The sequence below is a fragment of the Bradyrhizobium monzae genome (assembly GCF_021458635.1).
GTDB lineage: Bacteria > Pseudomonadota > Alphaproteobacteria > Rhizobiales > Xanthobacteraceae > Bradyrhizobium.
Map to the genome: position 1 here is coordinate 111,800 of NZ_JAIRDQ010000008.1, position 224,961 is coordinate 336,760.

226 protein-coding genes, 1 tRNA gene and 5 pseudogenes (1 of these 232 running past the window's edge) are annotated in these 224,961 nt (G+C 63.7%); 142 read left to right on the top strand and 90 right to left on the bottom strand.

Annotated elements, in window-relative coordinates; genetic code table 11:
• Positions 1-203 precede the first annotated feature (203 nt).
• From K3F49_RS26670 to mtnK, 22 genes are all read left to right on the top strand, one after another.
• Positions 204-569 carry an NADH-quinone oxidoreductase subunit A gene (locus K3F49_RS26670; protein WP_234683889.1) on the top strand — a complete coding sequence of 122 codons (366 nt, stop codon included), beginning with the start codon at positions 204-206 and terminating at the stop codon, positions 567-569.
• Positions 560-1,147: a NuoB/complex I 20 kDa subunit family protein gene (locus K3F49_RS26675; protein WP_234683890.1), complete on the top strand. Its 588-nt coding sequence runs from the start codon at positions 560-562 to the stop codon at positions 1,145-1,147. Before K3F49_RS26670 ends, K3F49_RS26675 begins: the two co-directional genes overlap by 10 nt.
• Before the next feature lie 11 nt (positions 1,148-1,158).
• Positions 1,159-1,770 carry an NADH-quinone oxidoreductase subunit C gene (locus tag K3F49_RS26680; RefSeq protein ID WP_234683891.1) on the top strand — a complete coding sequence of 204 codons (612 nt, stop codon included), beginning with the start codon at positions 1,159-1,161 and terminating at the stop codon, positions 1,768-1,770.
• 2 nt (positions 1,771-1,772) lie between these two features.
• Complete coding sequence (locus K3F49_RS26685) at positions 1,773-2,969, top strand: NADH-quinone oxidoreductase subunit D (RefSeq protein ID WP_234683892.1); 1,197 nt, start codon at positions 1,773-1,775, stop codon at positions 2,967-2,969.
• On the top strand, positions 2,969-3,931 hold the full coding sequence (locus K3F49_RS26690) for an FkbM family methyltransferase (protein ID WP_234683893.1): 963 nt from the start codon (positions 2,969-2,971) through the stop codon (positions 3,929-3,931). The genes K3F49_RS26685 and K3F49_RS26690 overlap by 1 nt, the downstream gene beginning before the upstream one ends.
• A gap of 10 nt (positions 3,932-3,941) precedes the next feature.
• The gene (gene nuoE / locus K3F49_RS26695; protein WP_027529885.1) at positions 3,942-4,553 is read left to right on the top strand and encodes an NADH-quinone oxidoreductase subunit NuoE; all 612 of its coding nucleotides are present in this window, start codon (positions 3,942-3,944) and stop codon (positions 4,551-4,553) included.
• Positions 4,553-4,756 carry a hypothetical protein gene (locus tag K3F49_RS26700; protein ID WP_234683894.1) on the top strand — a complete coding sequence of 68 codons (204 nt, stop codon included), beginning with the start codon at positions 4,553-4,555 and terminating at the stop codon, positions 4,754-4,756. Before nuoE ends, K3F49_RS26700 begins: the two co-directional genes overlap by 1 nt.
• A gap of 15 nt (positions 4,757-4,771) precedes the next feature.
• Positions 4,772-6,097 carry an NADH-quinone oxidoreductase subunit NuoF gene (gene nuoF / locus K3F49_RS26705; RefSeq protein ID WP_014494861.1) on the top strand — a complete coding sequence of 442 codons (1,326 nt, stop codon included), beginning with the start codon at positions 4,772-4,774 and terminating at the stop codon, positions 6,095-6,097.
• Positions 6,098-6,102: 5 nt separating this feature from the next.
• Complete coding sequence (nuoG, locus tag K3F49_RS26710; RefSeq protein ID WP_234683895.1) at positions 6,103-8,178, top strand: NADH-quinone oxidoreductase subunit NuoG; 2,076 nt, start codon at positions 6,103-6,105, stop codon at positions 8,176-8,178.
• Between the two features lie 4 nt (positions 8,179-8,182).
• A complete protein-coding gene (nuoH, locus tag K3F49_RS26715) occupies positions 8,183-9,250 on the top strand; it encodes an NADH-quinone oxidoreductase subunit NuoH (protein ID WP_234683896.1) in 1,068 nt (355 codons plus the stop codon).
• Positions 9,251-9,264: 14 nt separating this feature from the next.
• Positions 9,265-9,753: an NADH-quinone oxidoreductase subunit NuoI gene (gene nuoI / locus K3F49_RS26720; protein ID WP_027529879.1), complete on the top strand. Its 489-nt coding sequence runs from the start codon at positions 9,265-9,267 to the stop codon at positions 9,751-9,753.
• A 9-nt stretch (positions 9,754-9,762) separates the two neighbouring features.
• Positions 9,763-10,401, top strand: coding sequence for an NADH-quinone oxidoreductase subunit J (locus K3F49_RS26725; RefSeq protein WP_234683897.1), 639 nt, complete (start codon positions 9,763-9,765; stop codon positions 10,399-10,401).
• Positions 10,398-10,706, top strand: coding sequence for an NADH-quinone oxidoreductase subunit NuoK (gene nuoK / locus K3F49_RS26730; protein ID WP_008136131.1), 309 nt, complete (start codon positions 10,398-10,400; stop codon positions 10,704-10,706). Before K3F49_RS26725 ends, nuoK begins: the two co-directional genes overlap by 4 nt.
• A gap of 61 nt (positions 10,707-10,767) precedes the next feature.
• The gene (gene nuoL / locus K3F49_RS26735; RefSeq protein ID WP_234683898.1) at positions 10,768-12,858 is read left to right on the top strand and encodes an NADH-quinone oxidoreductase subunit L; all 2,091 of its coding nucleotides are present in this window, start codon (positions 10,768-10,770) and stop codon (positions 12,856-12,858) included.
• On the top strand, positions 12,859-14,367 hold the full coding sequence (locus K3F49_RS26740) for an NADH-quinone oxidoreductase subunit M (RefSeq protein ID WP_234683899.1): 1,509 nt from the start codon (positions 12,859-12,861) through the stop codon (positions 14,365-14,367). It begins immediately after the preceding gene.
• Between the two features lie 22 nt (positions 14,368-14,389).
• Positions 14,390-15,826, top strand: a complete 1,437-nt coding sequence (gene nuoN, locus K3F49_RS26745; RefSeq protein ID WP_234683900.1) for an NADH-quinone oxidoreductase subunit NuoN — start codon at positions 14,390-14,392, stop codon at positions 15,824-15,826.
• A gap of 1 nt (position 15,827) precedes the next feature.
• The gene (locus K3F49_RS26750; protein ID WP_234683901.1) at positions 15,828-16,634 is read left to right on the top strand and encodes a biotin--[acetyl-CoA-carboxylase] ligase; all 807 of its coding nucleotides are present in this window, start codon (positions 15,828-15,830) and stop codon (positions 16,632-16,634) included.
• On the top strand, positions 16,634-18,304 hold the full coding sequence (locus K3F49_RS26755) for a ribonuclease J (protein ID WP_234683902.1): 1,671 nt from the start codon (positions 16,634-16,636) through the stop codon (positions 18,302-18,304). The genes K3F49_RS26750 and K3F49_RS26755 overlap by 1 nt, the downstream gene beginning before the upstream one ends.
• Positions 18,305-18,315: 11 nt before the next feature.
• Positions 18,316-18,720 (top strand): methylmalonyl-CoA epimerase, encoded by a 405-nt coding sequence (gene mce / locus K3F49_RS26760; protein ID WP_234683903.1) that lies wholly within the window; start codon positions 18,316-18,318, stop codon positions 18,718-18,720.
• 9 nt (positions 18,721-18,729) lie between these two features.
• Positions 18,730-19,005 carry a DUF1467 family protein gene (locus K3F49_RS26765; protein WP_234683904.1) on the top strand — a complete coding sequence of 92 codons (276 nt, stop codon included), beginning with the start codon at positions 18,730-18,732 and terminating at the stop codon, positions 19,003-19,005.
• A gap of 46 nt (positions 19,006-19,051) precedes the next feature.
• Positions 19,052-19,399, top strand: coding sequence for a hypothetical protein (locus K3F49_RS26770; RefSeq protein WP_234683905.1), 348 nt, complete (start codon positions 19,052-19,054; stop codon positions 19,397-19,399).
• A gap of 33 nt (positions 19,400-19,432) precedes the next feature.
• Positions 19,433-20,722, top strand: a complete 1,290-nt coding sequence (mtnK, locus tag K3F49_RS26775) for an S-methyl-5-thioribose kinase (RefSeq protein ID WP_234683906.1) — start codon at positions 19,433-19,435, stop codon at positions 20,720-20,722.
• A gap of 140 nt (positions 20,723-20,862) precedes the next feature.
• On the opposite strand, the gene K3F49_RS26780 is transcribed toward mtnK, so the two are convergent.
• On the bottom strand, positions 20,863-21,747 hold the full coding sequence (locus tag K3F49_RS26780) for a hypothetical protein (protein WP_234683907.1): 885 nt from the start codon (positions 21,745-21,747) through the stop codon (positions 20,863-20,865).
• A 246-nt stretch (positions 21,748-21,993) separates the two neighbouring features.
• Here K3F49_RS26780 and K3F49_RS26785 point away from each other — a divergent pair, with 246 nt between their 5' ends.
• The 6 genes from K3F49_RS26785 (at position 21,994) to K3F49_RS26810 (ending at position 28,644) form a co-directional block, all read left to right on the top strand.
• Entirely contained in the window at positions 21,994-23,583 is a 1,590-nt protein-coding gene (locus K3F49_RS26785; RefSeq protein ID WP_234683908.1) for an ABC transporter substrate-binding protein, read from the top strand.
• A 59-nt stretch (positions 23,584-23,642) separates the two neighbouring features.
• Complete coding sequence (locus K3F49_RS26790; RefSeq protein WP_234684099.1) at positions 23,643-24,566, top strand: ABC transporter permease; 924 nt, start codon at positions 23,643-23,645, stop codon at positions 24,564-24,566.
• The gene (locus tag K3F49_RS26795; RefSeq protein WP_234683909.1) at positions 24,563-25,384 is read left to right on the top strand and encodes an ABC transporter permease; all 822 of its coding nucleotides are present in this window, start codon (positions 24,563-24,565) and stop codon (positions 25,382-25,384) included. The genes K3F49_RS26790 and K3F49_RS26795 overlap by 4 nt, the downstream gene beginning before the upstream one ends.
• Positions 25,381-26,361 (top strand): ABC transporter ATP-binding protein, encoded by a 981-nt coding sequence (locus K3F49_RS26800; RefSeq protein ID WP_234683910.1) that lies wholly within the window; start codon positions 25,381-25,383, stop codon positions 26,359-26,361. Before K3F49_RS26795 ends, K3F49_RS26800 begins: the two co-directional genes overlap by 4 nt.
• Positions 26,354-27,406: an ABC transporter ATP-binding protein gene (locus tag K3F49_RS26805; RefSeq protein ID WP_234683911.1), complete on the top strand. Its 1,053-nt coding sequence runs from the start codon at positions 26,354-26,356 to the stop codon at positions 27,404-27,406. The genes K3F49_RS26800 and K3F49_RS26805 overlap by 8 nt, the downstream gene beginning before the upstream one ends.
• Before the next feature lie 233 nt (positions 27,407-27,639).
• The gene (locus K3F49_RS26810; protein WP_234683912.1) at positions 27,640-28,644 is read left to right on the top strand and encodes an ABC transporter substrate-binding protein; all 1,005 of its coding nucleotides are present in this window, start codon (positions 27,640-27,642) and stop codon (positions 28,642-28,644) included.
• A 238-nt stretch (positions 28,645-28,882) separates the two neighbouring features.
• Here K3F49_RS26810 and K3F49_RS26815 read toward each other — a convergent pair whose 3' ends face one another.
• The 6 genes from K3F49_RS26815 to K3F49_RS26840 all read right to left on the bottom strand — a co-directional run bounded on the left by K3F49_RS26815 (position 28,883) and on the right by K3F49_RS26840 (position 37,454).
• Complete coding sequence (locus K3F49_RS26815; protein WP_234683913.1) at positions 28,883-29,764, bottom strand: serine hydrolase domain-containing protein; 882 nt, start codon at positions 29,762-29,764, stop codon at positions 28,883-28,885.
• Between the two features lie 366 nt (positions 29,765-30,130).
• Positions 30,131-32,920 (bottom strand): UPF0182 family membrane protein, encoded by a 2,790-nt coding sequence (locus K3F49_RS26820; protein WP_234683914.1) that lies wholly within the window; start codon positions 32,918-32,920, stop codon positions 30,131-30,133.
• 403 nt (positions 32,921-33,323) lie between these two features.
• Positions 33,324-34,352, bottom strand: a complete 1,029-nt coding sequence (locus K3F49_RS26825) for an ABC transporter permease (protein ID WP_234683915.1) — start codon at positions 34,350-34,352, stop codon at positions 33,324-33,326.
• 12 nt (positions 34,353-34,364) lie between these two features.
• Positions 34,365-35,867 (bottom strand): sugar ABC transporter ATP-binding protein, encoded by a 1,503-nt coding sequence (locus K3F49_RS26830; RefSeq protein ID WP_234683916.1) that lies wholly within the window; start codon positions 35,865-35,867, stop codon positions 34,365-34,367.
• 19 nt (positions 35,868-35,886) lie between these two features.
• The gene (locus K3F49_RS26835) at positions 35,887-36,909 is read right to left on the bottom strand and encodes a sugar ABC transporter substrate-binding protein (protein ID WP_234683917.1); all 1,023 of its coding nucleotides are present in this window, start codon (positions 36,907-36,909) and stop codon (positions 35,887-35,889) included.
• Positions 36,910-37,049: 140 nt separating this feature from the next.
• A complete protein-coding gene (locus K3F49_RS26840) occupies positions 37,050-37,454 on the bottom strand; it encodes a globin (protein WP_234683918.1) in 405 nt (134 codons plus the stop codon).
• Positions 37,455-37,934: 480 nt separating this feature from the next.
• Here K3F49_RS26840 and K3F49_RS26845 point away from each other — a divergent pair, with 480 nt between their 5' ends.
• The 8 genes from K3F49_RS26845 to K3F49_RS26880 all read left to right on the top strand — a co-directional run bounded on the left by K3F49_RS26845 (position 37,935) and on the right by K3F49_RS26880 (position 47,118).
• Positions 37,935-38,309, top strand: coding sequence for a DUF2946 family protein (locus K3F49_RS26845; protein ID WP_234683919.1), 375 nt, complete (start codon positions 37,935-37,937; stop codon positions 38,307-38,309).
• Positions 38,310-38,518: 209 nt separating this feature from the next.
• A complete protein-coding gene (locus K3F49_RS26850) occupies positions 38,519-40,906 on the top strand; it encodes a TonB-dependent receptor (RefSeq protein ID WP_234683920.1) in 2,388 nt (795 codons plus the stop codon).
• Between the two features lie 42 nt (positions 40,907-40,948).
• Positions 40,949-41,473 (top strand): copper chaperone PCu(A)C, encoded by a 525-nt coding sequence (locus K3F49_RS26855; protein ID WP_234683921.1) that lies wholly within the window; start codon positions 40,949-40,951, stop codon positions 41,471-41,473.
• Positions 41,474-41,504: 31 nt separating this feature from the next.
• The gene (locus tag K3F49_RS26860; RefSeq protein WP_234683922.1) at positions 41,505-42,020 is read left to right on the top strand and encodes a YcnI family copper-binding membrane protein; all 516 of its coding nucleotides are present in this window, start codon (positions 41,505-41,507) and stop codon (positions 42,018-42,020) included.
• Positions 42,020-43,582, top strand: a complete 1,563-nt coding sequence (locus K3F49_RS26865) for a copper resistance CopC/CopD family protein (protein ID WP_234683923.1) — start codon at positions 42,020-42,022, stop codon at positions 43,580-43,582. The genes K3F49_RS26860 and K3F49_RS26865 overlap by 1 nt, the downstream gene beginning before the upstream one ends.
• Before the next feature lie 151 nt (positions 43,583-43,733).
• Positions 43,734-45,053 (top strand): proline--tRNA ligase, encoded by a 1,320-nt coding sequence (gene proS / locus K3F49_RS26870; RefSeq protein WP_234683924.1) that lies wholly within the window; start codon positions 43,734-43,736, stop codon positions 45,051-45,053.
• Positions 45,054-45,125: 72 nt separating this feature from the next.
• Entirely contained in the window at positions 45,126-46,406 is a 1,281-nt protein-coding gene (locus tag K3F49_RS26875; RefSeq protein WP_234683925.1) for a lipoprotein-releasing ABC transporter permease subunit, read from the top strand.
• Positions 46,407-46,413: 7 nt separating this feature from the next.
• Entirely contained in the window at positions 46,414-47,118 is a 705-nt protein-coding gene (locus K3F49_RS26880; protein WP_234683926.1) for an ABC transporter ATP-binding protein, read from the top strand.
• Positions 47,119-47,644: 526 nt separating this feature from the next.
• On the opposite strand, the gene K3F49_RS26885 is transcribed toward K3F49_RS26880, so the two are convergent.
• The 4 genes from K3F49_RS26885 to K3F49_RS26900 form a co-directional block, all read right to left on the bottom strand.
• Positions 47,645-48,022, bottom strand: coding sequence for a hypothetical protein (locus tag K3F49_RS26885; RefSeq protein ID WP_234683927.1), 378 nt, complete (start codon positions 48,020-48,022; stop codon positions 47,645-47,647).
• 58 nt (positions 48,023-48,080) lie between these two features.
• Complete coding sequence (locus tag K3F49_RS26890; RefSeq protein ID WP_234683928.1) at positions 48,081-48,407, bottom strand: hypothetical protein; 327 nt, start codon at positions 48,405-48,407, stop codon at positions 48,081-48,083.
• A gap of 72 nt (positions 48,408-48,479) precedes the next feature.
• Positions 48,480-48,713: a hypothetical protein gene (locus K3F49_RS26895; RefSeq protein WP_234683929.1), complete on the bottom strand. Its 234-nt coding sequence runs from the start codon at positions 48,711-48,713 to the stop codon at positions 48,480-48,482.
• Positions 48,714-49,151: 438 nt separating this feature from the next.
• Positions 49,152-50,231 (bottom strand): quinone oxidoreductase family protein, encoded by a 1,080-nt coding sequence (locus K3F49_RS26900; RefSeq protein ID WP_234683930.1) that lies wholly within the window; start codon positions 50,229-50,231, stop codon positions 49,152-49,154.
• A gap of 108 nt (positions 50,232-50,339) precedes the next feature.
• On the opposite strand from K3F49_RS26900, the gene K3F49_RS26905 reads away from it, so the two are divergent.
• Positions 50,340-51,113: a helix-turn-helix transcriptional regulator gene (locus K3F49_RS26905; protein ID WP_234683931.1), complete on the top strand. Its 774-nt coding sequence runs from the start codon at positions 50,340-50,342 to the stop codon at positions 51,111-51,113.
• Between the two features lie 25 nt (positions 51,114-51,138).
• Here the strand turns inward: K3F49_RS26905 and K3F49_RS26910 are convergent, their stop codons facing one another.
• From K3F49_RS26910 to K3F49_RS26925, 4 genes are all read right to left on the bottom strand, one after another.
• Positions 51,139-51,567 (bottom strand): putative quinol monooxygenase, encoded by a 429-nt coding sequence (locus K3F49_RS26910; protein ID WP_234683932.1) that lies wholly within the window; start codon positions 51,565-51,567, stop codon positions 51,139-51,141.
• 39 nt (positions 51,568-51,606) lie between these two features.
• Positions 51,607-52,002 (bottom strand): (R)-mandelonitrile lyase, encoded by a 396-nt coding sequence (locus tag K3F49_RS26915; protein ID WP_234684100.1) that lies wholly within the window; start codon positions 52,000-52,002, stop codon positions 51,607-51,609.
• 104 nt (positions 52,003-52,106) lie between these two features.
• A complete protein-coding gene (locus K3F49_RS26920) occupies positions 52,107-52,892 on the bottom strand; it encodes a carboxymuconolactone decarboxylase family protein (RefSeq protein ID WP_234683933.1) in 786 nt (261 codons plus the stop codon).
• On the bottom strand, positions 52,889-54,097 hold the full coding sequence (locus K3F49_RS26925; RefSeq protein ID WP_234683934.1) for an arabinose transporter: 1,209 nt from the start codon (positions 54,095-54,097) through the stop codon (positions 52,889-52,891). The genes K3F49_RS26920 and K3F49_RS26925 overlap by 4 nt, the downstream gene beginning before the upstream one ends.
• Before the next feature lie 153 nt (positions 54,098-54,250).
• On the opposite strand from K3F49_RS26925, the gene K3F49_RS26930 reads away from it, so the two are divergent.
• Complete coding sequence (locus K3F49_RS26930) at positions 54,251-55,150, top strand: LysR family transcriptional regulator (RefSeq protein WP_234683935.1); 900 nt, start codon at positions 54,251-54,253, stop codon at positions 55,148-55,150.
• Positions 55,151-55,195: 45 nt separating this feature from the next.
• Here K3F49_RS26930 and K3F49_RS26935 read toward each other — a convergent pair whose 3' ends face one another.
• Both K3F49_RS26935 and K3F49_RS26940 read right to left on the bottom strand, forming a co-directional pair.
• On the bottom strand, positions 55,196-56,431 hold the full coding sequence (locus K3F49_RS26935; protein WP_234683936.1) for a hypothetical protein: 1,236 nt from the start codon (positions 56,429-56,431) through the stop codon (positions 55,196-55,198).
• 135 nt (positions 56,432-56,566) lie between these two features.
• Positions 56,567-56,851, bottom strand: a complete 285-nt coding sequence (locus K3F49_RS26940) for a DUF3551 domain-containing protein (RefSeq protein WP_276575428.1) — start codon at positions 56,849-56,851, stop codon at positions 56,567-56,569.
• A 259-nt stretch (positions 56,852-57,110) separates the two neighbouring features.
• On the opposite strand from K3F49_RS26940, the gene K3F49_RS26945 reads away from it, so the two are divergent.
• From K3F49_RS26945 to lpxB, 18 genes are all read left to right on the top strand, one after another.
• On the top strand, positions 57,111-57,836 hold the full coding sequence (locus K3F49_RS26945; protein ID WP_234683938.1) for an outer membrane protein: 726 nt from the start codon (positions 57,111-57,113) through the stop codon (positions 57,834-57,836).
• Between the two features lie 488 nt (positions 57,837-58,324).
• Positions 58,325-61,828 (top strand): DNA polymerase III subunit alpha, encoded by a 3,504-nt coding sequence (dnaE, locus tag K3F49_RS26950; RefSeq protein WP_234683939.1) that lies wholly within the window; start codon positions 58,325-58,327, stop codon positions 61,826-61,828.
• A 120-nt stretch (positions 61,829-61,948) separates the two neighbouring features.
• Positions 61,949-62,689, top strand: coding sequence for a carbonic anhydrase (locus K3F49_RS26955; RefSeq protein ID WP_234683940.1), 741 nt, complete (start codon positions 61,949-61,951; stop codon positions 62,687-62,689).
• A gap of 187 nt (positions 62,690-62,876) precedes the next feature.
• Positions 62,877-65,315, top strand: coding sequence for a caspase family protein (locus K3F49_RS26960; protein WP_234683941.1), 2,439 nt, complete (start codon positions 62,877-62,879; stop codon positions 65,313-65,315).
• A 209-nt stretch (positions 65,316-65,524) separates the two neighbouring features.
• Positions 65,525-66,514, top strand: coding sequence for a 30S ribosomal protein S2 (locus tag K3F49_RS26965; protein ID WP_200292254.1), 990 nt, complete (start codon positions 65,525-65,527; stop codon positions 66,512-66,514).
• A gap of 136 nt (positions 66,515-66,650) precedes the next feature.
• Positions 66,651-67,574 (top strand): translation elongation factor Ts, encoded by a 924-nt coding sequence (gene tsf, locus K3F49_RS26970; protein ID WP_234683942.1) that lies wholly within the window; start codon positions 66,651-66,653, stop codon positions 67,572-67,574.
• Positions 67,575-67,634: 60 nt separating this feature from the next.
• Positions 67,635-68,351, top strand: coding sequence for a UMP kinase (pyrH, locus tag K3F49_RS26975; RefSeq protein WP_234683943.1), 717 nt, complete (start codon positions 67,635-67,637; stop codon positions 68,349-68,351).
• Positions 68,352-68,417: 66 nt separating this feature from the next.
• The gene (frr, locus tag K3F49_RS26980) at positions 68,418-68,981 is read left to right on the top strand and encodes a ribosome recycling factor (RefSeq protein WP_234683944.1); all 564 of its coding nucleotides are present in this window, start codon (positions 68,418-68,420) and stop codon (positions 68,979-68,981) included.
• Between the two features lie 123 nt (positions 68,982-69,104).
• Positions 69,105-69,863, top strand: a complete 759-nt coding sequence (locus tag K3F49_RS26985) for an isoprenyl transferase (protein WP_234683945.1) — start codon at positions 69,105-69,107, stop codon at positions 69,861-69,863.
• 53 nt (positions 69,864-69,916) lie between these two features.
• Positions 69,917-70,702, top strand: a complete 786-nt coding sequence (locus K3F49_RS26990) for a phosphatidate cytidylyltransferase (protein WP_234684101.1) — start codon at positions 69,917-69,919, stop codon at positions 70,700-70,702.
• Between the two features lie 4 nt (positions 70,703-70,706).
• Positions 70,707-71,930 (top strand): 1-deoxy-D-xylulose-5-phosphate reductoisomerase, encoded by a 1,224-nt coding sequence (gene dxr / locus K3F49_RS26995; protein ID WP_234683946.1) that lies wholly within the window; start codon positions 70,707-70,709, stop codon positions 71,928-71,930.
• Between the two features lie 44 nt (positions 71,931-71,974).
• Complete coding sequence (gene rseP / locus K3F49_RS27000) at positions 71,975-73,126, top strand: RIP metalloprotease RseP (protein ID WP_234683947.1); 1,152 nt, start codon at positions 71,975-71,977, stop codon at positions 73,124-73,126.
• Positions 73,127-73,301: 175 nt separating this feature from the next.
• Entirely contained in the window at positions 73,302-75,860 is a 2,559-nt protein-coding gene (gene bamA, locus K3F49_RS27005; RefSeq protein WP_234683948.1) for an outer membrane protein assembly factor BamA, read from the top strand.
• A gap of 148 nt (positions 75,861-76,008) precedes the next feature.
• On the top strand, positions 76,009-77,076 hold the full coding sequence (gene lpxD / locus K3F49_RS27010) for a UDP-3-O-(3-hydroxymyristoyl)glucosamine N-acyltransferase (protein WP_234683949.1): 1,068 nt from the start codon (positions 76,009-76,011) through the stop codon (positions 77,074-77,076).
• On the top strand, positions 77,073-77,534 hold the full coding sequence (gene fabZ, locus K3F49_RS27015; RefSeq protein WP_234683950.1) for a 3-hydroxyacyl-ACP dehydratase FabZ: 462 nt from the start codon (positions 77,073-77,075) through the stop codon (positions 77,532-77,534). Before lpxD ends, fabZ begins: the two co-directional genes overlap by 4 nt.
• 169 nt (positions 77,535-77,703) lie before the next feature.
• A complete protein-coding gene (lpxA, locus tag K3F49_RS27020) occupies positions 77,704-78,495 on the top strand; it encodes an acyl-ACP--UDP-N-acetylglucosamine O-acyltransferase (protein ID WP_234683951.1) in 792 nt (263 codons plus the stop codon).
• Positions 78,496-78,514: 19 nt separating this feature from the next.
• Positions 78,515-79,372 (top strand): LpxI family protein, encoded by an 858-nt coding sequence (locus K3F49_RS27025; RefSeq protein ID WP_234683952.1) that lies wholly within the window; start codon positions 78,515-78,517, stop codon positions 79,370-79,372.
• Positions 79,369-80,547, top strand: coding sequence for a lipid-A-disaccharide synthase (lpxB, locus tag K3F49_RS27030; RefSeq protein ID WP_234683953.1), 1,179 nt, complete (start codon positions 79,369-79,371; stop codon positions 80,545-80,547). The genes K3F49_RS27025 and lpxB overlap by 4 nt, the downstream gene beginning before the upstream one ends.
• A gap of 14 nt (positions 80,548-80,561) precedes the next feature.
• Here lpxB and K3F49_RS27035 read toward each other — a convergent pair whose 3' ends face one another.
• The 5 genes from K3F49_RS27035 to K3F49_RS27055 form a co-directional block, all read right to left on the bottom strand.
• A complete protein-coding gene (locus K3F49_RS27035; protein ID WP_234683954.1) occupies positions 80,562-81,335 on the bottom strand; it encodes a GntR family transcriptional regulator in 774 nt (257 codons plus the stop codon).
• Positions 81,336-81,494: 159 nt separating this feature from the next.
• A complete protein-coding gene (locus K3F49_RS27040) occupies positions 81,495-81,839 on the bottom strand; it encodes a 2Fe-2S iron-sulfur cluster-binding protein (RefSeq protein WP_234683955.1) in 345 nt (114 codons plus the stop codon).
• Between the two features lie 38 nt (positions 81,840-81,877).
• Positions 81,878-82,174, bottom strand: coding sequence for a ferredoxin (locus K3F49_RS27045; RefSeq protein WP_234683956.1), 297 nt, complete (start codon positions 82,172-82,174; stop codon positions 81,878-81,880).
• Between the two features lie 66 nt (positions 82,175-82,240).
• Positions 82,241-82,573: a 2Fe-2S iron-sulfur cluster-binding protein gene (locus tag K3F49_RS27050; protein WP_234683957.1), complete on the bottom strand. Its 333-nt coding sequence runs from the start codon at positions 82,571-82,573 to the stop codon at positions 82,241-82,243.
• 10 nt (positions 82,574-82,583) lie between these two features.
• The gene (locus tag K3F49_RS27055) at positions 82,584-83,354 is read right to left on the bottom strand and encodes a TenA family transcriptional regulator (RefSeq protein ID WP_234683958.1); all 771 of its coding nucleotides are present in this window, start codon (positions 83,352-83,354) and stop codon (positions 82,584-82,586) included.
• Between the two features lie 291 nt (positions 83,355-83,645).
• Between K3F49_RS27055 and K3F49_RS27060 the strand changes: the two genes are divergently transcribed.
• The 3 genes from K3F49_RS27060 to K3F49_RS27070 are packed head-to-tail and all read left to right on the top strand — an operon-like array spanning position 83,646 to position 87,227.
• Positions 83,646-85,196 (top strand): hypothetical protein, encoded by a 1,551-nt coding sequence (locus tag K3F49_RS27060; protein ID WP_234683959.1) that lies wholly within the window; start codon positions 83,646-83,648, stop codon positions 85,194-85,196.
• 17 nt (positions 85,197-85,213) lie between these two features.
• Positions 85,214-86,707: an aldehyde dehydrogenase family protein gene (locus K3F49_RS27065; protein WP_234683960.1), complete on the top strand. Its 1,494-nt coding sequence runs from the start codon at positions 85,214-85,216 to the stop codon at positions 86,705-86,707.
• A gap of 46 nt (positions 86,708-86,753) precedes the next feature.
• Entirely contained in the window at positions 86,754-87,227 is a 474-nt protein-coding gene (locus K3F49_RS27070) for a GlcG/HbpS family heme-binding protein (RefSeq protein ID WP_234683961.1), read from the top strand.
• 56 nt (positions 87,228-87,283) lie between these two features.
• On the opposite strand, the gene K3F49_RS27075 is transcribed toward K3F49_RS27070, so the two are convergent.
• From K3F49_RS27075 to gltX, 8 genes are all read right to left on the bottom strand, one after another.
• Entirely contained in the window at positions 87,284-88,051 is a 768-nt protein-coding gene (locus K3F49_RS27075) for an SDR family NAD(P)-dependent oxidoreductase (RefSeq protein WP_234683962.1), read from the bottom strand.
• On the bottom strand, positions 88,048-89,163 hold the full coding sequence (locus tag K3F49_RS27080) for an ABC transporter ATP-binding protein (RefSeq protein ID WP_234683963.1): 1,116 nt from the start codon (positions 89,161-89,163) through the stop codon (positions 88,048-88,050). Before K3F49_RS27080 ends, K3F49_RS27075 begins: the two co-directional genes overlap by 4 nt.
• A gap of 10 nt (positions 89,164-89,173) precedes the next feature.
• The gene (locus K3F49_RS27085; protein ID WP_234683964.1) at positions 89,174-90,031 is read right to left on the bottom strand and encodes a carbohydrate ABC transporter permease; all 858 of its coding nucleotides are present in this window, start codon (positions 90,029-90,031) and stop codon (positions 89,174-89,176) included.
• The gene (locus K3F49_RS27090; protein WP_234683965.1) at positions 90,024-90,953 is read right to left on the bottom strand and encodes a carbohydrate ABC transporter permease; all 930 of its coding nucleotides are present in this window, start codon (positions 90,951-90,953) and stop codon (positions 90,024-90,026) included. Before K3F49_RS27090 ends, K3F49_RS27085 begins: the two co-directional genes overlap by 8 nt.
• Positions 90,950-92,236 carry an ABC transporter substrate-binding protein gene (locus tag K3F49_RS27095; RefSeq protein WP_234683966.1) on the bottom strand — a complete coding sequence of 429 codons (1,287 nt, stop codon included), beginning with the start codon at positions 92,234-92,236 and terminating at the stop codon, positions 90,950-90,952. Before K3F49_RS27095 ends, K3F49_RS27090 begins: the two co-directional genes overlap by 4 nt.
• Before the next feature lie 84 nt (positions 92,237-92,320).
• Entirely contained in the window at positions 92,321-93,499 is a 1,179-nt protein-coding gene (locus K3F49_RS27100) for an ROK family transcriptional regulator (RefSeq protein WP_234684102.1), read from the bottom strand.
• Between the two features lie 175 nt (positions 93,500-93,674).
• Positions 93,675-94,979 (bottom strand): citrate synthase, encoded by a 1,305-nt coding sequence (gene gltA, locus K3F49_RS27105; RefSeq protein ID WP_234683967.1) that lies wholly within the window; start codon positions 94,977-94,979, stop codon positions 93,675-93,677.
• 156 nt (positions 94,980-95,135) lie between these two features.
• Positions 95,136-96,563, bottom strand: coding sequence for a glutamate--tRNA ligase (gene gltX / locus K3F49_RS27110; RefSeq protein WP_234683968.1), 1,428 nt, complete (start codon positions 96,561-96,563; stop codon positions 95,136-95,138).
• Positions 96,564-96,719: 156 nt separating this feature from the next.
• Between gltX and K3F49_RS27115 the strand changes: the two genes are divergently transcribed.
• The 13 genes and pseudogenes from K3F49_RS27115 (at position 96,720) to K3F49_RS27180 (ending at position 106,722) form a co-directional block, all read left to right on the top strand.
• Entirely contained in the window at positions 96,720-98,396 is a 1,677-nt protein-coding gene (locus K3F49_RS27115) for a glutamine--tRNA ligase/YqeY domain fusion protein (protein WP_234683969.1), read from the top strand.
• Between the two features lie 23 nt (positions 98,397-98,419).
• On the top strand, positions 98,420-98,806 hold the full coding sequence (locus K3F49_RS27120) for a nuclear transport factor 2 family protein (protein WP_234683970.1): 387 nt from the start codon (positions 98,420-98,422) through the stop codon (positions 98,804-98,806).
• 82 nt (positions 98,807-98,888) lie between these two features.
• A complete protein-coding gene (locus tag K3F49_RS27125; protein ID WP_015685840.1) occupies positions 98,889-99,122 on the top strand; it encodes a DUF2171 domain-containing protein in 234 nt (77 codons plus the stop codon).
• Positions 99,123-99,219: 97 nt separating this feature from the next.
• A pseudogene (locus K3F49_RS27130) lies at positions 99,220-100,464 on the top strand (ComEC/Rec2 family competence protein); the annotation flags it as partial.
• 1,047 nt (positions 100,465-101,511) lie between these two features.
• The gene (locus tag K3F49_RS27140) at positions 101,512-101,697 is read left to right on the top strand and encodes a hypothetical protein (RefSeq protein ID WP_234683971.1); all 186 of its coding nucleotides are present in this window, start codon (positions 101,512-101,514) and stop codon (positions 101,695-101,697) included.
• 190 nt (positions 101,698-101,887) lie between these two features.
• Positions 101,888-102,862: a hypothetical protein gene (locus K3F49_RS27145; protein ID WP_234683972.1), complete on the top strand. Its 975-nt coding sequence runs from the start codon at positions 101,888-101,890 to the stop codon at positions 102,860-102,862.
• 108 nt (positions 102,863-102,970) lie between these two features.
• The gene (locus K3F49_RS27150; RefSeq protein ID WP_234683973.1) at positions 102,971-103,324 is read left to right on the top strand and encodes a P27 family phage terminase small subunit; all 354 of its coding nucleotides are present in this window, start codon (positions 102,971-102,973) and stop codon (positions 103,322-103,324) included.
• A complete protein-coding gene (locus K3F49_RS27155; RefSeq protein ID WP_234683974.1) occupies positions 103,314-103,637 on the top strand; it encodes a hypothetical protein in 324 nt (107 codons plus the stop codon). Before K3F49_RS27150 ends, K3F49_RS27155 begins: the two co-directional genes overlap by 11 nt.
• A 9-nt stretch (positions 103,638-103,646) precedes the next feature.
• Positions 103,647-104,453, top strand: coding sequence for a hypothetical protein (locus K3F49_RS27160; RefSeq protein ID WP_234683975.1), 807 nt, complete (start codon positions 103,647-103,649; stop codon positions 104,451-104,453).
• 287 nt (positions 104,454-104,740) lie between these two features.
• Positions 104,741-105,274, top strand: coding sequence for a hypothetical protein (locus K3F49_RS27165; RefSeq protein ID WP_234683976.1), 534 nt, complete (start codon positions 104,741-104,743; stop codon positions 105,272-105,274).
• A gap of 1 nt (position 105,275) precedes the next feature.
• Positions 105,276-105,845 carry a hypothetical protein gene (locus tag K3F49_RS27170; protein WP_234683977.1) on the top strand — a complete coding sequence of 190 codons (570 nt, stop codon included), beginning with the start codon at positions 105,276-105,278 and terminating at the stop codon, positions 105,843-105,845.
• 161 nt (positions 105,846-106,006) lie between these two features.
• Positions 106,007-106,516 (top strand): HK97 family phage prohead protease, encoded by a 510-nt coding sequence (locus K3F49_RS27175; protein WP_234683978.1) that lies wholly within the window; start codon positions 106,007-106,009, stop codon positions 106,514-106,516.
• On the top strand, positions 106,513-106,722 hold the full coding sequence (locus K3F49_RS27180; protein WP_234683979.1) for a hypothetical protein: 210 nt from the start codon (positions 106,513-106,515) through the stop codon (positions 106,720-106,722). The genes K3F49_RS27175 and K3F49_RS27180 overlap by 4 nt, the downstream gene beginning before the upstream one ends.
• Positions 106,723-107,166: 444 nt before the next feature.
• On the opposite strand, the gene K3F49_RS27185 is transcribed toward K3F49_RS27180, so the two are convergent.
• From K3F49_RS27185 to K3F49_RS27195, 3 genes are all read right to left on the bottom strand, one after another.
• Positions 107,167-107,511, bottom strand: a complete 345-nt coding sequence (locus K3F49_RS27185; RefSeq protein WP_234683980.1) for a VanZ family protein — start codon at positions 107,509-107,511, stop codon at positions 107,167-107,169.
• 112 nt (positions 107,512-107,623) lie between these two features.
• Entirely contained in the window at positions 107,624-107,803 is a 180-nt protein-coding gene (locus K3F49_RS27190) for a hypothetical protein (protein ID WP_234683981.1), read from the bottom strand.
• A gap of 435 nt (positions 107,804-108,238) precedes the next feature.
• Positions 108,239-108,430: a CsbD family protein gene (locus K3F49_RS27195; protein ID WP_234683982.1), complete on the bottom strand. Its 192-nt coding sequence runs from the start codon at positions 108,428-108,430 to the stop codon at positions 108,239-108,241.
• Positions 108,431-109,361: 931 nt separating this feature from the next.
• On the opposite strand from K3F49_RS27195, the gene K3F49_RS39700 reads away from it, so the two are divergent.
• Complete coding sequence (locus tag K3F49_RS39700) at positions 109,362-110,252, top strand: SGNH/GDSL hydrolase family protein (RefSeq protein ID WP_452101125.1); 891 nt, start codon at positions 109,362-109,364, stop codon at positions 110,250-110,252.
• 53 nt (positions 110,253-110,305) lie between these two features.
• On the opposite strand, the gene K3F49_RS27200 is transcribed toward K3F49_RS39700, so the two are convergent.
• From K3F49_RS27200 to K3F49_RS27235, 8 genes are all read right to left on the bottom strand, one after another.
• Positions 110,306-110,509 carry a hypothetical protein gene (locus K3F49_RS27200; protein WP_234683983.1) on the bottom strand — a complete coding sequence of 68 codons (204 nt, stop codon included), beginning with the start codon at positions 110,507-110,509 and terminating at the stop codon, positions 110,306-110,308.
• 385 nt (positions 110,510-110,894) lie between these two features.
• Positions 110,895-111,197, bottom strand: coding sequence for a hypothetical protein (locus tag K3F49_RS27205; RefSeq protein WP_234683984.1), 303 nt, complete (start codon positions 111,195-111,197; stop codon positions 110,895-110,897).
• Between the two features lie 923 nt (positions 111,198-112,120).
• Complete coding sequence (locus K3F49_RS27210) at positions 112,121-112,486, bottom strand: hypothetical protein (RefSeq protein ID WP_234683985.1); 366 nt, start codon at positions 112,484-112,486, stop codon at positions 112,121-112,123.
• Positions 112,487-112,648: 162 nt separating this feature from the next.
• Entirely contained in the window at positions 112,649-113,002 is a 354-nt protein-coding gene (locus K3F49_RS27215; RefSeq protein ID WP_234683986.1) for a hypothetical protein, read from the bottom strand.
• Positions 113,003-113,132: 130 nt separating this feature from the next.
• Entirely contained in the window at positions 113,133-113,870 is a 738-nt protein-coding gene (locus K3F49_RS27220) for a hypothetical protein (protein WP_234683987.1), read from the bottom strand.
• Between the two features lie 58 nt (positions 113,871-113,928).
• Complete coding sequence (locus tag K3F49_RS27225; RefSeq protein ID WP_234683988.1) at positions 113,929-114,240, bottom strand: hypothetical protein; 312 nt, start codon at positions 114,238-114,240, stop codon at positions 113,929-113,931.
• 430 nt (positions 114,241-114,670) lie between these two features.
• The gene (locus tag K3F49_RS27230) at positions 114,671-115,051 is read right to left on the bottom strand and encodes an SHOCT domain-containing protein (protein ID WP_234683989.1); all 381 of its coding nucleotides are present in this window, start codon (positions 115,049-115,051) and stop codon (positions 114,671-114,673) included.
• 987 nt (positions 115,052-116,038) lie between these two features.
• A complete protein-coding gene (locus K3F49_RS27235; protein ID WP_234683990.1) occupies positions 116,039-116,230 on the bottom strand; it encodes a hypothetical protein in 192 nt (63 codons plus the stop codon).
• A gap of 66 nt (positions 116,231-116,296) precedes the next feature.
• On the opposite strand from K3F49_RS27235, the gene K3F49_RS27240 reads away from it, so the two are divergent.
• Together K3F49_RS27240 and K3F49_RS27245 are read left to right on the top strand one after the other, a co-directional pair.
• Positions 116,297-116,572 (top strand): hypothetical protein, encoded by a 276-nt coding sequence (locus K3F49_RS27240; protein WP_234683991.1) that lies wholly within the window; start codon positions 116,297-116,299, stop codon positions 116,570-116,572.
• A gap of 106 nt (positions 116,573-116,678) precedes the next feature.
• Positions 116,679-116,924 carry a hypothetical protein gene (locus tag K3F49_RS27245; protein ID WP_234683992.1) on the top strand — a complete coding sequence of 82 codons (246 nt, stop codon included), beginning with the start codon at positions 116,679-116,681 and terminating at the stop codon, positions 116,922-116,924.
• Positions 116,925-116,931: 7 nt separating this feature from the next.
• Here the strand turns inward: K3F49_RS27245 and K3F49_RS27250 are convergent, their stop codons facing one another.
• Entirely contained in the window at positions 116,932-117,162 is a 231-nt protein-coding gene (locus K3F49_RS27250; protein WP_234683993.1) for a hypothetical protein, read from the bottom strand.
• A gap of 245 nt (positions 117,163-117,407) precedes the next feature.
• On the opposite strand from K3F49_RS27250, the pseudogene K3F49_RS39705 reads away from it, so the two are divergent.
• From K3F49_RS39705 to K3F49_RS27260, 3 genes and pseudogenes are all read left to right on the top strand, one after another.
• A pseudogene (locus tag K3F49_RS39705) lies at positions 117,408-117,563 on the top strand (helix-turn-helix domain-containing protein); the annotation flags it as partial.
• 26 nt (positions 117,564-117,589) lie between these two features.
• Positions 117,590-118,723, top strand: coding sequence for a tyrosine-type recombinase/integrase (locus K3F49_RS27255; RefSeq protein ID WP_234683994.1), 1,134 nt, complete (start codon positions 117,590-117,592; stop codon positions 118,721-118,723).
• A gap of 32 nt (positions 118,724-118,755) precedes the next feature.
• Positions 118,756-119,832, top strand: a pseudogene (locus K3F49_RS27260) (ComEC/Rec2 family competence protein); the annotation flags it as partial.
• A 10-nt stretch (positions 119,833-119,842) separates the two neighbouring features.
• On the opposite strand, the gene K3F49_RS27265 reads toward K3F49_RS27260, so the two are convergent.
• The 7 genes from K3F49_RS27265 to K3F49_RS27295 all read right to left on the bottom strand — a co-directional run bounded on the left by K3F49_RS27265 (position 119,843) and on the right by K3F49_RS27295 (position 125,265).
• On the bottom strand, positions 119,843-120,277 hold the full coding sequence (locus tag K3F49_RS27265) for a hypothetical protein (RefSeq protein WP_234683995.1): 435 nt from the start codon (positions 120,275-120,277) through the stop codon (positions 119,843-119,845).
• A gap of 196 nt (positions 120,278-120,473) precedes the next feature.
• On the bottom strand, positions 120,474-120,677 hold the full coding sequence (locus K3F49_RS27270) for a hypothetical protein (protein WP_234683996.1): 204 nt from the start codon (positions 120,675-120,677) through the stop codon (positions 120,474-120,476).
• 177 nt (positions 120,678-120,854) lie between these two features.
• Positions 120,855-121,556 carry a transcriptional repressor LexA gene (lexA, locus tag K3F49_RS27275; protein ID WP_129271649.1) on the bottom strand — a complete coding sequence of 234 codons (702 nt, stop codon included), beginning with the start codon at positions 121,554-121,556 and terminating at the stop codon, positions 120,855-120,857.
• 176 nt (positions 121,557-121,732) lie between these two features.
• The gene (locus tag K3F49_RS27280) at positions 121,733-122,944 is read right to left on the bottom strand and encodes a molybdopterin molybdotransferase MoeA (protein ID WP_234683997.1); all 1,212 of its coding nucleotides are present in this window, start codon (positions 122,942-122,944) and stop codon (positions 121,733-121,735) included.
• Between the two features lie 219 nt (positions 122,945-123,163).
• Complete coding sequence (locus K3F49_RS27285) at positions 123,164-123,358, bottom strand: hypothetical protein (RefSeq protein ID WP_234683998.1); 195 nt, start codon at positions 123,356-123,358, stop codon at positions 123,164-123,166.
• 137 nt (positions 123,359-123,495) lie between these two features.
• Positions 123,496-124,122, bottom strand: a complete 627-nt coding sequence (locus K3F49_RS27290) for an HAD family hydrolase (RefSeq protein WP_234683999.1) — start codon at positions 124,120-124,122, stop codon at positions 123,496-123,498.
• A 15-nt stretch (positions 124,123-124,137) separates the two neighbouring features.
• Positions 124,138-125,265 carry an alpha-hydroxy acid oxidase gene (locus tag K3F49_RS27295; RefSeq protein WP_234684000.1) on the bottom strand — a complete coding sequence of 376 codons (1,128 nt, stop codon included), beginning with the start codon at positions 125,263-125,265 and terminating at the stop codon, positions 124,138-124,140.
• A gap of 290 nt (positions 125,266-125,555) precedes the next feature.
• Between K3F49_RS27295 and K3F49_RS27300 the strand changes: the two genes are divergently transcribed.
• A complete protein-coding gene (locus K3F49_RS27300) occupies positions 125,556-126,893 on the top strand; it encodes a S41 family peptidase (RefSeq protein ID WP_234684001.1) in 1,338 nt (445 codons plus the stop codon).
• 135 nt (positions 126,894-127,028) lie between these two features.
• On the opposite strand, the gene K3F49_RS27305 is transcribed toward K3F49_RS27300, so the two are convergent.
• Positions 127,029-129,749, bottom strand: a complete 2,721-nt coding sequence (locus K3F49_RS27305) for a bifunctional diguanylate cyclase/phosphodiesterase (protein WP_234684002.1) — start codon at positions 129,747-129,749, stop codon at positions 127,029-127,031.
• Positions 129,750-129,954: 205 nt separating this feature from the next.
• Between K3F49_RS27305 and K3F49_RS27310 the strand changes: the two genes are divergently transcribed.
• Positions 129,955-130,350, top strand: coding sequence for a hypothetical protein (locus K3F49_RS27310; protein ID WP_234684003.1), 396 nt, complete (start codon positions 129,955-129,957; stop codon positions 130,348-130,350).
• A 141-nt stretch (positions 130,351-130,491) separates the two neighbouring features.
• Here K3F49_RS27310 and K3F49_RS27315 read toward each other — a convergent pair.
• From K3F49_RS27315 to K3F49_RS27325, 3 genes and pseudogenes are all read right to left on the bottom strand, one after another.
• A tRNA-Leu gene (locus tag K3F49_RS27315) sits at positions 130,492-130,619 on the bottom strand.
• Between the two features lie 15 nt (positions 130,620-130,634).
• A complete protein-coding gene (locus K3F49_RS27320; RefSeq protein ID WP_234684004.1) occupies positions 130,635-131,195 on the bottom strand; it encodes a hypothetical protein in 561 nt (186 codons plus the stop codon).
• A gap of 141 nt (positions 131,196-131,336) precedes the next feature.
• Positions 131,337-132,256 (bottom strand): annotated as a pseudogene (locus tag K3F49_RS27325) (IS1595 family transposase).
• 98 nt (positions 132,257-132,354) lie between these two features.
• Here K3F49_RS27325 and K3F49_RS27330 point away from each other — a divergent pair.
• Entirely contained in the window at positions 132,355-132,591 is a 237-nt protein-coding gene (locus K3F49_RS27330; protein ID WP_234684005.1) for a DUF6471 domain-containing protein, read from the top strand.
• 2 nt (positions 132,592-132,593) lie between these two features.
• Here the strand turns inward: K3F49_RS27330 and K3F49_RS27335 are convergent, their stop codons facing one another.
• From K3F49_RS27335 to K3F49_RS27345, 3 genes are read right to left on the bottom strand one after another with little or no spacing between them, the layout of a single operon-like run.
• Positions 132,594-132,971 (bottom strand): hypothetical protein, encoded by a 378-nt coding sequence (locus K3F49_RS27335; protein WP_234684006.1) that lies wholly within the window; start codon positions 132,969-132,971, stop codon positions 132,594-132,596.
• Between the two features lie 44 nt (positions 132,972-133,015).
• Positions 133,016-134,284, bottom strand: coding sequence for an MFS transporter (locus tag K3F49_RS27340; protein ID WP_234684007.1), 1,269 nt, complete (start codon positions 134,282-134,284; stop codon positions 133,016-133,018).
• Positions 134,281-135,705, bottom strand: coding sequence for an amidase (locus tag K3F49_RS27345; protein ID WP_234684008.1), 1,425 nt, complete (start codon positions 135,703-135,705; stop codon positions 134,281-134,283). Before K3F49_RS27345 ends, K3F49_RS27340 begins: the two co-directional genes overlap by 4 nt.
• Positions 135,706-135,875: 170 nt before the next feature.
• Between K3F49_RS27345 and K3F49_RS27350 the strand changes: the two genes are divergently transcribed.
• On the top strand, positions 135,876-136,430 hold the full coding sequence (locus K3F49_RS27350; protein ID WP_234684009.1) for a CGNR zinc finger domain-containing protein: 555 nt from the start codon (positions 135,876-135,878) through the stop codon (positions 136,428-136,430).
• A 1-nt stretch (position 136,431) separates the two neighbouring features.
• Here K3F49_RS27350 and moaC read toward each other — a convergent pair whose 3' ends face one another.
• The 4 genes from moaC to K3F49_RS27370 are packed head-to-tail and all read right to left on the bottom strand — an operon-like array spanning position 136,432 to position 140,677.
• The gene (moaC, locus tag K3F49_RS27355; RefSeq protein ID WP_234684010.1) at positions 136,432-136,920 is read right to left on the bottom strand and encodes a cyclic pyranopterin monophosphate synthase MoaC; all 489 of its coding nucleotides are present in this window, start codon (positions 136,918-136,920) and stop codon (positions 136,432-136,434) included.
• A 1-nt stretch (position 136,921) separates the two neighbouring features.
• Positions 136,922-137,743 carry an indole-3-glycerol phosphate synthase TrpC gene (gene trpC / locus K3F49_RS27360; protein ID WP_234684011.1) on the bottom strand — a complete coding sequence of 274 codons (822 nt, stop codon included), beginning with the start codon at positions 137,741-137,743 and terminating at the stop codon, positions 136,922-136,924.
• 7 nt (positions 137,744-137,750) lie between these two features.
• The gene (gene trpD / locus K3F49_RS27365) at positions 137,751-138,764 is read right to left on the bottom strand and encodes an anthranilate phosphoribosyltransferase (protein WP_234684012.1); all 1,014 of its coding nucleotides are present in this window, start codon (positions 138,762-138,764) and stop codon (positions 137,751-137,753) included.
• A 14-nt stretch (positions 138,765-138,778) separates the two neighbouring features.
• A complete protein-coding gene (locus K3F49_RS27370; RefSeq protein ID WP_234684013.1) occupies positions 138,779-140,677 on the bottom strand; it encodes a SurA N-terminal domain-containing protein in 1,899 nt (632 codons plus the stop codon).
• 222 nt (positions 140,678-140,899) lie between these two features.
• Here K3F49_RS27370 and tpiA point away from each other — a divergent pair, with 222 nt between their 5' ends.
• The 3 genes from tpiA to K3F49_RS27385 all read left to right on the top strand — a co-directional run bounded on the left by tpiA (position 140,900) and on the right by K3F49_RS27385 (position 144,016).
• The gene (gene tpiA / locus K3F49_RS27375) at positions 140,900-141,658 is read left to right on the top strand and encodes a triose-phosphate isomerase (protein ID WP_234684014.1); all 759 of its coding nucleotides are present in this window, start codon (positions 140,900-140,902) and stop codon (positions 141,656-141,658) included.
• Between the two features lie 170 nt (positions 141,659-141,828).
• The gene (gene secG / locus K3F49_RS27380; RefSeq protein WP_148753720.1) at positions 141,829-142,218 is read left to right on the top strand and encodes a preprotein translocase subunit SecG; all 390 of its coding nucleotides are present in this window, start codon (positions 141,829-141,831) and stop codon (positions 142,216-142,218) included.
• A 166-nt stretch (positions 142,219-142,384) separates the two neighbouring features.
• Positions 142,385-144,016, top strand: coding sequence for a CTP synthase (locus tag K3F49_RS27385; RefSeq protein WP_234684015.1), 1,632 nt, complete (start codon positions 142,385-142,387; stop codon positions 144,014-144,016).
• On the opposite strand, the gene K3F49_RS27390 is transcribed toward K3F49_RS27385, so the two are convergent.
• The 3 genes from K3F49_RS27390 to K3F49_RS27400 form a co-directional block, all read right to left on the bottom strand.
• The gene (locus tag K3F49_RS27390) at positions 144,013-144,648 is read right to left on the bottom strand and encodes a class I SAM-dependent methyltransferase (RefSeq protein ID WP_234684016.1); all 636 of its coding nucleotides are present in this window, start codon (positions 144,646-144,648) and stop codon (positions 144,013-144,015) included. The two genes, K3F49_RS27385 and K3F49_RS27390, sit on opposite strands and share 4 nt — an antisense overlap.
• A 111-nt stretch (positions 144,649-144,759) precedes the next feature.
• Entirely contained in the window at positions 144,760-146,136 is a 1,377-nt protein-coding gene (locus K3F49_RS27395) for a sensor histidine kinase (RefSeq protein WP_234684017.1), read from the bottom strand.
• Positions 146,133-146,807 carry a response regulator transcription factor gene (locus K3F49_RS27400; protein WP_234684018.1) on the bottom strand — a complete coding sequence of 225 codons (675 nt, stop codon included), beginning with the start codon at positions 146,805-146,807 and terminating at the stop codon, positions 146,133-146,135. Before K3F49_RS27400 ends, K3F49_RS27395 begins: the two co-directional genes overlap by 4 nt.
• 172 nt (positions 146,808-146,979) lie before the next feature.
• Here K3F49_RS27400 and K3F49_RS27405 point away from each other — a divergent pair, with 172 nt between their 5' ends.
• From K3F49_RS27405 to K3F49_RS27420, 4 genes are all read left to right on the top strand, one after another.
• Positions 146,980-147,306 (top strand): NIPSNAP family protein, encoded by a 327-nt coding sequence (locus K3F49_RS27405; protein WP_234684019.1) that lies wholly within the window; start codon positions 146,980-146,982, stop codon positions 147,304-147,306.
• 127 nt (positions 147,307-147,433) lie between these two features.
• A complete protein-coding gene (gene kdsA / locus K3F49_RS27410) occupies positions 147,434-148,285 on the top strand; it encodes a 3-deoxy-8-phosphooctulonate synthase (RefSeq protein WP_234684020.1) in 852 nt (283 codons plus the stop codon).
• Entirely contained in the window at positions 148,285-149,496 is a 1,212-nt protein-coding gene (locus K3F49_RS27415; protein ID WP_234684021.1) for an MFS transporter, read from the top strand. The genes kdsA and K3F49_RS27415 overlap by 1 nt, the downstream gene beginning before the upstream one ends.
• A 233-nt stretch (positions 149,497-149,729) precedes the next feature.
• Positions 149,730-150,182, top strand: a complete 453-nt coding sequence (locus tag K3F49_RS27420) for a universal stress protein (RefSeq protein ID WP_234684022.1) — start codon at positions 149,730-149,732, stop codon at positions 150,180-150,182.
• Here the strand turns inward: K3F49_RS27420 and K3F49_RS27425 are convergent, their stop codons facing one another.
• Positions 150,183-150,986 (bottom strand): substrate-binding domain-containing protein, encoded by an 804-nt coding sequence (locus tag K3F49_RS27425; RefSeq protein ID WP_452101126.1) that lies wholly within the window; start codon positions 150,984-150,986, stop codon positions 150,183-150,185. It lies immediately after the preceding gene.
• Positions 150,987-151,002: 16 nt separating this feature from the next.
• Positions 151,003-151,479, bottom strand: a complete 477-nt coding sequence (gene queF / locus K3F49_RS27430; protein WP_234684024.1) for a preQ(1) synthase — start codon at positions 151,477-151,479, stop codon at positions 151,003-151,005.
• A gap of 126 nt (positions 151,480-151,605) precedes the next feature.
• Here queF and eno point away from each other — a divergent pair, with 126 nt between their 5' ends.
• The 13 genes from eno (at position 151,606) to K3F49_RS27495 (ending at position 165,758) form a co-directional block, all read left to right on the top strand.
• Positions 151,606-152,889: a phosphopyruvate hydratase gene (eno, locus tag K3F49_RS27435; protein ID WP_234684025.1), complete on the top strand. Its 1,284-nt coding sequence runs from the start codon at positions 151,606-151,608 to the stop codon at positions 152,887-152,889.
• Between the two features lie 34 nt (positions 152,890-152,923).
• A complete protein-coding gene (locus tag K3F49_RS27440; RefSeq protein WP_234684026.1) occupies positions 152,924-154,063 on the top strand; it encodes a zinc-binding dehydrogenase in 1,140 nt (379 codons plus the stop codon).
• A gap of 363 nt (positions 154,064-154,426) precedes the next feature.
• Positions 154,427-154,978 (top strand): NADPH-dependent FMN reductase, encoded by a 552-nt coding sequence (locus K3F49_RS27445; protein WP_234684027.1) that lies wholly within the window; start codon positions 154,427-154,429, stop codon positions 154,976-154,978.
• A gap of 163 nt (positions 154,979-155,141) precedes the next feature.
• Complete coding sequence (locus tag K3F49_RS27450) at positions 155,142-155,459, top strand: FtsB family cell division protein (protein WP_148753737.1); 318 nt, start codon at positions 155,142-155,144, stop codon at positions 155,457-155,459.
• Between the two features lie 95 nt (positions 155,460-155,554).
• Positions 155,555-156,928, top strand: coding sequence for a glycerophosphodiester phosphodiesterase family protein (locus K3F49_RS27455; RefSeq protein WP_234684028.1), 1,374 nt, complete (start codon positions 155,555-155,557; stop codon positions 156,926-156,928).
• Between the two features lie 169 nt (positions 156,929-157,097).
• Positions 157,098-158,120, top strand: a complete 1,023-nt coding sequence (gene pdhA / locus K3F49_RS27460) for a pyruvate dehydrogenase (acetyl-transferring) E1 component subunit alpha (protein WP_234684029.1) — start codon at positions 157,098-157,100, stop codon at positions 158,118-158,120.
• Positions 158,121-158,148: 28 nt separating this feature from the next.
• Positions 158,149-159,534, top strand: a complete 1,386-nt coding sequence (locus K3F49_RS27465; RefSeq protein WP_234684030.1) for a pyruvate dehydrogenase complex E1 component subunit beta — start codon at positions 158,149-158,151, stop codon at positions 159,532-159,534.
• 3 nt (positions 159,535-159,537) lie between these two features.
• The gene (locus tag K3F49_RS27470) at positions 159,538-159,840 is read left to right on the top strand and encodes a DUF5076 domain-containing protein (RefSeq protein WP_200467631.1); all 303 of its coding nucleotides are present in this window, start codon (positions 159,538-159,540) and stop codon (positions 159,838-159,840) included.
• Positions 159,841-159,842: 2 nt separating this feature from the next.
• A complete protein-coding gene (locus K3F49_RS27475) occupies positions 159,843-160,295 on the top strand; it encodes a nucleoside deaminase (RefSeq protein WP_234684031.1) in 453 nt (150 codons plus the stop codon).
• Between the two features lie 62 nt (positions 160,296-160,357).
• Positions 160,358-161,692 carry a pyruvate dehydrogenase complex dihydrolipoamide acetyltransferase gene (locus K3F49_RS27480; protein ID WP_234684032.1) on the top strand — a complete coding sequence of 445 codons (1,335 nt, stop codon included), beginning with the start codon at positions 160,358-160,360 and terminating at the stop codon, positions 161,690-161,692.
• Between the two features lie 131 nt (positions 161,693-161,823).
• A complete protein-coding gene (lpdA, locus tag K3F49_RS27485) occupies positions 161,824-163,245 on the top strand; it encodes a dihydrolipoyl dehydrogenase (RefSeq protein ID WP_234684033.1) in 1,422 nt (473 codons plus the stop codon).
• 128 nt (positions 163,246-163,373) lie between these two features.
• Positions 163,374-164,615, top strand: a complete 1,242-nt coding sequence (locus K3F49_RS27490; RefSeq protein WP_234684034.1) for a threonine synthase — start codon at positions 163,374-163,376, stop codon at positions 164,613-164,615.
• A gap of 171 nt (positions 164,616-164,786) precedes the next feature.
• Positions 164,787-165,758, top strand: a complete 972-nt coding sequence (locus tag K3F49_RS27495) for a tripartite tricarboxylate transporter substrate binding protein BugD (protein ID WP_234684035.1) — start codon at positions 164,787-164,789, stop codon at positions 165,756-165,758.
• A gap of 32 nt (positions 165,759-165,790) precedes the next feature.
• Here K3F49_RS27495 and K3F49_RS27500 read toward each other — a convergent pair whose 3' ends face one another.
• The 3 genes from K3F49_RS27500 to K3F49_RS27510 all read right to left on the bottom strand — a co-directional run bounded on the left by K3F49_RS27500 (position 165,791) and on the right by K3F49_RS27510 (position 168,536).
• Positions 165,791-166,174, bottom strand: a complete 384-nt coding sequence (locus K3F49_RS27500) for a response regulator transcription factor (protein ID WP_234684036.1) — start codon at positions 166,172-166,174, stop codon at positions 165,791-165,793.
• Between the two features lie 89 nt (positions 166,175-166,263).
• Positions 166,264-166,935 carry a response regulator transcription factor gene (locus K3F49_RS27505; RefSeq protein WP_234684037.1) on the bottom strand — a complete coding sequence of 224 codons (672 nt, stop codon included), beginning with the start codon at positions 166,933-166,935 and terminating at the stop codon, positions 166,264-166,266.
• Positions 166,932-168,536 (bottom strand): PAS domain-containing sensor histidine kinase, encoded by a 1,605-nt coding sequence (locus K3F49_RS27510; protein WP_234684038.1) that lies wholly within the window; start codon positions 168,534-168,536, stop codon positions 166,932-166,934. Before K3F49_RS27510 ends, K3F49_RS27505 begins: the two co-directional genes overlap by 4 nt.
• A gap of 1,153 nt (positions 168,537-169,689) precedes the next feature.
• On the opposite strand from K3F49_RS27510, the gene K3F49_RS27515 reads away from it, so the two are divergent.
• Together K3F49_RS27515 and K3F49_RS27520 are read left to right on the top strand one after the other, a co-directional pair.
• Entirely contained in the window at positions 169,690-169,878 is a 189-nt protein-coding gene (locus K3F49_RS27515) for a hypothetical protein (RefSeq protein WP_234684039.1), read from the top strand.
• A complete protein-coding gene (locus tag K3F49_RS27520; RefSeq protein ID WP_234684040.1) occupies positions 169,875-170,231 on the top strand; it encodes a hypothetical protein in 357 nt (118 codons plus the stop codon). Before K3F49_RS27515 ends, K3F49_RS27520 begins: the two co-directional genes overlap by 4 nt.
• A gap of 75 nt (positions 170,232-170,306) precedes the next feature.
• Here the strand turns inward: K3F49_RS27520 and K3F49_RS27525 are convergent, their stop codons facing one another.
• Complete coding sequence (locus K3F49_RS27525; RefSeq protein WP_234684041.1) at positions 170,307-172,493, bottom strand: lytic transglycosylase domain-containing protein; 2,187 nt, start codon at positions 172,491-172,493, stop codon at positions 170,307-170,309.
• 334 nt (positions 172,494-172,827) lie between these two features.
• On the opposite strand from K3F49_RS27525, the gene K3F49_RS27530 reads away from it, so the two are divergent.
• The 8 genes from K3F49_RS27530 to K3F49_RS27570 all read left to right on the top strand — a co-directional run bounded on the left by K3F49_RS27530 (position 172,828) and on the right by K3F49_RS27570 (position 177,461).
• Positions 172,828-174,564 (top strand): adenylate/guanylate cyclase domain-containing protein, encoded by a 1,737-nt coding sequence (locus tag K3F49_RS27530; protein ID WP_234684042.1) that lies wholly within the window; start codon positions 172,828-172,830, stop codon positions 174,562-174,564.
• 105 nt (positions 174,565-174,669) lie between these two features.
• A complete protein-coding gene (locus K3F49_RS27535) occupies positions 174,670-174,846 on the top strand; it encodes a hypothetical protein (protein WP_234684043.1) in 177 nt (58 codons plus the stop codon).
• A gap of 213 nt (positions 174,847-175,059) precedes the next feature.
• Positions 175,060-175,272 carry a hypothetical protein gene (locus K3F49_RS27540; RefSeq protein WP_234684044.1) on the top strand — a complete coding sequence of 71 codons (213 nt, stop codon included), beginning with the start codon at positions 175,060-175,062 and terminating at the stop codon, positions 175,270-175,272.
• A gap of 264 nt (positions 175,273-175,536) precedes the next feature.
• On the top strand, positions 175,537-175,794 hold the full coding sequence (locus tag K3F49_RS27550) for a hypothetical protein (protein ID WP_234684045.1): 258 nt from the start codon (positions 175,537-175,539) through the stop codon (positions 175,792-175,794).
• Between the two features lie 82 nt (positions 175,795-175,876).
• The gene (locus K3F49_RS27555; protein WP_234684046.1) at positions 175,877-176,098 is read left to right on the top strand and encodes a hypothetical protein; all 222 of its coding nucleotides are present in this window, start codon (positions 175,877-175,879) and stop codon (positions 176,096-176,098) included.
• A gap of 84 nt (positions 176,099-176,182) precedes the next feature.
• Positions 176,183-176,473, top strand: a complete 291-nt coding sequence (locus tag K3F49_RS27560; RefSeq protein ID WP_234684047.1) for a hypothetical protein — start codon at positions 176,183-176,185, stop codon at positions 176,471-176,473.
• A gap of 3 nt (positions 176,474-176,476) precedes the next feature.
• Positions 176,477-176,683, top strand: coding sequence for a CbtB domain-containing protein (locus K3F49_RS27565; RefSeq protein WP_234684048.1), 207 nt, complete (start codon positions 176,477-176,479; stop codon positions 176,681-176,683).
• A 10-nt stretch (positions 176,684-176,693) separates the two neighbouring features.
• A complete protein-coding gene (locus tag K3F49_RS27570; protein ID WP_234684049.1) occupies positions 176,694-177,461 on the top strand; it encodes a CbtA family protein in 768 nt (255 codons plus the stop codon).
• Between the two features lie 94 nt (positions 177,462-177,555).
• On the opposite strand, the gene K3F49_RS27575 is transcribed toward K3F49_RS27570, so the two are convergent.
• A complete protein-coding gene (locus K3F49_RS27575) occupies positions 177,556-177,996 on the bottom strand; it encodes a hypothetical protein (protein ID WP_234684050.1) in 441 nt (146 codons plus the stop codon).
• Between the two features lie 85 nt (positions 177,997-178,081).
• On the opposite strand from K3F49_RS27575, the gene K3F49_RS27580 reads away from it, so the two are divergent.
• Positions 178,082-178,483, top strand: a complete 402-nt coding sequence (locus tag K3F49_RS27580; RefSeq protein ID WP_234684051.1) for a MerR family transcriptional regulator — start codon at positions 178,082-178,084, stop codon at positions 178,481-178,483.
• Between the two features lie 24 nt (positions 178,484-178,507).
• Here K3F49_RS27580 and K3F49_RS27585 read toward each other — a convergent pair whose 3' ends face one another.
• On the bottom strand, positions 178,508-179,566 hold the full coding sequence (locus K3F49_RS27585; protein WP_234684052.1) for a Cj0069 family protein: 1,059 nt from the start codon (positions 179,564-179,566) through the stop codon (positions 178,508-178,510).
• Between the two features lie 492 nt (positions 179,567-180,058).
• Here K3F49_RS27585 and K3F49_RS27590 point away from each other — a divergent pair, with 492 nt between their 5' ends.
• Positions 180,059-180,916, top strand: a complete 858-nt coding sequence (locus K3F49_RS27590; RefSeq protein WP_234684103.1) for a DUF1259 domain-containing protein — start codon at positions 180,059-180,061, stop codon at positions 180,914-180,916.
• A gap of 33 nt (positions 180,917-180,949) precedes the next feature.
• On the opposite strand, the gene K3F49_RS27595 is transcribed toward K3F49_RS27590, so the two are convergent.
• Both K3F49_RS27595 and K3F49_RS27600 read right to left on the bottom strand, forming a co-directional pair.
• A complete protein-coding gene (locus K3F49_RS27595; protein ID WP_234684053.1) occupies positions 180,950-182,005 on the bottom strand; it encodes a HoxN/HupN/NixA family nickel/cobalt transporter in 1,056 nt (351 codons plus the stop codon).
• A 4-nt stretch (positions 182,006-182,009) separates the two neighbouring features.
• Complete coding sequence (locus K3F49_RS27600; RefSeq protein WP_063706516.1) at positions 182,010-182,288, bottom strand: metal/formaldehyde-sensitive transcriptional repressor; 279 nt, start codon at positions 182,286-182,288, stop codon at positions 182,010-182,012.
• A gap of 436 nt (positions 182,289-182,724) precedes the next feature.
• Between K3F49_RS27600 and ilvD the strand changes: the two genes are divergently transcribed.
• Complete coding sequence (gene ilvD / locus K3F49_RS27605; protein ID WP_234684054.1) at positions 182,725-184,449, top strand: dihydroxy-acid dehydratase; 1,725 nt, start codon at positions 182,725-182,727, stop codon at positions 184,447-184,449.
• Positions 184,436-185,260 carry a tetratricopeptide repeat protein gene (locus tag K3F49_RS27610; protein WP_234684055.1) on the top strand — a complete coding sequence of 275 codons (825 nt, stop codon included), beginning with the start codon at positions 184,436-184,438 and terminating at the stop codon, positions 185,258-185,260. The genes ilvD and K3F49_RS27610 overlap by 14 nt, the downstream gene beginning before the upstream one ends.
• 72 nt (positions 185,261-185,332) lie before the next feature.
• Here the strand turns inward: K3F49_RS27610 and xth are convergent, their stop codons facing one another.
• Positions 185,333-186,130: an exodeoxyribonuclease III gene (xth, locus tag K3F49_RS27615; RefSeq protein ID WP_234684056.1), complete on the bottom strand. Its 798-nt coding sequence runs from the start codon at positions 186,128-186,130 to the stop codon at positions 185,333-185,335.
• A gap of 134 nt (positions 186,131-186,264) precedes the next feature.
• On the opposite strand from xth, the gene K3F49_RS27620 reads away from it, so the two are divergent.
• Positions 186,265-188,595, top strand: coding sequence for an ATP-binding protein (locus tag K3F49_RS27620; protein WP_234684057.1), 2,331 nt, complete (start codon positions 186,265-186,267; stop codon positions 188,593-188,595).
• A 7-nt stretch (positions 188,596-188,602) separates the two neighbouring features.
• On the opposite strand, the gene erpA is transcribed toward K3F49_RS27620, so the two are convergent.
• A complete protein-coding gene (erpA, locus tag K3F49_RS27625; protein WP_234684058.1) occupies positions 188,603-188,932 on the bottom strand; it encodes an iron-sulfur cluster insertion protein ErpA in 330 nt (109 codons plus the stop codon).
• Positions 188,933-189,055: 123 nt separating this feature from the next.
• On the opposite strand from erpA, the gene K3F49_RS27630 reads away from it, so the two are divergent.
• From K3F49_RS27630 to K3F49_RS27680, 11 genes are all read left to right on the top strand, one after another.
• On the top strand, positions 189,056-190,264 hold the full coding sequence (locus tag K3F49_RS27630) for a deoxyguanosinetriphosphate triphosphohydrolase (protein ID WP_234684059.1): 1,209 nt from the start codon (positions 189,056-189,058) through the stop codon (positions 190,262-190,264).
• 9 nt (positions 190,265-190,273) lie between these two features.
• A complete protein-coding gene (argS, locus tag K3F49_RS27635) occupies positions 190,274-192,064 on the top strand; it encodes an arginine--tRNA ligase (RefSeq protein WP_234684060.1) in 1,791 nt (596 codons plus the stop codon).
• Between the two features lie 140 nt (positions 192,065-192,204).
• On the top strand, positions 192,205-193,761 hold the full coding sequence (locus K3F49_RS27640) for an SPOR domain-containing protein (RefSeq protein ID WP_234684104.1): 1,557 nt from the start codon (positions 192,205-192,207) through the stop codon (positions 193,759-193,761).
• Between the two features lie 45 nt (positions 193,762-193,806).
• Positions 193,807-194,256, top strand: coding sequence for a glycoside hydrolase family 3 N-terminal domain-containing protein (locus K3F49_RS39710; protein ID WP_452101127.1), 450 nt, complete (start codon positions 193,807-193,809; stop codon positions 194,254-194,256).
• Positions 194,253-195,092, top strand: coding sequence for a segregation and condensation protein A (locus K3F49_RS27650; RefSeq protein ID WP_234684061.1), 840 nt, complete (start codon positions 194,253-194,255; stop codon positions 195,090-195,092). The genes K3F49_RS39710 and K3F49_RS27650 overlap by 4 nt, the downstream gene beginning before the upstream one ends.
• 21 nt (positions 195,093-195,113) lie before the next feature.
• Positions 195,114-195,857: an SMC-Scp complex subunit ScpB gene (gene scpB, locus K3F49_RS27655; RefSeq protein WP_234684062.1), complete on the top strand. Its 744-nt coding sequence runs from the start codon at positions 195,114-195,116 to the stop codon at positions 195,855-195,857.
• 168 nt (positions 195,858-196,025) lie between these two features.
• Positions 196,026-196,262: a twin-arginine translocase TatA/TatE family subunit gene (locus K3F49_RS27660; RefSeq protein WP_092028685.1), complete on the top strand. Its 237-nt coding sequence runs from the start codon at positions 196,026-196,028 to the stop codon at positions 196,260-196,262.
• 88 nt (positions 196,263-196,350) lie between these two features.
• A complete protein-coding gene (gene tatB / locus K3F49_RS27665) occupies positions 196,351-196,887 on the top strand; it encodes a Sec-independent protein translocase protein TatB (protein WP_234684063.1) in 537 nt (178 codons plus the stop codon).
• On the top strand, positions 196,884-197,696 hold the full coding sequence (gene tatC / locus K3F49_RS27670; protein WP_234684064.1) for a twin-arginine translocase subunit TatC: 813 nt from the start codon (positions 196,884-196,886) through the stop codon (positions 197,694-197,696). The genes tatB and tatC overlap by 4 nt, the downstream gene beginning before the upstream one ends.
• A gap of 137 nt (positions 197,697-197,833) precedes the next feature.
• Positions 197,834-199,165, top strand: a complete 1,332-nt coding sequence (gene serS, locus K3F49_RS27675) for a serine--tRNA ligase (protein WP_234684065.1) — start codon at positions 197,834-197,836, stop codon at positions 199,163-199,165.
• Between the two features lie 156 nt (positions 199,166-199,321).
• The gene (locus K3F49_RS27680; RefSeq protein WP_234684066.1) at positions 199,322-199,687 is read left to right on the top strand and encodes a hypothetical protein; all 366 of its coding nucleotides are present in this window, start codon (positions 199,322-199,324) and stop codon (positions 199,685-199,687) included.
• On the opposite strand, the gene K3F49_RS27685 is transcribed toward K3F49_RS27680, so the two are convergent.
• A complete protein-coding gene (locus tag K3F49_RS27685) occupies positions 199,681-200,424 on the bottom strand; it encodes a hypothetical protein (RefSeq protein ID WP_234684067.1) in 744 nt (247 codons plus the stop codon). The two genes, K3F49_RS27680 and K3F49_RS27685, sit on opposite strands and share 7 nt — an antisense overlap.
• 182 nt (positions 200,425-200,606) lie before the next feature.
• On the opposite strand from K3F49_RS27685, the gene surE reads away from it, so the two are divergent.
• Positions 200,607-201,374, top strand: a complete 768-nt coding sequence (surE, locus tag K3F49_RS27690; protein WP_234684068.1) for a 5'/3'-nucleotidase SurE — start codon at positions 200,607-200,609, stop codon at positions 201,372-201,374.
• A gap of 3 nt (positions 201,375-201,377) precedes the next feature.
• Here the strand turns inward: surE and K3F49_RS27695 are convergent, their stop codons facing one another.
• On the bottom strand, positions 201,378-201,749 hold the full coding sequence (locus K3F49_RS27695) for a response regulator (protein ID WP_234684069.1): 372 nt from the start codon (positions 201,747-201,749) through the stop codon (positions 201,378-201,380).
• 245 nt (positions 201,750-201,994) lie between these two features.
• Here K3F49_RS27695 and K3F49_RS27700 point away from each other — a divergent pair, with 245 nt between their 5' ends.
• Both K3F49_RS27700 and K3F49_RS27705 read left to right on the top strand, forming a co-directional pair.
• Positions 201,995-202,645, top strand: a complete 651-nt coding sequence (locus K3F49_RS27700) for a protein-L-isoaspartate(D-aspartate) O-methyltransferase (protein ID WP_234684070.1) — start codon at positions 201,995-201,997, stop codon at positions 202,643-202,645.
• 109 nt (positions 202,646-202,754) lie between these two features.
• Positions 202,755-204,128 carry a LysM peptidoglycan-binding domain-containing M23 family metallopeptidase gene (locus tag K3F49_RS27705; protein ID WP_234684071.1) on the top strand — a complete coding sequence of 458 codons (1,374 nt, stop codon included), beginning with the start codon at positions 202,755-202,757 and terminating at the stop codon, positions 204,126-204,128.
• 174 nt (positions 204,129-204,302) lie between these two features.
• Here K3F49_RS27705 and K3F49_RS27710 read toward each other — a convergent pair whose 3' ends face one another.
• Entirely contained in the window at positions 204,303-205,307 is a 1,005-nt protein-coding gene (locus tag K3F49_RS27710; RefSeq protein ID WP_234684072.1) for an ATP-binding protein, read from the bottom strand.
• 180 nt (positions 205,308-205,487) lie between these two features.
• Between K3F49_RS27710 and yajC the strand changes: the two genes are divergently transcribed.
• The 6 genes from yajC to K3F49_RS27740 are packed head-to-tail and all read left to right on the top strand — an operon-like array spanning position 205,488 to position 211,134.
• A complete protein-coding gene (gene yajC, locus K3F49_RS27715; RefSeq protein ID WP_234684073.1) occupies positions 205,488-205,862 on the top strand; it encodes a preprotein translocase subunit YajC in 375 nt (124 codons plus the stop codon).
• Between the two features lie 49 nt (positions 205,863-205,911).
• Positions 205,912-207,510 (top strand): protein translocase subunit SecD, encoded by a 1,599-nt coding sequence (gene secD, locus K3F49_RS27720; RefSeq protein ID WP_234684074.1) that lies wholly within the window; start codon positions 205,912-205,914, stop codon positions 207,508-207,510.
• Between the two features lie 10 nt (positions 207,511-207,520).
• A complete protein-coding gene (gene secF / locus K3F49_RS27725) occupies positions 207,521-208,540 on the top strand; it encodes a protein translocase subunit SecF (protein WP_234684075.1) in 1,020 nt (339 codons plus the stop codon).
• 60 nt (positions 208,541-208,600) lie between these two features.
• Positions 208,601-208,984 (top strand): Mth938-like domain-containing protein, encoded by a 384-nt coding sequence (locus K3F49_RS27730; RefSeq protein ID WP_148777937.1) that lies wholly within the window; start codon positions 208,601-208,603, stop codon positions 208,982-208,984.
• The gene (locus K3F49_RS27735) at positions 208,981-209,844 is read left to right on the top strand and encodes a phytoene/squalene synthase family protein (RefSeq protein WP_234684076.1); all 864 of its coding nucleotides are present in this window, start codon (positions 208,981-208,983) and stop codon (positions 209,842-209,844) included. Before K3F49_RS27730 ends, K3F49_RS27735 begins: the two co-directional genes overlap by 4 nt.
• 45 nt (positions 209,845-209,889) lie before the next feature.
• Entirely contained in the window at positions 209,890-211,134 is a 1,245-nt protein-coding gene (locus K3F49_RS27740; RefSeq protein WP_234684077.1) for a threonine ammonia-lyase, read from the top strand.
• A 14-nt stretch (positions 211,135-211,148) separates the two neighbouring features.
• Here the strand turns inward: K3F49_RS27740 and K3F49_RS27745 are convergent, their stop codons facing one another.
• Entirely contained in the window at positions 211,149-212,702 is a 1,554-nt protein-coding gene (locus tag K3F49_RS27745) for a winged helix-turn-helix domain-containing tetratricopeptide repeat protein (RefSeq protein WP_234684105.1), read from the bottom strand.
• Positions 212,703-212,828: 126 nt separating this feature from the next.
• On the opposite strand from K3F49_RS27745, the gene K3F49_RS27750 reads away from it, so the two are divergent.
• Positions 212,829-213,290 carry a cupin domain-containing protein gene (locus K3F49_RS27750; protein ID WP_234684078.1) on the top strand — a complete coding sequence of 154 codons (462 nt, stop codon included), beginning with the start codon at positions 212,829-212,831 and terminating at the stop codon, positions 213,288-213,290.
• Positions 213,291-213,315: 25 nt separating this feature from the next.
• On the opposite strand, the gene K3F49_RS27755 is transcribed toward K3F49_RS27750, so the two are convergent.
• From K3F49_RS27755 to K3F49_RS27775, 5 genes are all read right to left on the bottom strand, one after another.
• Positions 213,316-214,494: an aminotransferase class V-fold PLP-dependent enzyme gene (locus K3F49_RS27755; protein ID WP_234684079.1), complete on the bottom strand. Its 1,179-nt coding sequence runs from the start codon at positions 214,492-214,494 to the stop codon at positions 213,316-213,318.
• A 90-nt stretch (positions 214,495-214,584) separates the two neighbouring features.
• Complete coding sequence (locus K3F49_RS27760) at positions 214,585-215,148, bottom strand: CAP domain-containing protein (RefSeq protein WP_234684080.1); 564 nt, start codon at positions 215,146-215,148, stop codon at positions 214,585-214,587.
• 96 nt (positions 215,149-215,244) lie between these two features.
• Positions 215,245-216,339: a serine/threonine protein kinase gene (locus tag K3F49_RS27765; protein WP_234684081.1), complete on the bottom strand. Its 1,095-nt coding sequence runs from the start codon at positions 216,337-216,339 to the stop codon at positions 215,245-215,247.
• A 7-nt stretch (positions 216,340-216,346) separates the two neighbouring features.
• Positions 216,347-217,774 (bottom strand): methylenetetrahydrofolate--tRNA-(uracil(54)-C(5))-methyltransferase (FADH(2)-oxidizing) TrmFO, encoded by a 1,428-nt coding sequence (gene trmFO, locus K3F49_RS27770; RefSeq protein WP_234684082.1) that lies wholly within the window; start codon positions 217,772-217,774, stop codon positions 216,347-216,349.
• Positions 217,775-217,900: 126 nt separating this feature from the next.
• Positions 217,901-218,053: a DUF1127 domain-containing protein gene (locus K3F49_RS27775; RefSeq protein WP_007590701.1), complete on the bottom strand. Its 153-nt coding sequence runs from the start codon at positions 218,051-218,053 to the stop codon at positions 217,901-217,903.
• Positions 218,054-218,685: 632 nt separating this feature from the next.
• Between K3F49_RS27775 and K3F49_RS27780 the strand changes: the two genes are divergently transcribed.
• Positions 218,686-219,012 (top strand): hypothetical protein, encoded by a 327-nt coding sequence (locus K3F49_RS27780; protein ID WP_234684083.1) that lies wholly within the window; start codon positions 218,686-218,688, stop codon positions 219,010-219,012.
• Between the two features lie 77 nt (positions 219,013-219,089).
• Here K3F49_RS27780 and K3F49_RS27785 read toward each other — a convergent pair whose 3' ends face one another.
• Together K3F49_RS27785 and K3F49_RS27790 are read right to left on the bottom strand one after the other, a co-directional pair.
• Complete coding sequence (locus tag K3F49_RS27785) at positions 219,090-219,914, bottom strand: lytic murein transglycosylase (protein WP_234684084.1); 825 nt, start codon at positions 219,912-219,914, stop codon at positions 219,090-219,092.
• A gap of 162 nt (positions 219,915-220,076) precedes the next feature.
• Positions 220,077-220,979 carry a DUF2189 domain-containing protein gene (locus K3F49_RS27790; protein ID WP_234684085.1) on the bottom strand — a complete coding sequence of 301 codons (903 nt, stop codon included), beginning with the start codon at positions 220,977-220,979 and terminating at the stop codon, positions 220,077-220,079.
• A gap of 333 nt (positions 220,980-221,312) precedes the next feature.
• Between K3F49_RS27790 and K3F49_RS27795 the strand changes: the two genes are divergently transcribed.
• The gene (locus tag K3F49_RS27795; protein WP_234684106.1) at positions 221,313-221,726 is read left to right on the top strand and encodes a DUF3597 domain-containing protein; all 414 of its coding nucleotides are present in this window, start codon (positions 221,313-221,315) and stop codon (positions 221,724-221,726) included.
• A gap of 54 nt (positions 221,727-221,780) precedes the next feature.
• On the opposite strand, the gene K3F49_RS27800 is transcribed toward K3F49_RS27795, so the two are convergent.
• Positions 221,781-222,056: a GNAT family N-acetyltransferase gene (locus K3F49_RS27800; protein ID WP_234684086.1), complete on the bottom strand. Its 276-nt coding sequence runs from the start codon at positions 222,054-222,056 to the stop codon at positions 221,781-221,783.
• Positions 222,057-222,323: 267 nt separating this feature from the next.
• On the opposite strand from K3F49_RS27800, the gene K3F49_RS27805 reads away from it, so the two are divergent.
• Positions 222,324-222,722 carry an SPW repeat domain-containing protein gene (locus tag K3F49_RS27805; RefSeq protein WP_234684087.1) on the top strand — a complete coding sequence of 133 codons (399 nt, stop codon included), beginning with the start codon at positions 222,324-222,326 and terminating at the stop codon, positions 222,720-222,722.
• Between the two features lie 47 nt (positions 222,723-222,769).
• Here K3F49_RS27805 and K3F49_RS27810 read toward each other — a convergent pair whose 3' ends face one another.
• The 3 genes and pseudogenes from K3F49_RS27810 to K3F49_RS27820 all read right to left on the bottom strand — a co-directional run bounded on the left by K3F49_RS27810 (position 222,770) and on the right by K3F49_RS27820 (position 223,695).
• A complete protein-coding gene (locus K3F49_RS27810; RefSeq protein ID WP_234684088.1) occupies positions 222,770-223,045 on the bottom strand; it encodes a GNAT family N-acetyltransferase in 276 nt (91 codons plus the stop codon).
• Between the two features lie 11 nt (positions 223,046-223,056).
• Positions 223,057-223,365: pseudogene (locus tag K3F49_RS27815) on the bottom strand (DUF3828 domain-containing protein); the annotation flags it as partial.
• A gap of 12 nt (positions 223,366-223,377) precedes the next feature.
• Positions 223,378-223,695, bottom strand: a complete 318-nt coding sequence (locus K3F49_RS27820; RefSeq protein WP_234684089.1) for a hypothetical protein — start codon at positions 223,693-223,695, stop codon at positions 223,378-223,380.
• A 178-nt stretch (positions 223,696-223,873) separates the two neighbouring features.
• Here K3F49_RS27820 and K3F49_RS27825 point away from each other — a divergent pair, with 178 nt between their 5' ends.
• Positions 223,874-224,961, top strand: the 5' portion of a protein-coding gene (locus K3F49_RS27825; protein WP_234684090.1) for an acyl-CoA synthetase. Its footprint extends 520 nt past the window's final position; 1,088 of the gene's 1,608 nt are visible here — the first part of the coding sequence; it begins with the start codon at positions 223,874-223,876; its stop codon lies off the right edge, out of view.

Here is a 224,961-nt window from a genome sequence, read left to right on the forward strand (position 1 = left end):
AACTATGGCCGCCCTTGTCGGGTTCGGCGATCTGCTCCATACCAGCCGCGGGGTGATTCCGGGATTTTCACCGGTCTGGGAGCAGCAAAGGGCCTAAAAAGAGCGTGTCTTGCGCCCATTGGTGCACTGCGCTAAGGCTCAGAATAATTCCAAATCGGACGAATCCGTGGCTGTCCCGAGGCTGCGGGAAAAGAGGCTCGTCAATGAGCGGCATTCTAGAGAACTATCTTCCACTCGTCGTCTTTATAGGGGTAGCGGCCCTCATCGGCCTGGTGTTGCTGATCGCGCCCTTCATCGTGGCGTTTCAGCAGCCCGATCCGGAAAAGCTGTCGGCGTATGAGTGCGGTTTCAACGCCTTCGACGACGCGCGCATGAAGTTCGACGTCCGCTTCTATCTGGTCGCCATCCTCTTCATCATCTTCGACCTCGAGGTGGCGTTCCTGTTCCCCTGGGCAGTGGCGTTCGGCAAGCTTGGCGCGACCGGCTTCTGGTCCATGCTGGTGTTCCTCGCCGTGCTGACGGTGGGCTTCGCCTATGAATGGAAGAAAGGCGCACTCGAATGGGATTGAACCCTGTGTCGTCCGCTGGCCCGGCGATCGCGCCGGCTCCCAAGGGCATTCTGGATCCGTCGACCGGCCGGCCGGTCGGGGCCAATGATCCGTTCTTCCTCGAGGTCAACCACGAGCTGTCCGACAAGGGCTTCTTCGTGGCCGCGACCGACGATCTCATCACCTGGGCCCGTACCGGCTCGCTGATGTGGATGACCTTCGGTCTCGCCTGCTGCGCGGTCGAGATGATGCAGGTGTCGATGCCGCGCTACGACGTCGAGCGCTTCGGCTTCGCGCCGCGTGCCTCGCCGCGCCAGTCCGACGTGATGATCGTCGCGGGCACGCTGACCAACAAGATGGCGCCGGCTTTGCGCAAGGTCTACGACCAGATGCCCGAGCCGCGCTACGTCATCTCGATGGGCTCCTGCGCCAATGGCGGCGGCTATTATCACTATTCCTACTCGGTCGTGCGCGGCTGCGACCGCATCGTGCCGATCGACATCTACGTGCCGGGCTGCCCGCCCACGGCGGAAGCGCTGCTCTACGGCGTGCTGCTGCTGCAGAAGAAGATCCGCCGCACCGGCACCATCGAACGCTAAGGTTTTACGTCATGGACGACGCCAAGCTCGACGCCCTGGGGCAGACGATCGTGAGCGCGCTTCCGGGCGCCGCCATCGGCCATTCGGTGGCCTTCAACCAGCTCACGGTTGATGTCGAGGCCAGCAAGATCGTCGAGGTGGTCAAGTACCTCCGCGACGATCCCAACTGCCGCTTCATCAGCTTCACCGACATCACGGCTGCGGACTATCCGTCGCGCGAAAAGCGCTTCGACGTCATCTATCACTTCCTGTCACCGACCCTGAACACGCGGATCCGGCTCAAGGCTCAGGCCGACGAGACCACGCAGGTGCCGTCGCTGATCGAGGTGTTCCCCGGCGCCGACTGGTTCGAGCGCGAGGCCTACGACCTCTACGGCGTGTTCTTCGTCGGCCACCCCGATATGCGGCGGCTTCTGACCGATTACGGTTTCGAGGGCCATCCGCTGCGCAAGGACTTTCCGACCACCGGTTTCCTCGAGGTCCGCTACGACGACCAGGAGAAGCGCGTGGTGTACGAGCCGGTCCGGCTCAACCAGGAATTCCGCAAGTTCGATTTCCTCTCGCCGTGGGAAGGGGCGGACTATCCGCTTCCCGGTGACGAGAAGGCGGGACCGAAGGTCTGACCATGAACGAGCAACCCGAACAGCTTCGCAACTTTACGATCAACTTCGGACCGCAGCATCCGGCGGCGCATGGCGTTCTTCGTCTTGTGCTTGAATTGGACGGTGAGATTGTCGCCCGCGTCGACCCGCACATTGGTCTCCTGCACCGCGGCACCGAAAAGCTGATCGAGCAGAAGACCTATCTGCAGGCGATCCCTTATTTCGACCGGCTCGACTACGTCGCGCCGATGAACCAGGAGCACGCCTTCTGCCTCGCGGCCGAAAGGCTGCTCGGCATCGAGGTGCCGCGCCGCGGCCAGCTGATCCGCGTGCTCTATTGCGAGATCGGCCGCATCCTGTCTCACCTTCTCAACGTCACCACGCAGGCGATGGACGTCGGCGCGCTGACCCCGCCGCTGTGGGGTTTCGAAGAGCGCGAGAAGCTGATGGTGTTCTACGAGCGCGCCTCGGGCAGCCGCATGCACGCAGCCTTCTTCCGCGTCGGCGGCGTGCATCAGGACCTGCCGCAGAAGCTGGTGGACGACATCGAGGCCTGGTGCGATCCGTTCCTGAAAGTGGTCGAGGATCTCGACCGCCTGCTCACCGCCAACCGCATCTTCAAGCAGCGCAACGTCGACATCGGCGTGGTGCCGCTGAAGGAGGCCTGGGAGTGGGGCTTTTCGGGCGTGATGGTGCGCGGCTCGGGCGCGGCCTGGGACCTGCGCAAGTCGCAGCCCTATGAGTGCTACGCCGAGATGGATTTCGACATTCCGATCGGCAAGAACGGCGACTGCTACGACCGCTATCTGATCCGCATGGAAGAGATGCGCCAGTCCGTGCGCATCATGAAGCAGTGCATCCAGAAGCTGAATGCGCCGGACGGCAAGGGCCCCGTCGTCGTCGAAGACAACAAGGTCGCGCCGCCGCGCCGTGGCGAGATGAAGCGCTCGATGGAAGCGCTCATCCACCACTTCAAGCTCTACACCGAAGGCGTTCACGTGCCGGCCGGCGAAATCTATGCCGCCGTCGAGGCGCCCAAGGGCGAGTTCGGCGTCTATCTGATCTCCGACGGCACCAACAAGCCCTACAAGTGCAAGATCCGCGCGCCGGGCTTTGCCCATCTGCAGGCGATGGACCACATCTGCCGCGGCCATCTGCTCGCCGACGTCTCGGCCATTCTCGGCTCGCTCGACATCGTGTTCGGAGAGGTCGATCGGTGATGGCGCAGGCGCCAATCCAGTTTGACCGCGCCTCGGGGGCCCTTGAAGGGGCCAACCTGTGGGAGCGGACGGCTGCCTTGGCGCTGGTGACGGGATCGAAGATCTCGTCGCATTTCTCGCATATGGGTTACATCGCCTGCGCGAATTTGCTGCGGAAAACGCTGCCCGAGCGCAACATCGCGATCAAGCTCAACCCGGACGCGTTGTTCGAATTCCCTTACGGCGACGGCTACTGGAGCAAGCTGCTCAACCGCTCATACAGCTACGAGGACGAGCTGGAGCTGTTGTTCGCCGACTCCATCGACGTCGACTACACCTTGCTCGATTGCGGCGCCAATTACGGCTACTGGTCGGTGCTGGTCTCGAGCAAGCCGTTCGGCTCCCACAAGTCGATCGCGATCGAGCCGTCGGGCCAGAACTATCCGAAGCTCGCGAATAACGCCCGCATCAACGGCAATCGCTTCGAGACCCTGAAATGCGCGATCGGCGCGGCGCGCGGCATCGCGCGTTTGTCAGGCACCAAGCACGAGGCCTTCAGCATCGCCGGCGCTCCGTCGCACGGCGGCGAGGACGTGCCCGTTCTCGCGCTGGACAACCTCATCGACGACGGCAGGGTCGCGGTTAACGGCAAATATCTGATCAAGCTCGACGTCGAAGGCGTCGAGATCGAGGCGATCAAGGGCGGCGCCAGGCTGCTCCAGACCGACAGCGTCATCATGTGCGAGGAGCACGGCAGCGACCGCACGCACGCGGTGTCGCGCTACATCCTCGAACAGACCCCGATGAAGCTGATCGTGCTCGATCCGCGCACCAACCGGCTGGAGACCGTGACCGAGCTGTCGATCCTCGATCGCATCAAGGTCTCGACCCACGTCGGCTACAACGTTTTCGGCACCGCAAGCGCATTCTGGCAGGACAGGATCAATGCCCTGAATGCGAAAACCGCGCGCCGCATGCAGTGAGAGATAAGACATGTCCGTTCGCCGATTAGCACCGAAGGAAGTCCAGCCCGCGAGCTTTGCGTTCACGGACGAGAACCTTGCCTTCGCCAAGCAGCAGATCGCGAAATATCCGGCCGGCCGGCAAGCTTCCGCCGTCATCGCCATTCTCTGGCGCGTTCAGGAACAGCACGAGGGCTGGGTCTCGGAAGCCGCGATCCGCGCCGTCGCCGACCTGCTCGACATGCCCTACATCCGCGTGCTCGAGGTCGCGACCTTCTACACGATGTTCCAGCTCGCCCCGGTCGGCAAGAAGGCCCACGTCCAGGTCTGCGGCACCACGCCGTGCCGCCTGCGCGGCGCCGAGGACCTGATCCATGTCTGCGAGAGCCGCATCCATCACGATCCCTTCCATCTCTCCAAGGACGGCAATTTCAGCTGGGAAGAGGTCGAGTGCCTCGGTGCCTGCGTGAACGCGCCGATGGTGCTGATCGGCAAGGACACTTATGAGGACCTGACCAAGGAGACCTTCGGCAAGGTGCTCGACGGTTTTGCCTCGGGCAATCCGCCGAAGCCCGGTCCGCAGAACGGCCGCCAGTTCTCCGCGCCGGCGGGCGGGCCGACCACGCTGAAGGAGACCTCCTGATGGGTCTTCCGTCTCAGGCGAACCGGGGGAGCGAAGCCGTGAACAAATGGCGCTTCGTTGCCATGCATGCCGCGCTCGCGGCCGCCTTCATGTTCCTGCTGCAGCGCTTCGTGATGAACGCGACGCAGGAAAACAGTCTGCTCTGGGCGCTGACCTTCGCCGTCTGCGCCGCCGGGCTTGCCTACAAGCAGGCCAATCGTTGATCGGAAAGCACTGATATGCTCGAGGACAAGGACCGCATCTTCAAGAACCTCTACGGCCTCCATGATTGGGGGCTCGAGGGTGCGCGGCGCCGCGGCGCCTGGGATGGTACGAAAAATATCATCGACAAGGGTCGCGACTGGATCATCAACGAGATGAAGGCGTCGGGCCTGCGCGGCCGCGGCGGCGCCGGCTTCCCGACCGGTCTGAAGTGGTCCTTCATGCCGAAGGAATCGACCGACGGTCGTCCGAGCTACCTCGTCGTCAACGCCGACGAATCCGAGCCCGGCACCTGCAAGGATCGCGAGATCATGCGGCACGATCCGCATCTCCTGATCGAGGGCTGCCTGATCGCGAGCTGCGCGATGAACGCGCACGCCTGCTACATCTATGTCCGCGGCGAGTTCATCCGCGAGCGCGAGCATCTCCAGGCCGCGATCGACCAGGCCTATGAGGCCAAACTGGTCGGCAAGGACAACGTCAACGGCTGGCCGTTCGACATCTATGTCGCGCACGGTGCCGGTGCCTACATCTGCGGCGAAGAGACCGCGCTGCTCGAAAGCCTCGAAGGCAAGAAGGGCCAGCCGCGCCTGAAGCCGCCGTTCCCGGCCAATGTCGGCCTGTTCGGCTGCCCGACCACCGTCAACAACGTCGAGTCGATCGCGGTTGCGCCGGACATCCTGCGCCGTGGCGCCGCCTGGTTCGCCGGCATCGGCCGTCCGAACAATGTCGGCACAAAGCTGTTCTGCATCTCCGGCCATGTCGAGCGGCCCTGCAACGTCGAAGAGGCCATGGGCATTCCATTCCGTGAGCTGATCGAGAAGCATTGCGGCGGCATCCGCGGCGGCTGGGACAACCTCAAGGCCGTGATCCCCGGCGGCTCCTCGGTGCGCATGGTGCCGGCGGAGCAGATCATCGACACGCCGATGGATTTCGACAGCTTGAGCAAGCTGCGCTCGGGCCTCGGCACCGCGGCCGTGATCGTGATGGACAAGTCGACCGACCTGATCCGTTCGATCGCCCGCATCTCCTATTTCTACAAGCATGAGAGCTGCGGCCAGTGCACGCCGTGCCGCGAGGGCACCGGCTGGATGTGGCGCGTGCTCACCCGCATGGCCGATGGCCGCGCCCACAAGCGCGAAATCGACATGCTGCTCGAAGTGACAAAGCAGGTCGAAGGCCACACCATCTGCGCGCTCGGTGACGCAGCCGCCTGGCCGATCCAGGGCCTGATCGCGCATTTCCGTCACGAGATCGAAGCGCGCATCGACCAGTATTCGCACAAGGCCGACATTGACGATATCGGCGTCCGCGATCCCGTGAACATGGTCGCGGCGGAGTAAGAGACATGACCAAGCTCATCATCGACGGCAAAGAGATCGATGTCCCCGCCGAGTACACGCTGCTTCAGGCGTGCGAGGCGGCCGGCGCCGAGATTCCGCGCTTCTGCTATCACGAGCGGCTGTCGATCGCCGGCAATTGCCGGATGTGCCTCGTCGAGGTGAAGGGCGGCCCGAAGCCGGTCGCGAGCTGCGCCTGGGGCGTGCGCGACTGCCGTCCGGGCCCGAAGGGCGAGCCGCCGGAAATCTCCACGCGTTCGCCGATGGTGAAGAAGGCGCGCGAAGGCGTGATGGAATTCCTTCTGATCAACCATCCGCTGGACTGCCCGATCTGCGACCAGGGCGGCGAGTGCGATCTGCAGGACCAGGCGATGGGCTATGGTGTCGACACCAGCCGCTTCGCCGAGAACAAGCGCGCCGTCGAGGACAAATATCTCGGCGCGCTGGTCAAGACCTCGATGAACCGCTGCATCCAGTGCACGCGCTGCGTCCGCTTCTCGGCGGAGGTCGCCGGCGCGCCCGAGATGGGCGCCACGGGGCGCGGCGAGGACATGGAAATCACGACCTATCTCGAGCACGCGCTGACGTCGGAGCTGCAGGGCAACCTCGTCGACATCTGCCCGGTCGGTGCGCTGACCTCGAAACCTTATGCCTTCGCGGCGCGTCCGTGGGAGCTCGGCAAGACCCAGTCCATCGACGTGATGGACGGCGTGGGATCTGCGATCCGCGTCGACACCCGCGGCCGTGAGGTGATGCGCGTGCTGCCGCGCATCAACGAGGCCGTGAACGAGGAGTGGATCTCCGACAAGACCCGCCACATCGTCGACGGCCTGCGCACCCAGCGCCTCGACCGGCCCTATATCCGCGAGGCGGGCAAGCTGCGTGCGGCGACCTGGCAGGAAGCGTTCGCGGCGATCGCTTCGAAGGCGGCTCGTACCGACGGCAAGCGCATCGGCGCGATCGCGGGCGATCTCGCCGGCGTCGAAGAGATGTTCGCGATGAAGGATCTGCTGGCAAAATTCGGCTCGGCCAATCTGGCGGTACAGGGCGGCGACGCCTTCGATCCCGCGCTCGGCCGCGGCTCCTACATCTTCAATCCGACGCTCGCGGGCGTCGAGCAGGCGGATGCGCTGCTCATCGTCGGCGCCAATCCGCGCAAGGAAGCGGCCGTGTTCAACGCCCGCATCCGCAAGCGCTGGCGCGCCGGCGGCTTCAAGGTCGGCGTGATCGGCGCCAAGGCCGACCTCACCTATGATTACGACCATCTCGGCGCGGGCACCGAGACGCTCGGCGAGCTCGCGGCCGGCAAGCACTCTTTCATGGACGTGCTGAAGAACGCCAAGAACCCGATCATCCTGGTCGGCGCGGGCGCAGCCTCGCGTCACGACGGCGCCGCCATTCTCGCAGCCGCCGCCAAGCTCGCGCTCGACGTCGGTGCGGTGAAGGACGGCTGGAACGGTTTTGCCGTGTTGCACGAGAGTGCTTCGCGCGTCGGCGCGCTCGACATCGGCTTTGTCGCCGGTGCGGGCGGGCTGAACGCCGCGCAGATGACGACCTTCGGCACGCTCGACCTGCTGTTCCTGCTCGGCGCCGACGAGATCAAGGCGCCGGACGGCACCTTCGTTGTCTACATCGGCACCCATGGCGACCGCGGTGCGCATCGCGCCGACGTGATCCTGCCGGCCGCCGCCTACACCGAGAAGTCCGCGATCTACGTCAACACCGAAGGCCGCGTGCAGATGACCGGCCGTGCCGCGTTCCCGCCGGGCGAAGCCCGCGAGGACTGGGCGATCATCCGCGCGCTCTCGGAAGCGCTCGGCAAGAAGCTCGGCTACGACTCGCTTGCCGCGCTGCGCCAGGCGATCTTCAAGGCCGTGCCGCATCTGATCCGTCTCGACCAGATCGAGGCGGGCGCAGCCGACCAGATCAAGAAGCTGGCGGGGAGGGGCGGCTCGCCGGAGAAGGCGCCGTTCAAGGCAGCGATCGAGGACTTCTATTTGACCAACCCAATCGCGCGTGCGTCCGCCGTGATGGCGGAATGCTCGCGGCTTGCCTCCGGGCAGATGCTGACCGCAGCGGAGTGAGCCAATGGAATTTTTCGCAAGCGCGTTCTGGACCGGCTTCCTCTGGCCGTTGATCATCATGATCGCGGAGAGCGTCATGGTGCTCGTCATCCTGCTGGTCGCGATCGCCTACATCCTGCTCGCCGACCGCAAGATCTGGGCGGCGGTGCAGATCCGCCGGGGTCCGAACGTGGTCGGCCCCTGGGGCCTGTTCCAGTCCTTCGCCGACCTGCTGAAGTTCGTGCTGAAGGAGCCGATCATTCCGGCGGGCGCCAACAAGGGCGTGTTCCTCCTTGCGCCGCTGGTCTCGTGCGTGCTCGCGCTCGCCGCCTGGGCGGTGATCCCGACCAATCTCGGCTGGGTGATCTCCGACATCAATGTCGGCATCCTCTTCATCTTCGCGATCTCGTCGCTGTCGATCTACGGCATCATCATGGCCGGCTGGTCGTCGAACTCGAAGTACCCGTTCCTGGCGGCGCTGCGCTCGGCGGCGCAGATGGTGTCCTACGAAGTCTCGATCGGCTTCGTCATCATCACGGTGCTGCTCTGCGCCGGCACACTGAACCTGTCGGCCGTGGTCGAAGCCCAGCATGCCCGCGGCCTCGCCAGTCTGATCGGGCTGCCGCAGCTCACTATCCTGAACTGGTACGTCTGGCCGCTGTTCCCGATGTTCGTGGTGTTCTACGTCTCGGCGCTGGCGGAAACCAACCGTCCGCCCTTCGACCTCGTCGAAGCGGAATCCGAGCTGGTTGCCGGCTTCATGGTCGAATACGGCTCGACGCCGTATCTGCTGTTCATGCTCGGCGAGTACGTCGCGATCGTCACGATGTGCGCGATGGCGACAATCCTGTTCCTCGGAGGCTGGCTGCCGCCGGTGGACCTGCCGCCCTTCAACTGGGTGCCGGGGATCATCTGGTTCTCGCTCAAAGTCTTCTTCATGTTCTTCCTGTTCGCGATGGCAAAGGCGATCGTGCCGCGCTACCGCTACGACCAATTGATGCGCCTCGGCTGGAAGGTGTTCCTGCCGCTGTCTCTGGCGATGGTGGTCGTGGTGGCGGGCGTGCTCCAGTTCGCCGGCATCGCGCCGAAGTGAGGGCTGTCATGGGTATCAACATCAACGCCACTGCACGCTCGCTTTTGCTGTCGGAATTCGTCTCGGCGTTCTTCCTCGCCATGCGCTATTTCTTCCAGCCGAAGCCGACGCTGAACTATCCCTTCGAGAAGGGCCCAATCTCGCCGCGCTTCCGCGGTGAGCATGCGCTGCGCCGCTATCCGAACGGCGAAGAGCGCTGCATCGCCTGCAAGCTGTGCGAAGCGATTTGCCCGGCGCAGGCCATCACCATCGAGGCCGGTCCACGCCGCAACGACGGCACCCGCCGCACCGTGCGCTACGACATCGACATGGTGAAGTGCATCTATTGCGGCCTCTGCCAGGAGGCCTGCCCGGTCGACGCCATCGTCGAAGGTCCGAACTTCGAGTTCGCGACCGAGACCCGCGAGGAACTGTTCTATGACAAGGCCAAGCTGCTCGCCAATGGCGACCGCTGGGAACGCGAGATCGCCAAGGCGATCGAGCTCGATGCGCCTTACCGGTGAGATGAGAGCATGATCCTTCCCGCGCTGTTCTTCTATCTCTTCGCCGGCGTCTGCGTCGCCTCGGCGGTGATGGTGATTGTCTCGCGCAATCCCGTTCACTCCGTGCTGTACCTGATCCTGGCCTTCGTCAACGCCTCCGGCCTGTTCGTGCTGATGGGCGCCGAATTCCTCGCGATGATCCTGATCGTCGTCTATGTCGGCGCGGTTGCGGTGCTGTTCCTGTTCGTCATCATGATGCTCGATGTCGACTTCCTCGAGCTGCGCGAAGGCTTCATCCAGTACCTGCCGGTGGGTGTCGTGATCGGCGGCATCTTCCTGTTCGAGCTGCTCTTGACCGTCGGTGCCTGGGTCATCAATCCGACCGTGAGCAAGACCATCACGGCGCCGATCCCGACCAACGTCTCGAACACCGAGGCGCTGGGTCTCGTGCTCTATACGAAGTACGTCCACTACTTCCAGCTCTCGGGCATGGTGCTGCTGGTCGCCATGATCGGCGCGATCGTGCTGACCCTGCGGCACAAGGCGAGCGTGAAGCGGCAGGACATCAACGTTCAGAACGCGCGTACACCCGAGATGGCGATGGCGATGCGCAAGGTGGTATCGGGGCAGGGGCTGCAGGACAGCGACGCGGCGGAGTGGGTGAAATGACGATCGGGCTCGGACATTATCTGGCGGTCGGCGCGATCCTGTTCACCCTCGGGATCCTCGGCATATTCCTCAATCGCAAGAACATCATCGTCATCCTGATGTCGATCGAGCTGATCCTGCTCTCGGTCAACGTCAACCTGGTGGCATTCTCGACCTTCCTCGGCGACATCGTCGGTCAGGTCTTCGCGCTGCTGGTCTTGACCGTTGCGGCCGCCGAAGCCGCGATCGGTCTTGCCATCCTGGTGGTCTATTTCCGCAACCGCGGCTCGATCGCGGTTGAGGACGTCAATCTGATGAAGGGCTGATCGCATGATCCGGAAAAGTGGACACCGGTTTTCCGACCAGATCATGCGGAAAGAGTAAGTCATGGTTCAGGCAATTGTTTTCCTGCCGCTGCTGGGCGCCATTCTGGCCGGCCTGATCTCGCTGTTCGGCGCGCATGCTCGCAACCCCTCAGGCGACACGGTCGAGCACCACGATGATCACGGTCACGGCGACGCCCATGCGGCGGTCGCCCACGACTCTCATGGACATGACGATCACGGCGACGACGCCCACGACGACCACGGCCACGGCCCGGTCGAGCCGGCTGCGGCGGGCTCGCGCGGCGCCGAGCTGATCACCACGGCGTTCCTGTTCGTGGCGGCCGCGCTGTCCTGGATGACGCTGGTCGATGTCGGTTTCAATGGCCACGACGCCCGGATCCAGCTTCTGCCCTGGATCTTCTCGGGCGAGCTCGAGGTCTGGTGGACGCTGCGCGTCGACACGCTCACCGCCGTGATGCTGGTGGTGGTGACGACCGTGTCCTCGCTCGTGCACCTCTATTCCATCGGCTACATGGACGAGGATCCGTACCGGCCGCGCTTCTTCGGTTATCTCTCGCTGTTCACCTTCGCCATGCTGATGCTGGTGACGGCGGACAACCTGGTGCAGCTGTTCTTCGGCTGGGAAGGCGTGGGTCTGGCGAGTTACCTGCTGATCGGCTTCTGGTATCAGAAGCCGTCGGCGAACGCCGCCGCCATCAAGGCCTTCGTGGTCAACCGCGTCGGCGATTTCGGCTTCGCGCTCGGCATCTTCGCGATCTTCTACCTGACCTCTTCGACCGATTTCGAGACCATCTTCCATGCCGCTCCGGGCCTGACCGGCAAGACCATCGACTTCCTCGGCTGGCATGCCGATGCGCTGACGCTGACATGCCTCCTGCTGTTCATGGGGGCGATGGGCAAGTCGGCGCAGTTCCTGCTGCACACCTGGTTGCCGGACGCAATGGAAGGCCCGACCCCTGTGTCGGCGTTGATCCACGCCGCGACCATGGTCACGGCCGGCGTGTTCATGGTGGCGCGCCTGTCGCCGCTGTTCGAGCTCGCCCCGAACGCGCAGGCTGTCGTGATGTTCTTCGGTGCGACCACCGCGTTCTTCGCGGCGACCATCGGTCTCGTCCAGAACGACATCAAGCGCATCGTCGCCTACTCGACCTGTTCGCAGCTCGGCTACATGTTCGTGGCGATGGGAGCAGGGGCCTATTCGGTCGGCATGTTCCATTTGTTCACGCACGCCTTCTTCAAGGCGCTGCTGTTCTTGGGCTCCGGCTCGGTGATCTACGCGATGCACCACGAGCAGGATATCCGCAACATGGGCGGCCTCTGGAAGAAGATCCCGTACACGTTCGCGGTGATGACCGTCGGCACGCTGGCGCTGACCGGCTTCCCGCTGTTCGCCGGTTACTTCTCCAAGGACGCGATCATCGAGGCGGCCTATGCGGCGCATAATCCGTTCTCGACCTACGCCTATCTGATGACGATCGTGGCCGCCGGCCTGACCTCGTTCTATTCCTGGCGTCTGGTGTTCAAGACCTTCTTCGGCGAGCCGCACGATCAGGAGCACTACGAGGCCGCGCATGAGAGCCCGATCTGGATGCTGATCCCGATCGGCGTGCTGGCGGTTGGCTCGGTCCTTGCCGGCTTCCCGTTCAAGGAGCTGTTCACCGGTCCTCACGGCGTGGAAGAGTTCTTCCGCGAGTCCGTGAAGATGAACCCGCATATTCTCGAGGACATGGAGCACATGCCACATCTGTTGGGCTGGCTGCCCTTCGTGATGATGGTTGGCGGCTTCCTGGTGTCCTACACTTTCTACATCCGCAAGCCTTACCTCCCGGTCGAGCTCGCGAACACGCAGCCGATGCTGTACCGGTTCCTGCTCAACAAATGGTACTTCGACGAGCTCTACGATTTCATCTTCGTCCGACCGGCGAAGTGGATCGGCTACCAGCTCTGGAAGAAGGGTGACGGCTTCATCATCGACGGCTTCGGTCCCGACGGTATCTCGGCTCGTGTGCTTGATATCACCCGCAACGTCGTGAAGATCCAGACCGGCTATCTCTATCACTACGCCTTCGCCATGCTGATCGGTGCCGCCGGCCTGATCACCTGGTTCATGTTCGGCTTTGGAGGCCAGTAAATGACAACCTGGCCCATCCTTTCGGTCACGACGTTCCTGCCGCTGGTCGGGGCGCTGATCGTTTACCTCAGCCGCGGCGATGACGAGGCGGCCAAGCGCAATTCGCGCTGGATCGCACTGTGGACCACGCTGATCACCTTCGCGGTGTCAGTGCTCCTGGTCATGCGCTTCGATCCGTCGAATGCCGACTTCCAGTTCGTCGAGAAGGCGAACTGGCTTGCCACCGGCATCACTTACCACATGGGCGTCGACGGCATTTCGCTGCCGCTCGTCATCCTCACCACCGCAATCATGCCGTTCTGCATCATCGCGAGCTGGAAGGCGATCACGAACCGCGTCCGCGAATACATGATGGCGTTCCTGATCCTGGAAACGCTGATGATCGGCACCTTCTCGGCGCTCGATCTCGTGCTGTTCTATTTGTTCTTCGAGGGCGGTCTGATCCCGATGTTCCTGATCATCGGCGTCTGGGGCGGCCCGCGCCGGGTCTACGCGTCGTTCAAGTTCTTCCTCTACACGCTGCTCGGCTCGGTCTTGATGCTGCTCGCCATCATGGCGCTGTACTGGAACGGCGGCACCACCGACATCCCGACCCTGATGCACACCGCCGTGCCGCGCGGCTTGCAGACCTGGGCGTGGCTCGCCTTCTTCGCCTCGTTTGCGGTGAAGATGCCGATGTGGCCGGTGCACACCTGGCTCCCCGACGCGCACGTCGAGGCGCCGACCGCGGGCTCCGTCGTGCTCGCCGCGATCCTGCTGAAGATGGGCGGCTACGGCTTCCTGCGCTTCTCGCTGCCGATGTTCCCGCTGGCCTCGCACGACTTCGCGCCGCTGATCTTCACGTTGTCCGCGATTGCCATCATCTACACCTCGCTGGTGGCGCTGATGCAGGAGGACATGAAGAAGCTGATCGCGTACTCCTCGGTCGCGCATATGGGCTTCGTCACCATGGGTATCTTCGCCGGCACCATGCAGGGCGTCGCCGGCGGCGTGTTCCAGATGGTCTCGCACGGCATCGTCTCCGGCGCGCTGTTCCTCTGCGTCGGCATCGTCTACGACCGCATGCACACCCGCGAGATCGCGGCCTATGGCGGCCTCGTCAACCGGATGCCGCTCTACGCGCTGACGTTCATGGTCTTCACCATGGCGAACGTCGGTCTGCCCGGCACCTCCGGCTTCGTCGGCGAGTTCATGACGCTGCTCGGCACCTTCAAGGTCTCGATCCCGACCGCGTTCTTCGCCACCTTCGGCGTGATCCTGTCGGCCTGCTACGCGCTGTGGCTCTATCGCAAGGTCGTGTTCGGGGCGCTGGTCAAGCCGTCGCTGGCGAGCATGAAGGATCTCACCTTGCGTGAATGCGTGACGCTGTTCCCGCTGATCGCGTTGACGATCCTGTTCGGAATCTATCCGAAGCCGGTGCTCGACATGTCGGCCGCCTCGGTCCAGCAACTCGTCAACAATTACAACACCGCTGTGACGGCCGTGAAGGCCGCCGCACTGCTCCATTGATCGGGCAGGTCAGGATATCGCCATGAGCTTTACGACTGCAGGTTATCAACTGGCGCCGGTGCTGCCCGAGCTCGTGCTCGCGATCGGCTCCATGGCGCTTCTGATGCTCGGCGCCTATCGCGGGCAGGGGACCACTAGCGCGGTCACCACGCTCGCGGTGCTGCTGCTGATCGTGGTCGGCGCGCTCGAATACATGCTGCCCGCCGGCAAGCAGGTCACCTTCGGCGGCAGCTTCATCGTCGACGATTTCGCCCGCTTCATGAAGATCCTCGCTTTGATCGGCTCGGCGGTGACGCTCGTGCTGTCGACCGAGTTCCTGTCCGACCCGTCGCGCCGCATCTTCGAATACGCGATCCTGGTGCTGCTCTCGACGCTCGGCATGATGGTGCTGATCTCGGCCGGTGACCTGATCTCGCTCTATCTCGGTCTCGAATTGATGTCGCTCGCGCTCTACGTCGTGGCGGCCTCGAACCGCGACAACGCCAAGTCGACCGAAGCCGGCCTGAAGTACTTTGTGCTCGGCGCGCTGTCTTCCGGCATGCTGCTCTATGGCGCCTCGCTGATCTATGGCTTCACCGGCACCGTCAGTTTTGCCGGCATCGCGTCGGCTGCGACCGCCGCGAACGTCGGGCTGATCTTCGGCCTGGTGTTCCTGCTGGCCGGTCTCTGCTTCAAGGTCTCGGCGGTGCCGTTCCACATGTGGACGCCGGACGTGTACGAGGGCGCCCCGACGCCGGTCACCGCCTTCTTCGCCTCCGCGCCGAAGGTGGCTGCGCTCGCCGTGTTCACGCGCGTCACGCTGACCGCATTCCCCGGCATTGTCTCGCAGTGGCAGCAGATCCTGGTGTTCGTCGCGATCGCCTCGATGGTGCTCGGCTCGTTCGCCGCGATCGGCCAAAGCAACATCAAGCGCCTGATGGCGTACTCCTCGATCGGCCACATGGGCTTTGCGCTGGTCGGCCTTGCCTCCGGCACGGTCGAGGGCGCACAGGGCGTGCTGATGTACATCGTGATCTATGTCGCGATGACGCTCGGCTCGTTCTCGATCATCCTCGCCATGAAGCGCAACGGCCAGGCGGTCGAGCAGATCAGGGATTTCGCCGGTCTCTCGCGGACCAATCCGCTGCTCGCCTTCATGTTCGCGATGCTGCTGTTCTCGCTCGCCGGCATCCCGCCGCTCGCGGGCTTCTTCGCGAAGTGGTACGTCTTCGTCGCCGCCATCAAGGCGAATTTGTTCACGCTTGCCGTGATCGGCGTGCTCTCCAGCGTCGTGGGCGCCTACTACTATCTCACCATCGTCAAGACGATGTATTTCGACGAGCCGGCCGGGCAGGTCGATCCGGTGCGCGTCGAGGTCAAGACGGTGCTGGCCGTCTTCGGCCTGTTCAACATCCTGTTCGCTTTGTTCGCGGGTCCGGTGGTGAGCGTCGCCTCCGCAGCCGCCAAGTCGCTGTTCTAGGATGGGGTTCGCGCTCGGTCCTCGTGCATTGTCGGCGGGCTACAAGCTCGCAGCCCTGGAGCGGACCGGCTCGACCAATACGGATGCGATCGAAGCCGCGCGCGCCGGTGAGCGCGGCCCAATCTGGTTCGTGACAGCGGAGCAGATGGCGGGCCGCGGCCGCCGCCAGCGTGCCTGGGTCTCGCCCCGGGGCAATCTCGCCGCCAGCGTCCTTGAAGTCCTCGACGTCGCACCTGCGGTGGCCGCCACGATCGGTTTTGCCGCGGGGCTCGCGGAAGAAGCCGCCCTCGAGAAAGTCAGTCTCGAGGTCGCGATGCGGCTCGGGCCCGACCGGCCGCGATACACCCTGAAATGGCCGAATGACGTGCTGGCCAACGGCAAGAAGCTGGTCGGCATTGGCCTGGAGGCCGAAGCCGTCGGCGATCGCCTGGCCATCGTGGTCGGCATCGGCACCAACGTTGTCGCGGCGCCCGAGGGCACGCCAACACCGGCGGTGTCGCTCGCTGCCCTCGGCGTCCAGATCAGCGCGGAAGAGCTGTTCTCGGCCCTGACGGATGCCTGGGTCGAATTCCGCGGCATCTGGGACAATGGCCGCGGCTTTGCCGAGATCCGAAAACTCTGGCTGGAGCGCGCCGCCCGCCTTGGCGAGCCGATCGCGATCCACACGGGAACCAAGGTATTGGAAGGCATTTTTGACACGATCGACGACACCGGTTGCCTGATCGTCCGCACGGCGGAGGGCCGTCGCGTGCCGATCGCCGCGGGCGAGGTGTTCTTTGGCCCGGTCCGTTCGGTGGGAGCTGCGTGATGGCGAGACCCGACGAACTGGTATTTGCGCCGCTCGGCGGTGTCGGCGAGATCGGCATGAACCTGTCGATCTATGGCCTTGGCAACCGTCAGCAGCGTTCTTGGCTGGCGGTGGACCTCGGCGTCTCCTTCGGCGACGAGGAGCACCTGCCCGGCATCGATCTGATCATGCCGGACATCAGCTTCCTGGAGAAGGAGCGCAAGAACCTGATGGGCCTGGTGCTGACCCACGCCCATGAGGACCACTTTGGCGCCATCATCGATCTCTGGCCGCGGCTGAAATGCCCGATCTACGCGACGCAATTCAGCGCGGCGCTGTTCGAGGCCAAATGCGCTGCCGAGCGCAACGCGCCGAAGATTCCGGTGACGGTGGTCCCGTCCGGCGGCCGCATCGATGTCGGCCCCTTCAACGTCGAGTTCATCCCGGTCGCGCACTCGATTCCGGAAGCGCATGCGCTGGCGATCCACACCGAGGCCGGCATCGTGCTGCACACCGGCGACTGGAAGATCGACCCGACACCGACGCTCGGTCGCCCCACCGACGAGAAGCGGCTGCGCGAGCTCGGCGAGGAGGGCGTCATGGCCCTGATCGGCGATTCCACCAATGCGGTGCGCGATGGCCGCTCGCCTTCGGAAGCCGAGGTCGCCCGCACCATCATCGACCTGGTCAAGGCCGCGAAGGGCCGCGTCGCGGTCACGACCTTCGCCTCCAATGTCGCGCGCATCAAGGCGGTCGCCGACGCAGCCAAAGCCGCCGACCGCGAGGTCGTCGTGGTGGGCCGCGCCATGGAGCGCGTGGTGCAGGTCGCGCGCGAGACCGGCTATCTCGACGGCGTGCAGAATTTCCGCTCGCCCGAGGTCTACGGCCATCTGCCGCAGGACAAGGTGCTGGCGCTCTGCACCGGCAGCCAGGGCGAGTCCCGCGCCGCATTGGCCCGCATCGCCAATGACGACCATCCTGAAATTACGCTCAACCGCGGCGACAGCGTGATCTTCTCCTCCCGCACGATTCCCGGCAACGAGAAGGCGGTCGGCTCGATCATCAACAATCTGGTGCTGCAGGGCGTCGAGGTCCTCACCGACCGCGATCATCTGGTCCACGTCTCCGGCCATCCCCGTCGCGACGAGCTGCGCGACATGATCTCCTGGGTGAAGCCGCAGCTCCTGATCCCCGTGCATGGCGAAGCGTTGCACCTGAACGAGCACGCCAAACTCGCGCGCGCCGCCGGCGTGCCGCGTGTGCTGGTCATCCGCAACGGCGACCTCGTCAAGCTCGGTCCCGGCGATCCCGGCATCATCGGCGAGGTGCCGTCGGGCCGGCTCTACAAGGACGGCACGATTCTGGAAGATTCAAAATCCCGCGCCGTCGTTGAGCGCCGCCGCATGGCGTTCTCCGGCTGTGCCTTCGTCGCCATCGCGATGACCGCGCAGGGCGAGCTTGTCGACGAGCCCGAGGTGGATCTGGTCGGCGTCCCCGAGAAGAACCGGGCGGGCGAGCCCCTCGACGACATCGTTTTCGACGCCGTGATGTCGACGATCGAGGGCCTGCCGAAGGCGCGCCGCAGGGATCCGGACGCGCTGGCTGAATCGGTGCGACGCGCTGTCCGGGCCGTCATCAACGAACATTGGGGCAAAAAGCCTCCCTGTCTGGTACACGTCCTGACAGTGTAAGGGAGAAGCCTATGTTGGGTCGCCTCAACCACGTCGCGATCGCGACCAGAGATGCCGCCAAGGCCGCGAAGATCTACGGCGCGGCGTTCGGGGCGCAGATTTCGGAAGCCGTCGCACTGCCCGAGCATGGCGTCACCACCGTGTTCGCCACGCTCCCCAACACCAAGATCGAGTTCATCGAGCCGCTCGGCGAGACTTCGCCGATCGCGAAGTTTCTCGAGCGCAACGCCGATGGCGGCATCCACCATGTCTGCTACGAGGTCGTCGACATCATCGCCTCGCGCGACCTCCTGATGAAGGAGGGCGCCCGCGTCCTCGGCGACGGCACGCCGAAAATCGGCGCCCACGGCAAGCCGGTGCTGTTCCTGCATCCGAAGGATTTTTCGGGTGCGTTGGTCGAAATCGAGCAGGCATAGGGCTGGACCATGGCCGCCCAGATCTCAACCGCGCTCGCGATCTACTTCGTCATCTGGTGGCTCGCGCTGTTCCTGACGCTGCCGTTCGGCGTGCGCAGCCAGCATGAGGACGGCGTCGGCGCGCCCGGCACCGACCCCGGCGCACCGGTCCTGACCGGCATGAAGCGCAAGCTGATCTGGACCACGATCATCTCGGCCATCATCTATGGCCTTGGGGTTGCGGCCTATCAGGCCGGCTATCTCTCGATCGAACGGCTGTCGAAATTGATGGGCATGCCGTTTTAGGATTTTTTGCCAAATTATCCGCGTTGCGTCGTTGTTGGGGGATCAAATGACTTTTCAGAGGGTCGTCGTCGCGCTTCTGGTGCTGATCGTCGCCGGGATCAGTGCCATCGGCTATTTTGAGTGGAAGATGGCTGTGCAGGTGCGAACGCTGAAGGCGTTCGTCGAGGGCTACGTCTTCAACGAGGCGGTGATGGCCTGCGAGCAGGCCAAGACGTCGACGCCGTTCAAATGGAACGGCGGCAAGAGCACCTCGGTGATCGGCCTGAACTCGGTCAAGCTGGATAAATACACCGTCAGCGCCAGCTACACGCTGGTGGCGGACAACGTCTATTGCGATTACGATCCGGTCAAAAGAAAGGCCGAGATCGGCTCGAGCTTCCTGGAGCGGGAGTAACGATCCGGCCCACACAGACGGGATGGGATCGTCATGACCGGGAGCCGGACGGGGGACTATCGGATTTTGCAGGAAGCGGCCTTGCGGGACTATCTCGCCGGCCTGCCTGACATCGCAGCGCTGCTCGGCGGCGCGCCGGCCGCCTGGGCCATCACCGAGGTCGGCGACGGCAATCTCAACCTCGTTTTCATCGTCAAGGGCGCCAGCGGCGGCATCGCCGTGAAGCAGGCGCTGCCCTACGTCCGCCTTGTCGGCGAGAGCTGGCCGCTGCCGCTGTCACGAGCCCATTACGAATATCTCGCGCTGTCCCGGCAGGCCCAGCTCGCGCCCGGCCTGGTGCCGGCCCTGCTGCACCACAACGAGACGCTGGCACTCACGGTGATGGAGCTGCTCGAGCCCCACATCATCATGCGCAAGGGGCTGGTCGCGGGCACGCGCTATCCGCGCTTTGTCGACGACATCACGACCTTCATGGCGCGGACGCTGTTCTTCACCTCCGACCTCGCGCTGACGGCCGCGGAGAAGAAGGAGGCCATCGCGGCCTTCGCCGGCAACCATGCACTCTGCAAGATCACCGAGGATCTGATCTTCACCGATCCCTATCGCATCGCCGAGCAGAACCGCTGGACCGCGCCCTATCTCGACGGCCTGGCCGCGTCCTTGCGCGACGACATGGAGCTGCATGTCGCGATCTCCCGGCTGAAGCTGAAATTCATGGCAAGCCCCGAAGCGCTGCTCCATGGCGATCTCCACACCGGCTCGATCATGGTGACGGAGAGCGAGACGCGCGTGATCGATCCCGAATTCGCCTTCTACGGCCCGATGGGTTTTGACGTCGGAGCGGTGCTGGCCAATTTGCTGATGGCTTTTTTCGCCTCCACCGGGCACGAGCGGGCGCCAGGCGAGCGGCAGGCATTTGAGAGCTGGGTGCTGGAAACAGTCGAGAAAGTCTGGAACGAGTTCGCGCGAAAATTCCTCGACCTCTGGCGGACGGAAGCGAGTGGCGACGCCTATCCGGTCTCGCTGTTCGCTGGCGAGAAGGGGGCGATGCGCCTCGAGGCCGAGCGGCAGGCCTATATGCAGCGTCTGTTCACCGACACCGTCGGCTTTGCGGCCGCAAAAACCATCCGCCGCATCTTCGGCCTCGCCCACAACATCGATTTCGAGCTGATCGAGGATCCGAAGAAGCGGGCGATCAGCGAGGCGCGCGCCGTCCGGCTCGCACGCGGGATGATGGTGGAGGCGGCGGCGTTTCGCACGATCGCCGACGTTACGGGTGCTGCGCGGAAATTGCGCGACTGGCAGCCGGAATTGTCAGGCTGACGCAGGCTCCAGGGAGGAGCGCACCTCCACATTCCGTCATTGCGGGCGTAGCGAAGCAATCCAGACTGTCGCCGCGGGGGCAGTCTGGATTGCTTCGTCGCAAGGGCTCCTCGCAATGACGAGGTGGGAGAAGCCGACCTTCAATAAAGCCGTATTGGCAGCGCAGCTCCGTCCGGGCCGACCAGCAGGCCCCAGGTCTCATTGGCCGCGACCTCGAACTCCCGGCTGCGCGCGGCGCTACCGTCCACCTTCAGCGTGATCTTGTACTTCCCCGGCGGCAGATCGATCTTCTGGTTATCCGGCAATTCGCCAGCCTCGCTGTCGGAGTTCGCCAGTTTCTCCCCGGCATGCGCGGCGAGCTTGATGGTCTGCTCGTTGACGGTGATGATGGCCGCGTCATCCGTCTTGTTGCCGAGCATCAGCTTCACCCGCCCGGGCTTCGGCGGAAAGCCGGCCAGGACGGCCGTCGGCTTGCGCTGCGAAATGTCGGCAATTGTCTTGTCGTCCTGACGGGTCAGCCGGAGCAGCGCAGGCCCATCAGCCGTCGTGAAGGCGATATCGGCCCGATCAGACGCGACCACCGCACCGTCAGTCTCGGTCCAGCCGCGGCTGCCGAGTGCAACGCGATAGAAGCCGAGCACGGAAGCGAGATCGAGCGGCGTCTCGGCGTGCGCCGACCTGATGGAGGGCGAGTTCTTCGCAGTCATCAGGCCCCAACCGTCGGGGAGCGGCAGGCCGGTCTTGTCGGAAATTTTGGCCTCGAACGCCCGGCTTGGGGCCCGCGCCAGCACCGCGACGGCTTCGCAGATCAGGCGCTCGCCGAGAGTGTCCGGTGCGCAACGATCCCTGACCGCCCACCAGGTGTCCTCAACATAGCCGTTTGACCGCGACGTGTGGCTCCAGCCGGCGAGAAGGGTGCTGGTGGAGCTATTCCGGGTGGGGTCTGGCGTAGCAGGGATCGCCATCGCGGCTGTCGCGGCGGCCAGACTGCCCGCGAGCACAATACCTAGCGTTCGGCGCGTCATTTTTTCCGCGATCCCCTGGAGCTCAGATAACGATCCTGAGCTTGGTCGCATCGATTACGAAAAATGTTCACTGGTCCTGGTCGCTCGATGACGCACCGCGTCAATCGACGGCTTGCATCGCCGCGGGCATGCAACCGGCCTCTGATGCCCGGAACTGGCCTCGATTGCCATCAAAACGAAGCTTGCGTTCGATGGGTTACGGATGATCAAATCCCTGATCGGAATACCTGCGTTGATGGGGGACACATGATGTTCAGGATGATTGCGATCGTCGCGGGCCTGGGACTGGCGCTCGCCGGATCGGCGGAGGCCCAGACACCGCGCAAGGGCGGAACCATCCGCATGACCGCGCCTTACGGCTCGAGTTTCACCAGCCTGGACATCCACACCACCCAGCGCGCCCAGGACGAGATCTACGCCAAGGCGCTGCATCGCTCGCTCTACATCTGGGATTCCGCGGAAGGAAAGCCGATCCCGGAGCTCGCCAAGGAGGCCGTGGTCTCCGGTGGAGGCCTCGTTTACACCTTCAAGCTCCGCGACGACGCCTATTTCCACAACGGCCGCAAGATGACGGCCGACGACGTCATCTGGTCCTACAACCGCATCATGGACGGCGCCAAGGCCTATCCCGGCGCGCGCTATGTCCGCATCATCGAGGGCGCGGCCGCGGTCGAGAAGGGCCAGGCGAAGGAAATCTCCGGCCTGAAGAAGATCGACGACTTCACCGTCGAGATGAAACTGACCGAGAAGGTTGATCCCGCCTTCTACCTCTTCACCGCGCTGACCTCGATCTATCCCGCCGACGAGGCCGCTAAGGACAGCTTCATCCAGCATCCGATCGGCCTTGGACCGTTCAAATTCGTCGAGCACGTGCCGGGATCGCGCATCGTCATGGAGCGGTGGGACAAGTTCTATAAGCCCGGCAAGCCTTATGCGGACAAGGTGATCGTGTCGATCATGGCGGAGGCTGCAGCGCGCGACGTCGCGTTCCGCAACAAGGAGATCGACACCTCCGTGCTCGGGCCGGCGCAATACGTCGCCTATCAGGCCGACCCCAACCTCAAGGGCACCATCGCCGAGGTCGCCGAGGTCTTCACGCGTTACATGGGGATGAATCCCGCGTTCAAGCCGTTCGCCGACAAGCGCGTCCGGCAGGCGATCAACTATGCGATCGATACCGATCTGATCATCAACAAGCTGGTCAAGGGCAAGGCCTATCGCGCCACCAGCTGGCTACCGCTGACCTCGTCGGCCTACGACAAGGCGATGAAGCCGTACCCTTACGATCCTGCCAAGGCCAAGCAGCTGCTCGCCGACGCCGGCTACCCCTCCGGCTTCGAGTTCGAATGGACCACCAGCCAGAATGAGAGCTGGGGCCTGCCGATCGTCTCGGCCGTCATCCCGATGCTGGACAAGGTCGGCATCAAGGTGAAGGTCAAGCAGGTCGAGGCCGCGGTGCTGTCGGAGGTGGTTCGCTCGGGCGACTACCAGGCCTTCATCTATTCCCAGCAGACCGGACCGGATCCCCAGGCGGCGCTGAAATGCTTCCATTCGTCGACGCCGCAATCGGCCTGCAACTACATGAACTTCAAGAATGCCGAGTTCGACAAGATCATCGACGACGCCGGGCAGGCCGACGACACCGCAAAGCGCACCCAGCTGCTGCAGAAGGCCAACGCGCTGCTCTACGACGAGGCGCCGGTCTGGTTCTTCAACTACAACAAGGCGGTCATGGCGGTGCAGCCGTGGCTCCACGGCGTTCAGCTCAACGCGACCGAGCTGACCCACCAGAACGTCGAGGACATCTGGGTCGACGAGACCTCGCCTGCGAAGTGACACGCGTTCTCGTGCTCCCTCCATCGCCATGAACGATGGGGGGAGGGAAGAAAGTGCCGATGCTCTCCTTCCTGATCCGTCGTCTTCTGCAAACCATTCCGACCGTGCTGGCCGTCGTGGCTCTGGTCTTCGTGCTGTTCAGCGTCGTTCCCGGCAGCATCGTCTCGTCCATGAGCGACGACGCCGATCCCCAGGTCGAGCTGCGCCTGAAGAAGCAGCTTGGCCTCGACGATCCCGTCTATGTGCGTTTCGGCGCCTATATAGCCAAGCTCGCCACCGGTGATTTCGGCACGTCGTTCCGGACCCGTGAACCTGTCACGGCCATGATCGCCAAGCGGGCCTGGCCGACGCTGCAACTGGTCTTCACCGCCATGGCGTTTGCGGTTCTGCTCGGCGTTCCCCTCGGCTTCATCGCCGCATTACGGCCGGGCGGTTTGGTCGACACGCTCGCGATGGTCGTGGCGGTGTCGGGCCTGTCCATTGCCAAATTCTGGCTCGGACTGGTGATGATGTATGTCTTTGCCTTGAAGCTCGGCTGGCTGCCGAGTTTCGGTTACGGCGATGGCGGCCTGAAATATCTGCTGCTGCCGGCCGTGACGCTCGGCGTCTCGCCGATGGCGCTGTTTGCCCGGACGACGCGCGCTGCGGTGCTCGAGATCATGACGGCCGATTTCGTCCGCACCGCGCGCTCCAAGGGCATGAGCGAGACCCGGGTGGTGAAGTGGCATGTGATGCGCAACGCGCTCGTCATCATTCTCACCACTGTCGGCCTGCAGTTCGGCGGGCTGATGGGGCAGGCGGTCGTCGTCGAAAAGCTGTTCTCCTGGCCCGGCATCGGCTCGCTGCTGGTGGACAGCGTCCTGCAGCGCGACCTTCCGGCCGTCCAGGGCTCCATTCTCGTGGTGGTGCTGGCCTTTCTCGCGATCAATCTACTGATCGACGTGCTCTACGGCGTGATCGATCCCAGGATCCGATACGCATGAAGCTCCGCGCCAATCTCATCATCGGCGGTGCCTTGTTCGCACTCGCGATTCTGGTCGGTGTCCTCGCGCCCTGGCTGGCGCATACCGATCCCGTCCTGGATGCCAATCTGCTGAACGCGGAGGAGCCGCCGAGCTGGACCTGGTGGTTCGGCACCGACGACCAGGGCCGCGACATCTATTCCCGCGTCGTCTACGGCGCGCGCGTCTCGCTGACGGTCGGCATCGTCTCGCAGCTCATCAACAGCGTCATCGGCGTGGCGCTGGGCCTGAGCGCCGGCTATTGGGGCGGCTGGTGGGACGATGTCGTCAACGCCCTGACCAATGTCATGCTCGCGATCCCCTCGCTGATCTTCGCGCTCGCCATCATGGCGGTGCTTGGACCGGGCCTGACCAGCCTGCTGATCGCACTGGGGCTGACCAACTGGTCCTTCACCTGCCGGATCGCGCGCGCCTCGGCGTTGTCGCTGCGGAGCCAGGGCTATGTGCAGGCGGCGACGGTGCTCGGCTACGGCGATTTGCGCATCATGATCACGCAGCTGTTGCCGAACATGCTGGGGCCGATCGTCGTCATCGGCACGCTCGGCATGGGCAGCGCGGTCCTTTCCGAGGCCGCCTTGTCGTTCCTCGGCCTCGGCGTCCGTCCGCCGTTTCCGAGTTGGGGCAGCATGTTGTCGGACGCCCGCGACCAGATCACGACGGCGCCGTGGCTGTCGGTCTTTCCGGGCCTCGCCATCTTCCTGACGGTGCTTGGCCTCAATTTGCTCGGCGACGGTCTGCGCGACATTCTCGATCCCCAATCGCGGAGCCGGCGGACATGACCGGCGTGCCGCTGATCGAGGTCGAGGATTTGCGCATCGATCTCGATGATGGATCGCGGCGCGTTGCAGCGGCCGAGGGCATTTCATTCCGCATCGATCGTGGCGAGACGTTCGGCCTGGTCGGCGAATCCGGCTGCGGCAAGAGCATCACGGCGCTCGCTCTGATCGGCCTGCTGCGGCAGCCGCTGTCGATCGGCGGCGGCGTCATCAGGTTTGACGGGCAGGAGATCCAGCACCTGTCCGCCGCTCGGCAACGGGACCTGCGCGGCAATCGCATCGCCATGATCTTCCAGGAGCCGATGACGGCGCTGAACCCGGTCTCGCCCGTGGGACGGCAGATCGCCGAGATGTTCGTGCTGCACAAGGGCAAGAGCTGGCGGGAGGCCAATCAGCTGGCGGTCGAGGCATTGGCGAGTGTCCGCGTCCCCGCGCCCGAGCGGCGCGTCAACGACTACCCGCACCAGCTCTCCGGCGGGATGCGCCAGCGCGTCATGATCGCCATTGCGCTGGCCTGCGGTCCGGATCTCCTGATCGCCGACGAGCCGACCACCGCGCTCGACGTGACCGTGCAGGCCGAAATCATCGAGCTGATGCGGAATCTCTGTGCCGAACGCGGCACGGCGATCCTGATGATCAGCCACGATCTCGGCCTGGTCGCCAATGTCTGCCGCCGCGTCGCGGTGATGTATGCCGGCCGCATCGTCGAGGAGCGCGGCTCCGCCGATATTTTCCGCGCCCCCTCGCACCCCTATACCCAAGGCCTGGTCGCGTCGCTGCCGCGGTTGGGCAGTCGTGCTGCGCTCGGCCGCAGCAGGCTGAAGGAGATCGCAGGCGTCGTCCCGGCGATCACGAGCTTTCCGGATGGCTGCCGGTTCAATCCGCGTTGTACGCAGGCAACTGACATTTGCAGGACCGTGGCGCCGACGGCGGATTTTCTGGAGGCGGGCGGTCTGGTGAGGTGTCATCACCATGCATGAGCCCAAAGACAAATCGAGTGAGGGCAGGGGAGACGAGGATCTCATTCTCAGCGTCGAAGATCTCGCGGTGCATTTCCCGCTGGGCGGCGGCCTGTTCGGCCGCGGCCAGCGGCTGCTCCGTGCCGTCGACGGCGTCGATCTCAAGCTGAAGCGCGGCGAATGCCTAGGGCTTGTCGGCGAGTCCGGCTCCGGCAAGTCGACGGTCGCCTTGTCGATCCTGGGTCTGCAGACGCCGACGCGTGGCCGCATCGTGCTGGACGGGCAGGTCGTGACCGGCCGGCCGTCCGGCGACCGGAAGTCACTGGCCCGCATTGTCCAGATCGTCTTTCAGGATCCCTACGCCTCACTCAACCCGCGGCAGACCGTTCGCCGCACGCTGGAAGATCCGCTGCGCGTGCATGGCGTGACCGCGAGAGGCGAGATCGAGGACCGCGTCGCGACCATGCTGCGGCATGTCGGCCTGCGGCCCGAGCAGGCCGACCGCTACCCGCATGAATTCTCCGGCGGCCAGCGCCAGCGCATCGGCATCGCGCGCGCTCTGATCCTCAACCCCAAGATCGTCATCTGCGACGAGCCCGTCTCGGCCCTCGACGTCTCGATCCGCGCTCAGATCATCAATCTGCTTTTGGAATTGAAGGACACGCTCGGTCTCTCCTACATCATGATCAGCCACGACCTCGGCGTCGTCGAGCACATGAGCGACCGCGTCGCCGTGATGTATCTCGGCCGCATCGTCGAGAACGGCGACTGGCGCGAGATTTTCGAGCGTCCGGCGCACCCCTATACGCAGGCGCTGATTGCAGCGATCCCCGATCCGCTCCATCATGCGCCGCTTGCGACGACAGGGGGCGACCTTCCCAATCCGCTCAATCCGCCGAATGGGTGCGCGTTCAGTCCAAGATGTCGTTATGCGGAGGACGTGTGCCGCCACGAGCCGGGGCCGGTCCTGGAGACGCGGCCGGATGGGCATGCGGTTAGGTGTTGGCGGAGCGAGGAGATTGCGGGGCGGGCGAACTTAACCTCGGCCGAGGGCGCTCTTCCTTAGCACAAGCAACGGTTCTGCGCTGCGTCGGCGGGTGGGCCCGAAGCAGACATTTTGTGCTCAGGCCGCGGATGCCGGCTTTTGACCCCATTGCCGAACATCGGCGCACCGCTGCCACTTGCCACTCGCCGCACCGCCACAAAGTGCTAGTCTGTTTGTCCCACAGACGTGGCCCTAGAGGGGACACATGCGCTCTATTGCGCCGACACTGCTCGTCCGCGCGATGAGGTGATCGAATGAGACGGCGCGAGTTCATCGCTCTTATCGGGGGCGCGACCGTAATCTGGCGCGCTCCGCTCGCCCATGCCCAGCAATCAGCAAAACCGAAACGCATTGCAATGGTGGCGCCCCACCGTCGCTCGGTCGACGAGCTGAGGACTCACCCCCTCTACCGGGCATTCCTCGACGAGTTGAGCCGTCTCGGCTTCACCGAGGGCACGAATCTCGTTGTTGATCGCTATGTCGGAAACGGCGAGACCCGCACGTATGGCGATCTTGCTCGAGCTGTTGTTGGCACCTCACCCGATGCGATCTATGCCGTAGCAGTTCCAATCGCCCAGGAGCTGAAGGCAGCCTCAAAGACCATTCCAATTGTCGCGATTGTAAGTGATCCGGTCGCAAATGGGCTTGTGTCCAGCCTGGCGCGGCCGGGAGGCAATTTGACGGGCGCGACCACCGACGGAGGCGTAGCACTTCACGCGAAACGCCTGGAACTGTTGATCGAAGTGCGGCCGCACGCATCGCGCGTTGGCTATCTCTGCTCATCCCAGCATTGGAGCATGCCCGCCGCCGCTGCGGTTAAAGAGGCGGCACAGCGAACAGGCATCGCACTTACAGATTTGAGCCTTGGCGAGACAATGAACGAGGCGGCCTACGCTACCGCGTTTGCCCAAGTGGAGACAACGGGCGTCGACGCAGTTTTGGTTTCAGATGAGCCCTACCAGCTCGCGAACAGCAAGGTTTTGGTCGGCCTCGCCGCGGATGCCAAAATTCCGGCAATGTACCCGTTTCGTGATTTGGCCGCTGCTGGTGGCTTGATGGCCTACTCCGCTGATTTTCTTGAAGTGAATCGGGCTGCGGGGCGTCAAATGGGCGAAATCTTGCGAGGCACCTCCGCAGCCGAAATTCCAGTTTATCAGCCGACCAAGTTTCAGCTCATCATCAACACAAAGACCGCGCAAAAGATCGGCCTCAATCTGCCACCTGTGATGCTCGCTCGCGCCGATGAGGTGATCGAATGAGCCTTCTTTCTGTTGCGGCGCATGAATCCGGAAATGGCCCATCGGCGAAGGTATGGCTTGCCTCGTCGAGGTCTGCTTCGCGGGGGGCTAGCAGACGTGAATTGCTGGCGTTCCTTGGTCGGCGAAGTCGTGATTTGTCGAACCAATTCGAGAAAAGTCGCGGAGTGAATTCCCTTCTGGCTTTGATCCAATTCGACGACCTGAACGGCGACCAGACGCTTCTCCGGCACGATCACGATCAACTGTCCGCCGTAGCCGGCCGCATAGATTGCGTCTCTTCCCCAAGCGCCGGCATCGAGGGTCCACCATAGATATCCATACCCCCGGTCTTTCGACCGGTCTCCGAATAAGCGTTTGTGGACTCCGCGGTCCATTGGGAAGGAACGACCGATACGCCGTTCCATTGGCCCTTGTTGAGGAACAGCCATCCAAACCGTGCAAGATCGCGCGTGCTCATGCTGAACACGTAGGCGGGATAAAGGGAGGAGCCATCTCCGACGAACGTGCCGTCATGGGCCGTGAAATCCTGCATCCCCAACGGGCGCGCAATCACCTTCTCGAAGCCGTCGAATATGTTCGAGGCGGTGGCCTTCTCATAAATTGCGCCAAGGGCATTGAAGTCCCAGTTATTGTAGTACCAGAACGTTCCTGGTGGATGAGCGCCACGCGGCGGGCGCATCACCTTCTGCTCGCTCGTCTCGTAGGCCGCCGGGTGATAGACCCCAGAGCGAGCCATGAGCAGTTGGCGAACGGTTGCACGCTTCTCCTCGGACGACAGCGACGGGGCGGTGTCGTCGATGCCGAGCTGCCCGAGCGTGCTTTCGGTATTGACCTGACCGCGGTCGATGGCGACGCCGAAGAGAGCACTTAAGAAGCTCTTTCGAACAGAGCGAACATTGACCTTGCGGGTGATGTCTCCCGATGTCGCTACCACGAGGCCGTCCTGCACGACCATGATCGCAGTCGGCTTGTATTTTTTGGCGTAACTGTCGACAGCGCCTTGAAGGGGGGAGGCCTGCGTTGGTCCCTTGGCGTTCAGGAGCTTCCATTCAGCTCCGGGCTCTGCACTTGCCCACCCCGACCAGACCATCAAGGTCGCGAGCAATGCAAAATACCGCATGACAAATGGCCTCACTGTGAGGTTCGGCAGACAATCGGAGAGGAGGAGACGACCACGGGCCGCATCACGAACCCGGACATGCGCACCAAGCCCGCGCCTGCCGCCATCATGCGATCGTGCTCCTGTTTTGCCCGACGTGTCAAACGCGGCTGTTGGATCCACCCAACGGTTTCACCTTCAGCCCGCGCTGCCGCTATGTCGAAGCCATCTGCCGCTGCGAGCCCGGCCTGTCGCTTGAAACGCGACCTGACGACATGCGGCGCGGTGTTGGCGAAGTGAGGAGATTGCGGGTCGGATGACGTTGGCCTCGACCGAGAGCTGACATCCGTTAGAACAGAGGCACGTCTGCTGCCGCTGATGGGTCAATCAGCGGCTACCCGATTGCCGGCGGATATCCTCCAAAATACCGCGCATCAGGCCGATCTCTTTGCCGAAGCCCGTCCAATCGCCGGATTTTAACCGCTCCATGGCGCGATTGTAGTGATCGAGCGCCTCCTGCACGCGTCTTGCCGCAGCCCCTTCGCCGGGCGATTCCGCGATCGCAGCCGGCTCCGACGCGGGTCCGTCGTCCACGAAGAGTGCCGACAGGGCCTCAGCAAGTGTTTCCCTCATGACGACATGCTCGCCATCGGCGGCAATCACCCGCTTGAGCTCGGGCAAATGTCCTTGCTCGGCCCGCAAATACAGCGGCGACACGTAGAGAATCGAATTCTCGATCGGGATCACGAGCAGATTTCCCCGGATCACCCGCGACCCCATCTGGTTCCACAGCGATATCTGTTGGGAGATCTCCGTGTTCTGATGGATTCGCGCCTCGATCTGGAACGGTCCGTAGACCAGCTTCTCCTTGGGAAATTCGTACACGACCAGCTTGCCATAGCCGGGCTCGTCGCAGCGCGCGGCGAGCCATGCGATCATGTTGTCGCGACGGCTCGGCACCATCGGGATCATGATGAAGAACTCGGCTTGTGCCTCTCCGGGCAGCCGCATGATGATGTAGTAAGGGACCATCGTGGTGATGCCGTCCGTTGAAGAGACGCCGTCACCGGCCGGCTGACGCGGAAATTGCCAGAGGTCCTCGCGGTTATAGAAAACATCGGCCGCTTCCATGTGGTAGGTCTGGAAGAGCCGCGCCTGGATCAGGAAGAGGTCTTCGGGATAGCGAATGTGCTTCTGAAGATCGGACGGCATGGCCGCGAACGGCTTGAACAGGTCCGGGAAGATTCGTTGATAGGTCGCGGCGATCGGGTCCGCCGGGTCCATCAGGTAAAAGTCGACGGTGCCGTTGTAGGCGTCGATCACGACCTTCACCGAATTGCGGATATAGTTGAGGTCGAGGCCGGGCGCAGGCTGTGCGTAGGGAAAATATTCGCTCGTCGTGTAGGCGTCCTGCATCCAGAACATCCGGCCCTCGCTGACGACCAGATAGGGATCGCGATCGAGAGCGAGGAACGGGGCGATCGTGCCGACCCGCTTCTGGATGTTGCGCCGGATCATGATCCGGCTGTCGTCGCCGATGTAGTCTGACAGCACCAGGTTCATATCGTTGAAATGGTGGGCGAAGATCAGTCTCCGCACCATGCCCGACAGTGGCACGCCGCCGGAGCCGTCATAGGACGCGTAGACATTGTCCTTTCCCTTTGGATAATCGAACTCCGGCACGGTTCCCTTGACGATGACGTAGTCCTCAGTCTGCTGTCCGTAATAGATGCGCGGCTCGTGAATGGCGGGACCGCCGTGCGCGACCGGAGGAATGTCGTGCAGATAGAGCAGCGGAAGTCCTTCACCGCTCTTCTGGGTGACCGGACTCATCACCACACCATTGCCGTGGGTGAACAGGATATGGCGGTTGACCCAGGTTTGCGCGTTGGATGGTAGCAGCGCGGAATTCAGCTCGCGGCCTGAGATCATCACGCTTTGGTAGGTATCGCCAAGCCAGTAGCGATCGACATCGAGATCGCGCAGTTTGTAGTAGGTGCGAATCTCCTGCAGTTGCGCGTAGGTGTCGGCCAAGGGTTGCCAATCCCACAGCCTTATATTTTCAATGGTGGCCTTGTTGGCCTCGAGTGTCCTGAAAGTCAGGTTCTGTTCCGCAGGGAAAGGCTTCGGCACGATCCGATTGAGATTGTAGGCCTCGCGGGTCAGGGCAATGTTGCGTTGGATGTAGGGCCGCTCCCACTCCAGCTCGTTCGGCCCGACGTAGAAGCGCTGAAATACCGCGGGGACGATGCCCGACAGCAGCAAGGCGCCGCCGAACAACAGCACAATCGCGGCGGTGGGAAGGCGGTAGGTTCGCACCCACAGGTTCGCGCATGCCGCCAAGGCGGCGACGATCGAAAGTGCGATCAGCAGCCACAGGACCGGCAGTTCCACATTGACGTCGGTGAAGCCCGCACCGACCACCACGCCATTGTCGCCGTACAGCAGGAGATAGCGGTCGAGAGTGTAAGACCACGCCTTCACGCCAAAGAAGAGGCCGAGAAGCGCCGAACCGTGCGAGATCGCCGCCGGCGACATTCGCTGGGCTCTGTCTTCGATGTCGCCAAACACCCAGTAGATCGATCCGGCGAACAGTGCGCCCGTGAAGAGCATCAGCAATGCCCAATTCTTCACGGCCACAAAGGCGGGCAGGGAGAAGAGGTAGAAGCCGATATCCTTATCGTACAAGGGATCGTTGGTGCCGTAGGGCACCTGATAGATGAAGCGCAGCAGAGTGCTCCAGTTACCGACTTCGCCCCAGGCGACGAACAGAGCGAAGAGGATGCTGCTCGCGCCGATCACAATGCGCCAGGGCAGCCGCTCGCGCAGGAATTCCAGCGGATCGGGCGGCGTCGCAGCGGCCGCAAACGTCGGGGCGAAGGCGGCAGGCAACCGGCTCCGGCGCCCGGCGAGGCCAAGTGCAAGGCGCGCGTTTGTCCACAAGATGGCGGCGGTCGCCGCGAAAACAACGAGGAAAACGGCGGCTTTCGCGCCGATCGTGGTCCAGAAGACCTGCCTGTAGCCGATCGACGAGAACCACATCCAGTCGACCAGGAAGTCGCCGGCGAGAGCGAGCAGGATCAGGCCGATTCCGGCGATGATGGCCGCGATGATGAATCCCACCACGGCGCCTCGCCCTGGTGCCTTCCGTTCGGGTCCGGAAATCCCGATCGTCATAGTGACACTATAGCAGAACGACAGACGTAGCGCGCCTGTCGTGGGGGTGCTGCACCTGCTTTTTGCTCCGCCGAGCTACAATAGGTGGGTACCCACACCAGACGGCGTGTCGAACTCGGAGGGCGCGCGAGGTCTTGGGGGCTGCGTGTTGTCCGCTTGGTCGTCGAGCCGTGATTCAAGGTCCCGAGGAGACGCGTGCGGCTCGAACCACAGAGCCGGTCGTCCCCGGCTTGAGCTCAGTGCTCCCGAGACACGCGATCGGCGCGATGATGGAATTGTGCTCCTGTTTTGCCCGACGTGTCAAATTGAGTTTCGGAAATGGCGCAGGTTGCTCGGCGCGAAATTCCCCCCATGATTTGTACTGTGCATGGGGTTGTTTTCGCGATTTTGTTTTGCGGGCTGGCTACTCCGCCGCCTTCTCCCTCAGCCGCTGCGCGTAGACGTTGATGATCAGCGCCGCCAGCAGGATCACGCCGCGGATCAGGATCTTCAGGAAGCTGTCGATGTTGACGTGGTCGAGGCCGTTGTTGAGGACGCCGAGCACGAACAGCCCGACGATGGTGTTGCCGATGCCGCCGCGGCCGCCGAACAGGCTGGTGCCGCCGACGACCACGGCGGCGATGGAGTCGAGCAGGTAGGTGTCGAACTCGTTCTGCTGCGCGCTGCCGAAATGGGCGACGCCGAGCATGCCGCCGATGCCCGAGCACACCGCCGAGATCACCATGACGGCGCCGAGGATGAGCTTGACGTTGAGGCCGGAATATTCGGCCGCTTCGCGATTGCCCCCGACCATGTAGACGTAGCGGCCGAAGCGCGTGTAGGTCAGCACCAGGTGTCCGCCGAGCAGCATGATCGCCGCGACGATCACGATCCATGGGATGCCGCCGATCGAGCCAGAGCCGAGCGTCGAGATCAGGCCCGGCACCTTGTAGGCGATCTGGCCGCGCACCAGCAGCGCCGAGATGCCGGCTGCGATCTGCATCATCGCCAGGGTCATGATGAAGGAGGGGATACCGATCACGGTCAGCCCCAGCGCGTTGACGAGGCCGAGTGCCGCGCAGAGCAGGAGAGCCAGCAGGATCGCGGCTACACCGGGAAGGGGGATATTCGGAATGTTGACGTAGGACTCCTGCAGCGTGAAGTAGGCGACCGCGATGCCGGTGACGTTGGCGATGCTGGCGATCGACAGGTCGATCTCGGCGCAGAGGATCACGAAGGTGAGGCCGACGGCGATGATGCCGGTCACCGACACCTGCGTCAGGATGTTGCCGAGATTGTCGATCGTCGCAAAGGAGGGGCTGGCGAACGCGAAGAACGCGGACAGGAAGATCAGCGTCAGGAACGGCGCGATGTTGCGCATCTGCGAGCGCAGGAAGGGCGCAAGGCCCTTTGCGCGCTGGCCCGCCGCGGGTGCCGTCTCACTGCTCACCATTGTGCTTCTCCGTCACGCCGCTTCCAGCAGGCGGTCCTTGCTGACCGGCTCGTTCTTGAATTCCCGCACCACGGCGCCGCGCTTGAGCACGAGGATGCGGTCGGCCAGCGACAGCACCGTTTCCGGCTCGGTCGACAGCACGATGATCGCGAGCCCCTTGGCGCGGAGGTCGCGGACGATGTTGATGACGTCGTTCTTGGCGCCGACATCCATGCCGCGGGTCGGCTCGCACAGCACCAGCAGTTTTGGCGGATAGGTGAGCCATTTTGCCAGCGCGACCTTCTGCTGGTTGCCGCCCGAAAGCATGCCGAGGTCGAGGCCGACGACCGGCGGCCTGATCTGCAACTGCTCGACCTGGCGCTGCGCGATATCGCGCTCCTGCGTCGGCTTGAGCAGCAGCGACGAGATGCGGTCCAGGATGCTGATCGAGATGTTCTTGTAGACCGGCTCCTGGTGAAACAGCATGGCGCGCCGGCTCTCCGGCACCAGCGCCACGCCGGCGCGCCGCGCCGCCGCCGTGCTGGCAAAGGTCTTTGGCTTGCCGTCGACGGCAAGCCGGCCGGCGTCCGGCTTCAGCTTGCCAAAGAGGATGCGCGACAGCTCTTGCTGGCCGCAGCCCATAAAACCGTAGATGCCGAGCACCTCGCCGGCGCGGGCTTCGAAGGAGACGTCGTTGAGGCTGCGCGCCAGCGATAGCTGGTCGACTTTCAGCACGACCGAACTGTCGCTCGGCCGCGGCAGCATCAAATCGTCGCTATAGCTGTGCTCGAGTGCTTCGCCGCCGCGGCCGATCATGGCCTCGATCAGCGCGCCCTTGCTGGTTGCGGCGCTCGCGGTCTCGGCGACCTTCCGTCCGTTGCGGAACACGGTGACCGTATCGGACACGCGAAGGATGTCCTCGATGAAATGCGAGATGAAGACGATGGCCGTGCCTTGCTCGCGCAACCGTCGCAGCGTCGCAAACAGCCGCTCGACCTCCGGCGGGGAGAGGGCGGAGGTCGGCTCGTCCAGTATGACGATACGTGCGCCCGAGAACAGCACGCGCGCGATCTCGATCAGCTGCTGCAGCCCGATCGGCAGGTCGCCGAGCCGCGACATCGGATCGACGTCGATGCCGAATCGCGAAAGCTGCTCGCCGGCCTCGCGCGCCATGCGCCGCCATTGCACGAGGCCGAGGCGGTTGGTGGGCTGGTTGCCGAGGAAGACGTTCTCCGCGACCGTGAGATCGGGCGCGACGCTGAGCTCCTGATGCACCATGGCGATGCCGGCCGCATGCGCATCGCGCGCCGAGCGGAAGTGGGTCTCGTGGCCGTCGATCAGGAAGCGGCCGGAGAACTCGGTGTGCACGCCGGCGATGATCTTCATCAGCGTGCTTTTTCCAGCGCCATTCTCGCCGACGAGACCGTGGATCTCACCGGGAAGAAGCGCGAAGTCGACACCACGAAGTGCTTCGACGCCGCCGAAGCTCTTCGTGATGCCCTGGAGTTCCAGGACGGGCTGTTGACCCTCAGGCATGTTCAGATCTTGGAGGATTTCAGATCAGGAAGTGATCTTCCATCCACTGCATGCCGGCAGCATTGGCCTTGGTCACGACCGGGCCGTCGGTGACGACGTTCTTGGGGATGCCCTGGCCGCTCTTCTCGCCGCCGACCACGGCCGCAACACCCGCGATGATCGCGCCGCCGTGGATGCGGCAGGACGGATTGCGGACGGTCGCGAACATGCGGCCCTCGCTCACCGCCTGGATCGCCGGCGGCATCGCATCCACACCGCCGATCAGGATGTTGGTGCGGTTATGCGCCTTCATGATGTTGGCGGCCGCAAGCGCCATGTCGTCATTGTGGAAGAACGCCGCGTCGATCTGCGGGTACTTGGTCAGATAGGTTTCCCAGAGTCGCGCCGTCTTGGAGACGTCCCAGTCGGCCGGCTGGGTGTCGAGCACCTCGATGCCGGGGAATTGCTTGACGACGGTGTTGAAGCCCTTGGCGCGGCCCTGCGCGCCGGTGTGGCCGAGCGCGCCCTGGGTCATGATGATCTTGCCCTTGCCGCCCATGGCGTTGCACAGCGCCTGCGTCACCGAGGCGCCCATGAACTCGTTGTCGGGGGCAAGGAAGGAATGGACGTTGATCTGGTCGAGCGGCGCAATCAGCGTATCCATGTCGATGACGGGCGTGCCGGCATCGATCATCTTCTGCACGGGCTGGGTGAGGGTGCCGATGCCAAAAGCCTGGATCGCGACAAAGTCCCATTTCTGCGAGGCCATGTTGTCGATCGCCGCGCGCTGCTTCACGGCGTCGAGCTGGCCGTCGAACCAGGTGACCTCGACGTTGAACAGCTTGCCCCAGAATTCCGCGGCCTGCTTGCCCTGTGCGCACCAGGTCGCCTGGAGGCCTGCATTGGAGAACGCCGCCTTCAGCGGCTTCTCGGATCGTCCGACTTCGGCTGCAAGTGCTGGATTTATGCCCATGCTGCCGAGGACGGCAGTCGCGGCGCCGGCGGTTGCTGCCGCCTGAAGAAGATCGCGCCTCGTCGTCGAGAAATCTTTCGTCCCGGACATCGCTCGCTCCCATACATTTTATCGTCGGCGCGTCATTGATTGCGCTACCGAGGCGGAAAGTGTCTCACAAGAGTTGATGCCACTCAATGTGCAATCATCGTCGGGATCGTCGCGGCCGCTTTGGTGCAGCGCAAGGCGCGCTACGCTGCGACGCCAGCGAAAGCCTCGACCTCGACGAGCAGCGCGTCCCACGCCTGCGCCATCTCGGCTGACCAATCATCGCCGAGCAGATCCCGCAGCGTATCCCTGATGACAGCGAAGAAGGCGATGAACAGCTCGCGCGGCGTGCCATAGCCGTCGTGCGAGACGACTTCACAGGCGATCAGCCGAAAATGGCCGTTGCGCGGGCCTGCGAAGTCGAGGATTGCCTCGACGGTCAATGCAAGCATCGATCCCATTACGAGCTCGCTACCTTGCGACCGGAACATCGCCCGCGTTTCGGGGTGCCGGTTGAACAGCCGTTGATAGACGAGGGGCGCGAGATCGGCGCGGCGCGAGCCGGCAAGCTCAAAGCTTTGCTCGATCGGATTGGGAGAAGCACTCATCGGCGCATCGGCCGCTCAAGACAAAAAAAGAGCGGGGCCCTAGCCCCGCTCAAAAATTGTGTCGACCCTATTATCCCCGATTCTAAGATTTGATCTTGATTGGCGGGGCGACGCTGCGTTTTGCGCGCCAGGGGCTCCTCCCGAGACTTGGACCACCAGACTTTGACCTCGCGGCTAGCCTGAGCAAGAGCGATGCTAAATCAACTTTTCTCACTTGTCATCATTTTCGGCAACGATTGTTCAAAATTCGAGCAGTTGACGAAATGATCGGGTTATTAACCCCATAAGTATATGACAAACATAAGAATTCTGTGGACAGGCAGATCGGCGCAACTGCCTCAATTGCCGGACGGGGCCCTAGCTAGCACCCTGTGGGCACAGTTTTCGAGAAATTTGCGCCATCCCAACAAGGCGGCCGAAGTGACCTCGACTCGCGTCGGGGGTAGTGTTTAGTTGGCAGACGGACGAATGGTTCGGCGGATGCGCTCTCGGCTGCAAAAATTCCTACCTATCGTCCTGCTCGCTTTGGCGATGCAGGTGCTGGCGCCGATTGCCGCCTGCTGGGCGGCCGGCCAGGCCGTGGCCGATCCGCTTGGTACCGGTGTCATCTGCCACAGCGTCAGCGAGCAGGGTACTCCGAACGACCAGAACGGTGCGCCAACCGCGCATGCCGGTGCATGCGCGCTGTGTTGCCTGGCGCAGGCCAACGCCTCCTTCGATTCGCCGTCGCACGCGACGCTCTCCGTTCCCTTCCGCCACGCCGAGCGCGTGGTGTGGCACGAGGCGGATGCGTCCGCCGTCGCCGCCCACAAGGGCTCAAGCGCCCAGGCGCGGGGACCTCCCCACTTTTCCTGACGACCCCTCGTGATCGCCTCGGTTCATCCGCAGGCGATTGATGCTGTCGAAAGGCCGGAGAGAGAGCCGGCGTCAGGAATGCCCAAATGTTACTTCGTCATGCCCGCTGCGGTGTGAGCGTCGTTGCCGTTCAGGCCGCGCTGCTTGCCTCGTCGAGCGGCGTTCTCGGCCAGAGCAGCCCAAGGGAATTGCCGAAAGAGCTGCCCGCGGTGACCGTCGATGCCCCCGCGATGGCGAAACCCAAGCCGCGCAAGCCGGCGGTGCAAACCGCACGCGCCAGGAGAAATTCGGCAAAGCCGCTGGCTGAGCGGCCGGCCTCGGTTGCCGCGACCAATGAGCAGGGCGCGGGGAGCGCCCGGGCATCGCTCGATCAGCCGGCTGCGGTGGCGCGCTATCAGCTGCCGCAGCAGTCCTTCAGCATCACCGCGAAAGAGGCAGATGAGACGATCAATCTCAAGGACCCCGAGGACGCCGTCAAATACAAGCCGAGCCTGTTCGTGCGAAAGCGCAACGACGGCGACAACCAGGCGGTGCTCGCGACGCGAAGCTGGGGCCTGAACTCGAGTGCTCGAACGCTGATCTATTACGATGACCTGCTAATCTCGGCACTGATCGGCAACAACAACTCGGGCGCTTCGCCGAAATGGAATCTGATCTCCCCCGAGGCGATCGGGCGGGTCGATTTCCTCAACGGTCCGTTCGCCGCTGCTTATCCCGGCAATTCCATCGGCGGCGTTCTGCTGATCACGTCGAAGATGCCGGACAAGCCGTTTGCGGTGGCCAAGGAAACCGTCTCGGTGATGCCGTGGAATCAATACGGCACCAAAGACACCTATGTCAGCAGCCAGACCAGTGCCGCCGCAGGCAATCGCGACGGCAAGCTGTCCTGGCTCGTCAGCGCCAATTATCTCGACAGCTTCCAGCAGCCGCTGACGTACACGACCTTTGGCACCGTTTTTGGTGTCGGCCCCGCAAATACGACCGGAGCCATCGGAGCATGGAACAGGACGGGCGGCGTCGCGAATGTCATAGGCACGGGCGCGCTGGCGCACTCGCAGCAGACGTCCGGGAATCTCAGAGTTGCCTATGATATTTCGCCGCTGGTGCAGGCGACCTACTCACTGGGTATCTGGAATAATCACCAAACCTCCGATCCGCAGACCTATTTGACGTCGACGCTGAACGGTCAGCCAACTTTTGGCGGCCAAGGCGCGTTTGCGAGCAACAAGTACACTTGGGATCAGACGCATTTGAGCAACGCTGTATCGCTCAAGAGCGACACCAAAGGCGTTTTCGATTTCGATCTTTCAGCGTCGAGCTACAACTACTTGCAAGATATCCTCCTCAATCCGTTCACCGTGACCCCGACCGGGGTCGGCTATTCGCTGAACGGCAAGATTACCCGGAACGATGGTACAAACTGGCAGAACGCAGATGCCAAAGGCATCTGGAGGCCTTTCGGCATCGACGGTCCCCACGAGATCAGCTTCGGTGTTCACGGTGACCGGTATCGGTTGGAAAACCCAGTCTATTTGTCCTCGGTCTGGTATGCGACGTCCTCGACCGGCACCGGTCAGCTTTTTACCACCGGCGTCGGCGAAACCCGCACTGGTGCCCTTTGGCTGCAGGACGCCTGGAAGATCGTTCCCAATCTGAAGCTGACGCTGGGCGGACGGCTCGAGACCTGGCGCTCACTGGATGGTTTCAATATCAACTCGAATCCGACGGTCACCAGCGGTATCCCTGCGGCGCCGATTCCGGTCTTTGTTCCAGTCCCAAAGAACCAGCCAGGACTCAACTCGACCAATTTTTCGCCGAAAGCCTCGCTCTCCTATGATCTCAGCAAAGAGTGGAACGTCACCGCGAGCTTTGGTGAATCGTATCGCTATCCCACCGTCACCGAACTATATCAGAACATAACGGTTGCCGGTGTTGCGACGTTTGCCAATCCCAACCTGAAGCCCGAACAGGACTTTACCGGTGAATTGAACGTTGAGCGGAAATGGGATGATGGCCGCGTCAGGCTGACGCTGTTCAAGGAGAGAACCAACAACGCTATCATCGCGCAAACCACAAACGTGACGAATTCGACGGGCGGTCAGACTCCCACGACGACTATCGGTAACGTCGACGCAATCCGGATGCAGGGCGTCGAGCTGTCAGCCGACAAGGATAATGTGCTGGTGAGGGGGCTGCAGGTATTCGGCAGCGTGACCTATGTCGACTCTCGAATTCTAAGCGATCCGACGTTTGTCAGCGCGATCGGTGGCACGACGGCGACGGGCAAACGCGTGCCCAATGTTCCAGAATGGCGTTCGACCGTCGGGGTCACCTATCGTCCGAACGAAAACTGGGCCTATACGGTCGCGGGTCGCTACACCGGAAAGCAATATGCGACTCTCGATAACACCGACACCTTTGCACACGTCTATCAGGCCTTCGACCCGTTTTTGGTGTTCGACATGAAGATTCACTACAACGCAACGAAGAATTTCGCGTTCGACTTCGGCATCGATAATCTCTTCAACGCGCAGTATTTCCTGTTCCATCCGTTCCCGGGACGAACTTTTGTTCTCGCGGGCAAGTACACGTTCTGACGGGTGGGTACACTCTCAATGGCGACAAGAAAGGCAATCGACATGAACAAACTCTCACGCATCTTCGCGCTTGCGGCGTTCTCGGCCGCAGTGATCGCCGCCCCCGTCCGCGCCGACGATGTCAAGGCAGGCGATCTCGTCATCTCTCAGGCCTGGAGCCGGGCGACCCCTGGTGGCGCAAAAGTCGCCGGTGGCTTCCTGACCATCGAGAACAAGGGCTCGGCGCCCGACAAGCTCGTCAAAGTGACCGCCGAGATCTCCGGGAAGGCCGAGGTTCACGAGATGACGATGGACAATGGCGTGATGAAGATGCGCCCGCTGGACAAGGGCCTCGTCATCGAGCCCGGCAAGACCGTGAAGCTCGCGCCCGGCGGCTACCATTTGATGCTCCAGGATCTGAAGGGCGCGTTCAAGGAGGGCGAGAAGGTGCCGGTAACGCTCGAGTTCGAGAAGGCCGGAAAGGTCGCCGTATCGCTCGACGTCCAGGGCGTCGGCGCCCAGGCACCCGGCGGCGGCGGAAGCATGATGATGAAGAAAATGCCCGATCATTCGGGAATGAAGATGTGATGAGTGTGATCTAATCTCCGGGAGATCGAGCATGTCGAAGACACCCTGGCTGATCCTGATGGCTGCGCTCGCCGCATCGCCTGCGGCGGCGCACGTCTATCTGGAAGGCAAGCAGGCCACGGTCGGCGCGTCCTACAAGGCCGTCTTCGCCGTGCCGCACGGCTGCTCCGGTTCGGCGACGGTCAAGATCCGCGTGCAGATCCCCGAAGGCGTCATCGCGGTGAAACCGATGCCGAAGGCCGGCTGGAACGTCGATGTCGTCGACGGGCAATATACCAGCACCTACGACTATCACGGCAACAAGCTGACCTCGGGCGTGAAGGAAGTGGTGTGGTCCGGCGGCAAGCTGCCGGACCACAATTACGACGAGTTCGTCGTCAGCAGCTTCCTCACCGACAGCTTGAAGCCCAACACCACGCTGTATTTCCCCGTGGTGCAGGAATGCGAAAAGGGTGTCAGCCGCTGGATCGAAATCCCGGCTGAGGGGGCAGGGCATTCGGAGGACAAGTCGCCGGCGCCCGGCGTGAAGCTGCTGCCCAAGCCGTAATGCGTCTTCTCGCTGCGCTCGCGATGCTGCTCCTCGTCGCCGGCACTTCGACCGGCGCGTCGGCGCACGCGGCGCTGATCTCGGTCGAGCCGGCGAGCGGAAGCATGCTTGCTAGCGCGCCAAAGGCGGTCGAGCTGCGCTTTAACGAGGCGGTGGTTCCGGGCGCGATCCAGCTGATCGACGGCGCGGGGAAGGTTCGCGACGACGCCCGTGTCACGGCATCGGGCGAGAGCATTTCGGTCGCGATGCCGCCGGATCTGCCAAAGGGCACGGCGGTCGTGAGCTATCGCGTGATCTCGCAGGACGGTCATCCCGTCGCGGGATCGGTGATTTTTTCGATCGGCATGCCGACGGGAACGCAGCCTTCCACTACAACGGATAGTGGCTTGAACGCACTGATCTGGCTGTCGCGGTTCGGTCTCTATCTCGGGCTGTTCGTCGGTGTCGGCGGCGTGTTTTTTGGCCGCTGGATCGCGTGGTCGATGACCGGCATGAACATGCCACGCGCAGCGCTGCTTGCGGGCCTGCCGAGTGCGGTTGTGTCGCTGGGTGTGTTGGGTCTCGATCTCCTCGGGCTGCCGCCCGCAGCGCTCGCGACGTTGGCCCCCTGGACCATCGCATTCGCGACCAGCGCCGGCCCCGCCTTGCTCGTCGCCATCGCGGCGATGCTACTCGCGCTGATGGCCCTGGGGCGGGCTTGGTATGCGCGCGCTCTTGCTGTCCTCGCGTTCGCCGGCGTCGGCCTCTCGCTCGCCATGACCGGGCACGCCGCAACGGCGTCGCCCGAGGTGCTGACGCGGCCGGCGATCTTCCTCCATGGCCTCGCTGTTGCCTTCTGGGTCGGCGCGCTGGCGCCGCTCGCCGCGTTGCTGTCGAAGCCGACGCCGGCGGTGCTGCCGCTCCTCTACCGCTTCTCCCGCATCGCCATGCCGGTGGTCGCCGCGCTGGCGCTGACTGGCCTTACGCTTGCAATCATCCAGCTCGAAAAGCCGCAGGCGCTGGTTGATACCAGCTATGGCCTCATTCTCTCGATCAAGCTGGCGCTGGTGCTGTGCCTGCTGGGGCTCGCCGCGCTCAATCGCTATCGGCTGACGCCAGCGCTGGCGAAAGATCAGGGGGGCGCGTCCGCGCTCAAGCGTTCGATCCTGCTCGAATGCGGTGCCGTGCTTGGCATCTTCGCTGTGGTTGCCGGCTGGCGGTTCACGCCGCCGCCGCGAACCATCATTCCGGAGACGCCGCTGGCAATCCACATCCACACCGACAAGGCGATGTTCCAGGTGCTGGTGTCCCCCGGCAAGGCCGGCGTGGACGATTTCGTGCTTCAGCTCATGACCGGCGAGGCGACGCCGCTGAAGGCCAAGGAAGCGACCCTGACGCTCAGCCTGCCCGAACGTGGCATCGAACCGATCGAGCACGACGCCGAGCTGGGTCCCGACGGCTATTGGCACGTGCGCAGGGTCGAGCTGCCCTTCGCCGGCCGCTGGCATGTGCGGATCGATGCACTGGTGACCGATTTCGAGAAAATCACCCTTGAGGACGAGCTCGAAGTGGCGCCGCCATAAGGCGGACCCGGGCGGCTCAAGCTGAACCTTAAGGCAACGGAAAAATGACAGGAATTCCGCCGCGTTAGCGGCTTTTCCTCATTCCCGGCCTTGTGTTTTCGCTCCCAATCCGGTTTCACTGCGGGCCATCACTGATTCCCAGAGTATTGCCATGCGGTTGTCGCGGTTTTTTCTGCCCATTCTGAAGGAAAATCCGAAAGAGGCGGAGATCGTCTCGCATCGGCTCATGCTGCGTGCCGGCATGATCCGGCAGGAGGCGGCCGGCATTTATGCGTGGCTGCCGCTCGGCTTCCGGGTGCTGAAGAAGATCGAGCAGATCGTGCGCGAGGAGCAGGACCGCTCCGGCGCGCTGGAATTGCTGATGCCGACGCTCCAGCTCGCTGACCTCTGGCGCGAGAGCGGCCGCTACGACGCCTACGGCCCGGAGATGCTGCGTATCGCCGACCGCCACAAGCGCGAGCTGCTGTACGGGCCGACCAACGAGGAAATGATCACCGAGATTTTTCGCGCTTACGTGAAGTCCTACAAGAACCTGCCGCTGAATCTCTATCATATCCAATGGAAATTCCGCGACGAGCAGCGACCGCGCTTCGGTGTGATGCGCGGTCGCGAGTTCCTGATGAAGGATGCCTATTCGTTCGATCTCAACGAGGCCGCCGCGCGCGTCGCCTACAATAAGATGTTCGTCGCCTATTTGCGCACCTTTGCGCGGATGGGCCTGAAGGCGATTCCGATGCGCGCCGAGACCGGCCCGATCGGCGGCGACCTCAGCCACGAGTTCATCGTGCTGGCCGAAACCGGCGAATCCGGTGTTTTCATCAATCGCGACGTGCTGGACCTGCCGGTGCCGGGCGAGGACGTCGACTATGAGAGCGACCTGACCCCGATCATCAAGCAGTGGACCTCGGTCTACGCCGCGACGGAGGACGTCCACGACGCCGGCCGGTTCGAGCAGGAAGTGCCCGCGGACAAGCGTGTGAACACCCGCGGCATCGAGGTCGGGCAGATCTTCTATTTCGGCACGAAGTATTCCGAGGCGATGAAGGCCCTGGTGGCCGGCCCTGACGGTGTCGACGTGCCAATCCACGGCGGCTCCTACGGCGTCGGCGTCTCGCGCCTGCTCGGTGCCATCATCGAGGCCTGCCATGACGATGCCGGCATCAAATGGCCGGAGGCGGTTGCGCCATTCCGGGTGTCGATCCTCAATCTGAAGCAGGGCGATGCCGCGGTCGATGCGGCCTGCGAAAAGCTCTATGCCGAGCTCCAGGCCAAGGGCGTCGACGTGCTCTATGACGACACCGACCAGCGTGCCGGCGCCAAATTCGCCGCCGCCGACCTGATCGGCATTCCCTGGCAGATCATGATCGGGCCGAAGGGCTTGGCCGACGGCAAGATCGAGCTGAAGCGACGTGCCGACGGCTCGCGCGAGAATATGTCGCCGGCCGACGTGGTTGCGCGCCTGGTCGGCTGAATAGTGTTCATCGCGCGATAATGGGCCGGCAATCCGGCCACAATTGACCCCGAATCATGGGATTATCAAGCAATGGATGAACCCATGACCGAGACCGTGCAGACCGCGCCTTTCGCGCCCTTCGAGTGGATGCTGTCGGCGCGCTATTTGCGGGCGCGGCGCAAGGAGGGATTCATCTCGGTCATCGCCGGGTTCTCCTTCCTCGGCATCATGCTCGGCGTCGCGACGCTGATCATCGTGATGGCCGTGATGAACGGCTTCCGGAAAGAGCTGCTCGACAAGATCCTGGGGCTGAACGGCCACATCCTGGTCCAGCCCCTGGAATCGCCGCTGACCGACTGGAAGGACGTCGCCGAGCGCATCAGCCAGGTCCAGGGCATCCGGCTGGCGGCCCCCGTGGTCGATGGCCAGGCGCTGGCGTCCTCGCCCTGGAACGCTTCGGGCGTGCTGGTGCGCGGCATCCGCTCCGACGACCTCAACAACCTCACTTCAATTGCCAAGAACATCAAGCAGGGCTCGCTCGAGGGCTTTGACGACGGACAGGGCGTCGCGATCGGCCGCCGGCTCGCGGACCAGCTCTCGCTGCATGCCGGCGACAGCGTGACGCTGGTGGCGCCGAAGGGCGCGGTGACGCCGATGGGCACCACGCCCCGCATCAAGCCCTACAAGATCGTCGCCGTGTTCGAGATCGGGATGTCGGAGTACGACCTCGGCTTCGTCTTCATGCCGCTCGCCGAAGCGCAGGCCTATTTCAACCGCAGCAGCGACGTCACCTCGATCGAGGTGTTCACCACCAATCCCGACAAGATCGATTCATTCCGCAAATCGGTGACGGAGGCCGCGGGCCGGCCGGTGTTCCTGGTCGACTGGCGGCAGCGCAACTCGACCTTCTTCAACGCGCTTCAGGTCGAACGCAACGTGATGTTCCTGATCCTGACCATGATCGTGCTGGTCGCGGCGCTGAACATCGTCTCCGGCCTGATCATGCTGGTGAAGGACAAGGGCAGCGACATTGCGATCCTGCGCACGATGGGCGCCTCGCAAGGCTCGATCATGCGGATCTTCCTGATCACGGGCGCGTCGATCGGGGTGGTCGGCACGCTGGTCGGTTTTTTCGTCGGGCTGGTGATTTGTCTCAACATCGAATCCATCCGGCAATTCCTGTCCTGGTTGACCAGCACCGAATTGTTTTCGCCGGAGCTCTACTTCCTGTCGAAACTGCCCGCCGAGATCGACGTCGGCGAGACCACGGCCGTTGTCATCATGGCGCTGACGCTGTCGTTCCTGGCGACGCTCTACCCGTCGTGGCGCGCCGCGCGCCTCGATCCGGTCGAAGCGCTGCGGTACGAGTGAGGGGCTGATGGAGCGCGAGCAGGGGGCGGAAGATGTACCGGTCATCTATCTCCACGAGATAAAACGGCAGTACCTGCAGGGCGAGGCGGCGCTGACGATCCTGGACAACGCCAAGCTCGCGCTGTGGGCGGGACAATCCGTGGCGCTGGTCGCGCCGTCGGGCTCGGGCAAGTCGACGCTGCTGCACATCGCGGGGCTGCTCGAAGCCCCCGATTCCGGCGAGGTCTATGTCAACGGCGCGCCGACGTCGCAACTGCCCGACATCGAGCGCACCCAGTTGCGCCGCACCGATATCGGCTTCGTCTACCAGTCGCACCGGCTGCTCCCCGAGTTCTCGGCGCTCGAGAACGTGATGATGCCGCAGTTGATCCGCGGCCTGAAGAAGTCGGAGAGCGTCAAGCGGGCCAAGGAGATCCTTGGCTATCTCGGCCTCGGCGACCGCATCACCCATCGTCCCGCGGAGCTGTCGGGCGGCGAGCAGCAGCGTGTGGCGATCGCGCGCGCGGTCGCCAATGCGCCCCGTGTGCTGTTTGCCGACGAGCCGACCGGCAACCTCGATCCGCACACCGCCGACCACGTGTTCCAGGCCCTGATGCAGCTGGTCAAGGCGACCAAGGTTTCGATGCTGATCGCGACCCACAACATGGAGCTCGCTGGCCGGATGGACCGTCGCGTGTCGCTGTCGAACGGCCAGGTCATCGAGCTCGAATAAAAAACGCGAAAACAACCCCATGCACAGTAGCCGTCAAGAGCCGGCGTGATCCCTTTCGTATTTCCGAACCATTTGACACGTCGGGCAAAACAGTGGGACAAGTCTATCATCGCGCCCACTGTCGGGAGCCTTGGAAGGCCGCAGTAAGCGACGACACAGTGTCGCCCCTCGCAGTCGCTACCGACATACATACTGGCCGTTGACCAATACGCGAACGCATGCAGGTGCAGCTACTGCAGCTGCTCCAACCGCCGCCGCTCCAACCGCCGCGCCTCCCACAACCGCTCGCCGCGTGGTTCGACGTGCAACCCCGGCAGCGCTGACGGGAGTTGCCGGCCTTCCCACTCTGGCTTGTGCGCTCTCGATCGAAAACGAGATGCCACCCTCGTTCGACCACTGCATCGAACCCGTTGCGGCACAAGCAATGACGACGAATGCCAACACGTACTCTCCGGTCCTTGTCATGACGATTTCCTTTCGTTGCTCGCATTCTGGTTTCAAGAGGCGCGGCCTGGTTTGGCAGGAGCTATTGTTGCTTGTTTCGGTTCTTGCTCGCGCCTCGCAATTTCGGCGTCGTCTCCATCGCATTGGCGACTTCCCGCATCTGGATGCAGGTGAGAAGGTCGACATAGCTGGGACTTCCTTCGTCTGTCGCTTCACCTAGGCAACTGTCGCGAACGGGGCTTGAGGTGGCCGTCCAGAGCGTCTGGAGTTGCTGCTGCGCGTTCGTTTCGTCGCGCATGCAGTCGGCAAAACTCTGGGATTCCGCGAGGCCCATCGCCTTGTCAGTCGCGGTGGTGGCTTGGCACTGTGCCTCGACCTTCAGTTCCGGGACGCGATCGGAAACGGGCATCACGAACAATTGGCTTCCGAGAAACGCTGCAGATAATGCCGCAATCTTCATCTCAACCTCCTTCAAGCACTGGCAATTGAACCGCTTCGCCGCACCGAAAGGTGCTGCGTCAGAACTGACCTGGTTGAGCCGGCGGAGCGGGCCAATCGGACCGCAGGTTGTTCCCGTTGTTGCGATCGAACAGGTCTTGCCGGCAGACGAAGCCGCTCTTGCAGCTACCGGGGAAGACGATCGCATTCGGCGACACGACGGTCCGCGCCGGTTGGCCACTTTGCAGCGCGGCACCCTTGGAATGGCGGACGGAGAGCGATGGCACCACCTCGGGCGCCGCCGCGTCAATCGTCCTCTGCGGCGCATGTGTCTGGGCGGTTGCAGTGCCGGTTACCGCGAAAGCCGCAGCGGCAAGCGTGAGGACGCGCGATGCATTGAAGAACACTTACACTCTCCTGCATTCGGTAAACGTCGTGTGCAGGGAGCCACGGTGTTCCGAGACGAGTGTTGATCCAGATCAACCCGTGCTCCGCCTGCTGCAGTGCAGTGCAGTGCAGAGCCGGGCCGGCGTTGCGGCTTGCCGGAAGCCGGCTACGTCGCGATCACGTCCTTGGTCGGTGTGACCGCCGGCGGCGGCGCGGGCGGCGAGATTGCAAATGTCAGCCAGGCGCACGCCGGCGTAGAGCGAGACGCGGTCGGTGACATCGACCGTGAACGGAACGTCGACATTGAGCGATTTCGACGCCGGCAATCGGGTGCTGCGCTATTCGGTCCGGCAAGCGTTTGCACTGCGCCGAAGAATGACGGATGGCCAAAGCCAACGCCAGAGATCCCGCGGGAATCTGTGCGTCGTAGGTCCTGAGGTCGAGTCGAGGTACATCGACGGCATGGCCGGCTTTGTCTCGCCGTCGTCGTCGGTAACTGCGGCCAGAGCGCTTGTTGCCGGGAAGATCAGAACGACGCCGAGCGCAGCCCTCAGAATAGTCCGAAAGTCACTCAATGCCCGCTTCGGCGTCGACACAAACATGGGTTCCTGCAATCGCGTTCGAGGCGCTCAAGGCATCTTGCCACGAACTGCGTCACTTGTCCGCCAGCTCCGGGTGTCCGTGATTCAGGTCAACGCCTGCAAGCACCGGTTGGTACGCCAGTCCGGTAGCTCGGCGTCGGGCAGGCCGGCGCACCCCGGCGGTTACGGCCGGATCACCGTCAATTTGAACGGTCCGCCATTGGCGGCGGCGTGCGCGACGGCGTCATTGACGTGGTCGAGGTCGAAATCCGTGGTGACGTATTCGTCGAGCCGCAGCAGCCCGGCGCGCACCAATCCGATCAGACGCGTTGCCGCACCCGGCGGATACATCCAGACGCCGTGAATGGAGATGCAATTGCGCATCAGCCAGGGGTAGGGCAGTTCGAGACCCGGACCGCCCGCCATGCCGACGCCGCCCATCAGCACGACGCGGCCATAGGCCCGCACCGTCATGACCGCCGCCCGGACCACGCTCGGGCTGACGGAAGGCGGCATGATATCGAGCACGCAGTCGATCGGGCCGCCCGCGGCGCGCTTCATCGCCTCGCGGTCGTCGTCCTCGTTGCCGGTGAGCCTGACCGGCTTCACCCGCGTTCCGAAACGACGGACGAGGTCGGCCAGGATTTGCTCGTTGCGGCCGGGTGTCACGACGCAAGCCGCGCCCATCGCGAGCGCGACGGAGACGGCGGCGCTGCCGAAATTGCCGGTGCCCCCGCTCACCAGCACGGTCTCGCCGGCTTGCAGGTTTGCGGCGAGAAAGCCGCCATAGGGCACCAGCGCAGTTCCCAGCGCGCACCATTGCGAGGCTTCCTCGGACGTGATCTGGCCAAGCTTCTTCACATTCTCGGTCGGCACGCGCATCTGCTCGGCATAGGAGCCGTGGCGAAAATGCTGCTGCAGGCGCATGCCGCCGGGGCCGGCGGCGGTGAGCCCCTGCAGGGCGATATCGGGCGCCATGGCATCGTCGCGCGAGCGCACGGTCGGGTCGCAGAACACCCAGTCGCCGACGCTGAGCTTGGTCGCGTCCGGACCGATCGCGCGCACCCGGCCGATGCCGCCAGGGCCCGGGATGATCGGCAGATCGAGCGCATAATTGCGCTCGCCGCTGAAAACCTCGTTCATGTAGGACAGGACGCGCGTGGCGACGACGTCGACGATGACCTCGCCGGTGCCGAGCACCGGGTCCGGGGCAGTCTCGACCACCAGCGGCGATCCCAGGGATTTGAGTACGGCAGCTTTCATGATGTTCACCTCAGAGACGGGTGACGCTCATATGCGGCGCCCTTGCCGGGACAAGAAGGCCTGGTATTATCCTAGTATTCCCAAAGCCCTCCATTACGGGAACACGTCATGGCCGATCCACGCCGCGTCGAATTCGGCGATTTCCTCCGCTCCCGCCGCGAAAAGCTGTCGCCGAAGACGGTCGGCCTTCCCGCGGGCCAGCGGCGGCGCACCGCAGGGCTCCGCCGCGAGGAGGTCGCCCAACTGGCCGGGATCGGCGTCGACTGGTACATCCGCCTCGAGCAGGGCCGCACCGTCAGCCCGTCGGTCACGACCGTCGATGCGCTGGCGCGCGCGCTGCGCCTCAGCAAGACCGAGCATTCGCATCTGAAGGCGCTGGCGCGCGACGGCGACAGGCGTGCATTCGCCCGCGAGATCGTGACGCCGCCCATTCTGCGTCTGGTCGAGAGCCTCCCGCACCCGGCCTACATCACCGGGCGGCGCTGGGATGTGCTGGCCTGGAACGCCGCCGCCGAGGAGATCTTTGCATTCGGCCGGTTGCCGGAGGAGGATCGCAACACGCTGCTCTTGATGATGACCAACAAGCGCACGCGAAAATCCTACGGCGCTGGCTGGGCCGACGTGGCCAAGCGCATGGTCGCGATGTTTCGCGCCACCCACGACGTCTGGGCCGGCGATCCCGCCTTTGCGGAATTGCTGGCGCGGCTGCGCGAAGGCAGTCCCGAATTCGTCAAATGGTGGGGCGCGCACGAGGTGCATGGCACCCTGTCGGGCCGCAAAACCATGACCCATCCGACCAAGGGCGTGCTGCATTTCGAGCACACCAGCTTTCAGGCCAACGACGATCCCGCGCTGAAGCTCGTGATCTATACGCCGGTGTGAGGACGCGGGCTCGACAGCCCAGCGCTCACGTTCGTTTCGCGCCCAGCAAGATAGGAACGGTATCCCGGAGCTTGAGCGACTTCACCATGTCCTGCGTGATCGCCTTGTACGCCTTGAAGTGAGGCGTCTCGATGTGAGCTTTATAAGCATCGACGTCGGCATAGATCTCGAACACGAAGACGTGCGCCGGATTTTGTGCGTCCGCCACTGCATATAATGCAAGCACTCCCGGTTCGAGCCGGACGGCAGCCTCGATCTGCTCCTTCACGGCCGCCCCGTAGGGCTCGACCTGCGACGGATCGATTTCGATTTCCGCCACTCGCACGTAGGGCTGAGGCATCTCGCGGACCTCCTCTTGGACTTTCTCCTGGACTTTCTCTTGGGCGCCTGCCGGCCCGGCCAGGGCCATTGCCAGCAGCGACGCTCCAAGAACGAGAAAATGTCTGGCGTCCATGCCGTCCTCCCGCTTGTGTTCATTTGCCGGCTCTCTCGATCACTTCCGATACTGCTCGTCGCTGACCTTCTCCAGCCAGTCGACGTTCTTGCCGCCGAGGGATTCCTGGATGGCGATGTGCGTCATCGCCGTGGTCGGCGACGCGCCGTGCCAGTGCTTCAATCCCGGCGGAAATGATACGACGTCGCCAGGGCGGATTTCCTCGACCGGGCCGCCCTCGCGCTGCACCCAGCCGAGCCCTGCCGTGACGATCAGCGTCTGTCCGAGCGGGTGGGTGTGCCAGGCCGTACGAGCGCCCGGTTCGAACGTGACCTGGCCTGCGCCGACCCGGGCTGGATCAGGCGCCTGGAAGAGCGGGTCCACGCGCACCGTGCCGGTGAACCAGTCCTGGGAGCCCTTCTGGGGAGGCCTGGACCCGTTTCTCTTGATGTCGATATCCATGGGAAACTCCTTATGTGCTCTGGACGCAAGCGCCCGCGTCCATTCGACTCCGATCGTCGCGGCGGCGCCGCCGCAGATGAGCACGTCTCTGCGCGTGATCATCGCGGGCGGTTGTCGATCACGTCCTTGACGACGGGCGCCGCCGAGAACGCATTGGGCCAGCCGGCGTAGAAGGCGAGATGACCCAGTACTTCGCCGGCTTCCTCCCGCGTCAACCCGTTATCCATCGCCCGGTTCAAATGGTAGGTGATCTGGGCGACTTGCCCCGTCGCGATGAGAGCGCTGACGGTGACCAGGCTCCGGTCCCGGGGCGCCAGACCCGGCCTCAGCCAGAGCTCCCGGAAAAGCGCGTCGGTCGTGTACTGGACAAGGCTGGGTGTGATCTGGCCGAATTGTTCGCCGACCCGCGTTGCCCGCTGCGTCTCTGCCGCCTCGTCGAGCGGGAGCTGCGGTCCCGATGCCGGCGGAAGCTGATCGGCCCCGATATTGCGGCTCTTGAAAACGTCCCTCGTGGCCGGAATCGCATTCATCGCGTTCGCCCATCCGGTATAGAACGCCAGATGCGTGATGATCTCGGAGATTTCGGCAGGCTTTACGCCGTTGTCGAGCGCGAGAGCGAGATAATGCTGCAGTTCGACGGTCTGGTCGCGCGCGATGAGAGCCGCGACCGTAACGACGCTGCGATCACGAGGCGAAAGGCCGGCGCGCTTCCAGAGGTCGTCGAGCAGAAATCTCTGCCCGTATATCTCCAGCGCGGGTGCGACGGCGCGAACGTCTTCCAATGTCGACATGGGATTTGCTCCTTTGACGGCTGCCGGTTCAGCGGCGGTCGCGCCGCCGGCGAACAGGCCGAGATAAAACAGGGTCGCTGCGAGCCTGTTCATTGCTGGCTTCCTTCGGTTGTGAATGGGTGCGCCATCAGCCACCACGCGACCAGCGCGGCGCACAGCACTGTGAGGGCGCTGGCGAGAAACAGGACGTTCAGACTCGCGCCGGTCGCGATCAAGCCGAGCGCGGGGCTGGCGAGCCCCTGGGCCAGGTCGAGAAAGGCCGTGTAGGCGCCCATCGCCATGCCGCGGCTCTGCGCCGGCACGCGTCGAACCGCTTCGACGCCGAAGCCCGGATAGACCAGCGAGAAGCCGAACCCGGTGAGCGCGGCTCCTGCCAGCGCCATCTCGGGTCGGACCGCCAACCAGATCAGCGCCTGGCCGATGGCTTCAATGACCGCGCAGACTAGCGCGACCTTCGCACCGCCGATCGCATCGGCCAAATGGCTGAAGCAGATCCGGGCCAGAATGAAGGACACCGCATAGGCCGTATAAGCGAGCCATCCATTGTCCCAGCCCCGGTTGGCGAACAGCAATGCAGCGAACGTCGTCACTGCGCCGAAGCCGACGCTGCCGAGCGCGGAGCCAAGGCCCGGCACCCAGACGGCACCGACCACTGCGGTGAACGAAGGGCGCGCGTGCTGCACGGGCGCGACCGTGGGAAGCGGCGCAACGAGCAGCAGCGTCATCAGCGGAGCGGCGGCAGAGGCGATCGCGATCGCTGCGAAGCCGTAGGCGGAATAGAGCGCCGCGCCGACCGGTGCGCCGATCGCGAAGGCCGCGAACATCGCCGAACCAACCCACGCAATGACCTTGCCGGTGCTTCGGTCGTCGGCGAGCGCCAGTCCCCAACTGACCGCGGCCGTGATGATGAAGCTCTCCGCCGCGCCGAGCAGTCCTCGCCCCAGCAGGAGAATCGCGACCGAAGCGAGCGGCAGGGCGCTGAAACACAGCGAGAGCAAATACAGCAGCCCGGAAGCCACGGCCGCAACGAGACCGACGACCACGCCTCCCTTCGCTCCGCGGCTGTCCGAGAAGTGGCCTGCCCACGGTCGCGAGATTAGCGACGCCGCGAACTGACTGCCGGCGACAAGGCCCACCACGAACGTGCCCAGCCCCAGACCGTCGTGCACGTGGAGCGGAAGCACGGGCATCGCGACACCGATGACGAGGAAGGCGACGAACACCACGCCCATGATCGGCAGCAAAGTCGCCGAGACGCGAGGGCTCGCGGCCGGCTCTTGTAGCGCGGTGAGTGACATGTCGACCTCGAAGTTTCCGCTGGGCCGGGCGATGGAGAAGCACGTTGTTGCCGGAGACGGCGTTGCCGGTCGACGGCTGGTCCCAACCTAGGCCTTCCATCGTCCAACGATTAGGTGATAAATTCCGAATGTAGTCATTAGGACAGCTAATCAATGCATCGGGACGACGCGAGCGATCTGCTGGCCTTCCTCGCCGTTGCGAGGGAACGCAACTTCACGCGTGCCGCTTCGAAGCTCGGCATGACGCAGTCTGCACTCAGCCAGATCATCCGGAACCTGGAGGAACGGCTTGGCGTCCGGCTGCTGAACCGAACGACGCGGAGCGTCACGCCGACCCAGGCTGGGGAACGGCTGTTCTTGAGCGTCGGACCCAAGTTTACCGAGATGGACGCCGATCTTGCCGCGCTCAGCGAATTTCGTGAAAAGCCGGCGGGATTGGTTCGGCTGACAGCGACAGAGTATGCCGCCGGTGAAATCCTGTTGCCGGCGCTCGGAAAGGTCCTGCCAAAGTACCCCGACATCCACGTCGAGATCATCATTGATTACGGCCTGACCAACATCGTCGCGCAGCAGGTGGATGCGGGTATTCGTCCCGGCGAGCTCGTCGCCAAGGATATGATCTCCGTCCGCGTCAGTTCCGATCTGCGGATGGCCGTCGTGGGGTCGCCGTCCTACTTTGCCGAGCGCAAGCGACCCAAAACTCCTCAGGATCTCACGCATCACAACTGCCTCAACCTTCGCCTACCGACCCACGGCGGCAGCCTTTATGCGTGGGAGTTCGAGAAGAATGGGCGAGAGCTCAATGTCCGCGTCGAGGGACAGTTGGTGTTCAACAGCGCGGGTCTCCTCCTGGATGGAGCACTCAAGGGATTGGGGCTTGCCTACCTGACGGAGGGACACGTGCAGCCCCACGTTTCGCAAGGACGGTTGGTCAGGGTCTTGTCCGACTGGTGTCCGCCGTTCTCCGGCTATCACCTCTACTATCCGAGCCGGCGCCAGCCTTCGCAGGCATTTTCGGTGCTGGTCGAGGCTCTCAGGCACCGTGGGAAATAGCATCGGTCCACATCGCGGGGCTGAGGACGAGAAGAGCGACAAGGCCTAGCTGCCACGACCCGGTGGAGGCACCGCCGGCCAGGGGCTCTTCGGGGCGGCCGTCGGCGGAGGGCATGATGTCTCAAGCTGAGTCCAAACCGACGGCAATCCCCCTGTATCGACGTCGAACTTTGCCGTGTCGGCCGTTCCGTCCGGCATCTGCGTGATCTCCCGAACATGCAGGGAGCGCGACGCCATGATCGCCCTGAACTTGCCGAAATCGAGCGAGCCGCTCCACATTTCGTATTTGCCGGTGCGCATCGCAAGTCCTCCGGCTTCCTCTTTGGGGTCGGCGTCCGCCGTCATCATGATCGTGCGTTTGCCGGCCGCCGCATCGTCGATCTCGGCCGCGAACATCAGTGGCACGCGATTTTTGTTGTCGCAGTACAGGCGCCATTCCATCGTTCGGAACGACGGACCGTTCTCGGTCTTCAGCGCGGCGAACTTGCTGACGTAGGGCGAATTTGCCTTCTCCAGCCGCCACATCGTCTCGGCAAAGGGGCGCGTGTCGATGCCGAACCGGTAGAGCTCGGCGCGCGTCAGCATGTGCAAATTTTCGAACTTCACGGTCCGGATCAGATCATCGAGCTCGCGGCTGATCCCCATCGCCGCAATGTAGGCGGTGCGGTCGCGGTCGGCGGCTGCCGTGCGACGCTGCCTGAATTCTGCGAGCAACGCCGCAGGCGGATGGCCGTGAATGGCGAAGACGAGCCTGGAATTATGGACCGCCAGCGCGGCGTCGGGGGCCACCTCGCGCGATGTCGCGCCGAGAAACAGGTAGCCGCAGGCCGAGTTGCACATCGCATGATAGGTGGTGAGCTCGGCCTCGATCTCGCCGCCAGCATTCTTCGCTTTCAGGCATGCGGCGTCCACCTGCGTGCCTGCGGCACATGCCGTCGCGATGGTCTGGCCGACGCGGGCGACCGCCTTGCGGCTGCGCAGCAGCCGCCCGATGATGTAGGACTGCTCCACGTTGCCGCCGGGCGAATGAAGGTAGATCGGACGCTGCGTGTCCTTGACGCCGGCGAGGAAGCGGCGGACGCGCGAGGCTGCGTCATTATCGACCTGACCCTCGATCGCGATCCAGCGGTCGCAGCCAGGCCCGCACACGTCCGGGGGACCTTTGGCAAGGTAGATGGTCAGCCTGGAAGCAAACCCGGCTGTTTCGGCCGGCGTCGGTTCTGCTCGCAACGCGCCGGGGATCGAGAGCGCGGCGACGAGAAGCAGGATACGGGCAAGCATGAATTGAGAGGACCAAGCGCGATGAAAGAGATGCGCTGACGCTATACGAGGACTGGAGCGATCACAACTTTTGGTGGCGTCGCTTTGCGACTGGAGCTTATTGTGCCGGGTTAGCTCGCAAGCAGCATTGGTCCTTCAATCGACGCGCCGCGAACGGCGAGGGGCCGCCTGTTTCGTCTGCGCGAAATACGGATTTACGACGCAGCTTGTGGAGCGGCTGGCGGCGAGAAATCTGCACTGCTCCAGCGAGGCGTAGCGGCAATCGAAATAGCTGATGCGGCCGTAGATGTGCATGCAGACCGGATAGCTGGGATCATAGGTTTGTGCGCGCGCAGACGTGCTCGCGCCCGACATGAATGCAATTGTGGCGATCGCGCGCGAGAATGTGGCGACAATGGGGAGAGAAAACGATGCGCACATTCTTTGGAATTCTCCAATCACAGGATCGTGCGCGCGACGTCGTTACGCGGGTTCGCTGTGCATCTCGTGTCATCGGCATTGGAACTGCTGAAGAGTCTTGTTTCAAAGGGTTTCCGCGCACGGATCGCTAAACTTTCATTCATGTAGCGCGGCCCTTTGGAGCGAACTGTGGCGTCGAGGTTACAGCAATTCCGACGATCGCTGGTATGACGACGGCATGGCCCGGGGGCCTTACTGAAGAAACTGGAACGGGATTCAAATGAACAAGAAAATGTTGCTTGCCGCTGTCAGCCTTGTCGCGCTCAGCGCGGCTGCGCCGGCGGTGGCTGCTGACCTCGCTGCGCGTCCTTACACCAAGGCGCCGCCCGCGATGATCGCTGCCGCCTATGACTGGAGCGGGTTCTACATCGGTATCAACGGCGGCGGCGGCTCGTCGCACGCGAGCTGGGATATCAACGGCTTTGGCCGCGACAGCTCGAACAACGCGAGCGGGGGCACCGTCGGTGGCCAGGTTGGCTACCGCTGGCAGTCCGGCCAGTTCGTGTTCGGCCTGGAAGGCCAGGGCAACTGGGCTGACTTCTCCGGCAGCAGCATTGGCGTGCTCACCGGCAACACCAACAGCACCAAGATCGACGCGTTCGGTCTGATCACCGGTCAGGTCGGCTACGCCTGGAACAACGTGCTGCTCTACGTAAAGGGCGGTGCGGCTGTGGTCAGCGACAAGTACGACGTCTCGTTGGCCGGTGTACCGCTGGCATCGGCCAGCGCCACCCGTTGGGGCGGCACGGTCGGCGCAGGCATCGAGTTCGGCTTCGCTCCGAACTGGTCGATCGGCGCCGAGTACGATCATATCTTCCTGGGCGGCAACGACCAGAACTTCATCACCGGCGCCGGTGTTGCGACCGTCAACGTCCGTCAGGACGTCGACATGGGCCTCGTCCGCCTGAACTACAAGTTCGGCGGCCCGATCCTCGCGAAGTACTGAGACTGATCGCTCCTCTCGAGCGATTGTCGAAAGCCCCGGCCTTGCGCCGGGGCTTTTTTATTATGTGAATTCAGCGAGTTAACCATTTCATTTTGAAGCGGCTGAGTCTGCTTGACTCTCGAGAACGAAATGAGAACAATGTTCTTCATACGTTCTGGTGATGGAGCAAGCCATGTTCAGGATTTTCGTGGAAGAAGCCGCTGCACTGACGTCGATCGCGCTGTTCGTCGGGATGATCGCGATCTGGGCCCAGGTCATCCCGCAGCTCTAGAGCAGCGGTTTTGTAAACCGATGCTCAGGAACCGGACCGAAGCCCACAAGATGCCCCCCTTGGGGAAAAGCGGGATGAGGCGGCCGATCGGCGGCTCCGGCGTGGACTCTGGCGCGGCGACACCCCACCATTGTGAGGCGAGTCGGCCGGGCGAGTGCAGGATGCCTCCACCGCCGGCAACCGCGCCACCCGATCTGCAAGAGGCCGTCACGCGACCATGCCGAGCGCCGGATTTGTCCACCTTCACGTTCATTCGGCCTATTCGCTGCTCAAGGGCTCGATCAAGATCGCCAAGCTCGCGGAGCTTGCGAAGAAGGATCATCAGCCGGCGCTGGCGCTGACCGACACCGACAATCTGTTCGGTGCGCTCGAATTCTCCGACAAGATGGCGGGTTCCGGGATCCAGCCGATCGTCGGCTGCGAGCTCGCGATCGATTTCGGCGACCAGGACCCCAACGCGCGCAACGCGCTGCCGCCATCGCGCGTGGTGTTGCTGGCAGCCCAGGAGCGCGGCTATCGCAGCCTGATGCGGCTGAATTCGCGCGCGTTCCTCGAATCGCCCGACAGCCACGCGCCGTTCATCAAGTTCGACTGGTTCATTGGTGAGACCGAAGGCCTGATCGCCCTGACCGGCGGTCCGGACGGGCCGATCTCGCTGGCGCTTGCCAGCGGCCAGACTGAAATTGCGGCCGCGCGCTGCGAGCGTCTTGCCGGCCTGTTCGGCGACCGCCTCTATGTCGAATTGCAGCGCCACAACATCGACAAGGAACGGCGCGTCGAGAGCGCATTGATCGACATCGCCTACGCCAAGGGCCTGCCGCTGGTCGCGACCAACGAGCCGTATTTCGCGTCAACCGACGATTACGAGGCGCATGACGCGCTGCTCTGCATCGCCGGCGGCCGGCTGATCGCGGAGACGGAACGTGAGCAGCTCACGCCCGATCACCGCTTCAAGACCCGCGCCGAGATGGCGGTGCTGTTTGCCGACATTCCGGAAGCGCTGGCGTCCACAGTGGAGATCGCCGAGCGCTGCTCGTTCCGACCGATGACGCGCAAGCCGATTCTGCCGTTCTTTACCGTCGGTGCCGCCGGCAGCTCCGATGCGGCCGCGGTCGAAGCGGCGGAGCTGAAGCGGCAGGCGGAGGAGGGGCTCGCCAATCGCCTGCGCGTGCACGGTTTTTCGCAAGGCACGACGGACGAGGATTACTCCAGGCGCCTGGCGTTCGAGCTCGACGTCATCATGCGCATGAAGTACGCGGGCTACTTCCTGATCGTGTCCGACTTCATCAAATGGGCGAAGAGCCAGGGCATTCCGGTCGGACCGGGCCGCGGCTCCGGCGCAGGCTCGCTGGTCGCGTGGGCGCTGACCATCACCGACCTCGACCCCATCAAGTTCGGCCTGCTGTTCGAGCGCTTCCTCAATCCCGAGCGCGTCTCGATGCCGGACTTCGACATCGACTTCTGCCAGGATCGCCGCGGCGAGGTGATCAGGTACGTGCAGGAGCGCTACGGCCGCGACCAGGTCGCGCAGATCATCACCTTCGGTACGCTGCAGGCGCGCGGCGTGCTGCGCGACGTCGGCCGCGTGCTGCAAATGCCGTACGGCCAGGTCGACAAGCTCACCAAACTGGTGCCGCAGAATCCAGCCGCGCCGGTGACGCTGGCGGCTGCGATCGAGAGCGAGCCGAAACTCCAGGCCTTCCGCGACGAAGATCCAGTGGTGGCGCGCGCCTTCGACATCGCCCAGCGCCTCGAAGGCCTGACGCGGCACGCCTCGACGCACGCCGCCGGCATCGTGATCGGCGATCGTCCCCTGAGCGAACTCGTGCCGATGTACCGCGATCCGAAGTCGGACATGCCGGTGACCCAGTTCAACATGAAATGGGTCGAGCCGGCCGGCCTCGTCAAATTCGACTTCCTCGGCCTGAAGACGCTGACCGTGCTCGACGTCGCGTGCAAGCTGCTCAAGCCGCGCGACATCCATGTCGATCTCGCGACGCTGCCGATCGACGACGCCGAGAGCTATCAGATGCTGGCGCGCGGCGAGGTGGTCGGTGTGTTTCAGGTTGAAAGCCAGGGCATGCGGCGCGCGCTGGTCGACATGCGTCCCGACCGTTTCGAGGACATCATCGCGCTGGTCGCGCTGTATCGCCCGGGCCCGATGGCGAACATCCCGACCTATTGCTCGCGCAAGCACGGCGACGAGGAGCCGGAATATCTGCATCCCGTGCTCGAGCCGATCCTGAAAGAAACTTTCGGGGTCATCATCTACCAGGAACAGGTGATGCAGATCGCGCAGGTGATGTCGGGCTATTCGCTCGGCGACGCCGACCTGTTGCGCCGCGCCATGGGCAAGAAGATCCGCGCCGAGATGGACAAGCAGCGCGACATCTTCGTCGCGGGCGCGGTGAAGAACGGCGTGCCGAAGGGGCAGGCCGAGACCATCTTCGAGCTCTTGGCGAAATTCGCCGATTACGGCTTCAACAAGAGCCATGCGGCGGCCTATGCGCTGGTGTCCTACCACACCGCCTACATGAAGGCGCACTATCCGGTGGAGTTCATCGCTGCGTCGATGACGCTCGATCTCAACAACACGGACAAGCTCTCCGAATTCCGCTCCGAGGCACAGCGCCTCGGCATCAAGGTCGAGCCGCCCAACATCAATCGCTCCGGCGCGACCTTCGAGGTCGGCGACAAGGTCATCTACTACGCGCTCGCGGCGCTGAAGGGCGTCGGCATCCAGGCGATCGACCAGATCATCGAGGAGCGGACCAAGCGGGGGCTGTTCACCTCGCTCGCCGACTTCGCGGCGCGCGTCAATCCGCGCGCGATCAACAAGCGGATCATCGAGAGTCTCGCTGCCGCCGGCGCGTTCGACACGCTGGAGCCGAACAGGGCGCGGGTCTTCGCCGGCGCGGACTCGATCCTTGCCGCCTGCCAGCGCGCGCATCAGGCCGAGACCATCGGTCAGAACGACATGTTCGGCATGTCGGCGGACGCGCCGACCATCATGCTGCCGCAGATCGAGCCGTGGCTGCCGGCCGAGCGGCTGCGCCGCGAATATGACGCGATCGGCTTCTTCCTGTCGGGCCATCCGCTCGACGATTACGCCACCGTGTTGAAGCGGCTGCGAGTGCAGAGCTGGGCGGAATTTTCGCGGGCAGTGAAGACGGGTGCGACCGCCGGCAAGGTCGCGGCCACCGTGGTGTCGCGCATGGAGCGGCGCACCAAGACCGGCAACAAGATGGGCATCATGGGCCTGTCTGATCCGACCGGGCATTTCGAGGCCGTGCTGTTCTCCGAAGGCCTTGCGCAATATCGCGACGTGCTGGAACCGGGCGCCGCGGTGCTGCTCCAGCTCGGTGCTGAATTGCAGGGCGAGGACGTTCGCGCCCGCGTGCTGCATGCCGAGCCGCTGGATGATGCTGCCGCCAAGACGCAGAAGGGCCTGCGCATCTTCGTACGTGACACCAAGCCGCTGGATTCGATTGCCAAGCGCCTGGCCGGACCGGAGGCTGCCGGTGCGAACGGCGCCGCGCCAAAGATCGGCAGCCCCGGCATCGCGCCGCGCTCCAACGGCGACGGCGAAGTCTCGCTGGTGATGATGCTCGACCTCGAGACCGAGGTCGAGATGAAGTTACCCGGCCGCTTCAAGGTCTCGCCCCAGATCGCAGGCGCCATCAAGGCGGTCGCCGGCGTCGTGGACGTGCAGCAGATTTAACGCGGTCTGTCGCGAAGGCGCGTAGCGGATGTAGTGGTCTCGTCCTGCAATCGCGGCTATGATCGGCCGCGATATAACTCGTGGATGATGGTGCGTCCATCGCACCGGGAGGGAGCGGACATGTGCGATCAGTGCTCTGAAATCATGCCTGACAGACCAACGCCGTCGCGACGGTCCGCGATGCTGCTGACTGCTGCCGCACTTGGCACCGCCTTCAGCGAGCGAGCCTTCGCCAAGAAAACCAAGACACCGCCCAAGCCGCAGAATGTGCTGTCGCCGGATGCTGCGCTGAAGCGGCTGATGGAGGGCAACGCGCGCTACGTCGACGGCGTGTCACGGCGCCACGACTTCAAGCATGAGCGTGAGGCGCTGGCCGGCGGGCAGAATCCGTTCGCGGCGGTGCTGAGCTGCGCCGACTCGCGCATCGCGCCGGAATACGCCTTCGACACCGGCCGCGGCGATCTCTTCGTTTGCCGCGTCGCCGGCAATTTTGCCGGCACTGAAACCATCGCCAGCCTGGAATATGCGGTCGCCGTGCTCAACACGCCGCTGATCCTCGTGCTCGGCCATGATGCCTGCGGCGCGGTTGATGCCACGCTGAAGGCGCTCAAGGACAACACATCGCCGCCGGGACACATTCCCTCTCTGGTCGATGCGATCGCGCCGGCCGCGAAAGCTGCGATGCAGCAAGGCGGGGAGGTGCTCGACAAGGCGATCCGGCAGAACGTGGTCGACAATGTCGGCAAGCTGAAGTCGGCCGCGCCGATCCTCAGCGCAGCCGTGGAACAGGGCAAGCTGAGGATCGCCGGCGGCATCTACCGGCTCACCACGGGAACGGTGGATCTGATCGCGCAAGGCTGAAGCTCAAGGCTGAGACTCAAGGCTCAGGCTTGCGCTAAAAGGCTGAGGCTTACGCGGAGCTTACGCAAGGCATCGAGCTCGGCTGGCGCCATGCCGCCGCCTCAATCCGAGCCTTTCGTTCAACTGCCGTTCAGCCGGCTGCGCGCCTCATGCGTGGTGGCACCTCAACAGCAATAACGAGCAAGCCATGCGCGGGACACACAACATCTTCATCTGCTTTCTTCTGCCGATCCTTCTCGTTGCGGGCGCGCTTGCCCCAGCTCGCGCGCAGCAGCAGGAAAAGCGTATCGCGCTCGTGGTCGGCAACGGCGCCTATTCGAAGTCGCCGCTGGCAACCACCGCGAACGATGCCGGCCTGATCGCGCAAACGCTGCAGGCGGCGGGCTTCGACGTGGTCGGCGCACGCGATCTCGATGGCGACACGCTGCGCAAGAGCTTGCGCGATTTCATCCAGAAGGCGCAGGCCTCAGGCCCCGGCACCGTCGCGATGATCTATCTGGCCGGCTACGGCGTGCAGCTTGCCGGCGAGAACTATTTCATCCCGGTCGATTCCAACATCGCGCGTGACACCGACATTCCGACCGAGGCACTGCGCATCAGCGACTATGCCCGCCAGCTCGCCGCGATCCCGCTCAAGGCCAACATCGTCGTGCTCGACGCGGCGCGCGCGCAACCCTTCATCGAGGGCGGCCCGCAGCCGATTGCGAGCGGTTTGGCGCTGGTGGAGCCCGATCCGAACATGCTGATCGCGTTCAACGCCGCGCCTGGCACGGTGGCGCCGGAAGAGCCGGGGCCGTACGGCATCTATGCGCAATCGCTCGCCGAGATGATCCGCACCGGCGGCCTGTCGTTGCCGGAGGTGTTCGACCGCGTTCGGTTGCGCGTCAACGAAGCCTCCAAGGGCGCGCAAGTGCCGTGGGACGACCAGAAGGTCTCCGCGCAATTCGCCTTCCTCGAGCGCGCTCCGGACGCGCCGCCGCCGCAGGCTGCGCCCGACCAGGTCGCCGCGATCCGCGACAAGCCGATCCGCGATCTCGGCGTGCAGGACGCCTATGCCGCCGCGCTCGAGCGCGACACGCTGCCGGCCTATGAGGAATTTCTCGCCGCCTATCCCGGTGATCCCATGGCGAAGCGCGTGATGGCGATCGTGGCGGCGCGCCGCGAGGCGATCACCTGGCGGCGGTCCTATCGTGCCGATACGCCGGACGCCTATTGGTCCTATCTGCGCCGCTATCCGCGCGGGCCGCATGCGGGCGACGCGCGGCGCAGGCTCACGATCCTGACCGCGCCGCTGGAGCCGCCGCCGAGCTTCGCGATGATGGACTATGACGTGCCGCCGCCGCCGCCGGAGGAGGTGGTCTATGTCGACCGTCCAGTGCTGTATTTCAGCGACCCTGATTTTGGCTTCGCGCCGCCACCGCCGCCGCCGGTCTATTTCTGCCCGCCGCCACCGCCGGACTTCGTGGTGCTGGCACCGCCGCTCGCCGTCGTCGGCCTGTTCGTGCTGCCGCAGCCGGTGTTCGTGCCGATCCCGGTGTTCTTCAGTCCGCCGGTCTATGTCGCGCCGCCGCCGAACAACATCATCTTCAACAACATTCATAACACCACGGTCATCAACACCGTGATCAACCAGCCGCCGGCCGCGCTGCCGGCCGGCAATGCCGCTGCGGCCGCAGCCATTGCGGCTAACGGACCGGGGCGCGCAGGCGGGATGACGCAGGTGCCGACGGCCGTGAAGCAGCAGGCGCAGGCGATCCAGGCCAATCCGAACCAGCAGCTCAAGCCGAGCCAGGCGGCGTTCGTCAGCAACCCCACAGCGAAGCCGGCGGCGATGGTGGTGAAGCCGGTCAACGCCACGCCGACTGCGGTTGCACCACCGACGGCGCCGGCGGCCGGCCACGCGCTTCCGGTTCCGGGCAGCCATAACACGCCGCCCGCTCCAGCCGGTGCAGCCGGACCGACGCCGAACCGGCTGGCGCCGACGGCAACGGCACCCACCAACGGCCCGCCGCAGGCGCATCCCAACGCGGCAACGGCACCAGCCAATGCGACGGCTCCGGCCAATGCTGCGACCACGCCGCCCTCCAAGCCGCCCGTGGCGCAAACGCCGGCGACAGGCGGTGCCGATCCGCATGCAAAATCCCTGGCGCATGAGCCGGCGATGACCTCGCCGACCACGACGACCCCGGCAGGTAAGCCGGCCGTGACCACGACGACCATCACCAATGGGAAGCCGACGCAGCCTTCGCCGCCGGTCGCCGCGCGCGAGCAGATCAAGCCGCAGGGCCTGCGGCCTGCAACGCCATCGCCCGCGCAGGTCACAAGGCCGCCGCCGGCGGTGCCGCACCCGCAGGCGGTCGCAAGGCCGACGCCGCCGCCAACGCCGCTGGCACCGCCCCCGCGGGTGGCTGCGCCGCCGCCACCGCGGGTGGCCGCACCGCCACCGCCCCCGCGGCCGCCGGTCGCTGCCGCACCAAGGCCGGCGCCGCCGCCGGTGGCCCGTCCGGCACCGCCACCGCCTCCTCCCCGGGTGGCCGTGGCCCCGCCGCCGCGACCGGCCGCGCCGCCGCCACGCCCGGCTGCGCCCGCCCCGAAAAAATGCCCGCCCAACCAGCCAAAGTGCTAGCGGGCAGGGCGGAAATCGCGGAATGGGCCTTTCGCGGGCGGTAGCAGCCCCGAAAGGTCCTTATTTCCTTGCTTCTGGCCGAAATGGCGCTATATACCGCCGCATCTCACACGGAAGCATGGCTCACAAGGCCGTCCGGTGGCAGCCGGGGCGACAACGCTTCGTTTTGCTCACACGCTTCCGGAGGAACCAACCGGAGAATTAAAACGATGGCACTACCCGATTTCACTATGCGTCAGCTGCTCGAAGCTGGCGTGCACTTTGGTCACCAGTCTCACCGCTGGAATCCGAAGATGGCTCCGTTCATTTTCGGCGCCCGCAACAACATCCACATTGTCGATCTCGCCCAGACCGTGCCGATGCTGCACACGGCCCTCCAGGCCGTCAGCGACACGGTTGCCAAGGGCGGTCGCATCCTGTTCGTCGGCACCAAGCGCCAGGCGCAGGACGGCGTCGCGGACGCGGCCAAGCGCTGCGCGCAATATTTCGTCAATTCGCGCTGGCTCGGCGGCACGCTGACCAACTGGAAGACGATCTCGGCCTCGATCAAGCGCCTGCGTCACCTCGATGAGGTGCTGGCCGGCGGCGAAGCCAATTCCTACACCAAGAAGGAGCGCCTGACGCTTCAGCGCGAGCGCGACAAGCTCGATCGCTCGCTCGGCGGCATCAAGGACATGGGCGGTCTGCCCGACCTGATCTTCGTGATCGACACCAACAAGGAAGACATCGCGATCCAGGAAGCCCAGCGGCTCAACATTCCGGTCGCTGCGATCGTCGACACCAACTCCGATCCGAAGGGCATCACCTACGTGGTGCCGGGCAATGACGACGCCGGTCGCGCCATCTCGCTCTATTGCGATCTGATCGCGCGCGCCGCGATCGACGGCATCTCGCGTGCCCAGGGCGATTCTGGCATCGACATCGGTGCATCGGCCCGTCCGGTCGCCGAAGAGCTGCCCTCGGCTGGCGGCTTCCAGGGCCTTGCCGGTCCGCGCGGCACCGCCGACGACCTCAAAAAGCTCCCGGGCGTGTCGGGCGCGATCGAGAAGAAGTTCAACGATCTCGGCATCTTCCACTTCTGGCAGCTCGCCGAGCTCGATCACGACACCGCGCACAAGATCGGCGAAGAAGTCGGTCTGCCGAGCCGTGCGGACGCCTGGGTCGCCAAGGCCAAGGCGCTGACCGCGGAAGCGGAATAGTCAAGAAGAGCGATCGGTTGGCCGGACAGGATCCGGCCACCAATTCATTCAGTGACGCGAATTCCTGAGATGGACCGCGGCGGGGCAATGGGATGCCACGCCGCGGCGAACCGGCAGGCAAGAAGGATTTTCAACGATGGCAACGATCACTGCTGCGATGGTCAAGGATCTGCGCGAGTCCACCGGCGCAGGCATGATGGACTGCAAGGCCGCGCTGACCGAGAACGACGGCAACATGGAAGCGGCGCAGGACTGGCTGCGCAAGAAGGGCCTGTCCAAGGCCGCCAAGAAGTCGGGCCGCGTCGCGGCCGAAGGCCTCATCGGCGCGCTCACCAAGGGCACCAAGGGCGTCGTGGTCGAAGTCAACTCGGAGACCGACTTCGTCGCGCGCAACGGCCAGTTCCAGGGCCTCGTCAAGATGGTCGCCCAGGTCGCCTTCGACGTCGGCGCCGACGTCGAGAAGATCAAGGCCGCCAAGGTCGGCGACGTCACGGTCGAAACCGCAATCAATGACGCGATCGCCACCATCGGCGAGAACATGACGCTGCGCCGCGCCGCTTCGCTCGAGGTGAGCCAGGGCGTCGTGTCGAGCTACATCCACGGTGCGGTCGTCGACGGCGCCGGCAAGATGGGCGTGATCGTGGCGCTGGAATCGCCCGGCAAGGCCGACGAGCTCGCAGCGCTCGGCCGCCAGATCGCCATGCATGTCGCCGCCACCAACCCGCTCGCCCTCGATCCGTCTGGTCTCGATCCGGCCGTCGTCAAGCGCGAGAAGGACGTGCTCGCCGACAAATATCGTCAGCAGGGCAAGCCGGAGAACGTGATCGAGAAGATCGTCGAGTCCGGTCTGAAGACCTATTACAAGGAAGTCTGCCTGCTCGAGCAGGCCTTCATCCACGACACCGGCAAGTCGGTGGCGCAGGCGGTGAAGGAAGCCGAAGGCAAGGTCGGCGGCGCAGTGAAGATCGCGGGCTTCGTGCGCTATGCTCTCGGCGAGGGAATCGAGAAGCAGGAATCGGACTTCGCGGCTGAGGTCGCGGCGGCTAGCGGCAAGAAGTAAGCGCCGGAACGTTCCTTCCGGCGTGCCGCCGGAAGCGGCGCTCGGACGAGGAAAGTGCTCATGACTGATCCGGTCTATCGTCGCGTCGTGATCAAGCTGTCCGGCGAATACCTCGCGGGACAGCAAGGCTTTGGCATCGATCAAGCGACAATGGACCGGGTTGCGGACGATCTGATCGCCGCCCGTGAGCTTGGCACCGAGGTTGCGGTCGTGATCGGCGGCGGCAATATCTTTCGCGGCGTCGAGGTGTCCTCCCGTGGCGTGTCGCGCCCGACCGGCGACACCATGGGCATGCTGGCCACGATGATGAACTGCCTCGCGCTCGAAGCGACGATCGAGCGCAAGGGCACGCCGGCGAGGGCTCTCTCGGCGTTCGTCATGCCCGAGGTGTCCGAGCTGTTCACCCGCGCGGCGGCGCACAAATATCTCGCCGAGGGCCGGATCCTGTTGCTTGGCGGCGGAACCGGCAATCCGTTCTTCACCACGGACACGACGGCGGTGCTGCGCGCCGCGGAGATCGGCGCCCAGGCGGTGCTGAAGGCGACCAATGTCGACGGCGTCTACTCGGCCGATCCGAAGAAGGACCCGTCCGCCACGCGATTCGACCGGCTGACGCATTCGCAGGCCATCGAGGGCGGCTACAAGGTGATGGATGCGACCGCCTTCGCACTTGCCCGCGAGACATCGCTGCCTATCATCGTATTTTCGATCGCGGAGCCCGGTTCGATCGGCGCGATTCTACGCGGCGCCGGCCACGGGACAATCGTCGCCGGCTGACCGCTCATTTGGCGCCCCCGAGGGAAGGGCGCGGTGAGGTCGCCGGGATATTGAAGGAGAAACGTGATGGCCACGGGTAATTTCGACATCAACGAAGTGAAGCGCCGCATGCAGGGTGCGGTCCAGTCGCTCAAGCACGAGCTCGGCGGCCTGCGTACCGGCCGCGCGTCGGCCTCGATGCTCGATCCGGTGCAGGTCGAGGCTTATGGCAGTCACATGCCGCTCAATCAGCTCGCCACCGTCAGCGTACCCGAGCCGCGCTTGATCTCGGTGCAGGTCTGGGACAAGACGATGGTGAAGCCGGTCGAGAAGGCGATCGTCGATTCCAATCTGGGTCTGTCGCCTGCGACCGAAGGCCAGGTGCTGCGCCTGCGCATTCCCGAGCTGAACGAGGAGCGCCGCAAGGAGCTGGTCAAGGTCGCGCATAAGTACGCCGAAGCCGCCAAGGTGGCGACGCGTCACGTCCGCCGCGACGGTCTCGATGTTCTGAAGAAGCTCGAGAAGAATCACGAGATGTCGGAGGACGATCAGAAGCGTCACGCCGACGAGGTGCAGAAGGCGACCGACGGCACCATCACCGAGATCGACCAACTGCTCGCCGCCAAGGAAAAAGAAATCCTCACCGTCTAGGGCGCGATGCGCATTATCATCACGCTTTGGAGTATTGTTCGCGCATGATCCTGTCGGAACACCGCTTCGCACTCCGCGCTAACGCGGCCCTTCGGGTCCGGATCGTGCTTTAAGGCCGCCTCCATGTCCAACGCCGCCGCGCCCGCAACGGAAGGACCAGACCGGTCCGACGCGCCTGCGCATGTCGCCATCATCATGGATGGCAACGGGCGTTGGGCGGCCGCGCGCGGTCTGCCGCGGGCCGAGGGGCATCGCCGCGGCGTCGAGGCGTTGCGCCGCGTGGTGCGTGCCTCGCACGAGCTCGGCATCCGCTATCTCACCATCTTCTCGTTCTCCTCGGAGAACTGGTCGCGCCCGGCGAGCGAGATCGGCGATCTCTTCGGTCTGCTCAAGCGCTTCATCCGCAACGATCTCGCGAGCCTGCATCGCGACGGCGTCAAGGTTCGGATCATCGGCGAGCGCGACGGGCTCGAGGGCGACATCTGCGCGCTGCTGAACGAGGCCGAGGAATTGACGCGCGACAACACGCGCCTCACGCTCGTCGTCGCCTTCAACTACGGCTCGCGGCAGGAGATCGCGAAAGCGGCGCAAAAGCTCGCCCGCGAAGTCGCGGACGGCAGGCGCGATCCCGCCTCGATCGACGCCGATGCTCTCGGCGCCCATCTCGATGCGCCCGACATTCCCGATCCCGATCTGATCATCCGCACCAGCGGCGAGCAGCGTCTGTCCAATTTCCTGATGTGGCAGGCCGCCTATAGCGAGCTCGTATTCGTGCCGGTCCACTGGCCCGACTTCGACAAGGCGGCGCTCGAAGGCGCGATCGCCGAATTCGCCAGGCGCGAGCGCCGTTTCGGCGGCCTGGTCGCGAAATCCGCCTCGTGAGCGAACCCGGCGCCGACGCAGCGGGCGCGAAGCCCGCCCCGAGCAATTTTCTGATGCGAGTCCTCGCGGCGCTGGTGTTGGCGCCGCTTACCATTGCGGTCGCGTACGCCGGCGGCTGGCTGTGGGCGCTGCTCGTCACCCTGGTGTCGATCGGACTGTTCGCGGAATGGCTGATGGTGGTGGGGGCGGGGTCCGCTGCGCTGACCGGGGCAGGGACGATCGTCATCGCCATGATGGGTGCCTGCGTCGCCTTCGGCGCGCTGAAGACTGCCGTCATCACCGGCTGTGTCGGCGGCGCGATCGTGACGCTGATCGCGCGCGGCAAGTTCGTCTGGGCCGCGACCGGATTCGCCTATGCAGCGGCGGCGCTGCTGGCCTCGATCCTGGTGCGGAAAGACCTCGCCAACGGCTTCGCCGCGCTGATGTTCGTGCTGCTGGTGGTGTGGGCAACCGATATCGGAGGCTATTTCGCCGGCCGCGGCATCGGTGGACCGAAGCTGTGGCCGCGCGTCAGCCCGAAGAAGACCTGGGCCGGCGCGTTCGGCGGTTTTGCAGCCAGCCTTGCGGTTGCGACCGGCTTTGCCACATTCGGCATCGGCAAGGCGGTCCCTCTGCTGCTCGTCGGCGCCATCCTCTCGGTGGTCTCGCAGGCGGGCGATCTGTTCGAATCCGCGGTGAAAAGACGCTTCGGCGTCAAGGATTCCAGTCACTTAATTCCCGGCCATGGCGGACTTCTGGACCGCCTGGACGGCTTTGTCGCCGCCATCCTGGCGGCATGGATTATCGGCTTCCTCCGCCATGGTGTGCATAGCGCCGGAAGCGGTCTTATGGTTTGGTGAGGATATGAGCGCAGTCCCTTTGCGTAACAACAAGCCGGCTGCGGCCGACATCCGCAGCGTCACGGTGCTCGGCGCCACCGGCTCGATCGGCGACAGCACGATGGATCTGCTGCGGGCCTCGCCCGAGCGCTATCGCGTCGAGGCCCTGACGGCGAACAGCAATGTCGAGGCGCTCGCGAAGCTTGCGAAGGAATTTTCCGCGCGTTTCGTCGCGATCGCAGACGCCTCCAAGTTCGCCGAACTCAAGTCCGCACTTGCGGGCACGAGCACTGAATGTGGCGCCGGCGAAAGCGCGGTGATCGAAGCGGGCGCGCGTCCGGCCGATTGGGTGATGGCGGCGGTGAGCGGCGCGGCCGGGCTGAAGCCGGCCCTGGCTGCGGTCGATCGCGGGGCGCATGTCGCGCTCGCCAACAAGGAATGCCTGGTTTGCGCCGGCGATTTCTTCATGCAGCGCGCGGCGAAAGCGGGTGCCTGTATCTTGCCGGCCGATTCCGAGCACAACGCGCTGTTCCAGGCGTTGGCATCGGGCAATCGCGACGAGCTCGTTCGCGTCATCATCACCGCCTCGGGCGGCCCGTTCCGCACCTGGAAGCCGGCCGACATCGAGCAGGCGACCCTCGAACAGGCCCTGAAGCATCCGAACTGGAGCATGGGCCAGAAGATCACGATCGATTCCGCCTCGATGATGAACAAGGGGCTCGAGGTCATCGAGGCGTCCTATCTGTTTGCGCTGAAGCCTGACGAGATCGACGTCCTGGTGCATCCGCAGTCGATCATTCACGGCATGGTCGAGTTCTCGGACCGCTCGGTGATGGCTCAGCTCGGCTCGCCGGACATGCGCACGCCGATCGCCCATTGCCTCGGCTGGCCCGACCGTATCAAGGGTCCGGCCGCCAAGCTCGATCTGGCCAAGATCGGCCAGTTGACCTTCGAGGCTCCGGATTTCGAGCGCTTCCCCGGTCTTCGCCTGGCCTTCGATTCGCTGCGGCACGGCAAGGGGGCAACCACCGTCTACAACGCCGCTAATGAGGTCGCGGTCGCGGCTTTCATCGCCGGCAGGATCCGGTTCGGCGCCATTGCCCGGCTGGTCGAGGCGACGCTGGAGGACTGGATCCGGGGCGGGAACCAAGGCCCCATGACATCAGCGGATGATGCAATATCCGTTGACCATGTTTCGCGAAATAAAGCTGCCGCCCTATTGCCTCAAATTGCCTTAAAGGCATCCTAGGTGGTTCGGGGCCAGGGCCTAGCGGCGCTGGGTGAGGGAATTCGATGATCGACTTTTTCGTCCATAGTTTCAATACGTTGAGCCATGGGCTCCTCGGTTACGCGGTTCCTTTCCTGTTCGTCCTGACCATCGTCGTGTTCTTCCACGAGCTCGGCCATTTCCTGGTCGCGCGCTGGGCCGGCGTCCGTGTCCTGACCTTTTCGCTCGGTTTCGGACCTGAGCTGGTTGGTTTCAACGACCGCCACGGCACCCGCTGGAAGATCTCGGCAATCCCGCTCGGCGGCTACGTCAAGTTCTTCGGCGACGAGAGCGAGGCTTCGACCCCGTCGGCTGAAGCGCTCGCGGCCATGACGGCCGAGGAGCGCGCCGGCAGCTTCCACCACAAGAAGGTCGGCCCGCGCGCCGCCATCGTCGCGGCCGGGCCGATTGCCAATTTCATCCTCGGCGCCCTGATTTTCGCAGGCATGGCCCTGTATTACGGCAAGCCGAGCACGATCGCGCGTGTGGATGGCGTCGTCGCCGACGGCGCTGCGGCCACCGCCGGCTTCAAGATCGGCGACGTCGTCGTGCAGATCGACGGCAAGCCGATCGAGAGCTTTGCCGACATGCAGCGGATCGTCGCGACCAGCGCCGGTTCAGCGTTGGCTTTCCAGGTGAAGCGGGATGGCGCGATCGTGTCGCTGACCGCGACGCCGGCGCTGCTCGAGCGCAAGGATCCGTTCGGCAACAGCCACAAGGTCGGCGTGCTCGGCGTCGAGCACAAGTCGCAGGCTGGTGAGGCCTCGACGTCGCCGGTCGGTGTCGGCGAGGCGCTCAAGATCGGGGTCGAGCAGGTCTGGTTCATCGTCACCAGCACCTTCAAGTTCCTGGGCTCGCTGTTTACGGGGACCGGCAATCCCAGCGAGGTCAGCGGCGTCATCGGCATCGCCAAGATGTCGGGGCAGGCGGCCAGCGCCGGATTGCAGTTCTTGATCAACCTCTGCGCCGTATTGTCGGTCTCGATCGGCCTGTTGAATCTGTTCCCGATCCCGCTGCTCGACGGTGGTCACCTTATGTTTTACGCGGCGGAACTGGCCCGCGGACGTCCACTTTCTGAGCGGACCCAGGAGATTGGGTTCCGAATCGGGCTAGGGCTGGTGCTGATGCTGATGGTGTTCGCAACCTACAACGACATACTGCGATTGCCGGGATCCTGATGAGGGCTTTTTTGTGGCGTTGCTGTTGGGCAACGTCTTGGAATGAAATTGAAATTGCGGTGTCAGCTGCCGTTTGCGATACCGGGGAAATTGGCTACAAGCGGCTTCGACTTGGGGAATCTCCCAGACCGGCTTTGGGGTTGGGTCTGGTACGTTGATAAGGGCGCGTTGCGCAATGAAGTTTGGACTGCGACTCCGGGGGGGCTTGCTCGCAACCCTGATCATGTTCGGCGCGCCGGTGTTTGCCCCGGTTGGGGCTGTTTTTGTGTCTTCGTCTGCGCTCGCTCAGACCGTGCAGTCGATTTCCGTCGAGGGGAATCGCCGCGTCGAGGTGGAGACGATCCGCTCCTATTTCAAGCCCGGCCCCGGTGGTCGCCTCGATCAGGGCGCCATCGATGACGGCCTCAAGGCGCTGATCGAAACCGGCCTGTTCCAGGACGTGAAGATCAACCGCGGCGCAGGCGGCCAGATCGTCGTCTCCGTGGTGGAAAACCCGGTGATCGGGCGTATCGCGTTCGAGGGCAACAAGAAGATCAAGGACGAGCAGCTCACCGCCGAAGTCCAGTCCAAGGCCCGTGGCACGTTCTCCCGCGCCATGGTGCAGTCGGACACGCTGCGAATCGCCGAAATCTATCGCCGCTCCGGCCGCTATGACGTCAGCGTCACGCCCGAGATCATCGAGCAGCCGAACAACCGCGTCGATCTGATCTTCACGGTCAACGAAGGCGCCAAGACCGGCGTCAAGTCGATCGAGTTCGTCGGCAACAATGCGTTTTCGTCCTACCGCCTCAGGGACGTCATCAAGACGCATGAATCGAATCTGCTGAGCTTCCTGAGCAGCGGCGACATCTACGATCCGGACCGCGTCGAGGCCGACCGCGACCTGATTCGCCGCTTCTACCTGAAGAACGGCTTCGCCGACGTTCAGGTCGTGGCCGCGCTCACGGAATACGATCCGGAGAAGAAGGGCTTCAACGTCACCTTCAAGATCGAGGAAGGCCAGCAGTACCGCGTCGGCACCCTCGATTTCCGCACCAGCATCCCGAACTTCGACGCGAGCTCGCTGCGCAGCTTCTCGCGCGTCAATGTCGGCTCGCTCTACAACGTCGAATCGGTCGAAAAGTCGGTCGAGGACATGCAGATCGAGGCCTCGCGCCGTGGCTATGCCTTCGCGGTGGTGCGTCCGGGCGGCGATCGCAATTTCGATGCGCACACCGTTTCCGTCGTGTTCAACATCGACGAAGGTCCGCGCACTTATATCGAGCGCATCAATATCCGCGGAAACACGCGTACTCGTGACTACGTGATCCGTCGCGAGTTCGACCTCTCCGAGGGCGATGCCTACAACCGTGCGCTGGTCGATCGCGCCGAGCGCCGCCTGAAGAACCTCGACTACTTCAAGAGCGTGAAGATCACGACGGAGCCGGGCTCCTCCAGCGACCGCGTGGTCCTGATCGTCGATCTCGAAGAAAAATCGACCGGCGACTTCTCGGTCTCCGGTGGTTATTCCACGACCGACGGTGCGCTGGCCGAAGTCTCGGTCTCCGAGCGCAACCTGCTCGGCCGCGGTCTGTTCGCCAAGGCGTCGGTCACTTACGGTCAGTACGCCCGCGGCTATTCGCTGTCGTTCGTCGAGCCGTACCTGCTCGACTACCGCGTCGCGCTGGGCCTCGACCTCTATCAGCGCACCCAGCTGGCCAACAACTACATCTCCTACGGTACCAAGACGCTGGGCTTCAGCCCGCGCCTGGGCTTCTCCCTGCGTGAAGATCTGTCGCTGCAGCTGCGCTACTCGATCTACCAGCAGGAAATCACGCTGCCGTCCTACCTGGCGAACTGTAACAATAACCAGTTCCTCGCGGATGGCGTGACGCCGAATCCAGCCTTCAACCCGAGCCCGGCCTTCTCCAATGCAACCGGTATTCCCCTGGCTGCGTCGACCAACGGCCTCGGCTGCTACAGCGACGGCGAAGCCTCGCTGCCGGTCCGCAAGGAGCTTGCGAACGGCAAGACGCTGACCTCGGCGCTCGGCTACACGCTGACCTACAACACGCTGGACAACAACAAGAACCCGACCGACGGCCTGCTCATCGACTTCAGGCAGGACTTCGCCGGCGTCGGCGGCGACGTCTCCTACCTGAAGACCGTGGCCGATGCGAAGTACTACCAGTCGCTGGTGTCGGACCTTGTCGGTCTCGTCCATCTCCAGGGCGGTATCCTGAACAAGGTCGGCAGCACCGATCTGCGCATGCTGGATCATTTCCAGATGGGCCCGAACCTCGTCCGCGGCTTCGCGCCGAACGGCATCGGCCCGCGCGATTTGAATCCCTATGGTACGCAGGACGCGCTTGGCGGCACCAAATATTGGGGCGCTTCGCTGGAATTGCAGATGCCGTTCTGGTTCCTTCCGAAGGAAGTGGGTCTGAAGGGCGCTGTCTACGCCGACGCCGGCGGTCTCTTCGACTATCAGGGCCCGACGACGTGGTCGGTGACCAACGAAATGACCACGACCAGGAACTCGAGCTGCACGCCATCGACCAACAACCCGGCTACGCCTGGAACTTGTACCGGCCTGGTGTATGACAATGGCAATGTGGTCCGCTCGTCGGTCGGTGTCGGCCTGATCTGGGCCTCGCCGTTCGGCCCGCTGCGCTTCGACTACGCAGTGCCGCTCACCAAGGGCAAGAATGACCGCGTGCAGGAATTCCGGTTCGGCGGCGGCACCTCGTTCTAATTCGATCAGCAGGGCATGATCCGGCCGCCTGGGAATTCCCTTGGGAGTTCCCCGGGGCCGGTCTCCAAAAAGATCGTGCTCAATCCATGAGATAAGGCATGATGCGGCCTGTTCGCTTCATGCCGAAGCCGGACCGCGACGGGGTGGAATGGCGCAGCCGACCTTCTTCAAAAAACCGCCGGCCTCAACGCTGGCCGACATCGCAGCGCTGACCAAGGCGCAACTGATCGACCCTGTCAGGGGCGATCATGTCATCACGGGTCTTGCTTCGCTGGACGAAGCCGGCCCGATGCATCTGGCGTTCTTCGACAACCTCAAATACGCCGATGAGCTCAAGGCGACCAAGGCTGGCGCCTGTCTGGTGAGCCCGCGCTTCGAGGCCCAGGTGCCCGCGCATGTGGCCGTGCTGCGGGTGGCGCAGCCGTTCCGCGCCTTTGTCGGGATCGCCCGGGAATGGCATGGCGATGCGCTCCGCCCACAGTCCTGGTTTGGCAATGACGGCATTGCGCCATCGGCCATCATCGACCCGTCGGCGCGGCTGGAGGATGACGTCATCGTCGAGCCGCTGACCGTCATCGGTCCGGATGTCGAGATCGGCAGCGGCACCGTGATCGGCGCCGGCGTGGTCCTTGGTCCGGGCGTCAAGATCGGGCGGGACTGCAATGTCGGCGCCCGCACCGCTATCCAATGCGCACTGATCGGCAACAACGTGCTGATCCACCCCGGCTGCTCGATCGGCCAGGACGGCTACGGCTTCATCTTCTTCGGCCCCGAGGGCCATCTGAAAGTGCCCCAGACCGGCCGTGTGCTGATCCAGAACAATGTGGAAGTCGGCGCCGGAACCACCATCGATCGCGGCTCCTTGCGGGACACCGTGATCGGAGAGGGCACCAAAATCGACAATCAGGTCCAGATCGGCCACAATGTGACGATCGGGCGGAACTGCCTGCTGGCGGCCCAGATCGGGCTCGCTGGCAGCCTGACGATCGGCGACAACGTGGCGCTGGGAGCAAAAGTTGGCATCAACAATCACCTCAAGATCGGTGACGGGGCCCAGGTCACCGCGATGAGCGGCGTCAAGGACGACATCCCGCCGAACGGTCGCTGGGGCGGATTTTTTGCCAAGCCGACCAAACAATGGTTCAAGGAAATTATCGCGGTGGAGCGCCTGGTACGCGACAGCAAGGCCGATCCGAAGGGCGAGGGACGGGAATGACGGCGGAATCACCTGTTAAATTCGAGCTGGTGGATATCAATGCGATCCTCCAGACGCTGCCGCACCGCTTTCCGATGCTTCTGATCGACCGCGTGATCAACATCCGGGCCGATTACAGCGGGATCGGCATCAAGAACGTCACCTTCAACGAGCCGGCTTTCCAGGGCCATTTCCCCGAACGTCCGGTCTATCCGGGCGTGATGATGATCGAGGCGATGGCGCAGACCGCCGGCGTGATCGGCATCAAGTCGGTCGAGGGCACCGAGAAGCCGCGCGCGGTCTATTTCCTCACCATCGACAAGTGCAAGTTCCGCAAGCCCGTGCTGCCCGGCGACACCATCGAGTATCACATGCGCTCGGTTGGTCGCCGCAAGAGCATGTGGTGGTTTCACGGGGACGCCAAGGTCAACGGCACGATCGTCGCCGAAGCCGACGTCGGAGCCATGCTGACTGATTGATTGAAGCGCGGCGCCCGTTCAAGTGTTGGATGAGGTCGTTGATGCAGCAGCGTGGCTTCCTCAGCGGCCTCTGAAACACGCCGAGATCATACGTCACTGGACAGATCGGGCGCAGTCGCGCTAACCACCGGAAAGCCGAGCAAATTCAACACATAGTCAGACCTTCTTGATGAGTAAGATCGACCCCACCGCACGGGTGGAAGACGGCGCCGTGATCGGCGAGGGCACCGAGATCGGGCCCTTTTGCATCATTGGTCGCAACGCCCGGATCGGGGCCCATTGCAAGCTGATCGGACAAGTCACCGTCATCGGCCATACCTCGGTCGGAGACAATTGCGTGATCTCTCCGTTCGCGGTGCTCGGCGGCGCGCCGCAGGACCTCAGCTACAAGGGCGAGCCGACCACGCTCGACATCGGTTCCGGCAACACCATCCGCGAAGGCGCGACGATGAATGTCGGCACCGTCAAGGGCGGCGGCAAGACACGCGTCGGCAACGACGGCTACTTCATGAACAACAGCCATGTCGGCCATGACTGCATGGTCGGCAACAACGCGATCTTCGCGACTTCGGCGACGCTCGGCGGCCATTGCGAGATCGGCGATGCCGTCTATATCGGCGGGCTGTCCGCGGTGCATCAGTTCACGCGCATCGGCCCCTATGTGATGGTCGGCGGCCTCTCGGGCGTGCGCGACGACATCATTCCATACGGGCTCGCCAACGGCCAATATGCGGTGCTGGAGAGCCTCAATCTCATCGGCATGAAGCGGCGCAAGTTCACCAGGCAGCGGCTCGCCGCTGTGCGCACGTTCTACCAAAAACTCTTCCATGGCCCCGGCACCTTCGCCGAGCGGCTGGAGGCGGTGCGGCCCCTTGAGAGCGAAGATCCTGCGATCGCCGAAATTCTCGGCTTCATTGGCAAGGGCAAGCGTCCGCTCTGTCTTCCCACCATCGAGAAGTGACGCCGGGATGGCCGCGGACATGACATCGGCGGCTTCCGAGATTTCATCACCGGTCGGCGTGGTCGCGGGCGGTGGCGCGATGCCGTTCGCGGTTGCTCGCTCGCTCGCTGCCCGTGGCATCACGCCGGTGCTGTTTCCGCTGCGAGGCGCCTGCGATCCGGTGCAGGTGGAGAAATTCCGCCACCGCTGGATTTCGGTCGGTCAGCTCGGCCGCGCCATGCGGCTGTTCCGCGAGGAAGGCTGCCGCGACCTGGTCTTCATCGGCACCTTGGTGCGGCCTTCGCTCACGGAGATCCGGTTCGACTTCACGACGTTGCGGCTGCTCGGCAACGTCATCCGCGCCTTCCGCGGCGGCGACGATCATCTGTTATCGGGTGTCGGGCACATTCTCGAGCACGGCGGCTTTCGCATGGTCGGCATCAAGGATGTCGCGCCCGACCTGCTCATGCCGGAGGGCTGCATCACCCGTGCCTGGCCGGCCGATCATGCCAAGGGCGATATCGAACGGGGACGCGCGGTGCTCACCGCGCTCGGGCCGTTCGACATCGGTCAGGCCGCGGTGGTGATCGACGGCCATGTGGTGGCGGTCGAGGACATCGAGGGCACTGATGCGCTGCTGGCGCGTGTGGCGCGGCTGCGTGAGGAGGGCCGTATCCGTGCCGCCACGGGACGTGGCGTGCTGGTGAAGGCGCCGAAGAGCGGCCAGGATTTGCGCTTCGACTTGCCGACCATCGGCGCGCGGACGATCGAGGGCGTCGCCAAGGCCGGCCTTGCGGGTGTCGCCGTCATCGCCGGCAACACCATCGCCGCCGAGCCGCAGGCGATGATCGGGCTCGCCGACGCCAAATATCTCTTCATCGTCGGTCTGCCCGCGTGATGCAGATCCGCGATCCCAAACGGAAGATATTTCTGATCGCGACGGAGGAATCCGGCGACCGGCTCGGCTCGGCGCTGATGAAGGTGCTGCGCCAGCGCCTCGGTGACGGCGTGCAGTTCGAGGGCGTCGGCGGCCGCACCATGGCGCGCGAGGGGCTCGAGACGCTGTTTCCGATCGAGGAGCTGTCGATCGTCGGCTTTGCCGCGGTGGTGCAGCAACTGCCGAAGATCCTGCGGCTGATCCGCGAGACCGCGGACGCCGTGACCGAGTCCGCGCCCGACGCGCTGGTCATCATCGACAGCCCCGATTTCACCCATCGCGTTGCGCGCCGCGTGCGCGCCAGGAATCCGGCGATCCCCGTCGTCGACTACGTCTCGCCCTCGGTCTGGGCCTGGCGGCCGGGCCGCGCGCGCGCGATGCTCGGCTATGTCGATCACGTGCTGGGCTTGCTGCCGTTCGAGCCGGAGGAGTACCGCAAGCTGAAAGGGCCGCCCTGCAGCTATGTCGGTCATCCCCTGATCGAGCAATTGCCGTCGCTGCGCCCGAACCCCGACGAGCAAAAACGCCGCGACGGCGAACCGCCGGTGCTGCTGGTGCTGCCGGGCAGCCGCCGCAGCGAGATCCGGCATCATCTCGGCCTGTTCGGCGCCGCGCTCGGGCGATTGCAGGCCGAGGGCCGCGCGTTCGAATTGATGCTGCCGACGATGCCGCATCTCGAAGCCACGGTTCGCGCGGGCGTGGCGAGCTGGCCGGTCAAGCCGCAGATCGTGGTCGGCGAAACCGAGAGGCGTGCCGCATTCCGGATCGCGCGCGCAGCACTGGCGAAATCCGGCACGGTGACGCTGGAACTGGCGCTGTCAGGCATTCCGATGGTGACGGCCTATCGCGTCGGCGCGATGGAGGCCTTCATCCTGCGCCGCGCAATCCAGGTGTCCTCCGTGATCCTCGCCAATCTCGTGATCGGCAAGGACGTGATCCCCGAGTTTCTGCAGGAGGACTGCACGCCCGAGAAGCTTGCGGCCGCACTGTCGGAGGTGCTCGCGGAGACGCCGATGCGCCAGCAACAGGTCGAGGCCTTCGCGCAGCTCGACACCGTCATGTCCACCGGCAACAAGTCACCGAGCGTGCTCGCTGCCGACATCGTGCTTACGACGATGCGCAAGGGGCGGCGCTAGGTCTTTTTGGCTTGCTACTTCTTGGCGCGTCCACCGGCGACGCGGCGGGGCCTCGGTTTTCCGGCCGCCGTACTCGGGCGCACGGGCATTGCGTCCAGCGAGGCGCCTTCCTCGGGAATGTGCAGGGTCGACAGAAAATCGGCGCCGGCGCGCATGACATGCTCGGCGGCAAGCGTCGCGGCCGAACGCTCGTCGCCTGCGATGATAGCGCGGAGAATGCCAGCATGCTCATCCCAGGTGCGGGCCTGGCGCTCCGGATCGGTCGGCGCGAACAGCATCGCGGTTCGCTCGCGCAGCCGCTTGAGCAGATCAGACAGGACGCGGTTGCGGCCCGCGGCGGCCAGCTCCTGGTGAAATTGCTGATTAAGGCCGGACAGAAGCTCGAAGCGCCTGGCTGCGACTGCATCCGTGCCCTTGTTCAGCACGGCTGCAATCCGCGCCAGAATATCCTGATCGCGACGGCGCGCGGCCAGCCGAGCGTTCTGTCCCTCCAAGAGCGCACGAACCTCGATTGTCTCGCGCGCCTCCTCGTCGGTCATGGCAAGGACCGATGCACCGCGCCGTGCCGTCACTTCGACCAGACCCTCGGTCGTGAGCACGCGGATCGCTTCTCGCACCGGATTGCGGGAGACGCCGAGCTCCTCTGCGAGGCGTCCTTCGACCAGTCGCTCGCCGGGCTTGAGGCGTCGGCTCAAGATGGCCTGGCGCAGCTCCTCAATGACCCTGTCGTGGAGGGAGAGGTAGTCGTCGCCCAGACGTCGTTTCGAGTTTCCCAGCCTGCCAGCCATGAGATGACCTTCTCAACCGCCCCGGTTTGATTTTTCCGAACCGCGCGGAGAGATTCGATCCGCCACCGACCGAGCGGAATGACCGGCGGGGACGGCACAAACGTACTTAGACTGCCCACCGCGCAGCGGCAAGCCGTAGTCGCGGGGGCGCTCAACCGATCAATCAACCGAATCGGATGCAGGGCCGCTCGAGACCGGGCGAGCCCCCGCAGCTGCCGGTCTTGGCGTCCAGGACACGCTGACATCGCCGGTGAGAAACGTCTGGCACGCCATCCGGTAGCCGGCGTCGAATTGCTCCTCGGTGAGGTGCTTGCGCTCCTTCGGCTTGATTGCGTCGGTGTTCTCCAGCCCCTTCTCGATGAGGCATTTGCACGTCCCGCAAATCCCTCCACCGCACTTGAAGGGGATGCCGCCCTGTTCACGCAAGGAGATCCGCAACAGGTTGCTGTCGACGGGGGCCGTGACGGACTTCCCGTTATTGGTCACGAATGTGACCTCGATCATGCCGCTCTTCGCGGCGGGCGGATCTGTGATCTCGGACATCACGACTTGCGCAGCTTTGTGTCCATGTGGCCGAACGAGATGAGGTGCTCGAGCTCGCGATAGGCCAGCTCGGGCGTTGCAAATTTCTCGAGAAATTTGGACGGCACCTGATTCACGATCGGCGGTGACCAGGCTTCGTCGATCACCTTGATCTTGGTATCCTTGAGCAACTCCGCGATCACGAAAGTTGCCTTCTTCGTGCCGTAGAACAGATAGTCGTAAGAGGCGAGGGGCCGCAGCCCGTCGATGATCTCGGTCCGGAACAATCCGTCCTTGCTGGTCAGGATCACATACATCGCTCACGTCTCCCGTGCTTGCCGAGACTTGCCGCAAGGCCGGCGCGGGCCTTGGCACTCCAGAATTCAGCCGACCTTGCCGGCTGCGACCACGTCGGCGAGCGGCGTCGCCTCCTGCGACAACTCCACATCGTGGGTGAGCCAGAGCTGGCAGGCCAGCCGATAGCCGGCCTCGATTCTCGCACCGAGCCGCTTCTTTTCCTTCCAGTTCGGCTCGGGCAGGTGCTCGGCTCCCTTGATGATCAGAGCCGCGCATTTCCCGCATTTGCCCATGCCGCAGCCGTAGAGGAAGTTCGGGTGGGGAAACTGCCGGATGCCCGCCCTCACGACGAGATTGGTATTTTCCTTGATCTCGCCGTGAAAGGTCTGGCCGTTCCTGTGAAAGACGACGTTGGGCATGCCGGGTGTCTCAGGCTTGCAGCAACGCGCGCTCGTCGGCGGGGATATTGTTCTCGGTGAGGTCCAGCTCGGTCAGCGAAAGGTCCTTGGCGACGTAGTCGTGGTAGAGGGCGGTGGTGTAGAGCAGCCGCATCTGCGCGCCGATCTCGCAGATCTTCAGGCAGCGCTGTTGAAGCTCGACCGTGTTGGCATGCTCAAGCACGATCTGGTAGCCGCGCTCGCCGTGAATTTCGTCGGACACGATGTGAAGATCGAAGAACTCGACTTCCTCGTCGGTGAACTTGTACTTCTCCCGCAAGGTCGGCGTCTGCTTGCGGTAGATCGACGGCACCTGCGATTCCAGGCCGACCACGAGACCCGCCACGGCCACGATCGGGTCTTCGCGCATCGCGACCGCATAACACCAGCTTTGCAGTCCACGCGTCGTCGCGGTCATGTTGTCGGGATTCTTGACGCGTTCCGCGGTCGTGCCGCAGGCCTCGGCGAACCGGATCAGCAGGTCGGTGTGGCGGTCGCCACCGATCTCCTCCTCGTACATGTTGGCAAGCAGGAAGTCCTTGGCTTCCTGATACTGCTCCGGCATCCGCGCGTAGATGTAGCCGAGATAGTCCGCGAACGGGCCGACATAGTGGTAGTGGTTCTCCGCCCACGACGCGAGATGGGCCCGGCTCAGCTTGCCGCTCGCCCAGGCGATGCTGAACGGCGCCTTGTTGGCGCTCTTGCCCTTGATTGCGTTCTCGAGAGCCGTGCGAAATTCCACATGGTTCATCAGCTTTTGCATCGTCGCGCTCCTCTGTCGCCGTAGGAATGGGCTTTCTTCCGCCAGGGCCCGGAGGCTGATCGCGGTATAGATTTTCGTATACAGTATACGATTATTGGTCGCCGTCAACGATCGGTCGGGCGTGAAGGGCTTCCAGCATCTCTAGGCCTTCGAATTTTAGTGCAGCAAATTCAACATGATCTGTAGAGATTCATCAGTCGACGCCAATCGGCTATGCACAGTGATGAAATTTAATTCTTGCATTAATAGAATACAGTATACAAAAATGCGCGCGAGTGGGGAGGCTGGTTTATGTCGATGCAGTCGCACGTTCCGATCGTTGCCGCGCACTGGGTGTACCTGTTCGGCGTCGCCATCATCGTCGTTACGATGATCTGGCGGGCCAATGTGGTCGTCCCATCGGTGATTGCGACCTTCCTTGTCACGCTGGCCTGGACGCACAGTCCGATTGCCTCGCTCGGCAGCGTCTTCAATGCGAGCTTCACTGCCGCCAAGGAGCTCTTCAACATCTTCCTCGTGATCGCGCTGATGACGGCGCTGTTGAACGCGCTCAAGGTGCTGCGCTCCGACATTCGAATGGTCGAGCCGTTTCGCGCGGTGATGAAGGATGGGCACACGGCCTATTTCGTCCTGGCCGGCATCACCTACGTCATCTCCTTGTTCTTCTGGCCGACGCCGGCTGTACCGCTGGTCTCCGCTGTGTTGCTGCCCGCGGCGATCGCGGCCGGACTGCCGCCGCTGGGCGGCGCGCTGGCGATTGCTATCGCCGGACAGGGCATGGCGCTGTCATCCGACTACGTGATCGGCGTTGCGCCAGGGATCAGTGCCAAGGCGGCCGGCGCTGCAGTCAGTGCCGCGACGGTCGCCGATCGGGCGTTGGTGCTGTCGCTGATCACCGGCGTCATTGCGCTGGTGTTGGGCTATTTCGCAATCCGCAAGCTCATCACCAAGCCCGACGACAAGCTGCTCGAGCGCTGGCAGGCGCAGTCGACCAACGGAGAGCTGGCGCGCATCGCGGGCGAGGGCACTTTTGACAAGGTCGAGATTGCACGCGGGACCGCAGCCGACCAGAAGCCACTCGCATCCCAGGCTCAGATCGACAAGGCGCTCGCAACGGTGCCGGGTCGCCGGGAGAGATGGTCGAGGTTCTTTGCCATAGCGACGCCGATTGCCTTTCTTGGCGTCATCGTCGTGATGGTGCTGGCGAAGCTTGGCATTGGCCACGACCTCAAAGGCGGCGATGCCGCGGCTCTGGTCGGCGGTGTTGCGGCCGTGCTGATGATCCTGGCGTCACTCGCCGCCGACGAGTTCCGGAAATTCCTCGACGCCAGCGCCGACCATGTCACCGAGGGCTTCGTCTTCGCGTTCAAGGCGATGGGGTCGGTGCTGCCGATTGCCGGTTTCTTCTTTCTCGGTGCCGAGCCGTCTCTTTCTGCGCCTATCCTGGGCGTTCCCGCATCGCAGGCGCCCAATCTGCTGTTCGAACTGGTCCAGGCCGGGCAGCACTGGATTCCCGGTAACCAGGCCTTCGTCGCCTTCGGCGTGCTGATCGCGGGCATGATCACGGGCATCGACGGCTCGGGTTTCGCGGGCCTGCCGCTCACGGGCTCGCTGTCGGGCGCGCTTGCACCCACGGTCGGGCTTGATCCTGCCACGCTGGCTGCGATCGGTCAGATGGGCGCGGTTTGGACCGGAGGCGGAACGTTGGTTGCGTGGTCGTCTCTGATCGCGGTCGCCGGGTTCGCGCGCGTGCCAGTGTTCCAGATCGTTCAGACCGTCATGGTTCCGGTGCTGGTGGGACTGGTGACCTCAACGATCTGCGCGCTCCTGATCTGGCATTGAAGGAGGTTCGGCAAGTCATGAGCGAGGTTGCGGCAAAGAGTGCGCCCACTCCCGGAGAGGGCGCGGAGGTCAGGGAATTCCCGACCCTCGTCAATGGCGAGTGGCTTCACGGCGTGTCCAAGCCGTTCGACAACATCAACCCGGCCGACACATCCGACATCGTCGGCCGTTTCCAGGCTTCGACCGCGGCTGAGGCAGGTCTTGCCGTAGCCGCGGCCTCCGCGGCGTTCGAGCGCTGGAAAAAGACCTCGGTCTCGGCGCGTGCCGCCATTCTGAACCGCGCGGCCGATCATCTCGAGGCAAACGCGGACCGAAATGCACGCGAGATGACGCGGGAAATGGGCAAGGCGCTCAATCTCGCCAAGGACGAGATCCTGCGCTCGGCGCAGACGCTGCGGTTTTATGCGGTCGAAGGTCAGTCCCTGACCGGCGAGGTGTTCCCGAACGACGATCCCGATATGACGGTCTATACCTTGCGGGAGCCGCTCGGCGTCGTTACCGTCATCACGCCCTGGAATTTCCCCATCTCCATACCGGCGCGCAAGATCGCGCCCGCGCTGATGACCGGAAACACCGTCGTCTTCAAGCCATCGTCCGATGCGCCGCTGAGCGGCTACCGGCTCGTCGAGGCGCTTGTTGCGGGGGGCCTGCCGAAAGGTGTCCTCAATTTTATCACAGGTGCGGCCGGTGAAGTCGGTGCGGCCATCACCCAGGCGCCGGCGGTGCGCGCCATCTCCTTCACCGGGTCGACCGCGGCCGGCGAACACATCTGCCGCTCGGTCGGATTCACCACGCGGACCCAAATGGAATTGGGCGGCAAGAATCCCCTGATCGTCATGGACGACGCCGATCTCGACAAGGCGGTCGACCTGACCATCAAGGGTGGCCTGTCGCTTGCCGGCCAAGCCTGCACGGGCACAAGCCGCGTCCTCGTCATGAGGCAGGTACGGGCCGAGTTCACCGAGAAGCTGGTGGAAAGGATAAAGGCCCTGAAGATCGGCAGCGGCCTGACGGCCGGGATGGACATGGGACCACTGGCGACCGCCAGGCAGCTCGAGACAGTGTTGCGCTATGTCGCGATCGGAAAGCAGGAGGCGACCCACCTCTACGGCGGCGAACGGCTCACGGGTGCCGGCTACGACGGCGGCTACTACGTCGCACCGGCTGTCTTCACCGATGTGACGCAGCAGATGGCGGTCGCGCGTGAGGAAATTTTCGGCCCCGTCCTCGCGATCATCGAGGTCGAGTCCTACGCAGACGCCATCGCGAAGGCGAACGACACGGAATACGGTTTGTCGGCCGCAATTGCGACGCGCAACCCGCGCGTCATGCACGATTTCGCCAATGACATTCAGTCGGGGACCGTCAAGATCAACCGCACCACGACAGGTAATCTGATCAATGCGCCGTTCGGCGGCGTGAAGCGCTCGAGTACATCGACGTTCCGCGAGTCCGGCCGCGCCGGTCTCGAATTCTATACGCAGATCAAGACCGTGTACCGCGGCTGCTGAATGACAATTCCAGACGATGCCGCGCTGCTGACGGAAGAGGTATGAGATGAGGAAATCGATCAAGCTCGAATTGTCGGAAGCCAGGCACATGGCGGCCGCAGCGCTGAAAAAGGCCGACGAAATCGGCGTCCCCGAGACAGTCTGCATCGTGGACGACGGCGGTTACCCGCTCATTCTTGAGCGGATGGACGGAGCGCGCGTCACCGGCCCGCAGATCGCCTGGAACAAGGCCTTCACGGCGGCCGGCCACAAGCGCTCAACGCACCTGTTCAACCAGATGCCGAACGGACCGGCGCTTCCCGGCAACGAGGCGTTCGGAATCCAGTGGAGTTTCGAGGGTAGATTCGCCGTGTTCGTCGGCGGCTTCCCGATCGTGGTCGACGACGAGGTGATCGGCGGCGTCGGCCTCAGCGGCGGCAATGGTGAGCAGGACACGCATTGCGGTGTTGCTGCTTTGCAGGCGCTTCAGGATGTTCTGGCCGGCCACCGCGTGCTGGTCGCAGCCGACATCAAAAAATGAGCATCGATACGGGCGGGATGTCGCGCCCGCCCGATACGATCACGAGGCTGGGTTGGCTAGGCGAGCCCGCCGTCGACCCGGAAACACTGGCAGGTGATGCGCTGGCTCGCGTCGGAGGCGAGGTAGAGCGCCATGTCGGCGATGTCCTCGGGCGTCACCGCATCGGGAATGGCCTGGCGTGTGCGCAGCTCGGCGATGGCCTGCTCGTTGGGAAACCACAGCCGGCGTTGCCGCTCGGTGATCACCATCCCCGGCGCGATCGCGTTGACGCGGATCCGGTCGGCGCCGAACCGGCGGCCCAACGAATTGGTGAAGCCGACGATCGCTGCCTTGGCCGCGGCGTAGACCGGCAGCGCCGGCGCGCCGCGCATCCAGGCCACCGACGACATGTTGATGATCGAGCCGCCGCCACGCGCCTGCATTTGCGGCACCACGGCTTGCGCGGCAAAGAAAACGTGCTTGAGATTGACGCCGATCGTCCAGTCGAATTCGGCCGGCGTCACGTCTGCCAGCACCTGGCGCTGGTCATTGGCGGCGTTGTTGACGAGAACCGCGGCATCGCCGAGCGATCCCTGCACCTTCGCGAGCGCTGCGCGCAGGGCGTCGATGTCGAGGAGGTCACAGGGCACGAACAGGGGCGCGGTGCTGGACGTTTTCGCCACCTCGTGCGCCAGCGCTTCGCCGGCCTGCGTATCGATGTCGAGGAAAGCGACGCGGGACCCCTGCGCGGCGAAAGCGCGCACGAAGGCGGCGCCGATGCCGCTGGCACCCCCAGTGATCAGCACCACGCGGTCCGCGAGGCTGGCGTAACTCGTCTTGGTCATGCGATCAGTCGCTCCGTCTCAGGGTCGAACAGGCAAATTCGGCGGGTATCGAGGGCGAAAGAGGCGGTCCCGCCCGGCGTCGGGCGGATGTCGGGCGAGATGCGCGCCTGCGCGGGCTCGCCGCCAAGCCGCAGCAGGACAATGGTCTCCGCGCCGGTGGGCTCGACCAGCTCGACGGGTGCGGTGACGATGACGGGCGCGCTCGTGGCGCCAGAGAACACGCGATCGCCCTCGGCGATGCACTCCGGCCGGATTCCAAGCACCACTTCGCGGCCGACATAGGACGCCGCTGCGTCGTAGTCCTGGAGGCGGAGACGAACCTCGTCCGGCCGGCCTGCGCCGATCACCGCCACAGGCCCGCCGGTGTCGGCCTCGAGCCGTGCCGCCATCGTGTTCATCGGCGGCGAGCCCATGAAGCGGGCGACGAACAGATTGGCCGGATAGCGGTACACGGTGTCGGGGTCGGCGAATTGCTGTACCACGCCGCGATGCATCACGGCGATGCGAGTTGCCATCGTCATCGCCTCGATCTGGTCGTGGGTGACATAGACGATGGTGGCGCCGATGCGCTGGTGCAGCCGCTTGATCTCCATCCGCATCTCGACCCGCAGCTTGGCGTCGAGATTGGAGAGCGGCTCGTCGAACAGGAAGAGCAGGGGATCGCGCACCAGCGCGCGCCCCATCGCCACGCGCTGGCGCTGGCCGCCGGACAGTTGCGACGGTTTGCGGCCGAGCAGGGGCTCGATCTGGAGCAGCTTGGCCACGTTTGCCAGCGCCTTCTCCTGCTCCGCCTTGGCGACGTGCCGGCATTCCATGCCGAAGGTGATGTTCTGGCGCACCGTCATCGACGGATAGAGCGCGTAGGACTGGAACACCATGGCGATGTCGCGGTCCTTGGGCGGGACGTCGTTGACCACGCGCCCCCCGATCTCGATGGTGCCGTCGCTTGCCCGATCGAGCCCGGCGACGATGTTGAGCAGCGTGGACTTGCCGCAGCCGGACGGCCCGACCAGCACGGTGAATTCGCCGCTCTCGATGTCGAGGTCGATGCCCTTCAGCACCTCCAGATTGGCGTAGCGCTTCGACAGGGCGCGAATGCTCAGAGCTGCCATGACACATCCATCATTTTACGGCCCCGGCAGTGAGGCCGCGTACGAAATACCTGCCGCCGAAGAGATAGATCAGCAAAGTGGGCAGCGCCGCGATGATCACCGCGGCGCTCTGCACGCCATGCTGCGGGATATCTGCGACCGCGGCAGACAGCGCGATGAGCGCGGCCGTCACAGGCTGCTGCTGGCCGGTCGTGAATGTCACGCCATAGAGGAACTCGTTCCAGATGTGGGTGAACTGCCAGATCACGGTGACGATCAGGATGGGAGACGAGAGCGGCAGGATGATGCGCCAGAAAATACGAAAGAACCCGGCGCCATCGATCCGTGCCGCCCTGATCAGTTCATGCGGAATGGCGATATAGTAATTCCGACAGAACAGCACGGTGAAGGAGAGCCCCTGGATCGTGTGAATCAGCACCAGGCCCCACAGCGTGTTGATGAGCCCGATGTCCCGCAACACGATGGTCCAGGGCAGCAAGCGCATCTGCTGGGGCAGGAAGAGACCGAGGGTGACGATGCCGTAGATCCAGTTGTCGCCGCGAAAACGCCAGAGCGACACGGCGTAACCCGCGACGGCACCGAGCAGGGTGGAGAAAATCGTCGCGGGGATCGTGATGAGCGCGGAGTTCAGCACGTACGGCCGGATGCCGGCGCAGGTCTCGGCGACGCAGAAGCCGCTCCAGGCCAGCGCGTAGTTGCCCCAGGCCAAATGTTGCGGCCAGCCGATCATCGAGCCTTGCGCGATCTCCTCGTTGGTCCGGAGCGAGTTCAGCACGACGACGACCAGCGGCGCGAGATAGGCGGCCGCGAACAATGTCACGACGAGATAGATCAGAATCCGGCTCGGGGCGAAGCTGCGGTCACGCATGGGTGGCCTGCCGTCGCTGGACGTAACGCCACGCCGCATAGGGCAGCAGCACCGCGAGCAGAATGAGCAGCATCAGCACTGCCGCCGCCGCGCCGCGGCCGAGCTGGCTGCGCTGGAACATCAAATCGTAGACGACAAGGGCCGGGAGCTGGGTCGCGATGCCGGGCCCGCCGTTGGTGAGCGCGCGGACGAGGTCGAAGGCCGAAATCGCGAATTGCAGCTGGACGACGACGACGGTGATGGTGATCGGCCAGAGCGTCGGCAGAATGACGCGCCAATAGGTTCGGAACGGTCCGGCGCCGTCGATCTGCGCGGCCCTGATGATGTCGGCGTCGACGGAGCGAAGGCCGGCCAGGAACAGCGCCATGGCGAAGCCCGAGGATTGCCAGATCGCAGCGATGACGATGGTCCAGATCGCCATGTCGCGATTGACCAGCCAATCGAAGTGGAAGGAGCTCCAGCCGAGGTCATGGACGAGCTTCTCGATCCCGATGCCGGGATTGAGCAGCCAGCTCCAGACCGTGCCGGTGACGACGAACGACACCGCGAGGGGGTACAGGAAGATGGTGCGCAGCACGTTCTCGCCGCGAATGCGCTGCTCGAGCAGGACCGCAAGCACAAGACCGGTGACCAAACTCAGCAGCACGAAAGCGATGCCGAACAGCAGCAGATTGTCGAAGGCGATTTGCCAGTTCCGTGACGCCAGGACCGCGTTGTAGTTGCGCAAGCCCACCCAGCCCGAGACCGGAACGAGGGTGGATGGCGTGAATGAAATCCAGATCGTCCAGATCGAAAACGAAATGAGGTGCGCTGCTGACAACAGCAGCGGCACCCAGATCATCAGATACTCGGGCAGTCGACGTACCGTCTCAGAGGTCGCCGACCGGCCCGGTCGCATTGCTGTCGAGACGGCGTCGGTCAACGCGCACCCTCGACGGCCTCGGCGAGGCGGGTGACGGCCTCTTCCGGCTTGATCGTCTTGTTCTTCGCATACTCCGTGAACACGTCGATCATCGCAGCGGTCAGGCCGTTTTCCTGCGCCATGTTGTGCGCGAGGCTCAGGACGGCCTGATTGTTGGCGACGGCGTTCTTGAGTGCGGCTGCGGTGAGCCGTTGACCATCCGACCAGCCTTCACCGGAGAGATCGACATCGGTGCGCACGGGGATCGATCCCGTGATTTGCGAATACATGGTCTGGATCGCCGGATCCATGACGAGCTGGGCCATCAACGCTTGACCGGCCTGCAGATCGGGCTCCTTGCGCTGCCAGAAGATGAAGGCATCGGCATTCAGCAGGAACACCGGCTTGCCATTGTCGCTGGGGCCCGGCGCGATGACGAAGTCGTCGAACTTGAAACCGGCGTTGCGCAAGACGCCCTGCGCCCAACCGCCCATGATCAACATGCCCATGTCCCCATCGACGAAGCGCTTCAGATTGATGGCATAGGGTTGGGCGCCGACATTGGGATCCATCCAATTGGTGATCTTGCGCATCTGTACGAAGGCAGCCTTCATCTCGGGACCCTCCAGGGCCTTCTTGTCGAGATTCATGGCGGCGGCGCGATACGCGGTGGGACTGATGCCGGCGAGCGAGGCCTCGAATTTTTGCCCATCGTCGGCGCGGGTGCCACCGTTGGCGACGGGAAAGGTGACCCCGGCGGTCTTCATCTTCTCGGCAAGGTCGTTGAAATCAGCCCAGGTCACGGGCGGCTTGTCGGCCTTGGCCTTGTCCATCGCGCGTTTGGAGAGAAACAGCATGTTGGTGCTGTAGATCTGCAACGGCAGCGCAATCCATTTGCCCCCCGGCTTGTGCAATTTTGCAAGATCCGGCGCGACGACCTTTTCGTAGCCGGCGGCCGCGACAACGGCGTCGAGATCGACGGTCGGGGCAATCTTCGACCAGGCCGCAATCTCCGGGCCCTTGAGCTGCGAGCAGGCCGGCGGATCGCCGGCGATGATCTGGGCGCGCAGCTTGTTCATCATCTCGGTGGTGAAGCCGGGAACCGGCGAGTGCTGCCAGACGCCTCCCTTCTCCTCGAATTTCTTGCCGAGCGCGGTGATCGCGGCTCCATCGCTGCCTGCGGACCATTGCGAGATTGCGGTGAGGCGCGGCTTGACCGCGCCTTGCGCGCGGGCAAAGGCCGGCAGCGCCAGCGTGGCAGCGGTTCCAGCGAGCAGACGACGCCTTGTTGTTGTGATCGGCATGGCAGTTCCTCCCGGGTGTGAAGCTCTTTGCGCAATTCTTGCGCTGTTCTTGGCGTGCGCGAGCCGCACGCGGCTCAAGTCATGTCAGGCGGCCTCCGTCGATGCGGCGGGCATGCCGCCGCTTCTCGCGAGACAGAAGGCGGCGAAGGCCAGCGCGGCCTGCGGGTCGTTGCCGTTCGAAGGTGGCACGAAAGCGAGCGATACCTGCGCCAGTTTCCGGCCGCCGAGCAGGCAGGAGTCGATTCCGTCGATGACTGCATTGCGCTCGTCCTCATCGAGAAGCGACGGCCAGCCGCTGACGACAATGCCGCGGCATGGCTTGACGTTCAACGTGTTGCCAATGGCGAGGCCAAGCCTGAAGAGCCGCTGGCGCAATTCCTGGCGTACCCGTGCTGTGAGGGGGATCGTAGTCACCCATTCACTGCCGAGCTGGAGCAGTTCCGCTTCCGTCATGCGCAGAAGCTCGGCCAGCGCGGGCTGCGACGTATAGGCCTCGACGCAGCCGTGATGGCCGCAGCGGCAACGCGGGCCGTCAGCGCCGAAGACCATGTGGCCGAGCTCGACCGGGTCGAGCGCATCGTCCTCGATCGGATCATCCACCCAGGCGCCCGCGACGCCCTGGCCGACGAAGACGAACAGATGTGCATCGCTGAACGGGTAGTTGTCCGTGCGGCAACGATGAAAAGTGGCGTGCGCCACCACCGAATTGGTGAAGGTCACCGGCACGTTCGCGAACATTTCACCGAACATGCCACCGATCCGTTCGACGTCGCAGGGAATGATCGGGTTGCCGAATTCACTCAGGCGACCGAGGCCGGGAACGGTGACGCCGACCTGTGCGAGCTCGATGTGGCGGCGCCGCGTCCAGTCGCGCAGCAAGGTCAGTGCCTCGCGAAACACCCGGCCGACGGATTCGACGGTCGGCTTCTTCGGCAGTGGCACACGTTCGGTGTACTGCAGCTCCCCCGACAGCCCGCCAACGCCGACGCTGAGCCAGCGTTCGGTGAGCTCGAGGCCCGCAAGCGCGACCGTGCGGTCGAGCGACACCAGGCCCGTCGGGCCGCCGACATAGGGAGCACGGCGCCGCACTTCCTCGATCAGGCCTTCTGCCTTCAGGTCGAACAGGATGCGCGACAGGCTCGCTTCGGACAGGCGCACGGCGCGCGCCAGTGGCGGCCGGAACGAGCCGCCGGACTGGAGCAGATGAGTTAAAATGGCAGCGCGCGTCTGCCGCCGACTTCTCGGCTGCTCCGGCATTTCCATCCCTGTCGTCATTCTTACTTAGTGTAAGAATTTGCGCGCGGAGTGTTTCAACTGTCAAGCGCTCGCAGGCCCGATGCGACGACTTGTTGTTGTGCGCGGCAGCAAGATCAGGCGGCCCCAAACAAAAACGGCGCCATCTTGCGATGGCGCCGTTTCGTAGACCTAAGGTCCGACCTTACTTGCGATCCTTGATCGCCACGTAGTCGCGGCGGGTGACGCCGGTGTAGAGCTGGCGCGGACGGCCGATCTTCTGCTGCGGGTCCTCGATCATCTCGCTCCACTGGCTGATCCAGCCGACGGTGCGGGCGACCGCGAACAGCACGGTGAACATCGAGACCGGGAAGCCCATCGCCTTCAGCGTGATGCCCGAATAGAAGTCGACGTTCGGGTACAGCTTGCGGTCGATGAAGTACTGGTCGCTGAGCGCGATCTTCTCGAGCTCGAGCGCCACCTTCAGCATCGGATCGTCGCCATGGCCGGTCTCCTTGAGAACGGCGTGACACATCTTTTGCATGATCTTGGCGCGCGGATCATAGTTCTTGTAGACGCGGTGACCGAAGCCCATCAGGCGGACTTCCGAGTTCTTGTCCTTCACCTTGGCGATGAACTCGGGGATCTTGTCCACCGAGCCGATCTCGGCAAGCATTGCAAGTGCGGCTTCGTTGGCGCCGCCATGCGCGGGGCCCCAGAGGCAGGCGATGCCGGCGGCGATGCAGGCGAACGGGTTGGCGCCCGAGGAGCCGGCGATGCGCACTGTCGAGGTCGAGGCGTTCTGCTCGTGGTCGGCGTGCAGGATGAAGATCTTGTCCAGCGCGTCAGCCAGCACCGGGTTGATCTTGTACTCCTCGCACGGCACGGCGAAGCACATGTGCAGGAAGTTCTCGGCGAACTTGAGCGAGTTCTTCGGGTACACGAAGGGCTGGCCGACCGTGTACTTGTAGGCCATCGCCGCCAGCGTCGGGATCTTTGCGATCATCCGCATCGACGCGATCATGCGTTGCTTCGGATCGTTGATGTCGGTGCTATCGTGGTAGAACGCGGCGAGCGCGCCGACCGCAGCCACCATGATCGCCATCGGATGGGCGTCGCGGCGGAAGCCCTGGAAGAAGCGGGCCATCTGCTCGTGCACCATCGTGTGATGGATCACGCGGTCGTCGAAATCCTTCTTCTGCGCGGCGGTCGGCAGCTCCCCGAACAGCAGCAGGTAGCAGGTCTCCAGGAAGTCGCCGTTCTCCGCGAGCTGCTCGATCGGGTAGCCGCGGTATTCCAGCACGCCCGCGTCACCGTCGATATAGGTGATCTTGGACTGGCAGCTCGCGGTCGAGGTGAAGCCGGGATCGTAGGTGAACAGGCCGGACTGGCCGTACAGCTTGCCGATATCGATGACATCAGGTCCGACGCTGCCGCTGTGGATCGGAAGATCGTAGTTCTTGTTTCCGACCGTCAGCGTGGCGGTCTTGTTGCTTGATTTTGCGTCCATCAGAGGTCCCCGATGTAAGGTGAAACGGACCGGACCCGGAGGCCCCACAAGAGATAATAGGGCAGGCCGGATGTTCCAGAATGTACGGGAAGATGGGTATATTATTGCTGTGTGCGCTGCAAGATCATGGCAGCCATGGCCTACTTACGTCTTAGTCTAGTCCTTGGACTGATCCTTGAGCCGGGCGAGGCTTTCCTGGCGTCCGAGCACGTCCAAAACCTCAAATATACCAGGCGACGTGGTGCGGCCAGTCAGCGCCGCGCGCAGCGGCTGGGCAACTGCGCCGAGCTTGAGACTATTTTCCTCGGCAAATGCGCGCAGCGCGGCTTCCGTGTTGGCGCCGCTCCAGGCCTCGACATTCTCCAACGCGGAATGAAGCTGGCCGATCAGCTTGCGGTTCTCAGGCGTCAGCAGGGCTGCGGCTTTGGGATCGAGCTGCAGCGGGCGGTCGGCGAAGATGAAATAGGCGCCGTCGATCAGCTCGATCAGCGTCTTGGCGCGCTCCTTCAGGGCCGGCATGGCCTTGAGCAGCTGGGTGCGCGTGGTGTCGTTTAACTTCGCCTTAATCTCGTCGCGGGCGGGCACGACGTGGTCGAGCACGTCCTCGAACATCTTCACGAGTGATTGATCGTCGGCGTGGCGGATGTAGTGACCGTTGAGATTCTCCAACTTGGCGAAGTCGAAGCGGGCGGCGGCGCGGCCGACATTGGCGAGGTCGAAGGCTGCGATCATCTCCTCGGTCGAGAAGATTTCCTGATCGCCGTGGCTCCAGCCGAGCCGGACGAGGTAGTTGCGGAGCGCGGCCGGGAGGTAACCCATGGCGCGGTAGGCGTCGACGCCGAGCGCGCCGTGCCGCTTCGACAGCTTTGAGCCGTCCGGACCGTGGATCAGGGGAATGTGGGACATGCTCGGCAGCGCCCAGCCCATCGCATCGTAGATCTGCTTCTGGCGCGCGGCGTTGATCAGATGGTCGTCGCCGCGGATCACGTGGGTGACGCCCATGTCATGGTCGTCCACGACCACCGCGAGCATGTAGGTCGGGTTGCCATCGCCGCGCAGCAGGACGAGGTCATCGAGATTCTCGTTCTGCCAGACCACGCGGCCCTGGACCTGGTCCTCGATCACGGTCTCGCCGGTCTGCGGTGCGCGCAGGCGGATGGTCGGCTTGACGTTGGAAGGCGCCGTTGCCGGGTCGCGGTCGCGCCACAGGCCGTCATAGAGGCGGGTGCGGCCCTCCGCGCGCGCCTTCTCGCGCATGGCGGTGAGCTCCTCGGCAGTGGCGTAGCAGCGGTAGGCCTTGCCGTCGGCAAGCAGCTGCTCGGCGACCTCGCGGTGACGGGCGGCGCGGCTGAACTGGTAGATGACGTCACCATCCCAGCCGAGCTCCAGCCATTTCAGCCCATCCAGAATCGCGCCAATCGCAGCCTCGGTGGAGCGCTCCCGGTCGGTGTCCTCGATCCGGAGCAGCATCTTGCCGCCGTGCTTCTTCGCATAGAGCCAGTTGAACAGCGCCGTGCGGGCGCCGCCGATATGGAGGAAGCCGGTCGGGGAGGGAGCGAAGCGGGTAACGACGGAATCGGTCATTCTTGGCAGGGCCTATGCATGGGAGGCGGTGGTATATAGCAGGACCGGAGCATAACTAAAGCCCGGCAGCGGACCGCTTAAGGGCTCGCTTATCCCCTTGGCTCAGCCAAGCGAATTTGGCAGAAGGGCCGCTGATTTCCCTACAGGATTTTCGTAATGACAGAACCGGTGGCGACTGAGGTTGGGCGCGATTTCATTCGTGACATCATCCAGGCGGATCTTGATCAGGCCAAGTACAAGGAGATCGTGACCCGGTTCCCACCGGAGCCGAACGGCTACCTGCATATTGGCCACGCCAAGTCGATCGCCCTTAATTTCGGCATCGCCCAGGAGTTTCCGGGCCGCTGCCATTTGCGCTTCGACGACACCAATCCGGTCAAGGAAGAGCAGGAATACATCGACTCTATCCAGGCTGACGTGCACTGGCTCGGCTACGACTGGGGCAAGAACCTGTTCTTCGCCTCGGACTATTTCGACCGCCTCTACGAATGGGCGGAGAAGCTGATCCGTGACGGGCTCGCCTATGTCGACGACCAGTCCCAGGAGGAGATCCGCCTCGCGCGCGGCACGCTGACCGAGCCCGGCAAGAACTCGCCGTTCCGCGACCGCTCGGTGGACGAGAATCTCGACCTGTTCCGCCGCATGAAGGCCGGCGAATTCCCGAACGGCGCGCGCGTGTTGCGGGCCAAGATCGACATGTCCTCAGGCAACATCAATCTGCGCGACCCCGTGCTGTATCGCATCCTGCATGCGCACCATCCGCGCACCGGGACCAAGTGGAGCATCTATCCGAGCTACGACTATGCCCACGGCCAGTCGGATGCGATCGAGGGCATTACCCACTCGATCTGCACACTGGAGTTCGAGGATCACCGGCCGCTCTACGACTGGTTCATCGAGAAGCTGCCGGTGCCGTCCAAGCCGCACCAGTACGAAATGGCGCGGCTGAACCTGACCTACACGTTGCTGTCCAAGCGTGTGCTGACCCAGCTCGTCCGCGACGGCCATGTCGCCGGCTGGGACGATCCGCGCATGCCGACCATGGCGGGCATGCGCCGTCGCGGCGTGCCGCCGGCAGCGCTCCGTGAATTCGTCAAGCGCATCGGCGTGGCGAAAGCCAACAGCGTGGTCGATGTTGGCATGCTGGAATTCTGCATCCGCGAGGAGCTGAACCGCACGTCGCAGCGGCGCATGGGTGTGCTGCGGCCGCTGAAAGTGGTGATCGAGAACTACCCGGAAGGGCAGACCGAGGAGCTCGAGGCGATCAACCACCCGGACGACCCATCGGCGGGCACGCGGAAAATCACGTTCGGTCGCGAGCTTTATATCGAGCAGGACGACTTCATGGAGAACCCGCCCAAGAAGTTCTTTCGATTGTCGCCGGGCAACGAGGTGCGGCTACGTTACGCCTATTTCGTCAAGTGCACCGGCGTGATCAAGAACGAGGCGGGAGAGGTGGTGGAGCTGCGCTGCACCTACGACCCCGCGACCAAGGGCGGCAACGCGCCCGACGGCCGCAAGGTCAAGGCGACCATGCACTGGCTGCCGGCAGCGAATTCGGTGCCGGCGGAGATCCGCATCTACAACCAGCTGTTCGCCAACCCGAGCCCGGACGCCTCGAACTTCGCGGCCGATCTCAATCCGCAGTCACTGGAGATTCTCTCCGATGCCAGGATCGAGGCGTCGGTTGCGGAGAGCAATTCGACCGAGCCGATGCAGTTCGAGCGCCAGGGCTATTTCGTGCGCGACAAGGACTCGGCACCCGGCAAGCCGGTGTTCTCGCGCACCATCGGCCTGCGCGATACCTTTGCGAAGGAAGTCGCCAAAGGCTGAGGGACAAGGGCTGAGGAACGACAATGAGCAATGAGGCCGACACCATCGTTTCCGCCATCATCGCGAAATGGTGTGCCGACTTCGCCACGCTCGACGCGGCCGCACTGTCGTCGCTCTATTCCAGGAACGCGTTCTTCTTCGGCTCCAATCCAAAACTGTATCAGGGCAGGGATGGCGTCGCTGACTACTTCAACGGCCTGCCGCGCTGGCGCAAACCGAGCGCAGTCTTCTCTGAGGTCAAGGCCGCGCAGGCCGGTCCGGATCTGATCAACATGGCCGCAATCGTGTGGTTCGACCTTGCCGGTGAGCGGCCGGAGTTCTCCGTCAAGATGAGCTGGATCATCCTGCGCGAGGACGGCGACTGGAAGATCGTCCACCACCATGCCTCGTCACGCGCGCCGTTGATCTGACGGGGCACACGGCATCGTCATTCCGGCGACGCAACGAACGCGCTCCCCGTGCGTTGTGTGGGTCCCCAATTGAGGATCCACCATGCAGAACATCGCAGAGCACATGGAAGTCATCGGTGCCGACGGCGTCCATGTCGGCACCGTCGACAAGGTCGAGGGCAACCGCATCAAGCTCACCAAGAAGGACAGCGGCGAGGGCAGTCACAAGGGCCATCATCATTTCATCGACAAGGGCCTCGTCGCCGGTGTTGAGGGCAACAAGGTCCGGCTCTCGGCCAAGGCAGATGTTGCGGTGACGATGGAAGAGGAAAAGTAGGGCTGCGGACCCTTCGTTCCCGATCCGTACCGCTATTCGCGCCGCTGCACGTTCCGGTAGCCTCTGCACCTGTCGCATATCGCAGGGTTGCTAAGGAATGGCGGAGCCGGGCCGGCCACAACGCGCCTCGCAGGGCATCGCCGGGACTTGGCCGACAGGCCGGACCGCGTCTGCCGGCGGCTTTGTGCCGGCGGGCCTTGGCGCGGGCCTTGGCGTTTGGCCCGCGGTCGGCGGTACGCTGCGCGAATGGGCCAAGGCCGAAGCGGGCCCCGGGCGACTGTTTCCCTGGGCGCCCATCGCTTTCGGCTGCGGCATCGCTCTGTATTTCGCCGCCGATCATGAGCCGGTGCTGTGGGTCGCTGCCGCGACGGCGGTGGCGCTGGCGCTCGGGGCCGTGTTGTTGCGGCGGAGCCGGTGGTTTGCGCCGGCGATCATGATCGCGGCGGTCGCGGCCGGCTTTGCCACGGCGACCTGGAAGACAGCACGCGTCGCGCACACGGTGCTCGCAAAGCCGCTTTATTCGGTGTCGCTGTCGGGCTTCGTCGAGACCCGCGACATCCGCGAACGCACCGACCGCTTCGTGCTGCGCGTCACTGCGATGGAGGCGCAGCGCAGCGATGTGAAGCTGGAGCGCGTCCGCCTCTCCGTGCGCAAGGGGACGGCCCCCGACGTCGGCAGCTTCGTGCAGCTGAAGGCGCGGCTGATGCCGCCGCTCGCGCCATTGCGGCCGGGCAGCTACGATTTCTCGCGCGACATGTTCTTCCAGGGCATCGGTGCCTCCGGTTTTGCGATGGGGGCGATCACGGTGGCCGCGCCGCCCGAGACTGGCGGCATCAGGCTGCGCTACGCGGCGGTCATGCAGGGTCTGCGCGATGCGATCGATGCGCGCATCCGCGCTACGCTCGACGGCGACAACCGCGCGATCGCGACCGCGCTCTTGACCGGCCGGCGCGACGCGATCACCACGCCCGTCAACGACGCGATGTTCATCTCCGGTCTCGGCCACGTTCTGTCGATCTCCGGCTATCACATGGCCGTCGTCGCTGGCGTCGTCTTCTTCGCGGTCCGCGCGCTGCTGGCGCTGGTCCCCGGGCTGGCGGTCGGCTTCGCAATCAAGAAATGGTCGGCCGCCGCGGCGCTGGTCGCGTCCGCATTCTATCTGCTGCTCTCGGGCGCGGAGGTTGCGACCCAAAGGTCGTTCTTCATGACCGCCGTGGTGCTGATCGCTGTCATGGTCGATCGCAGGGCGATCACGTTCCGAACGCTGGCGGTGGCAGCGCTCATCGTGCTTGCGGTTGCGCCGGAGGCGCTGGTGCATCCGAGCTTCCAGAGCTTCTATGCGATTTGGGCAGACGCGACTCTCGCGGCGTAAATAGCTTGTGATTTCAACGCCCTGCCGGCTGGGCGCTGATGATCCATCCAGAACGAAGACCGCTCAAAACTGGGCAGAAATCCCGGATTGGCGGCGTAAAGTCCCGGAAAAAGTCCCGGACTGGTTCGGGGTGTTCGCGTGATGTTCGGGCTCCGAAGGCGGGTGACGAAGGTACGAGCCTCTCGCGTTATTTCATCGGGGCGAGAGAAAGGGCGCGGATTAGACCGCGCCCAAGGTCTGACCTTACGGGCAGCGGTCCCAGAAACCCTGCCGTTGGGTCCAGTCGGTATAATACCAGCACAGCCCCGGTGCCGGAGGCGCTCCGGCCCAAGCTGCGGCGCCTGCCGCGAGGAAGCCGAGCGCGGCGCCCGCAGCGATCGCGCCACCTGGACGCCAAGTATAGCGGGACGGACGAACCCACGGACGGCCCCTATGGACGGGCGGGCGAGGACGGTGGGCGCCTGGTGGACGAGGGCGGTGCGCGGGTGGGCGTGCGGCGGGTGGGCGCGGGCGACTGCTCGGTGGTCGGGCACCCGGTCCAGGTCGCCCGCGTCGCTGCTGAGCGCTGAAGTCGGTCGCGTGCACCCCATCTGCCGCATATGCCGCCGATGAAAGCGTTACGGTATCCACGGGCCACGCCAGTGCAATAGCGGTCAATATGATAGCACCTACAGGTCTAGGCATCTTGCCTCCCATTTGGGTTGTTGTTGGGAAAACCTCTCCTAATTCCAGTGGCGGGTCCTGAGTTCCGTACGCTCGCTTCCTTTTCCTCGTTTTGAGGGGGCGCAATGCCAGACCAGCTTGGCGTCGGCCGTATTTTTCAGCGGCACCCCGTTTATCGGTGCCGCTGGACCATAGTTAGTTCTGTCATTGGCTGTGGGTGCTGCGTTGGCGTCCACCGGGCAACCTCAAAATTTTTCCCACAGCCTTGCCGGGCCGACCACCAAATGTGTGGAGGGCGGCTTTTAGTGATCCGCTCAAAAACTCGCACTAGTTCTTATAATCTTGGAGGTGAGCATGGTTTTTCGCGACGGCAGCTACATCGACGACGTGTACTACACCGGTGGCCGCGATATCACCATTAAGACCTACCACGACCGTGACGATGAGCCGGATTGGCGCAGGGTCGCCGTTGCCGAAATGCCGAAGGAGTGGCTGCTGGAGGTGAAGGCTGCAGTGGATGGAGCGCTGAGCGTTGGCTGACGGAAGTGAGCCAGATCGGAAGGCTGATCCGGCTAGCCTCTTATCCCAGTGGTGGACAGTGCTGCGTGTTCTCTATGACGCGCGAACGAAGCCGCGGCACGTAAGCGTCATGATGACTATCGTTCAGGCATTCAGGCGCGACCACGGGAATGGCCGTGCCAGCATCAGCTACATTAAGCGAGCAACCCGCTTGGACGACAGGACCGTCGTCAAGACCTGCCGGGAGTTGGGTGATTGGGATTTTGTAGAGAGGCACGTCGCCAATGGTCGGACGACCGAATACGTGCCTTCGTGGTCGACAACAAAGCCGTACCCATCCTCTGTCGCTTTTGTGGGAGGTGAAAACACCTCTGGTGATTTTGCTACTGGCGAAAATGTAGGAGGTACCTCTGTCATTTTAGCAGGAGGTTTGCGCCCAACCTCATGCATTTTTGACAGTGAATCCTACTTACTGTCACCGGCTTACAAGCCGGCTGACAGTAAGAGTACTAACGAAGTATCCGCCAGCGGGCCGGACGCTGAGGCGCCGGCCGTGGCGGGAGAGTTTGATCGCATATGGCGCGCGTACGGCCGCTACGGCAATAAGCAGGCTAGCAGGCAGGCATTCGAAGCCATCTTCGCCCCCGACGTCGACCACATCGCAGGCCGCGCCGCTGCATGGGCTGCAAGTGCGAAGGCAGGCCAGCGGAGAATGCCGCTTGAGAAGTGGTTGTCTGCCGAGAAGTACGACGAAGCAGACCGCAGCGTAAAGGCGAAGACGCCAACGACCAATACCGCCGACCGATCAGAGGACGACGAGGAACATCCCGACATGCGCAAAAAGCACGTCCCGGACCACACCGCTATCGCTGAAGCCGAACGACGTCTCCAGCGATCTGCGATTCAGTACGACGTTCCGCGCGGCGTGGCGCTAACGGTCTTGTCGACCGCCGAAGAAAGGCGAGGTGACAATACTTGGCTTGAGATTCAGACCGACCGAGGCCGCGTGGCCGTCTTGGTTGAGGGCCGTTCTGCGGCTATGCAGGAGGCGGGGCAGGCGCATCTCAACCAGCTCACCGACGCGTGCAGGCTTGGCACCATCAATGACTCGGTCGAGTTGCACGCTAAATCCTTCATGGTGGTGGGCGATACGTTTGCGGCCTTACCTGAGGCGGACGCAGCCTGACCGGGCGGGGGCCATCTCGATCCCTCCCGCCTTCGCCCGCAAATGCCGGCCCCACAATCCAGCAATAACGCATGCCGCCCCCGTTCAATTCAATTTTTTGGAGACCAAATGACTAAACCAAATCCACCTGCGCCAGCGCACCTCAAGGCCGGCACGAAAGCCTGGTGGCGCGCCGTGGTCGAGGAATACGACTTAGAGCCGCACCACTTGCGATTGCTCCAGCTTGCCGCGGAGGCGTGGGACAGCGCCCAGGCCGCACGCGCTGTGATTCAAAGCGACGGCATGACCTTCGTTGACCGTTTCGGCTCGCCGCGTGCCAGGCCAGAGGTGGCGATCGAGCGCGATAGCCGGACTGCGTTCGCTCGGCTAGTACGCGAACTGGATCTCGACTGCGCTCCACCGACCAGCACGCCACGGCCGCCCGCGCTCAATTCGAACATGAGAGCCGCTAATGCCCATTAAGCGTCGGAAGGATAAGCAACGCAAATTTCAGATCAGCGATGAGGCTGTTGAACTTTTCTCCCACGCCAGCGCCCTGCAGCTGAGTCCTGGTTATGACGTGTGGGAGGACGCTGGCGGTTGTCGCCGCGAATATCTGGACACATGGAAGGCGCTCCACAAGGCGCTGCACCTTGCGCTTTGCGAGGCGTCGCCGCTCGACGTCAGAGAGGACGATACTCGTAGGGTCGGCGGCCAATGCTGGCTGGAGTCCGTGCCAAAGGTTTTAGCAATTCGCGCTGAGCTTATTGCCGCGACCGACAACACGTCACGATAGAGGACGCCAATGCCCGCACAACACCACGACTACCGTGAATCCTTGGCCGCTTGGCAGCCCACGCCCGCCAATGACAACGGCCTGACCACCGCTGCATCCTTCGCCGATCTAGCGGCCAGGCGCGCCTTCGTACAGCGAGAGCAGCGCAAGCCCGAGCCAGCTCTGGCGCTGCCGCAATTGGAGCGCCTTGGCCGCACGGCGCCCGACGTGGTGCACCTCTGGAAGTTCTGGAGGGATTTGCAGTGTGCGCCGGCTGCGGATGTCTATGCCGAACCGGAAATCATCGTCGACGAGGGTGATGAGCCCGCGAACACCGGGTTCTCCACCACCGAGCTCGACCTTGAGATTCGACCGCGCGTGGAGGATCTGCGGCGCGCATGGGAATCCGCCCCGGCAAGGCGTGTATCGGTTTATTGCGTAGTGCGAGGCGGTCAGCGCTTTGACGTCCAACCGGTGATTGATCCGGTTGTGGTGCGACAGGGCGATACCGCCCGCATTGGCCCGCTAGTGTTCCGCCGCGGCCAGCTAGTGCAATGGGGCACTTTCGGAGGCGGCAAGCCACTGAAGCCGATCGAGCGCCTCGGGGAGCCAAAGGGCAGCCGGCAGAAGCCGCCGGCCAGGGATATGCGCTTCTTGGTGTGGACCGACGCGCCATTCGCTCGCGGCGTTGATTTCCACGCTGGCACTACTCATTCGACGGGCCGTAGCGGCGCACCGTTGGAGTGTTTCGCCGAAGCGTGCAGGCGCGGGAAGCAGATGAAGCAATCTTGCGAGCCGCTTTGGGTGCGCATGCCGACATCCTTGATCTGGCAATAGGCGATGCCACGGCGCGCGAGATTGGCGAAAGCCGCGGATATCACGGCAAACATGCCGAGCGTCGCGGTATTTTCCTGATTAGTGAGGCGTTCGCAGCGCTCCGCGCGCTTGTCAGTGAAAATGTTTTGCCGATGGCTGCTTAAGGTCGGTCCCTAAACCCGGTCGCCAATCGGTATTTCTTCAGAGGCCACAGAGAGGCCTCCGGCATTTTTGCAGTGGTCCGCCGCTGGGGCTTATTTTTTCCCCCAGCAATCGCAACACTTAATTCTGAAAGGAGAGCGGCCACCATGGCCACGCTCACTCGCGTGCTAGACGCAATCGAGACACATATCGGTTTCCCACGAAGCCGCACTAACGGCATCAGCCGGAGACTGCAAGAGGCTGGAATTCTGCCAGTCGGCGCCCCTGGCATCGCGCCTGAATTGGACCAGCGAGACGTATGCCTTTTGCTGGCAACGCTAATGTCAGCACCGAAACTGCATAAGGCTGTGGACCACGCACGCGCCTACTCCGGTATGAGTCCGGGCGGCGCCGTGCTGTCGACCGACGCACCCGACAGCATTCCGCGCTCGGCGCTCGAATATCTGGAAGTGAAGTCGGAGGTAGCTGTCGGTGGCTCTGCCGATGCCGTCGACGACGTTCGCGGCTATCGCTTCGAATTCGTCCATGGTTGGCGCGAGCTCTCAGCGCACACTCCGGAAGGTACGGTAACTCGGTTCGTTTTGCCGGGCGCGCTCGCAACGCATCAGCAGGCGCCGCACCGCGTTGCGGGTGTTGTGAAGGGCGAGGCTTTTGTAAATTTGATTAAGGATCTTTTCTAAAATGGCAAGTTTGAAGAAGAAAGACGTCGAGGAATTTCGCGTCCCGACCCTCGGGGAATCCGATGCAGCCTATGCTGCGCTGTTGCAACGGCAAAGCGACTTGAGTGCGATGCTGTCCAAGTTGCACAGCGAACGTGGTGAACTTGAAAAGAACATCGCCGAACAGCCGAAGTCGCCGTACTCTGCTGGTGTGTCGCGCCTCCTTGGTGACGATGAGGGGGCCGCGCCACACCTTAGGAAACGACGCGGCGAGGTCCTCGGTGAAATCACCGATGTGGAGACGGCACTGGTTGTGATCCGAAAGCGCCTCGATGAAGCGCGTAACGGCGCGTCCAAGGCCGTTTGTGACGCGGTGCGTCAGGAATATCAGAAGCGCCTCGGTGTAGTGTGTGATGCTGCGCGCGCCTTGGAAGCGGCCCGCCAATCGCACGACGAGTTGATCGCCGCGATCGAGCGCGAAGATGTGAATCTAGCCTATCTGAAGCCAGTCCATCCGTTCTTCATGGGCGATCGGCGCGAGGGCAAGGTTTTCCATTTTCTCAAGGAAGTCGCGGAGGCGCATAATGTCTAAAGGATCAGAACGTACCTCCGACGCCGCGGACAGGAAGCCAGTCCGTCGCAGTGTCAAGTTGCCTGGCGAAAGCCGGCATTCTGAATGCTCGGACTCGCCAGCTGTGATCGCGCGCAAATTGATGCAAGCGAAACGCGAAAAACGATTGCGAGCGGCTCAGCGTGGCTGACACTATCTCAGGTTATGCAATCTCGTGGAACCGGCCCGCGATCATCGCAGGCGCCTGGGAGGAACGCTTCGCCCGCGGCGCCTTCGATTCGCATCTTGCCGAAAATCCCGACGTTGCAGCGTTGTGGGCACACGATCCAAGCAGGCCACTGGCCCGCGTCGGCAACGGCACCTTGAAGCTTCGCTCTGACAACGCGGGTCTCTATTTCGCCATCACACCGAACACTGACTCTCCGCTTGGGCAGGAGGCGATTGCGATGGTCGGAAGCGAAACCGTAAATGAAATGTCGGTTTCGTTTTCTCCCGAGATCGAGGAGTGGGAGGATTCCGGTGGACTGCCTCGGCGGTTGATAACTCGGGCCAGGCTCTACGAGGTCAGCGTCGTTTTGTGGGGCGCCTTCGGCCGGGACACCTCAGCGCGGCTCAGCCGAGCATCTGACAACAACCAAGCTGCAAAGCGCCGTATCGAGATGGCACAGCGCAGGCGGGGAATCATCAAGTGACCATGAAATTTGGAACACTTCAGCGCATCGTCGGCGACACTGGCCTAGGCCGGCTATGGCTGGTTGATGCTCATGGCGTTGCGCACGCGATCACACGCAAGGCACTGCGCGAGGCGGGAGTCGTTCGGCCTTCTGCCGGCGATGGCTTCGAATTCGTCGCGTCAAATGACGGTGAGGCCGTGCAGCTGCGGAAGGTTGCCGCGTGATTTCGATTGACCGCTATGCTGCTGAGTTCGCCGCTAGGGATGGACGAGGCCGCCAGACTTGGAATTCGTGTGATGTGGTCGGCGTTTGCGGCGAACCCGACGACCTGCAGTTCATCATCATTGTACGTGGACCGAGTGAATACGTCGATCGCGTTTCCGAAGTTAGGCGTCGCCTGCCGTCAACTGAGCCATTGGGGTGACCGGGGTAGGGGTGTTCGATGGCTCTAAATCAATCCGCCATCGCGCACCGGATTTGGCCCAAAGTTCGCGCATCCACAATTCAAAATATGGGGTATTAGAGGTTGTGTTTCACAATAATGCAGCCGAGTTGCCCGCTGGATGCCCGCCCGCGAAGTCTGATCGGCTGCGACCGCGAGACGGTGTCGGACGTGCTGGAGTTGAGGGCGCTGCTGCAAAACCACACCGCCCGCACCAGGAGCGTCGTTAGCCTCGGGAGCGGGCGCAAAACGCCTGAGTGAGCCGAATGAGGCTGCAGCCTGCTAATCCGCCGCTGATCTTTTCCAAGGCGTCGGCAAGGTGCCCATGCCGATCGGGGGTTAGGTGCTGTAAAAGCTCAAGTGAAATGGAAACCGCGATTATGAAGAGCATGACCTTGGCGAAATGCTGAGGATAAGCACCCACGAAGAGTGCGCCGAGCAAAGCGTAAGCAGCGAAGCGCTCCAGCCCGACCGATCCTGTTTCAGGACGCAGGCCAATCGGTGAAAGTGTCACAAAGACAATAAGTCCAAGGGCGCACCAAGCCGCCAGAATGATCGATTTGCCTAGCATCGCAGTCTAAATACTGGCTGCGAGGGCTTCGGTCCACTCTCTCAGGCAAAGTGGACGCCAAACAAAAAGACCGCCAGAAGGCGGTCTCTATTGAAAGGCCTTGGGATACGTACTAGCGCTGATGGCCCAGGCCGATACCCAACACGATGGCCTTCTGACGTAGCGCGCCTTCGGTTCGCTTGGTTATCTTCGAGATCTTCGCAACCGGCGTGCGCGCCTTGGAATGCGTTTTCAATTCCTTGACATCCGCAGAAGTCCACTCGCGACGAGAAGTCGTTTTTTTCTTGGCCAAATCGGCACTCCTTAGTTGTTAGGGGAGGGCCGCAAACCATCCAGCGCGGGTCCAGCCAACTCACTGGCTCGCTCGGTTTGTTCTGGGTCGCCAGACCGATGAGTTTGTGGCGGATATCCGTCGAGCCAATCTTGTTCGGACGCCAAGTCGGACCACGCTCGCGTCATACGCCGGTAACGGATGGCTGCCTGCGCATTGGTCGCCCCTTCGGCGAGTTGCACGCAATTTTCGGCATTCTCTCGAAATTTGTCAGAAGTTTTCACCATTAGAGATAACGGGCGACAGGTTAGATCGTTCCCGACTTATCGATCGATCACCGCATGAGAATCGAAGCGAACAACGTCCCCACCAGAAGTAGCGCAACGCATAGCGCCACTAGCAAGCAGAGCGGCAAAAAAGCCGCCCGAAGGCGGCTAGTTCTTGGTCGTTCCGGTATTACTTCTTTGCGGCATCCGCCGCATCGCGGACTGCATCCTTGACGTCGCCCGCGGCGTTATGCGCGGAGCCTTTGGCCTTATCCATCTTGCCTTCGGCTTCCAGGCTCTTGTCACCAGTGAGTTTACCAGCGCCTTCCTTGATTGCGCCCTTTGCCTTGTCAGCGGCGCCTTTCACGTGCTCTCGATCCATTATCGTTTTCCTTCCTTTTGGAGACTTCACGATAACGGGCTAGCTGTCTCGGCCGTTCCTAATCTAGTACAACATCAACGCTGCTGGAGCAGATATCGGTACGGTACCGCGCATCCAGACTGTGTTGGCTCAGCACGCAAAAGCCATAGGCGCGCAGGGAAGGGCCATGACCAGCGCGCAGCGAATGCAGGCGACGGGGGTGGGTGATGGAGCGCGGTGCGATGCTCCCCAGCGCAAACGGTGCCGATGAGGGATACCGAGGCGAGGCGGATGCTGGCTTGATGCGCGCCAAACGACGAAGGCCGCAGCGGAGGTTCAATCGCTGCGGCCCGCGCATGGTCAAAAGAACCGGGTGAAAAAAACTTAAGGAAATATGCACCAGCCCCGGTAAACCGAAGCTATATCGGGTGCAGCGGTTCCCGCCTAAACATAGATTAATTAACGATTACTATTTCGTTGAGGAAGGCACCGCTGAGAGCTATCGTTTCACGCAGGCCGCCACGTACGGCCGCAGTCCGCCAGCGCTTCCGCTCCTTTGATTATTGAGTCCCATCTTTCGACCCTCATCCTCGCAGCGCTCGCGCTTGGCGGCAAAGGCAGGATTTTTCATGGCACAATCAAGCCGTGCCGGTCCTGCAGGAAGCTGTCCGCAGTTTTGGGCGAAAGCCTGCGATCCGATTGGGCTTAGCAACAGGCCCGCCAATACAATCATGCGAAGCATGGTCGGCTCCCGCGTTGGCATGCACTATAGGGGCCAGGATGGGGCCTTGCCGAGCTGAACAGCTGCACATCAGGACCCCCGGTACTCATAGGTGTGAACAGAACGCGCGAAGGTTCAACGTTTGATTGAGCCCGAAAACAAGGCGCGAACCACCCGCCCGAGTGGCGCAGCCACCGTCAGTGTCGCCAGCCGTCGTCCTTCTCGAATTCGATGCGAAAGAACCGGGGACGGCGCGGTGCCTGGCCGTCAACCGGCACGTTGCAGCGATGGCAGGGTGCACCGGGGCCATCGCAATCGCAGGCGAGAGGTCCATCCCACGGGCGATCGGGGTGGGTTCTGCAGACCCAGCCGCTGTCTCCACACACTTTGCAACTCATCACGCTTCTCTGGCATGCAGAGACCGCCCCGGCGGGGCTGGGAGCCGGAGGTTTGCCGGGGCCGTCTGCCAGCATCCGCGGGGGTGCATGGCAAAATGCTAATGAAGGTATACCGCCTGAGGTTCCAAACTTTTCAGTTACAACCGCAGATTCGTGGCCGCGATCCGACGCCCATGCAGACCATGCTTTACTGAGGTGGGAAGAGCGCGGAGAGCTACCAAGCGCTCCGCGTTTGCTCCGCGGCAGCCTCTTCGTCGGTTGCGCATGGTTTCCGGGTGACCGAAGCGTTGATGGGATCAAGAGATGGGCGGAGGCGCCCCCCGCATCGATCGCCTTCATCATGTACGGGACCAATGATTTCGGAAACTTTGGTCACCGCGCGGAGGGAATTGTCGACCCGCTTTCCTTCGAGGCAAACATGCGTGAACTAGTGCTCCGACGGAAAAGCGCCGGGTCCCAAGTCGTTCTGTTGACGCCGCCGCCTTTGGAGGACCTAGATCTCGACGTAAGGCTGGAAGATTGTCAGCGTATCGTTAGGCAAGTGGCGAAACAAGAGGACACGCGAATTGTTGAGACCGCGGGTCTGCTCAAGGACGTGACGTCCAAGTGGACAGACAGCACGCATCTAAGCGCAGCGGCAAATCGAACTTTGGCCGCGGGGCTGGCTGCGATGATTGAGATCAGCGGTCACGGCGCAAGCAATTCACGTCTGATAAGTCGATAGGTTGCGCAACCAGCCGCCGGCGGTATCGAGCCTCTTGCAGAGCGGCAACGCGCTTAATGAAGGACCTCTGCATCGTGGGTGGCCGCAGCTGCATTCGCGCGGTCTGTCGCTTGGCCCTCGTGTGATCGGAGCATTGCTTTGAATTGCTCCCGAACGCCACCAAGATCATGATTGATTGAGGCATCGCGAACCATGACAAACGCATCGGTGTGAATGAGCAGTGTGACGGCTATGGCTAGCTGAGAAATGATCTTCATGAAGGCCTCCTGTAGAGGAAGCCACTACCTGTCGCACCGAAGTACGTCCAAACCGCGGCGGTTCATTCCTCCAGGGAGTAGCGGTTCACGCTTCAGGGCAACGGCACGCGCTATTGTTTTGGAAGCCCTTCCGATGCGCTCGTGGGCTTGTCCCAAGGCCGCTTCCCTTCGGCGTCGCGATCCCACCATCGTTCTTTCGACCCACGAACATCGTCCGCTTTCTCTTTGGCCCTAGCCGCCTTTACTTGATCGTGCACGGACGATGGCTCCTTCGGAGAATCCGGAGCACCTGTCTCCGCAGACGCCGTGGACCAGCTCGCGACGATGAAAGCCACTAACAAGATTATCTTCATCACCGCTGATAGCACCGTGCGTATGACTAAGTTTAGTTCCCTTCGCAGGGCTGCGTTGGGGACTCGGCTAGGCTTGGCCAATCGATCGGTCTGCAGAAGAGACCTCGGCGATCGATCTCCTGAAGCAGCCGGTCCGCACGCTGCCTTGCTGCAAGACCAACCAGACGGGTGCCCATCGTGGTGTCGGCGTGCACCTCGTGACGGATGAACTCATACATCCGCAAAATGAAGTGATCGGAAAGGCCATCAAATTCTGCCATGGCAGAGAGCACCATCTTCGTCAAAACAACCAGGTTATCAACCGCCAGATGGCCCAGCCAATAGTGGCGATCCATGCAATCATTGCTGCGGCAGCCACGGCCAGGAAGGCGGCCTGGGTAGGTAGTCTCCAATCCGTCGGCTCTCATCAGGCGACGTCGTCGTATAAGTCTTCCGGGTTTCATCGAGCATTTCGATCGGCCTTCGGAGCAGGCATATCGGGAGCGCGACGGATAGACAAACGGTCGATGCAGTTAACCTCACCGGTCAACCTTAAGAGGACCAAGCCGGGGATGGGTTCCTAGGCGAGGTCGAGCGGCGAGCCAGCCGCTGGGGCTTGCGGTCATGGTCCAGTTGATCGCAAGGGGGTCGGTCAATTCAACAGTTGTTTCGGCGAATTAGAATCTTAGCGTTGTGTCAGATGAGACGGCGCTTCTAGGCGCATGCCGTTTCTTTAATTCGACCTGGCGGTGATCAATCTCGACAGTTCAAGGATCGCGTTGGCTCCCCGATGAAATGTGCCGTCGACACAATACATGGTCGTTCCATCTTGCAAGCTCGCTCGCAGAACAGTCTTGTATTCTAACGCCGTCGCCAGATTTACGATTGTCTCCTCAATTTTCTGTCGTGCGGGAAGATCACGGTTTTCCCGTGTCGAATGAATGAAGCCCGAACTTGACGGTCCGGCGTCCACGAGTTTTGCACGTCGCTGATTATTCATGCCCGATCAATGTTCTCCCTTTGGCGCAGCCCCATCACCGCGGGATCTCAGTCAGATTGCGCCAAATAGGGCGGCCTGTCGCCCGAGTGAAGCGCGCAGCAATCTCCTCCAAGTTCTCATCGTTATCAGTCAAGATGAGGACGCCTCAATCCCGTCCTCAATCATGCTGGTCACCGCTGTAGGAGCGTGCCCGAAAGGGCCGATGGTGATCTCGTGGCCTCGTTCCATGAGCGTCGCGGCATACATGCCGGCAACGTCTGCGGGATAAGATGGCGATCTTCATGGATGAGCCACTCCAGGCCTACCGCGTTTGGTCTCCGTTTCGTTTATGGCCCTTATCACCTCGTCACCCTTTTGGGCGATTTCAGCCAGGGTTTCTGGGCCAAATGAGCCGTCCTCAAGTGCTTTGAGGATCAGGTGATTGTTGTAAATGTAGGCCGAGATTGGAAGAATCGCTCCTCCGCCATTCGACTTCGCTAGGTCTAAGTGGTGACCGAATTCCGCGAGCGATAGATCCAATAGCTGTTTGGATCGGTCCCTCCGGTCCTTTAGCTTCGATTGCACGATTATCGTGGCCACCGAGGAAGCGGATCCTATTAGTGCGCCGACTAAACCGAATACGGCCGCTGTCAGACCCGCGTCCATTTTCGTCTCCACTTCCTATCAACCTTCATTGCAGTCGCCGCGACCCCAGACGGATTAGCGTCCGAATATGTTCCGTGCGAGTGGAGACTTGTCCTGCCCCAGCTATCCAGTCGTCAACCGCAGTCAAATCGTCAGGCTGCAGATGCATTACAACAAAATCAGTCACTTCGCTCCTTTGGTGTTTTGACTGAAGGGTCGAAGCGTTTTCCAAAGGTTTAGTACTGCATCCATATAGGTTTTTAGGGGGTTGTCAGCGCAATAAGTCCTAAGCGCTAAGGCTTGGTCATTGGTTTCGGCTCCCAATTCTTTTGCTTCCTGTTTGTTCGCCAGCAGTCCCATATTGAGGCCGGACATGTAGCCCTGAGCCCATGTAAAAAAATAGAGCTCCATGTTCTTTGGATCGCTTTGATACATCTTCGCGAATTCCGCGCAACTGGTGGCGCCCAAACCTTGAACTGGATACGCAACGGCTATTTTAGGACCGAGCAGAATTGCGATGCAGGACGCCAGGATCATTGTGTAATTCATAGGCTGCTTGCCCCCGTGTCTGTTCGCCCTAGCTCAGCTTAATCGCCGAACTCCTTAAATTCGATCTTGGCGGTGATTTCGTTCATTGCATAATGGACGAATTGACGTCCCAAATCGGTCAGCTCATAGGGCTCGGTTTCATCAAATGCAGACTTCGCTGTGGTGGGCGACTGTCCTGCGGCGGATCTTTTGCTGGGCGTCTCTTGCGGAGAAAATTTCCGGCGTAGTCCGTCTGTCGATGCTGACGAATGACGCTTCCGAGCGTCAAATCGCGGATCAACATCTTGAAAAGATCGGCCTCCGCGGAGTCCTCTCTGACCTGCGGCTTATCGAGATTGTCCCACATCGCACCACGCGTAATGCCAGGATTCCGATATATCTCCGCGATCACCTGGAAATGGAAGTCAGTGTAAATATTAGTCCAGTCGATAAAGAGTCGAACTACGTCGTCCGAGGCGGTCTGCGCAGCGGCAGCGTTTGCAAGGATATTCCGAAGTCGTTGACGTTTATACTCGGTATCTACCGAAGACCAATTGCGGAATGCCTTCTTCAACAGGGCCTGATATTCGGGTGACTCGATGCGCTGCTTGACCTTCTCGTCGTGCATGTCGATGCGCGCAATCACCTCGGCAATCGTTTTGCCTTTCTCTCTCAGCTCGTCCTCTAGCATCTGGATCCACTGGCGAAGCACATTAGTGACGTGCTCTGAGTCCTGTTCGGACCAGTATCCCGCCCCAGCCGAGAGTAATCCACCGACGAAGGGAATCGCGCCGCTGATTGCACTTAATGCAAGTCGAGCCGCTTTCTTCTTTCCATCCGGCGTCAAAGCGCCCTTGTCGATATCGCCATTGTCCATTATGGCAGCCCTAGATTTTCGTTTTTCCAATGTCTTGCTTGCGGTGCCGCCATATTTTCTACCGACTAACTCGAACGTCGCCGTAATCTTCTCCGCTCGGCCGCTCACCGTCAAAGTCAGCGTGAGCGAGCAGGGCGCCAATTCCGAACAACACCATGCCGCCGATCCAAACCAGGCAGGTTGCCGTCAGATAAGCTGAGGTCCCAATGCCGATACTGCCTGTGAGACCGAAGAGCGTGCCGGCGTTGAACAACAGTCCGACGATGCCCCAGAGCCAAAACAGGACGCTTAGTATGCTGCGCCCAGAACTCTGATGGCTTCTCAGCCGAAACGTGCGCTCCCACTTCTCTTTGCGCGAAAACAGCCCCATTGGAATCCCCCGAGCCCCCCTCGACCATAGGGCGAGGGTAGGGGCTGAGCAACTCTACTTTCGCGCGAGGCGCCGTGGTTCTACGGGGCGCCAATTGTGAAGTGGTTCACACATGTACGCCGCGATGACTGCTAGATCGTAGCGGCTGGAGGATTTCAGGGGCCAGCCATAGAGCGCCGCAGGGACATCGTATTTCGAGCCCAGCGGCGTAATTTTTTCGGGACACACTTTAGATCGGCTTGCCGCCATTTCGATTTCTCGACCGATGGCTCGTCGGTTGTTTCGTTGTTTCTACTTGTCTTCCATTATCGTGCCGAGTCCGAAGAACGTCGCGCCGCCGATCCAAAGCGCCTCCATCGCTGAGCCGATCGCTGCGGCGTGATGCAAGCCGGCACGGCGCCGTCATCTGCGACGGAAAAGGGGCGGTTGTTTAGATCAGCTTGGCACGAAGACGATCGTACTCCACCTCGGTTATTGATCCAGACCTTTTTAGTTGATCGAGTTTTGTAATTTCATCGGCGACGCTAAAGCCAACGATACTACGCAATTCATCGCGCGCCTGCTGAGCCCGCTGAGCATTTCGCTCAGCCATGCTTCTCCCTTGGGTGATCACGTAGGCTAAGATGCCGAGGTAAGAGAATAGAACCAGCGCAATAACCCACAGCGCCTTTCCCCAACCGGAGATGTCGTGGCGCCTGAAGATGTCTCCGTAAATGACAATGAGCAGCCAGAACCAGAGCACAAATGCGAAAATCGCAATCATGTCCATCAAGAAGTTTCGATACGTAAAACCCTCTTGAGCAAAGAACATTCGCGCTTCTCCCTGATGCTTGAATTCCCCCTCAGACCCTCGGCAACTGTAGGGCGCGGGTGCAGGGTTGGGCAACTATTAGATTCGCTGATGGGGGCCAGGTATTCGAACCTGGAGAAGTAATGCACTTTGAGAAACGGGAGGCCGAAGCCTCCCGCCCGCTCAAATGAAACAATGAATAATTGCGACGATTGCCCAAAGGCAACCAGCAACATTCACGTTCACGCGAACATCGACTCGGTGTGTTGGCTTTTTCACAGCCAGCCCTCCGGACCGGGCGCGCCTCGACCCATGAAGGTTGAGGAGTTGGCCGCCATCGGAACGGTTCAGTACCGCCGTTCATGTGCTCGCATCGGCCCACTTTCCGCGTTACGTACCGCTTCCAGTAGTCCCACGTCTCTTCTGGGTGCCCACTTGAATCACTCGCATGGGCGGATAGTCGGAGTCACTCTGACGTCACCAGCGTGGGACGACGGGTATCGCCTCCGGGTCACGGACTTGAGAAGTGCCCGGTCCAGAGTCGGCCGCCGCTGACGTGAAAGCTACACCAGTCTGGTTGTGGTGCGAAAGTGCACGTTTCGAAATCACACACTGGGAAAAATACGGGTGCTACTAGAGGTGAAGCCCGATGATAAATCGAATGGCGAAATAGGCACCGCCCGCCACGACAGCGGTGGTGCTGATCGCAAGAATTACCCGCCAACTTTCGTCCATTGTGGCTCGTGGTGTGGTGAGGGCGCGGGCGGCCCGGCTTAGAATCGGCCTGCGAGAACGTATCGGCAGGCGCGTCCCAGAAGGTAGGGGATCAACCCAGTGATGGCTATTCCGGCTCCCACGTAGGGTGCAGCGTTGATATCGTTCGTATTGCCAGTCCTGATCATGATTGCGGTGACAGTCCCACCGGCAAGAATTGCCAGAACGGCCATGATGTTCCCGAGCCAATAAAGAACAACGCCTAAACGGGCGGCCATCAATCGATCTCGCTTCTCATTTCTTCGCCTTCAATCCCAGCTCCACGAGCCTACGAATGGCTTCCGGTCGGCCTGGCAGATCGTCCTGCTTGCGGCGCCAATCGTCCAACTCTTTAGCCATGTCGGGCTGGATACGGACCATAACCGGATCTCCGGTGACCGTGGGTCGCTTCTGTGGATTGCTGCGATCAACCGTTGTCTTTTTCATGGAATCATGATACCACGAAAGTATGTCCTGTGAATGGTCGCGGGACGGGGTAGGGAATTAATACCAATGACTAATCTTGGCGCTACCGCCACCATCAAAATCGATCCGTCCACGCAATTTTGCGCATACACGTACTTTTCGGGCCTGCGCGCCCAAGGCTGCGATCCCATTGTCCGGAACGGCGGTCTTCATTGGCTTGTCGGGGAGTCCTCGGTGAGCAATTTCCACGAATGGGCCGCCCTGCACGACCCTGACGGCAATCTTCGGATCGAATACGCGCGCGCGATGTGGTCGACGCGGGCCTCGGACGACGAGATCATTGCGTTGGGCGCTCGTCAGTAGCAACTCATAACGCCGCCGCCGCGCCTCATCCGCAAGGGTGGGGCGCTTTGCTTGCTCAATTTGCCGCCCGGAGCTAACGCTCTAAGGGCTGCGTCAGGGGAGTACAGTGAGCAAGGCTCGCGAGTTTGTCGATTTCTGGGTCGAGAACAGCATCCACGCTGTCGAGCAGTACCGGACTGCCGGCGCGTCGCAGGATGTGGCGGAACTCACCCAGCGCCTAGTCGAGGCTGCCAAGGGGCAGGGTATCTCGGAAGCCGACTTGCAGGCTGAGATTGGCGAAATCTCCGACTACATTGCAGACCGACTCAAGGCGACGAACGACGCCGAGCGCGAACGGCGTAAGTTGACCTAGGGAGGCTCTAGTCCAACCTGTGGACATCCCCCGGCGCGAGATTAAGGTCCTCAAATATTTTCTGCCGCTCGGGAGTCCGCGGGACATTCATTAATTCCGCCGTCGAGCCTTCCTGGGCGGCGGCAAGGACCAATGTCAACGCTTGGCTGGGCTTCGCGAGCGCAAGCCAAATCTGCATCTTACCGTCGTCAATCGTTACTTCAACGACGGTGAATGTTGTGCCGAAGGACTCACCCATGACGGCCAATTCGCCAGCGAACTACTGGTTTCTAATCGAGGGCCAGTGGGCGCCACAAGAGCGCGGACTTTTTCGCCATCGCCGGAAGAAAAATACGGTTTTCGACTAGGATCACCGCGCCGGCTCGATATACACTTGGCGATGGCGCTATTTCGCCGCGTGCGTCGGGTACACCCGGCGAGGTTTGCATAGCAGTCTATTTAAGGGGCGCGCTCTTGCCCAATCCAGCAAACGATAACAACCGCTTGCTCACGCCAGAGCAGGCGGCCTTGCTGCTTAACATCACCGAAGATCATCTCCGCGCCCTCGTTAGCGATGGTGCGATCGGATACATCAACGTCGGGCTCGGCAAGAAGCGGCCACGGCGGCGGTTCACTGAGGCAGATCTAAACGACTTCATCGATCGGCGGCGCGGGAGGGATGTGCCATGTCGGTTTATCGGGACAAGCGTTCGCCCTACTATCAGTACGATTTCCAGCACGCCGGTAACCGGTTTTCTGGCAGCACGAAATGCACGACGCGACGCGATGCTGAAAGGTTCGAGGCTGCAGAGCTAGAGAAGGCCAAAGCGCTGGTGAAGGCAACGGCGCGGGCGAAGGCGTCGCTGGCCATCGATGACGTCGCTGCCCGGCTCTGGAGCTACAGCGCTCAATACGACTCGGAGCCGAAAGCCACCGAGACCAACCTGGCGCGCCTGATCGAGTATTTCGGCAAGTCGAAGCAACTAACCGACATCGATCACAAAGCCGCCAAGGACATGGTTGCATGGCGGCGAGGGCATCGCGTCTCGCGGCGCGGCAAGCGGACCAAGGAGCAGGAACAGGACCTGCCGTTGGTCTCGAACGCCACCGTCAACAGGTCGGCGACTAAGGTGCTGCAGCGGATATTCACGTTCGCCAAGGCCGAGAAGGTAGAGTTTGAAAATGAGCCCGAATGGGACAAGCTATTGCTGTCCGAGCCGGTGGAGCGTGTCCGTGAACTAAAGATCGAGGAGGCTGACGCGTTCGATGAGGCGATGCGCGCCGACTACGAGCCGTTCTTCGACTTTGTGCGGGCCAGCGGCATGCGACTGAAGGAATGCGTGACGCTGCGGTGGGCGGAGGTGGATTTCGGCACCAGGCAAATTGTCCGAACCGGCAAGGGCGGCCGACGCGTGGTGTTCCCGATCACTCCGGCGGTCTGGGAGATACTGTTTCCATTGCAGGGCCAGCATCAAAAGTACGTGTTCACCTATGTGGCGGTCTACGGCAACAAGCGCCTAGAGCGGGTGAGGGGCCAGCGCTACCCTTTGACCTACACTGGCGCTAAAACCGCCTGGCAGCGCCTGCGCACCACCTCCGGCGTGGCTGATTTCCGGTTTCATGACTTCCGGCACGATTTCGGGACCAAGCTGTTGCGCGACAGCGGTAACCTGAAGCTGGTGCAAAAGGCGCTCAATCACCGGGACATCAAAAGTACCCTGAGATACGCGCATGTGCTGGATGAGGACGTCGCGGAAGCGGTCGAGCGGCTCGCGAAGTCCCGGAAAAAGTCCCGGAACAAGATCCGGGAGGCAGGTTAAACTCTTGATCTAACAAGAGAAGCCGGAATCCGCATTCCACATTCCAGATGTCGTTTGCGGCAACGCTTGGGCTCGTCGCGCTGGTGCAGGTCGGCATGCCAAACCTGTTTGCCTCGCCCGATCATTCCACCACCGCGCGCATCGCGCTGTGGGGCGGCCGCGAGATCGCGATGCTGTTCATGGCCTCGATGATCGCGGGGCTTGCGACCACGCCCTATGCCGCCTTCCATTTCCACCGCGTCACGCCCTACGGCGTGCTCGCCAATCTCGGCGCGATGCCGGTGGTGTCGGCGCTGGTGATGCCGGCCGGACTGCTGGGATTGCTCGCGGCTCCCTTCGGGCTCGACGGCGTATTCTGGTGGCTGATGGGGATTGGCATCGACTGGATGATCGCGGTCACACGGTGGGTGGCGGCACTGCCGGGCGCGATCGGGCGCCTCCCGGCCTTTGGTATGGCGCCGTTGATCGCCGCAAGCCTCGGCCTCGTCCTGATGGGCCTGCTGCGCACCCCGCTGCGTTGGTCGGGCGCCTTCGTGCTCTTGGCGGCAACCCTCTGGGGTCTGTCGGTCCGGCAACCCGACATCCTCATCGCCGGTGACGGCCAGAGCATCGCGGTGCGGGGCAGAGACGGGCAGCTGCATCTGATGAGGACCAACAAGGACAACTTCCTGCTGAAGGAGTGGTTGGCTGCGGACGCCGACCCGCGCGATGCCGCCAGTGCGTCGCTCGGTGACGGCGTGTCGTGCGACGAGTCCGGCTGCGTGACGCCGCTCGCCGACGGCCGCATGATTGCGCAGACGCTGCGCATCGACGCGCTGGGCGACGATTGCAGCCGCGCGGCACTGGTGGTGACGGCAAGGCCCGCGCCGCCGGATTGTGCCGCGATGGTGGTCGATCGGCCACGTTTCGCGCGCCAGGGAGCGCTGGCGCTGACGCAGCGTGGCGATGGTTTTGCGATACAGGCGGTGAAGGCGAGGGGCGCAAACCGCCCCTGGTCGCCGGCGGCGGCCGGCGATGGAGATTTCGAACAGACCCTCATGCCACGGTCGGCAACTCCGCGCGTCCGGGATGCAACGCCGTCGGAGGCCGATCTTCAGGCGGAGGACTGAGGTCGACCTGTCAGCCGATCGGCAGACGCGGGGGCGTCGAGGGGCTGTCGGCGATGATCTGCGGCTTGTGCTCGCGCTCGCCGAGCGGCTGGGTCACGGGCAGTTGCAGCACGGTTGCGCGCTGGCCTTCGACGAGCTGCGTCACCAGCACGTATTTGCCGTCGGGGAATTCGATCGCGTCGTGATGACGATCGGGAATGTGCGGATCGACCTTGCCGAATTTGCCGACGCGCGAGTTTACGGTGCGCGTCCAGATCCAGCGGTTGTCGTAGCGGACGTTGTCGGCGAAGGCGAGCTCCGTTCCCGGCAGCAGGCAGACTGCGACCGACATGTCGGCTTCGGAGGCGAAGCCGCGCGTCGAGGTGCCGCGGAACGTTGTCGTGACGATCGTCTCGCCAACTTCTGCGGGACGCGTCGCGACGGCATGCAGGCTGTAGTCACACATCGGGTGCTCCTCAATCAGGATAGAGCACCCGCGCCTCTGTCTCGGAGGCGCAGGCCCCTATCAGAGTGGAAGCCTGCGATCTTATGCTTGTTTGTGGGCAAATCTGCGGCTCGCATCCGCAGCGCGCGATCACATTATCTTTTTCGAATGCACGAGGAACAAAGCCTGCCCTCGCGCATTCGAAGAGCGCTTTGCCTCAGCGGCCAGCAGGTGCCGACCAGCCCGAATATTGCCAGCCCGGTTGCGACGGCTGCGTGACGGCGTTGCGGGCATCGCGGAATTGCTCGCTTGTTGTCTGCGTTGCCTCGCGGGCGCGGTGCTGCTTCTGTGCAGCCAAAGCATGCGACGCTGATCCTGCGATCAGCGCCATCGCGATGGTGCTCAATACGATCTTGCGCATGGCGGTCTCCTCGGTCTCTCAAAGGCCTGCGAAGCGATGTGTGCTTCGTTGCGGCGTGCCGAGGATGTAGTGCTGGAGAGGGGGCCGGATAATCTGTGCAAAACCAGAAAGACTATCCAGCCGGAGCGGACAATCGTCCGCTCCAATCGTTGATGGCGGTCGCTGATCGCGACCCGCTCAATACTTCCGGTACAGCCCGATCAGCTTGCCCTGGATCTTGACCCGGTTGGGCGGCAGGATGCGGACCTCATAGGCTGCGTTGGCCGGCTCGAGCGCAATCGAGGCGCCGCGGCGGCGGAAACGTTTCAGTGTCGCTTCCTCGTCGTCGATCAGGGCGACCACGATGTCGCCGGTGTCGGCGCTTTCGTTGCGCTGGATCAGCGCCATGTCGCCATCGAGAATGCCGGCCTCCACCATGGAGTCGCCGCGCACTTCGAGCGCGTAATGCTCGCCCGAGCCGAGCATATCGGGCGGGACGCTGATGGTGTGGCTGCGGGTTTGCAACGCCTCGATCGGCGTACCGGCCGCGATCCGGCCCATCACGGGCACTGCGACGGGACGCTCGCCCTCGTCGGCGGACGGGCTGGAGGTCGTGCGCACCTTGCCGAGATTGCCCTCGATGACGCTCGGCGTGAAGCCGCGGCGGCTGCCGGCGGCGGCCTGGAGCTCGGGCAGCTTGATCACCTCGATGGCGCGGGCGCGGTTGGGCAGGCGGCGAATGAAGCCGCGCTCCTCGAGCGCCGTGATCAGGCGATGGATGCCTGATTTCGAGCGCAGATCGAGCGCGTCCTTCATCTCGTCGAAGGAGGGCGGCACACCACTCTCCTTCAGGCGCTCGCTGATGAACCGCAGGAGCTCGTATTGTTTGCGCGTTAACATCTCGACCAAAATCCCCCGGTTGATGTCGTTCGATTCCGAGACGCTGAATTCAGCAATAAGCTGCTACACGCTCGAAACAAATCATGAACGGACACTATATGTTCGATACATGTTCCGCAACTGCTTAATTTACCGTGAACGCGACAAAGTTCGCGGAACGGTTGCGAACGCTGCGCTCAAACGGGCAGTCGCAGGATCTCGCAAGCAGCGCCGGCTTCGGCCTTCGGTGCGAACGGTGCGCGCACGAGAAGTGCCTGTGCTGCAGCGAGATTCGCGAGCAGCGAGGAGTCCTGGTGATTGACGGGAAGGGCGATCGGCGTGCCGTCATCACGCAGATCGAGGCGGGCGCGCAGATAGTCCTCGCGCTGGTCATTGGCGCCGACGTCGCGGCCGAGCACGGCGCGTTCGCGGCGATGATGAACCACCGAACGGCCCGACAACGCGCGAATCAGCGGCACCATGAACAGGAAGCCGCAAACGTAGGATGACACGGGATTGCCCGGCAGGCCGATCACGCGCATCGCCCCGAGTTGGCCGTTCATCATCGGCTTGCCCGGCCGCATCGCGATCTTCCAGAACGCCATCGACGTGCCTTCGTCGCGGAGCGCCTGCTGCACCAGGTCGTGGTCGCCGACCGAGGCCCCGCCGGTCGTGATCAGGATGTCGGCGCCGGTCTCGCGCGCGCGGCGGATGCCGGCGGTGGTGGCGGCCAGCGTGTCGGCGGCAACGCCGAGGTCGATGGTATCGGCACCCTCGCTGCGCGCGAGCGCATGCAGGGCGTAGCCGTTGGAATAGACGATCTGGCCATGGCCGGGCTTGGTGCCCGGCATCACCAGCTCGTCGCCGGTGGCGAGAATCGCGACCTTCGGACGGCGGCGGACGCCAAGCTCCGGGTGGTTCATGCCGGCAGCGAGCGCGAGGTCACGCTCGCTGAGCCGCGCGCCCTTGCGCAGGAGTACGTCACCCTCGCGGAAGTCGATGCCGGCCGGGCGAATGTGCCGCCCGGCGACGGCGGCCTCCTTGATCGCGATGCGCTTGCCGTTGGCGACGGTGTCCTCCTGGATCACGACCGCGTCGGCGCCGTCGGGAACGACGCCGCCAGTGAAGATCCGGACGGCTTCGCCGGCGCCGACGGTTCCTGCAAACGGCCGGCCGGCTGCGACCTCGCCGATGACGTTGAGCTCCGCATCGACCTTGGCGGCATCGGCCGCGCGGACGGCATATCCATCCATCGCCGACATCGCCTGCGGCGGCTGCGTCCGCCGCGCCGCGACGTCGCGCGCGAGCACGCGATGAAAGGCCTGGTCGAGGGCGATCGTCTCTTCAGGCAGAGGCTCCGCGCCGGCAAGTACCGCGGCGAGCGCGTCAGAAACCGGCATCAGGGCCACGGCGAAAACTCCGGCTAGGCCCGTTCGGGCAAATCAGCGGCGAGAGTTCTAGCCGAGTGCAGGCGCAGAGGCAAAACGATGGTCACGCAGGATGATTTGTCCGGCCTCATCCGCGGCAAGAGCATCAGGTCCGCCGGGGCATGATCCGGACAGCGAGATAGACCGGCACGAGGACGGCCATGGCAAGAACGAGGATGATGCAAGCCACGGCCCGCATCCTCAAGTCCCCGGCTGCCTGTCCGGACTGACGTCGGGCGCTTGAGGCCCCTGATCCCTGTCGGGCATCGGATCGGCCTGGGCCTTCAGATCAGCCGCCTTGCTCATCAGCTTGGCTGAAAGCTCGGAGTCTGAGGTAGTCTTGGCGAATTTGACCAGCAGAGAGGCCTGCTTGGTGAGGTAGGTCTTGCCCAACACGATGATGCGTCCGTTCGTAGATTTCCCAACGGAGTGTAGAGTCCGAAGCGGGCATTCCGTTCCCGGAACTTCGTACAAAAATGTACAGAGTCGATTTGTTCCCCGTTGCCGGGTGAAAATTGTTCCGAAATCGGCGGTCAGATCCCCAGCGCCTTCAGTGCGAGGCCGACGTCGCGGGGCGAGGTGACATGCACCGCCATCAGCCCGCGGGCGCGGGCGCCTTCGACGTTCTCGGCGAGGTCATCGAAGAACACGATCCGGTTGGCCGGCACGCCCATCGCGGTGACGACATGATCGAAGGCCTCCGCGTCCGGTTTGCGCAGGCCGATGCTGGAGGACAGATAGAGCTCGCGGAAATGGCCGAGCAGATCGGCATATTCCTTCGAGAAATGGTCGACATGCGGGCGGTTGGTGTTGGAGAAGGCATAGAGCGGCATCTGCCTCGCCGCGCGCGGCAGCAATTCCGCGATGTCGGGCATCTCGCCGGCGAAGATCGCGTTCCATCCTTCCAAGAATTGCGCGTCCGAAATGCCGATGCCGAGCGATGAGCGCAGCGACTGGAAATAGTCCTCGTCACTGATCTTGCCGACCTCGTGCAGCCTGTAGGCCTCGTTGTTACGCTGATAGCGCGTAACGATGGCTTCGGGCCTGAGGCCTGCATGTCCCGCCCAGCAGGCGATCGCCTTGGAGAAATCGATGTCGAGCACGACGCGCCCGAGATCGAACAGAAGCGCATCCGCGCTGCCGGGAGAGAGCGATGTCATTGCGTCCTTGTCTCGTCAGTATCGATAGGGCTCGTGGTCGAACAGCGGGAATGCGCTGAACACGCTCGGCGCATTGGTTGCGGTCGCCTGGTGCAGGCAGGACTTGTTCACCTCGGCAAACGAGGTGGCGCCGAGGAGGCCGAGGCAGCGCAGCACCTCGTCCTCGAGCAGCTCGAGCATTCGCCTCACGCCGGTTTCGCCGGCCGCCGCCAGGGCCCAGCATTGCAGCCGGCCGATGCCGACGAGATCGGCGCCCGCCGCGATCGCCTTGACGATGTCGGTGCCGCGGCAGATTCCGCCATCCACCATGATCTTGGCGCGCCCCTTCACTGCGTCGACGATCTCGGGCAGCACATGCATGGCGCCGCGGCCGTGATCGAGCTGGCGGCCGCCATGGTTGGAGACATAGATCCACTCGACGCCGTGATCGACCGCGATCTGTGCGTCCTCGGCGGTGGCGATGCCCTTGAGGATCAGCGGTATCTTGAACTTGTCCTTGACCATCTTCACGGTCCGCCACTCCAGCCCCTTCTGGTAGTCGCCGCCCGTGGCGCGCAGGCGGCTCTCGCGAACGTAGCGCTTGGCAATGTCACGCTCACGACGGCTGTAATGGGCGGTGTCGACGGTCAGGCAGAAGGCGGCATAGTTGGCCTTCTCGGCGCGGCTGACGACGTCGGCGACGAATGCGTCATCGCCACGGACATAGAGCTGGTACATGCGGAGCGCGTCGGGGGCGGCTTCGGCGGTCTTTTCCAGACCGGGCTCCGAGACCGAGCTCAACATGTGCGACGCCCCGAAGGTGCCCGCCGCGCGCGCGACGCTAGCGGCTCCGTGCGGATCGAAGATTTCCAGCGCGCCCACGGGGGCGAGCACCACGGGCAAGCGCATCTTGCGACCGAACTGCTCGACCGAGCCGGACACCTTGCGCACGTCGCGCAGCACACGCGGGCGGAAAGCGATCTCGTCCAGCGCCATGCGGTTGCGGCGCATCGTGGTCTCGGTCTCGGCGGCGCCGACGATGTAGTCCCAGGCGTTCTGGTTGAGGTTGGAACGCGCCTTCCGAATGAATTCGTGCAGGTTCTGGAACGCCTCGTTGCTGGCGCCGAGTTCGACGTTCCGCTCCGGCCGGAGTGCTTCGTTCATTGTTATCCTCCCGAGAATTTGAAGCCTTATGTCATCGGGTATCTCGTCCGGCCCTCCAAAACCATCCTAAAATCGCATAGCTGCGAAGCGTGGCTCGGCCGATCGATTCCCGCCTGGCGGGTGATGGTCTCGGAACGTTGCCAAAAGTTTAGGCCAGGGCGAAGGGATTTTTGCGGTATACCCGCGGGCGTGGCAGCCCGGCCTTGAAGAAACCTGAATGGTATTGTGAGAACCGGGCTGGATCGCCATTTGCGTGGCGTCCCGTCCCCAGCGAAAAGGCCAACCACTCCATGCGGAAAACCCTGCTGTTCCCCCTCGGCGCGCTCACCGGAGTGTGCCTGACCCTCCTCGTATCCGGTCCGCAGGGCGGACTATGGGCGGCACGGGCGGCAGCGGGCGCGGATGATGCCTATTCCCAGCTCAATCTGTTCGGAGAAGTCTTCGAGCGGGTGAAGGCGAGCTACGTCGAGAAGCCCGACAATTCCAAGCTGATCGAAGGCGCGATCGCGGGCATGGTGACCTCGCTCGATCCGCATTCCCGCTACATGAACGACAAGGCCTGGACCGAGATGCAGGAGACCACCTCCGGCGAATTCGGCGGGCTCGGCATCGAGGTGACGATGGAGGAGGGCCTGGTCAAGGTCGTCTCGCCGATCGACGACACGCCGGCGTCCAAGGCCGGCCTCATGTCAGGCGACCTCATCAGCAAGATCGACGGCGAGAACGTGCAGGGCATGACGCTCGAGCAGGCCGTCAACAAGATGAAGGGGCCGGTCGACACCAAGACCAAGCTCACCATCGTGCGCAAGGGCGCCGACGCGCCGCTCGATGTCGCGATCACGCGCGAGATCATCCATGTCCGTCCCGTGCGCTTCCATGTCGAGAACGGCGACATCGGATACATCCGCGTCACCTCGTTCAACGAGCAGACCACCGACGGCCTGAAGAAGGCGATCGCCTCGATCTCCAAGGACGTCCCGCAGGAGAAGCTGGTCGGCTATGTGATGGACCTGCGCAACAATCCGGGCGGCCTGCTCGACCAGGCGGTGTCGGTGTCGAGCGCGTTCCTGCAGCGCGGCGAGGTCGTCTCGACCCGCGGCCGCAATCCGGAAGAGACCCAGCGCTTCACCGCGCATGGCGGCGACCTCACCAAGGGCAAGCCGCTGATCGTGCTGGTCAACGGCGGCTCGGCTTCGGCCTCCGAGATCGTCGCCGGTGCGCTGCATGACCACAAGCGCGCGACGATCATCGGCACGCGCTCGTTCGGCAAGGGCTCGGTGCAGACCATCATTCCGCTCGGGGCCGGCAACGGCGCGCTGGCGCTGACGACCGCGCGCTACTACACGCCGTCGGGCCGCTCGATCCAGGCCCAGGGCATCGCGCCCGACATCGAGATCCTCCAGGACGTGCCGGCCGAACTCAAAGGCCGCGTCGACACCATGGCGGAGTCGCAGATGCGTGGCCATCTGCAGGCCGCCGACGGCACCGAGCAGACCGGATCGCAGTCCTATGTCCCGCCGGAAGAGAAGGACGACAAGGCACTGCACGCGGCCTACGACTTCCTGCACGGCGTTACCGTGAACGCGGCAGCCGCGAAGCCGGCGCCGAAGACGACGGTGCCGAACTAACTTCTCAACGTTCTTGCGACTTTCAGAGATCGCCCGGGAGTGGATGGCCACTCCCGGGCGATTTCGTTTTGTGACGCCTCTCGTTGTCGCGAGGATTGTGTTTTGCCTCGGGCTCGGGCCATGAGCGGCCAGACCCTAGCTTGCCTCGCGGCGGCGTGCTTCGTTGCCGTCGCGCTGCGCGAGGCGACTGCGATGGAGTGCGAACAACTCCATGACCTTGTCGGCGGGCTTCGCGGCGCTGAACAGATAGCCCTGCATTTCGGTGCAGCCGAGCGTGCGCAGCAGCCGCTGCTGTTCCTCGGTCTCGACGCCTTCGGCCGTGGTCGCCATGCGGCGGGCGCTAGCGAGATTGACCACCGCCTGCACGATGCTGGCGGAGCCGTCGGGCCCTGCGATGTCGTTGACGAAGCAGCGGTCGATCTTGATCTTGTCGAACGGGAAACGGTGCAGATAGCTCAGCGACGAATAGCCGGTGCCGAAATCGTCGAGCGCGATGCGGACGCCGATGGCACGGAGCTGGTGCAGGATCGCAAGCGCGGTCTCATCGTCGCGGATCAGCACGGCCTCGGTGATCTCGAGCTCGAGCCGGCTCGCCGGCAGATTGGAGGCGGCCAGCGCCGCCATGATCTTCAGCGCCAGCGTGCCGCTCTTGAACTGCACCGGGGAGACGTTGACCGCGAGGCGGATGTCATCGGGCCAGCCGGCGGCATCGCGGCAGGCCGTCGCCAGCACCCATTCGCCGATCTCGTTGATCAGCCCGGTATCCTCGGCGATCGGGATGAACTCGGCCGGCGAAACCATGCCGCGCTCGGGGTGGCGCCAGCGCACCAACGCCTCGCAGCCGGTGATGCGGTCGTCCTTGAGGCTGAGACAGGGCTGGTAATAGACCTCGAGGCCGCCATGGGCGATGGCGTGTCGGAGATCGATCTCCAGCTGGCGCCGCTCGCGCACCTTGGCGTCCATCTCCGGCTCGAAGAAGCGGTAGGTGCGGCGCCCGGCGGATTTGGCGGCGTACATCGCCATGTCCGCGTTCTTCAGGATCTGGTCCAGCGCGGTGCCGTGCCCCGGAGCCAGCGCAATGCCGATGCTGGCGTCGGTCGTGAGATGATGGCCCATGCAGTCGAACGGCGTGCGGATCGCCGCGAAGACCCGCGCGACGAGCTCGTTGACCTGGTCCTGCGAGGTCACCGTGCTCTGCACGATTGCGAACTCGTCGCCGCCGAGCCGCGCCACGAAGTCGGCAGGGCCGGCGCAGCCGCGGAGGCTCTCCGCCACCGACTTCAACAGCTCGTCGCCGACGAGATGGCCGAGCGCGTCGTTGACGCCCTTGAATTCGTCGATGTCGATGTAGTGTACCGCGAGCTCTTCGCCGTCGGCGATGGCGAGGAGCTCTCCGCGCAGATGTTCGTGGAACATCGCGCGGTTCGGCAGGTCGGTCAGTGCGTCGTAGTGCGCGAGATGGGTGATGCGCTCCTCGATGCGGCGACGTTCGGTGATGTCCTCATGGGTCGCGACCCAGCCGCCGTCGTCGAGCGGCTCGTTGACGACCTGGATCGAACGGCCATCGCCGGTCTCGACGACCATGGAGTTGCGGACATGGATGTCGCGCAGCACGCGCGCGACATACTGGTCCACGTCACCCAGGAACGAACCCGTGGCCTTGCGGTGCAGGATGATGTCGCGGAAGCTGTAGCCGGGCTTCACGATCTCGGCCGACAAGCCGTACATCTCGATGTAACGCTGGTTGCAGATCACGAGGCGCTGCGAGGCGTCGAACAGCAGCAGGCCCTGGGTCATGTTGTTGACGGCGCGGTCGAGGCGCTGCTTCTCCAGCGTCAGCCGCTCCCGGGACACGCGGTGCTGCTCCAGGAGCTTGCGTACGATCGCGATCAGCACGCCGGCGATCGCGAGCGCAGAGGCCCCGGCGACGGAAATCAGGATGCCGATCTGCTCGCGCCAGTCGGCAAGCGCCGCCGCGCGCGTGGTCGTCGCCATCATCAGGATCGGGAAGTGGGGCAGCGCCCGCGCCGAGACCAGCCGGTCCTCACCGTCGACCGGGCTCACGATGCGTCCGGCGAAGTGATCGAGCGCGAAAATCTTTTGCTGCTCGAACGTGCCGTTCCTGAAATTGTGTCCCATCATATCGGTGGAATGCGGGAAGCGCGCAAGCAGGGTGCCGTCCCGGTGCAGCATCGAGATCGAGGCACTTTCGCCGAGTACGACGGCCCCGAAGAACTTCTCGAAGTTGGCCGGCTCGATGCCGCGCCCCACAACACCCATGAACTCGCCGTGCGGTCCCATGATCTTGCGCACGATCAGGATGGTCCAGGCGCCGGAGATGCGGCTGTAGACGGGTTCGATCAGCACCTCGGGCGCCTGCGGATCGTATCGGAAAGTGCGGAAATAGGAGCGGTCGGCAACGTTGACCTTCGGGGCCGGCCACGTCGTGGAGGAGTTGATTACATTGCCGTCGGCGTCGATGATGTTGACGCCGCCCATGTAAGGCAGCGCCTCGATCTTCGAGCGCAGCATTTGGTGCACGTCCTGGCCGGCGAGGCGCCTGCGATAGTCCTCCGCGGTCGTGATTCCGGTCGCGCGCACATGGCCGACGAAATCCCTCTGGATGACCGCGAAATCCTGCAGTTGCTGATCGAAATGATGGGCGAGCAGCAGTACGGTGTTTTCCAGCTCACGGCCGGAGTTGCGTAGCGCGCGTTCGCGGAAATTCTGCGCCATCAGCACCGCGCCGACGGCGATCGCAGCGATCAGGAGAGTGCCGCCTACCACCAGCCAGCGGATCGGTCCGCTGCGGACGAAGGCCTGGTCAAGGAAGCGGCTGCCGTATCTCGTCATCATGTCGTCGTTGCCGTACACACGCCAGGGTCAATTCACGACCCCGTAACATCCGTCGGTTTACGGGATCGATGTGGAGGCGACGTTAGGAAGCGCGGTTAACACGACATGAACCGCAATACACAAATGCGATCGATGCGGTATTATGGCGCAAACGCCACAAGAACTTTGAACGGTCGCGCCCATCTCCACCGCAAAGGAGATCACCATGGTGCGACACAGACCGACGCAGAACCCGTACACCCGACCGGCCATCTTCACCCTTGAACGGCTTCACGCCGAGCTAGGCGGGGCCATCCTTGAGAACTGGCAGAAGTACGATGAACTGAGTGAGCAGATGCGGCAGTTAGAGGCCGTCATCAAAATGCTGGACCCGAACTACAACCTGGCTGGCATCGCCGTGAAGCGGCGGAAGCCGAATAAGTGGTTCAAGCGCGGCACTCTATATAGGAAGGCCGTGGACGCGCTCAGGACGGCGACAGAGCCCATGACGGCGCAGCAGCTAGCCTCCGCCATCCTTGCTGCCCATGGCGTGCAGGACGCCTCCAAGGAAGACGTGCAGGCCGTTCTCATTGGGGATACAGCACAGCCTCGCCAATCATGACGGCAAGGGGGTGGAGCGGGTTGGCGAGGCTAGGCCGTACAGATGGCGAATTTCTACGGCGTCGTAACCATTCAGAAGAATCGCCATTCTGAATAATTGACCAAGGCCCTTAAGTGCTTATCTTAAGGGACTTGGAGTGTTTGGCGGAGATGGAGGGATTCGAACCCGCCGAGAGATACTTTCTGGTTGCAGACTTTTGCAGGACCGCTTCCTGATTTCTCTCTGCCCGTACCTAAAACGGGTGCCTTTAGCCACTCGGCCACATCTCCAACGAAAGCCAGTCATCAAACCGGTGACTGGCTTTCGCTATTTTGAAACAGCGACATCGAAACGGGATGCCATGCCCCCTCTCGCTGCATAATTGCATTCCGTCGTTTGAGCCGGTGTAATGCAGTCCTAACGGTTCTCTCCTCGACCGAGCCGTTAAGCGCTTTCACCACTTCCATTCCCCGCAAGCCGGGATGCTCACGAATTACTTCCAACACCTTTGCTTGGTCGGAGCCTTCACGCGGTTCGCGCGGCTCTGATTCGGCGTCTACTGTTGTGCCTGTGGATCGAAGGTAAGGCAGCAGCTTTTCAGTCAAGTCAACAGTGAGGCGCTCTTTCGCGCGTTCGAGTTCAGCCGACAATTTCTCGACGTTCGCTTGCAGACCCTTTTGAAACGCCATCAGTTCAGCCTTCATTTCCGCCCGAGCATCTTCGCGACCGCGCGCATAGGCGGCGGCTTCCAGTTCGGCAATGTATTCGTCCAATTTGGTGCGGTCGGCCATGACGGTCCCTTGTTCCAAATGAATATCGGCCGGACGCCGTAATGCTTCAATACCCGGCTCCAGAAAAGAATACATCTTACAAGTATCATTTTGTTCTTGACACGAAACGGAATCAATATTCCGTAATATTACGGATGCGGCGCGAATTGGTCACTCGGCAATGTGTCGCTGCCAGTAGCCAGTGAAGTCCACGGACTTCCCACGCTTCAAGGCCAGTCAGGCAATCCGCTGCGTCTGATCGCCATTCGAGACGCGGCGGTTGTCCTCGCGCCAGGATGACTCCTGCGCGTAGCGGAGCAGGTAAGGACCGGCGATGTGGTGATGAATACCGATCTCGCCGCGACGAAGGCGGGAGAAGTATTCTTCGGCCCAATTGGTGCAAGCACCGTCCATCGAATAGGCTTCCTGATGGTTGATGCGCTTCACCTCAAAACGTTCGTGCAGGTTGTCCCAAGAGCCAGCTTCGTCCGCGTGCACAACCGTTCCCTTGGCAATGCGAGCCCGGATGAATGAGGCGGCTTGGCTCTCGCTGTTGAACACGGCCGGGACGGAGTTACCGCCGCGCTCGCGCACGATCACCACCACCTTGCGCTTGCCGTTCTGGTTGCGCGTGAAGCGACGGTCGAGGCGATCTTCCTTGCGGTTGGCGGGCTTCACGTAGCTGCCAAAAATAGCCGCCATCCACCTCAGCCACCTTGCCTTCGCCGCCGATCACGCGACCCTTGAGTTCATCGGCCATCGCCTCCCGCAGCTTGTGCAGCAACACGAAGGCACACTTGTAGGAGACGCAGAGATCGCGGCTCAGAGCCAGTGCCGACTTGCCCTTCACTTCGTTGCAGAAGATCGCAATGGCCGCCAGATAGCAGCGGAGGGGCAGCTTGTGGCTAGCGAACAGCGTTCCGCTGGTAAGGGTGGAGTCCCTTCTTGCAGGCGCGGCAGCGGAAGCGCGGCGCCCCCTTCAAGCGGCGGCAGTCATAGGCATTAACGCCGCCGCAGTGGCTGCAAACCGGCTCGCCGTTGGTATCGGCCCAGCGGATGCGGCGAAAGGTCATTTCCGCTTCCTCATCCTTCATCTGGAAAACCTGGGCCAGCGAGAGGGTCTTAGCCGCCCGGGAAAGAAGGAAGTGCTGTGCCATCTGTCGCCCCTCTCGTTTATGAGAGCTATCATATGTGATAGGTTGCAGACTTGTCAACAGCAACCTATCAGATATGATAGCCTCAAAATGGAGGTGCCATGAACATCAAATCGGAAGAGGAATGGGCCGAACGCGCCGCAGCATTCCTGAAGCACAAACTCAAGGATACCGAAGTCACCTATGCCGAGCTGGCTAAGCGGCTCAGGAAGCATGGGCTGAAAGAAACAGAGGCCTCGATCACCAATAAGCTCGCGCGGGGAACGTTTCCCGCAACATTCTTTCTTGCGTGTATTGCGGCACTGGAACTCGAAGGGGTAGCATTGGAGGAGATTTAGAATCACCGCTTTTTTATGATCAGGTCCCACACGACCGCGATCAGCAGCGCCAAGAAACCGACCAACAACACCGCAATTGCGCGAATGGCCACTCGATCGAAGGACGCGAGGCGAATGCTAGGCTTGTCACTCCATGGCTGGGAAAATGCCATGGTGGTGTTTTTGATCATTGCCGGCGGCTTCGCACTTGTGGCCGGGGTTGCGACTTGGATCGTCGTAAAACTCCAAAGAGTCGAAATAGCAGAATCGGCCGGCGAATTAGAGCGGTACAAAGTTGAAGCCGCTGCCGAAGTTGCGTCTGCCAAGGCAGCCGGAGATGAGGCGAAGCACTTGGCACTACGCTTGTGGCGTTTGCGCCATAATACCGGATCGATGCGCATGACGAGAGGCGTGCAAGATTTGCCGGCGACGACCGAGATGCCGGTCAGTTCTTGCCGGTCGCGGCGAAGACAATACCGTCGGAGCGCTTTTCTCTTCGCGTCAGTGTCGTCACCACGATCAGCGCCGCGATGATGTTCGCCGCCGCGCTGATCAGGATCGGCAGTGTGTAGCTGTGATTGAAATCGTAAGCGAAACCGGCGGCGCTTGGGCCTACCAGCGTCCCGAAGGCGACGCTGGTATAGAGGATGCCAATGATGCCACTGACGTTGCGGCCGCCGAAATAGTCCATCACGACGGCCGGCAGCACCGCGACCCAGCCACCGTAGAACACACCGTAGACGACGGCGAACACAACGAGTTGCCAGGCATGGGTCGACACGACCCAGATCGCGAGTGCCGCCGCCATACCGACAAACATCAGCAGCAGCGCGGAGGTTCGGCCCATGCGGTCGGCAAGTCCGCCGAGCAGGAACCGGCCGGCGGTGCTACCGATGCCGATCACGCCGAGCAACAGCACGGCGGCTGCGGGCGCCACGCCGTGGTCGCCGGCATAAGGAACCAGATGTACGAAGGGTACGAAGACGCCGAACGCGCAGATCAGGCATGCGACATAGAGCGCGATGAAATTGCGTGAACGCACCGCTTCAGCGATGGACGCGCCGTCCGGACGGTTTGAGCCTGCCGCCAGCGGCGGGTCGCCGTCGGGGCCCAGACCGCGACCGCGTGGATCGTTCTCGATGAGCAGCGCCAAACCGGCGCCGACGGCCGCCGCCAGCAGGCCAAGCACAATGTAGGCGCTGCGCCAGCCCAACATCTCGATCAGGAGCGTTGCGAGTGGCGGCATCGCCAGCGTACCGAGCCCGATCCCGCTGACCGCAAGGCCGGAAGCAAAGCCACGTCGGCGCACGAACCAGCGCTGCACCGCGCCGATTGCGGGCACGTAGGCGCAGCCAACCCCGATTCCGACCCCAAGCCCATAGGCCAGATAGACTTCGACGAGACTGCGCGCAAAGCCGGCGGCGACGAGCCCAAGGCCGGTGAGCAGCATGCCGGTCACCGCCAGCACGCGAGAACCGAAGCGATCGGCGAGCGGGCCACTGACGATGCCGAGGCCAAAATAGAGGAAGCCCGCGAGCGAGAATACCAGCGAGACCGAGCCGCGCGAGGCGCCGAACTCGAGCTGCAGCGGCGTCAGGAACGCGCTGAACGTATAAGCAGAGCCGAATCCGACCAGCGTGACTGCGAACGCGCCGGCGACAACGAGCCAGCCGTGGAAAATGCTCCAATGAGCCGGCGTAGATTGAACGGTCATTGTTGCCTCCCGGACGTGAGGGACGGATGGCGGCGGTGCCAGGACGTCGCGCGCTGGAACGCGGCGCCGGCGCGCACGAGCGTGGCCTCGCCGAGATGGGCGGCGACGAGCTGGAACGCGATCGGCATCCCGTCCCTTGATGCACCGCCCGGCAGTGTAATCGTGGGATGACCGGTCATGTCGAACGGGCAGGTGTAGCGCTGCAGTTTCGCGATCAGATCAGGCTGCTCACCGAGCGTCTGGATCATGGCTAGAGTCACAGGCGGGAACGGGTGGACCGGGATCAGCAGGAGGTCGATGGTCTCGAACAGCGCCGCTACACGGCCCCGTAACGCGAGGCGCCGCAGCAGAATCTTCTGATAGTCGAGTGCGGAGAGCGCGCGACCGGCCTCGATCACCGAGGCCAGTACCGGGCCATACTCGTTCTTGCGGGCAGGATAAGTCGCCTCGTGCGCGTTCGCAGCTTCCACCGCACAATTCGGCGCCCAGTCGGCGATCGCGTCGGTTACATCAGGAAATCGGATATCGACGAAATCAGCGCCAAGCGCACGGAAAACATCGATGACGTCGGCCAACACGCTGTGCGTCGCGACGTCCACGTCGTCGCTGTTCCAGGCGGCGTCCACGCCGATCCGCAAGCCCTGCACGTCATGTACGGTTGCGGCAAGATAATCCGGCACCGGATCGAGCAGCGAGGTCGGATCGTTCATGTCGTGTCCGGCGATCGCGCCGAGCAGTACGCCGGCATCCGCAGCACTGCGACAGATTGGTCCGACGTGGTCGAGCGTTGCGGCCAGCTCGAATGTGCCGTGGCGGCTGACGCGGCCCCAGCTCGGCTTCAGCCCGGTCAGTCCGTTGGCGGCACATGGCCAGCGGATCGAGCCGCCAGTATCAGAGCCGAGCGAGCCAAAGCAAAGTCCGGCGGCTGTGGCGACAGCCGCCCCGCTCGATGAAATGCCCGGCCAGTAATCCGCATTCCAGGGATTTTTGGGCGGCGTCACCGACGGATGGTGATCGGAATATGCGCCCTCGGTGAGCTGCAGCTTGCCGAGCACCACGGCACCCGCGTCCTTGAGTCGGCGCACGACGGTCGCGTCTTCACGCGGACGGAAATCCCGATGAAGGGTGGTGCCGGCCGCCGTCGGAACACCCTTTGTCCAGATCAGGTCCTTCAGCGCAAGCGGCACGCCGTGCAACGGGCCCCGATACTTGCCATGTGCCATTTCGGCATCGGCAGCTTTCGCCTCGGAGACGGCCGTTTCCGCCATCACGTGAACGTAGCTGCTGAGCTCGGAGTCAATGCTTTGGATGCGGTCGAGCTGCGAGCGCGTGACGTCCAGCGAGGACAGTTCGCGCGTCTTGAGGCGTGCCGCGAGTTCGGTGAGTTCGAGATAGTGCAGGGCGTCGGTCACGGCACGCATCCTCCATTCCATTGATCGCAATGAGGTTCGATCACAAAGGAGATCGACACCTGTATAAGTACAATACAGGTGTCGATTGCTGTCAACCAGTAAACGTGCTTTACTAGTGTCTAGATTTGCCGGGGGTTCCGATGTCGAAAGAGTCGCGCAAGTTCAGGGTTCCCGATGCGTTGGCGAACGTCTACGATTTCGCCAATACGCTGGATGTCCGCCATTTCACTCATTTCGGTTTGGCGCACCCCCAGAGCGACGAACTCGCTGGGCCGAAGCAACTGGCGGATTGGATGCGCGATCGCGGGCTTGGAGCTGAGGGCGGGCGGGTCACGCTTGCGATGTTCGAGACCGCGCTGGCGCTGCGCGGCGCGTTGCGCGCCTATCTGCAGTGCGAGCCGGCCGAACGGCGGCGGAACAGGGACGTGCTCAATGTTCTCGATGGCGCGCTGGTGCCGTTTCCATTGCGGGTGGAGCTGCGCGCGGGACAGGGTGCAATACTGTCGGCAGCGCGCGAAGACGCGCTCGCTGGTCTATCGGCGGTCGCTGTCGAACTTCATGACGCAGCCCTTCTGGGATCGTTGGACCGGTTGAAAATGTGTGCGTCCGAGGAATGCCGCCGGGTGTTCTTCGACCGGTCGAAACCGGCGACGCGGCGCTGGTGCATGTCAACGCTATGCGGCAACCGGATGAAAACGCGGGCCTATCGCGAGCGGCAGCGCGAAGCGAAATAGCTCAGGCGCGGTAGTGGCCCGATTTGCCGCCGAGCTTCTCGATGAGCTGGATACCCTCGATGCGGACGCCGCGCTCCACCGCCTTGATCATGTCGTAGATGGTGAGGCAGGCGACCGAGACCGCCGTCAGCGCCTCCATCTCGACGCCGGTAGGGCCGGTCACCTTGACGCTGGCACGCACCACACAGCCCGGCAGCTTCGCGTCGGGCTCGATGTCGACCGTCACCTTCGACAGCGCGAGCGGATGACAGAGCGGGATCAGCTCGGAGGTGCGTTTCGCCGCCATGATGCCGGCGATGCGCGCGGTGCCGAGCACGTCGCCCTTCTTGGCATTGCCGGAGACGATCAGGTCGAGCGTCGCCTTTTCCATGACCACGCGCCCCTCGGCGACAGCGAGCCGCTCGGTTGCGGCCTTGTCCGAGACGTCGACCATCCGCGCCTCGCCGGAGGCGCTGATATGGGTGAGGGCAGGGCTCGCTTTGCGCGCCATATCAGCGCGTGCCCGTGGCGCGGGCGTTGGTCTCGCGCGCGAGCAGCGTGCGCGTCGCCGCGGTGACGTCGGCCTGCCGCATCAGGCTCTCGCCGACCAGGAAGGTCGACATGCCCACGCGCTCGAGCCGGGTGAGGTCGGCCGGCGTGAAGATGCCGCTCTCGCCGACCATCAGCCGCTCCGCAGGAATCAGCGGCGCCAGCGTCTCGCTGGTCGCAAGCGTGGTCTCGAAGGTGCGCAGATTGCGGTTGTTGACCCCGATCATCGGCGAGCGCAGCTTCAGAGCCCGGTCGAGCTCGGCGCGATCGTGGATCTCGATCAGCACGTCCATGCCATGGGCAATTGCTGTGTCTTCGAGGTCCTTGGCCGTGGCGTTATCGAGCGCGGCCATGATGATGAGAATGCAGTCGGCGCCATGAGCACGCGCCTCGACGACCTGATAGGTGTCGAACAGAAAATCCTTGCGCAGCACCGGCAGCGAGGTCGCCGCGCGCGCGGCCGCCATGAAGTCGAGATGGCCCTGGAACGAGGGCGTGTCGGTCAGCACCGACAGGCAAGCCGCGCCGCCCGCCTCATAGGCCCTGGCGAGCACGGGCGGATCGAAATCCGCGCGGATCAGCCCCTTGGACGGCGAGGCCTTCTTCACCTCGGCGATCAGCGCATAGTCGCCATTGGTGTGCTTCGCCCTGATCGCGCGCACGAAGCCGCGCGGTGCGCCTTGCGCCTTGGCCTTGGCCTCCATTGCCGCGAGCGGCTGCGCGCGCTTGGCCGCGGCGATCTCCTCGCGCTTGTAGGCCTCGATCTTGGTCAGGATATCAGACATGACTCGCTCAGCTGTTCGAGACCGCGATCAGATGCTTCAGCCGCGCGTTCGCCGCGCCGCTGTCGAGCGATTTCGCACCGATCGCGACGCCCTCCTTGAGGTCCTTGGCGCGGCCGGCGACGATGAGCGCGGCGGCGGCGTTCATCAACGCGACGTCGCGATACGGGCTCGGCTTGCCGTCGAGCACGCTTTGCAGCGCGATCGCATTGGCGTCTGCATCGCCGCCCTTGAGCGCGCCGGGCTCGCAGCGCGACAGGCCGGCGTCTTCGGGCGTCACCTCGAAATTCCGGATCTCGCCATTGTGGAGCGCGCAGACGAAGGTCGGGCCGGTGAGGGTGATCTCGTCCAGTCCGTCGGAGCCGTGCACCACCCACGCGGATTCGGAGCCGAGATTCTTCAGCACCTGCGCCAGCGGCTGCACCCATTGCCGCGAGAACACGCCGACCATCTGCCGCTTCACACCGGCCGGATTGGACAGCGGTCCGAGCAGATTGAAGATCGTGCGGGTCGCGAGCTCGACCCGGGTCGGGCCGACGTTCTTCATCGCGGGATGATGAGCCGGCGCGAACATGAAGCCGATGCCGCATTCGCGCACGCAGCGCCCGACCTGTTCGGGCTTGAGGTCGATCTTCACGCCGAGCGAGGCCAGCACGTCGGCGGCGCCCGAGCGCGATGACAGCGCGCGGTTGCCATGCTTGGCGACCGGCAGGCCGGTGCCCGAAACGATGAACGACGCGCAGGTCGAGACGTTGACCGAACCGGAGCCGTCGCCGCCGGTGCCGACAATGTCGACGGCGTCGGCAGGCGCATCGACCGTGAGCATCTTCGAGCGCATCGCCGCGACCGCGCCTGTGATCTCGTCCACGGTCTCGCCGCGCACACGCAGCGCCATCAGCAGGCCGCCCATCTGCGAGGGCGTGGCCTCGCCGGACATCACGGCGTCGAAGGCGGAAGCGGCCTCGTCACGCGACAGGCTGGCGCCGGTCGCCACTTTTCCAATAATCGATTTCAGGTCGTCCATCGCGTGCTTTCAACTCACTGGTTCGCGCCGGTCACCTGCGCGAAGGCGGCCTGATTAATGCTGGTTCCGATGTCGTTCTGAAGCTTGTTGACGTAGGACGCGACCTGCTCGTCGGTCAGCGACCGGTCGATGCCGTCCTTGAGCTTCTTGACGGCGTCGGAGGCGGTGTCGGCTGCAGGATCGACGATGTCGGTGACGCGATAGACGATGACTTCGCTGCCGCCGGTCACGGGCGCCTGTCCGACGCCGTCCTTGGCGGTGCGGAAGGCGGCCGCAACGATGTTCGCGGGCACGCCGGCAGGCGTGTCGTCTCGCTTGAAGCCGCTGGCGGTCTCGACCTTGGCGTTGATCGCAGCCGCCTCGTCGGCGAGCTTGGCGCCCTGCTCGAGCTTCTGCACCATCTCGGTCGCCTTCGCCTTCAGCTTGGTGGCGATCTGGTCCTGGCGCCAGCGCGCCTCGACCTGGTCGCGAACCTCGTCGAGGCTGCGGTCGCGCGACGGCGTGATGGCGACCACGTCGTACCAGACATAGCCGCCCTTGAACGAGATCGGGTCGTTGTCGACGCCGACGTCGCTGTTGAAGGCCTGCGACACCACATCGAGGCCCTGCGGAATGTTGGCGACGGTCTGCCCGTTCGGCGCGCGGCCCGAGCGGTCGACGGCATCGATGGTCACGGCGGTGAGGCCGAGCTTCTGCGCGGCATCGGCGACGCTGGTGCCGGCACCCCGCTCGTCTTCCATCTTGTCGCGGAGTTCGCTCACCTTGACGCGCGCACGCTCGGCCGCGATCTGGCGCTTCACGTCGCCGGCAAACTTCGCGTAGTCGGCCTCGGCGCCCGGCTCGATCTTTTCGACCTTGACGATCGAGACGCCGAGACGGCCCTGGATCGGCTGGCTGATCTCGCCTGCGGGAAGCGCGAAGGCGGCATCGCCGACGACGGGTTCGAGCGCGGATTTGGCCACGAGTCCGAGATCGACGTCGGTGGCACTCAGTCCGCGCTCCTTGCCGAGGTCCTCGAAGGAGAGTCCGCCGGCCAGACGCTCGCGCGCGGCCTGCGCATCGGCGACGTTCGGGAACACGATCTGCTGGATCTGGCGCTTCTCCGGTGTGGAGAGCTGGTCCTTGCGCTGTTCGAACAGCTTCTTCGCGTCGTCATCGGAGACGTCGCTCCACTTGGCGATCTCCTCAGGCGAGATCACAGCGAAGACGATCTTGCGATATTCGGGCGCGCGGAATTGGACCTTGTGATCCTCGAAATAGGCGGCGAGCGCCTCGGGGGAGGGCGGGTCGATCTGGCCTGCCTGCGCGGTGTCGAGCCTGACGAATTCAATGGCGCGCTGCTCATTCTGGAAGCGCGTCGCCACGTCGAGCATGGCTTTCGGCGGCTCGAGGCCGGCACCAATCGTGCCGGTGATCTGCCGGCGCAGCGCCACTTTGCGCTGCTCGGCGACGTAGCGCTGCTCGGTGTAGCCGAAATTGCGGATCAGGCTCTGGAAGCGGTTCGCGTCGAATTTGCCGTCGACGCCCTTGAAGTTCGGATCGTTCATGATGAGCTCGCGGATCTGGTCGTCGGACTGACCGAGCCCGAGCCGGCGCGCGTTTTCATCGAGGGCGGCTTCCGCAATCGTCTGTTGGAGCACCTGGCGGTCGAGGCCGAACGCGCGCGCCTGCTCCGGCGTCAGTGGGCGGCCGAACTGGCGGCCGATCTGCTGGAGGCGGTCGGTGTAGATCTGGCGGAACTCGTTCAGCGAAATCTCGGTGTGGCCGACCTTGGCCACCGTGGACTGTCCGAAGCCGCGGAAGATGTCGGCAATACCCCAAACGCCGAAGCTGATGATCAATACGCCCATCACGACGGCCATAATGGTCTTGCCGACCCAGTTTGATGAGGCCTTGCGCATTCCTCGAAGCATTTGGTCCAACTTGTCTGAAAGGAGGGGAACGGGAGCGCGTCTTAATGCAGATTCAGCAAAAGCGCCTCACCAAATTGATATGCCATCATAAAGTGGTGGCTTTCCCCCCGCAACCTCAGGTCAGGCCGCGCTTCGAAGCTGCGGTTAAAAGCCCCTGGTCTCTGGAACTGCAGCAGGTCCTCTGCTAGCGCATGCGCAAACCTCATTTTGCTGGACATTGACATGACCGATGCCATCCGACCGCTGATCGCCGGCAACTGGAAAATGAACGGCCTGAAGGCCGCAGCCGCCGAATTCGACGCCATGCTCAATGGTGCGGCAGAGGTGGCCGGCAAGGCCGATCTTCTGGTCTGCCCGCCGGCGACCCTGATCGCGGCCTTTGCCGACAAGGCGCGCGGCAAGAAGGTCGCCGTAGGGGCCCAGGATTGCCATCCCAAGGCCTCCGGCGCCCATACGGGCGATATCGCGGCTGAAATGCTGGCCGATGCGGGTGCGACCGCCGTCATCGTCGGCCATTCCGAGCGCCGCGCCGACCACGGCGAGGGCGATGCGCTGATCCGGCAGAAGGCGGAAGCCGCCTGGCGAGCCGGGGTGATTGCGATCGTCTGCATCGGCGAGACGCAGGTCCAGCGCGATGCCGGCCAGACCCTGGACATCCTCCGGGGCCAGCTCAACGGCTCGCTCCCGGACGGCTCCACGGCGGCCAATCTGGTCGTGGCCTATGAGCCGGTCTGGGCGATCGGCACGGGACTCACCCCCACGGCCCAGGATGTCGAGCAGATTCATGGCTTTATCCGGGAACTCCTGACCTCCCGGTTCAAGGCGGATGGGGCGGCGATGCGGATCCTCTATGGCGGCTCCGTCAAGCCGTCGAACGCGGCTGAGCTGATGGCGGTGAAGAACGTCAACGGCGCGCTGGTCGGCGGCGCCAGCCTGAAAGCGGCCGATTTCCTTGCGATCGCCCAAGGTTGCCCCAACTAAAAGGCTGTCCTAACTAAGGGCTGCCCCTGGCCAAGGGGAAAGCGTGGCCGTGGCCGATCGGGGGGTGGCAATGCCCCTTCCGATCGTGTAACACCGCGCAACTTCAGGAAAACCCGCGAAGCGCGATCGGCCGCCGTCTCGGCGCTGTCGGCTTGTGACGGAAGGATACTATGCAGACTGTTGTCATCGTCATCCACCTCATGATTGTTGCTGTCATGATCGGTGCCGTGCTGCTCCAGAAGTCGGAAGGCGGCGGCCTCGGCATGGGCGGAGGCGCGGGCTTCATGTCGAGCCGCGGCACCGCGAATCTGTTGTCGCGCACCACCGCGGTCCTCGCCGCCGGCTTCTTCCTGACCAGTCTGTTCCTGTCCTGGTACGCCGGTTACAACCGTGCGCCGTCCTCGATCATCGGCCAGCCGGCATCGCAGACCCAGCCGGCCGGCGGTGGACCGATCACCCCGCCGACCTCGGGCGGTATTCTGGATACGCTGAAGAAGGCGGACGAGCAGCAGCAGGCCCCGGCAGCGCCGAGCGGCCCGCAGGTGCCTCGTTCGCAATAAAGCAGGGGGGCCATGCAGGGCGGAGGCTACCGTCCCGCATCAACAGCCCCCATCAAGGCTCTGTCACCACTCTTAGTTTTGGCTCACCCACAGGCCCGCAGATTCTTTGGGGCGGAATACGAATCGCTTTGGCGAATCGGATTCGAGGGATTAGAGGTTAGGTCCCATGGCGCGGTACATATTCATCACCGGCGGCGTGGTTTCTTCGCTCGGCAAGGGTTTGGCTTCAGCGGCACTCGGTGCCCTGCTGCAGGCCCGGGGCTACAAGGTCCGCCTCCGCAAGCTCGATCCCTATCTCAATCTCGATCCCGGAACGATGTCGCCGTATCAGCACGGCGAAGTATTCGTGACCGATGACGGCGCGGAGACCGATCTCGATCTCGGTCACTACGAGCGCTTCACCGGCAGGCCTGCGACGAAGCAGGACAACATCACGACGGGGCGCATCTACCAGGACATCATCTCGAAGGAACGCCGCGGCGATTATCTCGGCGCGACCATCCAGGTGGTGCCGCACGTCACCAACGCGATCAAGGAATTCGTCCTCTCCGGCAATGACGATTACGATTTCGTGCTGGTCGAGATCGGCGGCACCGTCGGCGACATCGAGGGCCTGCCGTTCTTCGAGGCGATCCGCCAGCTCAAGAACGAGCTGCCGCGCGATCACGCCATCTACATTCACCTCACGCTGCTGCCGTACATCCCGAGTGCGGGCGAACTGAAGACGAAGCCGACGCAGCACTCGGTGAAGGAGCTGCGTTCGATCGGCATTCAGCCGGACATCCTGCTCTGCCGCACCGATCGCGAGATCCCGAAGGAAGAGCGGCGCAAGCTGGGGCTGTTTTGTAACGTGCGCGAAAGCGCCGTCATCGAAGCGCGCGACGCCGACAGCATCTATGCGGTGCCCGAAGCCTATCACGCGGCGGGCCTGGACGACGAAGTGCTCGCCGCCTTCGGCATCGGATCGCGGATTCCGCCGGTGCTGCAGAGCTGGCAGAAGATCAACGAGCGTATCCGCAACCCCGAGGGCGATGTCACCATCGCCATCGTCGGCAAATACACCGGCATGAAGGATGCGTATAAGTCGCTGATCGAGGCGCTCTCGCACGGCGGCATCGCCAACAAGGTGAAGGTCAATCTCGACTGGATCGAGAGTGAGATCTTCGAGAAGGAAGATCCGGCGCCGTTCCTCGAGCACGTCAACGGCATTCTGGTGCCGGGCGGCTTCGGCCAACGCGGCGCGGAAGGCAAGATTCGCGCGGCGCAGTTCGCGCGCGAGCGCGACGTGCCGTATTTCGGCATCTGCTTCGGCATGCAGATGGCTGTCATCGAGGCGGCGCGAAACCTCGTCGGCATCGAGGAGGCGAACTCCACCGAGTTCGGTCCGACCAAGGAGCCGCTCGTCGGCCTGATGACGGAATGGCTGCGCGGCAACGAGCTCGAGAAGCGCTCGCAGGCCGGCGATCTCGGCGGCACGATGCGGCTTGGCGCTTATCCCGCCGCGCTCAATCGCGGCAGCCGCGTCTCGCGGGTCTATGGCGGCGCGACCGAGATTTCGGAACGCCACCGCCATCGCTACGAGGTCAACACCGCCTACAAGGACCGCCTCGAGCAGCACGGCCTGAAATTCTCCGGCCTCTCGCCCGATGGCGTGCTGCCGGAGATCGTCGAGTACGAGGATCACCCCTGGTTCATCGGCGTCCAGTTCCACCCCGAGCTGAAGTCGCGGCCGTTCGAGCCGCACCCGCTGTTCGCCTCGTTCATCCAGGCGGCGATGGTGCAGAGCCGGTTGGTCTAGCAATTCGCTTCCGCTGCGACCGGCGGTGAAATTCCCAGCGCAACCGATCCTGCAATCAGCGTCATTTGCGGCCGCCGCGTCAGCTTGTAGACGGCGGCCGGCGGCACGTTCAGGAAGGCGCGATCCACCAGCGTTGCGCGCAGGCCGAGACGGTCGAGCACCGGCCGCGGAATTGGGCAGCTCATGCCGTAGGTGAACTGGTAGAAGGCGCCGCCGGGGCGGACATAGCTGAACGCGCCACCGAGGATCGAGACGACCTTGCGCGTCGACATGTTCAGCAGCGGCAGGCCGCTTACGACCGCGCCGACGGGCGCACCGTCATAGAGTCGCTCCGTCGCGAGCCGCGCCGCGTCCATCCACAGCACGCGCGTGCCCGGAAAGCGCATTTGCAAGAGCTTCATGAAGTCCGAGCCGTATTCGATCAGTGTGAGATCTTGTGGCCTGACGCCGCGCTTCAAGAGCTTGTAGGTGAAGGCGCCGGTGCCGGGACCGAGCTCGAGGATCGGGCCGGTCTTCTCGGTGATCTCGCGCGTGATGAGGTCGGCGAGCGCCGCGCCCGACGGCGCAATGGCGCCGACCCGACGCGGCGAAGACATCCAGGACAGGAAGAAGGACAGGAAATCGTTGGGCATGCGCACTCCGGCATCTCGATGGCGCCTCTTGGGATCAGAGGTGAGGCGGATGCATTGTCGCGGGAGCGGATTGCGACAGCATTGCGCGGTGAGCTGCGAACGCGGATTGAATCAAATCTGCGAGGTTGGCCGCAGCGTCATTCTGAAGCAGGTGCCACCGTCCGCGCCATCGGTGACAGAGACCTGCCCGCCATGCAGGAGCACGATCTCGCGGACCATGTTGAGGCCGAGGCCAGCGCCGCGATCGAGCGGGGTGAGCCGGTAGAACGGCTCGAAGATCTGCTCGCGTTGATCAGCGGGAATGCCGGCGCCTTCGTCGGTGACCTCGATGCAGGCAGGCTTGCTCACGCGAATGCCGATCGTACCGCGGCGAGGGCCGTGCTGGATCGCGTTCTGCACGAGATTGGTCAGCGCGCGCTCCAGCGCGGCTACGTCACCGATCGTCTCGATCGGCGTCGCGGGCGCATCGAGCTCCAGCTCGTAGCCTGCGGCGATCGCGAGCGGCGCGAGGTCGGCGGCCGCGCTTTGCGCCATCGCGACGAGGTCGACACGCGCTAGGGGATGACCGCAGCGGTCAAGCCGCTGGATGTCGAGCAATTGCTCGGCAAGCGTCGCCAACCGCGCGGCATCCTCCAGCAGTCGGGTCTTGTCCGGACCGGAGGGGAGCGATTCCAGTCGCGTGTTCAGGATCGCGATCGGCGTGCGCAACTCGTGCGCGGCATCCGCAACGAAGCGCTTGTGGCGGGCATAGCCCTGATCGAGCCGCGCCAGCGCGTCGTTGATCGCGGTGACCAGCGGCACGACCTCCAGCGGAATTCGTTCCACCGACAGCCGCGCACCGCGTTGATGGATGTCGATGCGGCGCGCCTGATCGGCGGTGGTATCCAATCCTCTGAAGGCGCGCCGCACGATCATCGGCGTCGCGACGAAGGTCGCTGTGCCCATCACCAGTAGGCCGGGCAGGGCGATGCCGAGAAATGCCAGCGAAGTCATCAACAGCGCCTTGGCGCCGGTCATTCGGCCTTGCGTCGCAGTGATGATCTGCACATTGCCGGCATCGGTGTCGACCCGCTTCAGCCGCGCTGCCGGCTTGCGCGGGTCGTCCTCGAACATCTGCCAGCCGAGCCGCGCCTGGCTGATCTGGTCGAGGCCGCCGCCGATCGCCGCGAATTCCGCCGGCACGGTGCCTTCGACCAGCGAATGTCCTTGCCGGTCACGGACCAGAAACCAGAGATCCGGTGTCTCCGCACGCAATTGCTTCAGGTTGGGCGTCGACCGCAGGGTCAGGTCGCCGTCCGCGTTACGCGCGAGCGCGTGCTGCACGACATCGATGACGCGATCCTCGTCGCGCTCCGCGAGCACGAATCCCGAGGCGCAGAGCGCACCGACGACGACGGCAACCAGGGCCAGCAACAGTGCGGCCTGGAGCGCAAGCAGGCGCCAGCTCAATCGCGAGCGCAGGCAATAGGGCTCGTCGTGCCTGCTCATGGCAGCTTCTTCAGGAGATAGCCGACGCCGCGAATGCCGTGGATCTCCACGCCGGCATTGGCGTCAGCGAGCTTGCGGCGCAGCCGCGAGATATGCGTGTCCAGCGCGTTCGACTGGATCTCGTCGTCGAAATTGTAGACAGCCTCTTCAAGCGCCGTACGCAGCACCGTGCGGCCCATCCGGCGGATCAAAGCTTCGAGCACCAGCAGTTCACGGCGCGGCAGTTCGAACGGCTGGCCGTCGATGCTGGCCTCGCGATGACCGAGGTCGAAGGCGAGGCGGCCGGCGCGGATGACGTCTGGAGACAGGCCCGCGGGCCGCCGCAACACGGCACGCAGTCGCGCCAATAGCTCCTCGACCGCGAACGGTTTGGCGAGATAATCGTCGGCGCCGCTATCGAGCCCGGCGATGCGGTCGGCGAGGTCGCCGCGCGCGGTCAGGACGATGATCGGCACGCCGTCGGCGCGGGCGCGAAGCTTCGGGATCAGGGCGAGGCCGTCCCCGTCGGGAAGCTGGCGGTCGAGCAGGACGGCGGCGTGAACGTCGGCGGAAATCGCTTCCTCCGCGTCTGCAAGCGTGGGGGCGTGATCCACCACCATGTCGTAGCGCCTGAGAGCGGACGAAAGCGCTGTGGCCATCTCCGCCTCATCCTCGACGAGCAAAATCCGCATGATCCGGCACCTCAACCGCATTAACCCCTTCTAGCGGCCCGATCATTGCGGCAGCATTGCGGGAAATGATCCAGCCATGCGCGAAACGCCGCGGGGGAGGCCGGGCAGGGCTCAAGACAGCATCAGGGCCGACCGCTATAACGTCCGCACCTGTTCAGGGAGGAAAACAACAATGATCTACGAAATGCGCGTCTATCGCTGCGTACCCGGCCGCCTGCCGGCGCTGCTGAAGCGGTTCGAGACTGCGACCCTGAAGCTGTGGGAGAAGCATGGCATCAAGCAGGCCGGGTTCTTCACCACGCTGATCGGTGAATCCAACCAGGAGCTGACCTATTTCCTGGCCTGGGAGTCGCTTGCTGATCGCGAGGCGAAGTGGGCCAAGTTCATGACCGATCCGGACTGGATGAAAGCGCGCGCCGAGAGCGAAGCGGACGGCCAGATCGTCGGCAACATCGTCAGCCAGCTGCTGACGCCGACTGCCTTCTCGTCGGTCAAGTAGCGGTTGTCTCGGCATGGCTTGCGACGAGGACCCCTCGCGCAACCCTGATATTCTGATAGCCCGGGCCGAATCGGGTTGATCGGCCCCTCATCACCGCTATGGTCGCGGCGAAACGAGGGTATTGGCCTTGAGCTCTTCATCATCTGCGGCCCCGGTCGTCAGCGTTGGCACGGTCAAATTCGGCAACAATTTGCCGATCTCGATCATTGCCGGGCCGTGCCAGCTCGAAAGCCGTCAACATGCGCTGGAGGTCGCCTCCGCGCTGAAGGAGATCGCCACGCGGCTGAAGATAGGCCTCGTCTACAAGACCTCCTTCGACAAAGCCAACCGCACCAGTGCCTCGGCGGAGCGCGGCCTCGGCTTGGCGCAGTCGCTGCCGATCTTTGCCGAGATCCGGTCATCGCTCGGTCTGCCCGTGCTGACCGACGTGCATGACGCCTCACAATGCGCCGAGGTCGCGCAGGCCGTCGACGTCCTGCAGATCCCGGCCTTCCTGTGCCGGCAGACTGATCTGCTGCTGGCTGCGGCCGCAACCGGCAAGGTCGTCAACGTCAAGAAGGGGCAATTCCTCGCGCCCTGGGACATGACGAATGTCGTCGCCAAGATCACCAGCGCTAACAATCCCAACGTGCTCGTCACCGAGCGCGGCGCCTCGTTCGGCTACAACACGCTGGTCTCCGACATGCGTTCGCTGCCGATCATGGCCCGCGCGACCGGTGCGCCGGTGATTTTCGACGCGACCCATTCGGTGCAGCAACCGGGCGGGAAGGGCGCTTCCTCTGGCGGCGAGCGCGAATTCGTGCCGGTGCTGGCGCGCGCGGCCGTGGCTGTCGGCGTCGCCGGCGTATTCATCGAAACCCATCCGGATCCGGATCATGCGCCGTCCGACGGGCCGAACATGGTGCCGCTGCATCAGTTCGAAGGACTGATCCGCACGCTGATGGCGTTCGATACGATCGCCAAGGGCCAAGCGCACTGATGCACGAGCCCGTGGCCAGGCCGTTGCCCGACCAGAAGTTTCCGCCTGCGATCAACATCATCGCGCTCGCGAGCTTCTCGGCGGCGTTGTCGACGCGGGCGCTCGACCCGGTGCTGCCGCATGTCGCGGAGGAATTTTCGATCAGCATCACGACCGCCGCGAGCATCGCGGCCGGCTATGCCCTGATCTACGCGCTGATCCAGCCGATCGTCGGCGCGGCCGCCGATTTGTTCGGCAAGGCGCGGCTGATGACGTTGTGCCTGGCGCTGCTCGGCGTCGCCTGCATTCTGGGTGCGCTCTCGACCTCCTTCTCGGGCCTGTTCGCGAGCCGCATGCTCGCGGGCATCGCCTCGGGGGGCGTGTTCCCGGTTGCGCTCGGCCTCACCGCCGACCTGGTGGCGCCGGCGAAGCGACAGGTGGCGATCGGGCGCACGCTGGCGGGTTCGATGACCGGCAATCTGCTCGGCGCGACCGCCTCGGGCATCATCGGCGATCTCGTCGGCTGGCGCGGCGTGCTCGTGATCATCGGCGCGCTCGGGCTGATCGCGGCCGTCGCGGTCGCGGCGGGCTTTCGCGGCGCAGCCCTGACGGCACCGCCGAAGAGCGATCTGAAGACGCTGCGGCAGGGCTATCGCACCATCCTCGCCAATCCCAACGCGCGCTATTGCTATTCGGCCGTGTTCGTCGAGGGCTGCTGCGTGTTCGGCCTGTTTCCCTTCATCGCCGCCTTGCTGTTCGATCTCGGCGAGACCTCGCTGTCGATCGCGGGCATCGTGATTGCGGGTTTCGCGGTTGGTGGGCTGTTCTATACGTTCACGGTCTCCCGCTTCCTGCCGCGGCTGGGCGTCAAGGGCATGATGATCGCAGGCGCGAGCCTCGTCGCCCTCCAACTCGCCGCGCTCTCCGTTGGTCCCGGCTGGAAGGTCCAATTCGCCATCATGCTGCTGATGGGCTGGGGCTTCTACATGATCCATGGCTGCCTGCAGGTGTTCGCCAGCGAGCTGTCGGTCGAGGCGCGGGCAACAGCGATGTCGCTGCACTCGTTCTTTTTCTTCATGGGTCAGACGGTCGGTCCGCTCGCCTACGGGTTCGGGCTTGCGCACACCGGGAAGGCGCCGACCCTGGTCGCGAGTGCCGTGCTGATGGTGCTGCTGGGCCTTGCCTGCGCCGCGCTGCTCAGGCCCCGGGCACCGTCCGACGCGCGCGCCTGAGGTCGGCGTGCGAGGCGGCGCTTTGCCGATCATGATTTCGCCAGCTACGTGCCGGGCCTCGACCGCAACGACGAGATCGGCCGCATGGCTGTAGCGTTGCAGGTGTTCAAGGACGCCATGATCAGCTTCGGGCCGAGATCTTGAAATTGAAATAAAAGCGGATAGACCGGGGGGGAGGATCGGGCCATAGTCTTGGGCATCACTTGCGGGGCAAGAAGCAAGGGAGCCAACGAATGTACGCCAATATCCTCATGAGCACCGATGGTTCGGATGTCGCGAGAAAAGGCGTCGAGCATGGAATTGCTCTGGCAAAAGCCTTGAATGCCAAGGCGACAATCGTCACCGTGACGGAAGCACTGCCGATCGATTTTGGCGGCGGACACGATTCGGGATGGATCCCGACGCAGGCAGAGATCGATAGTTTTGACGAAGCCTGCAGGCAGCGGGCCGGCAAAGTGCTCGACCAAGCTCGTGCCATGGCCGAGCGGAGCGGGGCGTCGGTGGAATTGTTACACGTTCCGAATGCGCACCCGGCCACCGCGATTGTCGAGACGGCGAAGTCCAGAGGCTGCGACTTGATCGTCATGTCCTCTCATGGGCGTCGCGGCCTCAGAAAACTGTTTCTGGGAAGTCAGACATCCGAGGTTCTCGTCAACGGAAGCGTTCCGGTCCTGGTCGTGCCATAGCTATTTCGCTCCGTCAGCCGGGATCGGCTCCATGCCGCTCGCGATGATCGCGTCGCGCGCCGCGGGGGAGGCGAGGAACTTGATCAAGGCGCGCCCGGCCTCTTGCTCTTTCGAGACGGTCGCGATGCCGGCCGAGAAGATCGTGATCTGCTGAATTTCCTTCGGCAGGGGCCCTACGATGTCGATGCCCTTCACGGGCTTCAATTCGCTGATCTGCTGGAATCCGAGCTCGGCCTCGCCATGCGCGACGATCTCGCCGACTGGAGTAGCCGGGATCTTGCGCGCCTTGTCCTTCATGGCCTCAGTGATGCCGAGCTTGTCGAACATCTCGGTCGAGACGTAGACGCCACTGGCACTGTCGGAATAGGCGATCGTCTTCGCCGCCAGCAGCGCGCGCTTGACCGCGTCGACCGAACTGATGTCCGGCTTCGGCGCGCCGGACTTCACGGCGACTCCGATCGGCGACCGCGTCAGGTCGACCTGGCTGCCGGCCACGACCTTGCCCTTGTTGACGAGATCCGTGAGCGCGTAGCCCACCATGATCAGCACGTCCGCCGGTTCACCGCGCTCGAGCCGGACCGGAATCGCATTGGTGGTGGTGCCCATCGACGGCCCGTAGGCGGTCAGCACCTTGTTGCCGGTGGCTTTCTCGAATTCCGGCACGAGCGCGTGATAGGCCGCCGTCAATCCGCCGGAGATCATCACCCGGACTTCGGCAGCGTGAGACGCGCCGGTGAACCACAGGACGCTGAGAAGGCCGACGGCAACGCCGCGGAATTTCGCAGATGCAGATATCGATGTCATCGTCATTGGCCTCCAACTAACCCCGGCCGCGATAGGGCGCGACGCCTTGCTCGGGGACCCACAGGCCCTTCGGCACGCGGCCGGTCTGCCAGAACACGTCGATCGGGATGCCGCCGCGCGGGTACCAATAACCGCCGATGCGCAAGAATTTCGGCTTGATCTCGGAAGCAATGCGCTTGCCGATCATCACGGTGCAATCCTCGTGGAAGGCGCCGTGGTTGCGGAAGCTTGCGATGTAGAGTTTGAGCGATTTCGACTCCAGCAGCCATTGGCCGGGCGCGTAGTCGATCATCAGATAGGCGAAATCGGGCTGGCCGGTCACCGGGCAGAGCGAGGTGAATTCCGGCACCGTGAAACGGACCAGATAATCGGTGCCGGCTTGCGGATTGGGTACGCGGTCGAGCTTGGCCTTCTCGGGCGCATCCGGCCATTCCACGGCGCGGCCGAGCTGCAAAGAAGGTGAGTTGTTCGATTTGCTAGGTTTTTTCGACATGAGGCCGCCTCCGAGCGGCCGTCTTAGCCAATCGTGGCGCGGCCGTCACCCGGCCTTTTCCGCTTCGATGCATTGCGGTAGAAGCACCGCCAACTGCCCCCTTTGTTTCCCCGGAAAGAGGCCCCCATGACCGCCATCATCGACATCATCGGACGCGAAATCCTCGATAGCCGCGGCAACCCCACCGTCGAGGTCGACGTCGTGCTGGAAGATGGCGCGCTCGGCCGCGCCGCGGTGCCCTCCGGCGCCTCCACCGGCGCCCATGAAGCGGTCGAGCTGCGCGACGGCGACAAGGCCCGCTATCTCGGCAAGGGCGTCACCAAGGCGGTCGGCGCCGTCAATGGCGAGATCTTTGAGGCCCTGAGCGGCCTCGATGTCGAGCAGCAGGCCCAGATCGACCAGATCATGATCGATCTCGACGGCACGCCGAACAAGAGCCGGCTCGGCGCCAACGCCATCCTCGGCGTGTCGCTCGCATGCGCCAAGGCGGCCGCGAACTCGCTCGACATGCCGCTCTATCGTTACGTCGGCGGTACCTCGGCGCGGCTGCTGCCGGTGCCGATGATGAACATCATCAATGGCGGCGTGCACGCCGACAACCCGATCGACTTCCAGGAATTCATGATCCTCCCGGTCGGCGCGTCCTCCTTCGCCGAGGGGCTGCGCTACGGCGCTGAAGTGTTCCACACGCTGAAGTCGGAGCTGAAGAAGGCCGGCCACAACACCAATGTCGGCGACGAGGGCGGCTTCGCCCCGAACCTGCCGTCGGCCGACGCTGCTCTGGAGTTCGTCATGAACGCGATCGGCAAGGCCGGCTACAAGGCGGGCAGCGACATCGTGATCGGCCTCGACTGCGCCTCGACCGAGTTCTTCAGGGACGGCAAGTACGTCTATGAAGGCGAGGGCAAGACCCGCACGATCTCCGAGCAGGCGAAGTATCTCGCCGACCTCGTCGGCCGCTATCCGATCGTCACCATCGAGGACGGCATGTCGGAAGACGACATGGACGGCTGGAAGGAGATCACCGATCTCATCGGCAACAAGTGCCAGCTCGTCGGCGACGACCTCTTCGTCACCAACGTCAAGCGCCTCGCCGAAGGCATCAAGGCCGGCCGCGCCAATTCGATCCTGATCAAGGTCAACCAGATCGGCACGCTGACCGAGACGCTCGCCGCCGTCGAGATGGCGCACAAGGCCGGCTACACCTCGGTGATGTCGCATCGTTCCGGCGAGACCGAGGATTCCACCATCGCCGACCTCGCGGTCGCCACCAATTGCGGTCAGATCAAGACCGGCTCCCTTGCACGTTCCGATCGCACCGCCAAATACAACCAGCTCCTCCGCATCGAGCAGCAGCTCGGCAAGCAGGCGCTCTATGGCGGCAAGGCGGCACTGAAGGCGCTGGCATAAGCCAGCGCTTGAACAAGCACAGGGGAGGATCGACATGAGCGACGGCAAGACCGGACTGCAACTGCGTTCGCTGATCAAGACAAGCGGAGAGCTCGAGATCCTGCTGCTGGACGTGGCGACCCCCGAGCCTGCGGACGACGAGGTCGTCGTCCGCATCGAGGCGGCGCCGATCAACCCGTCCGACCTCGGCCTGCTCGTCGGCGCCGCCGACATGAGCACGGCCAAGGCGTCCGGTACGAAAGAGGCGCCCGTCATCACTGCGAAGGTGCCTGACGGTGCGATGCGCGCCATGGGAGCGCGGCTCGACCAATCCCTGCCGGTCGGCAACGAGGGCGCCGGAATCGTCATCAAGACCGGCTCGTCGGATGCTGCGAAGGCGCTGATGGGCAAGACGGTCGCGATGATCGGCGGCGCGATGTACGCGCAGTACCGGACCCTGAAGGCGCGAGACTGCCAGCCGCTGCCCGAAGGCACGACGGCGGCGGAGGGCGCGTCCTGGTTCGTCAATCCGCTCACTGCGCTCGGCATGACCGAGACGATGCGGCGCGAGGGCCACAAGGCGCTAGTGCACACGGCGGCAGCCTCCAATCTCGGCCAGATGCTGAACAAGATCTGCATCAAGGACGGCATCGGGCTCGTCAACATCGTGCGCAGCAAGGAGCAGGCGGAGATCCTGAAGAAGATCGGCGCCAAGCACGTCGTCGATTCCAGCGCACCGAGCTTCCTCGACGATCTCACCAATGCGCTGGTTGAGACCGGCGCGACCATCGCCTTCGATGCCATCGGCGGCGGCAAGCTCGCCGGCGACATCCTCAACTGCATGGAAATCGCGATCAACAAGACCGCGAAGGAATACAGCCGTTACGGTTCCAACGTGCACAAGCAGGTCTATGTCTATGGCGCGCTAGATATCCGCCCGATCGAACTGCCGCGCGGCTTCGGCATGGCCTGGGGCGTCGGCGGCTGGCTCTTGACCCCGTTCCTGCAGAAGATCGGACCTGCCGATATCGGACGTCTGCGTCAGCGCGTCGTGAGCGAATTGAAGACGACGTTTGCCAGCCACTACACCAAGGTGGTGTCGCTGCAGGAGGCGCTCGATCCCGCCAACATCGCGGTGTACGCCAAACGCGCCACAGGCGAAAAATTCCTCATCAATCCGAATAAGCCTTCGTGATCTGCGAGGGCAGGTCAACCAAAACAGGTTTAGCCTTCTGAGCGAAGCGGGAGACAGGCCGCCTCTTGGCGGCCTGATTGTTTTGGACCGGCGGTTGGGTGTGCCCAAACAAAAAGGCCGAAAACAACCCCATGCACAGTAGGGGTCGCATGAGATTTTTTATTTCGGAGATACCGAATAAAAGTTGCTCCGTCGGGCAAAACAGGGGTATCGTGGCATAGTGGGCAGGCTCGACCATCTGCTTTCCAGAAACGCAGCGTTTCCAAACCGGACCGGTTCATGCACTTGCATCCATCGGGCGGGATGGCTTAAGTGCCGCCGGCACTTCCCCCAAGGTTTCAAGGACAACCCAAGGATAATCTGATGGCCTACAACATCGTCGTGATCGCCGGCAGCCTGCGCAAGGACAGCTTCTCGCTGAAGATCGCCAAGGCGCTTACAAAGCTCGCGCCGGCATCCCTCAAGCTCGAGGTCGTCACGCTCGAGGGTATCTCCTTCTTCAACCAGGACCTCGAGGGCGCACCGCCCGCCGACTGGCTGGCCTTCCGCGAGAAGTTGCAGAAGTCCGACGGCATCATCTTCGTCACGCCGGAATACAATCGCGCCATCCCGGGCGTGCTGAAGAACGCCATCGACGTCGCCTCGCGGCCCTATGGCAAGAGCTCGTTCAACGGCAAGCCGGTCGGCATCATCTCCAACTCGCCGGGCCCGCTCGGTGGCGTCAGCGCCGCCAAGACGCTGCAGAACATCCTGCCGGGCATTGCGGGCCCGATCCTGCAGCAGCCCGAGATCTACCTGAACGCCGTCGGCGACGCTTTTGATGCCGAGGGCAATCTGGTCAAGGAGTCGCTCAAGCCCGTGCTCCAGGCCTATGTGGACGCCTTCGCGGCGCACGTGGCGAAGCATCACGGCTGAGGCTCTCCGTCATGGCCGGGCTTGTCCCGGCCATCCACGTGTTGGCTGCGGTGACTAAGAACGTGGATGCCCGGGACAAGCCCGGGCATGACGCGTGGAGATAGGGTGCCTGGGGCAGGGGCGGTTAGCACTCCCTTAACCAAGCTGGCCCATCATTGCCAAAATGGTCTCCCGCGCGCGCCTCAAATCGGTCCTGACCGGCCTTGCCCTCTATGCGATGGCGGCCGCCATTGTCGGCTATTTCGGGGTCAACGCCTATACCGGCAAGTATGGCCTCAATGCCCGCCAGGAGCTCGACCAGGAGATCATCGCGCTGACCAGCGAGCTCGCCCAGCTCAAGCGCGAGCGCGCCCGGAGCGAGCAGCGCGTGTCGCTCTTGCGCACCGAGAAGATCGACCCCGACATGCTGGACGAGCGGGCCCGGTTCCAGCTCGACTATGTCAATCCGCACGATCTCGTTCGGATGATCCCGCAGAACTGAATCCTCCGCCTGCCACCGTCATCTGCCTGTCAGAGTCTTGAGACAAGACGGCAAGCCCCGGCATTGATGCGATGCCGTGAAGATGGAGGCTTGGCATGATGAACAATCGTTGCCGACGGACACTGCGTGTTGCGATGCTGTTCAGCGCGGCGTCCCTGCCGCTGTCGATGGCGTGCGCACAAACGGCCGCGCCGGCCGGTGCCAAGAGTTTCCTGACCGTCGACGGAAAGGCGCCGCTGATCCTCGGCCATCGCGGCGTGCCTGGCCTCGTGCCCGAAGAGACCGAGGCCTCGTACGACCTCGCCGCGGCGCTCGGGACCGACGCGCTTGAAGAGGACCTGCACCTCACCAAGGACTGCGTGCTGGTCGCGCGTCACAACCCCTGGCTCGCGGACAACACCAACGTGGCCCAGGTGGCGAAGACCAATGCGGCGGTCGCGGCCCGCAAGCGCACGGTGCCCGGCGTGCGCGTCAAGGCGCCGGCTGCCGCTGGCACGCCCGTCGACTACCTCGTCGATCTCACCGATCCGGCCGATCCCAAATCGGTGCTGAAGTCACTGATCGTCGACGGTGAGGATCACACCAACGACTGGTCGATCACCGATTTCACCATGGCCGAGCTGAAGGAGTGGATCGGCGGCACCACCTATGATGCGGCCAACGAACGGCCGAAGGTGTTCAACGGCAAATTCGCAGTCATGAGCTTCCAGGACATCCTCGACATCGCCAAGACCAAGAGCAAGGAGAGCGGGCGGACCATCCTGGTCTACCCGGAAACCAAGAACCCGACCTGGAATAACGCTCAGGCCATCGCCAATGGCTGCGGTGCGCCCGGCAGCCATCCGCTCGAGGATGCCCTGATCAAGATCATCAAGGACAACGGCCTCAACACCAAGGACGCGCCGATCCTGGTCCAGAGTTTCGAGCCCGGCAGCCTGAAATATATGCGCAGCCATGGCCTCGAGACGCGGCAGGTCCAGCTCGTCGACGGCAACGGCATCGACCTCAGGAACGGCAAGGTCCTGCTCAACAACATCACCAATTCCCGTCCGTTCGACTGGACGGTGGCGGGCGATGCGCGCCTGTACGATGCGATGCTGACCCCTGCGGGCCTCGCCGAGATCAAGACCTATGCCGACGGCATCGGTCCGTGGAAGGCTTATATCGTTCCACTGAAGATCGCGCAGTGGAAGGATACCAATGCCGACGGCACGCCCTACAAGGGCTCGACGCCTGAGGCTTCGACGCAGGATGCAACGAACCTGATTGCCAACGCGCATAAGCTCGGCCTGTTCGTGCACGTCTTCACGTTCCGCAACGAGAAGAAATATCTGGCCGCCGACTATCACGCCGATCCGGCCCAGGAATATCTCAAATTCTTCCGTCTCGGCGTCGATGGGGTCTTCACCGATTTCACGCATACCGGCGTTGCCGCCCGCGCAGCGTATCTGCGTGAGCTTGGCTGGTGAGGTGAGCGTCGCGTGAGCCAAATGTTGCCTGATCAAGCCTAAAGGTTTTGCAAAGTTTCGGCCACGTTGCAGTGCGGCATAATGAAAGTCGTGCCATGCCGCTGCGGTGCTTTCGCACGCGATTGAGTTGGGTTAGAGAGGGCTTAGTTTTCTCTGACCCGGAATTCTCATGGCCGCCCCCAAGAAAGCCGCCGCAAGCAGCCCACAAGACAAGACCAACGGCGGTTCGCCCCCGGAATTCACCAGGGAGCAGGAGCTGAAGGCGCTCCGCGACATGCTCCTGATCCGGCGATTCGAGGAAAAGGCCGGCCAGCTCTACGGCATGGGCGCCATCGGCGGCTTTTGCCATCTCTATATCGGCCAGGAAGCCGTCGTGGTCGGCATGCAGATGGCCCTGAAGCAGGGCGACCAGGTCATCACCGGCTATCGCGACCACGGTCACATGCTCGCGACCGGCATGGAAGCCAACGGCGTGATGGCCGAGCTCACGGGCCGCCGCGGCGGCTATTCCAAGGGCAAGGGCGGCTCCATGCACATGTTCAGCAAGGAGAAGCACTTTTACGGCGGCCACGGCATCGTCGCGGCGCAGGTCTCGCTCGGCACAGGTCTGGCTTTTGCCAACAACTATCGCGGCAATGACAATGTCAGCGTCGCCTATTTCGGCGACGGCGCGGCCAACCAGGGCCAGGTCTACGAGAGCTTCAACATGGCGGAGCTCTGGAAGCTGCCGGTGATCTACGTCATCGAGAACAATCGCTACGCCATGGGTACCTCCGTGTCGCGCGCCTCGGCGCAGCAGGATTTCTCCAAGCGCGGCGCTTCTTTCAACATTCCCGGCCAGCAGGTCGACGGCATGGACGTCCGCGCGGTGAAGGCCGCCGGCGACGAGGCGGTGGCCTGGTGCCGCGCCGGCAAGGGGCCGATGATCCTGGAAATGCAGACCTACCGCTACCGCGGCCACTCCATGTCGGATCCCGCAAAGTACCGAACGCGCGAGGAGGTCGAGAAGGTCCGCCACGATCAGGATCCGATCGAGCAGGTACGCAACCGCCTGCTGGCCGCCAAGGTCAGCGAGCAGGATTTGAAGGCGATCGACGCCGAGGTGCGCGATATCGTCAACGCGTCCGCCGACTTCGCCCAGCATGATCCCGAGCCGGATGCCGCCGAGCTCTGGACCGACATTTATCGCTGAACGCGCGCAAGCTTTCTTTGGAGTCGATATGCCAATTCAAGTGCTGATGCCCGCGTTGTCGCCCACGATGGAAAAGGGCAACCTCGCCAAATGGCTGAAAAAAGAGGGCGAGACGATCAAGTCCGGCGACGTGATCGCCGAGATCGAGACCGACAAGGCCACCATGGAGGTCGAAGCGACCGATGAGGGTACGCTCGGCAAGATCCTGATCCCCGAGGGCACTGCCGACGTTGCCGTGAACACGCCGATCGCGACCATTCTTGCCGATGGCGAGACTGCGGCCGATCTCGCCAAGGCGCCCGCGCCGGCCAAGCAGGAGAAGGCCGCGGAGTCCGCTCCGCCCGCCGCAAAGGCCGAGGCACCCGTACCCAAGGCTGCGCCGGCGCCGCAGGCTGTCGCCGAGCCAGATCCGGAAGTGCCCGCCGGCACCGAGATGATCACCCAGACCATCCGCGAAGCGCTGCGCGACGCCATGGCCGAAGAGATGCGCCGCGACGCCGACGTCTTCGTGATGGGTGAAGAGGTCGCCGAATATCAGGGTGCCTACAAGGTCACGCAGGGACTGCTCCAGGAGTTCGGCGCCAAGCGCGTGATCGACACGCCGATCACCGAGCACGGCTTTGCCGGCGTCGGCGTCGGCGCCGCGATGGCCGGGTTGAAGCCGATCGTCGAGTTCATGACCTTCAATTTCGCCATGCAGGCGATGGACCAGATCATCAACTCCGCGGCCAAGACGCTCTATATGTCCGGCGGCCAGATGGGTTGCTCGATTGTGTTCCGCGGGCCCAATGGCGCGGCTGCGCGCGTTGCCGCCCAGCACAGCCAGGATTACTCCGCCTGGTATTCAAGCGTCCCGGGCCTCAAGGTCGTCGCGCCGTTCTCGGCCGCCGACTACAAGGGCCTGCTCAAGGCTGCGATCCGCGATCCCAATCCGGTGATCTTCCTCGAGAACGAGGTGCTCTACGGCCATACTGGTGAGGTGCCGAAGCTCGACGACTTCGTGATTCCGATCGGCAAGGCGCGCATCGTGCGCGCCGGCAGCCATGTCAGCATCATCTCCTGGTCGAACGGCATGACCTATGCGCTGAAGGCTGCCGACGAGCTTGCAAAGGACGGCATCGAGGCCGAAGTGATCGATCTGCGCACGCTGCGGCCGATGGACACCGAGACCATCATCAACTCGGTCAAGAAGACCGGCCGTGCCGTCACGGTGGAAGAGGGCTGGGCCCAGAGCGGCGTCGGCGCCGAAATCGCCGCGCGCATCATGGAAAACGCGTTCGACTATCTGGATGCGCCGGTTGCGCGCGTCTCCGGCAAGGACGTGCCGATGCCCTATGCCGCGAACCTAGAGAAGCTCGCGCTGCCGACGGTGGCCGAAGTGGTCGAGGCGGCCAAAGCCGTCTGCTACAGGTAGACCATGGCGGGCCCGAAGGAGCAGCCATTGCCACCCGACGTCCTCGCCCGCGACGACGCGGTCGAGATCCTGCGCGTGTTCGTGCTGGACGGCGGGCTGTCGATGGCGTTCCAGCGCGCCTTCGAAGAGCCCGACATGTGGGGCCTGCTGCTGGTCGATCTCGCCCGTCACGCCGCGCGCGCCTATTCGCGCGAGAGCGAGTATACCGAGGAGGACGCCTTGAACCGGATCCTGGAGATGTTCCAGGCCGAGATCGAGCGTCCCACCGACACCGGCACCACGACGCCGCGCGGGAAGGGACACTGACCGTGGCAGTCGAAGCCTACCATTTCGATTTCATGCTGGAGGCGATCCGCGAGGCGCAGGACTCGATCGCGCAAGGCGGCCTGCCGATCGGTGCCGTGCTGACGCGCGACAACAAGATCATCGCGCGAGGTCACAACAACCGCGTGCAGGAGAACAACGTCATCCTGCACGGCGAGATGAGCTGCCTGCGCGAAGCCGGCGCGATCTCGTTCCACGACACAGTCATGTACACCACGCTGTCGCCATGCTCGATGTGTGCCGGCGCGCTCGCTTTGTTCAAGGTCAAACTGGTGGTGATCGGCGAATCCGTCACCTTCGAGGGCTCCAAGGATATTCTCGACAAGTTCGGGATCCCCTGGCTCGACCTTGCCGACGACCGCTCCATCACCATGATGAAGAATTGGCGCTCCATCCCCGCCAATGAACGTCTGTGGCAAGGCGACATCGGTAACTAAACCTGGTCTGTTCGTCCTCGCTCCCGGGGACGAATCTTTGAGAAGTTCTTCGTGAGGTCAGCATGCCCATCAACATCCTGATGCCCGCTCTTTCGCCGACGATGGAGAAGGGCAACCTCGCCAAGTGGCTGAAGAAGGAAGGCGACAAGGTCAAATCCGGCGATGTCATCGCCGAGATCGAGACCGACAAGGCCACCATGGAGGTCGAGGCCATCGACGAGGGCACGATCGCCAGGATCCTCGTGCCCGAGGGCACGCAGGACGTGCCGGTCAATGACGTGATCGCGGTGCTCGCCGGCGAAGGCGAGGACGTGAAGGCCGCAGGTGCCGCCAAGCCCAGCGCTTCGGGCGCGCCGCCGAAAGCCGCTGCGGCGCCGGCTCCCGCGCCGGCCGCTCCCAAGGCTGCACCACCCGCAGCCGCTCCTGCACCGCAGGCCGCTGCGGCCGCTGCGCAGAGCAACGGCCATGGCGGCCGCGTGTTCTCATCGCCGCTGGCGCGCCGCATCGCCAAGGAAGCCGGCATCGATGTCGGCATGGTCACCGGCACCGGCCCGCATGGCCGCGTGGTCGCGCGGGACGTCGAGCAGGCCAAATCAGGCAAGGGCCTCAAGGCGCCCGCCGCGCCGTCCGCTGGCGCGCCCTCGATCGCACCGACCATGTCGGACAAGCAGATCCTGTCGCTGTTCGAGCCGGGCTCCTACGAGATCGTGCCGCATGACGGCATGCGCCGCACCATCGCGCAGCGCCTGACCGCGTCGATCCAGAACGTCCCGCACTTCTACCTGACCATCGACTGCGACATCGGCAAGCTGCTCGCCGCGCGCGAGGAGATCAATGCGGCCGCGCCGAAGGACAAGGAGAAGAAGCCGCTCTACAAGATCTCGGTCAACGACTTCGTCATCAAGGCGATGGCGGTGGCGCTGCAGAAGATCCCGAACTGCAATGTCAGCTGGACCGAAAGCGGCATGGTCAAGCACCACCACTCCGACGTCGGCGTTGCCGTGGCGATGCCGGGCGGCCTGATCACGCCGATCATCCGCAAGGCCGAGACCAAGACGCTCTCCACCATCTCCAACGAGATGAAGGATTTTGCCGCGCGCGCCCGCTCGCGCAAGCTGAAGCCCGAGGAATACCAGGGCGGCACCACGGCCGTCTCCAATCTCGGCATGTACGGCATCAGCCATTTCACGGCGGTGATCAATCCGCCGCATGCGACGATTCTGGCGGTCGGCACCAGCGAGGAGCGGCCCGTCGTGCGCGCCGGCAAGATCGAGATCGCGCATATGATGAGCGTGACGCTGTCCTGCGATCACCGCGCCATCGACGGCGCGCTCGGTGCGGAGCTGATCGGCGCCTTCAAGCAGCTGATCGAAAACCCCGTCATGATGATGGTCTGAGCCGCAGACGGTGAATACGTAGGGTTGGCAAAGGCGCAAACCGCGCCGTGCCCACCTTTTCTTAGCGTTGGAAGGCGGTGGGCACGCTTCGCTTTGCCCACCCTAAGAAGTTCAGTTGAATGGGAGCCGCAATGGCCGACACATCCTTCGACGTCATCATCATCGGCTCCGGTCCCGGCGGCTATGTCACGGCGATCCGGGCCGCTCAGCTCGGCTTCAAGGTCGCGATCGTCGAGAAATCCTATCTCGGCGGCATCTGCCTGAACTGGGGCTGCATCCCGACCAAGGCGCTGCTGCGCTCGGCCGAAATTTACCACTACATGCAGCACGCCAAGGATTACGGCCTGTCGGCGGACAACGTCTCGTTCGATCCGAAGGCCGTGGTGCAGCGCTCGCGCGGGGTCTCGAAGCGGCTCAACGACGGCGTCGGCTTCCTGATGAAGAAGAACAAGGTGAGCGTGATCTGGGGCGCGGCCTCGATCGACGCGCCCGGCAAGGTCACCGTGAAGAAGTCCGACGTCGAAGGTCCCAAGGGGACGCTTGGCGAGGGGAGCTATCAAGCAAAACACATCATTGTCGCGACCGGCGCGCGGCCGCGCGTGCTGCCCGGGCTCGAGCCCGACAAGAAGCTGATCTGGACCTATTTCGAGGCGATGGTGCCGGAGAAGATGCCGAAGTCGCTGCTGGTGGTCGGCTCCGGCGCGATCGGCATCGAGTTCGCCTCGTTCTTCCACACCATGGGCTCCGACGTTACCGTCGTCGAGGTGCTGCCGCAGATCCTCCCTGTCGAAGACGCCGAGATCGCGGGCCTCGCCCGCAAGCGCCTCGAGAAGCAGGGCATCAAGATCATGTCCTCGACCAAGGTCACGAAGCTGGAAAAGAAGGCCGACAGCGTCGTCGCCACCATCGACGACGGCAAGGGCAAGCCCGTCACCACCGAGTACGAGCGGGTGATCTCGGCCGTCGGCGTCGTCGGCAACATCGAGAATCTCGGCCTCGAGAAGCTCGGCGTCAAAACCGACCGCGGCTGCATCGTGATCGACGGCTACGGCAAGACCAACATTCCCGGCATCTACGCCATCGGCGACGTCGCCGGCCCCCCGATGCTCGCGCACAAGGCCGAGCACGAGGGCGTGATCTGCGTCGAGGCGATCAAGGGCCTGCATCCGCATCCCATGGACAAGAACCTGATCCCGGGCTGCACCTATTGCCACCCGCAAGTGGCCTCCGTCGGCCTCACCGAAGCCAAGGCCAAGGAGAACGGCCGCGAGATCCGCGTCGGCCGCTTCCCCTTCGTCGGCAACGGCAAGGCGATCGCGCTCGGCGAGGACCAGGGCCTGGTCAAGGTGATCTTCGACAAGAAGACCGGCCAGCTGCTCGGCGCCCACATGGTTGGCGCTGAAGTGACCGAGCTGATCCAGGGCTACGTCGTCGCCATGAATCTGGAGACCACGGAAGAAGAGCTGATGCACACGGTGTTCCCGCATCCGACCCTGTCGGAGATGATGAAGGAAGCCGTGCTGGATGCGTATGGACGGGTGTTGAATATCTGACAGCCGTCGTCATTGCGAGCGAAGCGAAGCAATCCAGACTGCCTCTGCGGAAAGATTCTGGATTGCTTCGCTGCGCTCGCAATGACGAGCAGAGAGAGCCGATTGCAAAATAAGAAGGAAATCACCCCATGCACGACAACGACAACTTGACCATCGAACGCCCGACTTTCGTCACCCATCTCGAATGCGCGATGGAAGGCGACCACTACGCGGCGGACCAGGTCCACAATCTCTCCAAGGCCGGCAAGCCACTGCTGGTGCGCTACGACCTTGCCGGCGTGAAGAAGGCGCTGACCAAGGATGCGCTCGCACAGCGCCCCGCCGACATGTGGCGCTATCGCGAGCTGCTGCCGGTGCGCAAATGCAAGGACATCGTCTCGCTCGGCGAAGTCACGACGCCCCTGATCCGGCTGCCCAAGCTCGGCAAGAAGCTCGGCGGCGGCGAGATCATCGTGAAGGACGAGGGACGGTTGCCGACCGGCTCGTTCAAGGCGCGCGGCCTCGTGATGGCGGTGTCGATGGGCAAGGCGCTCGGCATCAAGCACATGGCGATGCCGACCAACGGCAATGCCGGCGCGGCGCTCGCTGCGTATGCGACCTCATGCGGGATCAAGACCACGATCTTCTGCCCGGCCGATACGCCCGAAGTGAACGTCAGCGAGATCGAGCTGCAGGGCGCGACCGTCTACCGCGTCAACGGCTATATCGACGATTGCGGCAAGATCGTCGGTGAAGGCAAGGCCAAGGTCGGCTGGTTCGACACTTCGACCTTGAAGGAGCCGTACCGCATCGAGGGCAAGAAGACGATGGGCCTCGAGCTTGCCGAGCAACTCAACTGGGGCGTGCCCGATGTGATCTTCTATCCGACCGGCGGCGGCACCGGCCTGATCGGCATGTGGAAGGCGTTCGACGAGCTGGAGAAGATTGGCTTCATCGGCTCAAAACGTCCGCGCATGGTCGCGGTGCAGGCCTCAGGTTGCGCGCCGATGGTGCGCGCCTATGACGCCGGCACCGAGCACGCCACGCGCTGGGAGGACGCCCACACCATCGCATCCGGCATCCGCGTGCCACAGGCGATCGGCGACTTCCTGATTTTGCGCGCGGTGCGCGAAAGCAAGGGATTCGCGATCGCGGTCGACGACGACAAGATCTCGGCGGCGCTCAACGAAGTGGCGCGCGAGGAGGGGCTGTTGCTGTGCCCCGAGGGCGCTGCGACCTACGCCGCCTACAAGGACAGCCTGGCTGACGGCCGCGTCTCGAAGGGTGACCGCGTGATGCTGTTCAACTGCGCCACCGGCCTGAAATACCCGCTGCCGCCGGTCACCCGCACGCTCGATCGTCACAAGCCGATCGACTACGCGCAGTTCTAAAGCATGATCCGGAAAAGTGTGCCGCGGTTTTCCGACAAGATCATGCTTAAACAAAGAAGCTAGAGCGCGATCGTCGCGCTCTAGCGCGTCATTTCGTCTCTTCACGAACGATCTCTCTTCCCGTACGCGGGAAGCGATAAAAACAAAAACGACACCGTCGGGGAGAACACAATGAAAAAGGCCGTCTGGGCCGGGCTGATCGGCATTCTCGCTCTCGCAGGCAGCGCGCGCGCCGACGATTATCCGTCGCACCCCATCACCATCATTGTTCCCTTTGCGGCCGGCGGCCCGTCGGATGCGATGGCGCGCGTGCTCGCCGAACGGATGCGGGTCTCGCTCGGCCAGCCCTTCGTGATCGAGAACGTCACCGGAGCGGGTGGCTCGATCGGGGTCGGGCGCGCCGTGCACTCGCCGCCGGACGGCTACACCATCTCCTTCGGCCATCTCGGCACCCACGTCGCCAATGGCGCCGTCTACAAGCTCAATTACGATCTCGTGGCCGATCTCGAGCCGGTGGTGCTGCTGCCGAGCAACCCGATGATCGTGGTCAGCAAGAACGCGGTGCCCGCGACCTCGCTGAAGGAGCTGCTGGAATGGCTGAAATCGCGGCCGTCGCCGCCGACCGCCGGCACTGCGGGCGCAGGCTCCGGCAGCCACATCGCCGGCGTCTATTTCGAGAGCGTCTCCGGCGTCAAGCTGCAATACGTGCCGTATCGCGGCACCGCGCCCGCGCTGAACGATCTGATCGCCGGTCAGATCGACCTCATCGTCGACCAGACCTCCAACTCCATCAACCAGGTCCGCGCCGGCACGATCCGCGCCTACGCCATCACCGACGACAAACGTCTTGCTTCGGCGCCCGGCATCCCGACCGCGGACGAAGCGGGCCTGAAAGGCTTCAACATGACGCTGTGGTCGGGCCTGTGGGTGCCGAAGGGCACACCGAAGGAGATCGTCACCAAGCTCAATGCGGCCGCCGTGGAGGCGCTGAACGATCCCGGCGTGAAGAAGCAGCTCGAAAGCCAGGGCCTGGAGATGACGCCCAAGGATCAACTCACGCCGGAAGCGCTCGGCGCGCGGCAGAAAGCCGAGATCGCAAAGTGGTGGCCGATCATCAAGGCGGCGAACATCAAGGTGGATTGACGGCGCACGCTTCGCGGCACGCCGCCAGGAAATCATCCCCTGGTTTCGTTGCCTTCCGCAAGCGCCAGGTCCAGGCATTGCACCAAATCCGTGGCGGCGAACGGCTTACCGAGAAAACAGATCGCCCCGGCTTTGAGCGCGCGCGCACGCACGCTCTCATCCGGGAAGGCCGTGATGAAGATGAACGGCGTAGCCGAACCCTGCGTACGCATCTGCGTCAGCAGATCGATTCCGGTCATCATCGGCATCTGCACGTCGGCGATCACGCATGAGGTGTCGGTCGAAGCGGTCGACCTCAAAAACTCCTCGGCGGAGGCGAATGCGTGGACGATGTATCCGCGGGATTCCAGCAGATTGTTGATCGCGGCCCGCACGTAAGGATCATCGTCAAGCACCGAAACGGAAGGCACTGGCAAGACGTCCACTCCTCGCCCGGGATTACGCGCTTGCCGTCGCCACGGCTGAACGCAAGGTGGACCTGCCAGTCACTATTGGAAACTCATACTTAGGTTTGTACGTCGGGCTTGTCGGGTCGAATTCCGAGTGCCTCGCTCATTCTCACCAGATCGGCCAGCGACTTCGCGCCCATTTTCCGCATGATCTGGCCGCGATAGATTTTGACGGTGATTTCCGCCAATCCGAGCTGGGCGGCGACTTGCTTGTTCATCAGGCCGGACGTCACCAGTGACAATACGTCTCGCTCCCGCGAGGACAGTGACTCGAAGCGTGATCTGACGGTCGAGACCGTCCTGTTGAGGTCGCGGTGCTTGCGGTCTCGCTCGATCGCGGCCTGGACTGCGTCCAGGATGTCCTGGTCGCGGACCGGCTTGGTCAGGAAATCGATCGCGCCGCCTTTCATGGCCCGAACGGTCATGGGAATGTCGGCATGACCGGTAATGAAGATAATAGGCGTGTGAATATTCGCCTTGGCGAGATCGGACTGCAGGTCAAGACCGCTGGCGCCGGGCAGGCGGATGTCGAGCACCAGGCAACTGGGGACTTCCGGCGGCTTGGCCTGGAGGAGCTGCGAGGCCGAGCCGAACGCCTCGACCTTGAGGCCGACCGACTCGAACAGATTGGTGAGCGCACGGCGCATGGACACGTCGTCGTCGACGATGAAGACGACTGGCTGATTGCCGTCCTCCCGCAGCGGCGAGGGCTCCGCGCGTTCGGTCACGATGTTTCCTCTCGATGGCGGGGCAGGGTGATCTGAAAGGTCGCGCCGCGCCCCTGGTTCGGTACGGCGGAAAGTCGTCCGCCGTGAACCTCGATGATGGAGCGACAGATCGACAGCCCCATGCCCATGCCGGAGGACTTCGTTGTAAAGAACGGCGTGAACAGGCGGTCTATCGCCTGTTCACAGATGCCGGCGCCGCAGTCGGTGACGCTCACTAGCACCGCCTCGTCGTCATCCGCTTCTGAGCGGATGGCCAGTTCGCGGGGGCGATCGTGGACGCCGTCCATGGCCTCGATGCCGTTCTTGATCAGGTTGATCAGGACCTGTTGCAATTGGATTCGATCGCCAAAGATCTTGGGCAGCGCTGACGACAGCTCCATTCGCACCGACACGGCGTGGCTGGCCATCTCGCGCTGAACGAGTGCGACGGCCTCGCGCACGACCACGTTGGCGTCGAGCGGAACCATCTCGATGTCGGACCGCTTGGCGAGCGCCCGAACGCGACGGATCACGTCGCTGGCGCGCGTGCCGTCCTCGATGATCCACTCCACGGAGCGGCGGGCCGCTTTGAAATCGGGCGGACTGCGTTGCAACCAGGTGAGGCAGGCATCGGCGTTTGCGATCACTGCGGCGAGCGGCTGATTGATTTCATGGGCGATTGAAGCGGTCAGCTCGCCCAGCGTCGTGACGCGCGTCACATGGGCAAGCTCGACTTGGGCCTTGCGCAGCGCGTCTTCGGCCTGGTCGGCCCGGATCGCCGCGGTTACGTCGGTGCAGACGCCGCGATAACCCAGAAAAGCGCCCTCGGCGTCAAAGAACGGCTTGCCGCTGGTCCGGACGTAGATCGGCTGCCCGCTGCGGTCCTTGCTGCGATACACCAGGTCGCGGAATGGAACGTGGGCGTCGAGCGCCGCCCGATGTTGCCGCCATCTTTCGGGTTCGAGATCTGCGTCCGGAGCGATGTCCCAACGCGTGAGCCCGATCAGGCCCGCGGGAGCGGCGACGGTATCGGAATGTTCCGATATCAGGGTCACGCGGTGGTCCGGCCCGGTCTCCCAGAACCAGTCGGACGCGGTTTCGGCATAGTCGCGAAAGCGCTGCTCGCTCTCACGCAGAGCATTCTCGGCTTCCTTGCGCTCGGTGATGTTCTCGCAGGCGACCAACACGATGGGCCCGCCATCGGCCCGCAGCATGGTCTTGGCGTTCTCGCGCACCCATAGCACCGAGCCGTCCTTGCGCACCTTCCGGATCTCCCAGGTGTGGGACTGATCGACGGTCTCGAGGCACAGCGCAACACACGCGCGGACAAAGGCGCGGTCTTCCTCCAGGAAGACATCCAGCACCGATCGGCCGATCAACTCCGCGGCCGTATAGCCCAGTTGCGCGGCGCCGAACGTGTTCACGTTGATCACGGTTCCGGCCGGATCGACCATGAAGTACATGACCGGATTGTGCTCGAAGACCTGCTGCCACTGCTTGACCGCCTCGAGCAAGCTGCCATCGGGCTCGATGTGCGGCTTAACGGTGACAGTTTGCCTGACGCAGCCGGCGAGGAATTGCGCGGCTGACTTCCCGAACGTCGCTGCCCGGCCAGGCTTCATCGCAGACGCTCCCGGCACACTCTGCGTGAACACGAGTAGAGCACGTTGCCGCGAGAGGAGCAATTCCGGCCGAAGTCGATTTGGGGTTATGACGCTCGCCGTTGAATTGACCGTCGCCGCTCTGGCCGTCGCGGCGCGTCAGTGCGCCATGCCGGCGGAGTCTTCACGGCAGCCGTGCAGCCGGAGCGTCATGCGCCGTCTCGTTGTGCATGAGGAGCGCGGGAGCCCCGGGCGGACAAACCTAGGTATAGCTCCTCCAATCCTAGTCATGTCGGTCATTTACCTCCGTACAATTGAGCGCTTCGGTCCCGGCGGACTACCCTCACGACCAATCGGAATGTCGAACGGCCAATCGCGGCGAGCGCACAAGAACCGGTCTGAGCGTACGGCCGAGGCCGCTGCAATTCTCGACCCGCAACCGCGATCGCCGCAATTCACGACCCGCGAGAGGTCGAAGAGAGCGAACTGACAAAAGCGCAAGCAACAGAGGGAGACAACAATGTGCGATGCATCCGTACTTCCCGAGCGCGGCCCGTCCCAGTCCGAACATTGCTCTTCAGCCAACGGCTGTGCGTTGTGTGGCGGCAGGTTTGGTCTGATCCGCTACTATTCGTGGCGCACCGCGCTCTGCTCGACCAAATGCGTAGATCGCTTCCGCACACGCCGTGAACGCGACCGCCTGTGGCTGTTCCGGGCTCAGTTCGCGTGAGGCCGAGTTTGGAGAGCTGAGATCGTTCCGAAGGTCTGATCCGGGAGCACGTGTGTTGAACCGCTCATGCAAGCTCTTGTGCTCGATGGTTCTCCTCTGCTCTGCCGCGACGGTCCAGGCGCAGGAGGCGGGACGCGGGGCCGCTCATCGCCAGCACCCAGCCGAGGACCAGCAGCTGCACGAAAAGTTCTATTCGACCTGGCACATGCCGGACAATCCGAGCCTCAGTTGCTGAAACAGCGCCGACTGCTACCCGACCGAGATCAAGTACGTCGACGGCCAGATCTATGCGCGGCGCCGGGAGGACGGGAGATACATTCGGATCCCGCCGCAAAAAGTGGAGCGAAACAGGGATAATCCGGACGGCCGAAACCATCTTTGCGCTCCACCGCCTGCACTGTCTCCGTTGGACAGCGTTTACTGCTTCGCCCTGGGAGGTGCCACATGAGATTCGCGTTCGTGCTGGTGAACGACCGGACCCCGTTCCGGCAGAGCTGGTGCATGCAGTGCCGCGAGACGATCAGTGGCAGCTACCTCCGCGAGATCGCGACCCGTCTGTCCTACTGCGACCATCAGTGCTACGCATTGTTCTGCGAGGCCCTGGCGAAAGATCGCGTGAGGGCGGCTTCATGAAATTCGTGTTGGTCAATCACGAGCCTCCGTTGTGCGCGGCCACCTGCAGCACATGCTCGCGGGCGATCCGCTCCGGCTATGTCCGGCCTGTGCGGACGCAGCAGCGTTACTGTGACTACGATTGCTACCGGCGAGGCGAACTCGCCACGCTGTTGATGCAATGGCCGCTGCCTGCAGAGCCAGCTGCCGGGAACATAGAGGCCGCCGCTCGCAACATGATCGAGATGCTGGCGGTCCTGACGGCCGTCTCGTGCTGGAGCAGCACGATCCAGATCTGGACCTTCGCAAGAGCCTTGACCGGCGCATACTTGAACGGCCGCGACCTGATTGCGACGGAAGGAGGTGACACCTAGCTACGCGACCGCACTCGCGTGGAAGCCGCAGCAACGTAACCATGCGAGCGTCGCGTCCAGCCCCGGCGGCGCCGATTAGGGAGCGGGTGCTGCGGCTGCCACGGGTGCCTTTGCGTCAATTTCTTGCGTCACCACGCGCTGATCACTCTTGCCCGCGACCATGCCGCTGCCCTCGAACCGCGCGCGGTAGACCAGCACGTTCTCCATCACGCGCTGGACGTAGTTGCGTGTTTCCGACAGCGGGATGCGCTCGACCCAGTCGACCGGATCAATCTTGGGATCTCTGGGGTCGCCGTGCGCCTGCACCCATTCGCGCACGCGGCCGCGGCCGGCATTGTAGCCGGCGAAGGTCATGATCTGGTTGCCGCGATATTCCGACAGCAGCGCGCTGAGCTCGGCGGCGCCCATCTGCGTGTTGTAGACGGGATCGGAGACCATCCTGTCCCAGTCATAGGTCACCCCGAATCGTTTTGCAGTGTCGCGGCCGGCTTCCGGCGTCACCTGCATCAGTCCGACGGCGTTGGCTGCCGACTTGTCACGCTGATTGAACGAGCTTTCGGTCCGTGCGACCGAATAGATCACGCTGGTCTCGATCGCGGGCGCGACCTGCTTATGTTCGGGAATGCCGATGGTCGGGAAGGCGTAATTGTCGAGCGCCAGCCCTCGCGCGAGCGCCGACTTGCCGACCTCCAGCATGACGCGTGCGTCGCTGCGCCGGCCGGCGAGCTCGCCGAGCGCTTCGAGCGCCGCCACGTCGGTGCTCTCCTTGGCGAAATCCTCGGCGTAGTAATATACCGTGTCGCGCTCGCCGATGCCGTACAGCATGTCGGCGGCGCGCACGCGCTCGTCTGTGAGCGGCGTGTCGGCTGCGGCCAGCACGGGCGAGGGCGCGCGCAGCTCGATTCCCTCAAGGCCAAGCCGTGCTCGGGCCAACTGGCCGTAATAGGCGGTCGGATAGCGCGCGGCGGCCCGGTAGCTCATGCGCGCGTCGGCGGTCGCATTCATCGCCTCCGCCGCACGGCCGCGCCAGTAATGGGCGCGTGACAGCGCGATCGGATTGGGCGAGCCTTCGTCGATCGCCGCAAAGTGCATCATTGCCGTCCTGGGATCGTCGAGATAGCGCAGCGCGATCCAGCCGCACATGAAGTGATAGTCGACGCGATAGACTTCCATTGTCGGCATCGCGGCCGCGCGCACGACGTCGTAGGCCGTCCCGGACTTGCCCTGGTCGAGCAGTTTTCGCGCCAGCAGGCGGCGCTCGCGCCACCAGGCGTCGGTATCCTGCGCCGCCATGGTGTCGGGTGCGGCAGCGAGGATCACCTCGGCCGCATCGTCGATGCGGTCCTTCTGCAAGTGCCACTGCGCGCGGCACAGCACGTAGCCGAGGTCACGGCGTGCATCAGCCGGCACGTCGTCGAGATAATCCTTGGCCTTGTTCTCTTTGCCGTTGACCGCAGCGCAGGCCTTGACGATCGCGAGCGAGTCCCCGCCGAGCCGCTTTGCGGCGCGCCTTGCGCCAGCGTAGTCCTTGGCGCCAAGGCGCTTGTCCATGCGAGCGCGATGATCGTCAGCGTTGAGGAGATCGCGGAACGCTGCGTAGGAATCCTCCTCGCTACGTTCGGACAGTTCCTCCGAGCGCCAGGCCTCACGCACGAGGCGCGTGGCCCTGTCAGTGTCCCCCTCGGCGAGCAGCACGCGGGCGAGCGCGAAATTGCCCTTCGCGCTCGTCGGCCGGTCCATTGTGAAGGCGTGCACGGTCGCTGCGTCCGTCTTCTCCTGCCACAGCCGCGCCTCGGCGCGGCGGCGCAACAGCGCGGCGCTCGGCCAATCCGGATTGGCAGCAAGGAAGGCGGCGTAGCGCTTGAAATTCGCCGTGCTCTCGGAATGGCGCAGCATGAACCAGTCGGCGAGCTTTTGGCCGGCGGGATCGGCAATGCGGTCGCGCGCCGCGGTCGCGTCATCGGTCTTGCCCTTGCGCGCGAGATCGATGGCGTCTCTGAGCGCGGCGAGGTCACCGGTCAGCGGCGGCGATGCGGGCTTGTCGGCGGGCTCGTCGTCCTGCTTCTTCGATCTGCGCTTGGCCTCGGCGTGTTTGCCGCGCTTGCCGCTTGCCGCATGCCGCTGCTTGCTGCCGGACTTGGCCTCATGCGTCTTCTTCGACGCGGCTGATTTGTGACTGCTCTTCGCCGCCAGCTCGGTGGGAAGGAGGGCCAAGGCGGCCACGGCAACGACACACGCGAGCGAGCGTAGGCACTGGTTCATTGCGTGGTCCCCCTGCGAAACCAGTACAAACCAAAGTCCGCGACGACATGCGGCTCGAGAATCAATTCGACGTCAAGAACGGTGACGCAGCATCGTTTCGCATTTCCCACGCTGTCGCAACAATGCGGCAAAATGCGGATGGAACGCGGGAACCCTTGCAACGGGGGATAGAGCAGGGCCTTTAGGCCTTTAATCTTTGTTAACGAATGGGCCTCGCGCGACGGTCGCGGGCGGCTGCCGGCGCCACGAGCGGCCCGATTACGCGTGTTCCCGGGCTGAAATCCGGTGTATTGAGTTCCGCAGACCCTTCTTTTTCAGCCTCTGCCCGCACCTCATGCCGCTTTTCAACCAGTCGATCCGGCGCAAGATTGTCGGTATCGCCCTCGGATTGATCGTCCTGATGCTGGTCACCTCGATCCTGTCGATGGTGATGTCGAGCCAGGTCGGCGTTCTCCTGGACGAGCTGACCAATCGCTACATCCCGGCCTATGGCGATCTGGCGCGGGCCAATATCCGCTCGCTGGAGCGGTCGGTGGCGCTGCGGCGGATGGTCATGATGAAGATGCAGGAGTCCTCGGACGAGGAGGCCTATACGGCGCGCCTTCACGAGTTCGAGGAGGCCGACCGCAAGATCGAGGAGGAGACCTCAGCCGCGCGCAAGCTGATCAATGCGATCATCGAGGATCCCAGGACGGCCTCGGACAATGCCACGCTGGCGCGGATCGACACCCGCATCGAGACCGCCGTCACCGAGCTGCGCCTTGGCATGAACCAGGATCACGCAAAACTCCTCAAGCAGATCGATGCCAAGCAGATGGCGGAGGCGCGCGGCACGCTGGAGCATCTCGACGCCTTGCGCGATCAGTTCAACCAGAGGATCGATGCGATCCGCGCCGACATGCTCAAGCAGGTCTTCGCGAGCACCTCGACGGTGATCGGCCACCAGCGGCAGGCGATCATCATCTCCGGCATCGTGACGCTGCTTGCGGCCATCGTCGGATTTGCCTTTGCGTTGCTGGTCTCCAGCGGCATCACCCGCCCGGTGCGACTCTTGCTCGCCGGAGCCCGCGAGATCGAGGCCGGGCGCTTCGACAAGAGCATCACCGTCTCGACCCAGGACGAGATCGGCGAGCTCGCGGCTGCCTTCAACCGCATGATCGAGCAACTGCGCCACAACGAGCGCATCCGCGAGACGTTCGGCCGTTACATCGATCCCAAGGTGGTGCAGGGGCTGATCGACCGGCCGGAGGTCGCCATCGACGGCCAGCGCCGGGTCATGACCATCATGTTCTCCGACATGAGCGGCTTCACCTCGATGAGCGAGGGCATGACCCCGCGTGGCCTCGTCAAGGTGATGAACCACTATTTCACGGTGATGTCCGCTCCGATCCGGAATAACCGCGGCGTGATCGACAAATATATCGGCGACGCCATCATGTCCTATTGGGGCCCGCCCTTCGTCGAGGAGGACGAGCAGGCGCTGCTCGCCGGCCTGTCCGCCATCGATATGGCCGACCAGGTGCCCGCGCTGCAGAAGCAATTGCCGGATCTGCTCGGCATCCGCGCCATGCCGGTGCCGTGCGATCTGCGCATCGGCATTGCCACCGGCGAGGTCCTGACCGGCAGCATCGGCTCCGAGCTGATGATGAGCTTTACCGTGATGGGCGACGCGGTGAACCTCGCCTCGCGCCTGGAGGCCGTCAACAAGCTCTACGGTACCCGCATCCTGATTTCGCAGGCCACCGCCGAGGCGATCGGAGCGCGGCTCGAATTGCGCGAGATCGATCGTCTCGCGGTGGTCGGCCAGAGCGTGCCGCAGCCCGTGTTCGAAGTGATGGGACGGGCAGGTGTGCTCGCCGCGCCGCAGGAGAGCCTGCGCGCGCACTATGCGGAAGGCCTTGCCGCCTATCGCGCGTGCCGCTTCGACGACGCACGCACCGCGTTCAACGCTGCGCTGGAGAGCGCTCCCGGCGACGGGCCTTCGCGCACGATGCTCGCCCGCATCGCGCAGCTGGAGACCAGTCCGCCGGCGGCCGATTGGGACGGCGCCTGGCGTTTGGAGAGCAAATAGTCGTCCGTCCGCGAATAATTCATTCTACTCCATAACGATGTTCACCGTGACCTAATGTCCGGGCTTAGGTTAGCTGTCCTTGAGGCGTTTGATGGGGATACGCCGATGACAGAACTTGAGGACAGGCTGGAGCGGTTTGAGACGCTCACCGCCGAATGCGAGCTGATTGCCAAGCTCGCCACCGACAGCAAAAAGCGCGAGTTCTACCTGAAGCTCGGGGAGCAGTACCGTCAGCTTGCGGTGGACATGCGCCAGGCGATCGCGACCAGGGCCGCGGCCTGAAATGGCCTAAGGTTCCAATTCGAACGAGGCACAACGCGGCATTCCTGCGTTTGCGGGATCGCACGCGATCGCAATCCGTTCTTAACAATTGGGACGCATCCTCGATGGGAAGCGGGGACTGGCGCATTTCGTGTCCCGGCGATGGGAATGCCTGGGGTAAGGTTGCCATGCAACGTTGCCCGCGAACGTAGCTCGTCCGATGGTTGACGTCCCATGCGTCTGTTTGCGGTCATTCTGATTGCGTTCCTGACGGCAGCCTGCAACCAGGAGCAGGACGTCACGGGCTCGACACCGCTCTGCGCGCTGCGGAACTACAGCTCTTACAATCCCCGCGACATGAACCAGTGCGTTGCCGCCTGCAAGTCGTGCGACCACGGCAATACCGTCACCTGCACCACCTCCTGCACGCTCAAGGGCGCGCGCTGAAAGCAGGGCCCGAGGCGGCGGCGTCCGTCAACCGCGGGCCGCGTCGCGCCGCGGTAGCGATAAGGCCGGTCGGCAAGCTGGCCGCAGAACGCGATGAGCGATTGCGAACCGCACTGGCCGATCAGGGTCCGGTGGTCAATGCGGTGCAGCCGGATGTGGCCGCGACCTGGGAACAGGGAGCGCCGGCCTGACGGTGCCGGGACACCGGAACGATTCACATCGGCTAATCATTAGAGGAGGGCGGCAGGACGCGGAGTCGATGGAATGGGAATGCTGGATCCCGGCCGGTTTCTGGTGTCGTGCTCGCATTGCGAGGCTTGGCCGATGGCGGCCAACGTCAAACGTGCGAGCTGGTCGGCGCAGCCGCACGAGGTCCGCTTCGTCTGTGCGCGCTGCCGTCGCGAGGAAACCGCGATCGTCTCGGCGTCCGGGCAGCTGTTACCGATCAAGCGCGTCGACATTCCCACGCGCGCGGTGACCGAGGCCTGGGCCCAGGCCCAACGTCCGCGTGGGCGAACCTAGGCTGCCACTCGGTTGCACGTTTGGAACCCCGCCGATGCCCGGGCGTTCTGTGCCGAGGCAACAACGCATTGAGGCTGGGCGCATGATCAGCGAGCATTTCGACACCCGCACACGGATCAACATGAAGCTGGCGCTGGACCGGGTCTGCCGTAATCGCCCCGTCGGCGAGGACCACGGCTTCCGCCGCTCCGTTGCCGAGAACATCATCCGCTGCGCGATGACGGGCCGCACCGGCATCGGCCAGCTCGTCGACGCCGGAGAGCGGGCCATGATCACGACGCGCGCTGAACGGGAGCGGGTCTGATTGCGAGTTGGCGGACTCCGTCGACGGCTGTGGTAGGGTCGCCGCCGGGAGATTACCGATGGTGCTCACGGGGCGCGCGACAGCTTGAGCAACGAGGTCCGTTGGCGCGACGATATCGCCTCGCTGGTGTTTCCCGTCACCGGACATGGCGCGATCTGCGCCGTGCACCGGGGCGCTTTCCGGACTTTGCTGGCCACCGAGCCGGCGCCGGAGGCCTGCCTCGGCTATTTCCGGCAATTTGAGGCCGCCTTTCGGGCCGCCGCCTCCGCCAAGATCGTCCGCAAGGGCATTTTGCCGGGGACGAACCTGCATCTTACCAGTCGCGACATCGCCCGGAAGCTGCTAGAAGACGCGCAAATCGCCAATGGAGAATAGGCCATGAGCCAGTCGCAGCTCGCAAACGCAGAGGTCAGGACCCAAGTCACGCTTCCGGTCGCCGCCGGACAGGTGGGACGGCTGTCGCAGGCCCTGATGGCGATGGTGCTCGGCGTGTTCGTCGTCGGCATGGTCGGCTTCTCCCACATCGACGTCGTCCACAACGCGGCCCACGACGTGCGTCACTCGAACGCGTTCCCCTGCCACTAACCGGGGTGGCATGAGCACATTTCGCTCGATCGTCTTCGCGTCGGTCATTGCCGGTTTCATCGTCGGTCTCATCGTCACTGTCGTCCAGCAGTTCGGCACCGTCCCCCTGATCCTGAAGGCGGAAGTCTTCGAGAAGGTGGCGGAGACGCACCAGCATGACGCTCCGGTCACTGCGCAGCCGGCAGCAGCGGGGCATGACCATGCCGCCCACGATCACGGCGACCATGGCGCAGGCGACCACGACCATGGCGCAGGGGCCTGGGAGCCGCGCGATGGTTTTGAGCGCAACGCCTATACCGCCGCCGCCAACATCCTGACCGCGATCGGCTTCGCGCTGCTGCTGGCCGGCTTCTTCGCCGTGCGCAGCGGCGCCACTGGCGCGAGCGTCTCCTGGCACGAAGGCCTGCTGTGGGGGCTGGCGGGCTTTGCCGTCTTCACCCTGGCGCCTGGCCTCGGCCTGCCGCCGGAGCTGCCCGGCGTGCCTGCCGCGCCGCTGTTGTCGCGCCAGATCTGGTGGCTCGCCGCCGTGCTGGCGACGGCCGGAGGGCTCGCTCTGATCGCCTTCCGCCGCTCGGTGCCGGCCGCGATCGCCGGCGTGATCCTGCTGACCCTGCCACATCTGATCGGCGCGCCGGAGCTCGCCAATATCGAGACCAACGTGCCGTCGTCGCTGACGCATCAATTCGTCACCGCGGTGACGGTGACGAGCCTGGTGTTCTGGACCTTGCTCGGCGGTCTGACGAGCGCGGTGTTCGCGCGTTTCGATCAGCGCTCTTGAAGCTTGCGCCATCGCCGGGGCCCGCGCGGCTCGAGCGCATAGAACAGCAGCATCGCGCTGACCGACAGCAGTCTGAAGATGGTGAGGGCGTCCATCAGCTCGCCGGCGGCCTCGGCTTCTTGGCGGCTCCGAGCGCATGGAACACGGAGGGCTCCATCACCGGCCACAGCGCGGCCGTCGCGGTCAGCACCGTGGCTGCGCACATCGCGGCCAGCACCGTGAAGCGAATTTTCAAGCCGGTGGTTCGCGACCGCCACACGATCCAGCCCCAGGCGCAGACCACGACCGCGACCGACAGTTTCGTCATCAACCCATGCGCATGGTCGAGCACGGCGATCAGGCTTCCCGCGCTGGCGAGCACCACGGCGGGCAACGTGAAGGGCAGCACACAGCACGCGGTGCAGGCCGCGGCGACAACCGCGGTTGCGACCGCCGTGCCGGCGGCCTTGCCGCCTCCTGCCTCGGTCTTCGCCGCACAGCCGCATCCCGGCGACGTCGCGGTGGGGAGGCTGCAGGACGGTCCAATAACGCTCATGTGATTCTCCTCATGCTTGTGCGTCTCGGACCCGATCGCTACGCCCTCAAGCCACTTGAGGTTCAAGCGAAATGTGAGCGCTTCCATGAGAATTGGCGTCCTCGCCAAAGCCGCCGGCGTTTCCGTTCCCACCATCCGCTATTACGAGAGCATCGGCCTGCTCACGCCGCCGGCGCGACAAGGCGGTCAGCGCATCTACGGGAGCGAGGACGTCAAGGCACTCAGCCTGATCAGGCATTGCCGCGATCTCGACTTCTCGCTCGACGATATCGGCGACATTCTCGCGTCGCTGCAGCGGCGCCTGCCCTGCAGCGACACCAAGTCGTTTGCGGAGCAGCACCTCCGTTCGATCCGCACAAAGATCGCTGAGCTGCGCGCGCTGGAAGCGACGATGGTCGCGCTGGTCAGTGGCTGCGAGACGACATGCTGCGGCAGCACCGCGCCGGACTGCGTGATCTTGCAGCCCGGCCAAGTGACTTGCGGTTGAAGGCGATCGCCTGCTTCGGAGCAACTACGGCTTCGCGCCCACCAATCGCGCGCGAACCGTCCGTGCGATCGCCGCCGGCGCCTCATCGGGGATCGCGAAACACGAGCTCGCATTGATCTCGCAGAGAACGTAGGTGTCGGCGCCATCAGCGTCGCGTGGCCCGAAGAGGAAGTCCGCGTCCCAGATTACCGGCAGCGATGCTTCGTCGATGGTCAGCAGCTTCATCATCTGCGGCGTCCATTCGTCCTCCATCCGCCGTCGCAGCGCCTGGAATTGTGGCGCATCGGGGCCATGCATGATGCGCGGCCCCGGTTGCGCTTCAGGTGACTCCGGACCTTGTGGCGGTGGCGGGATCAAGGCCTTGATCAATTGGTGGCCGAAGCCTGCGACCCTGGAGCCGCTCATGTAGCAGCGGATCATTCCGTCGGGCAGGCGAGGTTGAAACGGCTGATCGATGATGCAGCCGCCCCAGCCGAAATACGGCTCGCATCGCGCGATGAAGGCATCGAGCGGCATGTCCTCCGGCAGGCTGCCGCGCTGGGCGTGAAGCACGCGAACCGTCGGGATTGCGGTTGGCAGCGCCTCGACCTTCCACACGCCCTGGCCGCCGTTGCCGCGATTCTGCTTGAGCACGCGCGGACCGCCGGCCCGCAGGCGCTGTGGAAACTCCGCTGCGAAGACTGAGGCGCCGTCATAGCGATGGGTGTCGGCGCCCCAACCGAGATCGCGCGTCCGGTAGAGCACCTCCTTGACGCCCATCTTCAGGATGACGTCCGGATGCGCGCTGACCCACGGCCCGTGCGCTGCGACGCCGCGCAGCAAGGCGTCCAGCTCCGCGCGTGTCTTGCCCTGATGGATCGGATCGACCCAGACCAGCACGCCGTCGACCGCAAGCAGCTGATCGCGGACCGCGGCACTGAAGCTTTCGTCGTAGATGACCGGTTGCGCCGCAATGCCGACGTCGGCGAGGGCTTCAAAGACGCGAACGAAGCGGCTGTTTTGAGCGGTGGCGTCGCGGCGCACGGCTGCGTCGCCCCGCGAAACAATGGCTACGGAATATCGGTGAGGGGATTGGGTGTCCATGCGCAAGCTCCACGAATTGCGTGCTGCGCAGACTTGGACCGAAGTCTCACGGGGAGTCTGCCTTGTCCCCACCGCAGCATTCTATGCGGGATGGTCCGGACACCGCAAGACGTGACGAGGTGGCTTCCGCGAGCCGGCCGGGCGAGCGCGAACGATTTCGTTCCATTGGATCGATGAAATCTTTTCGAGACTCCGCCGGCCGGGCGCGTTGACAGCCCGGTGCTGCGGGCTTCTAGTCGAGGCATCGGGGATTTGCGGTCTCCCCGCGAGGCGACATGCCCAAGCATCGCGTCCTGATCACCAAGGGCGCAGCATGTCCACTTCATATCACCTCGCTTTCGACAGATTGGCTCATTCGCCTCGCGCGGCATGCGCTGGCGCGCGCTCGGACGCCTGAGCCCGAAAACCGATTCGCCCTGGGGCAGGAACACCAGGAGAATGACCATGCGACTACGCACACTCTCTCACGCAGCCATCGTGCTGGCCGCCGTCATGGGCGTCGCACAATTCATCGCAACGGCGCAGGCAGAAGACATCAATTGGCAGGCGGTCGACCAAACCCTCGGCCGCAAGGCCGTCGTCTCGGATGATGTCCATCGATACGGGTTTCCGCGCAGCGATCTTTCTGTGAGCCTGGACGGGGTCGCGATCAAGCCGGCGCTGGCCCTCGGCGGCTGGGTGGCGTTCAAGCCAGCCCATGGCGGGGCCATGGTCATGGGCGACCTTGTGCTGCTCGAGACCGAGATCACTCCGGTGATGTCGAAGATGATCGCGAGCGGTCTCGAGATTACCGCCGTGCACAACCATCTGCTGCGTGCGAGCCCGGCGACCTTCTACATGCATGTCGCGGGGCACGGGGACCCCGCCAGGCTGGCCTCCGCGATCCGCGATGCGCTCGCTGAAAGCAAAACTCCGCTAAGCGTTACCGCACCGGCCAGTCCGCCGCCCGTCGATCTCGACACCGCCAAGCTCGACCAGATCATCGGCGTGAAGGGACAGGCCAATGGCGGTGTCTACCAATTCACTGTCAAGCGCCGCGATCCGATCACAGAGGATGGCATGCCGCTCACGCCCGTCGGAGCGATGGGCGTCGCGATTGGCATCAACTTTCAGCCGACCGGCAACGGCAAAGCGGCCATCACCGGCGATTTCGTTCTGTCAGGTGACGAGGTGAACCCGGTGCTGGCGACGCTGCTGGCGAATGGCATCGAGGTGACGGCGCTGCACAGCCACATGCTGGATGAGCAGCCGCGGCTGTTCTTCATGCACTTCTGGGCCAATGATGATGCGATCAAGCTCGCCAAGGGTCTGCGCGCCGCGCTCGACAAGACTGCGAGTGTGAAAGGCTGACCGGCAAAGCCGCGGATGCGGCTCCGCTGCTCGTCACAACATCAGTTCGTGCAGACCGCTCCATCCGGTGTAGAGGCCGACGAAGACGATCAGGGCCGCCGAGACGTAGGGTGCGCGGTGGGCGTAGCGGCTGAAGCCGCCCCAGTGTCGTTCGACGTGGCGCAGGCTGAGCGCTGCCAGAACGCCGGCCGACACCATCGTGATGGCGAGCCCGATGCCAAAGGACAGCACCAGGACGAAGCCGAGGCTGAACTGCTTCAGCTGAATGCACAGCAGCAGCACGGTGATCGCGGCGGGGCAGGGGATCAGTCCGCCGGTGAGGCCGAACAGCACGATCTGCGCCGTCGTGACGTTGCGCCCGGCAAAGCGCTTGCGGATGTCGCCGGCATGGGCGCGGGCATGAGCGTCGTCCTCCTCGCCGAGATCCATGTGATCGTGCTCTTCGAACAGGATCTCGGTGGAGTCGCCGGCAAGCGCGATACGCGCCTTGAACGCATGCGGCTCGGGAATCTCCTCGACGCTTTCGAGGTATCCATCGCAAGCGGCGAACGCGAATGCCTGCTCCGCGCCGTCCTCGCGGATCGTGGTCACCTTGACGTCGCCGGCTGCGGGAAGCGCGCCGTTCTCGCTTCGGATCCGCCAGCGGGGCGGCACGCCGTCTTCAAAGACCTCCAGCAACAGCGGCAAGCCGGCCAGTGAGATCGATTGCGGCTCGTCATGGTGATGGTGGTCGTGCGCGTCGCTCTGATCTCGCCAGGTGCGCCACACCATCCAGCCGGCGATGCCGACGATGACGGCGGCGGACACCAGTTGCAGCCAGGCCTCGCTGCGTTCGCCGGACAGTTCCTGGCCGAAATACAGTCCTGCGAGCGCGATCGCCCAGACGATCGTGGTATGGGAGATGGTCGCAGACAAGCCGAGCAGCACGGCCTGAAGCACCGTTCCCCGCACGGCAACGATGAACGCGGCCATCATCGTCTTGGAATGGCCGGGCTCGAGACCATGCAAGGCGCCAAGCAGGATCGCGCTGGGCACGAACAGCCATGCGTGTGCGCTGCTCTGTTGGAGCAGGTGAGACAGGTCGGTCATCTCTTCACTTCAAATAGGTTCGGACGACGTCGATGAGGTCGGCGGCGCCCTTGGCCTTCTCCGGATCCTTTTCGTGCGCGGGATCCACGACATGATGGCGGATGTGGTCTTCCAGCAGCTCGGTGGTGAGACCGCTGATCGCGCCCTTCACCGAAGCCACCAGCATCAGCACATCGGCGCAGCCGATCTCCGATTCGAGCGCGCGTTCAACGGCCTCGAGCTGACCCTTGATGCGCCGGACGCGGCCGATGAGCTTCGACTTGTGCTTGATCGTGTGTGACATACCCATAAGATAGGGGGGTACCCTATATGAGTCAATCGGCGTCCCATGGCTCACACCTCAGGATGACAGGGCTGGCAGCGGAGAGGGCGACTCAGTTGTGCTCGGCCTATCATCGCCCGAGGATTGAGCGAGCAGCGCGTGGCACAAAATCTCCAGTTGTGGATGGTGCTCCTCGCGGGGGTAACACTGTAAGCTTTTCCGTGTCTCCCGGGCCACGATTGTGCCCTCCAAGCAACATTCCCGTGCGATTTGACTGTTATCGCAGTCCGTTCGCATCAGCGCCGCTTTTTGGACACACCCAAACATGAATAAAATCACTCTAATGTTTCAGGGGCTGGGCTGGTCCCTTGCAGGCGGCGGGAAATCCCAAGGTCGATTCAAATCTTGGGTCTGATGTTCCGGGTCTGACAAGGGTTAGCCAAGGAAACTGGTCGCGATGGACGCCAAGACCAAACTCAAGCAGAGGCTGCCGAGCCGTCACGTGACGGAAGGCCCTGCGCGCGCGCCCCACCGGTCCTATTTTTACGCCATGGGTCTGACCACCGAGCAGATCCACCAGCCCTTCGTCGGCGTCGCCTCGTGCTGGAACGAGGCCGCTCCCTGCAACATCTCCCTGATGCGCCAGGCGCAGGCGGTGAAGAAGGGCGTGGCATCCGCCGGCGGCACGCCGCGTGAATTCTGCACCATCACCGTCACCGACGGCATCGCCATGGGCCATGACGGCATGCGCTCCTCGCTGCCATCGCGCGAATGCATCGCCGATTCAGTCGAGCTGACCGTCCGCGGCCACGCCTACGATGCCCTCGTTGGCCTTGCGGGCTGCGACAAGTCGCTGCCGGGAATGATGATGGCGATGGTCCGCCTCAACGTGCCCTCGATCTTCATCTACGGCGGTTCGATCCTGCCCGGCAATTTCCGCGGGCAGCAGGTCACCGTGCAGGACATGTTCGAGGCCGTCGGCAAGCACTCGGTCGGCGCGATGTCGGACGAGGACCTCGACGAAATCGAGCGCGTGGCGTGCCCCTCGGCGGGCGCCTGCGGTGCACAGTTCACCGCCAACACCATGGCGACCGTCTCCGAGGCGATCGGCCTGGCGCTGCCTTACTCGGCCGGTGCTCCGGCACCCTATGAAATCCGCGACGCCTTCTGCATGACCGCGGGCGAGAAAGTGATGGATCTGATCTCGTCCAATCTCCGGCCGCGCGACATCGTCACGCGCAAGGCGCTGGAGAATGCGGCGGCCGTGGTCGCGGCGTCGGGCGGCTCGACCAATGCTGCATTGCACTTGCCGGCGATCGCTCACGAGGCCGGAATCAAGTTCGACCTGTTCGACGTCGCCGAAATCTTCAAAAAGACACCATATGTCGCGGATTTGAAGCCGGGTGGCCGTTATGTCGCCAAAGACATGTTTGAAGTTGGTGGCATACCGCTTCTGATGAAGACGCTGCTCGACAACGGATTTCTCCACGGCGACTGCATTACGGTCACCGGTCGAACGATCGCCGAAAATCTCAAAAGCGTGAAGTGGAATCCGCACCAGGACGTGGTGCACCCGGCAGACAAGCCTATCACCGTCACTGGCGGTGTGGTCGGTCTGAAGGGCAATTTGGCGCCAGAAGGTGCGATCGTGAAAGTCGCGGGAATGTCCAACCTCAAGTTTATCGGTCCGGCCAGGTGCTTCGACCGCGAGGAGGATGCTTTCGAGGCGGTCCAGAAGCGCACTTACAAGGAAGGCGAAGTCATCGTGATCCGCTACGAGGGCCCCAAGGGCGGCCCCGGCATGCGGGAGATGCTCCAGACCACCGCAGCGCTGACCGGCCAGGGCATGGGCGGCAAGATCGCGCTCATCACCGACGGCCGCTTCTCCGGCGCCACCCGCGGCTTCTGCATCGGCCATGTCGGGCCCGAGGCAGCCATCGGCGGCCCGATCGGGCTGCTCGAGGACGGCGACATCATCGAGATCGACGCCGATAACGGGACCCTTAACGTAAAATTGAGCGACGCTGAACTCGCCCAGCGCAAGACCAAATGGAGCGCTCGCGCGACTAACCATACGACGGGCGCGCTCTGGAAATATGCTCAGCAGGTTGGACCAGCAGTCGGGGGGGCAGTGACCCATCCGGGCGGCGCGCACGAGAAACAGTGTTATGCGGACATCTAGGCGTGCCATTGTTGCGTTTGTGTTGGGGGCTACCGCGCTGGCCGCGCCGGCGGTCGCCTTCGACGGCGCGCCGGTCAACCCGAAGGATGCGACCATCCCGGTCGTGACCACCTTGCCCGGTGCTGCGGGTGCGGTGCGCAAGGCGACGCCGCCGGTCGTGACCCAGGAAACCTCTCTCAGCGCCCTGCAATATGCCGCCGAGGGCGGTCATCCGATCGCGCAGTGGAAGCTCGGCCGCATGTACGCCAGCGGCGACGGCGTGGCCCAGGACGACATGCGCGCCTTCGAATATTTCACCCGGATTGCCAATGCGCACGCCGAGGACAGCCCGTCGGCGCCGCAGGCGCAGGTCGTGGCCAACGCCTTTGTCGCGCTCGGCCGCTACTATCTGAGCGGCATCCCGAACTCGAAGATCAAGGCCGATCCGGATCGGGCGCGGGAGATGTTCTCCTATGCCGCCTCCTATTTCGGCAACGCGGACGCCCAGTACGATCTCGCCCGGCTCTATCTGAAGACGCCGGACGCCTCGCGCGAGGATTTCCGCTACGGCGCGCGCTGGCTCGGCCTCGCCGCCCAGAAGGGCCAGCACGAGGCTCAGGCGCTGCTCGGGCAGATGCTGTTCAACGGCGACCGCCTGCCGCGGCAGGCCGCGCGTGGCCTGATGTGGCTGACGCTCGCGCGTGACAGCGCAGGCACCGACGAGACCTGGATCAAGGAAAACTACAACCGCGCCTTTGCCAAGGCGTCGGACGACGACCGCGCCATGTGCCTGCAAATGCTGGAACAGTGGGTGCAGGGTCGACGCGAGTAAAGGCGGCAACCTCGGTGCCGTAGGGTGGGCAAAGGCGCCTTGGCGCCGTGCCCACCACCTCCGGGCTCCGGCTCACGCCGCCTCCAGATCAAGATCCGCCCACACCGGCACGTGGTCCGACGGCTTCTCCCAGGCCCGCACATAGCTGTCGATGCCGACATTGGCGAGTTTATCGCTCGCCTGCGGTGACAGCAGCAGATGGTCGATGCGCAGGCCCTGGTTCTTCTGCCAGGCTCCGGCCTGGTAGTCCCAGAAGGTGTAGAGCCCGGGCTCGTCGGTGACGGCCCTGAGGGCATCGGTCAGGCCGAGGCCGAGCAGGGACTGGAAGCTCTCTCGTGTCTCGGGCTTGAAAAGGGCGTCCTCGGTCCAGGCCGCGGGATTGTGGACGTCGCGGGCATGCGGAATGACGTTGAAGTCACCTGCGAGAATCAGCGGCTCCTCGGTCTTAAGGCGCTCCTTCGAATACTCGAGAAGCCGCGACATCCATTTGAGCTTGTAGGGATATTTCTCGGTCCCGACCGGGTTGCCGTTAGGCAGATAGAGACAGGCAATGCGCAGCACCCCGCGCTTGAGTGTCACCACGCCTTCGATGAAACGGGCATGAGCGTCCTCGTCGTCGCCGGCGAGCCCCGACTTGGTCTCGTCGAACTTGAGCTTGGAGAGTAGCGCGACGCCGTTGAACGTCTTTTGCCCGTGCGTCACCACGTTGTAGCCGAGCGCCTCGATCTCCAGCCGCGGGAACGCCTCGTCGACGCATTTGATCTCCTGCAGGCAGACGATGTCCGGCTGGCACTCCTTCAACCAGGTCAGCAGGAGGTCGATCCGCTGCCGGACCGAATTCACGTTCCAGGTGGCTACTCTGATGGGCATGTCGGCGGGCTCCGGGCAGGGGCCATGGTTAGAACAAAATGCAAACGTGCCCGTCAAGGACGCCGCAAAATCTCCCACAAAATTAACCCGGCTTAAGCCCGCCCCGGGCCATTGATACCGAAAAGGTTTTTCGAATGGGATGGCCGGACAAATCATCACAGCGCACAGAGCCGCAAGACGGCCTGATCGGCGCGTTCCTGTACTGGCTCGGCGGCTTCGAAATCGAGGACGGCCTGACCGCCGGTCTCAGCGAGCGCGAGCTGCGCCGCATCCGCGCCAAGCAGATCGACGCGGTCATGCGAGCCATCCCGGTGACGATGTCCGTCACCATGCTCAACGTCGCCATCGTGCTGATCCTGTTCTGGGGCCGGGGCTGGAACGATTTCCTCGCGATCTGGGGTATGACGCTTGCCGTCACGGCCTCGCTCGCAGTGAGGGCATGGCGGCGCGCGCAGCAGAATCCGCCGCAGGAAGCCTCACGCCGCAAGACGCGGCAAATGCTGCGGCAGGCGTTTTTCCTCGCCGCGATCTGGGGAACGCTGCCGCTCGCTTTGTTCAGTAGTGTCGGGCCGACCAGCCAGCTGATTCTCGCCTGCCTGATGGTCGGCATGATGTCCGGCGGCGCCTTCACGCTCTCGACCTTCCCGCGCGCGGGGCTCGTCTATCTCGCGACCATGACAATTGCCTGCGCCGGCGCGATGCTGTCGTGTGGTGCCGGTCCCTATGCCCTGACGGCGGTGTTCCTGCTGCTGTTCGCGTTTTTCATGGCGCGCAACATCGTCTCGCAGGGCAACCTGTTCCTCGGCAACCTCAAGGCCCAGCTCGAGCTCGAACGCCAGACCGAGATCATCGCGCTGCTGCTGAAGGATTTTCAGGAGAACGCCAGCGACTGGCTGTGGCAGACCGATGCCGAAGGGCATCTCACCGACGTACCGCAACGCTTCGCCGACGTCGCGCAATTGCCGCTTCCGCTGCTGAAGGGATCGCTCTTCGCCGACGTGCTCGACATGCTGTGCCCAGAAGACAAGGCCGCGGCCTACAACGTCGTTGGCCTGATGGAGCATGCCGAGCCGCTGCATGAGATGAATTTGAAGGTCGTTGCGGGCGGCAAGGCGCGGCTGTGGTCGCTGACGGCGAAGCCGGCCTATGACCGCGACGGGCAATTTTTGGGCTATCGCGGCTTCGGCCGCGACGTCACCGAGCGCTGGCGCGCCGAAAAGGCCGAGGCCGAGAGCCGCGCCAAGTCCGATTTCCTGGCGGTGATGAGCCACGAGATCCGTACGCCCATGAACGGTGTGCTCGGACTTGCCAGCATGCTGCTCGAAACAAAACTCGATCCGGAGCAGCGCGAAGCCGTCACCACGATCCACGAGTCCGGTGACAACCTCCAGCGCATCCTCAACGACATCCTCGATCTGTCCAAGCTCGAGGCCGGCCGGTTCGCGTTCGAGGCGATCGACTTCACACCGCAGACGCTGGTCGAGACGGTCGCGACCGTGGTGCGCGCAAGCGCCAAGAGCAAGGGGCTCGCGGTCAAGGTCGAGCTCGATCCGAATCTGCCGCCGACGCTGCGCGGCGACGTCGCGCGCATCCGCCAGGTGCTGCTCAATCTCGCCTCCAACGCGGTGAAATTCGCCGACCAGGGCGAGGTGACGATCAAGGCCATGTGCCAGGCGCGCCGCGATCTGCTCGCGACCGTCGAATGGAGCGTCACCGACAGCGGCATCGGCATTGCGCCCGAGAAACTCGGGCAGCTGTTCTCGGACTTCGCCCAGGCCGATGCCTCGATCAGCCGCCGCTTCGGCGGCACTGGCCTCGGGCTTGCGATCTCACGGCGCATCATCGAGCAGATGGGTGGCACCATCGGCGTCACCTCGACGCCGGGCGAGGGCTCGACTTTCCGCTTCACGCTGGTGCTGCCGTGGAGCCAGGCGCAGACGTCCGGTCAGGACGCGGGTCGGGATGAAGCTGATGATCTCAAGGCCCGCATTGCGAGCCTCGACCGGCCGCTGAAGGTATTGGTCGCCGAGGACGACGCCGTCAACCGCATGGTCGTGAGCAAGATGCTCGGTGCCTTCGAGGTCGAGTTGCGGGTCGTCGCTGATGGCGTCGAGGCCGTCGCGGCCGTCGCCGAAGGCGATTACGACATCGTGCTGATGGACGTGCGCATGCCCGAGATGGATGGCCTTGCCGCGACCCGGGCGATCCGCGCGGGAGGCGGGCGCTTCGACGCCTTGCCGATCATCGCACTGACCGCCAACGCCTTCCCCGAAGACGTCAGGATCTGCCGCGAGGCCGGCATGTCGGACTTTTTGGCGAAGCCGCTACGGAAGCCCGCGTTGGCCGCGGCCCTGCTGCGCGGGCTGGACGGTCACGTGATGGCGGAGGACGCGCCGCTCCAGCCCGAGTTGATGCCGGTCGACGTGGAGTGGACGGACGAGGAAAGGCAGATGACCGGCGCTTGAAGGCCGGTCAGATCGAGAAGCTGGTCCCGCAGCCGCAGGATGCCGTCGCGTTGGGATTGTTGACGCGGAACGAGGCGCCAATCAGGTCATCGACGAAGTCGACCTGCGACCCTTCCAGGAAGGGCTGCGAGGCGGAATCGACCAGCACCACCGCGCTCTCCTGCTCGATGACGAGATCGTCGTCGGTGCGATCGCGGTCGATGTCGAACTTGTACTGGAAGCCGGAGCAGCCGCCGCCCTCGACCGAGATGCGCAGCATCGCGCCTGTGCCTTCGCCCTTGAGGATCTCCCCGATCCGGCGTGCGGCGCGGTCACTGATGGTCACGGCAGTCGTCATTGTCAGTCTCCGATAGGCCCGCGGTCATACCAACTTCACTTGCCCAATTCATTTGGTATCCCGCGTCCGGCATAGTTAAGTGCAAGGATACGCAGAATCAAATGGATAGGGACTAAATTCGTCGTGTCCGTCGGAATGGCAGCCCCCCACGCGCCCTATGCCTGCGACCCCGATCGCAGCCGCGGCCGCCTGGTCCCAGAGCCGCCGAGCCGGACCCGGAGCCCGTTCCGGCGCGATTGCGACCGGGTGATCCATTCGACCGCGTTCCGCCGCCTCAAGTACAAGACCCAGGTGTTCGTGTTCCACGAGGGGGATCACTACCGCACCCGGCTGACCCATTCGCTGGAGGTGGCGCAGATCGCCCGCGCGCTGGCGCGCCAGCTTGGGCTCGACGAGGACCTCACGGAAACCCTGGCGCTCGCCCACGATCTCGGCCATCCGCCGTTCGGCCATGCCGGCGAGCGGGCGCTGGATGCCTGCCTGAAGGATTTCGGCGGCTTCGACCATAACGCCCAGGCGCTCCGCGTCGTCGGCTCTCTGGAGCACCGGTATCCCGAGTTCGACGGGCTGAACCTGACCTGGGAGTCGCTCGAGGGCATCGTCAAGCACAACGGCCCGCTGACTGACCGCAGCGGTGCGCCGGTCGGGCGCTACCGCGAGCACGGCATTCCCGTTGGCATCGCCGACTATATCAAGACCTACGACCTCGAACTCTGGAGCTTCGCCTCGCTGGAAGCGCAGGTCGCCGCGATCGCCGACGACATCGCCTACGATGCCCACGATATCGACGACGGTCTGCGCGCAGGCCTGTTCCACCTCGACGATCTCAACGTGATGCCGCTCACCGCGGAGATCATCGCCGCGACCTCGGCGCATTATCCCGATCTCGAAGACGTCAGGCGCGGGGCTGAGCTGGTGCGCGAATTGATCTCGCATTTGATCGGGGCGGTGTTCGCGGAGGCGCAGAAGAATATCGCAGCGGTCAGCCCGCGATCGGCCCAGGACGTGCGCCGGCAGAGCTGGGCGCTGATCGCGTTCCCCGCTGAGGTCGCCGAGGAGGAGGCCGCCATCAAGCGCTTTCTCTACCAGCATATGTATCGCCACAAGCGGGTGATGCGGGTGATGGCGGAGGCGGAACAGATCCTGTTCGACTTGTTCGCAAAATACCTGGCATCGCCGGCCGACCTGCCGCCGGAATGGCTGGCCGGGGCGGAGGCGGACGACGAGGGCGACCGGGCCCGCCGGATTGGCAATTTCATTGCCGGAATGACCGACCGTTTCGCCCTGACCGAGCACCAACGGCTCTTTGACTCGACCCCGGATTTGCGTTAGGCGGCGCCCATGCCCGACACATCCTCAGCACCGCATTTGTTCGCCGACGTGCTCGCGCGCGTGCACGCCGTCTGCCGCGCGCTCGCGGCAGAAGCCAACTGGCCCGAGGGCATCGATTTTTCGCGCGTAGTGGTCGAGCCGCCGCGCGACGCCTCCCATGGCGACATGGCGACCAACGCTGCCATGGTGCTTGCGAAAGAGGCAAAGGCAAAGCCCCGTGACCTCGCCGAGCAGATCGCCGGTCGGCTTCGCGCCGATGCGCTGATTGCCAAGGTCGACGTTGCCGGTCCCGGCTTCATCAATCTGACGCTCAAGCCCGCCGCCTGGGCCGAGGCGCTGCGGACGGTGCTGCGCGAGGGCGCCGATTACGGCCGCGTCCGCGGCGGATCCAAGGTCAATGTCGAATACGTTTCGGCCAATCCGACCGGACCGATGCATGTCGGCCATTGCCGCGGCGCCGTGTTCGGTGACGCGCTGGCGAGCCTGCTCCAGTTCGGCGGCTACGATGTCACCCGCGAATATTACATCAACGATGCCGGCGCGCAGGTCGACGTGCTCGCGCGTTCTGCGTTCCTCAGATACCGCGAGGCGCTCGGCGAGAACATCGGCGCCATTCCGGAAGGCCTCTATCCCGGCGACTATCTGAAGCCTGTCGGCGCGGCGCTGGCGAAGGAGCATGGCGACAAGCTGCTCGCGATGAGCGAAGCCGAGTGGCTGCCGACGGTGCGGGCCAAGGCGATCGCGATGATGATGGACGAGATCAAGGACGATCTCGCCGCGCTCAACATCCGCCATGACGTGTTCTTCTCGGAGCGCTCGCTGATCGAGACCGGCAACAACAAGGTGGCCGAGACCATTTCGTTCCTGCAGGCCAAGGGCGACATCTATGAAGGCCGCCTGCCGCCGCCGAAGGGCGCGCCGGTCGAGGACTGGGAAGACCGCGAGCAGCTGTTGTTCAAGGCGACCGCCTATGGCGACGACGTCGATCGTCCGCTGATCAAGTCGGACAATTCCTACACCTACTTCGCCTCCGACATCGCCTACCACAAGAACAAGTTCGACCGTGGTTTTGCGGAGATGATCGACGTCTGGGGCGCCGATCATGGCGGCTACATCAAGCGCATGCAGGCGGCGGTGAAGGCGACGACCTCCGGCAAGGGCGCGCTCGACGTCAAGATCGTCCAGCTCGTGAAGTTGCTGCGCAATGGCGAGCCGGTGAAAATGTCCAAGCGGAGCGGGGACTTCGTCACCCTGCGTGAGGTGGTGGATGAAGTCGGCCAGGATGCCGTCCGCTTCATGATGCTCTACCGCAAGAACGATGCGGTGCTCGACTTCGACCTCGCCAAGGTCATGGAACAGTCGCGCGACAACCCGGTGTTCTACGTCCAGTACGGCCACGCCCGCGGTCACTCGATCTTCCGCAACGCGCGGGTGGAGGTGTTCCCGGAACTCCCCGAGGATGCGGACAAGCGGATCGCCTGGCTCAGTGAGTCGGCCGTGGAGCGGCTGTCGGATCCCGTTGAGCTCGACCTTCTCAAGCGCCTCGCAATTTATCCGAGGATGCTGGAAGCGGCAGCTGGCGCCCACGAGCCGCACCGTATTGCCTTTTATCTCTATGACTTAGCGAGCGAATTTCACGCACTTTGGACGAGGGGGCGCGATTTGCCCTATTTACGCTTCATTATCAATAATGATGCAGATCTAACGAAGGCGCGACTGGCCATGGTCCAGGGCGTCGTCTCTGTCCTGGCATCGGGCCTCGCCATCCTCGGCGTCCATGCTCCGGACGAGATGCGGTAGTTTGGGGCGAACTACTTAAGGGGAATATCGGGGGTACCGGCAGAAGCCGGATCGCTTAGACTTGGTTGAAAGCCTTGTGGGTCGAAAGCCGCGCCTTGGTCGAGGGGCGCGCGGCTTTCCCGAAGGGACGCATCATCACGATGGCCGAACGATATCAGCACCGACCGTTTCCTTCCGACGACTCTGGTCGCGGTGGCGATCAGCATGGGAGAGCGGAGACCGATCCCCTGGCCGAGCTCGCCCGCCTGATCGGGCAGACCGATCCGTTCGCAGCGCAGGGCCGCCCAGGTGCTCCGCCTGCAGCAGCGCAAGCGCCTGCGCAGACTTACCAGGACGAGGATTATTCGCAGGACGACTATCAGCAGGACTACGCTGAGCAGGCGGCAGCGCCTCAGCCGGGTCCGCCGTCATGGATGCGGCGCGCCAACGTTCAACCGCAGCCGGCGCCCGAGCCTGACTATCCCGTCGCCGTGAATCCCGTTCATCCGCTGCATCGCTATTCAGCCCAACCGGCTGCGCCGGAGCCTGAGTTTCCGCAGCCGCAGGCCTATCAGGACCGCACCTACCAGGATGAGCCTCACCAGCATCAGGCCTACCATCGGGAGCAGGAGCAAGCCTACGAGGCGCCTTACGAGCAGCCCGATCCGGCGCGTTACGATGATGCGCTGTACGGGCGGCTTGAGTCGGGCGAGCAGGATTTTCAGCGTGAGCCGGTCTATCCGGATGATCCTTACGCATTCCAGAGCGACTACCCCGAAGCCGATCTTGATGAGCCCAGGAAATCGCGCGGTGGCATGATGACGGTCGCCGCGATCCTCGCGCTGGCCGTGGTCGGAACTGGCGCGGCCTTCGCCTACAAGACTTACATCGGCTCGCCCCGCAGCGGCGAACCGCCGATCATCAAGGCCGACAACACGCCGACCAAGATCGTGCCGGCGCCGTCGGACTCCTCGGCCAAGGTACCCGATCGCATGGCGAGCGGCGACGGCAGCGAGAAGATCGTGCCGCGCGAGGAGGCGCCCGTCGACGTCAACGCCAAGGCAGCTGGTCCGCGCGTGGTGTTTCCGCCGCTGAATCAGAATGCGAACCCGCCGCCGGTTGCGAGCGTGTCGCCGTCCAACATTCCGCCACCGAGTGCCGGTCCGGCCCCGAGCAACGGAACGATGCCGAACAGCGCGCCGCGCTCGATCAAGACCGTGGCTGTGAAGGGTGATCAGACCGACAGCGCCGTCCCGCAAACCGCCGCACAGTCGGCGGCCAGGGCGGCCGCGCCGCCGAAGCCGCCGGTCGCTGCGCCGTCCGCGCCGCGTACGCCGCCGACCTCGGCCAATGCCAGCGCCAACCAGCCGCTCTCGCTGGCGCCGCAGGCCGGGCCGGCCGAACCGCCGCAGCGTATGGCCGCGACCAATCCGACCCAAATTGCACCCGCGCCCAGTGGTGGTGGCTTCGTCGTGCAGGTTTCCTCGCAGCAGAGCGAGGATAGCGCCGCCGCGTCGTACCGGGTGCTGCAGAGCAAATATGGCAACGTCCTTGGCGGCCGCTCGCCGGTCATCAAGCGTGTCGATCTGACCGATAAGGGCAAAGGTATAGTCTACCGTGCCTTCGCCGGACCCTACGGCTCGGCTGACGAGGCGGTGCAGGCTTGCAACAATCTGAAGTCGGCCGGCCTGCCGTCCTGCTTCGTCCAGAGGAATTAGCGGCCGTTTCCTTGACCCCCTCCCGGGGCAGGGTTAATCGGCCCTATGAGCACGTGGGCCTTCAATACCGGCGTATCCGGAACGAAATCGACCGCGGCCGAGCGGGCATTTCGTCATGTGGAATGCCCATGGGACTTCATTCCGTTCAGGCCCGGCATGCAGATTTGGACCCAAGCCACGGCTCCGGTTAGAGAATCGGCGTCGCTGCATCTCATTGCGGACGATCTCGACGGTCTCAGCATTCCCGTGGATGGCGCCGCCGACCTCGCCCATCCGGTGACGACTTCTGCGACAATGATTACTCAGGTGATTCGTAGCGCCGTCGGGTTCCAGGGTTTGTTAATGAGTGATGACGTGTCGATGATGAACGCGCTGGCGGGAGGCATTGCCGAGCAGGCTCGCCCCATGTTGGTGGCCGGTTGCAACACGCTTCACAGCAACGACAATGCGAAATTGGGACCATCGATCGCACGGGCAAATACGGCAGCCGCATGACCGCAGAAATCCTATCGTTCGAAACCGGGCGGCCCGCAGAGCTAGCCGAGGATGAACCGGCGCTGGTCGTCGATGTCGAGGGCTATGAAGGTCCGCTCGACCTGTTGCTCGCACTTGCGCGGAACCAGAAGGTCGATCTCGCCAAGATCTCGATCCTGGCGCTGGCCGACCAGTACCTTCACTTCATCGAAGCCGCGCGAAAGATCCGGCTGGAGCTTGCCGCCGACTATCTCGTCATGGCCGCCTGGCTCGCCTTCCTGAAGTCGCGCCTGCTGCTGCCGGAGCCGCCGAGTGCGGAAGGTCCGAGCGCCGAGGAAATGGCAACTGCGCTCGCCAACCGTCTGCGCCGCCTGGAAGCCATCCGCGAAGCCGCCAACCGGCTGATGAACCGGCAGCAATTGCTGCGCGACATTTTTCCGCGCGGCGAGCCCGAGCAGATCGCCGAGATCCGGCATCCGAAATACACCGCGACGCTGTACGACCTGCTCACGGCCTATGCCTCACAGCGTCAGTCGCGCGTGCTGGCGAGCGTGCATTTGGCGAAGCGCACGGTGTGGTCGCTCGCCGAGGCGCGCGCCACGCTGGAGCGGCTGGTCGGCAGCATCTCCGAGCAGGACGATTGGGGCGTGCTGGACGATTTCCTGGTCCGTCACGTCGCTGATCCGACGCAGCGCGCGACGGTGTTCGCCTCGAGCTTCGCCGCCGCGCTCGAGCTGGTGCGTGAAGGTCAGCTCGAGCTGAACCAGAAAGAGGCGTTTGCGCCCATCTATTTCCGGAAGGGGCGCCCGAAGCCGGCCGTGGACGCAGCTCCTGCGCCCGATGCGCCGGTCGGTTAAGTGCAAGAAGGAGAAGCTGCCATGGCAAGCCTGGCTGAAGTGCGGGTAGAAGAGGCCGAGCCGATGGAGAACGAGTCCCAGGCACGTCCCGAAGAATTGCGGCTGCTGGAAGCGCTGCTGTTCGCTTCGAATGAACCGCTGGATACGGCGACGCTGGCCAAGCGCATGCCCGAGGGCGTCGACGTCAAGGCTGCGCTCGAGCAGCTCCAGGCCGACTACGCCCTGCGCGGCGTCAACCTGGTGCGGGTCGCCAACAAATGGACGTTCCGCACCGCCGGCGATCTCGCCTGGCTGATGACCCGCGAGAGCACCGAGACCCGCCGCCTGTCGCGTGCGGCGATCGAGGTGCTGGCGATCATCGCCTATCACCAGCCGGTGACGCGCGCCGAGATCGAAGAGATCCGCGGCGTCGTCACCTCCAAGGGCACGCTCGACGTGCTGCTGGAGACCGGCTGGATCAAGCCGCGTGGCCGTCGCAAGACGCCCGGTCGTCCGCTGACCTTCGGAACCACCGAGGATTTCCTGTCGCAGTTCACCCTGGAACAGCTCGGCGATCTGCCGGGTCTGGAAGAGTTGAAGGGCACGGGCCTGCTGGATTCGCGGCTGCCGACCGGTTTCAGCGTTCCAACGCCGTCGGATGATCCTCAGCTGCGCGAGGACGAGGACCCCCTGGAACCGGGCGAGGACCTCGATCTGGCCTTGGCGCCTGCGGTCGAGCCCGAGACGCCGCCGGAAGGCGGCAATGAAGGTGGCGAGGAAGGCTGATATTTCCGCCTTTTATCGGCCCCCTGCGACCAGTTAACACTAGGCAAGATTACGTAGCGCCAACAGCGAATTGGCGCTGCCTTGGTCCTTGTTTTTGATGCCTGCGAAGCCTAGGTTTCGGTGAAGATCGGCCGGGGTCCCGGCGATGCGCGTTTGGAGGGTTGCAGGATGGGTTCTCTTAGCATTTGGCACTGGATCTTGGTGATCGCAGTGGTCCTGCTGCTGTTCGGCCGCGGCAAGATTTCGGATCTGATGGGCGACGTGGCGCAGGGCATCAAGGCCTTCAAGAAGGGCATGCAGGACGACGACAAGGTCGCTGACAAGCCCGCCGAGCCGTCCAAGTCCATCGAGCACAACGCGGCGCCGACTGCGGCGCGATCCGACGTCGGCAGCAAGGCCGTCTGAGCCAGGAGCACGCGAGACACGGGTAGCGGCCCCGATCCTGCGCGTGAGGGATTGGGCCGATCGTGGCTTCGCGTGAACGGAAGACGTCATGTTCGACATCGGGTGGAGTGAGCTGGTTCTGATCGGGGTCGTGGCCCTGGTCGCCATTGGCCCGAAAGAGCTGCCGGGCGTGCTGCGCATGGTTGGCCAATGGATGGGCAAGGCCCGCAAGATGGCCGCCGAATTCCAGGGCCAGTTCCAGGAAGCGATGCGCGAGGCCGAGATGGCCGACCTCAAGAAGAGCTTCGACGAGGTCAAGGAAGCGGCCTCCGGCTTCACCGGCGGCGGTCTGATGACCTCGCTGCAGAAGGACGTCAGCGACGCGTTGCGCGTCGACGCGCTCGACAAGCCGGCTGAGACCACCGCGACTACTGCCGTCGAAGCGCCGGCGATTTCAAGTGAAACGCCGGCGACGCCAACGACACCTGAAGCGCCGACGCCGGAGACCTTTGTGGAGGCTGAGGCACATGCGGCCGTGAACGAGCCGCTCGCCATCAACCGTGAGGTCGAGCCGACACGGGTTGCGCAGGACACTGTTACTCAAGATACCGCGCGCGAAGCGACCAAGGACGCCAAAGCGTCATGAGCGACGCCGATATCGAGGCCAGCAAGGCCCCGCTGATGGACCATCTGATCGAGCTGCGGTCGCGGCTGATCAAGGCGCTGCTCGGATTCGGCGTGGCCTTCATCTTCTGCTTCTTCTTCGCCAAGCAGATCTACAACGTGCTGGTCTGGCCGTTCGTGTGGGTCGCTGGCGCCGAGAATTCGAAATTCATCTACACGGCGCTGCTCGAATATTTCATCACCCAGCTCAAGCTCGCGCTGTTCGGCGCCGGCTTCATCTCGTTCCCGATCGTGGCGACGCAGATCTACAAGTTCGTCGCGCCCGGCCTCTACAAGCACGAGAAGCAGGCCTTCCTGCCGTATCTGGTCGCGACCCCGTTCTTCTTCGTGCTGGGCGCGGCGCTGGTCTATTTCGTCGTGCTGCCGATGCTGGTCCGGTTCTCGCTCGGCATGCAGCAGATGGGAGGCGACGAGACCGCGCAGATCCAGCTTTTGCCCAAGGTCGGCGAATATCTCTCGCTGATGATGTCGCTGATCTTCGCCTTCGGCATCGCCTTCCAGCTTCCGGTCATCCTGACCCTGCTGGGACGGATCGGCATCATCACGTCAAAGATGCTGCGCGAGAAGCGCCGCTATTTCATCGTGCTGGCTTTCATCATCGCGGCTGTCCTGACGCCGCCCGACATCCTCAGCCAGTGCTCGCTCGCGATTCCCCTGCTTGCGCTCTACGAGGGCTCGATCATCGCGGTCTCGATGGTGGAGAAGAAGGCGGCGGCCTCGAAGGCTGCCACGGGCACCGACGTGTCGACGCCGGCCAATCCGGCGGAGTAGGCCACTTTCGCTCTATCATGCCGCTTTACAGCCGATGATTCGTCATGCCCGGGCTTGACCCGGGCATCCACGACTTGGTCTAAGGCGGCAGACACGTGGATGGCCGGGATAAACCCGGCCATGACGGGAAAACAGCCATGCACGACATCAAATCGATCCGCGACAATCCGCAAGCCTTCGACGCCGGCCTCGCCCGGCGGGGCCTGAAGCCGTTGTCGGCGTCGCTGCTTGCGATCGACGAGAGGCGGCGGGCGTCGATCCTTGCTTCCGAGCAGGCCCAGGCGCGGCGCAATGCGGCGTCCAAGGAAATCGGCGACGCCAAGAAGGCCAAGGACGAGGCGCGCGCGGCCAAGCTGATGGCGGAAGTCGCCGAGCTGAAGACCACGATGCCGGAACTCGAGGCTGCCGCGAAAGCGGCCGATGAGGAACTGACCAAAGAGCTGTCCGCGATCCCGAACATTCCGTTCGATGAAGTGCCCGATGGCGTCGATGAGCACGGCAATGTCCAGCACCACGTGTTCGGTGCGAAGCGCAACTACGGTTTTGCGCCGAAGCTGCATGACGATCTCGGCACCGCGCTTGGCTACATGGATTTCGAAGCGGCGGCGAAACTCTCCGGTGCGCGCTTCGTCGTGCTGAAGAAGGGCCTCGCGCGCCTCGAGCGCGCCATCGGGCAGTTCATGCTCGACCTGCATACGAACGAGCACGGCTATACCGAGATCAATCCGCCGCTCCTGGTGCGCAACGAGGTGATGTTCGGCACCGGCCAATTGCCGAAGTTCGAGGATGACCAGTTCTGGGCGATCAAGGGCGAGCTGCTCGCATCGCCCGATCATGAGCGGCTGAAGACCGAGCGCCTCGGCCTGATCCCGACCGCGGAAGTCTCGCTCACCAACCTCGCGCGCGAGTCCATTCTCGACGAGAAGCAGCTGCCGATGCGGCTCACCGCGCTGACACCGTGCTTCCGCGCCGAGGCCGGCGCTGCGGGACGCGACACGCGCGGCATGATCCGGCAGCACCAGTTCACCAAGGTCGAGCTGGTCTCGATAACGACACCTGAGACCAGCAAGGACGAGCTGGAGCGGATGCTGTCCTGTGCCGAGCAGGTGCTGCAGAAGCTCGACCTGCATTATCGCGTGATGACGCTCTGCGCAGGGGATATGGGTTTTTCGTCGCAGAAAACCTATGACATCGAAGTGTGGATGCCCGGGCAGGGCGAGGGCGGCATGTTCCGCGAGATCTCGAGCTGCTCGGTCTGCGGTGATTTTCAGGCGCGGCGGATGGATGCGCGCTCGCGCGGGCCGGACGGCAAGCCGCGCTTCGTGCACACGCTGAACGGTTCCGGCACGGCGGTCGGCCGCGCGCTGATCGCTGTGATGGAGACCTATCAGCAGGAGGACGGCTCGATCGCCGTCCCCAGCGTGCTTCAGCCGTATATGGGCGGGCTGAAGGTGGTTGCGCGGGAATAAAGCGTTTTCGAGCGAAGTGGATACCGGTTCGCGTCAAGAAAAAAGCGTCAAACAAGAGTCATTCGCATTGCCCGTCCGGAACGCGGAAACGTTTGGTTGCGAAGATCGGGCGGCCGGTTATCCTACCGGCCATCCGTCAACGCGAACCGATCGTCCATGGCCTTGCACCGCGACATCTTCTGGGTCGGTCGACAATGGGCGGTGACCGGCGCCGGTATCCAGGCCGTCGACCAGCGCTTGCGTGGCGTGCTGGACATCGACATCGCGCGGCTCTGGGACGACACGCATGTGCAAAGCCGGCGCGCCAAGCCCGGCGTCAATATCGAGGATTTTGACAAGGCGGTGGCGGTCGCTCGTGAGCGCTTTCCAGAGACGCCCGCGTCGGCCCCGTTCGTTGCACAGCCGAAGGCGCTCGGTGTGATCGAGACACCCGTCGTCAGCCCCGTCATGCCGGCGATGAACCTGCGCGCGGAGGGCAAGCTCGCGCGCTTCCTGCCGCAATGGCGCGTCCGCCGTCAATAATGCATCGGACCTGGATAGTTCGGCGTGATCCGGAAATAGGTGTTCGTGTCCGTTGCGCGTGAGCGGTGCCGCGCCGGCACGCAGCCACGGCGCGTTGCGACCATGCCATGTCCGCAGTCACGCGGGCGCTGCTCTGATGACAGTTTCGGCGCCGCATCGACGGTCGAAACGCAGGGGCCGTCGCGTGGACAGCGTTTTGGCACGCGTTTGCCGCGCACCAATTCGAGATCATAGACCTGTCCGGACATCGTGACCTGGCTGTTGCACAGGCATTCGCCGGCGACCGTCATCTGACCGCCAAGGCAATTGTCCGCGTTGGCGCGCACGCAGATGCCGCCCGGATCCGCGCCCGCCGTCATCAACTGGAATCCGGCCGGGCAGGTGAATTGCCCATCGCTCGCGGTGCCGCCGACGCAAGTGATGGTGATCCGTGCACGCGGCGGGTCGGAGGGCGGTGCGACGTCGGTGATGCAGACGCCGCCCTCGGCATGCGAGCGGGGCGGGCAAGCGAGCGGCGAGGTTGTCGCATTGGTCTCGGCCGGGGCAGGTGGCGGTCTCGGCTCCGGCGATCCAGGGACTGGCGCGGGCGCAACGGGGGCTGACTTAGCCGCGCAGACGCGGTTGCGGAGCTCCTGCCAGGGAAAACACCGGTCTGAGGGGTCCGAATCCTGCGCCCATCCGGCGTCTACCAGGCAGAGGCCGAGACCGAAGACGATTGCGGCTGAAAAACGGGTCATTCCGTGCCCGGTCGCCTGAAAATGCGCGAGAAAATTAGGATGCGGCGTTGCGGCGCCGCAATGAGGAGATCACAGAGGAGACCTGCAATGTATCCGCGGAATTCCCGCCCACGGCCGGTTTGCCTGATCCGCCATAGCCGGATAAGACGGCCTGACTCCCAGCTCAGGAATCGACCACCGGCATGCGCATTCTCTGCACCAATGACGACGGCATCCACGCTCCCGGCCTCAAGGTCGTGGAGGAGATCGCGCGCGCGCTGTCCGACGACGTCTGGGTGGTGGCGCCCGAGCTCGATCAGTCCGGCGTGTCGCATTCGCTGTCGCTGAACGATCCGCTGCGCCTGCGCGAAGTCGGGCCGCGGCACTTCGCGGTGCGCGGTACGCCGACCGACTGCGTCATCATGGGCGCGCGCCATATTCTCGGCGCCGAGCTGCCCGATGTCGTGCTCTCCGGCGTCAACAAGGGCCGCAACGTTGCCGAGGACGTGGTCTACTCCGGCACCATCGCCGGCGCGCTCGAAGGCACCATGTTAGGGATTCCGTCATTCGCGCTGTCGCAGGAATTCAGTGTCGAGACGCGCGACCAACCGCCGTGGGACACTGCACGTAAATTCGGTCCCGACATCCTGCGCAAGGTGATCAAGGCCGGGATCCCGAAGGACACCGTCATCAACGTCAACTTCCCGTCCTGCGCACCGGAGGACGTGCTCGGCATTCGCGTCACGCGGCAGGGCAAGCGCAATCTCGGCTTCTTGCGGATCGACGAGCGCAGGGACGGCCGCAACAACCCCTATTTCTGGATCGGCTTCGAACGCGCTGCGATGATGGACACGCCGGCCGAAGGCACCGATCTCGCGGCGCTGCGCGAGCGCTACGTCTCGGTCACGCCACTTCGGCTCGACCGCACCAATGAAGCGTTTTCGGAAGAGCTGAGCGCGACGTTGAAGTAGAAGCTAGCCGCCGCGAAGCGCGGCTTCGATGGTCTTGCCGAGCGCGTCGAGCTGAAACGGCTTCTGCAGCGCGGGCCGGTCGCGATATTGCTCGGGCAGGCCCGACGAGCCGTAGCCGGTGGCAAAGATGAACGGGCAGCCCTTTTCCCTGATGAGATCGGCAACCGGCGAGATGACCTTGCCGTTGACGTTGACGTCGAGGATGGCGATGTCGAACTCGGTAGCCTGGGCCAGCCGCAAGGCCTCATTGATATCGCCCGCTTCAGCCGCGACCTTGTAGCCGAGCTCCTCCAGCATATCCGCGACCATCATTCTGATCATGACCTCGTCTTCGACGAGGAATACAGAGCGGCCCGAAAGCCCGGTCGCGGTCATTGTCGTTGAGTCCTTGCCCATCTCCGGAAAACGTTCGCAGATAACACGAATCGACGCAATGCGCGTGTCGGCCGGCGGACGCCCGAAAATGACGTTTGCGGCTGGCCCGCTGCAAGCCGATTTGTGGTCAAATACCGCAGCAAAACGCTATCATAGGTTCCTGAGCAGGAACAGGATTCTTGCCCCGGGCCTGAGCGACGCGTGCGACGATCCGGCCCTCTGACGAGACGATATAAGCAGCAGCAATGACCTCCAATCAGCCCCCGCCGGAAAAGATGATGTTTCAGCTCACGCTGAGGCGTCGCGGCATCAGCGATCAGACCATACTGCGGACAATGGAGGAGGTGCCGCGCGATCTGTTCGTCGAGGCCTCCGATCGCGACGCCGCCTATCGTGACAGCGCGCTGCCGATCGCCTGCGGCCAGACTATCAGCCAGCCTTTTGTCGTCGCCTATATGACCGAGCAGCTTCAGCTCCAGAAGAGCCACCGCGTGCTCGAGATCGGCGCCGGCTCCGGTTATCAGGCCGCCGTGCTGTCGCGGCTGACGCGCGAGGTGCTGACGGTCGAGCGCTACCGCAAGCTTGCGGACGCCGCGCGCGCCAGGCTTGAAAAGCTCGACTATCACAATGTCGAGGTGATGCTCGGCGACGGGCTCAATCTGCCACCCAACATCGGGCCATTCGACCGCATCATCGTCACGGCCGCGGTGGAGCAAATTCCGGAGAACCTGATCGAGCGGCTCGTGGTCGGCGGCATCCTGATTGCGCCGGTCGGTCCGCATCAGGGCGTGCAGACGCTGACCCGCCTGAGCCGGACCGACGCCGGGATCGAACGCAGGGAACTCGTCGAGGTCCGCTTCGTGCCGGCGCTGCCCGGCGTGGCGCGGGAGCTGTAGAAATCCGGATTGGCTGCGCCGCCAACGTCTTATTGGGAGGGTTAAGCCGTTATTTACTCGACGGGTGTTTACTTAAAAGACCAGTTCTGTTGCGTACGAGTGAGTAACCATGTCTGTTGTCGCCGAGTTGCTTTACTCGCGCCGCGTACCGCAGGTCGCGGTGCTGGCGCTGATTTCCTTCAGCTTCGCAGGGTGCAGTGCCGACATGCAGTCGCGCCTGTCCCAGTCGAACTTCTCCAATCCCTTCTCTGAATCGACCGGTTCGGTCCAGCAGGCCCCGCCGCCGCAGCGAGAGCTGCCGCAATATGCGCGGCCGCAGAGCCAGCCCGGTTATTATCAGTCCCAGGCCTTGCCGCCCCCGGCGGTCGCCGCGCCGCAATCCTATCCGGTTGCGGGTGGGGGCGTCTCCGGAGGCGGTCGCGGGCTCGGCTCCTACACGCCGCCGGCTCAACCGCGTCTTGAAGCTACCGGCACCGTGCCGCCGCGCTCGGTCGCTGCCGCCCAGCCGGGCGGCGGGACCAAGATCATCGTCGGCACCAGTGACACGCTCGACGTGCTCGCCAAGCGCTACCATGTGAGCCCGCAGGCGATCATGGCCGCGAACGGCTACAAGGGTCCGCGGGCGCTCTCGCCTGGCCAGCAGCTGGTGATCCCGCATCCGGGCGCACCGGTCATGGCTCCGGTTGCTGCTGCTCCGGCGATGGCGCCGAAGCCGGTTGCGGCCGTCGCCGCACCGTCCAGCTTCCATTTCGTCAATCATGGCGACACGCTCGCCAGCGTCGCGCGCAAGAACCATATCTCCGCGGCCGAGCTCGCCCGCGCTAATGGTCTCGATCCGTCGGCCAAGCTCAAGCTCGGCACCAAGCTGACCGTGCCCGGCGCCAAGACGGCGGCGGTTGCCGCTCCGCTCGCTCCGGCGCCTGTTGCCGCGGCCCCCGTGGCGGCTGCGCTGCAGCCGGTTGCGGCCGCTCCCGCGCCGACCACCAAGATGGCCGCTGTTGCCCAGCCTGCGCAAAGCGCGCGCCTGGCTCAGGCCACCGCCAATATCGAAGAGAAGCCCGCCGAGACGACGCCGGCGAAAGCGGCAGAGACCACCAGCTCGTTGCCGACCTTCCGTTGGCCGGTGCGCGGCAAGGTGATCACGAGCTACGGCGCCAAGACCAACGGCAAGTCCAATGACGGCATCAACGTCGCGGTGCCCGAGGGTACGCCGGTCAAGGCGGCTGAAGACGGCGTCGTCGCCTATTCCGGCAACGAGCTGAAAGGTTACGGCAATCTGGTCCTGGTTCGGCACTCCAACGGCTACGTCACCGCATATGCCCATGCGAGTGAGCTGTTGGTGAAGCGCGGCGATCCTATCAAGCGCGGTCAGGTCATTGCCAAGTCGGGTCAATCCGGGGAGGTGGCGTCGCCGCAGCTCCACTTCGAAATCCGCAAGGGATCGAGCCCGGTTGACCCGCTTCAATTCCTGAACGGGGCGTGAGGCGGACGTCGCCTCGACAAAGAAGCTGTCGTCGCCCGGCCTTATGCGCAATTGCGCATCAGGACCGGGCGATCCAGTATTCCAGAGACAGCAATTTTTGAGCCGATAAGCCGCGGCGTACTGTATTCCCCGCTCTCGCGGGGAATACAGTTGTGAGCTGAGTTGCAGCTCGCGCTAATTCGTCGCCAGCTTCACGCCGAGCCGTCCCGCCAGCTCCTGCACGAATTGCCAGGCGACACGGCCTGAGCGCGAGCCGCGTGTCGTCGACCATTCCAGTGCTTCGCGTTCCAGCGCCTCATCGTCGACCTTGATGCCGAAATGGCTGCAATAGCCGCGCACCATGGCGAGATATTCGTCCTGGCTGCAGCGGTGGAAGCCGAGCCACAGGCCGAAGCGATCCGACAGCGAGACCTTTTCTTCGACGGCTTCGCCGGGATTGATGGCGGTCGAGCGCTCGTTCTCGATCATCTCGCGCGCGAGCAGGTGGCGGCGGTTGGAGGTAGCGTAGAGGATGACATTCTCGGGCCGGCCCTCGATGCCGCCTTCGAGCACGGCCTTGAGCGATTTGTAGGACGCATCATTGCCGTCGAAGGAGAGGTCGTCGCAGAACACGATGAAGCGGAAGGACGAGGCGCGCAGTTGCTCCATCAGCGCCGGCAGGCTCTCGATGTCCTCGCGGTGGATCTCGATCAGCTTCAGCTTGTCGGCGGGTTTGCGGTCGGCGTTGATGCTGGCGTGGGCCGCTTTCACCAGCGACGATTTGCCCATGCCGCGCGCGCCCCAGAGCAGGGCGTTGTTGGCGGGCAGGCCGTTGGCGAACCGCTCGGTGTTCTCCATCAGGATGTCGCGCATCCGGTCGACGCCCTTGAGCAGGAACAGCTCGACGCGGCTGACCCGCGGCACCGCAGCAAGGCGGCCGTCGGGGTGCCAGACATACGCGTCCGCCTGCTTGAACGATTCGCGCTCGACAGCCGGCTTGCCCTGGGCGGCGAGATGCGCCGCAATGGTCTCGAGCGCGCGGACGACGCGCTCCTGGGAAAGGTCCTGGGAGGCCTTCGAGGCTAGCTTGGGAGCCGGCTTTGAGACCGCCTTGGGGCGTTTTGCCGCGACCTGGGCAGGCTTCGTGGCAGGGGTGCGGGGGCCTTTGCCGGCCGGGCTTTTGCTTGGTTTTTGGGGCATGTCCGAAGTTCCTGAGAATGCAGCCTTATCGGGCCTGACGGCCCGCCGCAAGGTGGCCAAATCGACGGTCGGGCAGCGTTGCAATTGGGGCAATGGCCGCTATAGTCCGCGCGAATTTGACCGAACCGGTCGCCGTAAGGGCCTGACCGGTTTTCCCCCGTTTCCACGAGGATCGTCCGAATGTTCATTACCCCTGCGTATGCCCAGGCCGCGGGCGCCGGCGACACCAACAGCATGTTGATGTCGCTGCTGCCGTTCGCCCTGATCTTCGTGATCATGTACTTCCTGATTCTGCGCCCGCAGCAGAAGAAGGTGAAGGACCATGCCGAACTCGTGAAGAACATTCGTCGCGGCGACACTGTCGTGACCTCGGGCGGCCTGGTCGGCAAGGTCACCAAGGTCGTCGATGACGACCAGATCGAGTTCGAGATATCCGACGGCGTGCGCGTGCGCCAGATGCGGTCGATGATCTCGGGCGTGCGCGCCAAGGGCGAACCGGCCAAGGAAAAAGACGGCGCGAAGGAAAGCGCCAAGGACGACGCCGCGGCGAAGTGAGCGCTTTCCTGCGAGTTTCTCAAATCTCCTGATCTGACAGGTCGAGTCGATGTTGTATTTCACGCGGTGGAGGGCGCTCGGGATCATCCTGACGGCGCTGATCGTGTGCCTCTTCGCGGTCCCGAACTTCTTCCCCGAAGCGCAGGTCAAGACCTGGCCCGCCTGGGCCCAGCGCCGGCTCGTGCTCGGCCTCGACCTTCAGGGCGGCTCCTATCTGTTGCTCGAGGTCGACGCCAATTACGTCAAGAAGGAAAAGCTCGACCAGGTCCGCGACGATGTCCGCCGCGCGCTGCGGGAGGCCAAGATCGGCTACACCGGCCTCGTGACTCGCGGCGACACCGTCGAGGTCCGGGTCAAGGATACCGATCTCCAGGCCGCGCTGACCAAGCTGCGCGACCTGTCGCAGCCGATTGGCGGGCTGCTCGGTTCGGGCACCCAGCGCGACCTCGACATATCCGATGCCGGTGGCGGCTTGATACGCCTGGCGTTGTCGCAACCTGCCATGGTCGAGCGCATGCGCAAGACCATCGAGCAATCGATCCAGATCGTCGAACGGCGCGTCAATGAGCTCGGTACCGTTGAGCCCGTGATCCAGCGCCAGGGCAACGACCGCATTCTGGTGCAGGTCCCCGGCCTTCAGGACCCGACGCATCTGAAGGAGCTGCTCGGCAAGACCGCGAAGATGGAATTCCGGATGGTCGACACCTCGGTGCCGCCGGACCAGGCGCAGCGGGGCGGACTGCCGCCGGACTCCGAGCTCCTGATGAGCCAAAGCTCGCCGAAGGTGCCTTATGTGGTCAAGAAGCAGGTGCTGGTCTCGGGCAGCGAGCTCAATGATGCGCAGACCGGGTTTGACCAGCGTACCAACGAGCCAATCGTCTCGTTCCGCTTCAATTCCACCGGGGCCCGCAAATTCGCGCAGGCCACGCAGGAGAACGTGGGTCTGCCGTTTGCGATCGTGCTCGACAATGAAGTGATCTCGGCACCGGTGATCCGCGAGCCCATCACGGGCGGGCAAGGGCAGATTTCCGGCAATTTCACGGTCCAGTCCGCCAACGATCTCGCGATCCTGATGCGTGCCGGCGCGCTGCCGGCGCCCCTTACGGTGGTCGAAGAGCGCACCGTCGGTCCGGGCCTTGGCCAGGACTCGATTGAGAAGGGCGAGCTTGCGGCCTATGTCGGCTCGATCATGGTCATCGTGTTCATGCTACTGACCTACCGACTGTTCGGCGTGTTCGCCAACATCGCGGTGGCCATCAACGTTGCCATGATCTTCGGCCTGTTGTCGCTCCTCAACGCCACGTTGACGCTGCCCGGCATCGCCGGCATCGTGCTCACCGTCGGCATCGCGGTCGATAGCAACGTGCTGATTTACGAGCGCATTCGCGAAGAGCTGCGCAGCGGCCGCAACGCGATTTCGGCGATCGACGCCGGTTTCAAGCGGGCGCTCGCGACCATCCTCGATTCCAATATCACCACCTTCATTGCCGCCGCGGTGCTGTTCTATATCGGTACTGGTCCGGTGCGCGGCTTCGCCGTGACGCTGGGCATCGGCATCATCACCACGGTGTTCACCGCCTTCACGCTGACCCGGCTGATCGTGGCCGGATGGGTGCGGTGGAAGCGGCCGCAGAGCGTGCCGATCTAGGAGCCTGACCGTGACTCACATTGTTCTCATCGGGCTCGGCATCCTGATCGCCGTCCTCACCGTGGTCTCGGTGTTCGGTTGGTTGCCGGCGCTGCGCATCGTCCCTGACGATACGCATTTCGACTTCACGCGCTTTCGTCGCGTCAGCTTTCCGATCTCGGCGGCGCTGTCGATCGTCGCCATCACGCTGTTCTTCACCCACGGCCTGAATTTCGGCATCGACTTCCGCGGCGGCACGCTGCTGGAGGTGCGGGCAAAGTCCGGCACCGCCGACATCGCGGCAATGCGCACGACACTCGATGGCCTGCGTATGGGCGAAGTCCAGATCCAGCAAATCGGCGGTCCCGCGGACGTCCTGATCCGTGTCGCGGAGCAGCCGGGCGGCGACGCCGCGCAACAGGAAGCCGTGCAGAAAGTCCGTACGGCGCTCGGTGATTCCTTCGAATATCGCCGCGTCGAAGTGGTCGGCCCGCGCGTCTCGGGCGAGTTGCTGGCCTTCGGCATGCTCGGCCTGATGCTCGCGATCGTGTCGATCCTGATCTATCTCTGGTTCCGGTTCGAATGGCAGTTCGCGCTCGGTGCGATGATCGCCAACGTGCACGACATCGTGCTGACGATCGGCTTCATGTCGATCAGCCAGGTCGACTTCGACCTGACCAGCATCGCGGCGCTTCTCACCATTCTTGGCTATTCGCTCAACGACACCGTCGTCATCTATGACCGTATCCGTGAAATGCTTCGGCGCTACAAGAAGATGCCGATGCCGCAGCTGCTCAACGAGTCCATCAACTCTACCCTGTCGCGTTCGATCATCACGCACTTCACCGTGACCTTGGCGCTGCTGGCGCTGCTGCTGTTCGGCGGTCATGCCATCCACAGCTTCACCGCGGTCATGATGTTCGGCGTGGTGCTGGTCGGCACCTACACCTCGATCTTCATCGCGGCGCCGATCCTGATCTATCTCGGCGTCGGCGAGCATCGCGAGGATGCGAAAGAAGAGGCTCCGCCGGCGAAGAAAAGCAAGGCGTGATCCGAACCGCAGGCCCTCGCATGAGTTTGCGAGGGCAGTCAGCTCATTCGGACGAGGCTCATGGCCGGCGATCCCAACGCTCCCCATTTCCCGCGCTCGGCGCCGATCGAGGCCTACGGTAAGGGCGGCTTCGCCTTCGCCGGCATGTCGCATCGGGGCTCGCTGCTGTGCCTGCCTGACGCGATCTGGGCCTGGGACGTGACTGATCCCACCAGGATCGACCGCTATTCGCTGGATCGGGTTTTTGCGGCCGCCAACAGCATCGACACGCTTCTTGTCGGGACCGGAACCGGCGTCTGGTTGCCGCCGCCGGAGCTGCGCCAGGCGCTGAAGGCGGTGAGGGTGGTGCTGGACACCATGCAGACCGGCCCCGCCGTGCGCACCTACAACATCATGATCGGCGAACGGCGCCGCGTTGCGGCTGCGCTGATTGCCGTGCCATGAGCAGCGCTGCGACGCCGCCCGACACCGTGACATTCTGCGCCGACCTTGTGCGCAATCACGACTTTCCGCGTTATGCTGCGACCCTGTTCGCGCCCGCTGCCGAACGTCGGGCGCTGCTGGCGCTCTACGCCTTCAACGTCGAGATCGTCCGGGTCCGCGACCAGGTGAGCCAGCCCTTGCCCGGCGAAATCCGCTTTCAATGGTGGACCGATCTGCTCTCGGGCCTTGTCCACGGCAGCGCCGAGGGCAATCCGGTGGCGGCCGAGCTGTTGCGCGCGACCCGCGATTTTGATCTGCCGGTCGAACCGTTGTCGCTGCTCGTCGACGAGCATCAGTTCGATCTCTACAACGATCCGATGCCGACCATGACGGCGCTGGAAGGCTATCTGGCGGCGACCTCTTCGGCCTTGTCCGCACTCGCGGCCCGGGTCATGGGCGAAGCTTCGGATGCGACCGAGCACCTCGCGCGGCACGCGGGGTTGGCGCAGGGCATCGCGCAGGTGATCGCGAACCTGCCGCGGGACTCCGCCCATCGACAATTGTTCCTGCCGCAGCAATTTCTGACCAGCCATGGCTGTGACGTCGAGGATGTGTTTGCCGGCAAACAGACGCCCCATCTCAATGCCGTGCTGGACCAGCTCATGGACGAAGCTCGGCAGCATCTGACGACGGCCTCGTCGCTGCTGGCGCAGGTGGCGCCGCCGGCGCGGGCTGCGTTCCTGCCGCTGAGCCAGGCGCGGGCCGATCTCGATCGCCTGTCTCGGCCGGGGCGCAATCCCTTCGCGCCGCAGCCGGTGTCGCGGTTGCGCACGCTGTGGACGCTGTGGCGGGCTTCACGATCCCGGGAATTTACCAAATAGCGGTTGGCTTATCGCCCGAGGTGGTCAAATGCTCTATGCTGTCCCATGGCTGAATGGTCCCAAACCGCAATCCCCGATCTGAGCGGCCTTCCGGTCGCACCGGGCGACATTCAAGCTGCAGCCGAGATTATCCGCGGCGCTGTGGTCGAAACGCCCTGCAGCTACAGCCGGACGCTGAGCAATATCTGCGGCTGCGAGCTCTGGCTCAAATTCGAGAACCTCCAATTCACCTCCTCGTTCAAGGAGCGGGGCGCGCTGAACCGGCTCACGGCGCTGACGCCGGACGAGCGTGCGCGCGGCGTCGTCGCCATGTCGGCGGGCAATCACGCGCAGGGTGTAGCCTATCACGCCAAGCGGCTCGGCATTCCCGCCACGATCGTCATGCCTGTGGGCACGCCGATGGTGAAGGTCGAGAATACCAGGCATCACGGCGCCGAGGTGGTCGTCACCGGCGCGACGCTGGAGGAGGCGGCTGCGTTTGCGCGAAGTCACGGCGAAGCCCGCGGCATGATATTCGTCCACCCCTACGACGACCCGCTTGTCATCGCGGGGCAGGGTACAGTCGGTCTGGAGATGATGAAGGCCGTGCCGGAGCTCGACACGCTGGTCGTCCCGATCGGCGGCGGTGGCCTGATCAGCGGCATCGCGATTGCGGCGAAATCGATCAAGCCGTCGTTGCGGATCCTGGGTGTCGAAGCCTGGCTCTATCCCTCGATGTACAATGCCGTCCATGGCGGCAATCTGCCGGCACGCGGCGATACGCTCGCTGAAGGCATCGCGGTCAAATCGCCGGGCAAGATCACCACTGAAATCGTCCGCAGCCTGGTCGACGACATCGCGCTCGTCAACGAAGCCGAGCTCGAGCGTGCAGTCGCAACTCTGATCTCGATCGAGAAGACGGTCGTCGAGGGCGCCGGCGCTGCGGGTCTTGCGGCGATTATGTCCGATCCCACGCGCTTCGCTGGCGAGAAGGTTGGTCTGGTCCTGAGCGGCGGCAACATCGACACAAGGTTGATCGCCTCGGTGCTGACGCGCGAGCTCGCGCGTGAGGGGCGGCTGACGCAGCTCTCGCTCGATATTCCTGACCGACCGGGCCAGTTGGCCGCGGTCGCCGCGCTGCTGGCCGAAGCCGGCGCCAACATCATCGAAGTCTCGCACCAGCGGACCTTCTCGGACCTGCCGGCCAAGGCGACGCTGCTGCAATTGGTCATCGAGACCCGCGACAGCGCCCATCTTGACGAGGTCATGGCCAAGCTCAGCGCATCCGGACTGAGCGCGCGCTGCACCTGAGCAGACGCGGCCCGCTACTCCGGCAGCCCAGCTGCACGAAGTGCCTCGCCAAGGGACGAGGCGAGCGCCGGCGCGCAGTTGACCCCCTTAAATTGACGGCTGTAGCGAAACGCAGGATGGAGCTCGAGCACCTGTGCGGCTGCCGCTCGGGCCTCCTGCAACCGTCCAAGCTTCGCGAGAGCGGCGGTCAACTGAACATAAGTGATGCTGTGGCGGGGATTGGCTTGAACTGCGCGGTAGGCGGCGCGGCACGCCTCTTCATATCTGCCGCGATGGAAATGCCCCATCGCCTGCGCATCGAATGCGGCGAAAGCCCAGGAATCGAACGGGCTAAGCCGCATGCCTCGTTCGCTCCATTCGATGGCGCGGTCGGAATCCCCGCTCCAAGCGAGCATCACGCTGCCGAGAATGTAGGTCAGCGCCGATGATGGGCTGATGGCGAGTGCGGCGTCGAGCGCGGTGAATGCCGCCGAGCGATCGTGCCCATCCATGCCGATCGAAAAACCCGCCAGTGTGAGCGCAAGGGTGTCATCCTGCCCATAAGTGATCGCTGAGCGCGCATGGCGGATGGACGCCAATCGATCGACCTCCTGCAAGCCCGCCCGAAGGAACAGGCAGTGGTGGCACATCGCGGCGTTGCCATACGCCAGCGCATAATCAGGTTCGAGCGCGATTGAACGTTCGAGCAGCACGAGCGCCTGTGCGACCTGTTTCGGCATGCCGGAATCAACGTCCGGCTGGGCTCGCAGGACGAGGTCATAGGCATCGAGGCTCTCGGGCCGCTTGCGTTTGACCCGGTTGATCTCGGCGCGCCGCAGGCTCGGCGCGATCGCACCGACGACCGACAGGGCAATGTCGTCCTGGAGTGCGAAAAAATCCTCGGACCGGCGATCGTAGCGTTCGGCCCATAAATGCATCCCGGTCGCGGCATCGATCAACTGACCGGTGATGCGCACGGTCGTGCCGGTCTTTCGGACGCTTCCTTCAAGCACATACCGCACGCCAAGCTCGTAGCCGACCTGCTTCACGTCGACCGCATGGCCCTTGTAAGCGAACGTCGAATTCCGCGCGATCACGAACAGCCAGTTGATGCGCGACAGGCCGGTGATGATGTCGTCGACCATCCCATCGGCAAAATAATCCTGCGCCGCATCGCCGCTCAGGTTTGCAAAGGGCAACACCGCGATGGACGGCCGGTCGGGCAATGCCAGAGGCCGCGCATCCGAGGCTGCGGATATGCGATCCGGATCGGACGTCGCCATGGCCGGACCGACATAGCGATAGCCGCGCCGCGGCAGAGTCTCGATCCAGCACGCTTCTCCGGAAATGTCCGCCAGCGTGCGCCGTATCGCGGCGATCTGGACGGTCAGGTTGCTGCCTTCGATCGCTTGGGCTGGCCACGCCGCCTCGATCAAGTCGTCTTTGGACACCGGCGCGCCGGTCCGCCGAACGAGCAACGCCAACAGCAACACAGCGCGCCGACCGAGCGGGGTCGGCTCGACACCGTGGAAAAGGAGCCCCGCGTCGGCGTCGAGGCGAAATGGACCAAATTCAAGGATCGTGGCCATCGCCGAAGAAGGGCATATTTCGGAGGTTTTTTGCAAGTTTTCCGAACGGCTTCACGACTTTCCGGTCCGGCCGGATCATCATGACAGGAGATTCAGGCAAAGCCATTGCGAGCTATGGAGAGGCACATGAACGCGAAAGCGGTGATCCGCCGACCCGGCGAGACCAAGGGAGTCATGCTGCGCGGCGAGCCGATGGCCTTCCTGGTAACCGGGAAAGACACCAAGCACACGAGCATGTTCGACTGGATGATCCCGGCCGGGTTCGCCACGGGCCGGCACGTTCATCGTGTGCAGGAAGAGACCTTCTACATGCTCGAAGGGGAATGCCAATGGCACGTCGCCGAAGAGGTCGTCCGGGCTACGGCGGGGACTTTCCTCTTCATTCCACCCGGCGTCCCCCATAACATCACCAATGTGAGCGATAAGCCTGCGCGCGTGCTCATGACAGTGTCCCCGCCGGGGCACGAACATTACTTCGAAGAGCTGGCCAGTCTGACCGGCAGCGGAACGCCTGACGCGAAGGCCATCAGCGAGTTGCGCGCGCGCTTCGATACCGACCAGTTATCAGCGCTGACGACGAGGCCCTGAGGTCCGCCCGAGCGCGTGCGCCATGTTAGGGGGGCGCCAAACCCGCGAGGTGGGCGATCAGCCGGTCGATCTCGGCCTCCGTGTTGTAGTAGTGCGGCGATGCCCGCACGACCACCGGAAGCGCGCGGACTTCCGCGTCGATGCGGGTGCTCGACGGATGTGACGCACCGATGGTAATGCCGGCCGCAGCGGCGCTGGCGACGATCGTGTCCGCCTCACGCCCCTCCATCGTGAAGCTGACGATGGCGCCTGGCGCGCGGCCAAGGTCGCGAATGGTGATGCCGGGAACCGAGACGAGGCCGCTGCGAAGGCGGTCCGCCAGCAGGCGGCAGCGCTGCTCGATCGGTCCAAGGCCGATCGCGAGGGCGTAGTCGACGGCCGCGCCGAGCCCAAGCCGCGCCGCATAATTGTTCTCCCAGGTCTCGAACCGGCGCGCATCGTCGCGGAGCTGGTATTGATCTCGCGACACCCACGGCGCCGCAAAATGGTCGATCATCGGCGGCTCAAGCTTTTGCAGCAGCGGCCTGCGGACGTAAAGGAAGCCGGTGCCGCGCGGGCCGCGCAGGAATTTGCGCCCCGTGGCTGACAGCATGTCACAGCCGATGGCTTCGACGTCGACCGGCATCTGGCCGACCGCCTGGCAGGCATCGAGCAAATAGGGAATGCCGCGTGCGCGCGCGATCTTGCCGACGGCCGCCGCGGGATTGACCAGGCCGCCATTGGTCGGAACCCAGGTGATGGCAATGAGCTTCACACGGTCATCGATCATGCGTTCGAGTGCCTCGGTGTCGAGTTCGCCGCTGGCATCGCTCGGCGCCACGTCGATGACCGCGCCTGTCCGTTTGGCGACCTGAAGGAATGCGACGTAGTTGGCGGCGTACTCTGCCTCGGCGGTCAGGATCCGGTCTCCTGCGCGAAACGGCAGCGCATAAAAAGCCATCTGCCAAGCGACGGTCGCGTTCTCCATGAGCGCGATTTCGTCGGGGGCGGCATTCAGCAGGCGTGCCACCGAGGCGTAGACCGCATCAAGCCGCTCGGACTCGCGGTCGGCGGCGGCGTAGCCTCCAATCTCGCTCTCGAGATCGATATGCTGCTTCATCGATGTGACAACGGCCGCCGGCATGAGCGCCGCGCCGGCATTGTGGAGGTAGGCGAGCCGGCAGGCGGCCGGCGTATCGGCGCGGATCTGGTCGATGTCGATCACGTGTGTCTCCGCGTCCTGCAATCCTTGCGTATGAATTAGACATACCGAGGAACGCGAGCAAGATCGCGGCGAACCAAGCCCCGCTTGATCTCAGATGCAGAGGCCGAGCAGCTTGACATGGCAGTTGCCGGATTTGGGCTTGCTGGCGGACGTGACCTCGCGTTTCACGGCCACCAGCGGTTCGCTGTCCTTCTTGCCCTTGCCCTTGCCTGGCTTCGGCTCGTAATCGCCGGCAATCACCATGGCCCAATAGGTGCGCTTGCCGCTGGCGGTCTTCGCGCTGGCGATCCCGACGCGGGAGGCGTTGTGCAGCAGCAGGTTCTTGCGGTGCCCGGAGGAATCGATCCACTGGCCGAGCGTCTTGTCGAAATTATCGTAGCCATAGGCAATGTTCTCGGCGGCGCGGCCCGCGCCTGATGGTGCGACGCGCTTGTTGAACGGGCCGAGGGCGTCGTGGCTGAGATCATCCTTCGCCGCCATCGCACGGGCCTGGTCCATGGCAATGCGATCGAGGGTCGTGTCGCGTACGACGCGGCCCTCACCATGTTTCAGTCGAAAGCCGGAGATCTGTTCGGCGGGAGACTCCGCGGCCATCACGGGCGCGGCCGCCAGCAGCATGAGACCTGCGATCAGCAGGGCGGCGCGGCGCCTCATGTGGTCCCCCAGCTCGTCATCGTTCCCCAAGTCAGCGTGATCTCCGGCTTCTCCACCGGCATTGTGGACGCTTCAAGGCGCGGCGCATCCAGTGGTCTAATTGGCGGGCAGGTCCGCCTCGAAGTTGAAGCGATCGCGTAGATTCTTGCGCTGCTCGAGGATGTCCTTGAGGAAGGCGCGGTCCTGATCGTTCTTCATCATCGGCTCGATCAGGTCGAGCTGGTTCATGGCGACCAGTTGCAGGATCTCGGTGCGCGGCATGCCGCTGGTGTCGCGCGGCAGCGCATGAACGACTTGAATGTGTTCCGGCGGCTTTGGCCCCTTGGCAGCCGTGAGCTCGTTGCGCAGCTGCCCTTCAAGCGCGGCCTGATCCGCCTCCACGAACGCATAGAGCCCCACGCCCGAACGGCGGTCGGCAAAGGCGACGATGGCGGTGTCACGGACGGCGGGGTTTTGGCGGATCAACTCGGCCAGCACCGGCGCGTCATTGACGAGACGGCGGCCGCCGCCCTCGCGATCGGTGAAGTTGAAGAGGCCGCGGGTGATCGCGCGGTAGACCTTCTTTCCGGTGGCGAGCCATAAGCTCGCGGCGAAGGATTTTTTCGCGAGAATCTTTCGCTCGCGCGGCGTCAGCGCCTCGGGCGCGTAGGAGCGCTTGTGCTTGAGCAGATGCCGGAGATCTTCGTAGGCGAGGATGCGATAGAGTCGGCCGCGCCGGTTGAAGCAGGCCGCGAGCTGGAAGTCGGTCACATAGGCCCGCCCATCGCGGCCGACCAGCCAGTTCTGTTCCTTGGCGAGATCGTTGTGGCAGATGCCGGCGCGGCGCAGCCTTCGCAGCGCAGCCTTGGCCGTGCGGAAATAGGCGAGATCGCCGTGGGGTTTTGCCAGATGCAGCGCGACGCCGTCGACGAAGCCACGCGCAAGGGCGCGACGGCCGGCCCAGAGCAATTCAGGGCCGACATTGAGGCCTTTGGTGAGCGCCAGCGCGTGCTTCTCGCGCGCAAAAAGATGACGCGCCAGCAGGAACGACCACCACGGTACTTCATCGAGCCGCCGCAGCACCGCGTCGACCTCGCCACCGTCGGCGCGGAAGCGGCCGCGCTCGACAGTCGAGAACACGTCGCGCTTGAGCAGCACGCCCTCGGTCCAGCGCGCCGAGAGCACTGCGGCGTCGTCTTTCGGGAGACTCATCGAAAACTCACGCGGCTGCAGCAATGCGCAAATGATCGGCGATCCAACGATCGAGATCGGCGAGCGCCAACGCACTCATCGCCTGCTTCTTGGCCACCGTCTTCTCGTTGCCGCGCAGCCGGGTGCCGTCGGGTTTCTTCGTCGGCGCGGTCGCTAGCGGCGGGAACAGGCCGAAGTTGATGTTCATCGGCTGGAACGAGCGTGTCCCCGGCTCGATGGTCTCGATATGGCCGCCGGTGATGTGGCCGAGCAGGGACCCGAGCGCCGTGGTGCCCGGCGGGCTCGCAAGCCGCTCGCCGCGCGCGTCGGCTGCGGCATAGAGGCCGGCGATCAGGCCGACGCTGGCGGATTCCACATAGCCTTCACAGCCCGTCATCTGGCCGGCAAAGCGCAGCCGCGGCTGCGCGCGCAGGCGCAACTGGTTGTCGAGCAGCTTTGGCGAATTGAGGAAGGTGTTGCGATGCAGGCCGCCGAGGCGGGCGAACTCGGCCTTCTCGAGCCCCGGAATGGTGCGGAAGATGCGCTGTTGCTCGCCGTATTTCAGTTTCGTCTGGAAGCCGACGATGTTGTAGAGCGTGCCGAGCTTGTTGTCCTGGCGCAGTTGCACGATGGCGTAGGACTTCGTGGCGGGATCGCGTGGATTGGTGAGGCCGACCGGCTTCATCGGGCCGTGGCGTAGGGTTTCTGGCCCGCGTTCCGCCATCACCTCGATCGGCAAGCAGCCGTCGAAATAGGGCGTGTTGGTCTCCCATTCCTTGAACTCGGTCTTCTCGCCTGCGATCAGGGCGGCGACGAAGCCGTCATACTGCTCCTTGGTCATGGGGCAGTTGATGTAGTCCGCGCCGTTGCCGCCGGGGCCGACCTTGTCGTAGCGCGACTGAAACCAGGCCACCGACATGTCGATGGATTCCCGGTGCACGATCGGCGCGATCGCGTCGAAGAAGGCGAGCGCGTTCTCGTCGGTCAGCTCGCGGATCGCATCCGCCAGCGGCGCGGAGGTGAGGGGGCCGGTCGCAACGATGACGTTGCTCCACTCGGCCGGCGGCAGGCCTTTGATCTCGCCGCGGGCGATCTCGATCAGCGGATGGTCGTTCAGCGCCTTGGTGACGGCGGACGAGAAGCCGTCGCGGTCGACGGCGAGCGCGCCGCCGGCGGGCACCTGGTTGGCGTCGGCTGCACGCATGATCAGCGAGTCGAGCCGACGCATTTCGGCGTGCAAAAGGCCGACTGCGTTGTTGGCGGCGTCGTCCGAGCGGAATGAATTGGAGCAGACGAGTTCGGCGAGCCCGTCGGTGCGGTGCGCCTCGGTCATGCGGTCGGGACGCATCTCGTGCAGCACCACGGGCACGCCTGATTTCGCCACCTGCCAGGCGGCTTCGGAACCGGCAAGGCCAGCTCCGACGACGTGCACAATGTTGGATAGGGGTCCTGTCATGGGGCGGACAGGTAGCGCTTTTCGGCGGTCAGTGGAATCGCCGAGATCGAGTTTTCTGCCACCAGATGCGACAACGCCCGCACGAGGCGGGCGCTATCGGTTCGTCCGGTTCAGGGCTGAACAATATCAGCCCTGATACTGACCGGCGGCAACGCGCGGGATGTCCGAGCGATCGAGGCCGATGTCGGCCAGTTCGCGATCGCTGAGCTGGGACAGCTCGGCAACATTGCGCTGATAGTCCCGGAAAGCCTGGATCATGCGGATGAGCGAGAGCAGCATTGGTAGTCTCCTGTAGTTCGATTCAGCCCTTGCCCGGGCGTCATCGTTGAAATGAATATAGGTGAGAGTGGTGCACTGCGAAAGTTCCGATGTTGCGATGCAGCTAAGCGAAGAGCGCATGGCAGACGTAAGAGACGATTAACCTGTCGGCAGCCCCGCCCAATAGCTAGGCGCAAATCCCCCCCTGACGAGGTAAACATCCGTTAAATCACGGGTTTATAACAAATCGTGCGGTTCCGATGTTGAAGGAAATAAGTTGTGTTTCCGTGGCCCGCAAGGCGGCCCGCTAGCTTGTAAGCCCAAGTCTCGCATGCGCAGATCGCATGAATTGGGATCTATAGTAGTGAATTGATATTCAAAGTATCTGTTGAGGGTCCTATCGATCTGAGAAGCGGGCGCCGCGGCGATTCTCCGGTCTTCAGCGGGACGGGATCTGCGCGGCGCGCCTCGCGTTCGGCCGAGGCCGACCGCCCCCCTCGTTGATGCACTGCACACACGCTGAGCGTGCAGGCCTTGATTACAAAGTTGTAATGAAAATCAGAAATTTCGCATGCGGCTCTGCGCGGCGCGCAACATCACGCAATTCTCGCGGGGAATTTATTGCGGCAAGTTGCCGCGTCGGCAGCAAAGTCATGTTGCAGATTCCGGCAATGTCGCTGGGTCTGTCCCAAGAACAAGAGAAGGAAAGTAACATCATGACGAAGTTACTCGGGGTTATCGCAATCGCCGCCGTCGCATTCGCCGTCGCGCCGGCCCAGGCCGCCAAGCACAGCATGGGCGGCTGCAGCGGGGCCAATCTGGAAAAGACCGAGACCGCGATCGAGAACATGCCCGACGGCGACGGCAAGTTCGTTGCCGAGAAGGAGATCACGGCTGCGCAGGACGCGCTGCTCAATGGCAAAATGGGTGTGTGCGGCGCGCACCTGAACAAGGCGATGCAAGCCACCATGGGCAAGTAAACGGGTAGGTAAACGCACACCAAGAGAGGGCCGGTCGCGAGGCGATCGGCCCTACGCTTTGGTGTCTGGCGTGCGCTTTAAGGGGCGTGGGCGAGCTGGGTGGCAAAATAGGCCACCGTCTTGGAATAGACCTCGCTCTTGTTCCACTGCTGGAGCACCGCAAAGTTCGGGCTGCCCGGCTGCCAATCCTTGCCCTTCTGCCAGCCATAGCCCGCAAGATAGTTTGCCGTGGAGGCCAGCACGTCGGGTGCGTTGTGCAAGAGGTCGCGCTTGCCGTTGCCGTCGAAATCGACGGCGTATTTCATCCACGACGACGGCATGAATTGGGTCTGGCCGAGCTCGCCGGCCCAGGCGCCCTTCATGTCGGCGGGAGCGAGATCGCCGCGCTGAACGATACGCAGCGCATCCATCAGCTCGCCGCGAAACTGCTCGGCGCGCCGGCAATCATAGGCCAGCGTCGCCAGTGAGCGGATCGTCGCGAACTTGCCGGTATTGACGCCGAAATCGGTCTCGAGACCCCAGATCGCGACCAACACCTCGCCCGGCACGCCATAGGTCTGCTCGATGCGCGACAGCACCGAGCCGTACTGCTTCATCATGTTGGAGCCGCGCGTCATCCGCGGCGGCACCATTCGGCCGGAAAACTCTTCGAAGGTCTGGGTGAAGACCTTTTGCGATTTGTCACGGTTGAGGACGCTTTGGTCCAGCGCGACACCAGCAAGTCCGGCGGCGATCGCCTGTTGCGAGATGCCCTTGGCCGCGGCCTCGGTTTTGAAGTCGGCTAGCCAGGCGTCGAAATTGCCCGAGCCGCAGGCGACCGCGGCCAGAGCGGGCTCGACGGACACGATTGATGCTGAAAGGGCGAGGGCTGCGAGAGCGAGACGAGAAACCGTCAGGGTCATTCGAGTAAATTGATTCCGTGAAGTGGCATGACCGGCGGCGCCAATCTCGGTTGTAACCGCGGCCAAAGCAAGGCGTATGACATCAACCGACCCCGCCGCGGGGACTCCGGGGCGGGATCGATTGTAACAAGATCGTCAGGCGCGAAATCCTTGGCGTTGGTCCTATTCCCGATTCCGCCACGGGAAGAGATTGGCGGGGAAATCGGCCGCCGGCTTGCGCGGACGCTGCGGCGGAGGCGGCACCGGCCGTGCACCGGGCTCGGAGACGATGACCTTGCGGTAGAGATGCCAGGTCGCGTGGCCGAGCAGGGGGATGACGACGGCGAGCCCGAGGAACGCGGGGATCGTTCCGAGCGCCAGCAGCACTGCCACGATCAGGCCCCAGGCCGCCATCGGCACCGGGTTCTTGGCGACGACGCGCAGCGAAGTCACCATCGCGTCCAGAGCGCCGGCATGGCGGTCGAGCATCAGCGGGAATGAGACGGCGCTGATGCAGAGCGCGGCGAGCGCGAACAGAAAGCCCGTGCCGCAGCCGATCACGATCAGCCACCAGCCCTGCGACGTCGTCAGCACACGCGTCGCGAAATCCGAGATTCCGGTCACGCCCTCGTAGCCGAATGCCGCGACATAGATCGCCTGCGCCGTCGCAACCCAGGTCACGAACAAGGCGAGCAGCAGCGTGCCAAGGCCGAGCATCGCGCCGAAGGAGGGCGAGCGCAGCACCTCCATGGCATCCCAGGCGCTAGCCTCTTCATAGCGTTCGCGACGGCTCGAGAGCTCATAGAGGCCGAGTGCAGCGAAGGGGCCGATCAGGGCGAAGCCCGCGGCCAGCGGAAACAGCAGCGGGATCACGGAATAGCCCATTGCGACGCGCGCGATCACGAGGCCGAGCACCGGATAGATCACGCAGAGGATGATGGCGTGGCTCGGAACTGCCTTGAAATCTTCCCAACCGCGCCTGAGCGCGTCGTGGAGGTCGGACAGTTGGATGGTTCGGATCACCGGTCCAGCCGCGCCTGCGGTCTGGCCCATCGTGGGGACATTGCCCGGGTAGAGTGTGGCCATGGTCGGCTTGCTCCTTGCCATGCAGCCGAATTCGGCGCCGACAACGGCGCAAGCGGCCGCATTTTTTGAGTTTCGCGAGTCCGACCAGACGCGAATTCCGGATGGCATCGCGAGCTGAAGGTCAAGCGTACGCCCATTTCCGAGTCCTGTCCCTCACGCTTGGGTGAGATTCGTTGCCGCAGTGCAACCTCGATGATGTCATCCGGTCGTCATTTCGCCGCAGATAAGCTCATGCTGTCTGTGGTTCGCGGAAGTTCGCGGACGCGACAACGTAACTTCGTCTATAAGTGCCCACTCAGGGCCTTCCAACAGGATCCTTTTCGGGGAGCAGACATGAGCATTTTCGGGAAAATCATGGGCGCAATTTTCGGCAGCCACCCGGCTTCCGCTGCGCCCGCCGGCGGCGCACCCGCGGGCAGCGCGCCTACAGGGACCGCATCGGCGCCTTCGTCCGTGCCGGGCGCTGCACCCTCCGCCGCGCCCGCAGCGACTGTGGACGTTGCGGCCATCGTCGACAAGCTGGTGGCTGCGCAGAAAGAGAAGCTGGAATGGCGGACTTCGATCGTCGACCTGATGAAGGCGCTCGACATTGATTCGAGCCTTGCTGCGCGCAAGGATCTCGCCAAGGAGCTCGGCTATAGCGGCGATATGAACGACTCCGCCAGCATGAACGTCTGGCTGCACAAGCAGGTGATGTCCAAGCTCGCCGCCAATGGTGGCAAGCTGCCGCCTGAAATCAAGCACTGACCGACGGGCATCGGTCGACGCGAAGGGCCCGCGATCTCGCGGGCCCTTTTGCGTTCAGGCAACGAGATCCGCATCCTCCGGATGCTTGTCGAGATAATCGACGACGAAACCGCAGCCCGCGATCACCTTCCTGCCGTCGCGGCGGATCAGGTCGAGCGTGCCCTTGATCAGCTCGGAGGCAATGCCGCGGCCGCGCAGCGCGCGCGGCGTCTCGGTGTGGGTGATGATGACAGCCGACGGCGTCAGGCGGTAATTGGCGAAGGCCAGCTCGCTGCCGACATCGAGCTCGAAACGGCTCCTGTCCTTGTTGTCGCGTACCGATGCCGCCATGCAATATCCTTCCGAGCGCCTATCGCTTGCCGATCTAGGAGCCTGACCCCGCCCTTGGCAAGGCGCGGCCGAGAGAGCTTGCCGCGCATTGTGGGGTGACAGCACTACACGAGGCCCAAACAATTCCTGCCACCACTCTTGCAAGTTCCACGGCGGCTCCCACGTCTTTTGGAGGACATACGCCCGAATGCGGCCGGCGGGTCGCTAGACATTCGGAGTGTCATGGTCGCCAGCCGCTGACGTATGCCTCTTTTGTAGGAGGGTACGATGTCGGACTTTGGTTTCTTGAATACTCATCGGACATGGGAAGACTGGTGTGGCATGCTGCTCGGCGCGCTGATCGCCGCCTCGCCATGGTTTCCCGTCCACGACGAAGCGGTGACGGCCGGATATCAGATGGTCGTCTTGAACACGGTCGCCATCGGCTTGGTCGTGTTTGGCCTTAGCCAGCTCGAATACGTAGCGTTGCAGCGGTGGCAGGAGATAACCACGATCGTCGTCGGACTGTGGCTCATCGCCTCGCCCTACACCCTCGGCTATTCTGGTGAAGGCTTTCTCCGCATCTACCACACGAGTCTCGGTGGGGTGGTGGTGCTCCTCGGGGTGCTCCAGCTCTGGCAGGACTGGGATCTGAGTGACCAGGATATGCTGAAGCACGGGCAATAGGCCGAAGATGTCGGCAGGCCCGCCAGGCCACGGGCGGGCCTGTGCTCTCATCTCTTCACAAGATCCGCATAGTCCGGATGCTTCTCGATCCACGCCTTCACGAACGGGCATTCCGGGATCACCTTCAAGCCGGCCGCGCGGACCTGGTCGAGCGCGCCTTGCACCAGTATTGAACCGACGCCTCTGCCGCCGAGCTCCTTCGGCACATCGGTATGCTCGAAAGTGATGACATTGCCGTCGAGCTTGTAATGCTCGGTCGCGACGTGGCCCTCCAGCTCGAGCTCGTAGCGGTGGTGGGCCTTGTTGTTGATCACGTCGTTCATGATGTCTCCGGTCAGCTCTTCAGCGCGTCCGTCAGCATCTTGCGGATCGACCAGGCCTCGCCGTCGGAGGAGCCCTTGATGTCGTCGATCTTCCAGCTGTTGGCCTCGCGCACGAAGTCGTAACGCACGATCCGGTCGGCGGGTTTGCGGTCGTTGCGGCGGCCGGCGATGGTCACCGCGAGCGTCGCCTTGTCGGCCTCCGTCTTGTCCGCGTCAACCTTGAACGACTTCACGTCGGGTTCCTGCGAATTCGTGACGGGATCGAAATCGATCGGCCTGACATCGCCCTTCGGCATATGCGCATCCGCTTTGGCCCATACGCGCGGTTCGGTTCAATCGGCCGCCTTGGCGAGGCGAGAATCTTCCGGCTGAGGTTTTGCGGGGAGGCAGCCCTGGCAGATGACCAGCGAACGATTGACCTTGGCGTCCTGCTCGGCCTCGATGCCATCATCCTCGGGCGGCCGGGCAGCAGTGCGCGTTGCCCGTGAGGGTCCGACGGTGGAACGCGGCTGATTGGGATCCTGACCCGCGCCATCCCAAGCATAGCGCGTGGACTTGAAGGCGGGATCAGAGGCCAAATGTGCTTGCGGCGCGATAGCACAGCCAGCAAGCGCAAGCGACAACAGGAGGAAGGCGGGCGCTTTGACCATGATGCGGCACTCTGTACGCGGATACTGGCTGAGGTTGCGCTGATCATGTTTAAAATTCCCTGAACGAGCGCATGGATGACACCCGGCCGGCGGTCTTGCGAGGCCGCTCTCGATGGCGATAAATGGGCTCCAATGAGCGGGCGGCTTGCGTGCCGTCTGCCGTCGAAGAGGAAGCCCGATGCAGCCGCTCCGCATGTCCCGCCGCGTCATGAATCTCGCTTACATGCTGACCCAGAATGCGCGGCGGCATGGATCGCGTCCAGGTTTCGTCTGGGGTGACAAATCCTGGACCTGGCGCGAGATCGATGCGCAGGTCTCCGCGCTGGCGGCTGCGCTTGCTGCGCGTGGCATCGCCAAGGGCGACCGCATCCTGGTCCATTCCAAGAATGGCGACGAGATGTTTGTCTCGATGTTTGCGGCGTTCCGGCTCGGCGCGGTTTGGGTGCCCACCAATTTCCGCCTGATGCCGGACGAGGTGGCCTATCTAGCACAGGCGTCGGGTGCGAAAGCGTTTTTGTGCCATGTCGATTTTCCCGAGCATGCGGCGGCCGTGAGCGGCGGTGCGCTGGAATTCACCTGGAGCATCGACGGCAAGGCCTCCTTCGGTGAGACGTCGGTCGCCGCCGCCATCGCTTCGCAGGCAGGCCAAGTGGTCGAGAACGTTGCGGTCGAGCACGACGATCCCTGCTGGTTCTTCTTCACCTCCGGTACCACCGGCCGCTCCAAGGCTGCGGTGCTGACCCACGGGCAGATGGGTTTTGTCGTCACCAACCATCTCGCCGACCTCACCCCCGGCGTCACGGAAGCCGATGCCTCGCTGGTGGTGGCGCCGTTGTCGCACGGCGCTGGCGTGCATCAGCTGGTGCAGACCGTGCGCGGCGTCTGCACCGTGCTGCTGTCGACCGAGAAGTTCGACATCGACGAGGCGTTCCGCCTGATCGCGACGCACCGGGTCGGCAATCTCTTCACGGTGCCGACGATTCTGAAGATGATGGTCGAGCACCCCGCCGCCGACAAATACGATCATTCCTCGCTGCGCCACGTGATCTATGCCGGCGCGCCGATGTATCGCGAGGACCAGAAGGCCGCTCTGAAGAAGCTCGGCAAGGTCATCGTGCAGTATTTCGGCCTCGGCGAGGTCACCGGCAACATCACCGTGCTGCCGGCGGCGCTGCACGATCCCGAGGACGGCCCGCATGCGAAGATCGGCACCTGCGGGTTCGAGCGCACCGGCATGCAGGTCTCGATCCAGGACGACGAGGGCCG

Bases quoted from the DNA above. Each gene is read 5' to 3' on its own strand.
- K3F49_RS26670 (WP_234683889.1), top strand. From the start codon at position 204: ATGAGCGGCATTCTAGAGAACTATCTTCCACTCGTCGTCTTTATAGGG.
- K3F49_RS26675 (WP_234683890.1), top strand. From the start codon at position 560: ATGGGATTGAACCCTGTGTCGTCCGCTGGCCCGGCGATCGCGCCGGCT.
- K3F49_RS26680 (WP_234683891.1), top strand. From the start codon at position 1,159: ATGGACGACGCCAAGCTCGACGCCCTGGGGCAGACGATCGTGAGCGCG.
- K3F49_RS26685 (WP_234683892.1), top strand. From the start codon at position 1,773: ATGAACGAGCAACCCGAACAGCTTCGCAACTTTACGATCAACTTCGGA.
- K3F49_RS26690 (WP_234683893.1), top strand. From the start codon at position 2,969: ATGGCGCAGGCGCCAATCCAGTTTGACCGCGCCTCGGGGGCCCTTGAA.
- nuoE (WP_027529885.1), top strand. From the start codon at position 3,942: ATGTCCGTTCGCCGATTAGCACCGAAGGAAGTCCAGCCCGCGAGCTTT.
- K3F49_RS26700 (WP_234683894.1), top strand. From the start codon at position 4,553: ATGGGTCTTCCGTCTCAGGCGAACCGGGGGAGCGAAGCCGTGAACAAA.
- nuoF (WP_014494861.1), top strand. From the start codon at position 4,772: ATGCTCGAGGACAAGGACCGCATCTTCAAGAACCTCTACGGCCTCCAT.
- nuoG (WP_234683895.1), top strand. From the start codon at position 6,103: ATGACCAAGCTCATCATCGACGGCAAAGAGATCGATGTCCCCGCCGAG.
- nuoH (WP_234683896.1), top strand. From the start codon at position 8,183: ATGGAATTTTTCGCAAGCGCGTTCTGGACCGGCTTCCTCTGGCCGTTG.
- K3F49_RS26725 (WP_234683897.1), top strand. From the start codon at position 9,763: ATGATCCTTCCCGCGCTGTTCTTCTATCTCTTCGCCGGCGTCTGCGTC.
- nuoK (WP_008136131.1), top strand. From the start codon at position 10,398: ATGACGATCGGGCTCGGACATTATCTGGCGGTCGGCGCGATCCTGTTC.
- nuoL (WP_234683898.1), top strand. From the start codon at position 10,768: ATGGTTCAGGCAATTGTTTTCCTGCCGCTGCTGGGCGCCATTCTGGCC.
- K3F49_RS26740 (WP_234683899.1), top strand. From the start codon at position 12,859: ATGACAACCTGGCCCATCCTTTCGGTCACGACGTTCCTGCCGCTGGTC.
- nuoN (WP_234683900.1), top strand. From the start codon at position 14,390: ATGAGCTTTACGACTGCAGGTTATCAACTGGCGCCGGTGCTGCCCGAG.
- K3F49_RS26750 (WP_234683901.1), top strand. From the start codon at position 15,828: ATGGGGTTCGCGCTCGGTCCTCGTGCATTGTCGGCGGGCTACAAGCTC.
- K3F49_RS26755 (WP_234683902.1), top strand. From the start codon at position 16,634: ATGGCGAGACCCGACGAACTGGTATTTGCGCCGCTCGGCGGTGTCGGC.
- mce (WP_234683903.1), top strand. From the start codon at position 18,316: ATGTTGGGTCGCCTCAACCACGTCGCGATCGCGACCAGAGATGCCGCC.
- K3F49_RS26765 (WP_234683904.1), top strand. From the start codon at position 18,730: ATGGCCGCCCAGATCTCAACCGCGCTCGCGATCTACTTCGTCATCTGG.
- K3F49_RS26770 (WP_234683905.1), top strand. From the start codon at position 19,052: ATGACTTTTCAGAGGGTCGTCGTCGCGCTTCTGGTGCTGATCGTCGCC.
- mtnK (WP_234683906.1), top strand. From the start codon at position 19,433: ATGACCGGGAGCCGGACGGGGGACTATCGGATTTTGCAGGAAGCGGCC.
- K3F49_RS26780 (WP_234683907.1), bottom strand. From the start codon at position 21,747: ATGACGCGCCGAACGCTAGGTATTGTGCTCGCGGGCAGTCTGGCCGCC.
- K3F49_RS26785 (WP_234683908.1), top strand. From the start codon at position 21,994: ATGATGTTCAGGATGATTGCGATCGTCGCGGGCCTGGGACTGGCGCTC.
- K3F49_RS26790 (WP_234684099.1), top strand. From the start codon at position 23,643: ATGCTCTCCTTCCTGATCCGTCGTCTTCTGCAAACCATTCCGACCGTG.
- K3F49_RS26795 (WP_234683909.1), top strand. From the start codon at position 24,563: ATGAAGCTCCGCGCCAATCTCATCATCGGCGGTGCCTTGTTCGCACTC.
- K3F49_RS26800 (WP_234683910.1), top strand. From the start codon at position 25,381: ATGACCGGCGTGCCGCTGATCGAGGTCGAGGATTTGCGCATCGATCTC.
- K3F49_RS26805 (WP_234683911.1), top strand. From the start codon at position 26,354: ATGCATGAGCCCAAAGACAAATCGAGTGAGGGCAGGGGAGACGAGGAT.
- K3F49_RS26810 (WP_234683912.1), top strand. From the start codon at position 27,640: ATGAGACGGCGCGAGTTCATCGCTCTTATCGGGGGCGCGACCGTAATC.
- K3F49_RS26815 (WP_234683913.1), bottom strand. From the start codon at position 29,764: ATGCGGTATTTTGCATTGCTCGCGACCTTGATGGTCTGGTCGGGGTGG.
- K3F49_RS26820 (WP_234683914.1), bottom strand. From the start codon at position 32,920: ATGACGATCGGGATTTCCGGACCCGAACGGAAGGCACCAGGGCGAGGC.
- K3F49_RS26825 (WP_234683915.1), bottom strand. From the start codon at position 34,352: ATGGTGAGCAGTGAGACGGCACCCGCGGCGGGCCAGCGCGCAAAGGGC.
- K3F49_RS26830 (WP_234683916.1), bottom strand. From the start codon at position 35,867: ATGCCTGAGGGTCAACAGCCCGTCCTGGAACTCCAGGGCATCACGAAG.
- K3F49_RS26835 (WP_234683917.1), bottom strand. From the start codon at position 36,909: ATGTCCGGGACGAAAGATTTCTCGACGACGAGGCGCGATCTTCTTCAG.
- K3F49_RS26840 (WP_234683918.1), bottom strand. From the start codon at position 37,454: ATGAGTGCTTCTCCCAATCCGATCGAGCAAAGCTTTGAGCTTGCCGGC.
- K3F49_RS26845 (WP_234683919.1), top strand. From the start codon at position 37,935: ATGCGCTCTCGGCTGCAAAAATTCCTACCTATCGTCCTGCTCGCTTTG.
- K3F49_RS26855 (WP_234683921.1), top strand. From the start codon at position 40,949: ATGAACAAACTCTCACGCATCTTCGCGCTTGCGGCGTTCTCGGCCGCA.
- K3F49_RS26860 (WP_234683922.1), top strand. From the start codon at position 41,505: ATGTCGAAGACACCCTGGCTGATCCTGATGGCTGCGCTCGCCGCATCG.
- K3F49_RS26865 (WP_234683923.1), top strand. From the start codon at position 42,020: ATGCGTCTTCTCGCTGCGCTCGCGATGCTGCTCCTCGTCGCCGGCACT.
- proS (WP_234683924.1), top strand. From the start codon at position 43,734: ATGCGGTTGTCGCGGTTTTTTCTGCCCATTCTGAAGGAAAATCCGAAA.
- K3F49_RS26875 (WP_234683925.1), top strand. From the start codon at position 45,126: ATGGATGAACCCATGACCGAGACCGTGCAGACCGCGCCTTTCGCGCCC.
- K3F49_RS26880 (WP_234683926.1), top strand. From the start codon at position 46,414: ATGGAGCGCGAGCAGGGGGCGGAAGATGTACCGGTCATCTATCTCCAC.
- K3F49_RS26885 (WP_234683927.1), bottom strand. From the start codon at position 48,022: ATGAAGATTGCGGCATTATCTGCAGCGTTTCTCGGAAGCCAATTGTTC.
- K3F49_RS26900 (WP_234683930.1), bottom strand. From the start codon at position 50,231: ATGAAAGCTGCCGTACTCAAATCCCTGGGATCGCCGCTGGTGGTCGAG.
- K3F49_RS26905 (WP_234683931.1), top strand. From the start codon at position 50,340: ATGGCCGATCCACGCCGCGTCGAATTCGGCGATTTCCTCCGCTCCCGC.
- K3F49_RS26910 (WP_234683932.1), bottom strand. From the start codon at position 51,567: ATGGACGCCAGACATTTTCTCGTTCTTGGAGCGTCGCTGCTGGCAATG.
- K3F49_RS26920 (WP_234683933.1), bottom strand. From the start codon at position 52,892: ATGAACAGGCTCGCAGCGACCCTGTTTTATCTCGGCCTGTTCGCCGGC.
- K3F49_RS26925 (WP_234683934.1), bottom strand. From the start codon at position 54,097: ATGTCACTCACCGCGCTACAAGAGCCGGCCGCGAGCCCTCGCGTCTCG.
- K3F49_RS26930 (WP_234683935.1), top strand. From the start codon at position 54,251: ATGCATCGGGACGACGCGAGCGATCTGCTGGCCTTCCTCGCCGTTGCG.
- K3F49_RS26935 (WP_234683936.1), bottom strand. From the start codon at position 56,431: ATGCTTGCCCGTATCCTGCTTCTCGTCGCCGCGCTCTCGATCCCCGGC.
- K3F49_RS26940 (WP_276575428.1), bottom strand. From the start codon at position 56,851: ATGTGCGCATCGTTTTCTCTCCCCATTGTCGCCACATTCTCGCGCGCG.
- K3F49_RS26945 (WP_234683938.1), top strand. From the start codon at position 57,111: ATGAACAAGAAAATGTTGCTTGCCGCTGTCAGCCTTGTCGCGCTCAGC.
- dnaE (WP_234683939.1), top strand. From the start codon at position 58,325: ATGCCGAGCGCCGGATTTGTCCACCTTCACGTTCATTCGGCCTATTCG.
- K3F49_RS26955 (WP_234683940.1), top strand. From the start codon at position 61,949: ATGTGCGATCAGTGCTCTGAAATCATGCCTGACAGACCAACGCCGTCG.
- K3F49_RS26960 (WP_234683941.1), top strand. From the start codon at position 62,877: ATGCGCGGGACACACAACATCTTCATCTGCTTTCTTCTGCCGATCCTT.
- K3F49_RS26965 (WP_200292254.1), top strand. From the start codon at position 65,525: ATGGCACTACCCGATTTCACTATGCGTCAGCTGCTCGAAGCTGGCGTG.
- tsf (WP_234683942.1), top strand. From the start codon at position 66,651: ATGGCAACGATCACTGCTGCGATGGTCAAGGATCTGCGCGAGTCCACC.
- pyrH (WP_234683943.1), top strand. From the start codon at position 67,635: ATGACTGATCCGGTCTATCGTCGCGTCGTGATCAAGCTGTCCGGCGAA.
- frr (WP_234683944.1), top strand. From the start codon at position 68,418: ATGGCCACGGGTAATTTCGACATCAACGAAGTGAAGCGCCGCATGCAG.
- K3F49_RS26985 (WP_234683945.1), top strand. From the start codon at position 69,105: ATGTCCAACGCCGCCGCGCCCGCAACGGAAGGACCAGACCGGTCCGAC.
- K3F49_RS26990 (WP_234684101.1), top strand. From the start codon at position 69,917: ATGCGAGTCCTCGCGGCGCTGGTGTTGGCGCCGCTTACCATTGCGGTC.
- dxr (WP_234683946.1), top strand. From the start codon at position 70,707: ATGAGCGCAGTCCCTTTGCGTAACAACAAGCCGGCTGCGGCCGACATC.
- rseP (WP_234683947.1), top strand. From the start codon at position 71,975: ATGATCGACTTTTTCGTCCATAGTTTCAATACGTTGAGCCATGGGCTC.
- bamA (WP_234683948.1), top strand. From the start codon at position 73,302: ATGAAGTTTGGACTGCGACTCCGGGGGGGCTTGCTCGCAACCCTGATC.
- lpxD (WP_234683949.1), top strand. From the start codon at position 76,009: ATGGCGCAGCCGACCTTCTTCAAAAAACCGCCGGCCTCAACGCTGGCC.
- fabZ (WP_234683950.1), top strand. From the start codon at position 77,073: ATGACGGCGGAATCACCTGTTAAATTCGAGCTGGTGGATATCAATGCG.
- lpxA (WP_234683951.1), top strand. From the start codon at position 77,704: ATGAGTAAGATCGACCCCACCGCACGGGTGGAAGACGGCGCCGTGATC.
- K3F49_RS27025 (WP_234683952.1), top strand. From the start codon at position 78,515: ATGACATCGGCGGCTTCCGAGATTTCATCACCGGTCGGCGTGGTCGCG.
- K3F49_RS27035 (WP_234683954.1), bottom strand. From the start codon at position 81,335: ATGGCTGGCAGGCTGGGAAACTCGAAACGACGTCTGGGCGACGACTAC.
- K3F49_RS27040 (WP_234683955.1), bottom strand. From the start codon at position 81,839: ATGATCGAGGTCACATTCGTGACCAATAACGGGAAGTCCGTCACGGCC.
- K3F49_RS27045 (WP_234683956.1), bottom strand. From the start codon at position 82,174: ATGTATGTGATCCTGACCAGCAAGGACGGATTGTTCCGGACCGAGATC.
- K3F49_RS27050 (WP_234683957.1), bottom strand. From the start codon at position 82,573: ATGCCCAACGTCGTCTTTCACAGGAACGGCCAGACCTTTCACGGCGAG.
- K3F49_RS27055 (WP_234683958.1), bottom strand. From the start codon at position 83,354: ATGCAAAAGCTGATGAACCATGTGGAATTTCGCACGGCTCTCGAGAAC.
- K3F49_RS27060 (WP_234683959.1), top strand. From the start codon at position 83,646: ATGTCGATGCAGTCGCACGTTCCGATCGTTGCCGCGCACTGGGTGTAC.
- K3F49_RS27065 (WP_234683960.1), top strand. From the start codon at position 85,214: ATGAGCGAGGTTGCGGCAAAGAGTGCGCCCACTCCCGGAGAGGGCGCG.
- K3F49_RS27070 (WP_234683961.1), top strand. From the start codon at position 86,754: ATGAGGAAATCGATCAAGCTCGAATTGTCGGAAGCCAGGCACATGGCG.
- K3F49_RS27075 (WP_234683962.1), bottom strand. From the start codon at position 88,051: ATGACCAAGACGAGTTACGCCAGCCTCGCGGACCGCGTGGTGCTGATC.
- K3F49_RS27080 (WP_234683963.1), bottom strand. From the start codon at position 89,163: ATGGCAGCTCTGAGCATTCGCGCCCTGTCGAAGCGCTACGCCAATCTG.
- K3F49_RS27085 (WP_234683964.1), bottom strand. From the start codon at position 90,031: ATGCGTGACCGCAGCTTCGCCCCGAGCCGGATTCTGATCTATCTCGTC.
- K3F49_RS27095 (WP_234683966.1), bottom strand. From the start codon at position 92,236: ATGCCGATCACAACAACAAGGCGTCGTCTGCTCGCTGGAACCGCTGCC.
- K3F49_RS27100 (WP_234684102.1), bottom strand. From the start codon at position 93,499: ATGGAAATGCCGGAGCAGCCGAGAAGTCGGCGGCAGACGCGCGCTGCC.
- gltA (WP_234683967.1), bottom strand. From the start codon at position 94,979: ATGGACGCAAAATCAAGCAACAAGACCGCCACGCTGACGGTCGGAAAC.
- gltX (WP_234683968.1), bottom strand. From the start codon at position 96,563: ATGACCGATTCCGTCGTTACCCGCTTCGCTCCCTCCCCGACCGGCTTC.
- K3F49_RS27115 (WP_234683969.1), top strand. From the start codon at position 96,720: ATGACAGAACCGGTGGCGACTGAGGTTGGGCGCGATTTCATTCGTGAC.
- K3F49_RS27120 (WP_234683970.1), top strand. From the start codon at position 98,420: ATGAGCAATGAGGCCGACACCATCGTTTCCGCCATCATCGCGAAATGG.
- K3F49_RS27125 (WP_015685840.1), top strand. From the start codon at position 98,889: ATGCAGAACATCGCAGAGCACATGGAAGTCATCGGTGCCGACGGCGTC.
- K3F49_RS27140 (WP_234683971.1), top strand. From the start codon at position 101,512: ATGGTTTTTCGCGACGGCAGCTACATCGACGACGTGTACTACACCGGT.
- K3F49_RS27150 (WP_234683973.1), top strand. From the start codon at position 102,971: ATGACTAAACCAAATCCACCTGCGCCAGCGCACCTCAAGGCCGGCACG.
- K3F49_RS27155 (WP_234683974.1), top strand. From the start codon at position 103,314: ATGCCCATTAAGCGTCGGAAGGATAAGCAACGCAAATTTCAGATCAGC.
- K3F49_RS27160 (WP_234683975.1), top strand. From the start codon at position 103,647: ATGCCCGCACAACACCACGACTACCGTGAATCCTTGGCCGCTTGGCAG.
- K3F49_RS27165 (WP_234683976.1), top strand. From the start codon at position 104,741: ATGGCCACGCTCACTCGCGTGCTAGACGCAATCGAGACACATATCGGT.
- K3F49_RS27170 (WP_234683977.1), top strand. From the start codon at position 105,276: ATGGCAAGTTTGAAGAAGAAAGACGTCGAGGAATTTCGCGTCCCGACC.
- K3F49_RS27185 (WP_234683980.1), bottom strand. From the start codon at position 107,511: ATGCTAGGCAAATCGATCATTCTGGCGGCTTGGTGCGCCCTTGGACTT.
- K3F49_RS27195 (WP_234683982.1), bottom strand. From the start codon at position 108,430: ATGGATCGAGAGCACGTGAAAGGCGCCGCTGACAAGGCAAAGGGCGCA.
- K3F49_RS39700 (WP_452101125.1), top strand. From the start codon at position 109,362: ATGCGAAAGAACCGGGGACGGCGCGGTGCCTGGCCGTCAACCGGCACG.
- K3F49_RS27200 (WP_234683983.1), bottom strand. From the start codon at position 110,509: ATGAAGATCATTTCTCAGCTAGCCATAGCCGTCACACTGCTCATTCAC.
- K3F49_RS27205 (WP_234683984.1), bottom strand. From the start codon at position 111,197: ATGGATCGCCACTATTGGCTGGGCCATCTGGCGGTTGATAACCTGGTT.
- K3F49_RS27210 (WP_234683985.1), bottom strand. From the start codon at position 112,486: ATGGACGCGGGTCTGACAGCGGCCGTATTCGGTTTAGTCGGCGCACTA.
- K3F49_RS27215 (WP_234683986.1), bottom strand. From the start codon at position 113,002: ATGATCCTGGCGTCCTGCATCGCAATTCTGCTCGGTCCTAAAATAGCC.
- K3F49_RS27220 (WP_234683987.1), bottom strand. From the start codon at position 113,870: ATGGACAATGGCGATATCGACAAGGGCGCTTTGACGCCGGATGGAAAG.
- K3F49_RS27225 (WP_234683988.1), bottom strand. From the start codon at position 114,240: ATGGGGCTGTTTTCGCGCAAAGAGAAGTGGGAGCGCACGTTTCGGCTG.
- K3F49_RS27230 (WP_234683989.1), bottom strand. From the start codon at position 115,051: ATGTTCTTTGCTCAAGAGGGTTTTACGTATCGAAACTTCTTGATGGAC.
- K3F49_RS27235 (WP_234683990.1), bottom strand. From the start codon at position 116,230: ATGAAAAAGACAACGGTTGATCGCAGCAATCCACAGAAGCGACCCACG.
- K3F49_RS27240 (WP_234683991.1), top strand. From the start codon at position 116,297: ATGACTAATCTTGGCGCTACCGCCACCATCAAAATCGATCCGTCCACG.
- K3F49_RS27250 (WP_234683993.1), bottom strand. From the start codon at position 117,162: ATGGGTGAGTCCTTCGGCACAACATTCACCGTCGTTGAAGTAACGATT.
- K3F49_RS27255 (WP_234683994.1), top strand. From the start codon at position 117,590: ATGTCGGTTTATCGGGACAAGCGTTCGCCCTACTATCAGTACGATTTC.
- K3F49_RS27265 (WP_234683995.1), bottom strand. From the start codon at position 120,277: ATGTGTGACTACAGCCTGCATGCCGTCGCGACGCGTCCCGCAGAAGTT.
- K3F49_RS27270 (WP_234683996.1), bottom strand. From the start codon at position 120,677: ATGCGCAAGATCGTATTGAGCACCATCGCGATGGCGCTGATCGCAGGA.
- lexA (WP_129271649.1), bottom strand. From the start codon at position 121,556: ATGTTAACGCGCAAACAATACGAGCTCCTGCGGTTCATCAGCGAGCGC.
- K3F49_RS27290 (WP_234683999.1), bottom strand. From the start codon at position 124,122: ATGACATCGCTCTCTCCCGGCAGCGCGGATGCGCTTCTGTTCGATCTC.
- K3F49_RS27295 (WP_234684000.1), bottom strand. From the start codon at position 125,265: ATGAACGAAGCACTCCGGCCGGAGCGGAACGTCGAACTCGGCGCCAGC.
- K3F49_RS27300 (WP_234684001.1), top strand. From the start codon at position 125,556: ATGCGGAAAACCCTGCTGTTCCCCCTCGGCGCGCTCACCGGAGTGTGC.
- K3F49_RS27305 (WP_234684002.1), bottom strand. From the start codon at position 129,749: ATGATGACGAGATACGGCAGCCGCTTCCTTGACCAGGCCTTCGTCCGC.
- K3F49_RS27310 (WP_234684003.1), top strand. From the start codon at position 129,955: ATGGTGCGACACAGACCGACGCAGAACCCGTACACCCGACCGGCCATC.
- K3F49_RS27320 (WP_234684004.1), bottom strand. From the start codon at position 131,195: ATGTATTCTTTTCTGGAGCCGGGTATTGAAGCATTACGGCGTCCGGCC.
- K3F49_RS27330 (WP_234684005.1), top strand. From the start codon at position 132,355: ATGAACATCAAATCGGAAGAGGAATGGGCCGAACGCGCCGCAGCATTC.
- K3F49_RS27335 (WP_234684006.1), bottom strand. From the start codon at position 132,971: ATGCGCATCGATCCGGTATTATGGCGCAAACGCCACAAGCGTAGTGCC.
- K3F49_RS27340 (WP_234684007.1), bottom strand. From the start codon at position 134,284: ATGACCGTTCAATCTACGCCGGCTCATTGGAGCATTTTCCACGGCTGG.
- K3F49_RS27345 (WP_234684008.1), bottom strand. From the start codon at position 135,705: ATGCGTGCCGTGACCGACGCCCTGCACTATCTCGAACTCACCGAACTC.
- moaC (WP_234684010.1), bottom strand. From the start codon at position 136,920: ATGGCGCGCAAAGCGAGCCCTGCCCTCACCCATATCAGCGCCTCCGGC.
- trpC (WP_234684011.1), bottom strand. From the start codon at position 137,743: ATGTCTGATATCCTGACCAAGATCGAGGCCTACAAGCGCGAGGAGATC.
- trpD (WP_234684012.1), bottom strand. From the start codon at position 138,764: ATGGACGACCTGAAATCGATTATTGGAAAAGTGGCGACCGGCGCCAGC.
- K3F49_RS27370 (WP_234684013.1), bottom strand. From the start codon at position 140,677: ATGCTTCGAGGAATGCGCAAGGCCTCATCAAACTGGGTCGGCAAGACC.
- tpiA (WP_234684014.1), top strand. From the start codon at position 140,900: ATGACCGATGCCATCCGACCGCTGATCGCCGGCAACTGGAAAATGAAC.
- secG (WP_148753720.1), top strand. From the start codon at position 141,829: ATGCAGACTGTTGTCATCGTCATCCACCTCATGATTGTTGCTGTCATG.
- K3F49_RS27385 (WP_234684015.1), top strand. From the start codon at position 142,385: ATGGCGCGGTACATATTCATCACCGGCGGCGTGGTTTCTTCGCTCGGC.
- K3F49_RS27390 (WP_234684016.1), bottom strand. From the start codon at position 144,648: ATGCCCAACGATTTCCTGTCCTTCTTCCTGTCCTGGATGTCTTCGCCG.
- K3F49_RS27395 (WP_234684017.1), bottom strand. From the start codon at position 146,136: ATGAGCAGGCACGACGAGCCCTATTGCCTGCGCTCGCGATTGAGCTGG.
- K3F49_RS27400 (WP_234684018.1), bottom strand. From the start codon at position 146,807: ATGCGGATTTTGCTCGTCGAGGATGAGGCGGAGATGGCCACAGCGCTT.
- K3F49_RS27405 (WP_234684019.1), top strand. From the start codon at position 146,980: ATGATCTACGAAATGCGCGTCTATCGCTGCGTACCCGGCCGCCTGCCG.
- K3F49_RS27415 (WP_234684021.1), top strand. From the start codon at position 148,285: ATGCACGAGCCCGTGGCCAGGCCGTTGCCCGACCAGAAGTTTCCGCCT.
- K3F49_RS27420 (WP_234684022.1), top strand. From the start codon at position 149,730: ATGTACGCCAATATCCTCATGAGCACCGATGGTTCGGATGTCGCGAGA.
- K3F49_RS27425 (WP_452101126.1), bottom strand. From the start codon at position 150,986: ATGACATCGATATCTGCATCTGCGAAATTCCGCGGCGTTGCCGTCGGC.
- queF (WP_234684024.1), bottom strand. From the start codon at position 151,479: ATGTCGAAAAAACCTAGCAAATCGAACAACTCACCTTCTTTGCAGCTC.
- eno (WP_234684025.1), top strand. From the start codon at position 151,606: ATGACCGCCATCATCGACATCATCGGACGCGAAATCCTCGATAGCCGC.
- K3F49_RS27440 (WP_234684026.1), top strand. From the start codon at position 152,924: ATGAGCGACGGCAAGACCGGACTGCAACTGCGTTCGCTGATCAAGACA.
- K3F49_RS27445 (WP_234684027.1), top strand. From the start codon at position 154,427: ATGGCCTACAACATCGTCGTGATCGCCGGCAGCCTGCGCAAGGACAGC.
- K3F49_RS27450 (WP_148753737.1), top strand. From the start codon at position 155,142: ATGGTCTCCCGCGCGCGCCTCAAATCGGTCCTGACCGGCCTTGCCCTC.
- K3F49_RS27455 (WP_234684028.1), top strand. From the start codon at position 155,555: ATGATGAACAATCGTTGCCGACGGACACTGCGTGTTGCGATGCTGTTC.
- pdhA (WP_234684029.1), top strand. From the start codon at position 157,098: ATGGCCGCCCCCAAGAAAGCCGCCGCAAGCAGCCCACAAGACAAGACC.
- K3F49_RS27465 (WP_234684030.1), top strand. From the start codon at position 158,149: ATGCCAATTCAAGTGCTGATGCCCGCGTTGTCGCCCACGATGGAAAAG.
- K3F49_RS27470 (WP_200467631.1), top strand. From the start codon at position 159,538: ATGGCGGGCCCGAAGGAGCAGCCATTGCCACCCGACGTCCTCGCCCGC.
- K3F49_RS27480 (WP_234684032.1), top strand. From the start codon at position 160,358: ATGCCCATCAACATCCTGATGCCCGCTCTTTCGCCGACGATGGAGAAG.
- lpdA (WP_234684033.1), top strand. From the start codon at position 161,824: ATGGCCGACACATCCTTCGACGTCATCATCATCGGCTCCGGTCCCGGC.
- K3F49_RS27490 (WP_234684034.1), top strand. From the start codon at position 163,374: ATGCACGACAACGACAACTTGACCATCGAACGCCCGACTTTCGTCACC.
- K3F49_RS27495 (WP_234684035.1), top strand. From the start codon at position 164,787: ATGAAAAAGGCCGTCTGGGCCGGGCTGATCGGCATTCTCGCTCTCGCA.
- K3F49_RS27510 (WP_234684038.1), bottom strand. From the start codon at position 168,536: ATGAAGCCTGGCCGGGCAGCGACGTTCGGGAAGTCAGCCGCGCAATTC.
- K3F49_RS27515 (WP_234684039.1), top strand. From the start codon at position 169,690: ATGAGATTCGCGTTCGTGCTGGTGAACGACCGGACCCCGTTCCGGCAG.
- K3F49_RS27520 (WP_234684040.1), top strand. From the start codon at position 169,875: ATGAAATTCGTGTTGGTCAATCACGAGCCTCCGTTGTGCGCGGCCACC.
- K3F49_RS27525 (WP_234684041.1), bottom strand. From the start codon at position 172,493: ATGAACCAGTGCCTACGCTCGCTCGCGTGTGTCGTTGCCGTGGCCGCC.
- K3F49_RS27530 (WP_234684042.1), top strand. From the start codon at position 172,828: ATGCCGCTTTTCAACCAGTCGATCCGGCGCAAGATTGTCGGTATCGCC.
- K3F49_RS27535 (WP_234684043.1), top strand. From the start codon at position 174,670: ATGACAGAACTTGAGGACAGGCTGGAGCGGTTTGAGACGCTCACCGCC.
- K3F49_RS27540 (WP_234684044.1), top strand. From the start codon at position 175,060: ATGCGTCTGTTTGCGGTCATTCTGATTGCGTTCCTGACGGCAGCCTGC.
- K3F49_RS27550 (WP_234684045.1), top strand. From the start codon at position 175,537: ATGGGAATGCTGGATCCCGGCCGGTTTCTGGTGTCGTGCTCGCATTGC.
- K3F49_RS27555 (WP_234684046.1), top strand. From the start codon at position 175,877: ATGATCAGCGAGCATTTCGACACCCGCACACGGATCAACATGAAGCTG.
- K3F49_RS27565 (WP_234684048.1), top strand. From the start codon at position 176,477: ATGAGCCAGTCGCAGCTCGCAAACGCAGAGGTCAGGACCCAAGTCACG.
- K3F49_RS27570 (WP_234684049.1), top strand. From the start codon at position 176,694: ATGAGCACATTTCGCTCGATCGTCTTCGCGTCGGTCATTGCCGGTTTC.
- K3F49_RS27575 (WP_234684050.1), bottom strand. From the start codon at position 177,996: ATGAGCGTTATTGGACCGTCCTGCAGCCTCCCCACCGCGACGTCGCCG.
- K3F49_RS27580 (WP_234684051.1), top strand. From the start codon at position 178,082: ATGAGAATTGGCGTCCTCGCCAAAGCCGCCGGCGTTTCCGTTCCCACC.
- K3F49_RS27585 (WP_234684052.1), bottom strand. From the start codon at position 179,566: ATGGACACCCAATCCCCTCACCGATATTCCGTAGCCATTGTTTCGCGG.
- K3F49_RS27590 (WP_234684103.1), top strand. From the start codon at position 180,059: ATGGGCGTCGCACAATTCATCGCAACGGCGCAGGCAGAAGACATCAAT.
- K3F49_RS27595 (WP_234684053.1), bottom strand. From the start codon at position 182,005: ATGACCGACCTGTCTCACCTGCTCCAACAGAGCAGCGCACACGCATGG.
- K3F49_RS27600 (WP_063706516.1), bottom strand. From the start codon at position 182,288: ATGTCACACACGATCAAGCACAAGTCGAAGCTCATCGGCCGCGTCCGG.
- ilvD (WP_234684054.1), top strand. From the start codon at position 182,725: ATGGACGCCAAGACCAAACTCAAGCAGAGGCTGCCGAGCCGTCACGTG.
- K3F49_RS27610 (WP_234684055.1), top strand. From the start codon at position 184,436: ATGCGGACATCTAGGCGTGCCATTGTTGCGTTTGTGTTGGGGGCTACC.
- xth (WP_234684056.1), bottom strand. From the start codon at position 186,130: ATGCCCATCAGAGTAGCCACCTGGAACGTGAATTCGGTCCGGCAGCGG.
- K3F49_RS27620 (WP_234684057.1), top strand. From the start codon at position 186,265: ATGGGATGGCCGGACAAATCATCACAGCGCACAGAGCCGCAAGACGGC.
- erpA (WP_234684058.1), bottom strand. From the start codon at position 188,932: ATGACGACTGCCGTGACCATCAGTGACCGCGCCGCACGCCGGATCGGG.
- argS (WP_234684060.1), top strand. From the start codon at position 190,274: ATGCCCGACACATCCTCAGCACCGCATTTGTTCGCCGACGTGCTCGCG.
- K3F49_RS27640 (WP_234684104.1), top strand. From the start codon at position 192,205: ATGGCCGAACGATATCAGCACCGACCGTTTCCTTCCGACGACTCTGGT.
- K3F49_RS39710 (WP_452101127.1), top strand. From the start codon at position 193,807: ATGAGCACGTGGGCCTTCAATACCGGCGTATCCGGAACGAAATCGACC.
- K3F49_RS27650 (WP_234684061.1), top strand. From the start codon at position 194,253: ATGACCGCAGAAATCCTATCGTTCGAAACCGGGCGGCCCGCAGAGCTA.
- scpB (WP_234684062.1), top strand. From the start codon at position 195,114: ATGGCAAGCCTGGCTGAAGTGCGGGTAGAAGAGGCCGAGCCGATGGAG.
- K3F49_RS27660 (WP_092028685.1), top strand. From the start codon at position 196,026: ATGGGTTCTCTTAGCATTTGGCACTGGATCTTGGTGATCGCAGTGGTC.
- tatB (WP_234684063.1), top strand. From the start codon at position 196,351: ATGTTCGACATCGGGTGGAGTGAGCTGGTTCTGATCGGGGTCGTGGCC.
- tatC (WP_234684064.1), top strand. From the start codon at position 196,884: ATGAGCGACGCCGATATCGAGGCCAGCAAGGCCCCGCTGATGGACCAT.
- serS (WP_234684065.1), top strand. From the start codon at position 197,834: ATGCACGACATCAAATCGATCCGCGACAATCCGCAAGCCTTCGACGCC.
- K3F49_RS27680 (WP_234684066.1), top strand. From the start codon at position 199,322: ATGGCCTTGCACCGCGACATCTTCTGGGTCGGTCGACAATGGGCGGTG.
- K3F49_RS27685 (WP_234684067.1), bottom strand. From the start codon at position 200,424: ATGACCCGTTTTTCAGCCGCAATCGTCTTCGGTCTCGGCCTCTGCCTG.
- surE (WP_234684068.1), top strand. From the start codon at position 200,607: ATGCGCATTCTCTGCACCAATGACGACGGCATCCACGCTCCCGGCCTC.
- K3F49_RS27695 (WP_234684069.1), bottom strand. From the start codon at position 201,749: ATGACCGCGACCGGGCTTTCGGGCCGCTCTGTATTCCTCGTCGAAGAC.
- K3F49_RS27700 (WP_234684070.1), top strand. From the start codon at position 201,995: ATGACCTCCAATCAGCCCCCGCCGGAAAAGATGATGTTTCAGCTCACG.
- K3F49_RS27705 (WP_234684071.1), top strand. From the start codon at position 202,755: ATGTCTGTTGTCGCCGAGTTGCTTTACTCGCGCCGCGTACCGCAGGTC.
- K3F49_RS27710 (WP_234684072.1), bottom strand. From the start codon at position 205,307: ATGCCCCAAAAACCAAGCAAAAGCCCGGCCGGCAAAGGCCCCCGCACC.
- yajC (WP_234684073.1), top strand. From the start codon at position 205,488: ATGTTCATTACCCCTGCGTATGCCCAGGCCGCGGGCGCCGGCGACACC.
- secD (WP_234684074.1), top strand. From the start codon at position 205,912: ATGTTGTATTTCACGCGGTGGAGGGCGCTCGGGATCATCCTGACGGCG.
- K3F49_RS27730 (WP_148777937.1), top strand. From the start codon at position 208,601: ATGGCCGGCGATCCCAACGCTCCCCATTTCCCGCGCTCGGCGCCGATC.
- K3F49_RS27735 (WP_234684076.1), top strand. From the start codon at position 208,981: ATGAGCAGCGCTGCGACGCCGCCCGACACCGTGACATTCTGCGCCGAC.
- K3F49_RS27740 (WP_234684077.1), top strand. From the start codon at position 209,890: ATGGCTGAATGGTCCCAAACCGCAATCCCCGATCTGAGCGGCCTTCCG.
- K3F49_RS27745 (WP_234684105.1), bottom strand. From the start codon at position 212,702: ATGGCCACGATCCTTGAATTTGGTCCATTTCGCCTCGACGCCGACGCG.
- K3F49_RS27750 (WP_234684078.1), top strand. From the start codon at position 212,829: ATGAACGCGAAAGCGGTGATCCGCCGACCCGGCGAGACCAAGGGAGTC.
- K3F49_RS27760 (WP_234684080.1), bottom strand. From the start codon at position 215,148: ATGAGGCGCCGCGCCGCCCTGCTGATCGCAGGTCTCATGCTGCTGGCG.
- K3F49_RS27765 (WP_234684081.1), bottom strand. From the start codon at position 216,339: ATGAGTCTCCCGAAAGACGACGCCGCAGTGCTCTCGGCGCGCTGGACC.
- trmFO (WP_234684082.1), bottom strand. From the start codon at position 217,774: ATGACAGGACCCCTATCCAACATTGTGCACGTCGTCGGAGCTGGCCTT.
- K3F49_RS27775 (WP_007590701.1), bottom strand. From the start codon at position 218,053: ATGCTGCTCTCGCTCATCCGCATGATCCAGGCTTTCCGGGACTATCAG.
- K3F49_RS27780 (WP_234684083.1), top strand. From the start codon at position 218,686: ATGTTGCAGATTCCGGCAATGTCGCTGGGTCTGTCCCAAGAACAAGAG.
- K3F49_RS27785 (WP_234684084.1), bottom strand. From the start codon at position 219,914: ATGACCCTGACGGTTTCTCGTCTCGCTCTCGCAGCCCTCGCCCTTTCA.
- K3F49_RS27790 (WP_234684085.1), bottom strand. From the start codon at position 220,979: ATGGCCACACTCTACCCGGGCAATGTCCCCACGATGGGCCAGACCGCA.
- K3F49_RS27795 (WP_234684106.1), top strand. From the start codon at position 221,313: ATGAGCATTTTCGGGAAAATCATGGGCGCAATTTTCGGCAGCCACCCG.
- K3F49_RS27800 (WP_234684086.1), bottom strand. From the start codon at position 222,056: ATGGCGGCATCGGTACGCGACAACAAGGACAGGAGCCGTTTCGAGCTC.
- K3F49_RS27805 (WP_234684087.1), top strand. From the start codon at position 222,324: ATGTCGGACTTTGGTTTCTTGAATACTCATCGGACATGGGAAGACTGG.
- K3F49_RS27810 (WP_234684088.1), bottom strand. From the start codon at position 223,045: ATGAACGACGTGATCAACAACAAGGCCCACCACCGCTACGAGCTCGAG.
- K3F49_RS27820 (WP_234684089.1), bottom strand. From the start codon at position 223,695: ATGGTCAAAGCGCCCGCCTTCCTCCTGTTGTCGCTTGCGCTTGCTGGC.